Annotated in this window: 186 protein-coding genes, 9 tRNA genes and 3 pseudogenes (1 of these 198 running past the window's edge); 112 read left to right on the forward strand and 86 right to left on the reverse strand. The window is 64.9% G+C overall.

Translation table 11 applies throughout. The annotated features are described in order from the left end of the window. Positions 1-28: 28 nt before the first annotated feature. From ACCQ04_RS10300 to ACCQ04_RS10315, 4 genes are all read right to left on the reverse strand, one after another. Positions 29-505 (reverse strand): hypothetical protein, encoded by a 477-nt coding sequence (locus ACCQ04_RS10300; RefSeq protein WP_226427858.1) that lies wholly within the window; start codon positions 503-505, stop codon positions 29-31. Positions 506-587: 82 nt separating this feature from the next. After that, positions 588-2,081 carry an Ig-like domain-containing protein gene (locus tag ACCQ04_RS10305; RefSeq protein ID WP_226427859.1) on the reverse strand — a complete coding sequence of 498 codons (1,494 nt, stop codon included), beginning with the start codon at positions 2,079-2,081 and terminating at the stop codon, positions 588-590. Between the two features lie 741 nt (positions 2,082-2,822). Next, positions 2,823-38,759, reverse strand: coding sequence for an Ig-like domain-containing protein (locus ACCQ04_RS10310; RefSeq protein WP_226427860.1), 35,937 nt, complete (start codon positions 38,757-38,759; stop codon positions 2,823-2,825). Between the two features lie 103 nt (positions 38,760-38,862). Then, positions 38,863-39,549: an efflux RND transporter periplasmic adaptor subunit gene (locus ACCQ04_RS10315; protein ID WP_372358525.1), complete on the reverse strand. Its 687-nt coding sequence runs from the start codon at positions 39,547-39,549 to the stop codon at positions 38,863-38,865. A 981-nt stretch (positions 39,550-40,530) separates the two neighbouring features. Here ACCQ04_RS10315 and ACCQ04_RS10320 point away from each other — a divergent pair. Together ACCQ04_RS10320 and ACCQ04_RS10325 are read left to right on the forward strand one after the other, a co-directional pair. Next, positions 40,531-40,848 carry a hypothetical protein gene (locus tag ACCQ04_RS10320; RefSeq protein ID WP_226427862.1) on the forward strand — a complete coding sequence of 106 codons (318 nt, stop codon included), beginning with the start codon at positions 40,531-40,533 and terminating at the stop codon, positions 40,846-40,848. Between the two features lie 71 nt (positions 40,849-40,919). Then, positions 40,920-41,354, forward strand: a complete 435-nt coding sequence (locus tag ACCQ04_RS10325; RefSeq protein ID WP_226427863.1) for a hypothetical protein — start codon at positions 40,920-40,922, stop codon at positions 41,352-41,354. A gap of 34 nt (positions 41,355-41,388) precedes the next feature. On the opposite strand, the gene ACCQ04_RS10330 is transcribed toward ACCQ04_RS10325, so the two are convergent. The 3 genes from ACCQ04_RS10330 to ACCQ04_RS10340 all read right to left on the reverse strand — a co-directional run bounded on the left by ACCQ04_RS10330 (position 41,389) and on the right by ACCQ04_RS10340 (position 44,298). Beyond that, positions 41,389-41,742 (reverse strand): hypothetical protein, encoded by a 354-nt coding sequence (locus ACCQ04_RS10330; protein WP_372358526.1) that lies wholly within the window; start codon positions 41,740-41,742, stop codon positions 41,389-41,391. Positions 41,743-41,876: 134 nt separating this feature from the next. After that, the gene (locus tag ACCQ04_RS10335; RefSeq protein ID WP_226427730.1) at positions 41,877-43,685 is read right to left on the reverse strand and encodes a transmembrane repetitive protein; all 1,809 of its coding nucleotides are present in this window, start codon (positions 43,683-43,685) and stop codon (positions 41,877-41,879) included. 13 nt (positions 43,686-43,698) lie between these two features. After that, the gene (locus ACCQ04_RS10340; RefSeq protein WP_024938663.1) at positions 43,699-44,298 is read right to left on the reverse strand and encodes an NfuA family Fe-S biogenesis protein; all 600 of its coding nucleotides are present in this window, start codon (positions 44,296-44,298) and stop codon (positions 43,699-43,701) included. Positions 44,299-44,387: 89 nt separating this feature from the next. On the opposite strand from ACCQ04_RS10340, the gene ACCQ04_RS10345 reads away from it, so the two are divergent. From ACCQ04_RS10345 to zupT, 3 genes are all read left to right on the forward strand, one after another. Beyond that, positions 44,388-44,744 carry a 4a-hydroxytetrahydrobiopterin dehydratase gene (locus ACCQ04_RS10345; RefSeq protein ID WP_184609482.1) on the forward strand — a complete coding sequence of 119 codons (357 nt, stop codon included), beginning with the start codon at positions 44,388-44,390 and terminating at the stop codon, positions 44,742-44,744. Beyond that, on the forward strand, positions 44,741-45,163 hold the full coding sequence (locus tag ACCQ04_RS10350; RefSeq protein ID WP_184455991.1) for an energy transducer TonB: 423 nt from the start codon (positions 44,741-44,743) through the stop codon (positions 45,161-45,163). The genes ACCQ04_RS10345 and ACCQ04_RS10350 overlap by 4 nt, the downstream gene beginning before the upstream one ends. Before the next feature lie 273 nt (positions 45,164-45,436). Further along, positions 45,437-46,255, forward strand: a complete 819-nt coding sequence (gene zupT, locus ACCQ04_RS10355; RefSeq protein WP_016904561.1) for a zinc transporter ZupT — start codon at positions 45,437-45,439, stop codon at positions 46,253-46,255. Between the two features lie 120 nt (positions 46,256-46,375). Here zupT and ACCQ04_RS10360 read toward each other — a convergent pair whose 3' ends face one another. Beyond that, positions 46,376-47,362: an RluA family pseudouridine synthase gene (locus ACCQ04_RS10360; RefSeq protein ID WP_226427729.1), complete on the reverse strand. Its 987-nt coding sequence runs from the start codon at positions 47,360-47,362 to the stop codon at positions 46,376-46,378. A gap of 410 nt (positions 47,363-47,772) precedes the next feature. Between ACCQ04_RS10360 and ACCQ04_RS10365 the strand changes: the two genes are divergently transcribed. Beyond that, positions 47,773-51,510: an Rne/Rng family ribonuclease gene (locus ACCQ04_RS10365; protein ID WP_226427743.1), complete on the forward strand. Its 3,738-nt coding sequence runs from the start codon at positions 47,773-47,775 to the stop codon at positions 51,508-51,510. 587 nt (positions 51,511-52,097) lie between these two features. Here ACCQ04_RS10365 and ACCQ04_RS10370 read toward each other — a convergent pair. The 3 genes from ACCQ04_RS10370 to ACCQ04_RS10380 all read right to left on the reverse strand — a co-directional run bounded on the left by ACCQ04_RS10370 (position 52,098) and on the right by ACCQ04_RS10380 (position 54,117). Further along, positions 52,098-52,745, reverse strand: coding sequence for a response regulator (locus ACCQ04_RS10370; protein ID WP_024938667.1), 648 nt, complete (start codon positions 52,743-52,745; stop codon positions 52,098-52,100). Positions 52,746-52,954: 209 nt separating this feature from the next. Then, positions 52,955-53,716, reverse strand: coding sequence for a sulfurtransferase (locus tag ACCQ04_RS10375; protein ID WP_024938668.1), 762 nt, complete (start codon positions 53,714-53,716; stop codon positions 52,955-52,957). Between the two features lie 35 nt (positions 53,717-53,751). Beyond that, positions 53,752-54,117, reverse strand: a complete 366-nt coding sequence (locus ACCQ04_RS10380) for a DUF6164 family protein (RefSeq protein ID WP_046342793.1) — start codon at positions 54,115-54,117, stop codon at positions 53,752-53,754. 61 nt (positions 54,118-54,178) lie between these two features. Between ACCQ04_RS10380 and ACCQ04_RS10385 the strand changes: the two genes are divergently transcribed. Further along, complete coding sequence (locus ACCQ04_RS10385; RefSeq protein WP_065031450.1) at positions 54,179-54,610, forward strand: FKBP-type peptidyl-prolyl cis-trans isomerase; 432 nt, start codon at positions 54,179-54,181, stop codon at positions 54,608-54,610. An 11-nt stretch (positions 54,611-54,621) separates the two neighbouring features. Further along, positions 54,622-55,881 (forward strand): TIGR03862 family flavoprotein, encoded by a 1,260-nt coding sequence (locus tag ACCQ04_RS10390; protein WP_184613977.1) that lies wholly within the window; start codon positions 54,622-54,624, stop codon positions 55,879-55,881. On the opposite strand, the gene ACCQ04_RS10395 is transcribed toward ACCQ04_RS10390, so the two are convergent. Next, complete coding sequence (locus tag ACCQ04_RS10395) at positions 55,865-57,157, reverse strand: nucleotide sugar dehydrogenase (RefSeq protein ID WP_054592961.1); 1,293 nt, start codon at positions 57,155-57,157, stop codon at positions 55,865-55,867. The two genes, ACCQ04_RS10390 and ACCQ04_RS10395, sit on opposite strands and share 17 nt — an antisense overlap. Before the next feature lie 142 nt (positions 57,158-57,299). On the opposite strand from ACCQ04_RS10395, the gene ACCQ04_RS10400 reads away from it, so the two are divergent. Beyond that, positions 57,300-57,383, forward strand: a tRNA-Leu gene (locus ACCQ04_RS10400). 931 nt (positions 57,384-58,314) lie between these two features. Here the strand turns inward: ACCQ04_RS10400 and ACCQ04_RS10405 are convergent. Further along, the gene (locus ACCQ04_RS10405) at positions 58,315-58,815 is read right to left on the reverse strand and encodes a DUF305 domain-containing protein (RefSeq protein ID WP_003098996.1); all 501 of its coding nucleotides are present in this window, start codon (positions 58,813-58,815) and stop codon (positions 58,315-58,317) included. Positions 58,816-59,265: 450 nt separating this feature from the next. Here ACCQ04_RS10405 and ACCQ04_RS10410 point away from each other — a divergent pair, with 450 nt between their 5' ends. The 11 genes from ACCQ04_RS10410 to ACCQ04_RS10460 all read left to right on the forward strand — a co-directional run bounded on the left by ACCQ04_RS10410 (position 59,266) and on the right by ACCQ04_RS10460 (position 69,576). Beyond that, positions 59,266-60,012: a hypothetical protein gene (locus ACCQ04_RS10410; protein WP_003098991.1), complete on the forward strand. Its 747-nt coding sequence runs from the start codon at positions 59,266-59,268 to the stop codon at positions 60,010-60,012. Between the two features lie 118 nt (positions 60,013-60,130). After that, positions 60,131-60,343: an AlpA family transcriptional regulator gene (locus ACCQ04_RS10415; RefSeq protein ID WP_003090093.1), complete on the forward strand. Its 213-nt coding sequence runs from the start codon at positions 60,131-60,133 to the stop codon at positions 60,341-60,343. 42 nt (positions 60,344-60,385) lie between these two features. After that, the gene (locus tag ACCQ04_RS10420; protein WP_003098988.1) at positions 60,386-61,261 is read left to right on the forward strand and encodes a ParA family protein; all 876 of its coding nucleotides are present in this window, start codon (positions 60,386-60,388) and stop codon (positions 61,259-61,261) included. After that, positions 61,245-61,514, forward strand: a complete 270-nt coding sequence (locus ACCQ04_RS10425; protein WP_003050422.1) for a hypothetical protein — start codon at positions 61,245-61,247, stop codon at positions 61,512-61,514. The genes ACCQ04_RS10420 and ACCQ04_RS10425 overlap by 17 nt, the downstream gene beginning before the upstream one ends. Next, positions 61,507-63,186, forward strand: a complete 1,680-nt coding sequence (locus tag ACCQ04_RS10430; RefSeq protein ID WP_004350508.1) for a ParB family protein — start codon at positions 61,507-61,509, stop codon at positions 63,184-63,186. Before ACCQ04_RS10425 ends, ACCQ04_RS10430 begins: the two co-directional genes overlap by 8 nt. A gap of 14 nt (positions 63,187-63,200) precedes the next feature. Further along, complete coding sequence (locus ACCQ04_RS10435; protein ID WP_003090097.1) at positions 63,201-63,761, forward strand: DUF2857 domain-containing protein; 561 nt, start codon at positions 63,201-63,203, stop codon at positions 63,759-63,761. Between the two features lie 3 nt (positions 63,762-63,764). Beyond that, entirely contained in the window at positions 63,765-65,003 is a 1,239-nt protein-coding gene (locus ACCQ04_RS10440; RefSeq protein ID WP_003116837.1) for an STY4528 family pathogenicity island replication protein, read from the forward strand. Between the two features lie 429 nt (positions 65,004-65,432). Beyond that, positions 65,433-66,224, forward strand: coding sequence for a PFL_4669 family integrating conjugative element protein (locus ACCQ04_RS10445; protein ID WP_003116836.1), 792 nt, complete (start codon positions 65,433-65,435; stop codon positions 66,222-66,224). After that, positions 66,221-66,748 carry a DUF3158 family protein gene (locus ACCQ04_RS10450; protein WP_003098978.1) on the forward strand — a complete coding sequence of 176 codons (528 nt, stop codon included), beginning with the start codon at positions 66,221-66,223 and terminating at the stop codon, positions 66,746-66,748. The genes ACCQ04_RS10445 and ACCQ04_RS10450 overlap by 4 nt, the downstream gene beginning before the upstream one ends. A 73-nt stretch (positions 66,749-66,821) precedes the next feature. Then, positions 66,822-67,262 (forward strand): single-stranded DNA-binding protein, encoded by a 441-nt coding sequence (locus ACCQ04_RS10455; protein WP_003098976.1) that lies wholly within the window; start codon positions 66,822-66,824, stop codon positions 67,260-67,262. A 283-nt stretch (positions 67,263-67,545) separates the two neighbouring features. Then, positions 67,546-69,576, forward strand: a complete 2,031-nt coding sequence (locus ACCQ04_RS10460) for a DNA topoisomerase III (protein WP_003116834.1) — start codon at positions 67,546-67,548, stop codon at positions 69,574-69,576. 723 nt (positions 69,577-70,299) lie between these two features. Here ACCQ04_RS10460 and ACCQ04_RS10465 read toward each other — a convergent pair. Continuing rightward, entirely contained in the window at positions 70,300-70,935 is a 636-nt protein-coding gene (locus ACCQ04_RS10465) for a cation efflux transmembrane domain-containing protein (protein ID WP_003098972.1), read from the reverse strand. A 384-nt stretch (positions 70,936-71,319) separates the two neighbouring features. Between ACCQ04_RS10465 and ACCQ04_RS10470 the strand changes: the two genes are divergently transcribed. Together ACCQ04_RS10470 and ACCQ04_RS10475 are read left to right on the forward strand one after the other, a co-directional pair. After that, complete coding sequence (locus ACCQ04_RS10470; protein ID WP_003098970.1) at positions 71,320-71,556, forward strand: sterol desaturase family protein; 237 nt, start codon at positions 71,320-71,322, stop codon at positions 71,554-71,556. A gap of 24 nt (positions 71,557-71,580) precedes the next feature. Continuing rightward, positions 71,581-71,943 (forward strand): DUF3703 domain-containing protein, encoded by a 363-nt coding sequence (locus tag ACCQ04_RS10475; protein WP_196495817.1) that lies wholly within the window; start codon positions 71,581-71,583, stop codon positions 71,941-71,943. Positions 71,944-72,010: 67 nt separating this feature from the next. Here the strand turns inward: ACCQ04_RS10475 and cadR are convergent, their stop codons facing one another. Continuing rightward, complete coding sequence (gene cadR, locus ACCQ04_RS10480; protein ID WP_003098965.1) at positions 72,011-72,409, reverse strand: Cd(II)/Pb(II)-responsive transcriptional regulator; 399 nt, start codon at positions 72,407-72,409, stop codon at positions 72,011-72,013. A gap of 91 nt (positions 72,410-72,500) precedes the next feature. Between cadR and ACCQ04_RS10485 the strand changes: the two genes are divergently transcribed. The 9 genes from ACCQ04_RS10485 to ACCQ04_RS10525 all read left to right on the forward strand — a co-directional run bounded on the left by ACCQ04_RS10485 (position 72,501) and on the right by ACCQ04_RS10525 (position 80,708). Further along, on the forward strand, positions 72,501-75,413 hold the full coding sequence (locus ACCQ04_RS10485; protein WP_003098961.1) for a heavy metal translocating P-type ATPase: 2,913 nt from the start codon (positions 72,501-72,503) through the stop codon (positions 75,411-75,413). A gap of 3 nt (positions 75,414-75,416) precedes the next feature. Then, the gene (gene lspA / locus ACCQ04_RS10490) at positions 75,417-75,917 is read left to right on the forward strand and encodes a signal peptidase II (RefSeq protein ID WP_003098955.1); all 501 of its coding nucleotides are present in this window, start codon (positions 75,417-75,419) and stop codon (positions 75,915-75,917) included. Positions 75,918-76,253: 336 nt separating this feature from the next. After that, positions 76,254-76,565: a hypothetical protein gene (locus ACCQ04_RS10495; RefSeq protein WP_003108988.1), complete on the forward strand. Its 312-nt coding sequence runs from the start codon at positions 76,254-76,256 to the stop codon at positions 76,563-76,565. A gap of 337 nt (positions 76,566-76,902) precedes the next feature. After that, positions 76,903-77,115 carry a hypothetical protein gene (locus ACCQ04_RS10500; RefSeq protein ID WP_003116833.1) on the forward strand — a complete coding sequence of 71 codons (213 nt, stop codon included), beginning with the start codon at positions 76,903-76,905 and terminating at the stop codon, positions 77,113-77,115. A gap of 21 nt (positions 77,116-77,136) precedes the next feature. Further along, positions 77,137-77,529: a hypothetical protein gene (locus ACCQ04_RS10505; protein WP_003116832.1), complete on the forward strand. Its 393-nt coding sequence runs from the start codon at positions 77,137-77,139 to the stop codon at positions 77,527-77,529. A 182-nt stretch (positions 77,530-77,711) separates the two neighbouring features. Then, complete coding sequence (locus ACCQ04_RS10510; protein ID WP_003116830.1) at positions 77,712-78,398, forward strand: hypothetical protein; 687 nt, start codon at positions 77,712-77,714, stop codon at positions 78,396-78,398. 83 nt (positions 78,399-78,481) lie between these two features. After that, the gene (locus ACCQ04_RS10515) at positions 78,482-79,219 is read left to right on the forward strand and encodes a DUF5983 family protein (RefSeq protein WP_033962840.1); all 738 of its coding nucleotides are present in this window, start codon (positions 78,482-78,484) and stop codon (positions 79,217-79,219) included. Positions 79,220-79,316: 97 nt separating this feature from the next. Next, on the forward strand, positions 79,317-79,595 hold the full coding sequence (locus ACCQ04_RS10520) for a hypothetical protein (RefSeq protein ID WP_003116828.1): 279 nt from the start codon (positions 79,317-79,319) through the stop codon (positions 79,593-79,595). Between the two features lie 288 nt (positions 79,596-79,883). Further along, positions 79,884-80,708: a hypothetical protein gene (locus tag ACCQ04_RS10525; RefSeq protein WP_003098941.1), complete on the forward strand. Its 825-nt coding sequence runs from the start codon at positions 79,884-79,886 to the stop codon at positions 80,706-80,708. 261 nt (positions 80,709-80,969) lie between these two features. Here the strand turns inward: ACCQ04_RS10525 and merR are convergent, their stop codons facing one another. Next, complete coding sequence (merR, locus tag ACCQ04_RS10530) at positions 80,970-81,377, reverse strand: mercury resistance transcriptional regulator MerR (RefSeq protein ID WP_003098939.1); 408 nt, start codon at positions 81,375-81,377, stop codon at positions 80,970-80,972. Between the two features lie 71 nt (positions 81,378-81,448). Between merR and merT the strand changes: the two genes are divergently transcribed. The 25 genes and pseudogenes from merT (at position 81,449) to ACCQ04_RS10655 (ending at position 101,811) form a co-directional block, all read left to right on the forward strand. Next, positions 81,449-81,799 (forward strand): mercuric ion transporter MerT, encoded by a 351-nt coding sequence (merT, locus tag ACCQ04_RS10535; protein WP_003116827.1) that lies wholly within the window; start codon positions 81,449-81,451, stop codon positions 81,797-81,799. Positions 81,800-81,811: 12 nt separating this feature from the next. Further along, positions 81,812-82,099, forward strand: coding sequence for a mercury resistance system periplasmic binding protein MerP (gene merP / locus ACCQ04_RS10540; RefSeq protein ID WP_003116826.1), 288 nt, complete (start codon positions 81,812-81,814; stop codon positions 82,097-82,099). A gap of 10 nt (positions 82,100-82,109) precedes the next feature. Then, positions 82,110-83,798 (forward strand): mercury(II) reductase, encoded by a 1,689-nt coding sequence (gene merA, locus ACCQ04_RS10545; RefSeq protein WP_003098932.1) that lies wholly within the window; start codon positions 82,110-82,112, stop codon positions 83,796-83,798. Positions 83,799-83,816: 18 nt separating this feature from the next. Continuing rightward, a complete protein-coding gene (locus ACCQ04_RS10550; RefSeq protein WP_003098931.1) occupies positions 83,817-84,332 on the forward strand; it encodes a Tn3 family transposase in 516 nt (171 codons plus the stop codon). Continuing rightward, positions 84,296-84,814, forward strand: a pseudogene (locus ACCQ04_RS10555) (Tn3 family transposase); the annotation flags it as partial. The gene ACCQ04_RS10550 and the pseudogene ACCQ04_RS10555, both read left to right, overlap by 37 nt. A gap of 45 nt (positions 84,815-84,859) precedes the next feature. Further along, entirely contained in the window at positions 84,860-85,144 is a 285-nt protein-coding gene (locus tag ACCQ04_RS10560) for a DUF3085 domain-containing protein (RefSeq protein WP_031629745.1), read from the forward strand. 141 nt (positions 85,145-85,285) lie between these two features. After that, a pseudogene (locus ACCQ04_RS10565) lies at positions 85,286-85,736 on the forward strand (XF1762 family protein). A gap of 310 nt (positions 85,737-86,046) precedes the next feature. Next, positions 86,047-86,952, forward strand: a complete 906-nt coding sequence (locus ACCQ04_RS10570; protein ID WP_003116825.1) for a DUF3577 domain-containing protein — start codon at positions 86,047-86,049, stop codon at positions 86,950-86,952. Between the two features lie 145 nt (positions 86,953-87,097). Then, entirely contained in the window at positions 87,098-87,925 is an 828-nt protein-coding gene (locus ACCQ04_RS10575) for a DUF932 domain-containing protein (protein ID WP_003116824.1), read from the forward strand. A 94-nt stretch (positions 87,926-88,019) separates the two neighbouring features. Beyond that, the gene (locus ACCQ04_RS10580; protein ID WP_003116823.1) at positions 88,020-88,709 is read left to right on the forward strand and encodes a DUF3275 family protein; all 690 of its coding nucleotides are present in this window, start codon (positions 88,020-88,022) and stop codon (positions 88,707-88,709) included. Positions 88,710-88,803: 94 nt separating this feature from the next. Further along, positions 88,804-89,145, forward strand: a complete 342-nt coding sequence (locus tag ACCQ04_RS10585) for a hypothetical protein (RefSeq protein WP_003116822.1) — start codon at positions 88,804-88,806, stop codon at positions 89,143-89,145. 104 nt (positions 89,146-89,249) lie between these two features. Further along, positions 89,250-89,657 (forward strand): hypothetical protein, encoded by a 408-nt coding sequence (locus tag ACCQ04_RS10590; protein ID WP_003116821.1) that lies wholly within the window; start codon positions 89,250-89,252, stop codon positions 89,655-89,657. A 16-nt stretch (positions 89,658-89,673) separates the two neighbouring features. Next, complete coding sequence (locus ACCQ04_RS10595; RefSeq protein WP_003090124.1) at positions 89,674-89,934, forward strand: hypothetical protein; 261 nt, start codon at positions 89,674-89,676, stop codon at positions 89,932-89,934. A 76-nt stretch (positions 89,935-90,010) separates the two neighbouring features. After that, positions 90,011-90,658 carry a hypothetical protein gene (locus ACCQ04_RS10600; protein ID WP_054901198.1) on the forward strand — a complete coding sequence of 216 codons (648 nt, stop codon included), beginning with the start codon at positions 90,011-90,013 and terminating at the stop codon, positions 90,656-90,658. A gap of 64 nt (positions 90,659-90,722) precedes the next feature. Beyond that, positions 90,723-91,832 (forward strand): DUF6094 domain-containing protein, encoded by a 1,110-nt coding sequence (locus tag ACCQ04_RS10605; RefSeq protein ID WP_003821088.1) that lies wholly within the window; start codon positions 90,723-90,725, stop codon positions 91,830-91,832. A gap of 103 nt (positions 91,833-91,935) precedes the next feature. Next, complete coding sequence (locus tag ACCQ04_RS10610; protein ID WP_003821089.1) at positions 91,936-92,247, forward strand: hypothetical protein; 312 nt, start codon at positions 91,936-91,938, stop codon at positions 92,245-92,247. 102 nt (positions 92,248-92,349) lie between these two features. After that, positions 92,350-94,629, forward strand: a complete 2,280-nt coding sequence (locus tag ACCQ04_RS10615) for a helicase-related protein (protein ID WP_021205692.1) — start codon at positions 92,350-92,352, stop codon at positions 94,627-94,629. A 113-nt stretch (positions 94,630-94,742) separates the two neighbouring features. Continuing rightward, positions 94,743-95,612 carry a hypothetical protein gene (locus ACCQ04_RS10620; protein WP_003821092.1) on the forward strand — a complete coding sequence of 290 codons (870 nt, stop codon included), beginning with the start codon at positions 94,743-94,745 and terminating at the stop codon, positions 95,610-95,612. A 158-nt stretch (positions 95,613-95,770) separates the two neighbouring features. After that, positions 95,771-96,370 carry a PFGI-1 class ICE element type IV pilus protein PilL2 gene (gene pilL2 / locus ACCQ04_RS10625; protein WP_003821093.1) on the forward strand — a complete coding sequence of 200 codons (600 nt, stop codon included), beginning with the start codon at positions 95,771-95,773 and terminating at the stop codon, positions 96,368-96,370. Continuing rightward, positions 96,367-97,008, forward strand: coding sequence for a PilN family protein (locus tag ACCQ04_RS10630; RefSeq protein ID WP_003821094.1), 642 nt, complete (start codon positions 96,367-96,369; stop codon positions 97,006-97,008). Before pilL2 ends, ACCQ04_RS10630 begins: the two co-directional genes overlap by 4 nt. Before the next feature lie 14 nt (positions 97,009-97,022). Further along, positions 97,023-97,748, forward strand: a complete 726-nt coding sequence (locus ACCQ04_RS10635) for a TIGR03759 family integrating conjugative element protein (RefSeq protein ID WP_003821095.1) — start codon at positions 97,023-97,025, stop codon at positions 97,746-97,748. After that, a complete protein-coding gene (locus tag ACCQ04_RS10640) occupies positions 97,730-98,320 on the forward strand; it encodes a transglycosylase SLT domain-containing protein (RefSeq protein ID WP_003821096.1) in 591 nt (196 codons plus the stop codon). The genes ACCQ04_RS10635 and ACCQ04_RS10640 overlap by 19 nt, the downstream gene beginning before the upstream one ends. Beyond that, complete coding sequence (locus tag ACCQ04_RS10645) at positions 98,317-98,856, forward strand: integrating conjugative element protein (RefSeq protein WP_003821097.1); 540 nt, start codon at positions 98,317-98,319, stop codon at positions 98,854-98,856. The genes ACCQ04_RS10640 and ACCQ04_RS10645 overlap by 4 nt, the downstream gene beginning before the upstream one ends. A gap of 4 nt (positions 98,857-98,860) precedes the next feature. Beyond that, positions 98,861-101,053, forward strand: a complete 2,193-nt coding sequence (traD, locus tag ACCQ04_RS10650) for a type IV conjugative transfer system coupling protein TraD (protein WP_003821101.1) — start codon at positions 98,861-98,863, stop codon at positions 101,051-101,053. Next, a complete protein-coding gene (locus ACCQ04_RS10655; RefSeq protein WP_003821103.1) occupies positions 101,050-101,811 on the forward strand; it encodes a TIGR03747 family integrating conjugative element membrane protein in 762 nt (253 codons plus the stop codon). Before traD ends, ACCQ04_RS10655 begins: the two co-directional genes overlap by 4 nt. Positions 101,812-101,857: 46 nt before the next feature. Here the strand turns inward: ACCQ04_RS10655 and ACCQ04_RS10660 are convergent, their stop codons facing one another. Next, a complete protein-coding gene (locus tag ACCQ04_RS10660; protein WP_003821104.1) occupies positions 101,858-102,787 on the reverse strand; it encodes a hypothetical protein in 930 nt (309 codons plus the stop codon). Positions 102,788-102,995: 208 nt separating this feature from the next. On the opposite strand from ACCQ04_RS10660, the gene ACCQ04_RS10665 reads away from it, so the two are divergent. The 16 genes from ACCQ04_RS10665 (at position 102,996) to ACCQ04_RS10740 (ending at position 117,053) form a co-directional block, all read left to right on the forward strand. After that, positions 102,996-103,376 carry an integrative conjugative element protein, RAQPRD family gene (locus tag ACCQ04_RS10665; protein WP_003821105.1) on the forward strand — a complete coding sequence of 127 codons (381 nt, stop codon included), beginning with the start codon at positions 102,996-102,998 and terminating at the stop codon, positions 103,374-103,376. Continuing rightward, positions 103,373-103,606 (forward strand): TIGR03758 family integrating conjugative element protein, encoded by a 234-nt coding sequence (locus ACCQ04_RS10670; protein WP_003821106.1) that lies wholly within the window; start codon positions 103,373-103,375, stop codon positions 103,604-103,606. The genes ACCQ04_RS10665 and ACCQ04_RS10670 overlap by 4 nt, the downstream gene beginning before the upstream one ends. A gap of 61 nt (positions 103,607-103,667) precedes the next feature. Further along, complete coding sequence (locus ACCQ04_RS10675; protein ID WP_425279593.1) at positions 103,668-103,982, forward strand: TIGR03745 family integrating conjugative element membrane protein; 315 nt, start codon at positions 103,668-103,670, stop codon at positions 103,980-103,982. 12 nt (positions 103,983-103,994) lie between these two features. Beyond that, on the forward strand, positions 103,995-104,405 hold the full coding sequence (locus ACCQ04_RS10680) for a TIGR03750 family conjugal transfer protein (RefSeq protein ID WP_003821108.1): 411 nt from the start codon (positions 103,995-103,997) through the stop codon (positions 104,403-104,405). Further along, positions 104,402-105,094: a PFL_4703 family integrating conjugative element protein gene (locus ACCQ04_RS10685; RefSeq protein WP_003821110.1), complete on the forward strand. Its 693-nt coding sequence runs from the start codon at positions 104,402-104,404 to the stop codon at positions 105,092-105,094. The genes ACCQ04_RS10680 and ACCQ04_RS10685 overlap by 4 nt, the downstream gene beginning before the upstream one ends. Further along, entirely contained in the window at positions 105,091-106,008 is a 918-nt protein-coding gene (locus ACCQ04_RS10690; RefSeq protein WP_033962596.1) for a TIGR03749 family integrating conjugative element protein, read from the forward strand. The genes ACCQ04_RS10685 and ACCQ04_RS10690 overlap by 4 nt, the downstream gene beginning before the upstream one ends. Further along, on the forward strand, positions 105,998-107,416 hold the full coding sequence (locus ACCQ04_RS10695; protein WP_003821113.1) for a TIGR03752 family integrating conjugative element protein: 1,419 nt from the start codon (positions 105,998-106,000) through the stop codon (positions 107,414-107,416). The genes ACCQ04_RS10690 and ACCQ04_RS10695 overlap by 11 nt, the downstream gene beginning before the upstream one ends. Continuing rightward, on the forward strand, positions 107,397-107,837 hold the full coding sequence (locus ACCQ04_RS10700; RefSeq protein WP_003821115.1) for a TIGR03751 family conjugal transfer lipoprotein: 441 nt from the start codon (positions 107,397-107,399) through the stop codon (positions 107,835-107,837). Before ACCQ04_RS10695 ends, ACCQ04_RS10700 begins: the two co-directional genes overlap by 20 nt. After that, entirely contained in the window at positions 107,837-110,713 is a 2,877-nt protein-coding gene (locus ACCQ04_RS10705; RefSeq protein WP_003821116.1) for a conjugative transfer ATPase, read from the forward strand. Before ACCQ04_RS10700 ends, ACCQ04_RS10705 begins: the two co-directional genes overlap by 1 nt. Positions 110,714-110,726: 13 nt before the next feature. Beyond that, positions 110,727-111,512 (forward strand): DsbA family protein, encoded by a 786-nt coding sequence (locus ACCQ04_RS10710; RefSeq protein ID WP_012614069.1) that lies wholly within the window; start codon positions 110,727-110,729, stop codon positions 111,510-111,512. Positions 111,513-111,694: 182 nt separating this feature from the next. Then, positions 111,695-112,189, forward strand: a complete 495-nt coding sequence (locus ACCQ04_RS10715) for a JAB domain-containing protein (RefSeq protein ID WP_003821118.1) — start codon at positions 111,695-111,697, stop codon at positions 112,187-112,189. A 162-nt stretch (positions 112,190-112,351) separates the two neighbouring features. Next, entirely contained in the window at positions 112,352-112,798 is a 447-nt protein-coding gene (locus ACCQ04_RS10720) for a TIGR03757 family integrating conjugative element protein (RefSeq protein ID WP_003821119.1), read from the forward strand. A gap of 17 nt (positions 112,799-112,815) precedes the next feature. Further along, positions 112,816-113,742 (forward strand): TIGR03756 family integrating conjugative element protein, encoded by a 927-nt coding sequence (locus tag ACCQ04_RS10725; protein ID WP_205301664.1) that lies wholly within the window; start codon positions 112,816-112,818, stop codon positions 113,740-113,742. 9 nt (positions 113,743-113,751) lie between these two features. Beyond that, positions 113,752-115,149 (forward strand): integrating conjugative element protein, encoded by a 1,398-nt coding sequence (locus tag ACCQ04_RS10730; protein WP_003821123.1) that lies wholly within the window; start codon positions 113,752-113,754, stop codon positions 115,147-115,149. Beyond that, entirely contained in the window at positions 115,146-115,517 is a 372-nt protein-coding gene (locus ACCQ04_RS10735) for a hypothetical protein (RefSeq protein ID WP_003821125.1), read from the forward strand. The genes ACCQ04_RS10730 and ACCQ04_RS10735 overlap by 4 nt, the downstream gene beginning before the upstream one ends. Positions 115,518-115,532: 15 nt before the next feature. Next, a complete protein-coding gene (locus ACCQ04_RS10740; protein WP_003821126.1) occupies positions 115,533-117,053 on the forward strand; it encodes a conjugal transfer protein TraG N-terminal domain-containing protein in 1,521 nt (506 codons plus the stop codon). Positions 117,054-117,064: 11 nt separating this feature from the next. On the opposite strand, the gene ACCQ04_RS10745 is transcribed toward ACCQ04_RS10740, so the two are convergent. The 3 genes from ACCQ04_RS10745 to ACCQ04_RS10755 all read right to left on the reverse strand — a co-directional run bounded on the left by ACCQ04_RS10745 (position 117,065) and on the right by ACCQ04_RS10755 (position 118,786). Continuing rightward, complete coding sequence (locus tag ACCQ04_RS10745) at positions 117,065-117,430, reverse strand: DUF3742 family protein (protein ID WP_003821127.1); 366 nt, start codon at positions 117,428-117,430, stop codon at positions 117,065-117,067. 84 nt (positions 117,431-117,514) lie between these two features. Further along, the gene (locus tag ACCQ04_RS10750) at positions 117,515-118,147 is read right to left on the reverse strand and encodes an RES family NAD+ phosphorylase (protein WP_012614066.1); all 633 of its coding nucleotides are present in this window, start codon (positions 118,145-118,147) and stop codon (positions 117,515-117,517) included. A gap of 12 nt (positions 118,148-118,159) precedes the next feature. Next, the gene (locus ACCQ04_RS10755; RefSeq protein WP_003821129.1) at positions 118,160-118,786 is read right to left on the reverse strand and encodes an integrase; all 627 of its coding nucleotides are present in this window, start codon (positions 118,784-118,786) and stop codon (positions 118,160-118,162) included. Positions 118,787-119,102: 316 nt separating this feature from the next. On the opposite strand from ACCQ04_RS10755, the gene mobH reads away from it, so the two are divergent. After that, positions 119,103-120,974 carry a MobH family relaxase gene (gene mobH / locus ACCQ04_RS10760; protein ID WP_003821130.1) on the forward strand — a complete coding sequence of 624 codons (1,872 nt, stop codon included), beginning with the start codon at positions 119,103-119,105 and terminating at the stop codon, positions 120,972-120,974. Between the two features lie 50 nt (positions 120,975-121,024). Here the strand turns inward: mobH and kdsA are convergent, their stop codons facing one another. From kdsA to copM, 3 genes are all read right to left on the reverse strand, one after another. Next, on the reverse strand, positions 121,025-121,897 hold the full coding sequence (kdsA, locus tag ACCQ04_RS10765) for a 3-deoxy-8-phosphooctulonate synthase (protein WP_003821131.1): 873 nt from the start codon (positions 121,895-121,897) through the stop codon (positions 121,025-121,027). A 174-nt stretch (positions 121,898-122,071) separates the two neighbouring features. Then, positions 122,072-122,329 (reverse strand): glutaredoxin family protein, encoded by a 258-nt coding sequence (locus ACCQ04_RS10770; protein WP_003821132.1) that lies wholly within the window; start codon positions 122,327-122,329, stop codon positions 122,072-122,074. Between the two features lie 10 nt (positions 122,330-122,339). Beyond that, on the reverse strand, positions 122,340-123,041 hold the full coding sequence (gene copM, locus ACCQ04_RS10775; RefSeq protein ID WP_003821133.1) for a CopM family metallochaperone: 702 nt from the start codon (positions 123,039-123,041) through the stop codon (positions 122,340-122,342). Positions 123,042-123,221: 180 nt separating this feature from the next. On the opposite strand from copM, the gene ACCQ04_RS10780 reads away from it, so the two are divergent. Continuing rightward, positions 123,222-123,632, forward strand: coding sequence for a hypothetical protein (locus ACCQ04_RS10780; RefSeq protein ID WP_012614065.1), 411 nt, complete (start codon positions 123,222-123,224; stop codon positions 123,630-123,632). Positions 123,633-123,787: 155 nt separating this feature from the next. On the opposite strand, the gene ACCQ04_RS10785 is transcribed toward ACCQ04_RS10780, so the two are convergent. After that, the gene (locus ACCQ04_RS10785) at positions 123,788-124,483 is read right to left on the reverse strand and encodes a FadR/GntR family transcriptional regulator (RefSeq protein ID WP_003821135.1); all 696 of its coding nucleotides are present in this window, start codon (positions 124,481-124,483) and stop codon (positions 123,788-123,790) included. A gap of 199 nt (positions 124,484-124,682) precedes the next feature. Between ACCQ04_RS10785 and ACCQ04_RS10790 the strand changes: the two genes are divergently transcribed. Then, positions 124,683-125,225, forward strand: coding sequence for a nuclear transport factor 2 family protein (locus ACCQ04_RS10790; RefSeq protein WP_015912832.1), 543 nt, complete (start codon positions 124,683-124,685; stop codon positions 125,223-125,225). A 181-nt stretch (positions 125,226-125,406) separates the two neighbouring features. Beyond that, positions 125,407-125,910: a ClbS/DfsB family four-helix bundle protein gene (locus tag ACCQ04_RS10795; RefSeq protein ID WP_003821138.1), complete on the forward strand. Its 504-nt coding sequence runs from the start codon at positions 125,407-125,409 to the stop codon at positions 125,908-125,910. 46 nt (positions 125,911-125,956) lie between these two features. Here ACCQ04_RS10795 and ACCQ04_RS10800 read toward each other — a convergent pair whose 3' ends face one another. Then, positions 125,957-126,802: an MFS transporter gene (locus ACCQ04_RS10800; protein ID WP_024082530.1), complete on the reverse strand. Its 846-nt coding sequence runs from the start codon at positions 126,800-126,802 to the stop codon at positions 125,957-125,959. Between the two features lie 377 nt (positions 126,803-127,179). Continuing rightward, on the reverse strand, positions 127,180-128,634 hold the full coding sequence (gene merA / locus ACCQ04_RS10805) for a mercury(II) reductase (RefSeq protein ID WP_003821139.1): 1,455 nt from the start codon (positions 128,632-128,634) through the stop codon (positions 127,180-127,182). A 110-nt stretch (positions 128,635-128,744) separates the two neighbouring features. On the opposite strand from merA (ACCQ04_RS10805), the gene ACCQ04_RS10810 reads away from it, so the two are divergent. Beyond that, on the forward strand, positions 128,745-129,329 hold the full coding sequence (locus ACCQ04_RS10810) for a TetR/AcrR family transcriptional regulator (protein ID WP_015912831.1): 585 nt from the start codon (positions 128,745-128,747) through the stop codon (positions 129,327-129,329). Positions 129,330-129,492: 163 nt separating this feature from the next. On the opposite strand, the gene ACCQ04_RS10815 is transcribed toward ACCQ04_RS10810, so the two are convergent. The 11 genes from ACCQ04_RS10815 to ACCQ04_RS10865 all read right to left on the reverse strand — a co-directional run bounded on the left by ACCQ04_RS10815 (position 129,493) and on the right by ACCQ04_RS10865 (position 144,141). Further along, a complete protein-coding gene (locus tag ACCQ04_RS10815) occupies positions 129,493-130,674 on the reverse strand; it encodes an MFS transporter (protein ID WP_012614063.1) in 1,182 nt (393 codons plus the stop codon). Positions 130,675-130,753: 79 nt separating this feature from the next. After that, positions 130,754-131,140, reverse strand: coding sequence for a MerR family transcriptional regulator (locus ACCQ04_RS10820; RefSeq protein ID WP_015912830.1), 387 nt, complete (start codon positions 131,138-131,140; stop codon positions 130,754-130,756). Positions 131,141-131,189: 49 nt separating this feature from the next. Further along, positions 131,190-132,695 (reverse strand): efflux transporter outer membrane subunit, encoded by a 1,506-nt coding sequence (locus ACCQ04_RS10825; RefSeq protein ID WP_003821143.1) that lies wholly within the window; start codon positions 132,693-132,695, stop codon positions 131,190-131,192. 20 nt (positions 132,696-132,715) lie between these two features. Next, positions 132,716-135,892, reverse strand: a complete 3,177-nt coding sequence (locus tag ACCQ04_RS10830; protein ID WP_012614062.1) for an efflux RND transporter permease subunit — start codon at positions 135,890-135,892, stop codon at positions 132,716-132,718. After that, positions 135,889-137,001, reverse strand: coding sequence for an efflux RND transporter periplasmic adaptor subunit (locus ACCQ04_RS10835; protein ID WP_272881235.1), 1,113 nt, complete (start codon positions 136,999-137,001; stop codon positions 135,889-135,891). Before ACCQ04_RS10835 ends, ACCQ04_RS10830 begins: the two co-directional genes overlap by 4 nt. A gap of 305 nt (positions 137,002-137,306) precedes the next feature. Continuing rightward, a complete protein-coding gene (locus ACCQ04_RS10840) occupies positions 137,307-140,021 on the reverse strand; it encodes a heavy metal translocating P-type ATPase (protein ID WP_012614060.1) in 2,715 nt (904 codons plus the stop codon). 166 nt (positions 140,022-140,187) lie between these two features. After that, positions 140,188-140,757 (reverse strand): DUF4148 domain-containing protein, encoded by a 570-nt coding sequence (locus tag ACCQ04_RS10845; RefSeq protein WP_003821150.1) that lies wholly within the window; start codon positions 140,755-140,757, stop codon positions 140,188-140,190. 229 nt (positions 140,758-140,986) lie between these two features. Then, positions 140,987-141,364: an ArsR/SmtB family transcription factor gene (locus tag ACCQ04_RS10850; RefSeq protein ID WP_003821152.1), complete on the reverse strand. Its 378-nt coding sequence runs from the start codon at positions 141,362-141,364 to the stop codon at positions 140,987-140,989. A 43-nt stretch (positions 141,365-141,407) separates the two neighbouring features. After that, entirely contained in the window at positions 141,408-142,430 is a 1,023-nt protein-coding gene (locus ACCQ04_RS10855; protein WP_003821153.1) for a cation diffusion facilitator family transporter, read from the reverse strand. A 133-nt stretch (positions 142,431-142,563) separates the two neighbouring features. Continuing rightward, the gene (locus ACCQ04_RS10860) at positions 142,564-143,874 is read right to left on the reverse strand and encodes an MFS transporter (protein ID WP_003821155.1); all 1,311 of its coding nucleotides are present in this window, start codon (positions 143,872-143,874) and stop codon (positions 142,564-142,566) included. A gap of 9 nt (positions 143,875-143,883) precedes the next feature. After that, entirely contained in the window at positions 143,884-144,141 is a 258-nt protein-coding gene (locus ACCQ04_RS10865) for a metal-sensing transcriptional repressor (RefSeq protein ID WP_003821156.1), read from the reverse strand. A gap of 399 nt (positions 144,142-144,540) precedes the next feature. Between ACCQ04_RS10865 and ACCQ04_RS10870 the strand changes: the two genes are divergently transcribed. From ACCQ04_RS10870 to lpdA, 6 genes are all read left to right on the forward strand, one after another. Beyond that, positions 144,541-145,752: a TolC family protein gene (locus ACCQ04_RS10870; protein WP_223656232.1), complete on the forward strand. Its 1,212-nt coding sequence runs from the start codon at positions 144,541-144,543 to the stop codon at positions 145,750-145,752. Positions 145,753-145,786: 34 nt separating this feature from the next. Next, positions 145,787-146,338 carry a hypothetical protein gene (locus tag ACCQ04_RS10875; RefSeq protein ID WP_015912829.1) on the forward strand — a complete coding sequence of 184 codons (552 nt, stop codon included), beginning with the start codon at positions 145,787-145,789 and terminating at the stop codon, positions 146,336-146,338. After that, positions 146,335-147,450 carry an efflux RND transporter periplasmic adaptor subunit gene (locus ACCQ04_RS10880; protein WP_003821159.1) on the forward strand — a complete coding sequence of 372 codons (1,116 nt, stop codon included), beginning with the start codon at positions 146,335-146,337 and terminating at the stop codon, positions 147,448-147,450. Before ACCQ04_RS10875 ends, ACCQ04_RS10880 begins: the two co-directional genes overlap by 4 nt. A gap of 13 nt (positions 147,451-147,463) precedes the next feature. Then, positions 147,464-150,610, forward strand: coding sequence for an efflux RND transporter permease subunit (locus tag ACCQ04_RS10885; RefSeq protein WP_012614056.1), 3,147 nt, complete (start codon positions 147,464-147,466; stop codon positions 150,608-150,610). 53 nt (positions 150,611-150,663) lie between these two features. Beyond that, positions 150,664-151,062: a hypothetical protein gene (locus ACCQ04_RS10890; protein WP_015912828.1), complete on the forward strand. Its 399-nt coding sequence runs from the start codon at positions 150,664-150,666 to the stop codon at positions 151,060-151,062. A gap of 105 nt (positions 151,063-151,167) precedes the next feature. Continuing rightward, positions 151,168-152,595, forward strand: a complete 1,428-nt coding sequence (lpdA, locus tag ACCQ04_RS10895) for a dihydrolipoyl dehydrogenase (protein ID WP_015912827.1) — start codon at positions 151,168-151,170, stop codon at positions 152,593-152,595. Positions 152,596-152,704: 109 nt separating this feature from the next. Here the strand turns inward: lpdA and ACCQ04_RS10900 are convergent, their stop codons facing one another. Next, positions 152,705-152,917, reverse strand: coding sequence for an ArsR/SmtB family transcription factor (locus ACCQ04_RS10900; protein WP_425355277.1), 213 nt, complete (start codon positions 152,915-152,917; stop codon positions 152,705-152,707). 379 nt (positions 152,918-153,296) lie between these two features. On the opposite strand from ACCQ04_RS10900, the gene ACCQ04_RS10905 reads away from it, so the two are divergent. From ACCQ04_RS10905 to ACCQ04_RS10925, 5 genes are all read left to right on the forward strand, one after another. Next, complete coding sequence (locus ACCQ04_RS10905) at positions 153,297-155,792, forward strand: heavy metal translocating P-type ATPase (RefSeq protein ID WP_017511447.1); 2,496 nt, start codon at positions 153,297-153,299, stop codon at positions 155,790-155,792. Between the two features lie 15 nt (positions 155,793-155,807). After that, the gene (gene cueR, locus ACCQ04_RS10910) at positions 155,808-156,287 is read left to right on the forward strand and encodes a Cu(I)-responsive transcriptional regulator (protein WP_012614052.1); all 480 of its coding nucleotides are present in this window, start codon (positions 155,808-155,810) and stop codon (positions 156,285-156,287) included. Positions 156,288-156,302: 15 nt separating this feature from the next. Then, on the forward strand, positions 156,303-156,641 hold the full coding sequence (fdx, locus tag ACCQ04_RS10915; RefSeq protein WP_012614051.1) for an ISC system 2Fe-2S type ferredoxin: 339 nt from the start codon (positions 156,303-156,305) through the stop codon (positions 156,639-156,641). Positions 156,642-156,864: 223 nt separating this feature from the next. After that, entirely contained in the window at positions 156,865-157,137 is a 273-nt protein-coding gene (locus ACCQ04_RS10920; protein WP_012614050.1) for a glutaredoxin domain-containing protein, read from the forward strand. 95 nt (positions 157,138-157,232) lie between these two features. Further along, entirely contained in the window at positions 157,233-157,601 is a 369-nt protein-coding gene (locus ACCQ04_RS10925; protein WP_223656233.1) for a MauE/DoxX family redox-associated membrane protein, read from the forward strand. 74 nt (positions 157,602-157,675) lie between these two features. Here ACCQ04_RS10925 and ACCQ04_RS10930 read toward each other — a convergent pair whose 3' ends face one another. Continuing rightward, entirely contained in the window at positions 157,676-157,870 is a 195-nt protein-coding gene (locus ACCQ04_RS10930) for a heavy-metal-associated domain-containing protein (RefSeq protein ID WP_012614049.1), read from the reverse strand. A gap of 100 nt (positions 157,871-157,970) precedes the next feature. Then, complete coding sequence (locus tag ACCQ04_RS10935) at positions 157,971-158,189, reverse strand: Lrp/AsnC ligand binding domain-containing protein (protein ID WP_017511446.1); 219 nt, start codon at positions 158,187-158,189, stop codon at positions 157,971-157,973. On the opposite strand from ACCQ04_RS10935, the gene ACCQ04_RS10940 reads away from it, so the two are divergent. Together ACCQ04_RS10940 and ACCQ04_RS10945 are read left to right on the forward strand one after the other, a co-directional pair. Then, positions 158,188-158,784 carry a VOC family protein gene (locus tag ACCQ04_RS10940; protein ID WP_017511445.1) on the forward strand — a complete coding sequence of 199 codons (597 nt, stop codon included), beginning with the start codon at positions 158,188-158,190 and terminating at the stop codon, positions 158,782-158,784. The two genes, ACCQ04_RS10935 and ACCQ04_RS10940, sit on opposite strands and share 2 nt — an antisense overlap. A 320-nt stretch (positions 158,785-159,104) precedes the next feature. Then, positions 159,105-159,998 (forward strand): LysR family transcriptional regulator, encoded by an 894-nt coding sequence (locus ACCQ04_RS10945; protein ID WP_012614048.1) that lies wholly within the window; start codon positions 159,105-159,107, stop codon positions 159,996-159,998. Positions 159,999-160,024: 26 nt separating this feature from the next. On the opposite strand, the gene ACCQ04_RS10950 is transcribed toward ACCQ04_RS10945, so the two are convergent. Continuing rightward, a complete protein-coding gene (locus tag ACCQ04_RS10950; RefSeq protein WP_024082527.1) occupies positions 160,025-160,318 on the reverse strand; it encodes a helix-turn-helix domain-containing protein in 294 nt (97 codons plus the stop codon). Between the two features lie 104 nt (positions 160,319-160,422). On the opposite strand from ACCQ04_RS10950, the gene ACCQ04_RS10955 reads away from it, so the two are divergent. Further along, positions 160,423-161,064 (forward strand): substrate-binding domain-containing protein, encoded by a 642-nt coding sequence (locus ACCQ04_RS10955; protein WP_012614047.1) that lies wholly within the window; start codon positions 160,423-160,425, stop codon positions 161,062-161,064. Positions 161,065-161,130: 66 nt separating this feature from the next. On the opposite strand, the gene ACCQ04_RS10960 is transcribed toward ACCQ04_RS10955, so the two are convergent. From ACCQ04_RS10960 to ACCQ04_RS11025, 14 genes and pseudogenes are all read right to left on the reverse strand, one after another. Continuing rightward, entirely contained in the window at positions 161,131-163,074 is a 1,944-nt protein-coding gene (locus ACCQ04_RS10960; RefSeq protein ID WP_012614046.1) for a tyrosine-type recombinase/integrase, read from the reverse strand. Positions 163,075-163,300: 226 nt separating this feature from the next. Beyond that, positions 163,301-163,376: transfer RNA gene (locus tag ACCQ04_RS10965), tRNA-Gly, on the reverse strand. 81 nt (positions 163,377-163,457) lie between these two features. Next, positions 163,458-163,531: transfer RNA gene (locus ACCQ04_RS10970), tRNA-Cys, on the reverse strand. Positions 163,532-163,599: 68 nt separating this feature from the next. Further along, positions 163,600-163,675 (reverse strand) — tRNA-Gly (locus ACCQ04_RS10975). Between the two features lie 36 nt (positions 163,676-163,711). Further along, positions 163,712-164,344, reverse strand: coding sequence for a CDP-diacylglycerol--glycerol-3-phosphate 3-phosphatidyltransferase (gene pgsA / locus ACCQ04_RS10980; RefSeq protein WP_024938673.1), 633 nt, complete (start codon positions 164,342-164,344; stop codon positions 163,712-163,714). After that, positions 164,344-166,200: an excinuclease ABC subunit UvrC gene (gene uvrC, locus ACCQ04_RS10985; protein WP_054592960.1), complete on the reverse strand. Its 1,857-nt coding sequence runs from the start codon at positions 166,198-166,200 to the stop codon at positions 164,344-164,346. Before uvrC ends, pgsA begins: the two co-directional genes overlap by 1 nt. Further along, a complete protein-coding gene (locus tag ACCQ04_RS10990) occupies positions 166,197-167,615 on the reverse strand; it encodes a hypothetical protein (RefSeq protein ID WP_226427728.1) in 1,419 nt (472 codons plus the stop codon). The genes uvrC and ACCQ04_RS10990 overlap by 4 nt, the downstream gene beginning before the upstream one ends. Before the next feature lie 23 nt (positions 167,616-167,638). Then, positions 167,639-168,103, reverse strand: a complete 465-nt coding sequence (locus ACCQ04_RS10995) for a low molecular weight protein-tyrosine-phosphatase (protein ID WP_184456001.1) — start codon at positions 168,101-168,103, stop codon at positions 167,639-167,641. After that, positions 168,100-168,879 (reverse strand): 3-deoxy-manno-octulosonate cytidylyltransferase, encoded by a 780-nt coding sequence (kdsB, locus tag ACCQ04_RS11000; RefSeq protein WP_104568414.1) that lies wholly within the window; start codon positions 168,877-168,879, stop codon positions 168,100-168,102. The genes ACCQ04_RS10995 and kdsB overlap by 4 nt, the downstream gene beginning before the upstream one ends. Before the next feature lie 280 nt (positions 168,880-169,159). After that, complete coding sequence (gene lpxK, locus ACCQ04_RS11005; RefSeq protein ID WP_226427727.1) at positions 169,160-170,197, reverse strand: tetraacyldisaccharide 4'-kinase; 1,038 nt, start codon at positions 170,195-170,197, stop codon at positions 169,160-169,162. Then, entirely contained in the window at positions 170,194-171,963 is a 1,770-nt protein-coding gene (gene msbA, locus ACCQ04_RS11010; RefSeq protein WP_016902580.1) for a lipid A export permease/ATP-binding protein MsbA, read from the reverse strand. The genes lpxK and msbA overlap by 4 nt, the downstream gene beginning before the upstream one ends. Then, positions 171,960-172,424, reverse strand: a complete 465-nt coding sequence (locus ACCQ04_RS11015; RefSeq protein WP_047125309.1) for an ExbD/TolR family protein — start codon at positions 172,422-172,424, stop codon at positions 171,960-171,962. Before ACCQ04_RS11015 ends, msbA begins: the two co-directional genes overlap by 4 nt. A gap of 3 nt (positions 172,425-172,427) precedes the next feature. Further along, positions 172,428-173,090: a MotA/TolQ/ExbB proton channel family protein gene (locus ACCQ04_RS11020; protein ID WP_039514427.1), complete on the reverse strand. Its 663-nt coding sequence runs from the start codon at positions 173,088-173,090 to the stop codon at positions 172,428-172,430. Next, positions 172,984-175,530, reverse strand: a pseudogene (locus ACCQ04_RS11025) (DNA internalization-related competence protein ComEC/Rec2); the annotation flags it as partial. The pseudogene ACCQ04_RS11025 and the gene ACCQ04_RS11020, both read right to left, overlap by 107 nt. A gap of 255 nt (positions 175,531-175,785) precedes the next feature. Between ACCQ04_RS11025 and ACCQ04_RS11030 the strand changes: the two are divergent. Further along, entirely contained in the window at positions 175,786-176,850 is a 1,065-nt protein-coding gene (locus tag ACCQ04_RS11030; RefSeq protein ID WP_054592954.1) for an SDR family oxidoreductase, read from the forward strand. A 240-nt stretch (positions 176,851-177,090) separates the two neighbouring features. Here the strand turns inward: ACCQ04_RS11030 and lolD are convergent, their stop codons facing one another. The 10 genes from lolD to ACCQ04_RS11080 all read right to left on the reverse strand — a co-directional run bounded on the left by lolD (position 177,091) and on the right by ACCQ04_RS11080 (position 183,823). Then, positions 177,091-177,801 carry a lipoprotein-releasing ABC transporter ATP-binding protein LolD gene (gene lolD / locus ACCQ04_RS11035; RefSeq protein WP_476001609.1) on the reverse strand — a complete coding sequence of 237 codons (711 nt, stop codon included), beginning with the start codon at positions 177,799-177,801 and terminating at the stop codon, positions 177,091-177,093. A gap of 16 nt (positions 177,802-177,817) precedes the next feature. Continuing rightward, on the reverse strand, positions 177,818-179,059 hold the full coding sequence (locus tag ACCQ04_RS11040; RefSeq protein ID WP_054592953.1) for a lipoprotein-releasing ABC transporter permease subunit: 1,242 nt from the start codon (positions 179,057-179,059) through the stop codon (positions 177,818-177,820). A 23-nt stretch (positions 179,060-179,082) separates the two neighbouring features. Further along, entirely contained in the window at positions 179,083-179,535 is a 453-nt protein-coding gene (locus tag ACCQ04_RS11045; protein WP_065047439.1) for a hypothetical protein, read from the reverse strand. Further along, positions 179,486-179,734, reverse strand: coding sequence for an FAD assembly factor SdhE (locus ACCQ04_RS11050; RefSeq protein ID WP_016902588.1), 249 nt, complete (start codon positions 179,732-179,734; stop codon positions 179,486-179,488). Before ACCQ04_RS11050 ends, ACCQ04_RS11045 begins: the two co-directional genes overlap by 50 nt. 111 nt (positions 179,735-179,845) lie before the next feature. After that, positions 179,846-180,628 carry a succinate dehydrogenase iron-sulfur subunit gene (locus ACCQ04_RS11055; RefSeq protein ID WP_226427726.1) on the reverse strand — a complete coding sequence of 261 codons (783 nt, stop codon included), beginning with the start codon at positions 180,626-180,628 and terminating at the stop codon, positions 179,846-179,848. A gap of 16 nt (positions 180,629-180,644) precedes the next feature. Continuing rightward, entirely contained in the window at positions 180,645-180,854 is a 210-nt protein-coding gene (locus ACCQ04_RS11060; protein ID WP_080959882.1) for a hypothetical protein, read from the reverse strand. Between the two features lie 3 nt (positions 180,855-180,857). Continuing rightward, on the reverse strand, positions 180,858-182,648 hold the full coding sequence (sdhA, locus tag ACCQ04_RS11065) for a succinate dehydrogenase flavoprotein subunit (RefSeq protein ID WP_104645776.1): 1,791 nt from the start codon (positions 182,646-182,648) through the stop codon (positions 180,858-180,860). Between the two features lie 34 nt (positions 182,649-182,682). Beyond that, a complete protein-coding gene (sdhD, locus tag ACCQ04_RS11070) occupies positions 182,683-183,069 on the reverse strand; it encodes a succinate dehydrogenase, hydrophobic membrane anchor protein (protein WP_024938688.1) in 387 nt (128 codons plus the stop codon). Beyond that, the gene (sdhC, locus tag ACCQ04_RS11075; RefSeq protein WP_024938689.1) at positions 183,066-183,458 is read right to left on the reverse strand and encodes a succinate dehydrogenase, cytochrome b556 subunit; all 393 of its coding nucleotides are present in this window, start codon (positions 183,456-183,458) and stop codon (positions 183,066-183,068) included. Before sdhC ends, sdhD begins: the two co-directional genes overlap by 4 nt. 56 nt (positions 183,459-183,514) lie before the next feature. After that, positions 183,515-183,823, reverse strand: a complete 309-nt coding sequence (locus tag ACCQ04_RS11080) for a DUF1674 domain-containing protein (RefSeq protein WP_226427725.1) — start codon at positions 183,821-183,823, stop codon at positions 183,515-183,517. Between ACCQ04_RS11080 and ygfZ the strand changes: the two genes are divergently transcribed. Next, positions 183,725-184,615 carry a CAF17-like 4Fe-4S cluster assembly/insertion protein YgfZ gene (gene ygfZ / locus ACCQ04_RS11085; RefSeq protein WP_226427724.1) on the forward strand — a complete coding sequence of 297 codons (891 nt, stop codon included), beginning with the start codon at positions 183,725-183,727 and terminating at the stop codon, positions 184,613-184,615. The genes ACCQ04_RS11080 and ygfZ overlap by 99 nt on opposite strands. On the opposite strand, the gene ACCQ04_RS11090 is transcribed toward ygfZ, so the two are convergent. Further along, positions 184,612-185,700, reverse strand: a complete 1,089-nt coding sequence (locus ACCQ04_RS11090; RefSeq protein ID WP_024938691.1) for an ABC transporter ATP-binding protein — start codon at positions 185,698-185,700, stop codon at positions 184,612-184,614. The two genes, ygfZ and ACCQ04_RS11090, sit on opposite strands and share 4 nt — an antisense overlap. A gap of 421 nt (positions 185,701-186,121) precedes the next feature. Here ACCQ04_RS11090 and zwf point away from each other — a divergent pair, with 421 nt between their 5' ends. The 5 genes from zwf to ACCQ04_RS11115 all read left to right on the forward strand — a co-directional run bounded on the left by zwf (position 186,122) and on the right by ACCQ04_RS11115 (position 192,073). Next, complete coding sequence (gene zwf, locus ACCQ04_RS11095) at positions 186,122-187,552, forward strand: glucose-6-phosphate dehydrogenase (protein WP_016902596.1); 1,431 nt, start codon at positions 186,122-186,124, stop codon at positions 187,550-187,552. Next, entirely contained in the window at positions 187,549-188,556 is a 1,008-nt protein-coding gene (gene glk, locus ACCQ04_RS11100) for a glucokinase (RefSeq protein ID WP_016902597.1), read from the forward strand. Before zwf ends, glk begins: the two co-directional genes overlap by 4 nt. After that, positions 188,553-189,272 (forward strand): 6-phosphogluconolactonase, encoded by a 720-nt coding sequence (pgl, locus tag ACCQ04_RS11105; protein ID WP_054592947.1) that lies wholly within the window; start codon positions 188,553-188,555, stop codon positions 189,270-189,272. Before glk ends, pgl begins: the two co-directional genes overlap by 4 nt. Positions 189,273-189,444: 172 nt before the next feature. Beyond that, positions 189,445-191,361 carry a phosphogluconate dehydratase gene (edd, locus tag ACCQ04_RS11110; RefSeq protein WP_024938694.1) on the forward strand — a complete coding sequence of 639 codons (1,917 nt, stop codon included), beginning with the start codon at positions 189,445-189,447 and terminating at the stop codon, positions 191,359-191,361. Between the two features lie 52 nt (positions 191,362-191,413). Beyond that, positions 191,414-192,073, forward strand: coding sequence for a bifunctional 4-hydroxy-2-oxoglutarate aldolase/2-dehydro-3-deoxy-phosphogluconate aldolase (locus ACCQ04_RS11115; RefSeq protein WP_226427723.1), 660 nt, complete (start codon positions 191,414-191,416; stop codon positions 192,071-192,073). Positions 192,074-193,011: 938 nt separating this feature from the next. Here the strand turns inward: ACCQ04_RS11115 and ACCQ04_RS11120 are convergent. The 3 genes from ACCQ04_RS11120 to ACCQ04_RS11130 are packed head-to-tail and all read right to left on the reverse strand — an operon-like array spanning position 193,012 to position 200,734. Continuing rightward, positions 193,012-196,098 carry an efflux RND transporter permease subunit gene (locus tag ACCQ04_RS11120; RefSeq protein WP_226427722.1) on the reverse strand — a complete coding sequence of 1,029 codons (3,087 nt, stop codon included), beginning with the start codon at positions 196,096-196,098 and terminating at the stop codon, positions 193,012-193,014. Further along, positions 196,095-199,604, reverse strand: a complete 3,510-nt coding sequence (locus tag ACCQ04_RS11125) for an efflux RND transporter permease subunit (RefSeq protein ID WP_226427721.1) — start codon at positions 199,602-199,604, stop codon at positions 196,095-196,097. The genes ACCQ04_RS11120 and ACCQ04_RS11125 overlap by 4 nt, the downstream gene beginning before the upstream one ends. Then, a complete protein-coding gene (locus ACCQ04_RS11130; protein ID WP_039529911.1) occupies positions 199,601-200,734 on the reverse strand; it encodes an efflux RND transporter periplasmic adaptor subunit in 1,134 nt (377 codons plus the stop codon). The genes ACCQ04_RS11125 and ACCQ04_RS11130 overlap by 4 nt, the downstream gene beginning before the upstream one ends. 204 nt (positions 200,735-200,938) lie before the next feature. Between ACCQ04_RS11130 and ACCQ04_RS11135 the strand changes: the two genes are divergently transcribed. The 6 genes from ACCQ04_RS11135 to ACCQ04_RS11160 all read left to right on the forward strand — a co-directional run bounded on the left by ACCQ04_RS11135 (position 200,939) and on the right by ACCQ04_RS11160 (position 202,792). Beyond that, positions 200,939-201,331 (forward strand): c-type cytochrome, encoded by a 393-nt coding sequence (locus ACCQ04_RS11135; RefSeq protein WP_039521742.1) that lies wholly within the window; start codon positions 200,939-200,941, stop codon positions 201,329-201,331. 8 nt (positions 201,332-201,339) lie between these two features. Next, positions 201,340-201,801 (forward strand): c-type cytochrome, encoded by a 462-nt coding sequence (locus tag ACCQ04_RS11140; protein WP_160955148.1) that lies wholly within the window; start codon positions 201,340-201,342, stop codon positions 201,799-201,801. Between the two features lie 104 nt (positions 201,802-201,905). Then, positions 201,906-201,981, forward strand: a tRNA-Ala gene (locus ACCQ04_RS11145). Between the two features lie 45 nt (positions 201,982-202,026). Beyond that, a tRNA-Glu gene (locus ACCQ04_RS11150) sits at positions 202,027-202,102 on the forward strand. A gap of 490 nt (positions 202,103-202,592) precedes the next feature. Further along, positions 202,593-202,668, forward strand: a tRNA-Ala gene (locus ACCQ04_RS11155). 48 nt (positions 202,669-202,716) lie between these two features. After that, a tRNA-Glu gene (locus ACCQ04_RS11160) sits at positions 202,717-202,792 on the forward strand. A gap of 188 nt (positions 202,793-202,980) precedes the next feature. Here ACCQ04_RS11160 and ACCQ04_RS11165 read toward each other — a convergent pair. Continuing rightward, positions 202,981-203,157: a hypothetical protein gene (locus ACCQ04_RS11165; protein ID WP_039521745.1), complete on the reverse strand. Its 177-nt coding sequence runs from the start codon at positions 203,155-203,157 to the stop codon at positions 202,981-202,983. A gap of 349 nt (positions 203,158-203,506) precedes the next feature. Continuing rightward, positions 203,507-203,593, reverse strand: a tRNA-Leu gene (locus ACCQ04_RS11170). Between the two features lie 139 nt (positions 203,594-203,732). Here ACCQ04_RS11170 and ACCQ04_RS11175 point away from each other — a divergent pair. After that, the gene (locus tag ACCQ04_RS11175; protein WP_046342825.1) at positions 203,733-204,113 is read left to right on the forward strand and encodes a response regulator; all 381 of its coding nucleotides are present in this window, start codon (positions 203,733-203,735) and stop codon (positions 204,111-204,113) included. 260 nt (positions 204,114-204,373) lie between these two features. Continuing rightward, a complete protein-coding gene (locus ACCQ04_RS11180) occupies positions 204,374-208,084 on the forward strand; it encodes a PAS domain S-box protein (RefSeq protein ID WP_506191516.1) in 3,711 nt (1,236 codons plus the stop codon). A 387-nt stretch (positions 208,085-208,471) separates the two neighbouring features. On the opposite strand, the gene ACCQ04_RS11185 is transcribed toward ACCQ04_RS11180, so the two are convergent. Both ACCQ04_RS11185 and ACCQ04_RS11190 read right to left on the reverse strand, forming a co-directional pair. Further along, entirely contained in the window at positions 208,472-210,838 is a 2,367-nt protein-coding gene (locus ACCQ04_RS11185; protein WP_226427719.1) for a Tex family protein, read from the reverse strand. A 244-nt stretch (positions 210,839-211,082) separates the two neighbouring features. Further along, the gene (locus tag ACCQ04_RS11190) at positions 211,083-211,310 is read right to left on the reverse strand and encodes a hypothetical protein (protein WP_016904406.1); all 228 of its coding nucleotides are present in this window, start codon (positions 211,308-211,310) and stop codon (positions 211,083-211,085) included. A gap of 192 nt (positions 211,311-211,502) precedes the next feature. Here ACCQ04_RS11190 and ACCQ04_RS11195 point away from each other — a divergent pair, with 192 nt between their 5' ends. After that, on the forward strand, positions 211,503-212,714 hold the full coding sequence (locus ACCQ04_RS11195; RefSeq protein ID WP_226427718.1) for an NAD(P)/FAD-dependent oxidoreductase: 1,212 nt from the start codon (positions 211,503-211,505) through the stop codon (positions 212,712-212,714). On the opposite strand, the gene ACCQ04_RS11200 is transcribed toward ACCQ04_RS11195, so the two are convergent. The 5 genes from ACCQ04_RS11200 to ACCQ04_RS11220 form a co-directional block, all read right to left on the reverse strand. Then, a complete protein-coding gene (locus tag ACCQ04_RS11200) occupies positions 212,672-213,187 on the reverse strand; it encodes a hypothetical protein (RefSeq protein WP_104574702.1) in 516 nt (171 codons plus the stop codon). The genes ACCQ04_RS11195 and ACCQ04_RS11200 overlap by 43 nt on opposite strands. After that, positions 213,157-213,357, reverse strand: a complete 201-nt coding sequence (locus ACCQ04_RS11205; protein ID WP_016904409.1) for a PspC domain-containing protein — start codon at positions 213,355-213,357, stop codon at positions 213,157-213,159. The genes ACCQ04_RS11200 and ACCQ04_RS11205 overlap by 31 nt, the downstream gene beginning before the upstream one ends. Positions 213,358-213,461: 104 nt before the next feature. Next, positions 213,462-214,538: a class III poly(R)-hydroxyalkanoic acid synthase subunit PhaC gene (locus ACCQ04_RS11210; protein ID WP_024938704.1), complete on the reverse strand. Its 1,077-nt coding sequence runs from the start codon at positions 214,536-214,538 to the stop codon at positions 213,462-213,464. After that, positions 214,535-215,704 (reverse strand): class III poly(R)-hydroxyalkanoic acid synthase subunit PhaE, encoded by a 1,170-nt coding sequence (gene phaE / locus ACCQ04_RS11215; protein ID WP_226427742.1) that lies wholly within the window; start codon positions 215,702-215,704, stop codon positions 214,535-214,537. The genes ACCQ04_RS11210 and phaE overlap by 4 nt, the downstream gene beginning before the upstream one ends. A gap of 54 nt (positions 215,705-215,758) precedes the next feature. Next, positions 215,759-216,421, reverse strand: a complete 663-nt coding sequence (locus ACCQ04_RS11220) for a CDP-alcohol phosphatidyltransferase family protein (protein WP_180969739.1) — start codon at positions 216,419-216,421, stop codon at positions 215,759-215,761. 82 nt (positions 216,422-216,503) lie between these two features. Here ACCQ04_RS11220 and ACCQ04_RS11225 point away from each other — a divergent pair, with 82 nt between their 5' ends. Then, positions 216,504-217,265 carry a 3-hydroxybutyrate dehydrogenase gene (locus tag ACCQ04_RS11225; RefSeq protein WP_226427717.1) on the forward strand — a complete coding sequence of 254 codons (762 nt, stop codon included), beginning with the start codon at positions 216,504-216,506 and terminating at the stop codon, positions 217,263-217,265. 323 nt (positions 217,266-217,588) lie between these two features. On the opposite strand, the gene ACCQ04_RS11230 is transcribed toward ACCQ04_RS11225, so the two are convergent. The 3 genes from ACCQ04_RS11230 to ppsR all read right to left on the reverse strand — a co-directional run bounded on the left by ACCQ04_RS11230 (position 217,589) and on the right by ppsR (position 219,669). Continuing rightward, positions 217,589-218,077, reverse strand: a complete 489-nt coding sequence (locus tag ACCQ04_RS11230) for an NUDIX hydrolase (RefSeq protein WP_065031556.1) — start codon at positions 218,075-218,077, stop codon at positions 217,589-217,591. A 64-nt stretch (positions 218,078-218,141) separates the two neighbouring features. Continuing rightward, the gene (locus ACCQ04_RS11235) at positions 218,142-218,651 is read right to left on the reverse strand and encodes a DUF1249 domain-containing protein (protein WP_016904415.1); all 510 of its coding nucleotides are present in this window, start codon (positions 218,649-218,651) and stop codon (positions 218,142-218,144) included. A gap of 196 nt (positions 218,652-218,847) precedes the next feature. Next, positions 218,848-219,669 carry a posphoenolpyruvate synthetase regulatory kinase/phosphorylase PpsR gene (ppsR, locus tag ACCQ04_RS11240; protein WP_024939184.1) on the reverse strand — a complete coding sequence of 274 codons (822 nt, stop codon included), beginning with the start codon at positions 219,667-219,669 and terminating at the stop codon, positions 218,848-218,850. A gap of 142 nt (positions 219,670-219,811) precedes the next feature. On the opposite strand from ppsR, the gene ppsA reads away from it, so the two are divergent. Both ppsA and ACCQ04_RS11250 read left to right on the forward strand, forming a co-directional pair. Then, positions 219,812-222,190, forward strand: a complete 2,379-nt coding sequence (ppsA, locus tag ACCQ04_RS11245; protein WP_104593323.1) for a phosphoenolpyruvate synthase — start codon at positions 219,812-219,814, stop codon at positions 222,188-222,190. Continuing rightward, positions 222,190-223,155 (forward strand): mechanosensitive ion channel family protein, encoded by a 966-nt coding sequence (locus tag ACCQ04_RS11250; RefSeq protein ID WP_016905101.1) that lies wholly within the window; start codon positions 222,190-222,192, stop codon positions 223,153-223,155. The genes ppsA and ACCQ04_RS11250 overlap by 1 nt, the downstream gene beginning before the upstream one ends. 196 nt (positions 223,156-223,351) lie before the next feature. On the opposite strand, the gene orn is transcribed toward ACCQ04_RS11250, so the two are convergent. The 3 genes from orn to mntR all read right to left on the reverse strand — a co-directional run bounded on the left by orn (position 223,352) and on the right by mntR (position 224,986). Continuing rightward, on the reverse strand, positions 223,352-223,936 hold the full coding sequence (gene orn / locus ACCQ04_RS11255) for an oligoribonuclease (protein WP_054592974.1): 585 nt from the start codon (positions 223,934-223,936) through the stop codon (positions 223,352-223,354). A 70-nt stretch (positions 223,937-224,006) separates the two neighbouring features. Next, a complete protein-coding gene (gene tadA / locus ACCQ04_RS11260) occupies positions 224,007-224,516 on the reverse strand; it encodes a tRNA adenosine(34) deaminase TadA (protein WP_102256631.1) in 510 nt (169 codons plus the stop codon). A 2-nt stretch (positions 224,517-224,518) separates the two neighbouring features. Further along, on the reverse strand, positions 224,519-224,986 hold the full coding sequence (gene mntR, locus ACCQ04_RS11265; RefSeq protein WP_024939187.1) for a manganese-binding transcriptional regulator MntR: 468 nt from the start codon (positions 224,984-224,986) through the stop codon (positions 224,519-224,521). 144 nt (positions 224,987-225,130) lie between these two features. Between mntR and ACCQ04_RS11270 the strand changes: the two genes are divergently transcribed. Both ACCQ04_RS11270 and ACCQ04_RS11275 read left to right on the forward strand, forming a co-directional pair. Then, the gene (locus ACCQ04_RS11270) at positions 225,131-226,477 is read left to right on the forward strand and encodes an Nramp family divalent metal transporter (RefSeq protein ID WP_226427716.1); all 1,347 of its coding nucleotides are present in this window, start codon (positions 225,131-225,133) and stop codon (positions 226,475-226,477) included. A gap of 535 nt (positions 226,478-227,012) precedes the next feature. Beyond that, on the forward strand, positions 227,013-227,837 hold the full coding sequence (locus ACCQ04_RS11275; RefSeq protein WP_024939189.1) for an alpha/beta fold hydrolase: 825 nt from the start codon (positions 227,013-227,015) through the stop codon (positions 227,835-227,837). 663 nt (positions 227,838-228,500) lie between these two features. On the opposite strand, the gene ACCQ04_RS11280 is transcribed toward ACCQ04_RS11275, so the two are convergent. Next, on the reverse strand, positions 228,501-230,129 hold the full coding sequence (locus ACCQ04_RS11280) for an MFS transporter (RefSeq protein WP_226427715.1): 1,629 nt from the start codon (positions 230,127-230,129) through the stop codon (positions 228,501-228,503). A gap of 85 nt (positions 230,130-230,214) precedes the next feature. Next, positions 230,215-230,686, reverse strand: the 3' portion of a protein-coding gene (locus ACCQ04_RS11285; RefSeq protein WP_226427714.1) for an amidohydrolase. It continues 1,370 nt past the right edge of the window; the window shows 472 of its 1,842 coding nt (coding positions 1,371-1,842); its start codon lies beyond the right edge, outside the window — the gene reads right to left on this strand; it ends in the stop codon at positions 230,215-230,217.

A 230,686-nucleotide genomic window follows, 5' to 3' on the forward strand; every position in this document is an offset into this window, starting at 1 on the left:
CATAGCGTGAATCTTAGAAGCAGCAGCGTCAGGGTATGGGCATATCCATGGCGGGTAAGCTCACGCCTAATCGTTGCCGGACCTTTGCCAGAGCAGCCGTATCGGCCTTTACGAGAGCATGCTCTCCCCGAGCGACTGTCGGCCAGTTGGGACTATCGGCGTCGAATCCTCTGAAGCTTTGCCTGACCAGGGCGCATCCGCATCCGGGCGGCCGATCGCTCAAGATTGTCAGCGTGGTGCCAGGCGCGTCTGGTCCCTTCGGCGCACTCTTTAATTGGAAAGCGAGATCGATCGTCAAGGAACCGACGGAATTCGACTGCTCATGGCGGCTAGCCAACCGGAATCCGGATTGCTCATAGGATTCGATGTAGGCGCGTTCCAAAGCCTGCAGCGACATGCCGGTATGAGGCACATCGCTGGGTATTTGACTTTGCGCGGCGGATGGGTGGTTCATCAATAGCCCCAGGGTCAGGGTGGCAATAACGATCAATCGACGGGCTTGCATGTTGCGGTCTCCGGTTCTTGGGACATCTTGCCCCCTATAACGATTTCAATGGCCGCCGCCCGTCGGGGGCGGCGGCCATCGCTCAGTCGCGCCGTACCACCAGACCTGTCTGCGCAACCAGCAGATCGATCCCCGACACCGTGCCGCCCAGTAGCGCGGCCCATCCAGTGTTCCCCAGTCCCGTCGGGTACGTTCCGGCCGTGGCCGTCCAGTCGATCACGGGCTGGCTGGACGTCCCCAAATTGACGACGATGTAGCCACCGCCCTGGACGCTTGCGGCAGAGGCCGACGCACCGACAACAATGCTCATCGCATTGTCGCGGGGCGGGTTCTTCGACACCACCAGAGTGATGCTCGCGCTGGCGGTCAGCTTGCCGTCGCTGACCGAGTAGGTGAACGTGTCGGTACCGATGAAGCCGCTCTTCGGACGATACGTATAGCTGCCATCGCGGTTGCGCGTCAGTGAACCCTTCGACGGATTGGTGAGGCTCAGCGTCAGCGCATCACCGTCCGGGTCGTTGACCAGGCAGTCGAAGTCGATCCGCACGCTGCCATCCTTCTGCACCTGGAACGAGGCGCTCTGGGCGGTGGGTGCGCGGTTCACCTTCTGCACCGTGACGCTGACCATCGCCACGCCGGACTGGGCATCGCCGTCGGTCGCCCGGTAGCTGAAGCTGTCGGTGCCGTACCAGCCCTTGTCGGGCGTGTAGGTATAGCTGCCATCGGCATTCAACGACAGCTTGCCGTGGGACGGCGCGCAAACGATCAGGGTGGCGAGGCGATCGCCGTCGGCATCGCTGTCGTTGCCGAGCACATCGATGCGCACGGCGGCACCGGCCATGGTGGTGGCCTTGTCGTCCCTGGCCACTGGCGCACGGTTCGGCGCCAGTACCGTGATGCTGACGGTGACCGGCCTGGAGTCGAGTGCGCCATCGGTTGCCACGTACGTAAAGGTATCGGTCCCGACAAAGCCGGACTTGGCCGTGTAGCTGAAGCTGCCGTCGCGGTTGCGGGTAAGCGTGCCGTTCTTCGGCGAGGTGGCGAGCTTCGCGGTCAGGCCGTCGCCGTCGACATCGCTGTCGTTGGCGAGCACGTCCAGGCGCGTTGCCACGCCGGCACGTACGGTGAAGGCATCGGCGGCTGCGACCGGCGCCTGGTTCACAGGCGCCACACGGATCCAGACCATTGCCGGGTTCGAGCGGTACTGACCGTCGAACGCCTGGTAGGTAAAGCCGTCCAGGCCATACCAATTGGCATCCGGTGTATACGTATAGGTACCGTCCGGATTGAGCGACAGGCTACCGTGGCTCGGGCCGCAGACCAGCGCGGCCCGCAGGTCGTCACCGTTGATATCCCAGTCATTGGCGGTTGGGTCGATCCGTACCGAACCGTTCTCCTTGAGGTCCACCACATCATCGAACGCAAGCGGCGGCAGGTTCGGGCCCAGCACCGTTACCGTTACCGTCGCGGTGTTGGAATTGGCCTTCCCATCGTTGACCACATAGGTGAACGTGTCGGTGCCGGTAAAGAAACAGTCCGCGGAGTGGCCGGAGCGTTCCAGGGCTCGCGGCGACATGCCGGTATGAGGCGTGTCGCCGACTGTCTCGCTTTCTGACTAAATTTGTGCGGCGAGATGCGCCGTGGATGAGAAACGCCGGGGTCAGGTGGACGCCAGGATCATTCGGCGAGCGGCGATGCAGTCCTTTTGTGTGAGTCTGGGGGTGTGAGCTCGATAACGGGCAAGCTTACCCCCAACCGTTGCCTGACCTTTGCCAGCGCAGCGGTATCGGCTTTGATGAGAAGACGTTCTCCCCGTGCGGACGCTGCCAGATCGGAACTGCCGGTGTCAGCCCACCTGAAGTCTAGCCTGCTCACGGAGCATCCGCATCTGGCTGGCTGGGGGCTAGAGATGCGCAGTATGGTGCCAGGCGCGTCGGGTCCCTTCGGCGCACTCTTCAACTGAAACGTGAGTTCGATCAACCAGTTGCCTGGGGGCGGCGACACATGGCGGCTGGCCAACCGGAATCCGGACTGCTCATACGATTCGATGTAGGCGCGCTCCAGCGCCCGCATCGACATGCCAACATGAGACCAATATGGGTTGATGGGCCGACCTTCCGGGATACCGGCATCAGGCACTTCGGTGACGGAGGGGCGACTTTGCGCGGCGGATGGGTGGTTCATCAGTAGTCCCATGGTCAGGGTGGCGATCAGCATCAATCGACGGGCTTGCATGTTGCGGTCTCCGGTTGTTTGGACATCTTGCCCCCTATAACAATTTCAATGGCCGCCGCCCAGCGGGGGCGGCGGCCATCGCTCAGTCGCGCCGCACCACCAGACCTGTCTGTGCAACCAGCAGATCGATCCCCGACACCGTGCCGCCCAGTAGCGCGGCCCATCCAGTATTTCCCAGTCCCGTTGGGTACGTTCCGGCCGTGGCCGTCCAGTCGATCACCGGCTGGCTGGACGCTCCCAGGTTGACGACGATGTAGCCACCGCCCTGGACGCTTCCGACAGAGGCCGACGCACCGACAACAATGCTCATCGCATTGTCGCGGGGCGGGTTCTTCGACACCACCAGGGTGATGCTCGCACTGGCAGTCAGCTTGTCGTCGCTGACCGAGTAGGTGAACGTGTCGGTACCGACGAAGCCGCTCTTCGGACGATACGTGTAGCTGCCATCGCGGTTGCGCGTCAGTGAACCCTTCGACGGATTGGTGAGGCTCAGCGTCAGCGCGTCGCCGTCCGGGTCGTTGACCAAGCAGTCGAAATCGATCCGCACGCTGCCATCCTTCTGCACCTGGAACGAGGCGCTCTGGGCGGTGGGTGCGCGGTTCACCTTCTGCACCGTGATGCTGACCATGGCCACGCCGGACTGGGCATCGCTGTCGGTCGCCCGGTAGCTGAAGCTGTCGGTGCCGTACCAGCCCTTGTCGGGCGTGTAGGTGTAGCTGCCATCGGCGTTGAGTGACAACTTGCCGTGGGACGGTGCGCAGACGAGCAGGGCGGCGAGGCGGTCGCCGTCGGCATCGCTGTCGTTGCCGAGCACATCGATGCGCACGGCGGCACCGGCCATGGTGGTGGCCTTGTCGTCCCTGGCCACTGGCGCACGGTTCGGCGCCAGTACCGTGATGCTGACGGTGACCGGCCTGGAGTCGAGTGCGCCATCGGTTGCCACGTACGTAAAGGTATCGGTCCCGACAAAGCCGGACTTGGCCGTGTAGCTGAAGCTGCCGTCGCGGTTGCGGGTAAGCGTGCCGTTCTTCGGCGAGGTGGCGAGCTTCGCGGTCAGGCCGTCGCCGTCGACATCGCTGTCGTTGGCGAGCACGTCCAGGCGCGTTGCCACGCCGGCACGTACGGTGAAGGCATCGGCGGCTGCGACCGGCGCCTGGTTCACAGGCGCCACACGGATCCAGACCATTGCCGGGTTCGAGCGGTACTGACCGTCGAACGCCTGGTAGGTAAAGCCGTCCAGGCCATACCAATTGGCATCCGGTGTATACGTATAGGTACCGTCCGGATTGAGCGACAGGCTACCGTGGCTCGGGCCGCAGACCAGCGCGGCCCGCAGGTCGTCACCGTTGATATCCCAGTCGTTGGCGGTTGGGTCGATCCGTACCGAACCGTTCTCCTTGAGGTCCACCACATCGTCGAACGCAAGCGGCGGCAGGTTCGGGCCCAGCACCGTGACTGTGACCGTCGCGGTGTTGGAATTGGCCTTCCCATCGTTGACCACATAGGTGAACGTGTCGGTGCCGGTAAACAGGCAGTCAGCGGAGTAGTTGAATGTGCCATCCGCGTTCCGCGTCAGCGTTCCGTGCTTCGGCGCGGAGACGATCGTGGCCTTCAGCGCATCGCCGTCCGCATCGCGGTCGTTGGCAAGCACATCGATCCGCGCCGTCTGGTTGTTGTGCACGCGCACGCTGTCGTTGACCGCGACCGGGGCCTGGTTGGCCGCCGACACCGTCAGGCGCACCGTCGCTACGTTGGACAGCGATTTGCCGTCGCTGGCCTGGTAGGTGAGGGTATCGGTGCCCACGAAGTCGGCGTCGGCCGTATAGGTCAACGAGCCGTCGCTGCCCCAGACGAGTTTTCCATGCACCGGTCCGTTGACGATGATCGTGCGCAGGCGATCCCCGTCTGCATCGGTATCGTTTGAGGTCGGCACGAAGACCAGCGGCTGGCCCTGCACGGTGGTGTAGGCATCGTTCGCGGCAACCGGTGCATGGTTGGTCTGGCGTACCGTGACGGTGACCGATGCGACCGCCGAGTCGAGTGCACCGTCATTGGCGATATAGGCAAACGTATCGGTCCCGAAGAATCCGTCGTCGGGCGTATAGGTCAGGGCGCCATCCGTATTGACGACAAGCGCTCCATGGGCGGGCGGCACTGCGATGCGCGCGGTGAGCCCCGCATTGGGCGCCTTCGGCGTGTTCGCATTGAGCCCGGTGGTGTTGTCGATGTCGCTGTCGTTGGACAGGACCGCGATGACCACGGGCACACCCTGGTCGGTGGTGGCGACATCGTTCACTGCGGTGGCCACATGGTTCAGCGGCAGCACGGTGAAAGTGACGGTAGCCAACTGGGAGCGCCCGGTTCCGTCGTCCACGACGAAGGTCAGGCGATCATCGCCCGCGAAGTACGTCTTGGGACGATACGTGTACGAGCCGTCCGCCTCGCGCGTGAGCGTTCCATGCGACGGACCATCAATGACGATCACGCCCAGCGTGTCGCCGTCGACATCGGCCGCATGGGCGAGCGGGTCGAACGCAACGGCACCGTCGCCCTGAACCCGCAGTTCGACATCGTCGGCGGTGGGCAGGTGATTGACCGGTGCCATGACGATGGTGATCGTTGCGATTGCGGAGCTTGCCAGGCCGTCGCTGACCCGGTAGGTGAAGACGTCCTGGCCGCGGAACAGCGCATCCGGCACATAGTGGAAGCTGCCGTCCGGGTTCAGAACCAGGTTGCCGTGGGCGGGGCCACTCACCAGTTCGACCGTCAGGGCGTCGCCGTCGCGATCGGTGACCCAGGCCATGACGTTTCCGTCGAGAGCCTGCTCCTCAAGCGAAGGCAGTGTGGCGTCTTGGGCGACCGGTGCGTGGTTGACGTGCTGCACCTGCAACCTGACCGTGCCGAGCGACGAGTCCACCTGGCCGTCGTTGGCAACAAAGGTGAAGCTGTCCTCGCCGTGGAAGCCGGGGTTGGCCGAGTAGAGGAAGGTTCCGTCCGGCTGGCGAACCACGCTGCCATGCAGGGGCCCGTCGACGATGCGGTAATCGAGCGTATCGCCGTCCAGGTCGGTGGCATGGCGTGACAGGTCGATCGCGACGGAGCCATCTTCCTGCAGCGACACACTGGCATCGCCGGCGCTGGGCACATGATTGACCTTGCGCACGTCGATCGACACGGTCGCCACGTTCGACTGCACCTTGCCGTTGTCGAGCAGGTAGGTAAACGCGTCCTGGCCCCACCAGAGCGCGTCCGGCGTGTAGTCGAAGCTGCCGTCGTCGCGCACCGTCAAGGTCCCGTGCGTGGGCGGCGTGACCACCACGACACGGCTGCCTGCCGTGCTGGTGTCGTTACCGAGCACGTCGAGACGTATCACGGCGTCCTCGTTGGTGGTCAACGCATCGTCCACCGCATGCGGATCGGCCATGAGCGCGATGTCGCTGATGGCGACCTCGCTGCCGAGCACGCCGAAGCCCAGGATGTCGAACGAGAGTGCGACGGCCGTCCCGGCGGCCAGACCACTGATGTCGATCAGGTAGGTGCGGCTGCCGTCCGCATTGGTCTTGAAGGTGACGCCCTGGGCGAGGAATGCCTGGCCGTCGCCCTGCAGGTTGAGCAGTGCATCCGTCCGCGACAGTGCTATCGCGCCAGCCACCGATTGACCGGTTGCCGCGTCGAGCAGCAGCGCTTCGAAGGCATCTTGCGGGATGCCGCTGCCGGTCTGCAGCGATGCCGCATCGATCGTGAAGCGCAGGAAGCGGTCGGTCGCTCCCACGATGAACACCTTGCCGACCCGCGACTGGCTACCGGCGGCTTCGCGCACGACCAGGCGGCCACTTGCGATATCGACATCGCCACGTGCGGTCCACTCGGTCGTCAGCGCGACTGGGGTTGCCGGTGGCGCCTGCTGAGTGGTCAGCATCGTCGCCTGTGGCACGGCTGCGAACCGTTCGGGACTCGACGCCGATGGGGTGGAGGGTGGGCCGACCGGCGCAACGTACGTCGTTGAAATCCGGGGAAGGGCGTTAGTTGACGCACTGAGATAGTAATAGTTCTTATAGAACGCGATCGCTGCTGCAAGTGGCGTCAGCCCGGTCGAGGTGGTGGCACTCGGCTGGAGGCCCACGGCGGACTGAAGGACGCTCTGTTGCTCCGTGGTGAAGCCCAGCTTACCGTTGTAGGCCTTATCGGTCGCATTCATGACGTTGGGTTGGCTCATGGCATTTGCCCGTTTCAAGGCTCCTGATGAGTCAAGCAGGTAACCCTCACCGAGGCCAAAGGTGTGACCTAGCTCGTGCGCGACAGTCGATGCGATGAACGCGCCCAGCGTAGTATTACCGTCCCAGATGAAACCGCTACCGATGGCAACATGCACGGTTTGGTTGACAGTCTGGTTGACCGCGTCGGTGAGCGCCCACTCCTTTGCCATCTCGGGAATGGCAGGTGCACCCGGTGTTCCGGTTCGCAGAACGGAATCGAGCCACCCCTGCTTGGGACCGAAACCACGCTGGGTATCAAAACGCATACCGTTCGGCGGCAACACGTAGCCGGCATTGCCTTTCCCCACATCGGCCCACTCGATCATCGGACCTTCAGTCCACGTCGTAGTGCCCGGTGGTAGGTCGTTCTTAAACGTAATGCCTTTGCCCACTGACGCGTACATCCTACGCACGCTGTCCGCCATGTCGTTGAATGCCTTGTTGACGGCATTGTCAAAATCCTTCTGCAATCCGGTCAGCGCAGCACCCGGTGCCGGGACTGTGTATTGGTTGTTGAAGAATTTTGCAAAGTACTTAAGGAATTCGGCGCTGACCTCGAGAGATCCGGCCATAAAGCTAGTCCCCCAGCTGCTCTGGGCTTGCGCTGCCGCGCCGACGGCGTAGTACACGCCTGTTTGATTGTAACTAGGCGTGTTCCCGGAGAATATGCCCGATGTCGTGAAGATGCGAACCATCTCGGCCTTGAAGCCGGTGTAGTTTAGGTTTACCACAACTTGCTTGGTCTTCTTGCCTTGCACGTTCAATGACCCGATCGTCTTGCCGTCCGCGTTGATGATGTCCAGCGTGTCTAACGAGTACGAGGATGCGCCAGAGTTGAAGGTGCCGTTCAAATCCGGGTCGAAGGTCCATGACGCCGTGCCTGCCGTCACCGCGGTGCTGGAGCCGAAGCCAAATTCGGTACTCGCGCCGTGATCGGACAGGCTCAGCTGCATGGAGGACGGCAGGATGACTTGCACTTCCTTGGTACGGACCTGGCCGCCAACGCCATCGGCCAGGGTGTTCTGGAACTGGACGCCTGCGTAGTCGGGCGTTTGGTCTGTCAGCCCAACGCCGCTAACGAGAACATTGCGCGGCTGGAACGCCACGTTGTTCGGGTCGACCATTTTAAGTACCGCCACCGCATCGGTCAGGTTCACCCAGCGAACGATCTGGTACACCACGATCTTCTTCTGGCCGTTGACCACGGTGGTGACGGTGATCTGGCCGCCATACAGTTCGTCCGCCGTCTTGGTCGACAACGTGTTGCCTGGATACATCTCCAGAATCGTTTTTGCATCCACCGACAAGGTGGCGCTGCCGCCAGCGGCGATGACCAGGGTGTGCGAAGTCAGCGGCTCGCTGCCGCTACTGGCCTTGAGGAACTGGGTGATGGTCGAGTCGACATCGATCGTCACGTAGGTCTGGGCATGCGACGCGCCCGTAATCGTCAGCGACATTGCATTGACTGCTGTGCCATCGGCCTTCAGGCCGCTGCCGGTGATGAAACTGGTCTCCGTGTCCGTCTCCGCACCCGTACTGATCTCGGTTCCTGCAGGCGGGCTTGCCTTGACCGGGATGTTCTGCTCGCCGGGTTCGTCAATCGCAATGTGGTGCGACTGGCGCTCCTTGTCCGACATCGCCAGGGTGGCGTCGAGCAGTGCATCGATATTCCAGCTGTGCACCAGGTTGGGGTTCTGCCGTGAGGGATCCACGGTGCCGAAGCCGCCTTTCAACTGGCCGACCAGCACCGTGCCGTCTGCGGTCAGGCTGAGGTTGATGATGCCGTAGCCGTCCAGCGGCAGCGTGGCACCGAGGTACTGTGCCGTGCCCTGCTTGCCGAACGGATCGCGGATGATGCCCAGCTTTCCGCCGACCGACACCTTCTTGGCGCTGGCACTGCCACCGTAGGCGACCGGCGGCCCGTACGGCGGGTAGAGGAAGTCGGGCGCCTCAAACATCGCCCTGTAGTACGGATCGTTGAAGTTGTAGTTGTCGTCCGAAACGATGGCGTATTCCACACCGTCGCGTACCACCATGACGACGCTCTGCGCGCGCTGGATGTCCAGGCGGTCGGAGATGATTGCGTTGAGCGGTTGCGACAAATCGATTGCGGTCAGCGTGGCCGAGGTCACGTTTCCGCTGCTGTCGCGAGCAAGGACGAGAGTGGACAAGCCGCGGCTGTAGTCCGCGACATTGGTGACCAGGTAGTGGTCGGCGTCCGTGGTGGCCACGATGCGCTGGGGCGACTTGCCGCTGATGCCGTCACCGTCCAGTGCCGCGACGATGGCGGGGGCGATGCGCCCGGTCGCCATGACCAGCGTGGTCAGGTCGAAGATGAGGACATCGCCGCGCTTGGTTCTGTCGCCCAGCTGGGTGCTGTTCGCGTTCTTCGGTACTGCCACGATCAGGGTATGGCCATCGGGGCCCAGCTCCATGGCGGCGACGCCATAGACCGAGGCCTCGATACCGGTGCCCTGTACCGAGATGACCTGGCTGAAGGTCTTGCTCGTCGGATCGATATCCACCACGCGCAACTGGTAGTTGCCTGCACCCGTACCGTAGGTCGAGCCTTCGCCGACCAGCAGCTTGCCGCCTGCCGCGACCAGGCTGGTGATGTTTTTCCCACCCTTCACCTCGATCTTCTGGATGATACGGAAGGTGATGGTATCGATGACGTAGATCGCGCCATTGCCGCCGATGTAGGCACGGGTGAAGTCGTCAGAGAATGCGACCGGCTGGACCTTGGTTCCGCTCAGGTAATCTTTGAGCGTTGCGTCGCCAAGTCGCTCCAGGAGATTCACTTGCCCGACGACCTTGTTTTCACGAAGGAAGTCGACGCCGGTCCGGCTCAGCACCGCCACGATGTTCGGTTGCGGAGTGATCTTGTACACATTACCCGAGAATTCGCGGGTGGCCCCGCTGACGGCCACGCCCGACGGATTGAGCGTGTTTGCTGCATAGACGCGGAAAAGCTGCCAGCGGATCACGCCGACGGCCATGTCCGCCGGAACCTGGACGGTCACGCTGCCGGTTGTCGTACCGGGGAAGGTCTTGATGTCGATGCGCGAACCATCGGGAAGGATTGCCCGCAGCACGAGCGTACTTGTGTAGGGTGCTGGCTTAGCATCGGCGAAGGTCAGCGTGACCTTGTCGGAGCCAGGTACGGCGGCCAGCCCGGTGATGGTCGGCAACGGAATCGTATTCCCGGGAATTTTCACCGGCGGAAGAATCTTGATTGTCTCGATTTTACCGATCTGGCCGGGACCGACCTGCGGGACCTCCACGTCGGCCGACTGCGGAATGCCGAAGTGGTACGCGCCGACGAACAGGCTGGTTGCAGCCTGTGCGATCGCATCGATCAGATCCGACTGAAAGGACGCGCCCAGCAAGCCGCCGGCAATCGAGAGGCCGGTGCCGCCGAACGTGATCCAGGTGGCCGCTGCCACGCCTACTTCGTACTTGCCGGAGATGACCCCGGGCATCCCGCGCATGACGTAGTACTCGCCGGAGAAGCTCACGCCGTCGAACGGCGGGCTTGCAGTCCGCGCGATGCCGTCTGCGCCGACGAAACCGTTGTCGACGATCCACCAGGTGTCGGTGAAGGTGCCGTCCGCATTGGGCACCTGGCCCTTGCGCAGGAACAGGACCTCGTCGCCTGGATTGGCGGTCTGCTGGACGGGGATGGCCAACTGCAGCGGATACGCCGTACCGTCCTTGCCCAGGTCGAGCTTGAAGGCGGCCAACGGCTCCAGCACTCCCTGTGCCGGGACCTGCGCCGTACCGGGCCACGACGGATCGCCCAGCGTGATGCGCTGGATGGACACCGTGGTGTCCGCACTCAGCGCCTGGGGGGGAATCATGACGGTTTCGCCCGTGGGCGCCATCACGACGGCGCCCGTTTCGGCGGAAACCTCGATGGCTTGCGGCGTCGACTGCAGCTGGGCCAGCTCGACCGAGATAACGGTTTGGGCCATGCCGATCGTCTGCTGGAGCAACGTGCCATCGGAAAGGCGTGAGGTGTACACGTAGACGACGAAGATCGTCGCATGGCCGTTCGCATGCGCGGTGACCAGGCCGTTGGCATCGATGGTGGCGATCGCGTCGTTGCTGGACAGGTAGATGGCCTGCGCGTGGATGTCCACCGATGCCCCGGTGACCGGATCGCCGGCGTGCACCTTGAGCTGTCGGGTGCCTCCCTTGGCGAGCGTGAACGAACCGGGATAGACCTCGGGCATGACGGCCGGGGTGGCGGTTGTGGGGTCGATGATGTTGACGACCTTGACGTCGCGAACGATGGAGCCGTCGGATGCGGTGTGACTGGCTACGATCAGGACAGGGCCCTTGCCCAGCGTGACGAGCAGGTCCTGCGCATCGTCCAGGCGCGCGGGCAGGTTACCGGAGGCACCGGGTTGCAGTGTCGCCAGATACATCGCCAGGAAGCCCGGATCGGCGCTGACGTCGACACCTGTCTGGTCTTCGAAGTCGACCGTGGCACGCAGCGGCACGCTCTGGCCCGGTAGCGCGCTATCCGGTGCGACCAAATGGATACCGGTCATGCGTGCGGCGCTGACCGTGACAGGCAGACGGATCGACGACGATGTCGAATACCCGTCGTCGGCACTGAGCAGGATGGACGCCGGCCCCGTGTAGCCGGCGTCGGGCCGGAAGATCACGGTGCGTCCATCGGCACCCAACACGGCAGTGCCGTGCTCGGCGCCGAGGATGCGCCAGAAAGTGGCATCCCCCTCGATATCCGTCGCCACGCCGTCCAGGCCGATCGCGACACCGAGGCCGGCATGGGTGAGCGTCGCCGGGAGATCGGCATGGACCTGCGGCGCTGCATTGGCCTTCCAGCCATAGTTGGCGTAGAGAATCTGACGGTCGGACTGATCGATGACGCCGTCGCCGGTGAGGTCGGCCACGCGGGCCTGGCTGATCGCTGCAGCGGCATACGCGCTTGCATCGTTACCGTCGATCGACCCGTTGCCATCGAGGTCGCCGGGCATGGCGACTCGTACGCTGGCTTGTCCCGTACCGTGCAGACGGACGAGTTTGAGGCCGGCGGCGTCGATGCGAACGAGCAGGGTCAGCACGCCGTCGTGCAGGGTGCGGCCGACGATCGTCCCACCGACCACGTCCACACCGCTGTTGGCATCTGCGAGGGTGACGCGTACCGCCACGGTCAGGGCACCGGCTGCGCCGGCGACCTTGACGCTGGAAGCCAGCTCGCTGTCGCGCACGATGAAGCCGACCGCAGTCGTATCTGCGGAGAGGACGCCCGTCCATGCGTTGCCCGGGTTGTTCCACTGCGTGGACGCACCGAGATGTGCTGCGAGGACATCGGTATATGGCTTGCCGTCGTTGCCGTAGCCGTAGGCCTTCGCGGGTTGATCGGTATCGAGCGAGCGCGCGAGGACGACCCGCCCCGCAGTGTCGTAACCGTAGACCGTGGTGGTAACGGTCGCAGGATTCGCCTGCGGACCGACGATCCGGACGATCCGGCCGGAGGCGTCACGCATGAATTCCAGGCGTTGCGTGCCACCGACGACCGCGATGCCACTGTCCGAGACCAGCCATTGAACACCGTCGGTGAAGCTCACGGTCTGTACCTTGCCCGCGGCATCCAGCCCGTAGCGCGTGCCGTCCGGCGCGGTCAGCACATAACCCGAGGGACGCCATGGCAGACCGCTGACCTGGTTGTAGAGATGGGAACCCTGGCGCGAGAGCGGCTCGTCGATGGAGACGGCGAGTGTCCAGCCCTGGTCCGCCGCAAAGCCGGCGCGGTACACCATCGGTGCGTTCGCCGTGCCAGCCATGGGGTGCGCGGTGGTCTGCAGGGTGAACCTGAGATTGGCCACGGCAGCGTTGCCGCCGAGCGAGGCAGGCATGCGCAACCAGAACAAGGAGCCTTCGGTCCATGCATACATGGCGCCCGTCGACGTGATGTCGGGCTGATCCGAACGCAGGCCCGTCTCGATGCCTTGCAGGCCCTGGTTGCCAAAGTCGCCGCCGTTGGGGCCGGCAGTGGTCCGTACAACGCTGAAGGCGTGTCCACCCAGTTTGTATGTGGCGTCCTGCGTCCCGCTGTCGAAGGTCTTGGCAGTGGAATCGATGGTGACGCGCGATTCGATCTCGCTGGTCCGGCCGACCAGATCCCACGCGGTCAGGCGCAACCGGTAGATGCCGTTGTTCCAGGTGGCCGGATCGAGCGTGTAGATCGGCAGCGTGCCATCCACTGCTTGCGATCCAGTCGCCACTTCGGCGAGCGTCTGCCACGCGCCGCCGTCGATGCTGGCGGCCTGTAGGCGATAGCCGGCCAGCTGAAGATCGCCGATCGCGGCGAGCACTGGCAACGCAGCGCCAGCAACGACCGGACTTCCATTGGCGGACGCACCGGCGAGGCCGCCGGCCCACGCAAGCTCCGGTGCCGCCGTATCTTGCGGATCGCGGACCCGCAAAGCGGTTTGTCGTGTGGCGGTGAAGCCATCGGCATCGGTGGCCACGACGCGCACGTCGATGAGGCCGGGGCGCGATGCGGTCAAGCGGACCCTTCCGCTTCTATCCAGCGTAACGGTCTGCCAGGTATCCGGATCGGTTCCGATCCCGCGTACCTGCACCGTCATGCCGGTCACCGGTGCAAAGCTCGACGCGCGCACGGACACCTGCACGACCTGGCCGGGCAGCAGCGGCGTTCCCGGTACCGCGTCGACCAGAATCGACGGTGCATTCGAGGCGGCGTCGGCGGCAACGCGCAGCGTGAACGACTTCCATGCCGTCGAGAACCCATCGGAGACCTGCGCGGTGACGACGAAATCGCCGATCTGTCCGGGACCAGGCGTCCAGGACAACCGCTGGGTTACCGCATCGTAGCTGGCACCTTCGGGAAGGCCCTGGAACGAGACGACGAGGGCGGCCGTCTGCACGGCACCGTCAGCGTCGGAGACTGCGATGCCCCCCGGCGCCGGTCCACCCAGTGCAACGGGTACCTTCCACTCCTGACCGACGACCAGCGCATGGCTCGCGACCGAGAGCTCGGGCACGCGGTTGGTGTCGAAGACCCGCACGTTGACGGTGCGGGTGGTACTCAATCCGCCATCAGTAACGACGAAGCGGAACGTGAAGTCACGCGAACCTTGCACCGCGTTATCCACGGTGCCGGCAGCGGGCGTCCATTCGAACTGGCCCGTCGTCGGGTCGAACATGACGCCCGCAGGGGTCTGGTCGTCCTGGATGAAGGCGATGCGGGTCGGGTCGCCGTCGGCATCGGCCGTCCGCAGCGTGAAGGTCAACGTCGAACCTTCGTTCGCCAACTGCAACGGCATTGGAAGGATCACGGGCGCCTGATTGACGTTGGCGACGGTCACGACGAAGGTACGCGCGAACTGCGCGCTGCCGTCGCTGCCTGTCACGGTGAAGCGGTACTGGCCCGGAGCGCCGCCCGGAATGTTGCCGGACTGCGCAGCGAACTGGCCCGGAGTCCACTGAAGCGTCGCCCGCGTTCCATCCGTGGGGACGTTCAGGGTCATGCCATCGGGAAGACCGGCGACGGTCCAACGGATCGTGTCGGCATCGACGTCACGCGCGAACAGGTCGACGAGCAGCGGCGTTCCTTCATTCGCACCGAACTGGACGGGCGCGGACACATCGCCGATGGTCGGCACCGTTTGTCCGTTGATCTGCACGGCAAGCAGCTCGGGCGCGCTGTTGGCGGCGCGCACGACGATCCTCAGCGTACGCACGGTGACGTTGGGGAGCGGCGATGCGGGGTTCGTGTGGCCAGCATCCTGCGGAGGCAGCCCGCGGTCTGCCACGGTCAGGGTGATGTCGTGCGCGCCGATGTCGTCCGCAGTCGGCGTCCAGGTCAAGATCCAGTGACCGTAGGTGGGAGACGCGGTGACGACGGCGTCCACGGGGCGCCCGTCGACCGTAAGGGTCAGGGCATCCTGGTCCAGGTCGCTGGCGACGATGGGCAGGGAGATGGCCTGTCCGACGACGGCCACGACAGTGCCGGGCACGTCGATGACCGGTGCTTCGGTCTGGCTGCGCGCGGTGACGACGAAGCTGACCGCCTGTGTGAGCACGCGCGCGGGGTCGCCGTTGCCGTCGTCGCGAGCGACGATCGTGATCGTGTAGTCGCCACGGTCGTTGGCACCCGGCGCAAAGCGGATGACGCCGCGCACGTGCCCGACCGGCGCCGAAGCATCGGGCAGGAAGGTCGCGAACCGCGGTAATCCGGACAGGGTGTAGGTGATCGCATTGCTGTCGACATCCTGGATATCGACGGGTATCTCGAGTACTGCCCCCTTGTCGACGAACGCATTGGCGATCGCTTCGATTACCGGGGCGCGGTTCGTGTCCGCGACCACGATCGGGATGGTGACCCGGCTGGTCGCCGGGGTTCCCAGGCCATCGCCGTCGTCAGTGGCGATCACCGTGACGTAATAGGTACCCGCCTGGCTGTAGCCGGGCGTCCACGCCAGTTCCAGCGTCTGCGGATCGAAGGTCGCGCCGGCCGGAAGTCCCAGGACCTGATAGGTGACGCTCGGCGGCACGATGAAGCCGTCGTGATTGGTCACTGGTGCCGACGCGCCCAGGCGCACGGCCGGGGCGAACTGTGCGTTGTCCGGATCGAAGGCAAAGACACTGATCCGCAGCGGCTGCCCTTCGACGATGTTCCACTGCGACTCGATGTTGGCGTCGAAACGAGGCGCACCGTTGGCATTGAGGACATGCAGTACGACGTCGCGCTCGACGTAACGCGCCACTGTCGTGCCGTCGGTGGCGGCGAAGGTTGCGGTCAGGCGCACGCGCACGCTGTAGTCGCCGTGCTGGTCGAAGCCCGGCGTCCAGGCGAGCCAACCGGTTTCCGGGTTGATCGTCATGCCACCCGGCAAGGATGCGGCGCTGTAGGACAGGCGCACGACCGTACCGTCGTCGACCTGGGTACCGCCTGGCAGTGATCCGGCCAACTGCAGCGCGAAGGCGTCGCCTTCGCGAACGGTCTGCGCCGCGACGGGCAACAACACCGGGTCGGGCTGGGCCTGCGTGACCGTGATGGTGAAGGCCTGCCTGACGATGGACTTGCCATCGGATACCGTGACGGTGATATCGGCATACACGCCTGCCTGCCGGTAACCCGGGCGCCAGGAGAGAATGCCGGTCCGGGCGTCGAACTGCGCGCCTGGCGGTACGTTCCCGATGCTGTAAGTGAGCGTGTCGCCATCTGCGTCGGCGCCGACGATGGGCAGTGTCAGCAGCGCGCCTTCAGCCACTTTGACCTGTTGGACAACGGCCAGTACCGGCGCTTGATTGCCGTTGACGACGGGGAGGTGAAGCTCCTGCAGCGAGGCGCCACCGCGACCGTCCTGCACGCGGATGATGATGACGGTATCGGCATCAGCATTCGGGCCAGGTGTCCAGGCGAGGGTGGCCGCACCGCGATAGCGTCCGTCGGGATCGCGGGTGAAACCCGGGCCGGCGGCAATGGTGAAGCCCGGCGGTGCACTGACGAGTTCCCAGAAGAACGCGGCACCGTCGTCATCGGTGGCCTCGATCGAGGCGGTCCATGGCTGACCGATGACGGCAGGGGTGACGAAGCTGTCTGCTTCCAGTGCCGGTGTGTTGACGATGACGGGCGGCACGTTCGCCATCGGCACGGCGTAGACGCCATGACCGATCGCGAAGCGGGCCAGGCCAGCCAGGCCACCGAAGGCGCTGGCCGAAGATGGCGGCAGCACGCTGATCGTCTGGTTGGCCAGTGTCGCGCCAATGGCGAGCTTTCCACCGAGTGCCTGCAGTGCGGCAGTGAGGTCGAGCACCCACAGGTCGGACTGCGAACCCTGGCCGGCGCTGCTGCCGGGGATGGCACCGTTGAAGTAGACGCCCGGGTCGAGCAACAACATCAGCGGGCCGTGGATGTCGTCCAGGCCGACGTTGGTGAGGTTGACGTCATAGCTGATGGCGCCGGTGACGTGATCGGAACGCGTGTTACTGAATGCGATGGACACGCTGTTGCTCATATCGAGCAGTGCTGTGAACGCGGAGGTGAAGTTCTGCTCGATCGCGAGTCCGGTCGCCGAACGCAGCTGGCCGGATATCGTCATCATGTAGTAGCCGGCGGGCAGCGCGTCGTATCGCAGATATGCGGTATGGCTGGCGGCATCCCAGCGCACACTCGTGGGATGCAGTGCCGTCGCTCCCGGCTGACCGTCCTTCAGCTCGAAGTAGGTGGGATCAAGGACTGAACCATCCTTGTCCAGGGCGAGCGACATCGACTGGTCGAACACCACCGCAATCTCGCCCAGCGGCACCGGTACCAGCGCCCCATCCGGCACGCTGGTCGCCAGCACCTTGGGCGCGCGCGCCGGGGCGATCTCGTCGATGTGGTTGGTCTGTGCCACGAGCAGGCGGCCGTCGCTGGTGGCGACGATCGCTTGGGCCTGGGTGCCGCCGCCGGCAAGCTGGAGCACGCGGCGGGAATCGAGTTCGATCATCCAGGTGGTCGAGCCGCGCGTGGTGTCGGTGACACCGGCCACGGTGACGTGCTGTGCAAGCTGGCCGGAGGCGAACAACAGGCCGGCGAGCGGGGTGCCTGCGGCGCCGAAGGCGATGGACGAGACGGTGCCGGTCAGGCGGTACTCGAGTTCCGCGCGGCCGGCGGTCCTGCCCGACATCGGGAAGCTGACGATCTCGGTGCTGCCATTGGGATCGGCGGCAGTGATCTGGCTGCCGGTCCAGCGGACCGCCCACAGGCGCCCGTCCGGGCCGAAGGCGAGATCGCCGACGCGGGTGTTGCTGAAATGCTGCCAGGCCTTGGCGGCGTCGGTTTGGTTCGGATGGAAGACTTCGATGCCGCCGCCGGACGACACGTAGATGTCGCCGTTGGCCGCAATCGCTAGTGCATGGGTCAGCGGCTGGCCGCTCGGTCCCTGCAGGCGGCGCAGGATCACGCCGCTGGTCGCATCGACCTGCAGCAGTTCGTTACCGGTCATCACCCACAGCTGGCCGAACGCATCGACGGCCATGTCGAGCACGGGGCTATCGAGCACGAACAGCGGGGTCACCGAACGGCCGCCGTCCTTGCCCACCTTGAACACTTCGTTGCGCAGCGCACCTGCGCTGAACAACACGCTGTGGTCGGCGAGTTCGACCATCGCCATCGCGCCGATATTGGCATCGCTGGCTGCGAAACCGTCCGCGAAGCCGCGTGCAGCGAACGGCGACAGGATATTCGTGTAATCGCCCGGGCTCGTATTCGCGACAACACCCGGCAGCAGCTGGGAAGCCTGCTGGAAGAGGGTGTTTTCGGGATAGTTGCGATCGGGGGCCGCCGCCGGGGTACTGGGTGTCTGTTCCAGTCCGGGCGTGACGCCCAGGCCGTCCAGCACACCCTGTCTGCCGCCATCGTCGGGCAGCACGGCGTTGGTGGTGCTGGCCGCCTCGCGATTGCCCGCCAGGTCGGTGGCCACGGCAAGGAACTCGTAGGTGCGGTCGGCTTCGCCGGTGAACACGGCACTGGTGCGGTCGGCTGCAACCTGACGCTGCCAGATGCGGAAATCACCGCCGTCGGTCGCGACATACACGGTGACGAAGCGAATGCCGCTGGCATCGTCCTGCGCGTCCCACTTCACGGTGTAGGTCGGTGCGCCCGCGGCATTGTTACCGAGGCTGGTGACCGTGACCGAGGTCCTGGGTACGCCCGCGTCGAGCGTGACGTTGAGCGTGCCGCTGTCGATCGGCGGCGCCTGGTCAAACAGGATCCGCGCACTCGCGCCGATCTTCGTCCCCGTGGCCACGCTGCCGCCGACGGAGACCGTATAGCTCACGAAGCCGCCGACCGAGGCACCGTTGGTCGGCACGAGCAAGGCGCGGGTGAGGTCGGTCATGACCTCGCCGGTGGAGGGATCGATTGCCTGGATCAACCAGGTGGCAACGCGCGACTCGATATCGATGCCGGCGCTGACACGCAGCACATAACCCTTGGTGCCAGTGAAATCGAAGTCGGCCTGAAAATTGGCGCGATCGGCAGGCACATGGAGATTGATGTCGCCGAGCTTCAGGTCGCCCAGGCGCAGCGAACGCGGATCCAGGTTGGCGTCCAGCTGGCTGACGATCCGGATCTCGCCCACCCCTTGCGAGGTCGGGTTGGAAAACGCAAAGGAGTAGGGCAACGGTGTCGCCGACGGGACATAGATGCTGCCGTCAGTTGCGGTTGCGCGGCCTTGCGGACCCTGCACGGCAATCACGGCATCGTCCAGGCCACTACGCTGCGCCATCAGCTGCAGGTATTGGGTGAGGTTGAGCGGCTTTCCTGGTACCGGGTTGAACTTTTCGTCAAGCAGGCCCTGCGCGCGCAGGTATTCAAGCTCCGCCTGGCCTCCCACGAATACCCGGAAGTTCTCGAACTGCAGGGTGCGTCCGGTGTGACGATCGTAGTCGGCCGGGTTCGCGAGCGAGGGGACCGGCACCAGAACTTCATCACCGTCAGACGTGTAGCGCACCTCGTTGTGGTCGATCGGACCGGTGGCTGCGTTCCTGTCGCCGCTGTACTTGGCGGTGTCGCCGTACCACTGCTGCACCTTGGCGAAGAAGCCCAGCAGGTCGGCCTGGGTTCGATAGGTGTCACCTGCGCGTGAGAGCAGGATGCCGGCGGCGAGGGTGGCATTGAGACTGACCACTTGCGGGTTGGTCGTGATCGGTGGCGCCTGGTGATCGGGACGCAGCATGCCGCCGGTTTCGAGTGCGGCGAGCCAGCCGTTGACCCATGTTGCAGGATCGGCGGCGAGCACGGCCAGGTTCACCGGGGCGGTCTGGTCGGCGAGCACCGCAGTGCGCAGGCGTAGCGCATAAGCCGTCTGCTCGGCGACGAATTCGGCGCGGGTCAGGGCTGTCGCGGCAGCGACGATATTCATCTCGAACGATTGGGAGAGCGCTTCAATCTCGCTGAGGATGTCTTCTGGCGCAGTCGAGCGGAATCGCGCAGCCAACCCGGGCGAAATGCTGTCCAGACCATTGACGCCGGCGTCGAGGATGCCCTGCGACTTCCAATCGGGATGGATGGCATAAAGCGCTTCGCGAAGGCCGACAAAGTCGCGATTGACCCAGGCGGTCAGTCCGGGATAGGTCTGCAAACGGAAGGTCATGCCGACGAATCCGCTTGCAGCGATATCGAAGGCGTAACCCGGAGCCAGGGCGTAGCCGGATGTATTCAGCGTACCGTCCAGTGACGCCCACGGAATGTCCGTACGCGACGGGGTCGACGGCGTCTGGCCGTAGCTTTGCGTGTTTGCCGGCGCGTTGGCCGTATTGCCGTACGGCGAGCCGGCGATGTTGGAGCCGAACAGGGCGTAAGGCAGGTTGAGACTGTCGATGAGGTACCTGTTGTAACCCATCTCCACTGCGCCGACGTCGAAGCGCACATAGGGTGTATCGACGTTGGTCAGGCTCTGCAGCGAGACCGTATAGCTTGCGCTCTGGCCAGGATCCAGAGTGCGCGGGCCGCCGACGCCGATGGTGACATCGCTCTCGATGCTGCGCTCGACGAGGTAGCGGTTTGCCTCGGTGACGCGCTGCCCGTTCGGGTTGACGACAGTGACGTCGTACAGGCCGAGCGGGAACGCACGCGTGTCGAAGATCGCGCGGATGTGCGTGGCATCCAGCACCTGCCAGCGATCCGGCTCGGCTTCGAACACGCCAGGGCGGTTGAGCTTGACGATGGCGCCGGCCTGGAAGCTGGAACCGTAGATATCCAGCGTGACCCAACGATGCGTGTCATCGCCCACACCGCCGTGATCTGGCGTGACCCGTGTGATCGACAGCGGCAACAGATCGGCGCGCAGCGTCGCTGCGACATCGTGGCCGCCACGGCTGCGCACAAGGATGTAGTAATCGCCCGCCAGCGTGCTGGCGATGATCGCCTGCTGGTCTGCCGCGGACGCGTTCGCGTACGCGGCGTCGTAGGCGTACGTGGTCGGGATGTCGCCGTAGCGGATGTACAGCTCGTTGTCCCCGGAAAGTGCCGAGGAATCGAGCAATACGCGCAGGGTCTGGCCAGCGGCGACGCTCACCTTGTAGAGCTGGGAGACGCCATCGTCGAGCATGATCGCCTTCGGGCTGGCGACGGCGAGCACGGGAACCGAGGTCTGGATGGTCGCGGCAGAGGCCGTGAGGTTGTTCGCCTCACCCGGAGCCATTACAAGGCCGGTCGGCCCATAGCTGATCGCGCCTTCGTAGACCTCGTTGTACAAGTCCGGTCGGACGACGATCCGCCAGCTACCGTCCTTGAGCGGCGGCAGGTTGGCGGTGAGCGAGCCACTGTAACTGGCGTGTCCGGCGAGATCGCCGCGATGCACGACCTTGCCGAGCAGGATGTCGGTCAGGCCCCAGGCATTGTCGATCGAGAGATAGACCGCGTCCGTCCAGGTGCCGTAGGCGGTGTTGTCCGAATCGTTGGTGATGGTGTAGCTCACGGTGACCGGCTGGCCGACCTGCGCCTGCGGCGGCACCGTGACGGTGTCGACCTTGAGGTCGGCCGGCGGCGGGATCTCGATCAGGACCGGCTGTTCGGCGGCGGTGCCGTTGTTCTGGTCCTTGCCGAATTCGAGGACGGCGCCACTGGCCCCGGTACCAAAAGCGCGTGCCGGATCGGTAATGACGAACACGTACCAAGCGCCACTCAGATCGCTCGGCGCGGTCACGCTGAAGCGACCGTCGTAGCGACCACCGGCAGCAAGGCCGTTGCCGTGCGCTACATAACCCAGGTAGCGATCCTGGTTCACGTCGAGGAAGCGGTCACGCGACAGGTAAATCAGATCGTTCCAGTTTTGCTGGTCGGATGGTGTACCGCCGCCGGCATTGAAGACCGAGTAGTCGACCGTGAAGGGCTGGCCGGCCACCACGTGCGCGGGCACGGTCACAGCCGACACGGTGAGGTCGGGCGGCGTCGCCAAGGTGATGGGAAGCGCGATTGAGGCGACATTGTTGCCCTCGTCGCGGAATTCGAGAACAGCGCCCGGGCCGCTGCCATCGACGACATCCAGGCCGTCGCGGATCGAGCTGGGGGTGCTGTATTCGAAGTCCTTCACCGTGGAGGTGTCGGTCTTGACGATGAGTCGGAAATTGCCGCTGATCGATTGGGGCAGGTGGAACGTGACGCTTGCGGTGTACGACTCGCCAGGCAGCAGATAACGCGGCCTGCCGTTCGCATCGACGATCGAGATGCCCTGGATACGCCCCGGATTAGTGTAGAGATCGCCCTCCGGCAATGGCGTGTCGCTGGCGTCCAGTGTGTCGTCGTTGGATAGATAAACTCCATCGGACCAGGACGTGAAGCGCGTGGCACGATCGCCACGGTTGGTCACCGTCCAGGTGGCGGTGACCAGCTCCCCTGAGTGAGGAGCCGGATTGGAGATCGACACGGTGTCGATCTGCAGATCGGCCTCACGATAGGTGATGTCGATGCCCGCGCTGCCGAAGTTGTTGGCTCCATTGAGGCCCTCGAACACAGATTGACCATAATGGTCGAGGGCGTAATCGTTGCGCCCCCCGTCATTGAGTTCTTCAAACGGTCTGGACTTCGGTTCGGGCGAGGCCAGGTTGTCCCGGATCGCGCCCGTGTCGGTGATGATGTAGATGTAATAGCGACCATCAGTACCCGGCGGCAGTGCCACATTGGCAGTCACGGTGTAACTGGCGCCAGCGGCCAGACCCGCAGTGTTGTAGCGCGCGAATGCACCAATTGCGGTCGCACGGGTTGGAATGAACGTCGGATCGGTGCTGATGTACACCGAATCGATCCACGCGTTGGTCGACGGCCAGACGGCTTCTCCCTTGTTGGTCACCGTCCAGGTGATGGGAGTTGGTTCGCCGGAGTAGTTATGCGGCGGGACGATGACCGAAGTGACCTGCAGATCGGCCGGGTGGGAGATAACGTTGGACGCCAACGCCGTTGCGTTGTTGGCTTCGTTGGTTTCACGAATCTGACTGAGTGCATCGGAGACCACGACAACGTAACGACCGGTGATCGACGGCGCCAACTGCACAGTCTGGTTGACAGTATATTTTTCGCCGTTGTTGAGCGTACGGCTTTGGGTGTAATTGCCGATCAGCCATAGCTTCGTGGCCTTGGACAGGTCGGCGTTGTCTGCGACGTACACCGCGTCGGTCCAGGTGCCGGTAAACAGGTCACCCTGGTTCTGCACGGCGTAGCTGAAATTGAGGTTGCCGCCCGCGTCTACCGTCTGCGGAGCAACGACCTGGGTGACGACAAAGTCCGGCGGGGTGATACCCAGGACCGAGATCGCGCGGGCCTTGTAGTTGTTGTTGTCAAGCTGGCCTGGATCGTCGGCATTGAGGTTGGATGCCAGCGTGTCTTCCAGGATACCGTCATAGGCATCGCTCCAGACGGTGATGTAGTACTGCCCGCTGAAGGTATCGTTGGGGATGGTGACGCGAAGGCTGCCCTGGTAGTCCTCGCCCACTGCAAGGTTACCGGTGTGGGTGACACTGCCCAGCAGAACGTCGCCACGGTTGGCACCCGGCCGCCGCGGGTCTTTTGCCAGCCAAACCGTATCGGTCCAGCTATTGGTCGTCGCATCGGCGCCACGGGTGGTCGCGCTGCCCTTGTTGGTGACGCGGTAATCGACCTGGATGGTTGCACCGTGGACTACCTGGTCGGGAGCCACCACGTTATTGGTGACCAGGTCGGCGAACGGGACCGGGTCGACGTGAAAACGCACCGCCTTCTGGTTGTCATCGTCCTTCGGATATTCGTCGACGTTGTTGTCGGCATCGGTGACGACAATGAGATAGACGTCGCCACGGTAGGTGATCGGAATGTCGATCGAGCCGGTCACATTGGAGTAACGCTCGGTCGGCGCCAGCGCGCTGCCGTTGTCGAAGATGCCGACCAGTACGTCGTCGCCGGTCAGGGTACCGTCGAGCGAGAGGTAGATCTTGTCGCGCCAGCGCCCGCTTGCGGGCATGGCGCCGCTGTTGACGACGGTGTACTGGATGCCGACGCGCGTACCGGCGGTAACGTGGTCGGGGATCGAAACGGCATCAACCTGCAGGTTCGGGCGTGCCTGCAGCGCGATCTGGGATGCGGTGGAGGCAATCGTCAGATTGTTTCCACGCGCACCGCCATGTTCATAGACCTGCGCACCATCCTTGCCGAGATTGCTGTTGGTGATGACTTGCAGGCGATAGAGGCCTTCGATCTTCGCCGGCAAGCGGACCTGCTCGGTGCGCGTATAGGTCTTGCCTGCCTCGAGCGGACGATCGTAGGTGTAGGTACCCAGCACGACATCCGGGCCACCGTTGGTGGACACAAGCTTTACCGTATCAACCCACGGTCCGGCAGCGGTTGCCTGGCCCTGATTGATCACCGTCCAGGCGAGGTCGACCACGGCGCCTTCGACCGCGTTATCGGGCATGCTGAGCGCCTGCACGACAAGGTCGGGCGAGGGGGCAAGCTGCACGGGAAGTGCCGCGCTATGGCCGACATTATTGTCGCCGTAGACAAACTCGAATGGTCCTCCGGTGCGCACATTGACGTACCACGTGCCGGAGAGACCGTTGGGCACGGTGACCACAACGCTGCGCACGTAATGGTCGCCGACCTCGAGTTGACCGATGTGGCTCACGTTGGCGAGCACGATCGGCGTACCTGTGCCATCCGGTGAGGTGCTCAGCCATACCGAGTCGGACCATTCGGCCATGTCCGTAATGCCGATGCCTTGGTTGGCGACGGCCCAGCTGACGGTCAGCGGTTGCCCGCTGGTCGCGTTGCCCAGCGCTTGAACGCTGTTCACCACCAAGTCGGCGTAAGGCTTGGGCATTACGTCGATAACGTGATCGGCGGCGACGGCATCGTTGCCGATCACGCCGTCCTGGAAGACCTGCTTCGTCGCATCGGTCACCACGAACAGCTTGTACCGCCCGGTGAAGCCTGGGGGCAGCAGGGTGGTGAAATCGCCTCGGTAGCTGTCGCCCACCGCGAGCGCGCCGTCGTGGCGCACCTCGCCGACGATACGGTCGTCGCTGTTGCCGACGATGTCGTCGGTGGAGAGGATGACCCGGTCGACCCAACCCGAGGTAGTACCCGTGCCCGTGCCACGATTGGTCACCGTCCAGCTCACCGCGAGGGTGGCCGGGTCGGCGATCAGCGTGGTCGACGCCTGCACGGCGCCCACCACAAGATCGGCATGGGGCGCCAGCTGGACAGTAAAGGCCTCACGCCCCGTGTTGTCGGCACGCGCGCGGTCGTCTACGACGTTGCGCGCGTCGGTGACGACCACGACTTCGTAGTCGCCGCGGGCATCGAGCGGGATGGCGATATCCGTGGAAGCGACGTACGAGGCGCCTGCTGCCAGCTCCGTTCCGTGTGCGACTTCGGCGACCTGGGTGAGCTGGCCGTCGCGCGACAGGTAGACACGATCGACCCAGCCGCCGCTGGCAAGTCCGCCGCCATTGGCGACAGTCCATTCGACATGCAGCGAGGTACCGGACTGGACCAGCAATGGGCCGCTCACGGAGGCGACCGAGAGATCCGGACGGCTGACCGTGACACTTGCGGTTGCGACGGCCGTGTTATCGACCTCGTTGTCGCGCTCGTAGACGGTGTTGTCACTATCGGTGACGACCACCCAGCGGTAGCTGCCTTCGGCCAGCCACGCGGGGACCGACACGTCGATGGCGCGCGACGCGGTGGCGCCGGCGGTCAGGCCGTCGGTGTAGAAGCGGCTGGCCACCTGGGTCAGCGAGCCGTCTGCGGCACGCAGGTAGACCGTATCGCGCCAGGCGCCCGTCACGGCGCCGTTGCCCGTATTGGCGGCCGTGTAGGCCACACTGGCACTGTCGCCTGGACGGACGGCGCTCGGGCCGGTGACGGCAGAGGCGACCAGGTTCGCCACCGGGGCCAGGGTGATCTGCATCGCCGCCGAGGACGCGGTGTTGTTGCCGGTGCGCCCCAGCTCGGTGACGGTGTTGTTGAGGTTGGTCAGGACAAGGATGTAGTAGGTGCCAACGAGGTCGCGCGGCAGCGCGACGGTGGCCGTACCCGTGTAACTGCCGTTCACCCCGAGGACGCCCGTATGGACCACCGAACCGGCGAGCACGATGTCGTTGACGGACGGCGTCGGTGAGCGGGCCAGCACGATGCGGTCGTTCCACAGCGCCAGGTCGGTCGGCGAGTTGCCGGTGTTGGTGACGATCCAGGTGACCTTGACGTTCTCGCCGCTCAGCGCGCTCGCGGGCACGGTGACAGCGGAGACGCCGAGATCCGCGTAGGCCGCGATGACATCGATGCTGCGCAGTGCGGAGATCGTATCGGCGCGCGTATCCGGCAGCAGCACCTCGCCGAGCGCGTCGGAGCGCACGCGTAGCGTGTAGCGGCCATTGGCGACCACTGGCATGGTCACGCTGAGGTTTTGCGCATAGCTCTGGCCGTTGGCCAGCGCGCCAGTGTGGCGGACGCTGCCGATCACCATGTCGGCCATGCCGTCACGGCTGAGGATGATCTGATCCGTCCATGCACCGGCGGTCGGTACCTGACCGGTGTTGCTGACCGTCCACGAGACAGTGAGCGGCTGGCCTGTCGTCGCCTGGGACGGCGTGCTGACGCCGGATAGCTGCAGGTGGGCGTACTGGGTCACCGCCGAGACCAGCGACGACGACGCGGTGTTGTTGTCCTCGGCGTTGCCGGCGAGGTTGGCTTCGAACAGCACGCCATTGCCGGCCGTGTTCTGGTCGGAGGTAACGGTGATCGACAGGTTGCCGGCACCCTTCAGCCCGTCCGGCAGGCGGAAGGTGAAGCTGCGCAGACGATGTTCGCCGGCGCCGATGGGACCGTTGGCCACGCCGTTGACGATGGCAGCTGGATCGTAGGGCAGGGTGGTGTCGACCAGCACCAGTCCGTTATCGGCACGGGCAATCGTGATGCGGTCCATGAAGGCCGCGGCGGTCGGGCTCGCGCCCTCGTTCCAGTCTTCCCACGTGACGGTTACCACGCCGCCGGCACTGACCTGCGTGCTGACGACGGTAAGGTTATGCACGGTGAGGTCGGGACCGGCGACCGCGGACACCAACGTGGTGTTATTGGACTCGCCGGTACCGGCAGGATTGGCTTCGTCGATCTCGCCGAGCACATCGGCAATGACGCGGATCGTGAAGTTGCCGGCCGCATCCACGCCCGAGGGCCAGATAAACGTCGCATGGCGGCTGCGTGTCTCGCCGGCGCCGATCGGTCCCTGGGCGAGGAGATCGCGTAGCGTCACGGTGGCGACGGCACGACCGGTCGACGTGTTGCGGATCTCGACTGTTTCACTGAACGGTTGGGATACCTCGCGGTCACCGGTATTGGTCAGGATCCAGTCGACAGCGACCTGCTGGCCGGCCACGAAACCGGAAGCAGGCGACAGCACCAGCCCGCTGACGCTGATGTCCGCATGGGCGGCGAGTGCGACATCGACGTTCACGACGGCGCTGTTGTTGGTCTCCTTGTTTTCCTTGACCAGATTGTCGGAGTCGGCAATGACCGTGATCGACAGCGTCCCGGCCGCAGCCGCGCCGGCGGGCAGGTGCAGCATGAGCTGGCGGGTGATGGCGCCACCGCGCGCAATGCCGGTGCTGCCGTCGTAGGGCACGGTGATGTCGAGCAGGATTTCGCCGGTGGCGATGTTGCGCACCACGACACGATCGTTCCAGGCGCCGCTCGTATCGAGCGTGCCACGGTTTTCCAGGACCCAGGACAGCTGCACGGTCTGCCCGGTCTCCAGGCCCGTCGCGGGGCTCAGCTCCACGTGGTTGACGGTAAGATCCGGGGTCGGCTCGGACAGCAGCGTGCCCAGGTCCACGGTGGGCGTCTGCGGGACGTGGATCAAGCGAATCGTGGCATCCGCTGCGAGATGCGTGTCGCTTCCCGTGCGTTCGACGATGAGTGTGTAGTGCCCACCCAGCGTGAGGACCCCCAGGTCGATACCAGTGCCATCAAGCCGGTACTGCCAACGCCCCCCCTGATTATCGTAAGAGCTGCTGACGCTGCCGAGTGCATAGCGACCGGTCACCGGGCGACCTGTGGGATCGATCAGCTGCCAGTTCATGGAGTCTGCGTACTGGTCCATGAGCGCGCCCGGCAGGACGTCGAGGAAATACGCCTCACCCGCAACCAGGTCGAGGTCATACATCGCGATGCCGCGTGGCTGGTCGATGTGGATCTGGGCCGTGCTGTCGACCGGCAACTGTGTGGCCACGGTTGCGTCGAGCAGGCGGAACGAGTACTTGCCTGCTGACCCGTTGGCGCTCCCGAGCACGAGCATGTAATCGCCGGCAGGAATGGCGATGGCGTAATCGGTGTTGTAGTCGCCGTAATTGATGTAACCGCTGTTGATCTCTCCTTGCGGACCCATCAGCCGCCAGAGGACCGGGGTGTCGCCGGCGAGCCCGTCGATGACGATGGTGGTGTCGTGGTCGGCATGGATGTCGTAGCGCACCGTGGTGGCGCCCGTGGGCAACTGGCCCTGGGTGACGACGTTCGGGACCAGCGGTTGTGAGTTGCTGCTCACGGTGAACTGGTAATTGGCCTGGTTGCTCTGTCCCGCCGTGTCGAAGACGAGATAGTACTCGCCAGCGGCGAGCCCATAGAAGCCCCGCGAATCGGTGGCATCGCCACTTGCGATCACGTCGCCCGCCTTCGAGACCAGGCTGAAGCGCAAGGAGTAAGCGTTGTTCCTCCCATCGAACCAGAAGGAACCGGAGGCGTCGACATCAATCGTCCAGGCGAGCGCGCCGGTGGTTGGCGTGAACGTGCCCGACACGGCGACGCCGCTGGCGATTGCCGGCGCGCTGCTGATGTCGTCGAGACGGAAGGTCACACGGCGCGCGTCACCGTTCGGCGCACTCAGGCGCAGCGTGTAATGCCCGTCGGCCGGAAGGAGTATGGCCTGGACCGGGAGGTTGTCCGGGGCACGCGAATACACCAGCACGCCGCGTTCGTCGAACAGTTCGATGCGGGCGTGGAAATACTCCTGCGTGGAAAGCCACAGGACCTGGTTGGCGCTACCTTCGAAATCGTAGAGCGCGGCGCCGATCGCCGGAATCGAAGCGACGATCGACGTGCCCAGGGCGATCGGGCGACTGGCGGCGGTCAACGAGAAGTCGTTGTAGAACGTCTGCCAGCCGTAATTGTTGTTGTCGCGAACGAGGTAGTAGTGGCCGGTCGAGGGCAGGGCGCCGGATGTGCCACCGCTGCCGAGATCGGCAACCAGGGTGCCGTAAGCGTCATAGACGCGCCAAGACGCGCCGTCGCCGCGATCGGAGATCGTAACGACTTGTCCGGCCTGCGCATCGAAGCGGTAGGTCGTTGCCGTACCGCCGTAGACCTCTTGGCTGAACCTACCCGAATTCGGCATCATGGTGCTCAGCCCGAGACTGTGCACGGTAAGGCTCAGGGAGCCATAACCATCCAAACGAAGGTCGTAGAGGCCCTCTGTTACGCCGAGGACCACGCCACGTCCAACTGAGTACGGGTCGAACACGCCGCTTGCCACGACCTGCCCATTGCGTAGCAGGCTCCATGCGCGGGATGTATTGGCGTAGGTCACGTCGATCAGGATCTGCGTGGGCGCGCTGACGGTGAACGCAAGATCGGTAGGCTGGTAAGCGTTTACCGAAAGATCGGGCGCGTTGGCGGTGCGGCGAACGATGACGTCGATGGGATCCGAACCGGCGGTGAGGCCGGCGAAGACGAGGCGGTAGGTGCCAGAGAGATTCAGGGAAGTGTCGTCGCCGATGGCGCCGGACGCGATCGTATTGCCGTAGATGTCGTACAGCGCCCAGCTACCTGGCTGGCTTCGAGCGAAATGGACGTTGAATGGACTGTAGGTCGGCGAATGGAAGACATAAGCCTGCGGAGCGCCATTGCCCGGCAGTACCTGCAAGGGCATGTCGATCGTCAACGCGACAGGTGACGAGACATCGTAGAGTCTGAGGTCGGCAGCGTGGTCGCCGGAGTTGGTTAATGCGAGGGTGTAGTGGCCAGGCGGTAGGTCGACGGGCGCAAACGAGGCGCTCTCGTTCCACTGTCCGGAGGCGTTCTCGTACCACTCACCGGACAAAAAGACGCCGGTATCAGAAGTCAGCGTCCAGCGACCATAGCCGTTACCCACAGTGTAGGTGCCCAGGAGCAGCGTCGACGGGTGAGATAGATTGAACCCGTAGATCGCGGCAAAAGCACCGTTGCCGATGGCGGGGACGGACATGGCGTCGCCTAGTGCGACCAGCGGGATAGATGCGAGCGCGGCGCTGAGCTGGAGGGTGTAATCGCTCGGGCTGCTGCTGCCAGAGGCGTCCACCATCCGCAGGAAATACATGCCGTCGGCGGGGAGCGCCGGCAACAGGTTGTCAGCGGAGCCGTTGAAGGTGGCCAGTACCGCGCCATCGGGAGCCAGCAGCTCCCACTCCATGACGTAGGCGGGCATGCTGAGTTTGCGCACCTCGCCCGCACGGCCTTCAAAACGGGCGAAGCCCGCGACGCCTGGCGACAATGTCACCGTGACATCCTGTCCGCTGCTCAGAACGGTCGCGGCGTGCAGGTCGATGAAGGACACGTCGAACGCGGAAGCGTACCGATAGCCGCCGTAGGCCGAGAGAAAATCGATGCGGTAGTCGCCAGCGGGCAAGGTGAGCAGCACGCCCGTGGCGCCACCGCTGGGGAGCGGAAAATCGCGATCGATGCCGGCACCGGAGACGTGGATGCGCAGGTCGGCCGGGACAGAGTCAAGTGCGACATACCAGCTACCGTCGACGCCCACGTGGAACGAGCGCGAAGCGAAGTCGCCGAAACCGCGGTAGTCGATGGTGTCCGGTCCGTCCAGCTTCGCGGCGGGTATGTCAGTGAAGTAAAGGCCATCGCCGATGTACCCGCCGGCGTCGACCCTGAAGTACCAGTTCTCGTTGGCCGTCGCTGCGATCAGGGTCGGATCGCCGCTGTTGTCGTTGTCGCCATTGAAGTCGATCGGTGCTAGGCCTGGACGGAACAGGGTCACGTGGCCCCCGAATGTCGGCTTCATCAGCCACGACTGTCCCGCCGTGACCGACAGGGCGTAGAGGCCCTCGCCGCCGATGCTGTGCGCGTCGGCGGCGAGCCTCGTCGCGGAAGCCGAGGTCTGTACGCGCAGCGGGAAAGTGCGGGCGACGTCTTCGCTGTTGGCCATGACAAGGCGATAGTCGCCGGCGGGCAGGCGCAAGACTTGCGACCCGTACGACGAAAGCTGATCGCCGCCGAGCACGGGCTGGCCGGTGGCGGTCAGCAACTGCCAGCTCAGGTTGTACTGCTGTTCCGTCGAGGCCAGCCAGACGAAGTCGTCATGGTCAAGGTGGAACGTCAATCCGGCGCTGCCACGCGCAGCCAGGATGATGTCGGCGGCAGCGTCGGTGGAAATCGCAACGTCGGCCTGTGCCGCGGGCGCCGCGAAGCGCGTAGTAGCGCTGAAGGTGACCGGCGTGCCCTCGGTGTTGCCATCAATGCGCAGGTAATACGTCCCCACGCGCTGGAGGGTGACGTCGGCTGCATTGGTGCCGTAGCCCCAGAGCACGACTTTCCCGGTGGAATCAAGCACGTTCCAGCTGAGGTTCGACGCCTGGCTCGTCTGCACGAGCGTCAACGTGGTACCGGTGGTGGCGTCGATACGGATGTAGCGCACATCACCGTAGTTCGTGCTGTCGACGGTAGCCGTGCCGCCGCCGGCGAGCGCCGGCGCCGCCTCGAGGCTGTCGAGACGGAAGGGAAGTCCCGCATCGCTCTCGCTGGCGCGGGCAGCAGCGGCGAACGACTCCTGGCCGGACACGTTGCGGTCGCGGAAATGGATGACGTAGCTGCCCGCGCCGAGGGCGGTCAGCTCGTTGTTGGAGCTGTAGCGATCCTGCGCGAACCACGTCGTGCCGGCGACATCGGTGATGTCGTAGGTCCCGTAGGGCATGCCATCCGGGAAAGCGAGGTAAACGGTCCGTGCGCTGTCGAGCGTGAACGCATAGGCCTGCTCGTAGCCGTTGTTGCTATTGAGGTCGAGCGAAACTGTCGTGCCAAGCGCCAACGACTGGACGGGGACCACGTAGGGCGCGATGGTGAGCCGATAGCCGACGCTGCCACCGAGCCCCTGGCGTGTCACGATCAGCTGGTAATCGCCGCCGTCGGTACGCCGCGTGAAGTCGAACGGACCGTTGCCTTCGGCCGCGATATTGCCGTTATGGACCACGGTCCAGTAAATCTCGTTCGCGTCGTCTCCGTCGATGACGAGCGATGCCGATGCGATCGATGTGTTCGACGGCAGCGTATAGACGGCCGCCGAGACCGTGTCGTCGAACGTGTAGACCGCGCCGGCATCCGCCGTCTTCGCATCTGCGAGCGACAGCAGCTGGAAGGCGTAGTCGCTCGACGGTTCTTGGGTGCGGATGCGCAAGACATAGTCGCCGGCGCTGATCTGGCGCAGGGAACCATTGAGGTAGGTGCTGTTGCCGTAGGCGTCGACCAGTTCGATATCCGCGTTGCCTTGCGGCTCGACGCCGTAGTACCAGCCACTCTGTGCAAGGTGGATCAGATACTCAGACTGGGCGCTGACATCGGTAGTGCCCGCGATGTTTCTACCCGCGACGACAGTCGCCAGCGCAGCGTGACTGACGCCGAGTTCGATCTGGCTCGCATCGCCATCGATCAGCAGCGCATACGTGCGCACCGATAGAGCACCGAGGTCAAGATCTGCGTCACCGTAGCCTTCGAATACCACGTTCAGGCCGTCCAGCACCATCCAGTGCGCCTGTCCACCGTTAGCGGTGAGGTGGAACCGGGTGTTCTCCAGGCCGGTCACGGGCAGGGTAAATGCGGCGACACCACCGGTCGGCAGGGTGACGGTCGCGCTGGCGCCGAGTGCCACCGCTGCGTAGGGCTCGACAAGGGCGAGGGTATAGTCGGCTTCGTCCGAGGTGGCGCGCAGCTGCAATTCGTACGTGCCAGCGGCGAACGCGCTCGCGGTACGGGTCAGTGCATCAAGCGTCGTCCACGCGCCGGCCTTGCCGTCGGCCACCAAGCGTGCCTGTACGGCGCCGGAGCCGCCGATATGCAGGATGGTATCGTTGCCGAGGGTCAGGGTGCGGACGAAGAGATCGCCCGTCCGGTCCAGATGTCCCGACAGCGACGCAGTGGGAGCAATCGCGGTCGGTGCGATCGGATCGATCCGCAGTGCGACGGAGAGGTTGCTGGCCGTGGCCGCGGCGCGTTCGAGCACGAGCGTGTACAGGTCGCTATCGAGCGTCGCTGTGCGCAACGTACCGGCGCCAGTCCCCGAGACGACGAGATGGCCGCGACCGTCGTACAACTGCCAGCTCGAAACGCCGTCGCCGATGATTGCGAGATCGAGTGCGCGGGCAAATGGCAGGTCGAAGCGGACGACGCCCGTGGTGGCGTCTGCGGGGATTGTCGCCTGGCTACTGCCAAGCACGACGAGCGGCGCGACCGCGCTATCCAGCGTCGTCAGCGAGTAGTGGGCGTTGTCGGTGAGGGCGACGATCGTGAGCTGGTATTCACCGGCGGCGAGTACCGCAGTCGAGGCATCGGACGAGCTGTCGTTCCAGTCGGTGACGAGCGAGCCGTCGAGCGCGCTGAGGCGCCAATGGATGCCATTGGATCCGGCATCGCGGATCAGCTCGCTCAGCGGCAAGGTCTGCGCGTAACCGACAGATAGCCGGTAGGTGGCAACGTCCTGTGCATGGGCCAGGTTGCCGCCCAGCGTGTCGCCGAGTGGCACGACGGTCGACACCACGACCGAGGTCGCAGCGCGTTCGACGCTGCCCAGCGTGTAACGGATACCAGGCGCGCCCTTCAGCACGACGGTCCGGTCGGTGCCGGCGAGCACGCCGCGTGCGATGGCGGTCCCGGCAATCGGCCCGCGGCCCTGGAAGACGATTCTTCCCGCGCCGTCATAGACGGTCACGGCGACGCCCGCGTCGAGTAACAGATCGAGATCGGCGAGGGGCTGGGTCGCCATAATGCGCAATACCGCGAGTCCGTCGGCGGCGAGATCGCCGGTCTGGCTGCCGCCGCCGGGCTGGGCCGCGATCGAGGTGAGGTTTACCAGGTCGAGCGAGAACGTTCCCGGTGATGCCGTGGCGACTTCGAGTAAGTAATGGCCGCTGCCGAGCGAGACTGGCAGCGCGTCGGCGCCGCTACCCGTGGCTACGACGGTGCCATCTGTCAGCAGGATCTTCCACTGGGTGCCGGCATCGCCGCCGCGCACGACCAATCGCGTGGCCGTGGCCAGGTCCAGCGTGTATTCCGCAGGAAATGCTGCCGAAGTCGTGCTGCCCGTGACCGGTTGCCCAACAATTGCGGAGCCGCGCAGACGATGGTCGATATAGACCGTGGCCGGCGCGCCGGTCAGGGGAGTGTCGTTGCCGTTGCCGGTCACCAAGACGAACCAGGTGCCTTCGCCGGGCAGCGTGAACGACAGCGTGTCGCCAGCGCCGACGCTGCGCTGGATGCCAGTGTTGTTGCCGCGCATGTCGTAGACCGTCGCGGTCAGGCCGAAATCGGCATTCGCATCGAGCCTCAGCGCGTCACGGTTTCCCGCGTCCACTCGCAGGACTGTTGAACCAGCGCCGGTGGCAAGGTCCAGCGGATGCGCGACATCGGTCGTGGCGGGCGAGAGCGCACTGAACAGCCGCAAGTTGAAGCCGATAGGCATCGCCACACCGAGCGACGAACTGATCGCAAGCCGATACGTGCCGGCAGCGGGCAGGGTGAGGACACTGCGCGAGCCAAGGTCGAGCGACCAGCCGCCCGCGATGGCGCCGGTCGGGCCGGTCAGCGTCCACTGCACGCCGGGCGAAGCCAGCAGCGCGTCGATCAGAACGATGTCTGGGGCCCCGATCGAGAACTGGTATACGGTCGACTGGCCGGGTACATCGAGACGGTCATGGACCGGGGTGCCGGGAACGAGCTCGCGCGTCACTGTCGTCAGCGCAAGCATCGTGACTGTGGACGTGATGGGCTGGTCCACCGAGCCATTGCTGTTGACCAGCAGCGAGTAATTGCCCGCTGCCAGGGCCAACGACGTGGATGTGGAATTGCCCCAGCCCGAAGCGACGGTGTTGCCTTTTCGGTCGTACAACGTCCACGAGGCGCTTCCACTGGTGGTCAACGCGACGGCGTAGTTGCCGTCCGTGATGTCCACAGAGTACGCGCGGGTGGTCGGCTTGTCGGTCGTCGCCGGGATCGGCGTGCCGGTGCTCAGCGCCGTCCGGCCCGCTGCAGTCACGATTCGGAAGCTGAAATCGTCGGTATCCAGGCCCTGCCGCTGGACGGCGAGTTTGTAGTTGCCAGCGGCCAGGCGCTGGGTGATAGCGCCGTTCTGAAAATCGCGCGAAGAAAATACCGCGCCGCCCGGGCCTACAAGTGTCCAGAGCGTGCCGTACTTTGCAGCGCTGCCGACGAACGAAACCAACTGCTGGGAATCAATCGTGAAGCCGTAGAGGATCGAGCCGCCCATGGCCGGCACCGAGCCGGCGATGTCGCTGTTCAGCGCCGCGGTCGTGTTGGTTTGTTGGCGCACGCCGATCGTAAAGGGCATCGCGACCGTGGCTGGCGTGTTGGTCGAAGGCTGCAGGACCAGCGTGTACTGGCCGGTCTGCGTCAGGGCAATGTCGGGAAAAGTGCTAAACCCATAATACGAATTGGCAACGATGTTGCCGGTCGGCCCGTAGAGAACCCAGCTGCCGATGCTGTAGTCGGCTGACGGCACCATATACAGGTTCTGGCCCGCGATGCCCTGCACGTGGAACAGGCGAATCTGATCGCCCGGCGCACTGGACGCGACGAGGGCACCGGGCTGGACTTCAGGCGTGACCGACCCATCGAGCAGGCGGAAACGGTAGTCGCGCGGAAGGTCGCCGATGGTACGCAGGCTCAGTGTGTACTGTCCTGCGGCAAGCCAGATGCCAACTGTATCGGACGTGGTCGAAGTCTGGTTGTAGAACACCTGACCATAGCTGTCGACCAGGTTCCAACGCAGGTCCGTGCTCGTGCCACCGCTCAGCGTATCGAAGTGGACATAGCGCGGCTGGTCGATGGTGAAGGTGTAGCTGTCGACTTCGGCACGCCCGGTAAGCGTACCGGAGACCACGTCGTTCATTGGCAACGCCGTCGTGGAGCGATCGACCATGGCGATGGTGAGCTTTTCCGTCTGGCTTCCTGAAGGCTGATATCGCGCGAGCAGGTAGTAAGAGGCACCGGCCGTGAGGTTGTAGACAACGCCACCGGTCATATTGTCGTAGTTACCCGGGACAGCGCGGCCGAACCCGTCGTACATCGCGTAGTCGGCGTAGTTGTCGGAAAAGACGGTGACGCCTCCCGCGCTCGGCACGTCGATGCGCAGCGGTGTTGAAGCGTTGCCCGGATGAGTGACCTGGGTGGACTGATTGAATGCGAGGCGCTGGGAAGCGGAAGCGTCGACCACGCGCAGTGCGTAAGCGCCGTTGCGTGACAGACCACCGTCGTAGGTGGCCCCCTGCAGGGTGAGCGCATAGTCGCCGGCACGCAGGAAGAGCACCCGATCGCCATACGAAGAGATGGTCAGGGTATCCATGGCGGTACCGCCGGGACCGATGAGTGTCCAGGTTGCACTGCTGTAATCGGCCTGGTTATCGAGTACGTAGACGCCGTCGCTCGGCACGGAGAAGCGCAGCGTGCGTGTCTCGTCCCACCTGTCGAACGTGCCGGCGGCGACGGTGCCGAAGTCGATCGCGTCACCGTCGGCAAGTGCGGCCGGCGGCGTGTTTATGCCTTTCTTCAGGGTCAGTGTGAACTCGTTCGGGGCGCCGGCATACACGAGCAGCGTGTAGTCGCCGCCGCGGGCCAGGTCGAAGCTGTCGCTGCTGTAGCCGAGGTAGCGCGTGTCGACAACGATGTTGCCGTAGCTATCGACGATGCGCCAGTTGGCTTCATAGCTATTGATCGAGGAGGCGACGGTGAAATGGTCGCCGGCCTCTGCACTGAAGCGATACGCGCGGGTCTGGTTCGCGGTGTCATTGTGGATCGCCACCGGCGCATCGAGCGCGATCGGCGGCGCCGAGGGCAGGGCGAGGATAGCGAACGCGAAATCGCCAATGCCGTTGCCGATGGCATCGATGGTGAGAGTGTAGTCACCCGCATCGAGGAAGCGAAGGATGCTGTCGCTGCCGAGTTGCCTCTGGCCGAACGACGAAGCGCCGTTACCGTCTAGCGTCCAATAGATGCCGTTGCCGAGGCGGCCGTCGAATGCCAGTGCGGTCGCGCTGTCGAGATGGAAACGATAGACGGTCCGCTGCCCGGGCAGGGCGATCGTGCCGGCAACGGCCGTGGCGGCGCCGAATGAGCCGGCATCTAGCGTCTTGACCACGTCGGGCACGGCCTGGAAACGGAAGCCGAAGGTCGTGGGTGTCGAAGGATCGTTCGAACCACCGCTGACGACCACGATGTACTCGCCGCCCGCTTGGGCAGTAAACCGTGTTCCCGCCGAAGATAGCGCGGTGGAACCCAGTACCGAGCGACCCCGGGTGTCGAAGATGCGATACGTGGCACCGTCGGTGCTGGCAGTCAACGCGGACAGATCGTAGTTCTGGCCTCGCTGTACTGCGAGACGGACCACGCTCGACGACCCCGCCGCATCCAGCGTACCGCTCACCACTTTGCCATCGACGGCCACCGGCGATGCGTCCAAGTCGTGCATGGCAAAGTGGAGCGTGCCGATGTCGGAAAATCTGCGTTCCAGGGTCAACGTGTAGGAGCCGGTGTCCAGCGCGAATTTGCCATAATCCAGGCCGTAGTCACCGCCAAGACGGTTGCTGGTGAAGCCATTGGGGCCAGTCAGTGTCCAGTAGTAGTCGCCGTTGCCGAGATTTTCGAACAGCACGCTGCGCGGTGTATCGACATCGAAGTGGTAGCGCAGCGACTGGCTCGGCAACGGTGCGGTGACGGTCGTCGCCTGATCAAGTGTCAGTGCCGCATCGAGATCATCGACGCGCGAGAGTTTGAAACCGAAGTCGACCGGGCCAGTGTTGGACTGGGGGCCGTCCACCAGCAGCAGGTAAGCGCCGCTGAGACGGGTGGAAAACCCGGCCGTCGTCGTGTCCATGCCCGTGCCGTAGCGCTCCTGCTCCCCGTTGGGATCGATCAGTCGCCAGCTTGCCTGCGGGTTGGTGCCGGCCAGAGCGGTCGTCACCATGGAGAATTTCTGTCCGGCCGACGCGTCGAATCGGTACACCGCCGTATCTTTTCCGTGCTGCAGCGTGCCAGCGGTGTCCTGGCCCAGGGCGATCGGCGCCGCCGTTTGCGCGTCAACGATGCGCAGCGCGTAGGAGCCCACGGCATCCGCCGTTCCGCTGACGGTCAGCGTATAAGTACCGGCACCCAGGTCGAGTGCACCGGTATTGCTCTCGGTATACGCAAATGCCGAGCTGGCAATAGCGCCACTGGCGTTGCTGAGTGACCAGGTGATGTCGGCCCGGTCGGTCAAACTGTCGAGTATGACCTTGCGATCGTCTTCCAGGCTGAACTGGAAATGGTTTTCCTGTCCTGGCGTGGCGAGCGTGCCATCAATGGCGATGGCCGCAGGGTTGACGTCACCGGAAAGGAGCACACGAGGCTCAAGCGCTTCGAAACGAATGGCCGCTGGCGCCTGTTCCGGTGCGGCGACATCGTTGCTGACTTCCTTGCTGGACGGACGGTTCGACGTTTCCATACTTATTTCCCCTGTGTGCTGCGCCATCGGTGCCCGCCAAGGCACACGAAATGAATGTTCGGATATTGGTAACGCGCGCAGTTAGGCGCTTGCGCATGACGCCTCACGGCGTCTGGAATTGAGCTCTGCATTTCACGCCCGACGGAAGATCGAACGCACTGTTGGACAAATCTAGGAGCACGACGAAGGTGCCGCTTGCGGGATCGATCACACGATCGATGTTGGCAACCTTGGCGGGATAGGGACGGTTGGGCTGTACTTCGGATGTGACGAGCACCGCGGCACCGACTTTCGGTTCCCCGAAGGCACGCATCGGCATGACGACGCGCACCCGCAAGGGATTGAGCCTGGCGACTTTGAGGATGGCGTGCTTGGTAGCTCCGGGACTGGCGACCTCGCCTGGCCAGATCATTTGGTCGACCACAACGCCATCGAAAGGGCTGCGGACAGTGCGCAAAGCAAGTTGCGCGCTCTGCTGGCCGAACTCTAGACGCGCAACCTCACGATTCTCCTTGGCCGTCTGTAACTCAGCCTTTGCGCTGCGCAACTCTGCCTCGGCATCGTCGCGGTCCTGCGGTGACATCAGCTTTTCCGCCGCCATGTCACGCCTGCGGCTGTACTTGCGATCGGCAAACTCGATCTTTGCCTCGGCTAGTCGGCTGGGGCCAGTCTGTTGCGACTTGTACTTCGCGAGATCGGCTGCCGCCTGTTCGGCCCGCGACTCAAGAACGGCAAGCACCTGATTCCGCTTGACCCGGTCACCTCGTTGCACAAGTACCTTCTCGACCATGCCGCTGACGGGCGTGCCGAGTTCAATTGTCTGCGCTGGTTCAATCAGGCAGTCATACGATGTGGGGCGGAGTGGGGTGGTAGCCTGCCCCGTTAATGCACAGCAGAGCCCGAACCAGGCCCCAAAAGCCTGACAACCCACAGAATGCCGTCGGTTCCCCGAGCGCGCCATACGCGCACTTCCCTTGCGAGCCATTACTTCCATGCCTCTGGCCGTCGCGGAGCCGCACGTTGCGTCCCCCCTGTCACGACTGCCATGGCGAAATTTATCCGAGCTGAACCGGGCGTGCAAGCAAATATTTGGGGAGTACCAACAGCGACGCTGCGGGAAAGTCGATTTTTATAAATTCTTATATAAGACTCATTATAAATTCAGCGAGCCACATTGCCAGACGCAATCGCAGTCGCGATATTAATCTATTTGGATTCATTTTATAAAGAAGTTCAATAATTGAATGCTTCGTTTGAGTTACTTGAAATTCCTCATCGGATTTCAAGCTCAGGAAGTGCCAACAACTTCCTCGCAATAGGTGGCGTTATCTTGCTTGGTAATTGGGCGCGCTCGCCTCAGCGCGATCCCTTGTCAGAGACTGTGGCTGCCGAGCCTGAGGCACCAGATCGAATCCACCACGGCAGGACGCCATCCGGAGCGCTTCCAGGACGAGTGAAAAGGCAGGTTAGTTTTAACAGCGGCGGGGATACTGGAGGTGATAGCCCGGGAATGGGGACACCAGTTTTCCAGCATATGCATGAGGCGCCCTTGCTCTAGATGCGGCGCAAATTTTCTTCAGGTGAATAGACCACGCCTAATCCCTCCAGTGCCGCGAGCACAATATGCGTCGAGGTGTTAAAGCTGGCTTGACCTTCGACCCGTACCTTGACCCAGCGACCACGACACTCGCACTCCCATACGTACACGCCACCAGAGGTTAGGAACCAAACTTGATGCGCCGGTGAGGTCTAAAAGGAGGGTAGCAAGACCGTGTGGCCCTCGGTGGCTGGTGGTCTGTTTGTCGCGGTAGTGGTGTTTGGCTTGGCCGGCTGGTGGGTATTGCGGTTCTTCCGTGAGCCGCAGCACATGTTCAAAGAGGATCGTCTGAAGGTGCCCGAGGCTGCATCGGGCGGCGCTGTTGTGCCTTCGGCAGTGGGTCAGACGTTATCACCGCGGTGGTCGGCTTGGTCTTCTTCTTTTTCTGAGAATATCGCGATGAGTGCTGAAATTACGCCGGCTCGCATCCTCGTTGCCATCGTCGCCATATGGGCGTTCGTCGGCTTCGTGATCCATTTCCTATCCCCCTAGCTTGAAGCTCGGATCGGCCTTTGACTAGATTCGTCTGGTCGTTATGATTTGCCATTCAAATAGGGGGAATCATGGATGTTCGCAAGTTGGCTCTAGTCGCCACGCTTTGTTCTTGTGCGGTGGTGCATGCCCAAACCAAATCAGCGGCTGGCCCTGGTTTTCATAGGGTCAACCCGCAGCGCAACGTCGTCGCTATTCCTAAAGTGGACTGCCGCAAGCTGCTCGCCAATGATCCGCGCCCGTGGGTTCATTCCTACTGCGAAGCTGTCGATTTCAGCATACAAGATTCCATGTCTCATTCGATGGGGCGCCCCCGTCCATCTGAGACCATTCTTGACATTCCTGCCTTGGGCACGGCAGAGGCAAAGGCGGCCGGCGTGTCTTGCTCCGAGGGTCGCGTCATTCGTCGCGTAGGCAATGGATGGGAGCAAGCGCTGGACTATCGGCGTAACTATCTCCGGTGCCGCCCATCTGTTGAACTTCCCGCTGTCTACATCGGCCGATGAGGGGTGTAGGGGCATAGCCCCTACGGATAACGCCTTATCCTGCGATGCGTCCGAAGTGGCGTTCTCGCCATTCGCCAAGATCCACCACGACCACCTTGAGCATCGACTGCTGAACCGTCTTGCGTTTGGCATTCCGCCTGCGGACCGAATCCCGTATGTCGCTGACATTGGCATGCCAGAGCAATCCGCGCAGCCGACGTTCTGGGATCCGTTCGCCGCTCGGTGCAACCAGGTCGCGCCCAGCCACGCGCCAGCCAGCCCACGGACCGGTGAGTTCCAGATGGTTCGTAACGACGCGCCGATGTAGATCTGCCGCGCAGCTGTTTGGGCATTGCTCGCCAACAGGCCAGCACGGCGGGCGACGGTCAAGATTGTAGGTGTCAGTCATGCGGCGATCTCCGTTTCGCTAGGGGAACGGTTCGGCAGGCAAGTCTTGATCCACAGCCAGCGGAGTCGTGCGCGTATCGCCCGATACGCAATTTCGCATAATGTATATTATGTCAGATCCGACTTAGTGGCCGGCTATCTCACAGCCCCATTGTCTTCCTGCAGCTCCGGCTTGAACGGCACATCCGGCGGCGGTCTGGCCGTTGCGGGTTGATCGTTGAGATTCGGGTCGCTCAGGCCGCAGCCGCCGCCGAACTGCAGCAACGACACCACGCAACTGATCTTGGTGGTCGTTCCCGGGATCGGGATCTCGATCTTCTTCAGGCCGCGCCGCACCCATTCCTGCAGCAGCGACTGGTTCGGCATCCAGTACTTGTCCAGCGAGGTCGGTGTGTAGCCGTACGGCGGACGTTTGAGCCAGGTGCCGCCCTGGACGATCTGGTCGCGGGTCCAGGTATCGGTTTCGCTGCCCGGCGATCCTCGATCACCGGCGCCGTTGCCGGCATCGCCGGCTCCGGCGGCGACGTGAACGCTGCCGTCTGCGTTGAACATGCCGTTGCGTGCTCCATTGGCGCCTGTGGTTTCGCCGGCGCGACGACGGTCGGATTTGCTCCAGTCGTCCGCGTTGGCCGCGACATCCCAGCCGCCGCTGCGGTCTGCTGGCGCCGGGCCGGCATTGCTGGTCGCCGGCTTGGCTGCCGATGCGGCTGCTGCCGTGGTGCTGCTGGGTTGCGCCGATCGCGCCGAATTCGCCTGTGCCTGATTGGGCTGCGTGGAGGCCGCCGATGGCTGGGTTGCTGCCGCTACCGACGTCGACGGCGTCGGCGCTGGAGTCGCCGGCGTCGGTTGGGCTGGCGCGGCCGGTGCCGGTTGGGGCGCCGGGTCCGGCACGTTTGGCAATTCGGCCGTTCGAATGGCCACCTCAGGCATGCGCACCGTCGGTGTGATCTCGCGGCTGCGCACCGACGGCGCAACGACCTGGGGCCGGTCCGGCACGACGATTTCCCGCTCGCGCACCGTCGGTGCGTTGGCAGTGCGTATCGCGACGGTCGAAGCGGGACGCTGCAATTCGCGCAGCTGCGGCTGCTCGGTCACGGTCTGGACATCGCGCTGACGCACCTCGATCTGCGGTGCGGCCGACTCGACCGGACGCGGCGCCACCGTGATCGTCGGCGGCGGCGGCACGACAAAGTCGTTCGTGGCCACCGGTGTTTCGGTGACCTGTAGCGGCGATTCGATCGTCACCGGCGGCACCTGTACGGCCACGCGTGGCACCTCCGGCGCCACCGGTTCGCTGGCAGCGGCAGCCACCGGTTCCGGCGCGATGTCCTGGGCCTGGGCTGTGCTTGAAGGAGGGTCGACGGACTCGACAGGCGCAGGCACCGACGGCGCTGCGCTTGACCCGTTCGGCCTGCCAGTCGCAGCGGACTCACTGGATTGTGACGCCGAAGCCGCATCGCCCGAGGCGGCCTGCGCAGCGTCAGCGGGCTGCCCTTGCCCACCGCCCTGCTCTGCCGCACCGTCGCCGATGAAGGTCATGCGCACCCGTGATTCGTCGCCGGTCTTGGTGTCATCCGGCGCCCAGCGCACCGTGACGACCCAAACGAGCAGTGCGATGAAGCCAAGATGGATCAACAGGCTGCCGAGCAGCGCCAGCCAGTGCTGTGGTCGCTGGTCTTTCGGTCGCGGCTCCCAGTGCTGCCACCACAGGCTGCGAAATGCCTGGAACGGCGACAACAGCAACGCCATGCCAGCACCTGCATGCGGCGCTGGCCGTGCCAGCAGCACGCCCATCACCTGGTCATCGTCGAACGCAGCCGCCGGCCCGAGGCGACTGCTCATCCAGGTTGCCCAGCCGTAAGGCAGGCCGGTGCGCCGATCCAGGATGAGCTTGCCCGGCATGCGCGCGCGCAGTGCCTGCAGCAGATCGGCGGCCGTGGTCACCGGTGGCGGGGAATCAGGCCGCGCTGTCGCGCGGGATATACGGCGCGTCGCCGGTGGCGTGGTCGGTCGCGTCGCGCACCGCAATCACGCCGGGCACGCGCCCCATCAGGGTTTTCTCGATGCCCTGCTTCAAGGTCACATCGGCCATGCCGCAGCCGTGGCAACCGCCGCCGAAGCGCAGCAGCACGACACCCTCTGCCGAGACCTCCTGCACCGCCACGCGGCCGCCATGCGATGCCAGCTGTGGGTTGATCTCGTTCTCCACCACCCAGCGCACACGCTCCACCATCGATGCGGACTCGGCCGGCGCTTCGCCCTTGATCTTGGGCGCCTTGATGGTGAGCTGCTGGTTGCCGGTGGACTGGGTGACGTAGTCGATCTCGGCGCCATCCACCCAGGGCACGCTGGCGGCGACGATATATAAGGTGAAGCCGTCGCAGTCGATTGCCCATTCGTCGCCGCTCAGGTCAGCCGGTTCGGCGAACTCCAGCCGGGCGTCGGCGCGCGGGGTGCCCGCGTCCACCGCGCTCAGGCGCACGCCCATGCCAGGCACGCCCTCGCGTTCGATGAGCTTGCGGAAATAGGTTTGGGCTTTGTCGGATATCTGGATCATGCGGGTTATTCTACCGCTCAATGCGCCTGCGCTCATGGAACACCGTGATCCTGAGTGAACGCGCTGTCCGCCCCCCCTGCGAGACTGTCATGACCGATCTGATTCCCCTGGAACAGGCCCATTGCCTGCCGCGCAAGGGCAGCGACCACAAGCTTGGCGAAGCGCGTCTGGCTGAACTGCTGCCGCAGGTGCCGGGCTGGGAGCTGGCCGAACTGGGCACGGCGATCACCCGCACCTTCCGCTTTGCCGACTATTACCGCACGCTGGCCTTCGTCAACGCGCTGGCCTGGATCGCCCACCGCGAAGAGCACCACCCTGACCTGGGCGTGCATTACGACCGCGTGGTGGTGCGCTATTCCACCCACGACGTCGGCGGCTTGAGCGAAAACGACTTCATCTGTGCGGCCAAGGCCGCCCAGCTTTACGATCAAGGAGCCACCCCATGACCCTGTCTCGCGCCGCCCTCGCCGGCCTGTTCCTTGCCGTCGGCATCAGCGGGTGTGGCAAGTCGTCGCAGCAGCCCGCCGCACCGGCGGTGGCACCGACCGAACTGGCCGCCTTGAAGACCCCGCCGCCGGAATACTCCCCGCAGCTGGCCTGTGCCGGCATCGGCGGCACCGCCGTGCTCCGGGTCGTGGTCGGTGTCGAAGGCACCCCGACCGACGTCTCGGTATCGCAAAGCAGCGGTCAGCCGGTGCTGGACGAAGCCGCGCAAAGCCGCGTGCGCGAATGGAAATTCCGGGCCGCCACGCGCAATGGCCAGGCGGTGCCGCAGACGATCCAGGTACCGGTCGCGTTCAAGCCGCCGGTGCCGCGCCCCGACGAATGCTTCGCCATCGAAGAGCGTGCGCGTCGAGGCGGCTAAGCCGCCTTTGATGCCTTGCGCGTACGGCCGCGGCAACGCGCCGGCGCGCAGCACGCAAGGCTGAGCACGGCGAACGGCCTGCATCAGCTCCAGCTACCCACGGTGCACGCCTGATGCCAGCGTGCACGCGTCAGGGTTATCGCGCCAGACACCACGCGTTCGTCATCCAGGCATGGCCATCCTGCAGCCGCAGTGTGGTCATGCGCAAAGTGCGCAGCAGCAGTCGCCACGCTCCCCGCCGAGTACGTTCTATTCCACGAGGTCGTGCGTCACATGCTCGAAGTGTCATCCCACAATGTCTGGACCGCATTTGCGGTCACGCTGGCCGCTGGCCTGGCGACCGGACTCGGCAGCCTGATGGTCGTGTTCTCCAAGAAGCCCAACCCGCGCCTGCTGGCATTCGGGCTGGCATTCGCCGGCGGTGCGATGGTGTATGTGTCGCTGTCGGAGATTCTCAACAAGTCGATCGCCTCGTTCTCCAACGCCTACAACGACAAGCTCGGCTTCACCTTCGGCACGCTGGCGTTTCTGGCCGGCATGCTGCTGATCATGGTGATCGACCGCCTGGTGCCCAACCCGCACCAGAGCCTGTCCAGCGACGATCCGCTGTTCCGCGACGACAACCGTGCCTATATCCGCCGGGTCGGCTTGATGACCGCCATCGCCATCACCGCGCACAATTTCCCCGAAGGCCTGGCGACCTTCTTCGCCACACTGGAAAGCCCCGCGGTCGGCATGCCGCTCGCGTTCGCCATCGCCATCCACAACATTCCCGAGGGCATCGCCATTGCGGTGCCGGTGTACTTCGCCACCCGCAACAAGTTCTACGCCTTCGGCGCCAGCCTGCTCAGCGGACTGGCCGAGCCGATCGGTGCCGGCATCGGCTATCTGGCCTTGTCCAGCGTGCTGTCCGAAGCGGTGTTCGGCACGGTGTTCGGCCTGATTTCCGGGGTGATGGTGTTCCTGGCGCTGGACGAATTGTTGCCGGCGGCCAAGCGCTACGCGCAGGGCCACGAGACGGTCTACGGCCTGGTGGCCGGCATGGGCACACTGGCGATCAGCCTGGTGTTGTTCCGCTTCGCCACGCCTTAACGCCCGGCCGAACCGCAGCCGCAGTGCCGGCACGACCATCGGCTCGACCGCCAGGACACATCGGCGACGCGCTGGCGGCCACGACCGGGACGGATGCGTCGCCGCGGCGCAACTGCGGCCTCAGCGCCCCAGCCGGTCCAATGCCTCGGCAAGTTCCGGCGCCAGCGGCGCGCTCAACACATAGGGCGTCTTGCCGGCATCCAGCGCAAATTCCAGCGAAGCAGCGTGCAGGAACAGGCGCTTCAGGCCGAGCTGGTCGCGCAGGCGCTTGTTGACCTCCGCTTCGCCGTACTTGTCGTCGCCGGCCACCGGATGCCCCAGGTGCTGGGCGTGCACGCGGATCTGGTGGGTGCGGCCGGTTTCGATACGGACTTCGCAATAGGAGTGCCCGCCGCGTCGCTCCAGCAGCTTGAAGTGGCTCAGCGAGGGCTTGCCGATCGCATTGACCTGCACATGCCGCTCGCCGCCCTGGCGCAGCCCGATGTGCAGCGGCGCATCGACCGTCATCACCCCGTCCGGCATGCGGCCGACCAGCAAGGTCAGATAGCGCTTGGTGATGCCGCGCCCTTCGACACGGTCGTCCTCGCGCATCAAGGCCTGCAGCTCGGTCAGCGCCGAACGCTTCTTCGCCACGATCAGCAGGCCGGAGGTATCGCGGTCGAGCCGGTGCACCAGCTCCAGGGTCTGGTTCGGCCGCAGGGCGCGCAGGGTTTCGATGGCGCCGAAGCTGATCCCGCTGCCGCCATGGCTGGCGACCCCGGAGGGCTTGTTGAGCGCCAGCAGCCGCGCGTCCTCGAACACGATCGCCGCTTCCAGCCGCGCCAGGAACGATGCCGGTGGCGCCGCCTTGTCGCCCTCCTCGGCCACGCGCACCGGCGGGATCCGCACTTCCTCGCCACCCTCGAGCTTGCGCTCGGCCTTGGCCCGCCCGCCGTTCACCCGCACCTGTCCGCTGCGCACCAGCTTGTAGATCAGGCTGCGTGGCGCGCCCTTGAGCTGGCCGAGCAGGAAATTGTCCAGCCGCTGCCCAGTACGGTCTTCCGGAACTTTGAGAATGCGCACGCCCACACGGTCGGTGGGCGGCTTGGGGGTTTGGGGGTCGGTCATCCGGCTCTTTATTCTGTTACACTCGGCGAGCGAGATAAGGGTTTGATTTCGTTGGAAGTTGATTGGCCAGAAGCCTGCCTTCCGATGATTCCGGCACAGTGCGCGACCACCGCCCCCGGGGCGGCCATGTTAGCGGCTCACCGGCCTACCCGGCCATCGCCGGCGGTTTTTGACCGTCGCGCTGAACATGTCCCGTGCGCTGCCCCGGTTCGTCCGGACGCGGCTGCCGGCCCTGAAACACCTATAAAACTTAAGACAAGCGCTCCCGCGGCCTGCCGTGGTGTTGCAGCGCTGGAAACCCTGGTCAGGCCTGTCCGCGCGTTGCGCGAAGGGCCGACAAGCTGTTCCAGAGGCGAAACGTCACGGCGTTCCGCGCGGTAGAGCGCGAGAGGAACGCAACAATGAAGCGAATGCTGATCAACGCAACGCAGGCCGAAGAGCTGCGCGTGGCGATTGTGGACGGCCAGACCCTGTACGACATCGACATCGAACAGCCGTCCAAGGAACAAAAGAAGTCCAACATCTACAAGGGCCGTATCACCCGGCTCGAGCCCTCGCTGGAGGCGGCGTTCGTGGACTATGGCGCCGAGCGCCATGGCTTCCTGCCGCTGAAGGAAATCTCCCGCGACTATTTTCAGGCTGGTGTCGACCACAACAAGTCGACCATCCGCGAGTTGCTGCGTGAGGGCCAGGAAATCGTGGTGCAGGTCGACAAGGAAGAGCGTGGCAACAAGGGCGCCGCCCTGACCACGTTCATCTCGCTGGCCGGCCGCTACATGGTGCTGATGCCCAATTCGCCCAGCGCCGGTGGCGTCTCGCGCCGGATCGAGGGCGAAGACCGTGCCGCGCTGAAGGAAGCGCTGGACAAGCTCGACATCCCCGACGACATGGGCGTGATCATCCGCACCGCGGGTGTCGGCCGTGACGCCGAAGAACTGCAGTGGGATCTGGACTACCTGCTGCAGACCTGGAAGGCGATCGCCGAAGCGGCGCTCAGCAAGCCGGCCGCGTTCCTGATCTACCAGGAATCGCGCCTGATCATCCGCGCCCTGCGCGACTACCTGCGCGCCGACATCGGCGAAATCCTGGTCGATACGCCGGAGCTGTATGCCGATGCCCAGGAGTTCATGCAGCAGGTGATGCCGCAGAGCCTGCGCAAGCTCAAGCACTACACCGACGACATTCCGCTGTTCAACCGCTTCCAGATCGAATCGCAGATCGAAGGCGCCTACGAGCGCAACGTGCGCCTGCCGTCGGGTGGCTCGATCGTGGTCGATCAGACCGAGGCACTGACCGCCGTCGACGTGAACTCCTCGCGCGCCACCAAGGGCAGCGACATCGAAGAAACCGCCTTCCAGACCAATCTGGAAGCGGCCGAGGAAGTGGCCCGCCAGTTGCGCCTGCGCGACCTGGGCGGTCTGGTGGTGATCGACTTCATCGACATGTCCTCGACCAAGCACCAGCGCGAAGTGGAAAACAAGCTGCAGAACGCGCTCAAGTACGACCGCGCACGCGTGCAGCTGGGCCGCATCTCGCGCTTCGGCCTGATGGAAATGAGCCGCCAGCGTCTGCGTCCGAGCCTGGGCGAATCCAGCCAGATCGTGTGCCCGCGCTGCGACGGCCATGGCCGCATGCGCAGCGTCGAGTCGCTGTCGCTGTCGATCATCCGCGTGGCCGAAGAGCACGCCATGAAGGAAAACACCGGACAGGTGCTGGTCCAGGCCCCGGTGGAGATCGCCAACTACCTGCTCAACGAAAAGCGCAGCGCGCTGCGCGAGATCGAGCAGCGCCACGAGTCGCCAATCATCATCGTCGCCGACGAACAGCTGCACACCCCGCACTACGAAGTCACGCGGTTGCGTGAGAACGAGCTGGGCGAAGACAGCGGCAAGCCGAGTTACCAGCGCGGCACCCCGCGCAAGCTGCCGGTGCATGCGCTGACCAAGGCACAGTTGAATATCCCGGCTGCGCCGGCAGTGACCTCGATCAAGCCGAGCCAGCCGGCTCCGCTACGTGAAGAGGCCCCTGCCCCGGTTGCCGCTGCACCTGCACCGGCTCCGGTCGCGCCACTGCCGCTTCCCGCGCCGGTGACAGGCGTGGTCGGCTGGCTGAAGCGCATCTTCGGCGGCGTCGAGCCGGTCGCGCCTGCGCCCGAGTCGACCCAGCGTCCGCGTCAGAACGATGCCGGCCGCAGCAGCCGCAACGAGCGTGGCGATCGTGGCGGCCAGCGTCGCGACGGCCGCGATGCCCGCAACGGTGGCAACGGTGGCAATCAGCACCGCGGCAATGGCGGCAACGGCAATGGCGCCAACAAGGAGCGTCGTGACGAGCGCCGTCAGCCGGCCAATGGCCAGGCTGCGCAAAACGGCGGTCAGGCGCAGCAGGTGCAGGTGCCCAAACCGCCGCGCAACGAGGCACCGCAACAGCCCAAGCAGCAGGCCCAGCAGCAGAAGCAGAAGCCGCAGAACCAGGCACCGCGCCCGCCGCGTGCAGCTGCGCAGCAGCAGGACGGCGCGCCGTCAGAGCGGCAGCAGCGCCCTGCGCGTCAGGAAGAAGGCACTGCCTCGGCGCAGACGCTGACCTCCACCGCTGCAACCGCAACGACTGCCACCGTGGTCGCGGCAATTGCCGACACCGCAGCACCCACAACGCCGGCAGCGGCAGCTGCGGCCACCCCGGCGCACCCGGTCGAGGTCATCGTGACCGAGTCGCACGCCGATCGCGGTACCGATGCAAATGCGGAGGGTCAGCCGCCGGAGGCAGCAGGCGATGATGCGGCAAATGGCGAGGGCGGCAGCCGTCGTCGTCGCGGTCGTCGCGGTGGCCGTCGTCGTCGTCGTGGCGCTGGCGCAAACGGTGAAGGCGGTACCGGCGTCGATGGTCTGGAGACGGACGATCTGGACGGCGATGCCGAAGGCGATCTCGATGGCGACAACGAGAGCGACGAAGCCGGTGCGCAGGTCCACACCTCGGCTGCCCCGCGCGCCGGTCAACCGGAGTTCGACTTCGACGATGACGCGACCACGCCTGCGGTATCGGTACGCGCCAAGCCGGAATCCAGCGCTCCGGCCGCAGTGAAGCCGCGTCCGGTTCCGAAGGAACGTGCGGAAGCACCGCTGGCGGCTGACACGACGTCGACCACGGCGCCGGTTTCCAATGCCACGCCGTCGTTCGAGCAGCAGGCTGCAACGCCGTCAGTCACCGCAGCCGAGCAGGCAGGTGGCAATGCATCGGCGGCCTCCGCGGCACCGGGTGCAACCGCCTCGGCCAGCAACACGGCGTCGGCTGCATCGGCACCGGCTGCGCAGGCTTCTGCCGTTGCATCGACGACCCCGCAAGCGTCTCAGGCTCCGGTTGTTGCGCAGGAATCAGCGACCTCGCTGGCTCAGGCGCCGGTTGCCGCTCCGGCTCCGTCCGCTGCCTCGACGCAGGTTGACACCTCGGCTCCGGTCGCGACGCCAGCTGCGGCTCCTGCAGCTCAGCCGGTCGAGCGTGCGGCTCCTTCGGTCGTGCGTTCGCCCGAACCGGCTGTGCAGTCAACGTCGGTGCCGTCGGCATCGTCGGCATCTGCCGACGCTGCAGCGCCTGCGGTTGCTCGGCAGGAACAGGCAGCACCGGCTGCAGCTGCGGCAGCAACGCAAGCGGAGCCGGCGAAAACCGACGCAGCACCGGCAGCCGTCAGTGTGCCCAAGCCGGTCGCTGCTGCGCCTTCCAGCGCGCAGGCAGACGTCGTGACATCCAGGCCGCCGCATGCCGAGCCGTCAACGGCGGCAAGCCCGGCTGCCGATGTTGCTGCGACGTCCACCGCCACGGTGCCGCAGACCTCGCCGGCTGCCGATGCTGCGCCGGCACGCAAGCCGTACGCTCCGGTGCAGACCACGCTGCTTGACGCATTGGCTCCGGCCGACGCAACAGCAGCAGCGACCGCGACATCGACGCAGGCCGAAACGCCGGTGCCGTACAAGGCGCCTGAGCGGCCTGCAGCGGTCACGCCCGTGCTGTCTGCAGACGCCAACGAGCACACTGCCGACAAGCCGAAGCCGACGGTCGTCGTGTCAGAGGCAGCAAAGCCGGCAGATGCAGCGCGCAATGGCGATGACGCGCAGGAGCAGCAGGACGACACCAACAAGCCGCGTGGCGATCACTGATCGTTTCCCAGCCGGTTGAAACCGCCTGCGTGAATCCAGGCGGGCAGTGTCAAACAAGGCGGCCTTCGGGCCGCCTTGTTTTTGCGTGCGGCAGTGTCATGCCGATAGTGGGTGACCAGGCCTTGCAGGAATCGCAACGAAACAGTTGCTGCGCTCGCAGTCGCGCTTGACCCGGGCACTGTTTCCCGCCGCATCAACGAGCGCCGGGGCGATTGCCGCCAAAATCAGGACTCAGGCAGAAGCCAGCGCCATCGTGGCCCTGCGCCGTAAGTGCATCCACGCCAGCAGACCGAAATGTCCGCTGCTGCGTATCGGCAACCACTCGCCATCGGATGCAGCGGCATCCAGACCGATTCGATCGCTCTGCTCCAATGGCGCGGCGCACTGCGCTGTAGCGACACGTCGTCATCGGCAGCCGTCGCAAGCGAAGCGCCTCTCGGGCAGTGAATGCCGACGTGAGCACGCGCGTTCGCTTGCACGCCGGAGTGCCGCTCCTGCGCAAAACAGCGTATGCCTGTTTTCATCGACGCGTTGTGCAGCAGCATCTGACGGCTGTGTCTGCGAGCGCGAAAATCCGAAGGCGCGGTTTACAAGGTCCGCGCCGGATCAGTCAGGCCGTACTGATTGGCCAGACGCGCCAAGGCGATGTTGTCCTGGATGCCGACCTTCTCGAACAGGCGCGCCTTGTGCGTGTTGATGGTCTTGGCGCTGAGGTTCAAGCGCTTGGCGATGTCTTCCTGGCGCAGACCCTGGGTCAGCAACAGGGCGACCTCCAGTTCGCGCGGCGATAGCGCGTCGAAGGGCGAGCCGCCCCCTTCCAGGTTGGACAGGGCCAGATTCTGCGCAATGGTATTGCCGAGATAGCGCCGGCCCAGTGCGACTTCGCGCACTGCGCGCAGCAACTCCTGCGCATCGCCGCCCTTGCCGACATACCCCGATGCGCCGGCTTCGAGCAGACGCTTGGGCAATGGGCCATCTTCCAGCACCGAGACAATGATGACGCGGGTGCCGTAATCGCCCTTGACGATGCGCTCGGTGATTTCCAGGCCGCTGACACCGGGCAGGTGCAGATCGCACAGCACGATCTCGGGCTTGAGCTGACGAATTTGCGGCAAGGCCGCTTCCCCGCTCTCCGCCTCTCCCACCACATCGATGTCCACTTCCTTGGACAGGATCATCTTCATGCCGGTACGCACGAGTGCATGATCGTCGATCAGAAAAACTCTGATGGTCATCCTTGTTGTCCTCGCTGTGCGGCTGGCTGGTGCAGCCTATCTCCGTGAATAATTCAGGGCAAGCTCGATGCGACGTATTACGTTCGAGTCAGAACGCGAAGTACTCTGCCGCCGCGTGTCATGGTAGGCATTGCATGCACTATCGCGGCGTGATCGGATGATGCGAGCGCGCCCAATACGCGAACATCGGGCATTTCACTCGCGCTCGGTCAGATTTTTCCTGCTTCGGTGCTGCGCTCGGCATCCACCAATGGGCGCAATTGCGCATCGAGTGCAACGCGTTCGTCGAACACGAAGCAGCGGCCGTCATAGCCTTCGCCACCGACTTCTTCGAAATAGCCGAGGATGCCGCCTTCGAGCTGCAGTACGTTGTCCATGCCGTCGGCCTGCATCCACAACGCCGCCTTCTCGCAACGAATGCCGCCGGTGCAGAAGCTGACCACGGTGGCGTCGGCCAATGCAGCACGATGCGCTTCCAGCGCCGCCGGCAGGTCGGTGAACTTGTCGATCGGCAACGTCAGCGCGCCCTGGAACGTGCCGTACGCCACTTCCTGGGCATTGCGCGTATCCAGCAGCACCAGCGGGCGGCCGCGATCATCGCGCCCTGCCCGCATCCACTCGCGCAGCGTGGCGGGCGTCACCGCAGGCGCACGGCCCTGCAGCGGCGAGGCATCGTCGCGGCGAAAGCTGATGATCTCCGGCTTGACCTTCACCTTGAGCCGCGCGAACGGCTGCAACGCGCTCAGGCTGTACTTGATGCGCATCTGCGCAAAGCGCGCATCGGCCTGCAGCCACGCATAGAACGTGTCGATCTGCTCGGCTTCGCCGGCCAGAAACAGGTTGATCCCTTCTTCGGCCACCAGCACCGATCCCTTCAAGGCCTGCTGCCCGGCGTGTGCCAGGACGCTGTCGGCGAGCGACTGCGGGTCCTGAATGGTAACGAATTGGTAGGCAGCGGTATTGGTGATCATGCGGCCATTTTAAGCCGATGCGGCCGCAGGTGCGATCAGCCGCGCAACAGCAGGAACGGCAGCAGGACCAGCGAGGCGACAACCAGCATGCCGACCAACGTGGCGATCACGAACAACGGCCGCTTGCGCAGCAGCGCGCCGAAGGTTTCGGCCGTGCCGGCAGCGAGCGCATCCTGGCGCTGCGCACGCGCCACGGCGCCGCGCTGGGCCTGATACGCATCCATCAGCGCCTTGGCGCGCGGGTGATCGGCATCGTCACTGAGCCAGATGCCGCCGGCGGAGATGCCCCAATTGCTGGGCCGGGTTTCGTAGATCTGCACCAGATGCTCGCGCATCAGCGCCCGCACCTCGTCGGCTTCGTCATCGGGAACATTGCGCAGATTGAGCAGCAGCTTGGCCATGGGCGCGATGATACCGGGAGCCAGGTGCGATAATGACGCACTCCCTTTGCTGGACCATCCCATGCGCCTTCTGTTGACGCTTTGTGCTGCCCTGCTGCTCGCGGGCTGTGCGCCTGCCCTGCCGCCGTCCGGCGGCACCATCGCCACGTTTGAGCGGATCGACCGCAACGTCGGCACCGGTGCCGAAGCCACACCGGGCGCGCTGGTCACCGTGCACTACACCGGCTGGCTGTACGACGAAAAAGCCGCCGACAAGCATGGCAAGAAGTTCGACAGCTCGCTCGACCGCGCCGAGCCGTTCCAGTTCGTGCTGGGAGGCCATCAGGTGATTCGCGGCTGGGACGAGGGCGTGGCCGGCATGCGTGTGGGCGGCAAGCGCAGCTTGATGATTCCGCCCGCGTACGGCTATGGCGACAACGGCGCTGGCGGCGTGATCCCGCCCGGCGCATCGCTGGTGTTCGATGTGGAATTGCTCGGCGTGCAGCCGCGCTGAAGGGCTGAGCAATGACGGATGCGAGCAAGCGGCGGCTGGCCATCATCGGTGGTGGGCCGGCCGGCCTGATGGCGGCAGAGGTGGCATGTGCGGCAGGCCTTGCGGTCGACCTGTACGAAGCCAAGGGTTCGGTCGGGCGCAAGTTCCTGATCGCCGGCAAGGGCGGCTTGAACCTCACCCACTCCGATCCGATGCCGTTGTTTGCGCAGCGCTATCGCGAGCGCAGCGAGGCCGTCGCATCGTGGCTGCAGCAGTTCGATGCGGATGCGCTGCGCGCCTGGGCGCGCGACCTGGGCGTGGAGACCTATGTCGGCAGCTCGGGGCGCGTGTTCCCGATGGATCGCAAGGCCGCGCCGCTACTGCGTGGCTGGGTGCGCCGACTCAAGGAACAAGGCGTTGTGTTTCATGTGCAGCACCGTTGGCTTGGCTGGAGCGATGACGGTGGCTTGCGTTTCCACTCGCCCACCGGTGATGTCGAACGCACCGCAGATGCCGTGGTGCTGGCGCTTGGTGGCGGCAGCTGGCCGCAGCTCGGCTCCGATGGCCTCTGGCAAGGCGTGCTGCAGGAACGCGGCATTGCAGTGGCGCCGCTGGTGCCGGCCAACTGCGGCTTCGACATCGCCTGGAGCCCGCATTTTGTGCAGCGGCATGCCGGCGCGCCGCTCAAGCCCGTGGTCGCACACTGGCAGGATCGCGATGGCACGCCGCATCAGTTGCAGGGCGAGTGCGTTGCGACGTCCACCGGCATCGAGGGCAGCCTGATCTATGCGCTGGCTGCGGATCTGCGCGCGCAGATCGATACCGATGGCGTCGCCGAGCTTGGCCTGGACCTACTCCCGGGACGCTCGCTGGAACGCATCAGCGCCGAACTGGAAAAACCGCGCAAGGGACGCAGTTTCAGCGAGCATCTGCGCCGGCAGGTCGGCATCGACGGCGTCAAGGCCGCCTTGCTCTACGAACATCTGGGCAAACAGGCGGGCGACGATCCGGCGCTGGTGGCGCGTACGCTCAAACGCCTGCCGTTACGCCTGTTGCGAGCGCGTCCGCTTGCCGAGGCGATCAGCTCGGCCGGTGGCGTGCGGCTGGAGGCGCTGGATACGCAGCTGATGGCGCGCGCGCAGCCTGGCGTGTTCTGCGCCGGCGAGATGCTCGACTGGGAAGCACCGACCGGCGGCTATCTGCTGACTGCCTGCTTCGCCAGCGGATTACGTGCCGCGCATGGCGCGGTGCAATGGCTGCAGCAGACCGACCGCGCTACAGACGATCGCTGACCGCCTCGCGCGGCCACACTGATTTGACGTCGTAAATCACCGCACCCGGTTTGCCCAGTGCGGCAATACGCTGGGTGTCGTAGTCGCGGTATTGCGCATGCGCGACTGCCAGCACGACGGCGTCGTACGCACCCTCGTCCGCAAGCTCGCACAACTGCACGCCGGCGTGTTGCAGCGCTTCTGCGGGGTCGGCCCACGGGTCGCAGGTGTCGACCTGCACGCCAGCGGCTTGCAGCAGCTGCACCAGCTCCAGCGCGCGGCTGTTGCGCAGGTCCGGGCAGTTCTCCTTGAAGGTGGCGCCCAGCACCAGCACCCTCGCCTGCGCAAGCACCACGCCACGCGTGGCCAGCATGCCGCAGACGCGCTCGGCCACGTGCCGGCCGACGCGGTTGTTGACCTGGCGCGCGGTGTGGATCAGGTCCGGGTGATAGCCCACGCTTTCGGATTTGTGCATCAGGTAATACGGATCCACCCCGATGCAGTGACCACCGACCAGGCCGGGGCGGAACGGCAGGAAATTCCACTTGGTTCCGGCGGCTTCCAGCACGTCCAACGTATCGATGCCCAGCTTGTCGAAGATCAAGGCCAGCTCGTTGACCAGTGCGATATTGACGTCGCGCTGGATGTTTTCCACCACCTTGGCGGCCTCGGCCACGCGCATCGACGGCGCCCGCCAGGTGCCGGCAGTGATGATGCTGGCGTACAGCGCGTCGACCGCATCGGCGGCTTCTGCGGTGGAGCCGGAGGTGATCTTGCGGATATCGCGCAGACGCCGCTGGCGATCTCCCGGGTTGACGCGCTCGGGGCTGTAGCCACAGAAGAAGTCGTCATTGAAACGCAGCCCCGATGCGGCTTCGAGCAAGGGCACGCAGACTTCTTCGGTAGTGCCCGGGTAGACGGTGGATTCGTAGATCACCAGGTCGCCGGGTTTGAGCGCAGCGGCGATCAAGGTGGTGGCACTGCGCAGCGGTTCCAGGTCGGGCTGCTCGAAGCTGTCGATCGGTGTCGGCACGGTGACGATAAAGATGCTGCACGCAGCCAGGTCCGCAGCATTCGCGGTGTAGCGCAACCGGGTGGCGGCAGCCAGCTCGGTGTCGTCCAGCTCCAGTGTGGCATCGTGGCCGTCGCGCAGCTGCGCGACCCGCTGCGCATCGATGTCGAAGCCCAACGTATCGCGTTGCTCGCCGAACGCGACGGCCAACGGCAGGCCGACATAGCCCAATCCAATCACCGCGATGCGGGCCTGCTGCGGAGCGAGTAGCGTGGTGCTGGACATGCGGTTCCTTCGATCGTGCGCAGCCGGTTGCTGCGCGCCTGCGCGGTGGGAGCATAGCGCAGGCAACCATCGGACCATGAGTGCGGCGAACTGGCGACGCGGAGATTCACAATCGGCGCGCAATCAGGCACGCTATCGCAATGCCCGGGTGGCGAAACTGGTAGACGCAAGGGACTTAAAATCCCTCAGCTGCAAGGCTATGCGGGTTCGATTCCCGCCCCGGGCACGCTCTCGTGGCACTGCAAAGTGCGCAACGCCATCGACGCGTCGACAAACCTTGCCTGCAGCGCTGTCGCATTGAGCAGTCCAGCCTCTGCGTTGCGCTTACAAGTGCATGACGCGCCCTCAGCCCGCTCCCCTGTCTCGGACATCACCGCAACCGTCAGCGCCTCGCAGGCTGAGGTGGAACAGCGCGAGCAGATTGGTGATCACGGCTGCGGTAGACGTGATCAGCGATGCCAGACGAGATGGAGCGGCGCGCCATTGCATAGCATGCAGGCCGCAGTGCCCTTCCGTGCGCCTGGAGAGCACCAGCCGCAGCATCCACGCAGCGCCACGCACAACGATGCGATCTTGTTTACGACAGAAGTCCTGGCGCCGCGGAGCACCAAGCGCAATGCGCATCTGGCATCAAGCACGCCGCGCTACGTCAGCGAGAAGAAGGCCAAGAGTTGCCCTCCTCAAGTGCTAGCCCGACCGGCATCGGCCAATAAAAAAACCCCGTATATCGTTCGATATACGGGGTTTGAATTTGGAGCGGGAAACGAGTCATGCACTAGAGCGCTAAGTCTCTGTTTCCCAATCACTTTCTCCACTGTGGTGATCAGCGAAGAACTCAATTATAGCCTTGTTTTTCGCCCTCGGCAACAAAGTTCATCCAACCACTTCCACCAGCGTCCAAGGATGATCCATCCACCCGTCGTTACGCCTGATGCGTCCAGCTGCTGAGCGGGTTCGCTATCGAACTCCAACTTGCGACGATCATGACTTGCGCTCGCTCCGCAGGCAGCGCGGGGTGGTGTCGCGTGGACTACCTGGCACCTGGACGGCTGTAGGACACAACCGCCGGCATCGGAACACCGCAAGTACTCATCTTTACATCGCTGCGGCTAACTTCGCCGGAGCGCAACGCGGCGCCAGTGTAGTGGCAGCCAGCCTCAACGAAGGCGTGCAGCAATCCGGTTCATCTGCTCGATCTCCGCGCGCTGGCCATCGGAAATCGCTTGGCATAGGTTGACGAGTTCCGGATCTGAGAGCTGCGCCTCGCGGCACATGAGGATCGCTCCCGAATGGTGCGGGACCATAGACGCGATGAACTGTCGATCGCCGATTCCGGTTTGAGCACGGGTAGCGGCAAAAGAACCGAGTGTGAGAACGGCAAACAAGCCGTACAGCACGAGATTGAGCCGCCGGTTTGGAAACATGCCGGGCATTGTCGCTAGCATGAAGATGCCCATTGGCGCCCACATAGTGACCGCCATGTAGAGCATGTTGAGATTGTTTCTGAAGTCCCTGGCGCCGTCGATCATGCTGAACATTACGAAGTACATGACGACGAGGCCCAACACCATGTTCACCCAGAACTTGGCGTATGGTCGGCCGTGCTTACCCATCTGACCGGATGTGTGATGTTGATGTTCATGGGAATGTTCAGCCATCTCCGTCTCCTATGTGCTGGGGCAACCTGGCAGGGTCACTGGTACTGCGGCAGATACTTTGTCGATATATCAGCATGTGGAGCGATGCATCACTAACCGCTGATTTCCAGTCCCCAACTGGACGTAGGGGCGTCGAACGCTTCAACTCGCTGGTCTTGAACCGTCTGGATATCAGACCATACCAAATCGGTCTTGATGGGCTTTGCGCCACCTATGACGCTGGTACCGTGAGCGCCAATATCGAGCTTGCGTCCTCATCGCTCGATGGGCCGGCAACTGATCGATTCTTGCATATCAAGCAAGACAAGGCCACCTGCGGCGGACGCCAATGGCCTCCTCCGCCTTCGCTTAGGGCATCGCCTCAAGCGTCCGTCGCAGGCCATAACGACACAACAGCCCTTGGGCAAGAAAGGAGCCGGTGATGTAGCGCACCCGAAAGGAGACGAAGACATGCACAAGGACATTTCAACATCAAAGGTGTTCTATCGTCCCATCGAGGCGGCCATCCGATGGGCTGGGTTGCTGCGGTATCTCCCGATGATCCTGGCCACGATCGCGTCACCGCGTGTCCTGCCTCGGTCGCTGAACTGCCCTCGATGGAATGAGTGCCGGCTGCACTCGGAACGTATCTATGACGGCATCCTCAACGGAGAGCTGCCCTACGGCAAGAACGGGATCACGCTCAATGATCCGAACCTGCTCAATTCTCTGGATCTGACTGTTCGCCATGTCGATCTAAAACGCTGGATGCGCACCCACTATCCCGAGCACCGGCCAGGATTTCTGTTCAGCCGTGGCGAACGCATGGCGCATCCTTTCATCACCATGGAAACAGGACAGGCGATCCTCGTGGAGCGGCTGGCCCTTCAGGCCGCGCTTGAACAAGCCCGACGTGAGATGCGAGAACTGCAGGAGCAGCACGACACGCTACTCAAGCAATCCTCGGTGCTGTTGGCATCCAAGCAATGCGAGATCAGCGAACGGGCGGAAACGACCTATCTCAACATCATTGGAGGGATGTTGACGCTGATGCTGAGCCAGTCGCCTTCAGGCGTGCCCTATTCCAGCTTCAAAACGCAGGAGGCCCTTGTCTCTGCATTGGTCGCCCACTACGGCGGCACCATGGGCATCACTGAGCGCACCTTAAACGGAAAGTTCGCCAACGCTAAGAGGTACGTTCGTAGCGCAAGCGCATGAGGTTATCCAGCTTGTATGTGCAATCGCGGAGATTGCATTTGCAATGTCTTTCCGCAGCCAGGTCTATTGAATAGAGGTCACGCCAACAAACGCCACCGAGCGTTCAGGAGTGACCGCCATGTCGCAGACCCCTGTACTCCCGCCGAACGAGCGCCGCATCCTGCGGCTCGATGAAGTCGAAGCGAAGTCCGGCTTCAAACGCGCCCACATCTACAACCTGATGAAGAAGCGCCAGTTCCCTCAGGCGCTGCGCCTGGGCGTGCGCGCTGTCGGCTGGGATTCGATCGAAATCGACCAGTGGATCGCCGAGCGCCTCAACCACCGGACCTGACCCGCTCTCCCGCGGACTTCCCATTCCCAGCCGGAGAGCGCCATGCAGGTCGTGTCCATCATTTCAACGAAGGGCGGCGTCGGCAAGACCACGACGGCCGCCAACCTGGGCGGGCTCGCCGCGGACGCGGGCCTGCGCGTGCTGCTGCTCGATCTCGACGTGCAGCCCACCTTGTCCTCCTACTACGAACTGACCCAGCGCGCGCCGGGCGGCATCTATGAGCTGTTGGCCTTCAACGAGCGCGACCTTGGCCAGCTCGTGTCCCGCACGATCATCGCGGGCCTGGACCTGGTGCTGTCCGACGACCACCGGGGCGAGCTGAACACGTTGTTGCTGCATGCGCCGGATGGCCGCCTGCGGTTGCGGCATCTGCTGCCAGCACTTGCTCCCCTCTACGACCTGGTGCTGATCGACACCCAGGGCGCGCGTTCCGTGCTGCTGGAGATGGCGGTGCTCGCCTCCGATCTCGCGCTGTCGCCCGTCACGCCGGAGATCCTCGCGGCACGCGAGCTGCGGCGCGGCACCATGCAGTTGCTCGAAGACATTGCGCCGTACCGGCACCTGGGCATCGAACCGCCGCCGCTGCACTTGCTCATCAACCGCGTCCACCCGGTGTCCGCCAACGCACGGCTGATCCAGCAGGCCTTGCGCGACCTGTTCCAGGACAGCGCCGGCATCCGCGTGCTCGCCACCGACGTGCCGGCCATAGAAGCGTATCCACGTGCCGCAACGCGCGGCCTGCCGGTGCATCGGGTCGAGCACCGCCAGCCGCCCGGCAGAGTCGCCCCTGCCGCGCTCGACACGATGCGCGCGCTCGCCAGCGAGTTGTTCCCGCAATGGCAGGACCGACTGGCTCAAGTATCCGGCCGCCCGCAGCGACCTCTTGATCCTGGGAGGCCCCATGGCGAACGCACATGAGCTGGCCCGCGGCCACAAGCGGCTGCGCGCCCTGATCGAGTTCGCGGTCGGTGAGGGCTGGCACGTCAAGCGCACGCCGGGCGGGCACCTCAAGTTCACCAAGGCCGGCTGCGCGGCGATCTACACGAGTTCGACAGCGAGTGACCACCGGGCCGAATTGAACGCCCGTGCGCAGATCCGCCGCGCCGAGCGAGAGGCCCGCATGGCGCCGGCCGGCGGTCGTGGGGACTGCGAGGGGTGCGGCCATGGCTGACATGACCTCGCAGGACATGGCAGGCAAGCTGCTCGCGGCCGGCTTCGAGCGCAGCGGCCCAGCGGCTACGGCCTTGAGCGACCCGATCGCGGACACGCCCATGGTCGTGACGCTGGACCAGTTGCGGCCCTACGACCATGACCCGCGCATGAAGCGCAACCCGGCTTACGAGGAAATCAAGGCATCCATCCGCGAGCGCGGCCTGGACGCGGCGCCGGCCATCACGCGCAGGCCCGGCGAGGACCACTACATCATCCGCAACGGCGGCAACACGCGACTGGCGATCCTGCGCGAACTCTGGTCGGAGACCAAGGAAGAACGCTTCTTCCGCATATCGTGCCTGTTCCGACCATGGCCGGAGCGCGGTGAAATCGTCGCGCTGACCGGGCATCTTGCCGAGAACGAACTGCGCGGCGGCCTCACGTTCATCGAGCGCGCGCTCGGCGTCGAGAAAGCACGGGAGTTCTACGAGCAGGAGAGCGGCGCCGCCCTGAGCCAGTCGGAACTGGCCCGCCGCCTGGCGGCCGATGGCTTCCCCGTCCAGCGGTCGCACATCACCCGCATGGCCGACGCGGTGCGCTACCTGCTGCCCGCCATTCCCACTGTGCTCTATGGCGGCCTGGGGCGCCACCAGGTCGAGCGGCTGTCGGTCATGCGCACGGCCTGCAAACGCACCTGGGAGCACTACGCCAAGGACCGTTCGCTGCCGCTGGACTTCGACAGTTTCTTTCAGGAGGTGCTGGCGCAGTTCGACACGCAGGGCGACGAGTTCGCGCCGCAGCGCGTGCAAGACGAGCTGATCGGCCAGATGTCCGAGCTGCTGGGCATCGGCTACGACGTGCTGGCGCTGGACCTGACCGAATCGGAAAGCCGCCACCGGGCGCTGGTCAGTGACCCGACGCCACCTGCGGCGCAGCCGGCGTTGCCTTCGCCCACCGCCGGCACGCCGACTCCGCCGGGCGCAGCATCGTCCATCGCCACGCCTGCAGCGGCGGCCGGTCCTCCACCCGCCAGCCCTCCGGCGTCCGAGCCCACCTTGCGCCACGACGACACGGCGGTTGGCGAAGCGGCCACGGGAAGCCAGCCGGCCGCACCGGGCGATCTGCTTCGCGAGCACATCGTCTCGCCAGCACCGACGACAGAACGGCTCCAATCGATCCAGCGCATGGTCGCCGACCAGTTGGGCGATGCGCTGCCGCCCGACTTCTCGGCGAGCGTGCTGCAGTCCATCCCGGTGCAAGCCGGCGGACTCTATCCGATCTCCGACGTCTGGTACATCGACGCCGGCCTGGACACGCCCGATCGGCTGCGCATCCACATCGCGCAGTTCGCGCGCGAGATCGCCGGGGAGGCAGGCCTGGACGAGTGCATCGAGGATCGCGCCGATGGCATCGGGTTTGCGTGCCGCGCCCGCGGCCAAGCCCCGTCGCCGCTCGGCCGCGCGGTGCTGACGCTGCTCACTTCCCTGACGGGTCAGCCCGTCGCCGAAGCGGGCCTGGACGGCGCGCAGCTCGCCGCCGACCTGCCGACCCTGTTGCACGGCCAGAGCCAAGGCCATGGCAGCGGCGCAAGGCGCTTGAGCGACACGGCGTTGGTCAAGCTCTTTCGGCTGCTGCGCCTCGCCCGGCGTCTGCTGGACCTGGAAGCCGGCACCACGGCGCCCGGGACGTGAGCGAGGGAGGCCGCATGTCCACATCGCATCCGCTCAACCAGGCCGTGATTGCCCAGGCGCTGTATGACCTTCGCAACGGCCAACTGCGCCGCTGCAAGGCCATGGGCTTCGGCGAGGCCGAGCTGGATGCGCTCAAGCACCCCGCGCTGATCAGCGTGCTGGCCAACGCCAGCGTCTCGTGGTGCTCGGTCACGGTCAACCGCGAAGTGCTGCAGCGCCTGCTCAACCAGGCACAGGACGTGGAGAAGGAAATCGCCACGGTCGATCGCATGCTGCGGCTGGGGGCCAGCACGGAGATGGTCAGCCGCTTCTATGGCCTGACCCATCAGGAAGTCGCCCTGCGGCGGGAGATCCTCGGCCTGCCCAAGCGCAAGGGGCGCCACCCCGTCCTGGACGAGACCCAGGACACCGAACTGTGGCGGCAATGGAAAGCCGTGACCAGCAGCAGGAACGTCGATCTGGAGGACGAGACCTCGATTCTCGATGCGGCCATGGACCTGGCCGAGGGCATGTCGCTGCCGCTCTCGGTGGTCTGGGCCGCGATCAGGAACTGGGTCGATCAGGGATTGGGCTAGGCCATGGCCGTGGACGACACCGCCCCACGAGCCCAGCGCCCTGGCCCCATCGCACTCGCCGACCTGTTCGACGCTGCGCTGAAGGACCTCGCGCCCAAGTCCAGCTCTGGCGCTCCCGCGTCCCTGCCTGCTCCAACGCCCACGCCTCCTACGTCCGGCGACGCCTTCCTGTTCAGTGGCAATCGGCACGAGAGCGTGCCGCGGCGGCTGTTCCTCGACCGCCGCCTGACACCGCTGGAGCGCAACGCCTGGCAGGTGTTCCGATTGATGCTCAACGACGATGGCGTCACGGCATTTCCCACCTATGAGCAGTTGCGCCCCTGGCTGGCGTCGATGCCCTGCGCAGGCCAGGCCTCCCATGAGACCGTGGCGCGGGCGCTGACGCTGCTGCGCCTGACGCGCTGGCTGAGCCTCGTGCGACGACGGCGCGACCCCAAGACCGGTCGCATCCTCGGCAACCTCTACGTCCTGCACGACGAACCGCTGACGCCGTTCGAGGCGATGCAACTCGACGCCGACTACCTGGCCCTGGTCAGCCAGTCGCTGGGGCATTCGGCCAAGGCCGTCCAGGTGGTGGGACTCAACACCCTCCAGGAGATCGCGGACGACCCGATGCTGTCCGGACGCACCTTGCCGTCGCGGCTGCAAGTGCTCGCCGAGCGCCTGGCCGACCAGGGCATCACCGCCTCCGAAAGTTATCCACAGGAGGATGCGGTCCACGATTCCGAAGAAGGGCCCGCGAGCCTTCTTCGGAATGGCGATCGCCCATCTTCGGAATCCGAAGCAGGGCCGAAACCCGCGCCAGACGGCGCTCTTCGGAATTCGAAGCAGGACCGTACAGTACGTAGTAGTCGTATTGATGAAGTACGTACTACCGCGCAGGCGCGTGCGCTGGGCGACCTGCAATGGCCCAAGCGCTTCGCGGAACTGAAGGCGGAACAGCAGGCCGGAGCCAAGATGGCGTTGCAGCAGGTGGACGCTGCCCTGCGGCAGGCCGTGCTGGACGAATGGGCCGCACGGTGCGGCAAGCATGGCATCCGCAACCCCGCCGGTTATCTGTTCGGCATCATCCAGCGCGCCATGCGCGGCGAGTTCAATGCCTGGGCCAAGCAGACCGGCCCGGCACCGCCAACACCATCGGCGGCGCGAGCGCCACCAACCGAGCCGCCGCGCAACGTCGTGCCGCCCGAGGTGGCCCGGCAGCACATCGAGCGCCTGCGCGATCTGCTGCGCAAATCCTGAGCACAGGGCTTGTCAAAGCCGTGAAGTAGATCTCCATGGCGGTCGGCAGAAACGGTCCCCTGGGGACGGCTGTGCGGTGAAGCGCCGGGCGACGGCGCGACATGCTGCGCAAAACCTGAGTAGAGCGCATGCAAGACCATGAAGCAGACCTCCATGGCGCTCAACGGAACGGTCCCCTGGGGACGGCTGCGCGGCGAAGGATCGTGTCGAACGGCAGCGCGACGTGCGGTGCAGCACGCATACCGTCAACAACCGAGGACGGGAACGCCGATGTGAGTGCCCATCTGCGGAGCGGTCCCCAGGGGACCGTTGCGCGCTGCGCCGCCAGCGCGCACAGAACCGGGGGTCGGCTCATTTCGGTTTGTTGACTGACTGCCTTCCGCTGCATGCGGATGCTGGCGGCTCCCTGTCCACCAGCGAGCGATCACCATGGCAACCAGCAACGAACCATTGCAACTCAACCTCGGCTCCCTGCGCAGCGCGATGTCGCTGACGCTGCACACCCACCACGCCTCGCGCATCTGGCATGGCCGCGCCGCCGCCGAGGGGCGACCCGGCATCGTCGGCCTGAACGGCTACATCGCCGTGATGAACAAGATGAAGCGCGGCTCGGAGCAGGACGACCCGTACAGCGACTGGTGGATGTTGCGCATCGAGGAAAAGCTCGACCAGACCAGGACCACGTTGCAATCGCTGCGCGAGCAGGTTGACCAGGCACTGGCCGGCGTGCCTGCGGCGTTGAGCCTGGGTGAGAACCTCAACGTGCAGCCGGTGAAGCTCCCCTTGTTCGTGAACGCGCAGCTCGGCTTTGCCGCCGTCTATCTGCTGGCCGACTACGACGACATCGCCCGCAAGCTGATCCTCGCCCACCACACCGCGCTGATCGATCGCTCGACGTTGGAGCGCTGGCTCAACGAAGGTGCCCACGCGCTGCGCAGCCTGTTCAGCCTGGCCCAGCAATACCGCTACTCGGGCTGCACCCGCGACGACTTCGCGGCCAAGAACGCCGCAGCTCGGGCAGCATTGGAGAAGTTCGGCGAACTGCCGCAGGACGTGCTCGAAGGCATGCGCCGCTCGAAGTTTGCGCCGCCCGTCGTGCGCCGTGGTCTGCAACAGCGTGGTGATAGCGCTGCCGCAGCCGCATCTCCCACCGACGAAGGCGCTGCCGCCGATTCGGCCGAGGCCAAGTCCACAGCCGCCGGCGAGGACGAACCGGCATGAGCGACCCGAACCGCGAACCGCGCTACTTCCGTCGTCTGGAACAGCCAGCCTTCATGCGGCTGGAACACGCGGCCTCTCTAAAAGGCCTTTTAAAGCCTTTTAAAGGTAAAGGGGACTTCGAGGCCTGGGCCAGCCAGTGCTTCGCCATGCGCGACGAGTTGATTGCCCTGGCGCAGCGACAGGTGCTGCCACAGGCGTGCGGGCATCCCTTCCACCTGCTTCCCGTCGAGCTGGCCCAGCAGACCACTGGCGCAGGCACGACCTTTCTTCGCTGGCGCAAGCACGATCGATCGGCCATGGGCGTGGCGTTGTGGCAGGAGCTGATGGCGAGCCCCAGCACGCCGGTCAACCTGCTGCACGACCTGCACGAGATCGAACTGCAGCGCGTCATGCTGAACATGCAGATCAGCCTGCTGCACACCCTGGGCAGGCAAGCACAGGAATGCGCCAGCAAGGCCGCGCAGGCGGACAACACCTACCTGCGCCGGCTCGCGTCCGTTCCTGCCGCAGTGCGCGATCGGTGATTGCGCCTGCCATCCGAGCACGCGCCCGAGCCCAACGAGGCACGGGTATTTCAACCACCACGGAGATTCCAACATGAGCACACAATTCATCGGCGAGGGCAACATCGGATCGCCTCCCGAGTACCGCGAATTCCCCAATGGCAACGACGATCCTCGCCGGTTGCTCCGGCTGAACGTGTACTTCGACAACCCCGTCCCCACCAAGGGCGGCGAGTTCGAGGACCGCGGCGGCTTCTGGGCGCCGGTGGAACTCTGGCACCACGACGCCGACCGCTGGCAGCAGCTCTACCAGAAGGGCATGCGGGTGCTGGTCGTCGGCCGCATGGAGCGCGACCCCTGGACGGACAACGAAGATCAGCCGCGTGAGACTTGGCAGGTCAACGCGCGCAGTGTCGGCATCCTGCCGTACCGCATCGAGTCTGTGGCCCTCAGCCCGAAGCCACAGGAGGCAGAGCCGAAGCCCCAGGCCACCCAGGAATCGACGGCGCCGAAAGAGACCAAGCGCAGGAAGTGATCGGGCATGGAGGGCGGCTGCCGCAGTGCTTCGCCGCCCTCCATGCGCTGCGAATTATCCCCAGGGGATAGCTCCACCAACGTCCACCGAGTTCCACGCGCGCTCCCGGAAATCGCGGCTCTCGGCCCGCACACTTCCGGCCACGCACCTTCCCCGCACTCGCCATTTCATCGGCGTGAAAGCGGTCGCTGCCGCATGCGGCTTGTTTGCTGCTGCCAGGGGCTGCGCTCGGCATCCTCGATCCCAGCAACTCCATGAACAACAGGAATCGGGATGGACGGATATGCGGCTGTTCTTGTGCGAGAAGCCCTCCCAGGGCAAAGACATTGGCCGGATTCTCGGCGCCACGCAGCGCGGTGAAGGCTGCCTCAACGGTTCCGGCGTCACGGTCACCTGGTGCATCGGCCATCTCGTGGAGGCGGCGCCGCCCGAGGCCTACGACGAGCAGCTCAAACGATGGTCCGTTGAGCAGTTGCCCATCATTCCCCAGCACTGGCGGGTCGAGGTCAAACCGAAGACCGCCACGCAATTCAAGGTCGTCAAGGCGCTCTTGGCGAAGGCGACTCACCTGGTTATCGCCACCGATGCCGACCGCGAGGGCGAATTGATCGCCCGCGAGATCGTGGAGCTTTGCGGCTACCGCGGCCCCATCGAACGCCTGTGGCTGTCGGCGCTCAACGATGCGTCCATTCGGGCGGCACTGGGCAAGCTGCGGCCTTCGGCCGAGACGCTTTCGATGTACCACTCGGCGCTGGCGCGCTCCCGTGCGGATTGGCTCGTGGGCATGAACCTGAGCCGGCTGTTCACGGTGCTGGGGCGACAGGCGGGTTACGACGGCGTGCTGTCGGTCGGCCGCGTACAGACCCCGACGCTCAAGCTCGTTGTGGACCGCGACCGCGAGATCGCGCGCTTCGTGTCCGTACCATACTGGGCCATCGCCGTGTCCCTGTTCGCAGGCGGTTCGACTTTCGCCGCGCAATGGGTTCCACCCGATGCGTGCACCGACGACGCAGGCCGCTGCCTGCGGCAGCCGGTCGCACAGCAGACCATGCAGCAGATCCGCGCTGCGGGCAGTGCCCACGTCGTGTCGGTGGAGACTGAGCGTGTCCGCGAAGGCCCGCCGCTGCCGTTCGACCTGGGCACCTTGCAGGAAGTGTGTTCCAAGCAGCTTGGGCTGGACGTGCAGGAAACCTTGGAGATTGCCCAAGCCCTGTACGAGACGCACAAGGCCACGACGTACCCCCGCTCGGACTCCGGCTACCTGCCCGAGAGCATGTTTGCCGAAGTGCCCACCGTTCTCGACAGCCTGCTCAAGACCGATCCCTCGCTGCGCTCGATCATGGGCCAGCTCGACCGCTCGCAGCGCTCGCGCGCCTGGAACGATGGCAAGGTCACGGCGCACCACGGCATCATCCCGACGCTCGAACCGGCGAAGCTCTCCGCCATGAGCGAGAAGGAACTGGCCGTGTACAGGCTCATCCGGTCGCATTACCTGGCGCAGTTCCTCCCTCACCACGAGTTCGACCGCACTGTGGCCAAGTTTTCGTGCGGGGGGCAGAACCTGGCGGCCACGGGCAAGCAGGTTGTCATCCCGGGTTGGCGCCAGGTGCTCGCCGAGCCGCAGGCCGAAGACGGTGATGGCGAGGGCGATACTGCGGTCCGCGCCCAGGTGCTGCCCGCGCTGCCGAAACTGTATGAGGGCCTGGCATGCCAGGTGGCCGACGTCGATCTCAAGGCACTCAAGACGCTGCCGCCCAAACCGTACACGCAAGGCGAGTTGGTCAAGTCCATGAAAGGCGTCGCCAAGCTGGTGTCCGATCCCCGCCTGAAGCAGAAGCTCAAGGATACGGTTGGCATCGGCACCGAAGCGACGCGGGCCAACATCATCGGCGGCCTGATCGCTCGCGGCTACCTCGTGAAGAAGGGGCGCGCCATCCGCGCCTCGGATGCGGCTTTCACTTTGATCGATGCCGTGCCTGCGGCGATTGCCGACCCTGGCACCACCGCCGTCTGGGAACAGGCGCTCGACATGATCGAGGCCGGACAGCTCACCCTGGACGTGTTCATCGGCAAGCAGGCCGCGTGGATTTCGCAGTTGATTGCGCAGTACGGCAGCGCCTCCCTGTCCATCAAGGTTCCCCAAGGGCCGGCATGCCCGCAGTGCGGCGCACCCACGCGCCAGCGCAGCGGCAAGAGCGGCCCGTTCTGGTCGTGCAGCCGCTACCCGGACTGCAAAGGCACGCTGCCAGTCGAATCCGGCAGCTCCAAGCGCGGCGCCTCGCGCCCGCGCCGTAGCGGCCGCAAAGGCTCCTGACCGCCCCCGTTCCCCGTGAGCCGTGCCCGCCTTCGGCGGCGTGGCCCCTGTCCCGCACTCCGCCGCATGCCCTGCGGGACGCCCAGCGCGCAACGCCTTCTTGATCCGTGTGCGCGTCCCGCCCAGCCGTCCCCGGCCGCGGGACCTGAAGGTAGCTTCTCTGCGAGCCGCACCACGCGCGTTCTGTTGATCTGCGTTTCTTCCGCCCTCTGCGAAGGGTCTCCCGGTGGCTTGCCAGGCTGCACGAGCCACCGGGAGACCCTTCGTGGTCAGCGGTAATCGGTGCCGGTGCCCGCCGGTGCAAAAACGGGCTCCCTTTGTGCGCGGATGTGCGCCAGACGATGCCGGCCCCAGCCACGACATGGGCCGGGTGTGATTGCTTGATGAGCAGACGGTTCTAGCGACGACCGGGCCTGCCAATCAGCCCACGGGTGGTTCCTCTTTTCTCCCGAGCCGAAGGCCGTTGGGCCTTCGGCGCCATTCTCCTGCCCATCAACGTCCCGGCCCGGCCATTGGCCTGGGCCACACGAACAGGAGAGACGACATGCACCCTCAACCTTGCGCACCGCTGCTGTACGGCAGACGGAGGTCGAGAACGGCATGCCCGCCTATCGCGCGGCCATCGCCAATGGTACGCTCGGCTGCAGCCGAGGCCGTAGCCCAAAGGCTGGACTACCTCTTTTGCAGAGGTAAACCTCGGGATGAACTGGGCGAAAACATGCCTTATGTGCCCGCCTTACGGCGAGCTGTTTCCGATGCTTCGCGCAGGATTTCCCGCCCCCCATTCGCTGCGATTGCGGCCACGATGACGCCCAGCACCAGATCCGGGATGTTCGACCCGAACCCCATCACCAGCACCCCGGACAGCACAATCGCACCATTGACGATGGAGTCGTTGCTGGTAAAGATCGCTGACGCCTTGAAGTTCACATCTTCCCCGCGATGGCGGCGCAGTAGTCTGAGGCACACTAGGTTCAAAGCCGCGTTCAGCGCGGCCATGGCCATCATGGCTGGGCCGACAGGCTCTTCCCCTCCAGCGAAGCGGCGTAGGACTTCCAACAGCAGCAGCGCGGCCAGGCCGATTAGCAAGAAACCCGACAAGCGGGCCGCGCCCACCTTGACCGTTGCCGCACGACCGACGGCATACAGGCTAACCGCATAGACCGACGCATCGGCGAGGTTGTCCAACCCGGCGCCCATCAGCGCCGTAGAGCCAGCCCAGATGCCAAGGGCAATGCCGGCGGCGGACTGCGTCAGGTTGATCAGCAACACAGTCAGAAGAATCTTTCGGTCCTTCGCATCGCTCGCATCTAGGCGGCCCAACTCGTCGTTTTCGTGATTTCTGTGGTTTTCAGCCATGCATTGTTCCTTCCAAATCGATGGATGCTGAAGCCTGTAGCGGCTGGAGAGTCAAGGCGCAGATGCAACGAACTTGCCACAGGGTCTTCCCGGACGCCCTTGACTCTACCGTAGCTAGAAGGTTTTCCAATCCAGTCAGAGCTTTAGGACAGAACAGATGAGCACCAATGCGCCCCCTTCATTGCGACTGTCATCCGGTATGGCTGCTATCCACTGATCCGTGGCGCCACTGCGGTTGTGCTCTTCGGCGAGCTCGCGACCGGCCGGCCGTCTTTTCCGACGGAGCTACTCACAGTGATCGTCGCGCTCGCTTGTGCCGCCTTGCTAGAGGGCGGGCGGCCTTTCCACTCCCCGTTGAGCCAGTAGCGGCGTTCCAAGCTGTGGTTGGCCGTCGGCGCATGGCTCGGCTTCTTGGTCGTGCATCTGGCCTTCCAGCACTCCAATCTGGGATACCGGGTCGGGCCGTTGGGATTGTTGATCGGGGTGGCTGAAGCCCATCGCTGGCATCACAAGCGTGAGCACGAAGACGCCCAAGTCAACTACGGCGATTTCTGGATGCCCGGGGGCCACTTGTTCAGCGCTTTCCGGTCGCAAAAGCACACGCTGGGCGCCAAAGAGTGACACTCAAGAAAGATGGACTTTCCAATGGACTACGGCCCGCAGCTTGTCTATCCCTTCCGGAGCCGGCCAGCAGCGGCAAACGCTTGCGCTGCTGGCTATACGATCTTGCCCACGTCGCATTCTTGCGCGAGTCGGGCCTTGCGGCTTCTTGCGAAGCGATCGCGAGTTGCGTGGCGTGCCCATGAGTCGGGCCGCGTCGTGGCGCACTGCTACCTTGGCCTGCACCTGCACCTGCGCAGCCACGCCGCGATGCTCGGTCTGGCCTGGAGAACCCGTAAGGTGGCGGAGATTGCGGCGCGCAGGTCGTCCGGCTCGCGCTGGCTCCTGTGGGCCACGCCCTCGGTCGCACGCCGTCTCAAAACGTCAGAATCGCGCGCTTTCGCATGATGGAGCGCGGCACGTGGCTCTCAGAACTGGACCCGATCACTTCCAGCACCGATGACACGCTCGAGCTTCAGGCGGGCTCGGCCAAGCTGTTGAGAATGCCGCACTCGCGCGAGGTTCGGGCGCTATCGCAGGAGCGTCGCAGATCCATTAACTCGCGCTCCAAGGCGCGCAATTCCTTCATCTTGGTCCGCACTTGCGCGATATGAGCGTCGACCAGCGCGTTCACCTCGCCGCAGCCCAACTCTGGCCGATCCCGTAAGTTCAGCAGTTGACGGATCTCATCCAGCGTCATGTCCTTCGCCCGGCAGCGGCGGATGAACAGCAAGCGCTGCAAATGGACTTCGTCATAGAGCCTGAAGTTGCCCTCGCTACGTGCAGGCTCGGGCAGCAAGCCTTCTGACTCGTAAAAGCGCACGGTCTGCACCAAGCAATCTGCCTTCTTGCCCAGTTCACCGATCCGCATCATGGTTGCTTCCTATAAAAAACTTGACTCTATATCTACTAGAGGTTTTCTAATGATGGCATCCGGGGAAAACCTTGTCAATGAAGAGCGATCTATGAACAAAGAACCTTCCAGCCCATGCGCCTGCTCCGGCGGCAATGGCCAACAGACGGCGTGCGCCAGTGAGCAGGCCAGCACTGAAACCACCGTTTTCCACGTGAGCAACATGGATTGCCGCAATGAGGAAGCACTGGTGCGGCGAACGCTGGAGGGCATGCCCGGTGTCGAGCGGCTCCTGTTCGATCTTCCGCAGCGTTTGTTGACCATTTCGCACCGCGAAGTCTCGGCCGATGCCTTGGAGCAAGCGCTGAATTCGGTGGGCATGAAGGCTCAGGCTGTCCGAGACGCCGCCGTGTCGACCACCTACCGCATCGAGAACATGGACTGCCCGAGCGAGGAGAAACTCATCCGCTCGCACCTCGGGGCAGTCGAGGGAATTCAGGACCTCGACTTCGACCTCGCTGAGCGCACCCTGTCGGTGAAACACCTCGCTCAGGCACGCGCGCAGATGGAGCAGGTCCTGGCCTCGATCGGCATGCGCGCCAAGGAGCAGACCTTCGGCCACACGGGGCCGATCGAAGCCGCGGCTGTGATCCCATCCTCGGCCCTGCAGCAGCAACCAACCGCTGCCGTTTCCGCGCCGCCGATCGGCGAGCGGGTGACGTACCGGATCGAGAACATGGATTGCCCGACGGAAGAAGCGCTGATCCGCGACCGGCTGGGCAAGCTGCCGGGTGTGACCGCGCTCGACTTCAATCTGATGCAGCGTGTGCTGGGAGTCCAGCACACGCTGGCGACCTCAGCGCCGATCGAGAAGGCGCTTGCTTCCATTGGAATGCAGGCTGCGCGGCAGGACATGCAGACAGCCACCACGGTACTTCGCATCGCGAAGATGGACTGTCCGACCGAGGAAAGTCTGATCCGCGGCAAGCTGCAAGGCATGCCGGGCGTGCAGGGAATGGATTTCAACCTGATGCAGCGCACGCTCACGGTTCGGCACACACCCGACGCGATCAAGCCGGCAGTCGAAGCCATCGAATCGCTGGGCATGGAAGCCGAGGTCCAGAGGACTGATGAGCCGCGCGATGCCCCGGTGGCCGCGCACAAGACCAATTGGTGGCCGATGGCGGTTTCGGGCGTTGCGGCGGTGGCCGCCGAAGGCGTGTACTGGGTCAACGACGGCAATCATTGGGCCGTGATCGTGCTGGCACTGGTTTCGATCTTCACCGGCGGCCTCAGCACCTACAAGAAGGGCTGGATCGCGCTGAAGAACCTCAACCTGAACATGAACGCCCTGATGGCCATCGCGGTCACCGGCGGCATGGCGATCGGCCACTGGCCGGAGGCCGCCATGGTCATGTTCCTGTTCGCGTTGGCGGAAGTGATCGAGGCGAAGTCGCTGGACCGCGCCCGCAACGCCATTCGGGGGCTGATGGACTTGGCGCCCGAGACCGCGACCGTGCGGCAGGCCGATGGCTCATGGACAGAGCTGCCGGCCAAGGAGGTCGCAAAGGGCGCGGTGGTCCGCGTGCGTCCTGGCGAGCGCATCGCACTGGACGGCCTGATCACCTCGGGTCGATCGGCCATCAACCAGGCGCCCATCACCGGCGAGAGCCTGCCCGTCGAGAAGGCCGAAGGTGACCAGGTCTTCGCCGGAACCATCAATGAGACCGGCTCTTTCGAATACAAGGTGACCGCAGGCGCCAGCGACTCGACGCTCGCGCGCATCATCCATGCCGTGGAGTCCGCGCAGGGCAGCCGTGCGCCCACGCAGCGCTTCGTCGACCAGTTCGCCCGCGTCTACACGCCGGCGGTGTTCGCGGTGTCCGTGCTGGTTGCCGTCGTGCCGCCGCTCGCCTTCGGCGGCGCATGGTTTGACTGGGTCTACAAGGCCCTGGTACTGCTGGTGATCGCCTGCCCCTGCGCTCTGGTCATCTCCACGCCGGTCACCATCGTCAGCGGCTTGGCCGCTGCCGCCCGACGCGGCATCCTGATCAAGGGTGGCGTCTACCTGGAGGGCGGGCGCAAGCTCAAGGCGTTGGCCCTGGACAAGACCGGCACACTCACACATGGCAAGCCCGAGCAGACCGACTTCGTGCCGCTGATCGGCGAGGCGCAGGAAGTTGCCGCCTGGGCCGCAAGCCTCGCGGCACGCTCGGACCATCCTGTGTCTCAGGCCATCGCCCGCAAGGCGAACCGTGACGGCATCGCGCTGCACGAGGTCGACGACTTCGCGGCGCTGCCTGGCCGCGGCGTGCGCGGCCGCGTCGCCGGGCGCATGTTGCACATGGGCAACCACAGGCTCGCCCAGGAGCTGGGCCTGAGCGAAGCGACGCTCCAGGCTCGGCTGGAGACCCTGGAGCGCCAAGGCAAGACAGCGATCCTGCTGATGGACGATGCGACCGTGCTCGGCATTTTTGCAGTGGCCGACACCGTGAAGGAAACCAGCCGTGAGGCGGTGGCCGACCTGCAGGCGCTGGGTGTGCGCACGCTGATGCTGACGGGGGACAACCAGCACACGGCCGCGGCCATCGCTGCCCAGGTCGGAATCTCTGAAGCCCGTGGTGACCAACTGCCCGAAGACAAGCTCAAGACCATCGAAAGCCTGGTCGGCGGCGAGGGCCAGGTGGGCATGGTGGGCGACGGCATCAACGATTCGCCCGCGCTCGCCCGTGCCGACATCGGCTTCGCCATGGGCGCGGCCGGCACCGACACCGCGATCGAAACAGCCGACGTCGCCCTGATGGACGACGACCTGCGCAAGATCCCCGCCTTCATCCGGCTGTCGCGTAGCACTGCGGCGATCCTCACGCAGAACATCGTTCTGGCCCTTGGCATCAAGGCGGTGTTCCTTGCGTTGACGTTCACAGGGCATGCCACCATGTGGATGGCTGTGTTCGCTGACATGGGGGCAAGTCTTTTGGTTGTCGTCAATGGGCTGCGCCTCCTGAAGTTCAAGGCGGCATGAACAATGGATGAACCATCTCTTCGCAAGACGCAGTGGTACTCACTCGCGATCGTTATATTCGCCGGCGATCAGGCAGCTAAGAGCTACATTGACGCGACAACTCCCTTGGGTTGGTCGCACGAGGTGGCGTCATTCTTCAACCTAGTTCACGCTCTCAATCCCGGCGCGGCGTTCAGCTTCCTTGCTGGCGCGGGCGGCTGGCAGCGGTGGTTTTTTCTGGCGATCGCGTTCGCAATATCGGCATGGCTCGCATGGCTGCTCTCCCGGCCGCTGCGCAAAACGGAAGGCCTTTCGTACAGCCTCATTCTGGGCGGCGCATTGGGCAACGCGTTCGACCGCGCCACGCGCGGGCACGTTATCGACTACATCGACTTTCACCTGCACGGCTGGCACTGGCCCGCCTTCAACATCGCTGACATGGCCATCGTGGGCGGGGCGATCGCGCTGGTGGCCCAGTCGTTCATGAGCGTGGAGAACCCGGCCGCCACAAAGGAGTCCCAGTGACATTGGGACGATCCGGAAATTCGCAATGCACACGGTGCAGGACACCAATCTGAAGAGAACGGCCCCCAGCATGAGCGGCCGCGGCTTGGCCCTCATGCTAGCGCCCACCGCCGCTTTTGCTGCAACGCCCTGTTGCGATGGCGGCGATTGCTGCAACGACGTCGCAATGCCTTGCTGTGAATAAACAGCACGCAAGCCAGTTGACCTGGCAATTATGAAAGTCCATCACGGCGATGCTGGCCTTTTTCGTTCCAATGAGCCGTCACGGAGAGGTGATGATGAAGCTATGCCGGGATCCTGCAAGCTTTAGGACGGTCTTCTTTACCGCATAGCGATATGCTGATGTCACCCGTTCGCCTCGCCTGGCAAGTACAAGTAGTTCGTCGCGGTTTTCTGGCCGTGTCCGCCCGCTTCGCTGGCCCTTTTGCCCCAAACAAGCGCAATCATGCCTGCGTTACCACCAAAGTTCGCCCCCGCCAGTTGCTGTTCCTAAAGGGCATCAAGCTCAACGCCATCGCCGACCGGCCAGCGTATTTCGCATCGCTGCGTGCCCGTCGGGGCCAGCCCATCGTCATCCTCGCAGAGCTGGGACCGGACGAGGCATTCGCCCTGTGGAAGCAGCATGTACTGGGCGACAGGCCTCGCTGACCCAGTTTCGCCTCATCCTCCTGACAGCCCCGCACTTATTGCGGGGCTTTCTTTTTTCCGCGTTCGCCAATCGGGGCTGTTGCAAATGCCGATTTCCGGCTGACGCGGCTCGCCTCGCGCATGAAGCTGCCCGCATGTGTCGCTGATTCGTCAGCACCATGCCAGCAGCCAGAGTTTCCAGGCTGCCGCGGATTCTTTCCGCGCTACCCGCCAGTCCGCCATCGCATCGAGTCTGCGGACGCGCGTCACCCGTGACGCCGATGCTTTTTTCTCAACCGCGTGCGGGAGCTGCCATCCCGTGAGGGACGAGGCCCCGCTTTTTCCAAGGAGCCCGTCCATGTCCCAGCAAGCCTCTTTCGGCCAGTTGGCCTTGATCCATTGCGGCAAGTTCCTGCCGCTCGAAATCCTGCATAGCGCCGCCGGCCACTACATCGGCACGCGCGATACAGAAGGTCCCGTTTCGCGGGAATCCTGCCAGTACTTCCGCAGCTATGCCGCGGCTCAACGTGCCCTCGAAAGAGGCGGCTGGTCCCAGCTCGCCACACCCTGATCCAACTGGAGGAACCACGTCATGAACCAGCTTTTGCCCCAGGAAGTCGTCGATCAGATCATGCGGGAAGAGCAGCATTTCGCCGCCGCGCCCCAAGCCTTCTTCGAGGTCTGGAAGCGCGGCGTCGAGATCGCAGGCCCGCAATGGTTTGGCGACGGCACGCGCGAAGGCCTGAACCAGGCAAAGAGCAAGTGGGATCTGCGTCCCGACATGCTGCGTGCCAACGACGCACTCGGCGTCCTGAGCAGCGGGGAACGCATGTTCCTGTCCGCCATGTTCAGCTTCTACAACGCGCGCGAGGGCGGTGCCATGCTCAAGCGCTGCCACTTCCAAGGACTGTCGGACTTCGATGGTCTCGATCTGCAACGTCGCCAGGTGATCGCCGACCTGCTGCTGAACTACAGCGGTTGGTGAGCCGGTCCCTGGCACACCTTCATCACTGCGTTCACGGGACCCCATGAGGGACATGCGCCTCGTTCGAGGCCATGTCCCTCGCGTTTTCTCCCCGCCCAGCGCCATCCGGCATCAGGCGGTTTCCCCTGCGGATGCCATCGTCCGCAAGGGCTGGCTCCGTTCATTCATCGAAAGGAGCCTTCATGGCCAACAACTACTACGAAGCCACCGGCGTTCTCGTGCTCGACCGTGTGACGCCCGTCATCCAGGCGCTGTTCGGCGCCTTCGCGCTGGACGAGAGCCACCCCGGCAACGGGCAGGCCTACATCGCCCAGATCGCCGAGACCACCAATCCGCAATGGCCGGACGTGCTCGATGGCCTGGAAGACCTGGCCACGCAACTCGGTATTCCGATGCCGGACGACGAAGGGCTGTCGATCCCGCCGCTGCTCGAACTGCTCGCCGTGCACTTCCGTGCCGATGAGGACGAAGAGCTGGGGAACTTGATCGACCGTCATTCGTTCGAGGACACCGCCGATCTCGACGCATTGTTTCTGATCGCCACCCGGTTCGATGACGGGCACCACCTGACCGCCATCCAGTTCGAGGGCTGCTGGTACTGCAGCAAGCCGCGGCTGTTCGAGTTCGGCGGCAACGGCTGCTACCTGAGCCGCGAGGTCCGCTTCATCAGCTCCTCCTCCCAGGCCCTCCAGCTCGGCGACCAATTGCGCAAGACCATTGTGGCCGCCGACATCGAAGAGGCTTCGGCCCTGATCGCGCTGGAGACCATCAATCTGCTGGCGGGCGTCAGCGACGAGCCATTCCGCATGAATTTGCGCCGGCGCGTCGCCGAGCGATTGGCCCAAACGCCAACGATCAGCGTCACCTGACGCTGTTTCCTTTCTTTCCACCCACCGGGGTCAATTCCCGGTGGCGGGGATTTGCTCCATCATTATTCTGTTGGAGAAATCCCATGTCCCAGAATCCCAATCCCTTTCTACGCGGCTACTGGAATCTGAAAATCGTCCGCACGCTGTCCATCAGCTACGAGGACGGAAGCCCGCATGTTTGGCGAAACATCCACCCGAGCCAGCAGCACCTCTGCGACGCGGCGCTGGTTTCTTCTCCTTGCATCATCACCAGCGACTTCGCGGTGGTCAGGACTGGCACCGAACCTGTCGGCGCCGCACTGATCGCCGAATGCGACGCGGCTGAAGGGGGCAGCGGCGAAGGCATGGTGGGTGCCGTGGTGTACGCGATCCACGGCGACGACTTCGACGGCCGCCCCGTCCACATTGGCGACACCTATTCGGCCGAGGCCGCACGGGAAGTCGTGCAGCGGTTGAGCTTCGAGACCGGCTACTACAGCCGGTGCTGGGAAATCAGCAGCGCGCACATCAGCCGCGAAACCGGCCAGTACCTGGCCAACCTGGCTGACCTCGCGACGCCGGAGGCCTTTTTGTTCATCGCGTTCCGGATTCCCTACAGCCCGGCGATCGGCGTCAAGCTGATCTCCACGCCCTGGACGGACCAGCACCTGCAGGACGTCGAGGGGATCGCCGCCGAGCAGCTTCGGCAGGAGCACCGCAGCAAGGGCATGCCGGACGAGCTGGCACAGATCCTTGGACTGGCCGGCCAGGCCGACGTGCGCATCCTCATCCTCGATGCCGACGCACCCGTGTTGCCGGGCCTATCGCTGGCCGGCGAATAGCTGCCACACACATCCCCGGCCTTCCTTGTCCTCACCGCATGCCGGCCCGGTCTCCCGCCAGAGAGCCGGGCCGGCGCACTTTCACAGGAGCGATCCCATGTTCCCCGACCTCATCACACCCGCATCCGACTTCGAGCACCAACTCGGAGCCTGCGTCAACGCCATGAGCCAGGAAGATGCCATCGGCCAGATCCTGGTATTCGAGCGCATGAGCGGCACGCTGCACATGCGCCATATCGCCAGCGCCGACCTGGTGGACACCGACGTGGACGACTACGAAATGGTCGTCTTCGACGGTGGCAACACAAGCGGCGACACGTGGAAACACGTGTTCTTTCCGCGTCAGCGCGAGCACTACTTCGTGTACCAAGCCTGATTCCTCCAGCCCCTTTCGAGGGGCTTTTTCTTGCCCGCAGCACAGGAAAACGGTTGTGGTGCGGTGCCGTTTCCTGCGGGCAGGCAGACCGCCCCAGGGCCATGCTTGCCCCATGTTCGTCGGCGTTGCCGGCACATGCCCAGGCAGTCGAGACCTTCGAGGCTGCAAGCGCGGGAAACCGTGCTGGTCGTTTCTTCCTACGGACCTACCGCGTCCATCCACGCCACCCACAAGGGACCTCTCCCTTGCGGGCGGGGAATCCCTTGTTTTTCCTCAAGGAGTTTCCCCATGGATCGTTCCCTCATCAAATCCATGATGCCTTCGCTGGTCGCAGGCCATGTGCCCCGCAACGTGCGGTCGTTCAAGTACCGCGTGTTCGATGATCAGCCGCTGTCCTCAACGCTGGGCTTCGCCATCGACCCCCAACCCTTCGACGGCAAGGTGGTCGCCGCGACCGACGATGCCATCGTCGTCAAGCTCAAGCCTTCCGAGTTCGCGGTGCTCGATCCCAGCCTGGTGACCACGGTTCCTGCCGAAGGCGCCAAGGTGCATGTCCAACCCTATGCCCGTCGTCGCTTCGACGGACTGCGCGCGGACACGCCGGAGGTCATCACCGAGGAGACTTCGGACGGCACGCCGTACACCATCACGAGGCACATCCTCGGCTCGGCGCCGGCCAAGCTGCCCATTCCCACGCCGCAGTGCATGGAGTTGGGCCAGCTCATCGAGCAGTTGGAGGAGATGCCGGCCCCCGATCGCTTCCGGCGCATCACCCACATGCTGGTGGATGCCGGTGCCCGCGACTTCACCTGGGTCGATCCCACGCCCTCCAAGATCATCGAGACCCCGCCGGCGATCAGCTTCACGGTCTCGACCGCGAAGTTCGAGGGCCGGGTGACGATCCTCTACGACCGCGGCGGAGACACCTACGTGGTGGAACTGCACCGTCAGAACGGTGAATCGGTCGAACTGGTCGATCGGCACGACGAGGTGTATTTCGACATGCTCGGCGAAGTGCTGGAGAGGCTCATCGACGACGGGCGCTGGCGCCAGATCGACGTGAGCATCCTCGACGCGAAAGCGGCCCGCAAGCGCCAGGCCGTCCCGGCATGACGCCCCGCAGCGAAACCGGGCGGTCCTGCGGCTGACCCGAGGCATCCGCCACGGCGTTCCAGCCGTTCCGGCCGCGTGCACTACAGGCCCTTCATCCCATCGGATGGAGGCCTTTCTCATTCTTCCACACAGGAGATTTCATCCATGTCACTGCGATTCAAAGGCGCTGACCTGCGCCCCGTGCTGACCGAAGCCATCGCCAATCAGGGGTCGTCTCAGAAAACGGAAAAAAATCGTACGCTAAGAGCCGAAGTGGGCCCTTTAGCAGCAATGCAAAGCTGCGATCAACGGGCAGGAAACATTGCCATGGTGCGCGTTGCACTCTCTCACTAGCGTCGACAGGGCCTCTTCCATCCGCGTGAGGTCCGCCATGCGTGCGCGCACATCGGCCAGCCGGTGAGCAGCCAGTTCGGCCGCCTCGCTGCAATGGGTGCCGTCCTCCAGTTTCAGGAGCTGGCCGACTTCATCCAGGCTGAATCCCAGGCGCTGGGCTGACTTCACGAACTTCACCCGCGCCACGTCCGCCTGCCCGTAGCGGCGGATGCGACCGTAGGGCCGCTCCGGCTGGGGTAGCAAGCCCTTGAGCTGATAGAAGCGGATCGTCTCCACGTTGACCCGGGCTGCCTTGGCGAAGGCCCCGATGGTCAGATTCTCTTGAGCGTTCTCCATGGCGCTTGACTCCGTAGTTGACTACGGAAGTAACGTTACAGCATCAAGCGAAGTCCCGGAAGGAGAACCTTATGTCGGAACCCAAGAACGGCTGCGGCGCACTGGCGACCGGCGGCGTCGCGGCCGTCCTCGCCTCGGCCTGCTGCCTCGGCCCCCTTGTCCTGGTCGCGCTCGGCTTCTCTGGCGCGTGGATCGGCAACCTGACCGTGCTGGAGCCGTATCGGCCGATCTTCATCGGCGCAGCGCTCATCGCGCTGTTCTTCGCCTGGCGCAGCATCTTCCGACCAGCCCATGCCTGCAAGCCCGGCGACGTTTGCGCCGTGCCCCAAGTGCGGACTGCCTACAAGGTGATCTTCTGGATCGTGGCCGCCCTGGTTCTGGTTGCCCTCGCGTTTCCCTACGTCCTGCCGCTGTTCTACTGAAAGGAGATCACCATGAAGAAACTCACCACCCTCACCACCCTCATCGCCCTGGCCGCCGCTCTAAGCGCGCCCGCCTGGGCTGCCACCAAGACCGTCACCCTGTCGGTGCCCGGCATGACCTGCGCCGCGTGCCCGATCACGGTCAAGACGGCTCTGTCCAAGGTCGCCGGCGTCGAGAAGGCCGAAGTCAGCTTCGAGAAGCGGGAGGCCGTCGTCACCTTCGACGAGGCCAAGACCAATGCCGACGCCTTGACCAAGGCCACCGCAAACGCGGGTTACCCGTCCAGCGTCAAGCAGTGAGGGCGTAATCATGGCCGAGGCGATCACCCTCCACATCGAAGGCATGACCTGCACGTCGTGCGCCGAGCACGTCCAGCAGGCTTTGACGAACGTGCCCGGCGTGCGCGCGGCCTCGGTGTCCTATCCGCAGCGGCAGGCCGAAATCGAGGCGGATGCAGGCGTGAGCGTGGCCCCGCTGGTTGCCGCAGTGGCCACGCTCGGCTATCGCGCACGGCTTACCGACACGCCGAACAAGCCTGCCGGCCTGCTAGACAAGGCGCTGGGCTGGCTCGGTGGCGAAACGAAGCATGTTGGCGGTGAACAAGCGCTGCACGTGGCTGTGATAGGCAGCGGCGGCGCGGCGATGGCGGCTGCCTTGAAGGCCGTGGAGCAAGGCGCCCGCGTCACGCTGATCGAGCGCGGCACCATCGGCGGCACCTGCGTCAATGTCGGCTGCGTGCCGTCCAAGATCATGATCCGCGCCGCGCACATCGTCCACCTGCGCCGCGAAAGCCCGTTCGATGCTGGCCTGCCGGCCGCAGCGCCCGCTGTACTGCGCGAGCGGCTGCTGGCCCAGCAACAAGGCCGCGTCGAGGAGCTGCGCCATGCCAAGTACGAAGGCATCCTGGCAAGCACTCCGGCCATCACCGTGCTGCGCGGCGAGGCCCGGTTCAGGGACACGCGCACGCTGACCGTGGCGACCGCTGACGGCGGCACGCACGAGGTGAACTTCGACCGCTGCCTGATTGCCACCGGCGCGAGCCCGGCGCTTCCGCCAATCCCGGGCCTTGCGGACACACCCCACTGGACCTCCACCGAGGCGCTGGAAAGCAGCTCGCTCCCCGAGCGGCTGGCCGTGATTGGTTCCTCCGTGGTGGCGGTCGAGTTGGCGCAAGCCTTCGCCCGGCTGGGCAGCCAGGTCACGATCCTGGCGCGCAGCACGCTGTTCTTCCGAGAAGACCCGGCCATCGGGGAAGCCGTAACAGACGCCTTCCGCGCCGAGGGCATCGAGGTGCTGGACCACACCCAGGCGAGCCACGTTGCCTATGCGGGCGGGGAATTCGTGCTCACCACCGGGCAGGGGGAAGTGCGCGCCGACAAGCTGCTGGTCGCCACCGGTCGCGCGCCGAACACGCGCAGCCTGAACCTTGAAGCGGCAGGCGTCGAAGTCAATGCGCAGGGAGCCATCGTCATCGACCGCGCCATGCGCACGAGCGCACCGCACATCTTTGCTGCCGGCGACTGCACCGACCAGCCGCAGTTCGTCTATGTGGCGGCGGCGGCCGGCACGCGCGCCGCGATCAACATGACCGGCGGCGACGCGGCGCTGGACCTGACGGCGATGCCGGCGGTGGTGTTCACCGATCCGCAGGTGGCGACCGTGGGCTACAGCGAGGCGGAAGCGCACCACGACGGCATCGAGACCGACAGCCGGCTGCTGACGCTCGACAACGTGCCGAGGGCGCTCGCCAACTTCGACACGCGCGGCTTCATCAAGCTGGTGGCGGAAGCTGGCTCAGGGCGGCTGATCGGCGTACAGGCGGTCGCGCCGGAAGCGGGCGAACTGATCCAGACGGCCGCGCTGGCGATCCGCCACCGGATGACCGTGCAGGAGCTGGCCGACCAGTTGTTCCCCTACCTGACCATGGTCGAGGGACTGAAGCTCGCGGCGCAGACCTTCAACAAGGACGTGAAGCAACTGTCCTGTTGCGCCGGATGAGGAAAAGGGAGGTGTTCGATGAACGCCTACAGCCGCGCCAACCGCCGCATCTACGCGGCCTTGTCCGATCCCCTGTCGGCCACCCACCGGCACCGCCTCGACGATCTGCTCAAGCGCCACGACAACGGCAAGACGACCTGGCTGGCCTGGCTGCGCCAGTCGCCCGTCAAGCCGAACTCGCGCCACATACTCGAACACATCGAGCGCCTCAAAGCCTGGCAGGCGCTCGACCTGCCTTCCGGCATCGAGCGGTCGGTGCACCAGAACCGCCTGCTCAAGATCGCCCGCGAAGGCGGCCAGATGACGCCCGCCGATCTGGCCAAGTTCGAGGCACAGCGCCGCTACGCGACCCTGGTGCGCTCGCCATCGAGGGCATGGCCACCGTCACCGACGAAATCATCGACCTGCACGACCGCATCCTGGGCAAGCTGTTCAACGCTGCCAAGCACAAGCATCAGCAGCAGTTCCAGGCGTCCGGCAAGGCGATCAACGCCAAGGTGCGGCTGGCCACCTCGATCAAGCAGGGCACGGTGACGGCCTCGCTGATGCTCAGGAAACTCGGCAGCTACCCGCGCCAGAACGGCCTGGCCGTGGCGCTGCGCGAGCTGGGCCGCATCGAGCGAACGCTGTTCATCCTGGACTGGCTGCAAAGCGTCGAGCTGCGCCGCCGCGTGCATGCCGGACTGAACAAGGGCGAAGCCCGCAACGCGCTAGCCCGCGCCGTGTTCTTCAACCGGCTGGGCGAAATCCGCGACCGCAGTTTCGAGCAGCAGCGCTACCGGGCCAGCGGCCTCAACCTGGTGACGGCGGCCATAGTGTTGTGGAACACGGTCTATCTGGAACGGGCCTCAAACGCCTTACGCGGTCACGGCCAGACTGTCGATGACGCCCTGTTGCAGTACCTGTCGCCGCTGGGCTGGGAGCACATCAACCTGACCGGCGATTACCTCTGGCGCAGCAGCGCCAAGATCGGCGCGGGCAAGTTCAGGCCGCTACGACCGCTGCAACCGGCTTAGCGTACGATTTTTTCCGTTTTCTGAGACGTCCCCAATCAGTGCCGCATTGTCCTGGTCAAGGATCAGGGCGTGTACTTCCTCGCCGAGCGTGGGGAGCGTCGCCCGGATGGGCGCCAGGCACTGCTCGCCTACGCCGTCGGATGCAACCCGGACACCGACCCGTTCGATGACTGGTGGCACCTCGCCGGCCGCGAGCTGGGCGGCGATGACTTCGCGGAGTATTTCGACCCGAAGGACGGCCTGTTCACGCGCCTCCAGCACTCGGCGGACGATCTCGTGCTTTCCGCCACCGCCACGCACCTGTCCTTAGCAGTGGTGCCTCCCGCCTGACGCGGCAACCGCCTCGCAGCCCCCGCATCGGGGGCCTTCTTTTGTTCGCACCGCCGCCATCGCCGCGCGTGCGCGTTTGTCTCCAGCCGCCGAGGCACGCCCCGCCGGCCACAACGCCGGCATGCCACCGGAGACAACCGCATGAACACGCCATCGACCTCGCCGAGGCTGCACCTCCTACCGGTGTCGCTGCGCACGGCCAATGCATTCGTTCTGTCGCACCATCGCCACCACCGCCCGGTCCAGGGCGCGAAGTTCGCCCTGGCCGTCACGCTGAGCGACAGCGACCTGATCCACGGCGTGGCCATTGTCGGCCGCCCGGTCGCGCGGCACCTGGACGCTGGAAGTCACGCGGCTGTGCACCGACGGCACACCCAGCGCCTGCAGCAAGCTCTACGGCGCGGCCTGGCAGGCGGCAAGGGCGCTGGGCTACATACGCCTGCTCACCTACACCATGCCCGACGAAGGTGGCGCCAGCCTGCGCGCCGCCGGCTGGCGGCTGATCGGCGCGCGCGGTGGCGGCGCCTGGAGCCGTCCCGGCCGTCCGCGCGCCGATACCCCCGAGCACCTGCGCGGCGCCAAGTGCCTGTGACAGGCGCCGGGTGGCGCGGACAAAGGGAAGCGCCCGGGTGCCGATTGATTGCTGCCGCGCGCGCGAGGCCCCGCCATGCTGGCCCCATGCCTGCTGACGTCGTCAGCGACATGCCAGGCAACCATCGGTCTTCGAGGTTGCGGCGCAGTTCCCACTGCGTGACCGAGCCAGCTCGCACCGCATCCTTCCGCGAGCGGCCACCAGCCTCTGGTGGCGGATGCTTTCGCCTTATCAACCCACCGCGGGGTCACGCACCTTCCCCGCATGCGTGGGCCGGTGTGTCTCCGCTTCATCCCAATGGAGATTCACCATGAACACCACGTCCAACGAGAAATCGTATTTCGACCTCCACACCTCGGGCATCGGCTACATCCAGCGTGTCCGTGAAGTGCCCGTCCGGGGCGGCCGCCGTGCGCAGCCTTTCCTGGCATGCACCATCGCCGCGCTGGTCGGCCCCGCCCGGGACCCCAGCTACCGCTACTTCGACGTCAAGGTCTCGGGTGCCGAGGCCAAGAAGCTCGTTCAGCGCTACATCGGCGTTGACGATCCCAAGCAGCGCCCGCTGGTGCGCTTTCGCCTCGGTGACCTGTGGGGCGATGTGTACATCCGCGACAAGGGTGAGCAGAAGGGTCAGGCCGCCGCGTCCCTCAAGGCGCGACTGCTCAAGGCCGAACTGATCGACCGGGCCGAACTGGCTTCGATCGAGCAGCACGAGTTGATCACCCGCGGCATCGGCTATCTCAATCGTGTGAAGGACGTCACCCCAAAAGCTGGCGACTCGTTCCTCTCTTGCACCGTCGCGGCACTGGCCGGGCCTGTCGATGAACCGGAGTATCGGTACTTCGACACCATCGTCGCCACCCCGGAAGCCGAGCACCTGGTTCGCCGGTGCGTTCAGGCCGTCGAGGGTGACCGCAAGGTGCTGATCGCCTTCCGTCTGAACGACATGAAGATCGATCCGTACATCCGCACCAAGGGTGAGCACGCCGGGGAACCGGCCGCCAGCCTGGAATCGACGCTGGTCCACATCGGTCTCATCAAGATCGACGGCACCCAGGTCTATCCGACGAGCCAGGCGCAAGCCGAGGCGCCGCCGGCCGAAGACGCATCCGCGTCCGAAGCCGACGATGCCATCGACACGGCCACCGAGCCCGCCGAGCGCGAGCCCGAGGCGCAAGTCCAGGAGCAGGAGCCGGCATTGGCTGCTTCGTTCTGATCCGGCACGGCCTCTCACGGGGCCTTGTCGCTTTTCCTCCCCACGTACGCCGCGTCCCCAGGACGCGTGCTTGCGCATTTCATCCCCCGAGTTCCGCGTGGTCTCACGGCCACGCGGTTGTCGAATTTCTCAAAGGAGATCAGCCATGTCTCTGGTATCCCGCTTTGCTCCGCAATCCCCGATCCTGCGCTCTGATCGCCCACTCTCGGACGACCGCATTCGTGCCGTCGTTCCGTCGATCTTCGCCGACGCTCCACATGGGAGCCGGTCCGATCGGTATGCCTACATACCGACCTCGACCGTGCTGACCAAGCTGCGCCAGGAGGGCTTCGAGCCCTTCATGGTGTGTCAGACGCGCGTGCGCAACGAAGACCGGCGCGAGTACACGAAGCACCTCATCCGACTTCGCCATGCAAGCCAGATCAACGGCGACGAGGCGAACGAGATCATCCTGCTCAACAGCCATGACGGCACGAGCAGCTATCAGATGCTCGCCGGCATGTTCCGGTTCGTCTGCCACAACGGCCTGGTTTGCGGTGACACCACCGCAGACATCCGCGTTCCCCACAAGGGCGACGTGGCCAGCCAGGTGATCGAAGGTGCCTACGGAGTCCTCGAAGGTTTCGAGCGCGTGCATAACGCGCGCGATGCGATGCGCACCATCACCCTCGATGAGGGCGAAGCGGAGGTCTTTGCGAACTCTGCGCTCGCACTCAAGTACGACGATCCGGCCAAGTCCACGCCTGTCACCGAGAGCCAACTGCTGGCACCCCGGCGATGGGACGACCGCAAGAACGACCTGTGGGCCGTCTTCAACCGCGTCCAGGAGAACCTAGTCAAAGGGGGCCTGAACGGACGCACGGCCAACGGCCGCAATCAGCGCACCCGTCCGGTGCAAGGCATCGACCAGAACCTGCGCCTGAACCGGGCGTTGTGGCTGCTGGCCGAAGGCATGCGCCAGCTCAAGGCGTGATGCCACGCGGACCTCGCCCACCTCGGGCGAGGCCATTTCCTCTCATCCACCGGGTGCCGTCGGCGGCCCGTCATTCATCATCAGGAGAACCATCATGGCAACCCCATCGGCTTCCGAGAAATCGGTTGCGCCCATCGTCGTCCCCGGCCAGCTCACGCTGCGTACCATCCGCGGCAAGAACGGCCCGTTCACGGTTGGCCGCCTCGCGACGCACCTCGGTACTTTCGAGGTCAAAGACCCGGAGCTGGAGCAGTACCCCGAAGGCAAGTACGACGGGGAATTCATCATCAGGTACATCTTCCCGAAGTCCTATCCGGTCGGCGGCGGCATGCGGTTCGAGATCCGTGCCAGCCTCGACGGCATGACGCTCAACGGCATCGACAAACTCAGCCGCGACGAAGCCCGCAGCTTCGCCACCCAGGACGTCGATCCGCTCGATGAAGAGCAAGGGGCGCAGCCTGCGGCAACGCCGGCCAAGCCCACCAAAGCGTCCAGGCCCGCCAAGCCCGCACCCGTGCAGGCGTCCGCGGACCCGCTGGTCGATACCACGCCCTTCGGCGTGGATGCGCCACCGCCTGCTACGGCCGCTGCCCCCGGCAGCACCGAAGACGGTGACGCCGCGCTCTTCGGCCTGCTGTGGCCGCTGGGCGAGTCCGTGAAACTGGATTCGACCATCGACCGCCGCACCCTGCGCGCGCAGATCGCCCGCCTGGGCGAGCTGGGCTACGCGCTGGACTTCAAGACGCAGGAGTGGAGCCGCCAGGCCGAACCAAAACCTGCGTGATCGCAGACGCCGCATGCGCGGTGTTCTTCATCCACCCGCCGGGGTTCCTTTCCCATGCGGGGGAGGCCCTGGCCATTTTCTGGAGGTCTCCATCATGTCCACCATCGCTTGCGATACCCCGCGTTCAACGCTGGATGAACCCGCGTGGCGGGACCTTTGCAAAGCGGCCGCCGCACACGCCCAGCGCGGTTGCGGCTTGTCCTACGACCACTACGTGACGCTCTTCAGTTCGGCGATCGACGCACAGGCCAATCGTTTGCCGGATGAGCAACGTGCTCAGGCTCTCGAAATCGCGGCCCAGGAATGGGACTACGCAACACCTGCCGAACGGCAGGAAACCCAGGACTGGAATGCGGAGCATGGCTATTGCTCGCACGGGATCGAGTTCGGCTACTGCCCGGCCGGTTGTGATCGAGACGATGACGACTGGGATTGAGGGCGACGCATAGGTTCCTTCGCCGCAGATGCGGCATTCCATCACCCGCTGGGGGTTCTTCCCCACGGGGAGGCCTTCAGCTCAACTTTTCGAGGAGGCCTCTCATGGGCTGGTATTTCTCAAACCAATCGCGGTCCGAACTGATCGCGGAACTGATCGCACCGCAAGAGACCGAGCGCGCCAGCGTCAAGGTCATCGCTCACACCCTGCGCGGCAACGTGCTGTGGTCCGTCGCCGAAGTGACCGCCAAGGTCGAAGGCGTGCATCGTGATCTCGCACCGGGCCAGTCCCTGCGCTACATCCGCTGCGATCTGCTTGAACGAAGCGGCGGCCAGTGGGGCTACAAGTCCTTGGACGAGTCCATGCACCCGTACTACTACACGTGCCCGCTGTCCTATCTGGACCTCGCACCGGAGCAGTCCGCCGACTGGCGTGCAGGCGTTCGCGCCTACCACGCCCGGCGGCGCACACCCACGGCATCCGCGGCATCCGCCGCGGCGTCGATGGCCTGAGCCAGGAGGAACCGACATGGACCCGATCCTGGCAACGCTTCCGCCCTCGTTGCTGGCACTCGTTGAAGGGAGTTTGTCCAACGACGAAGTGTCCTCCGACGAGGAAATGCTGGCGTACTTCATCGACAACGGCCTCACCGAGGACCAGGCACGGCAGGCACTGACCTACCGCGACCAGTACCTCAACAACATCTACCTGGAAGGCTTCACGCCGATCACTTCGGCGGACGAGCCGCTTCACTTCAACCCGCACACCCGGCAGTTCGAGCCGGACTGAGCGGTTTTCTTCCACCCCCTGGGGCAGTACTTGCCCCAGCGGGCGGTGCTGTTCCCGTTCATCCGAGGACACCACCATGCCCGCAAACACTTCTTCCACGCTGTACCGCATCGACGAATGCTCCGACGTGATGGCCGATGCTTGCGTCGGCGATGACCAGGGCAATCTGATCTTCCTGTCGATCTGGGCGCGCGACACCGCCGTCCAGCAGTTCCTCGCTCGTCTGACCCTCGGGCGCGACGAACAGGGCCTGGACCAGTTCCACGTCATCACCGACCAGGGCGGCAGCGTCCCGGTGTTCGTCAGCAACGTCGATCGTCTGGAAAAGCGCATGACCCGCGCCTACCGGCGAACGCTGTTCGGTTCGCTGTCCAACGTGTGGCTGTTCGACCGCCGCTGCGTCAAGCCCGACAAGGCCAACGCCAGCGCACTGGCATTGCTGCCCAAGGGCAGCGCCCACCGGCTTGACCGCCTGTGGATGCTGGTGCGGGACACCTGCCCACTGCCGCTGCTCGACCACTGGCGCGAAACCGTGCTGGAGCTGCTACAGACCCGCGAGATGCTGGCCCGTCTTCCGTTCGCCCTCGGGTCGCTGGAAGGCCATCGGCTCGCCATCGACGTGCCGGCGCTGACCCTGGCGCTGGGCTCCCTGATCCGCAGTGACGTGCTCACCGCCTATCCGTATCCGGCCAAGATTTGGACGCCGGAAGCGGTAGCGGCTTGACCCGCCCGCGAGAGCACGCCAAGGCGTGCTTTCGCACTTCATCCCCGCCAACCAGGAGACTTCCATGGCCCTCATGTTCCCGCGGCTCGCCCGCAATTTCTCCAAGAACGGGTACTACCCGACCGACGAACCCACGCTCGAAAGAGCCCTCAACGCACTGATGCCCAGCGATGGCCCGATGTGCATCCTCGATCCCTGCGCCGGCGAAGGCGTGGCGATCGCCGAAGCCGCTCATGCTCTCGGGCGCGAGCAAGCCAAGGCGTTCGCCGTCGAGTTCGACGCGGAGCGGGCACGCCATGCCCGCGGCCTGGTCGATCATTGCCTGCACGCGGACCTGATGGACACGATGATCTCAAAGCAGTCGTTCGGGCTGCTCTGGCTCAACCCACCGTATGGCGATCTGTCCAAGGACGTCAACGGCAACATCGGCTATCAGGGCCAGGGCCGTGCCCGCTTCGAGAAGCTCTTCTATCAGCGCAGCCTCTCGCTATTGCAGTATGGCGGCGTGCTGGTCTTCATCGTCCCTGGCTACGTGCTCGACGCCGAGCTGGTCGGCTGGCTGACACGCCACTACACGGACCTACGCATCTACCGAGCGGTGGAAACGCAGTTCAAGCAGGTGGTGATCTTCGGCCGCAGGGTGCGCCAGCGCGAGCTGGCACCCGATGGTCTCAAGGCCGTGCGCAATCTGCTGCTGCAGATCGGGCTTGGTGAAGTCGAAGCCGAGGAACTGCCGAGCGAATGGCCGTTCCTGCCGTACATCGTCCCCGCCAGTCCGGCCGAGCCGGAGCATTTCTTCCGCGTGACGATGGAGCCAGAGCAGTTCGCCGATGAAGTCGGCCGGCTGCAAGGCCTCTGGCCGTCGCAGGACACGCACCTGGGGGCCGCGCAGCAGTCGCTGCGTCCACCGGCGCGTGCCTTGTCCCACTGGCATCTCGCCCTGGCTCTGGCCGCGGGCGCGATCTCGGGGGTTGTGCGCTCCAAGACCGGGCGCGTGCTCGTCGTCAAAGGTGACACCCACAAGGACAAGACGCTCCAGCGGGAATTCACCGAACGCGAAGACGGCTCCATCGCCGAGACCCGCATCCTCACCGACAAGTTCGTGCCCGTCATCCGCGCGTGGGACATGACGCCCGGCTCCGCCACGCGGGGCGAGGTGTTGACCATCCGCTGATCGCTTCTCTACCGCTGACGGTCACCGTCGGCTTCCTCCACCCACCGGGGTCCAGTCGCCCCGAGGGGGCGCCGTGGCCCCTTCATCTTCAAGGAGCCTTTCCATGGCAGCCCAAGCACTTCCCATCGGCCAAGCATCGAGCCGGCGCTTCTTCCCTGGCGAGACCGTCGTGACCTGTGGCGTTGACGCCCTGGTCCAGCAGGGCCGGCTCAACCCGGTGCCGTATCTGCACCGCCACCTCAATGGCGACTGGGGCGACCTCGACGACTACGACAAGCGGCAGAACGATGCCGCGCTGGAGTCCGGCGAGGACCGCCTTTTCTCTTCCTACCAGGTCGCACCCGGCCTGCAGCTTTGGATTATCACCGAATGGGATCGCAGCGTGACCACGCTGCTACTGCCCAGCGAGTACTGATCTCTCCCAGACGACGGCCGCCTGCCGTCTCTTCATCCCACCACGGGGCATGCCATCGCCCCGCGGGGGTGGTGCATGCCCCATTTTCTTTGGAGCATCACCATGTCCCTCGATCTCGAAACCACTGCCGCTGAAGCCGCGCCCGTACAGGGCGAACTGCTCGATGCGGAATCTTCCCCTCTGACCCTGAGCCTTCAGGATTTCGTCGGCGAGTTCGGCGACGAACTGCTCGACGCCCTCAACAGCGCGAACCCGCCGGTCTATAACGGCCAGCCGCAGGCGCACCGGCAACTCGTCGTCGCCAGCCTCAAGCGCAAGCTGTTTCCGGCCCAGGCCGAAGTCGTCCACGCCGCCGCCGAGCTGCTGATCGACCGTGGCGAACGCGCCGCGATCGTCAATGGCGAAATGGGCTGCGGCAAGACGACCGTCGGCATCGCCACGGCCGCCGTGCTCAACGCCGAAGGCTATCGCCGCACCCTGGTTCTTTCGCCGCCGCACCTTGTTTACAAGTGGCGGCGCGAGATCCAGGAGACGGTGGCAGGCGCCAAGGTGTGGGTGCTCAACGGGCCGGACACGCTCATCAAGCTCATCAAGCTGCGCGAGCAGTTGAATGTCCAGCCCACGGGCCAGGAGTTCTTCGTCTTGGGCCGGGTCAGGATGCGGATGGGGTTCCACTGGAAGCCCGTCTTCACCCAGCGGCGCACCCGTCACGGCAACGTGGCGGCGTGCCCGGACTGCGGCACGGTCATCACCGACCTCGACGGCGAGCCGGTCAATCCGGTCGCGCTCCAAGCCGAGGAATACCGCAGGAAGTGCAGCCATTGCGCCGCCCCCCTGTGGACGCTGATCCGCCCGCGCAGCCTGTCCGGCAGCGACCAGTCCTCGGCCGTGCTGAAAGCCCTCAAGCGCATCCCGACGATCGGGGAAGTCACCGCGCAGAAGCTGATGCAGAAGTTCGGCGAAGGCTTCCTCGCGTCGATGCTGGGCGACAACATCCATGAGTTCATCAACCTCATGGACGGCAACGGCGAACTGGTCTTCTCTGACCGCCAGGCGCATCGCATGGAAAGAGCGATGGCGAACATGGAGTTCGGCTTCGGCGAAGGCGGCTACCAGCCGTCCGAGTTCATCAAGCGCTACCTGCCTCAAGGCACGTTCGACCTGTGCATCGCGGACGAGGCCCACGAGTACAAGAACGGTGGCAGTGCCCAGGGCCAGGCCATGGGCGTGCTGGCGGCGAAGGCTCGCAAGACCTTGCTGCTGACAGGCACGCTGATGGGCGGCTACGGGGACGACCTGTTCTACCTGCTGTTCCGAGCCCTGCCTGGGCGGATGATCGAAGACGGCTACCGCCCGACCACGAGCGGCAGCATGACCTCGGCGGCCATGGCGTTCATGAGGGACCACGGGGTCCTCAAGGACATCTACTCCGAAAGCACCGGCACGGCGCACAAGACGGCCAGGGGCACCAAGGTATCGGTGCGCACGGTCAAGGCTCCCGGCTTCGGGCCGAAAGGGGTCTTGCGGTGCATCCTGCCGTTCACGATCTTCCTCAAGCTCAAGGACATCGGCGGCAACGTCCTGCCGCCGTATGACGAGGAGTTCCGTGAAGTCGCAATGGACACGGCGCAAGCCGCGGCCTACCGCGACCTGGCGGGTCGGCTGACCGCGGAGCTGAAACAGGCTCTGGCGCGACGCGATACGACGCTGCTGGGTGTGGTGCTCAACGTGCTGCTGGCCTGGCCGGACTGCTGCTTCCGGTCGGAAACCGTGGTGCATCCGCGCACGCGCAACACCTTGGCGTTCGTCCCGGCTCAGTTCAACGAGTTTGAGGTGACGCCGAAAGAGCGCGAGCTGATCGACATCTGCAAAGAAGAGAAGGCGCAGGGCCGCAAGGTCCTGGCCTACACGGTCTATACCGGCACGCGCGACACCACGTCGCGCTTGAAGGTGCTGCTGGAGCAGGAAGGTTTTCGGGTGGCGGTGCTGCGCGCAAGCGTGGACGCCAGCCGCCGCGAGGACTGGATCGCCGAGCAACTGGACCGTGGCATCGACGTGCTCATCACCAACCCCGAGCTGGTCAAGACGGGCTTGGACCTGTTGGACTTCCCGACGATCGTTTTCATGCAGTCGGGCTACAACGTGTACTCGCTCCAGCAGGCGGCACGCCGCTCCTGGCGCATCGGACAGAAACAGCCGGTGCGCGTGATCTACCTCGGCTACGCCGGTTCCTCGCAGATGACCTGCCTGGAGCTGATGGCCAAGAAGATCATGGTCTCGCAGTCCACCTCGGGCGACGTGCCCGAATCGGGCCTGGATGTGCTCAACCAGGACGGTGATTCCGTCGAGGTCGCGCTGGCCCGGCAACTGGTCGCCGCCTGATCCCCACGCCAACGCCGGCCTCGCGCCGCCGGCTTTCCATTGTTCCCACCTTGCAGCCACGCCCACGGTCTCCGTGGACGTGGCTGCGCATTTTTCATTCCAAGGAGATTTCCATGAACACCCATACCCAATCCACGCCCGAAAACGTGAAGGCCCGCCTGACGCTGGACGTGACCTGTTTGCTCAACGGCGAGGCCGCGTCGGAAATACTGGCACGGCTGCAACGCATGTGGGTCCGCGCCATCGGCGAGAGGTTGCTAATCGATGAGACCGCCGCGAAGGTGGATGTTTGGTCGATCGAGGTGACCGAGTTGCCCTCGGCGACTAACAGCGATGCGCTCGAAGCCGAGATCGCCGCCTTCATGCAGCAACGCATCGGGGACGGCAACCTCTGTGCAGAGGACATTCCCTTGCGCCTGGCGAGCTATGGCCTGATGGCCCCCGAGGATTTCATCGACGAAATGCGCGAGCGCATGGGCATGGAAGACGACGCCCCCACGGGCCGAGCCGTCATCCCCTCGACCGAACCTGCCGACGGCGGTGAGATCGAGATGCAAGTCGCGGTCGTCTGCATCGGTGCCTCCGGTAGCCCCAACGTGCCGGTCTTCAAGGTCAGGATCACCCAGGAGGAATACGACCTGGGTATCCACTACGACAAGGCCAGGGACCTGGCCGAAGAGGCCCGGTACGAAGGGCCGTTCATCTGCTTCGACGCCGCCGAATATGGCCCCATCCTGTCGGCCGCCCGCGAACTTGGCCTCGTTCCGCAGGTCGTCGTGGTCGATATGACCGACGGCCAGATCCACTCCATCCGCTGCGACAGCGGCGAGATCAAGGTCATCTGCTACGACACCAGCGACACTGACGAGTATTCGGCGGCGGTGGCGAACCGGCCGCTCGGCGAGAACGGGCAGTTCGTGCGCTGCTGGTCGCACACCCAACTGGCACGGGTCGATCCCGGCCTGAAGCTGGCTCGGGATTGATCGGGCGAAGCCCGATGCGTTTTCACAGGCCCCTTCGGGGGCCTTTTCCTTTGGAGGGAGGCTGCCGGGAAATCGGGCGCTGCCTGGTTCGCATTGTTTGCTGCCGCTCGTGGCCCGAGCGGCGATGGTGAGGGCTCGATGTTTCAGGACGACGCGCCATGTGCCCCTCTCCACCTTGGTTTCACCATCCCGAACGCCGTCTGCTGGCGGGTTTTCTCGGCCTGCTTTGGTCGGTGCTGGCTGGCGGCTGCGCGACGACGAGCGCGCCGGTCGCGCCCGACACCATCGAGGAAGTCTCGGCCGCACCCGTACCCGAGGCGCCCGAATACATCCCCGTTGTGCGCTACGGCCGCTACACCCTCGTGGAACTGGCACCGACAGCAGCGCAGCGCGACCTGCTGTTGCAGACCATCGACGTGTCGATGCCCGAGGATGCACGCGCTACGGTCGGCGACGGGCTACGGCATGTGCTCAAGCGCAGCGGTTACGGCTTGTGCCAGACGACGCACGCGGTGATCGAGCTGTACGCACTGCCGCTGCCGGCGGCCCACCTGCACCTCGGCCCCATGACCCTGCGGGATGCGCTGCTCACCCTGGCTGGTTCGGCCTGGGAACTGCACGCGGATGACCGCGCGCGGCAAATCTGCTTCGAGCGGCCCGGCGACAGCATGACCGCCGACAACGTACCCGCGCCGCCTGCCACCGAGGCGGTGCAGACGTTCCCGCTGGCGCCCGCGGCATCGGGAGGCCAGCCATGAACGCCCCGCAGCCCGCCCATCGTTCAACGGCCGCCGTGGTGGTGCAGAGCCTGATGTGGCTCTGGCTGATCGGCCTCAGTGTCCTCGTTGCCCTCGGCTACCAGACGATGAACGACCAGGCCGACCAGGAGCGCCTCGATTCCCGCCTGCAACGCCTCGAAGCGCAGGCAACAGGCCTGGCCGAGACCGTCGAGGCCATCCAGCAGCGTCCAGCCGTCGCCACGGCGGCAGACCTCAAAGACACCCGCCAAATCCTGGAAGCACGCGCGGCCCAGGTCGAGAAATCGCTGAGCGCCTATGCCTCCGCCGACGACCTTCAGGCACTGCGCGCCGAAGTCGAGCAAATCAAGGCGCGGCAGACCGCTGCGCGCGCCGCTGCACCCGCCCAGCCGCGCACCAGGAACAAGCCCACCGCCAAGCCCGAACCGACGCCGCTCCCGTTCCGCATCGTCGGTGCCGAACTGCGTGCCGGCGAGCGCAGCGTGTCCGTCGCGCCGAGCAATGGCGACTTCACGCCCGACCAGCTTCAGGTGCTGCTACCCGGCGATGCGGTCGGCCCGTGGCGCTTGCAGGCCGTCGAGGGCAGCACTGCGGTGTTCCAGGCCGGCGACCAGACCCGCCACGTGGCGATCCCCTGAACGGAGCACACCACATGAAGCCGTCGATCATCCTTTCCGCGCTTCTGCTGGCGTCCACCCAGTTGCCCGCGTGGGCGCAGCAATCCGCCACGGCTCCCGCCCGCAATGCGCAGAGTCAGGAACGCCCGCTGGTCGCCCGCATTCTGGACGACCGGGTGGCGAGCGACTGGGGCCTTCAACCTCAGGAGTGGGCGCGCTATCGCGAACTGATGGACGGTCCACTGGGCATCTATTCGCCCAACCTGGACCCGCTGTCGGCCCTGGGCATCGAGGCGCGTACCGAAGAGGAACGGCGACGCTACGCCGAGCTGCAGGTGCAGGTCGAAGCGCGCCGCGTGGAGAAACTGCTCGCTTATCAGCGGGCCTATGACGAGGCCTGGCAGCGCCTGAACCCCGGGATGCAGCGGGTGAACCTGCCGGACGACAAGCCGGTCGCCGGGGCCACGCGCGGCTCCGGCCGCACGGCAGTGTTCGTGAAAGATAACTGCGTGGCCTGCGGCCAGCTCGTGCAGCGCCTGCAATCCTCGGGCGCCGAATTCGACCTGTACATGGTCGGCAGCCGCCAGGACGACGCGCGCATCCGCGATTGGGCCAAGCGCGCGAACGTCGATCCGGCGCGCGTGCGCAGCGGCAGCATCACGCTCAACCACGACGGCGGCCGCTGGTTGACCTTGGGGGTACCCGGCGACCTGCCGGCGGTCGTGCGCGAGGTGAACGGCCAATGGCAGCGCCAGCCATAGCCGCCCCCCTGCGCACACTGGTGCTCGCCGCTGGCCTATGCGCCTGCGTCGCCCAAGCCCAGGAGGTTCCGCCACCGGCCTACCAGCTCGCCGCGCAGCGCGCAGGCATCCCCTCGACGGTGCTCTACGCCGTGGCCTTGCAGGAGAGTGGCATCCGCCGTAACGGACGCATCGTCCCGTGGCCGTGGTCCCTCAACGTCGCCGGCCAATCACGCCGCTATGCGACCCGCGCCGATGCCTGCGCGGGTTTGCAGCAGGCGATGCGCTCCACGCCGCACACGCGCATCGACGCGGGCCTGGGCCAGATCAACCTCGGCTACCACCAGCAGCGCTACGCCAGCGCCTGCGACCTGCTCGACCCGTACCGGAATCTCGCCATCGCTGCCGAGATCCTGCGCGAGCAACACGCCCCCGGCGAGGACTGGTTGCTGGCGATGGGCCGCTACCACCGCCCCGCGGGTGGCGAGCCCGCCGCCCGCTACCGGCGCAGCGTGTCGCGCCACCTCGCCCGGGTGCAGGGCGCACGCCCAACCGCCGCGGTTCTCGCCGCACGCAAGGAGACATCCCCATGACGACATCCCATCTGGCCTTGCGTGGCCTGCTCGTACTGCTGGCGGGTCTGCCGCTGGCCTCGCTTGCCGGCGAGCCGCTGATCGTGGTCGAAGACCGCGGCGGCGCGTCGGCGCTGCCGTACTACGAAGCCCTGAACCTCCAGCCGCGCACCAACGCACCGGCCCGGCCGCCGATCCCGACGCCCCAGGTTCCCGCCACGCCGGCGGACGAGGCCGCGATGCTGCCGGTGCGCAGCGCCAAGCTCACCCCCGGCACCGTCCCGCGGCGTGTCATCGAGGCTCCGGGTCTGCGGCCTTTCGTTGTCGTCGGCGACGACGAGGCATCTCGGGCCTGGCTGCGCAGCCAGGCAGCCGCGCTGCGCGAGCGCGGCGCGGTCGGTCTGGTGGTCAACGTCGAGACCGTGCAGGGCCTGGCGCGGCTGCGCACCCTGGTGCCCGGCGTACCCCTCGCGCCCATGTCCGGCGACGACCTGGCCGAGCGCCTGGGCCTGCGGCACTACCCGGTGCTGATCACAGCCACCGGCATCGAGCAATGAAGCCATGTCGGGGAAACAGCCGGTCGAGGTACTGCTTCGCCCAGCGGTGGAGCTATACACCGTTGCCGCATGCGCGGGCGCCGCGTTTCTGTCCCTGGTGGCCCCATGGTCGCTCGCGCTGAGCCCGTCCATGGGCGTCGGCAGCGCGCTGGCGTTCGGCGCCTACGGTGCCATCCGCTACCGCGATGCCCGCGTCATCCTGCGCTACCGGCGCAACATCCGCCGCCTGCCGCGCTACGTGATGACCAGCAAGGACGTGCCGGTCAGCCAGCAGCGGCTGTTCGTGGGGCGCGGGTTCCTGTGGGAGCAGAAGCACACCCATAGGCTCATGCAAACGTACCGGCCGGAGTTCCGCCGCTACGTCGAGCCCACACCAGCCTACCGGCTGGCGCGACGGCTGGAAGAACGGCTGGAGTACGCGCCGTTCCCGCTGTCCCGGCTGTCGAAACTCACCGGCTGGGACGTACCTTTCAACCCGGTGCGGCCGTTGCCGCCTGTGGGCGGCCTGCCGCGCCTGCACGGCATCGAACCCGAGGAGATGGACGTCAGCCTGCCGCTGGGCGAGCGCGTCGGCCACTCGCTGGTGCTGGGCACGACGCGCGTCGGCAAGACCCGGCTGGCCGAACTATTCGTGACCCAGGACATCCGGCGCGTGAACGCCGCGGGCGAGCACGAGGTGGTGATCGTCATTGACCCCAAGGGCGATGCCGATCTCCTGAAGCGGATGTACGTCGAGGCTAAGCGCGCCGGCCGCGAAGGCGAGTTCTACGTCTTCCACCTGGGATGGCCGGACATCTCCGCGCGCTACAACGCCGTGGGGCGATTCGGGCGTATATCGGAAGTCGCCACCCGCGTTGCGGGGCAGCTTTCCGGTGAAGGCAACTCGGCCGCCTTCCGAGAGTTTGCGTGGCGGTTCGTCAACATCATTGCCCGCGCCCTGGTGGAGCTGGGACAGCGGCCCGACTACATGCTGATCCAACGGCACGTCATCAACATCGACGCGCTGTTCATCGAGTACGCCCAGCATTACTTCGCCAAGACCGAGCCCAGGGCCTGGGAGGTGATCGTCCAGATCGAGGCCAAGCTCAACGAGAAGAACATCCCGCGCAACATGATCGGGCGCGAGAAGCGCGTGGTGGCGCTGGAGCAGTACCTCTCGCAGGCGCGCAACTACGACCCGGTGCTGGATGGCCTGCGCTCGGCGGTTCGCTACGACAAGACGTACTTCGACAAGATCGTCGCATCGCTGCTGCCGCTGCTGGAGAAGCTCACTAGCGGCAAGATCGCGCAGCTCCTGGCCCCGAACTACTCCGACCTGGCCGACCCGCGCCCGATCTTCGACTGGATGCAGATCATCCGTAAGAGGGCCATCGTCTATGTGGGCCTGGATGCGCTCTCCGACGCCGAGGTCGCCACCGCGGTCGGCAACTCGATGTTCAGCGATCTCGTGTCGGTCGCCGGGCATATCTACAAGCATGGGATCGACGATGGCCTGCCGGGCGCATCGGCCGGTGCGCGCGTGCCGATCAACGTCCATGCCGACGAGTTCAACGAATTGATGGGCGACGAGTTCATCCCGCTGATCAACAAGGGCGGCGGTGCCGGCCTGCAAGTCACTGCGTACACGCAGACCCTGTCGGACATCGAGGCCCGCATCGGCAACCGCGCGAAGGCAGGCCAGGTGATCGGGAATTTCAACAACCTGTTCATGCTGCGCGTGCGCGAGACCGCGACCGCCGAACTGCTGACCCGGCAATTGCCGAAGGTCGAGGTCTATACGACCACCATCGTCAGCGGCGCGACCGACAGCTCGGACATTCGCGGGGCGACGGATTTCACGTCGAACACTCAGGACCGCATCAGCATGTCCAGCGTGCCGATGATCGAGCCGTCGCACGTCGTCGGCCTGCCGAAAGGCCAGTGCTTCGCGTTGCTGCAGGGCGGCCAGCTTTGGAAAGTGCGCATGCCGCTGCCGGCGCCGGACCCGGACGAAGTGATGCCGGCAGACTTGCAGCAACTGGCCGGGTACATGCGCCAGAGCTACAGCGAAGCGACGCAGTGGTGGGAGTTCACCAGTTCCCCCGCCTTGCAGGACACGGGCCTGCCCGACGACCTGCTGGATGACGCCGCTGCGGCCGAACCTCCCGCGGTGGCCATTGCCACCGACGAGGACACCGGCAACAAGGCCTCGCCATGAAGGACGCCGCCTCGACTGCACAACGGGAGCAGAACCAGCGCCAGGGCCTGATCGTCGGCACCATCACCTTGCCGTTCCGGCTGCTCGGGGTGCTGATCGGCTCGCTGCTGTTCTCGATCGTCGTGGAGTGCGTCGGCATGCACCTGTTCTGGAAGGACCAGGGCTGGCGGCACTCGCAGCAGATGTTGCAGTACGAACTGGGGCACCTGTCCAGCCACTTCACGCGCAGCGTCGTCGTGCAGGAGCCGGGGCGCACCGCGCACGAACTGGTGGATACCGGCTACGAATGGGTATTCGTTCGCTCCGGGCTGCTGGAGCGCATGAGCCAGACCGCCGAGCGCGCCCGCGCGCCGAGCCACGGGAGGATCCAGGACGGGGGGCGCAACTTTCGCTACTACATCAGCCAGGTCTATGTCTGGACCGAGAACTACCTGATTGCCGCGGCCTTCACCACCCTCACGTTTCTGGTGCGCCTGCTGGTTCTGGTGCTCACGTTGCCGCTGATCTGCACCGCGGCGTTCGTCGGCCTGATCGACGGTCTTGTGCGGCGGGACGTGCGCCGGTTCGGCGCAGGCCGGGAATCCGGCTTCATCTACCACCGCGCGAAGGCGAGCCTGATGCCGCTGGCCGTGCTGCCGTGGGTCACGTACCTGGCCTTGCCGATCTCTGTGCATCCACTGCTGATCCTGCTGCCCAGCGCAGCCTTGCTGGGACTGGCCGTGAGCCTGACTGCGGGCAGCTTCAAAAAATACTTGTGATGACAGAGAAACCAGATCATTAGGCAACTCATTCAGTATTTCTTATTTATTGAATTTGCTGACCAAGGATTTTCTCGCGATACATATTGGCCAAATGGCGCGCCCTCATGCTCCACTGCTCTGTAATCTTTGGGAAATCTGTTGCGCCGCGCCCATCCATTCCTTGCAATGTAACGTAGCCCTGCCCATCCTGTCCGCGTACAAAAGCTATGTAGTTATATATTGAATCTCGAAATTCAGTGAGAGCATAAAAGAAGGCATCGCCAGCCGGAAGCGCACGAGATAAGTCAATGCGACCTTGGGCATATAAAAAATCATTGACACCCTTCATTCCCCATCCTACCCGATCCAACTCAATGTAAAGATTGTCCACGGCGTCATAATGCACAGATGGAATGTAACCACATGAAAAGTCCCATGTTTCGAGCCAGTCGAGAAAGTCAGACCTGAAATATGAAGGAACAATATTTTGAAGTGTGGCTATGGAATCCGCCATCTGCTGAGGCGTTAATGCGCTCCTGGCAACTTGAAATGCTGATGGGAAAATTCTCTTACAGACATCTTGTGGGATAAAACTAATATCAGAAATTTCACCCCAATAGACCACGTGAACCGGAAAAATCGATCCATCCAGCCTTTTGTGTTGAGTGCCATGGAACTGATGATGATTTATGCTGGTATGGCGATTTGCCGTTGTGAAAATCACATAACAACCAATCGGCTCAGGGAAGGAATCGGTCTTACTCAACTCAGCCGTAACGTCTGTAGAGTTTAGTTGATTAACAAATTTTGCCTGCCCAAACACTGAGTAGCCGCCAACGGCAGGAAAAATGTCAATGCCATGCTGCCTTTGCCCATTTCCGCCGTATCTTCTGAATTGCACGTCATACCTCATATTCCGCGCGACCCAGTCCCTCATGAGGTAGCAGCAAATTTCCTCAAAATCTTGATCAGTTCTAAAGGTCAGTCCTTGCATTTTTATCCTGGATCTTTGTAAGAGCGTTGATATTTTGCCACGCGGCCGGTGGAAATTCCCTTCTTGAATTCTGGCCTGACGACCACTCCCTGAGCGAACTGGACGCACGCTGCCAATCAAACCGATCAGCGCAGTTTCCTATTGTTTGCTGCCTGCAGTCACCCTGAACTCCACCATCGCACTATTCTGATCACACAGGAATGGCGCGATGTTGGCTCCGATCTGGCAGCGCGCCGCGCATCGCGGCGTGCCCATTTTTCTCGTGACGGCCCTGCTGCTGGGTCAGTCCCCGATGGCGTTGGCCGAGTCCCCCGCACAGCGCCAGGAGCTGGTCGCCGCGCTGCGCCAACTCGACGCGCTGGAGCGCACCGTCGCCGACAGCGCCGCGCGTGCCCCCATCCAGCCGGGCGAGCGCTACCACTTCGATTACCCGCGGTTGCTGGCTGACTTGGCGCGCGTGCGCGCCGGCATCCAGGCCCATCTCACACCGTCGCGTGCCCAGCCGCGCGACCCCTCCGAACTGGCCAGCGACTACCGCACCGAGCGGTCCGCTTCGCCATCGCCGACGACTACGGAAGCCAAGCCATGAACGGCGCCCAGGTCTCGGCATTTCAAGCCAACAGCGGCATCGCGCCTTCGGCGATGGCGACCGTCCTGGTCGGCGCCGTGTTCGCGGTGCTCCTCGTCTGGGGCGTCTGGGCCATCCGAACGGCCTACGTGGGGTGGTCCGAGAGCCGCCTCAACCAGCGCCAGTTCCTCGGCGTCTGCATCCGCTTCGTCGCGATGTACCTCGTCCTGAGCTTCTTCCTCCTCTCCTGACCTGAAAGGCACGACCATGCAAAACCGCATCCTCCATTCCCGCCTTGCCCAGCGCGCCGCTGTGGCACTGGGCTCCGCCGCGCTGCCCGCGCTGTCGTTCGCGCAAGGCTTGCCGCAGTTGGAAAACCCGACCCGCGGCACCGGCAACGGCATCATGGAAACGATCAGGAACTACGGCTACGACATCATCATGCTCGTAGCCCTCCTGGTCGTGGCGTCGATGTTCATCGGCGTCTGCTACCACGCCTACGGCACCTACGCGGAAATCCACACCGGCCGCAAGACCTGGGGCCAGTTTGGCCTCACCGTCGCGATCGGTGCCGTGCTGCTCGTGATCGGCATCTGGCTGCTCACCGAAGCCACCGGCATCCTGTAAGGCGAGGCCGGTATGTCCGAGCAGCAGCACGTCCGTGCGGACGGGACGGTCACGTTCCTTCCGCATCGGCTCAACCGCCACCCTGTTGTCGTGCGCGGCCTCACCGCCGACGAACTGTGGATCTGCTGCGGCCTGTCCGGCGCCGCCGGCCTGCTGGTCGGCGCGCCGCTGTCCTGGGTGTTCCGCACGATCGCCATCGCGCCGACGTTCGTCGTCCTGGGCGTGGCCCTGGGCGTCTTCATCGGCGGCGGCATCCTGCGCCGGCTCAAGCGCGGGCGCCCCGACACCTGGCTGTACCGGCAACTGCAATGGCGCATCGCCACGCGCCATCCACTGATGGCGGGATGGGTAGGCGGCCACGTGCTGATCTCGCGCTCCGGCTTCTGGTCCACCCGAAGGTCCGTTGCAAGGGGGGCACGATGAGCCGCTTCAAGAACGAGATCACCCACCTGCAGGCGCACATCAAGACGCTTCGCCTGGGTGCTGGTGCGCTGGTCATCGTCGCCCTGGTCATGGGCGGTGGCTGGTGGAGCGCGCCGCGCGACCTGACCATCCACGTCCCGCCCGACCTGCGCTCGGGCAGTACCCGCAAGTGGTGGGAAGTGCCGCCCGAATCGGTCTATGCGTTCACGTTCTACGTGTTCCAGACCCTCAACCGCTGGCCGACGAACGGCGAAGAGGACTATCCGCGCAACCTCCACACGCTCTCGCCGTACCTTACCCCGTCCTGCCAGGCCTTCCTGCGCGCGGACTACGACTACCGCCGTTCCACGGGCGAGCTGCGCCAGCGCGTGCGCGGGATTTATGAGATCCCCGGCCGCGGCTACGGCGACGACCCCACGGCGCGCGTGCGCGTGGTCTCCGACCGCGACTGGGTGGTGACGCTCGACATCACCGCCGACGAGTACTACGGCGCCGAGCAGGTCAAGCGCGCGCTCGTGCGCTACCCGGTGAAGGTCACGCGGGTGGACGTCGATCCCGCCCGCAACCCCTTCGGCCTGGCGCTGGACTGCTACGACGGCGCGCCCCAGCGCATCAGCGCACCGGAGCCGACTCGCCCGGCACCTGGCGGCCTGTCTCCGCAAGCGCCCCAAGGAGGAAACACCCCATGAAGCATCCTGTACTCGTGCTGCTGGGGCTGCTGGCCGTGGCCGCGGCACCCGTCGCCCAGGCGGTGGAGATTCTGCGGTGGGAACGCATGCCGCTGGCGGTGCCGCTGAAGGTCGGCCAGGAGCGCATCGTGTTCATCGACCGGAACGTCCGCGTGGGCGTGCCCGCAGGCGTGGGCGAACGCCTGCGCGTGCAGAGCGCAGGTGGCGCGGTGTACCTGCGCGCCAGCGAGCCGATCGAGCCCACGCGGCTGCAATTGCAGGACGCCGACACGGGCGCGCTGATCCTGCTCGACATTGCGGCCGAGCCGCCCAAAGACGGCGAAGCCGAGCTGGAGCCGGTGCGCATCGTCGAGGGCAGCAGCACCCCTGCGCGCTACGGCGATCAGCCAGGCGGTGCCGATGAGGCCCCGGCACGCGCCCAGGACCAAGCAGGTACGCGGGCGACCCGGCGCGAAACCCCGGTTCCGGTCGTCCTGACGCGCTTCGCCGCGCAGAACCTCTACGCGCCGCTGCGCACTGTGGAGTCGCTGCCTGGCGTCATGCGGGTGAACCTGCGCCGTGACCTCGACCTCGGCACGCTGATGCCGACGCTGCCGGTGCGCGCGGTCGCGCTCGCGTCGTGGCGTCTGGAAGACCAGTGGGTCACGGCCGTGCGCCTGACCAACAGCAGCAGCGGCTGGGTCACGCTCGACCCGCGCGTGCTGCAAGGCGATTTCCTCACCGCCACCTTCCAGCACGAAGCGCTCGGACCGCGCGGGACGCCCGAGGACACGACCGTCCTGTACCTGGTGACGCGCGGGCACGGCCTCGCGCAATCGCTGCTGCCGGCGATCCACCGCTTCGACCCGGCCGTGCATCTGCCGCAGCGGGAAGCTGAAGCCGACGATGGCAAGGAGGCCCGCCATGCGCAGTAACGGCTTGCTCAAGTGGCTGATGATCCCGGTCGCCTTGCTGGTGCTGTTCGTTGCCATCCGGCTGTTCTCCGGTGGAAGCACGTCGGCACCGCCCGCCGCGGATGCTGGCTCCAAGCTCACGCCCGAGGAAATGAAGGCGTTGGGCATCGAAGGCGATACCCCGCGCGATACCGTGGCAACGCTCGTCGCCCAGGTGAAACAGTTGCGCACCGAGCTTCAGACCGCGCTGACCGACAACAAGTCGCAGCGCGAGGAAAACCAGCGGCTGCGCCAGCGGGAGAACTCCATTGATCAGCGCATCAATTCGGCCCTCGAATCCGAGCGCTCCAACCTGCGCCGCGACCAGGAACAGGCGGCCAGCGCGCGCCAGCAGACCGAGGGGCTGCTCGCCGACCTGCAGCGGCGCCTGGACAGCATTGGCGGGCGCGGCGGCGGTCACGCTGATCTGCCGGTGGGCCTGGGGCTGCGCGGCGGCGACGAGGCCGGCATGGAAGGCGGCATGCGCTGGGTCGAACCGGACGACGCGAAGAAGGCCGAGGGCCGCAATGGCAGTCGTGGCGCAGGCAGCGGCATGAGCTTCCCGACGAGCTTCGGCCCGGCACAAAGCACACTGGAAACCACCGCGGAAACCGTGGCGAACGCCGGCGCAGGTGCGGCAGGCGTCAAGAGCGCCAAGCCGGTCTATACCGTGCCGACCAACTCGACACTGATGGGCTCCGTGGCGATGACGGCGCTGATTGGGCGCGTGCCGATCGACGGGACGGTGAACGATCCGTACCCCTTCAAGGTGCTGGTCGGGCCGGACAATCTGACTGCCAACGGCATCGACATTCCCGACGTGGCCGGCGCGGTGTTCTCCGGAACCGCATCGGGCGACTGGACGCTCTCGTGCGTGCGCGGCCAGGTTCGCAGCATCACCTTCGTCTTCAACGACGGCACGATCCGCACGATTCCCGAAGACCGCGAAGGCAACCAGCAGAACAACCAGCAGCGCGACGGCCTGGGCTGGATCAGCGACCCGCACGGCATCCCGTGCGTCAGCGGCGAACGGCGCAGCAACGCCCAGCAGTACCTCGGGTCGCAAGCTCTGATCACCGCGGCCGGAGCCGGCGTGGCCTCGCTCATCGAGAGCGACAGCGGCCGCATGTCCTACGTCGGCTCGGACGGCGCCATCGGCACCGTGGGCATCAGCGGCAAGGAAGCAGTCGGCCAGATCCTCGCGGGCGGCGTCCGGGACATGTCGACCTGGGTCAACAAGCTCTACGGACAGGCTTTCGCCGCCGTCTATGTGCAGCCAGGCGCCAAGGTCGCCGTCCACCTCGAAAAGCCGCTGGCCATCGATCACGACCCCGAAGGCCGGCGCGTCGATCACCGTGCAGGAGAAAGCCATGCGCTCGAACTCGATTAAGGGCCTCGCGCTGGCCGCGGCCGTCGCCGTGCTCAGCGGTTGCGCCACCAGCAAGGAAGAACTGCTGACCCATAGCGACCGCACCATGATGGACATCTGGCAGCAGGAAACGGGTGGCGGCGGCAGTGGCACCGGCCAGGTCGCGCGCCGGCAGTTGCTCGACGCGCGCCAGAGCCTGCGCCGGCCGCTGACCGACGCCGATGTGCAGGCTGCGCCCGTCGAGCAGATGCGCTACACGCGCACGGCGCGCAACGAGGTTTATCGCCAGTTCCAGCGCCTGCCCAACCCCGATCTCGTCATGTATGTGTACCCGCACCTGGCGGGCACGGACCCCGTGCCGGTTCCGGGCTACACGACGGTCTTCCCCCTGTACCAGCGCGTGCAGTACGCCATGCCCGGTGAACGGCTGGAGGACTATTGATGCGCTGGGAACTTCCCTGGCCGAAGCTGGCCGCATCCGGCACCGGCGACGAAGAGAAGCCGGACGGCTGGCAGCGCCACGTCGAGGCCTTGCGCCAGGCCGGCGTCCCTGAACCCGGCGCAGCGGTCCAGGGCCGCAGGCCGGCGACGGTAGCCGACGAGCAGGCGCTGTACGACGTCGCGCCGTCGTTCGCGGAACTGCTGCCTTGGGTGGAGTTCTTGCCGCAGTCGAAGTCCATGCTGCTGGAGGATGGGCAGTCGGTCGCTGCCTTCTACGAGCTGGTGCCGCTGGGCACCGAGGGGCGGGAGCCCGGCTGGCTCGCGCATGCCCGCGATGCCTTGGAGAACGCGCTCCAGGACTCGTTCGATGAGCTGGACGAAAACCCCTGGGTACTCCAGCTCTATGCCCAGGACGAGCCCAGCTTCGACCAGTACATGCAGACCCTGCGCGACTACGTGCAGCCGCGTGCCCGCGGCACCGCTTTCACCGAGTTCTACTTGCGCTTCTTCGGCCACCACCTGCGCGCGGTCGCCAAGCCGGGCGGCCTGTTCGAGGACACGGTGGTCACGCGGCTGCGCTGGCGCGGCCAGACGCGGCGGGTGCGCATGGTGATCTATCGCCGTGCAACTGGGCAGGCAAGCCGCCGCGGCCAGACGCCCGAGCAGATGCTGAACATCGTCTGCGACCGCCTGTGCGGCGGCCTGGCGAACGCCGGCATCCAGGCACGGCGCATGGTCGCAGCCGACGTCCACGACTGGCTGCTGCGGTGGTTCAATCCGCGCCCGGCGATGCTTGGACCGAGTGCAGAGGACCGGGAGCGCTTCTACGCGCTGGCGCGCTACCCCGACAGCACCGAAGAAAGCGAGGCCGGCGAAATCGAGCTGGCGAGCGGGCGGGATTTCAGCCAGCGGCTGTTCTTCGGCCAGCCACGCTCCGACGTGGAGCACGGCACCTGGTATTTCGACGGCATGCCGCACCGCGTGCTGATCACCGACCGGCTGCGCATGCCGCCCGGCACCGGACACCTGACCGGCGAGACCCGCAAAGGGGATGCCATCAACACGCTGTTCGACCAGATGCCGGAAGACACCTTGCTGTGTCTCACGATGGTCGCCACGCCGCAGGATGTCCTGGAAGCGGATCTCAACCACCTGGCGAAGAAGGCCGTGGGCGAGACGCTGGCGTCGGAGCAGACGTTGAAGGACGTGCAGGAAGCCCGCTCCCTCATCGGCAGCGCACACAAGCTCTACCGGGGGACGCTGGCATTCTACCTGCGCGGACGCGACGAAGCGGAACTGGACCGGCGCGGCCTGGACCTGGCGAACGTGATGCTCAATGCTGGCTTGCAGCCGGTGCGCGAGGACGACGAGGTGGCGCCGCTCAACAGCTACTTGCGGTGGCTGCCATGCTGCTACAACCCCGGCCAGGATCGGCGCAAGTGGTACACCCAACTGATGTTCGCTCAGCACGCGGCGAACCTGTCGCCGGTGTGGGGCCGCGCTCAAGGTACGGGGCACCCGGGCATCACGATGTTCAACCGCGGTGGCGGGCCGATCACCTTCGACCCGCTCAGCCGCCTGGATCGGCAGATGAACGCCCATCTGTTCCTGTTCGGCCCCACCGGCTCCGGCAAGAGCGCCACGCTCAACAACCTCTTGAATCAGGTCACGGCCATCTACCGACCGCGGCTGTTCATCGTGGAGGCTGGCAACAGCTTCGGCCTGTTCAGCGACTTCGCACGCATGCTCGGGCTGACGGTAAACCGGGTCAAGCTGGCCCCAGGTTCGGGCATCAGCCTCGCGCCATTCGCAGACGCGCGTCGGCTGATCGAGACGCCCAGCGACGTGCAGACGCTCGACGCCGACGCGCTGGATGAAGACCCGCCACCAGATGCCTCGGCCATGGAGGCGGACGAGCAGCGCGACGTGCTCGGCGAACTGGAGATCACGGCGCGGCTGATGATCACGGGCGGAGAGGACAAGGAGGAAGCCCGGATGACGCGGGCTGACCGCTCGCTGATCCGTCAGTGCATCCTCGACGCCGCCGAGCACTGCGTGGCCGACAAACGCACGGTGCTTACGCGCGACGTGCGCAACGCGTTGCGCGCCCGCGGCCAGGACCCGACGCTGCCCGAAATGCGCCGCGTGCGGCTGCTGGAGATGGCGGATGCGATGGACATGTTCTGTCAAGGCACGGACGGCGAAATGTTCGACCGCGACGGCACGCCGTGGCCCGAAGCCGACATCACCTTGGTTGACCTCGCGACATACGCCCGCGAGGGCTACAACGCGCAGCTCTCCATCGCTTACATCAGCCTGATCAGCACGGTGAACAACATCGCCGAGCGCGACCAATACCTGGGACGCCCGATCATCAACGTCACCGACGAAGGCCACATCATCACGAAGAACCCGCTGCTCGCGCCCTACGTCGTGAAAATTACAAAGATGTGGAGGAAATTGGGGGCCTGGTTCTGGCTCGCGACGCAGAACATCGACGACCTGCCGCGCGCCGCGGAGCCCATGCTCAACATGATCGAGTGGTGGATCTGTCTCAGCATGCCGCCCGATGAAGTTGAGAAGATCGCGCGGTTCCGCGAACTCTCGCCCGCGCAGAAGGCGCTGATGCTTTCGGCGCGCAAGGAAGCGGGGAAATTCACCGAAGGCGTCATCCTCTCCAAGAGCATGGAAGTGCTGTTCCGCGCCGTGCCGCCGTCCCTGTACCTCGCCCTCGCGCAGACAGAACCCGAGGAGAAGGCCGAACGCTACCAGCTCATGCAGCAGTACGGCTGCACCGAACTGGAAGCGGCTTTCAAGGTGGCCGAGAAGATCGACCAGGCCCGCGGCATCGAGTCGCCGGCCCTGGAACTGTCGTAAACCGGAGAACGCCATGGAACAGAAACGTCCTTCCATTCCGATGCAGGTCCAGGCGTTCCGCCGTCGCCGCTGGCGGCCTCGCTGGCCCTGGGTATTGGCTGCTGCGCTGGTCGCGCTGCTGCTGATCTGGCTGGTGTCCCGGACGCCCGGCGAATCCTCAGCGCCGTCGCGCGCGCCGGTCAGCACGGCGCAGGTCGCTGGGCCACCCTGGCAGATGGGCAACCCGGAAGGCCGTTTCACGCTGACGCTCTATGCCGACCTGGAATGCCCGTTCTGCCGGGAGTATTTCCCGCAGCTCAAGCGCTGGGTCGGCAACAACACCGACGTGGCGCTGCAATGGCATCACCAGCCGCTGGCCGCGCACGAGCCTGCCGCGTCGGCCGAGGCACGTCTGGCCGAGTGCGCCGCCGAAGCGGGCGGGCATGCGGCGTTCTGGCAGGCGGTCGAATGGGTCTATGCCCACACGCGCAGCGACGGCCAGGGCTTGCCCGATGGCTTGCGTTACCCCGAAACAACGTCAGCCATCGAACAGTGCATGGCTAGCGAGCGCCCCAACGTGGCCATCCGCGCGCAGGCCGCGGAAGCCACCAAGAGCGGCGTGACCGCCACGCCGTCGCTGCGACTGCTCGATCGCCAGACGGGCCAGGCCATCCTGTTGCAGGGGCCGATCGAGGGCGATGCCTTGCTCTCGGCCATGGACCTGCTGGCGGCCGGGGAAATGGCCAGCGACGCGCCGGGTTCGCCCGCCACCCCCACATCCGAAATGCCTGCCGACGTTGTCGGCGACATGCCCAGGTAGCCCTCGGTCTTGAAGGCTACGGCGCGGCTCGCCGCGCTGACCGCTACCCGTTCGCTTTCGCATCCTGGCCGCGAACAATCACCGCCGCGCGGTGATGGATGCACCTTGTTCCGCTGTTTCCATCCCCAGGAGGGCTTGCCCTCCCAGGGTGGCGCCCTCCGCTCACTTTCTGGAGGTCCGCCATGTCTCTCGTCGCCAACGACTCCTGCGTGGAGCCACGTTTTGCCCCCATGTCCCAATCCGATGACTGGATCATCCGGCAAGCCATCGCGCTGCTGGAGCAGCGGGTCTTCAAGAAGGGGCCATCCCTGGAGAGGCCTGCCGCCGTCAAGGACTACCTGCGCCTGAAACTGGCCGCCGAGCCCAATGAAGTCTTCGCCATCGTGTTCCTCAACAGCATGCACGAGGTGCTGGCCTACGAGCCGATGTTCAGAGGCACGATCCATTCGACCTCGGTGCATGCGCGTCCGATCGTGCAGCGTGCCTTGGAACTGAATGCGGCAGCGGTCATTTTTTCTCACCAACACCCTTCGGGCTGCACGGAGCCGTCGAGCGCGGACCGTGCGTTGACCCAAACGCTGAGGGCCGCGTTGTCGCTGATCGACGTGAGGGTGCTGGATCACCTCATCGTCGGCCAGGGCACGCCGTACTCGTTCGCGGAATCCGGCCTGCTGTAGCGACGGCATCGGCTCCCTGATCCACGCGGAGGCTTCGGCCTCCGCTTTTTCATGGGCGCGAGACAAGCAGGTATGCGGGCAGTGCGCGATGCGCATTGTTTGTTGGGGCCGCGTCGGCTTCGCGTTTGACTACTGCTCTGATCAACTTCAAGGGCACGCGACATGACAGCATCCCTTTCCAGGTTCGCGCCGGGCTGGCGAACCCTCGGCCGGGCCGTGGCGCTGCCGGCAGCCCTGGCCGTTTTCAGCCCGGCCACCTTCGCCGCCGACGTGGTGGTCGTCACCGACAGCCGCCACCCGGTCAAGACCATGGGCGGCGAGCGGCTGATCGAGCTGGACGAAGCCCACAGGATTGAAGCGGAGCTTTCCGCGGGACTGCCCACCGACCCCGAACAGGCGACGGCCATCGTCAAGCGCCGGCTGAATGGCGGCGGTGCCGATCTGCAGCGACGCATCGCTTCCGCATACCAAGGCGTTACCGACGCATGGAGCCTCGGCATCACCAGCCTCCCGGCCGTGGTGGTGGACAGGCGCTATGTGGTCTATGGCGAGCCGGATGTGGCTCGCGCTGTCGCGCGCATCGAGCAGCACCGGAGGACCCAGCCGTGACCCGACCATTCGACCTGATGCGCCGCCTGCGCGCTGGCGTGGCTTCGTTGCTGCTGCTCAGCGCCACGGGCAGCTACGCCCTCAATACAGCGACCATCATCGGCTCGGTGGCATCGCCCGATTGCCTCGAATACCGCGTCGTCGGCATCTGCTACTGGCTCTACTGCACATGGACGGGCTGCACCGTGCGCACGTCGATCAAGGTGCGCCACTACATCCCCGATGCAGTGGTGTCGTCGTACTCGAATACCGGAGAAAACCCCTGGGTCGAAGTCCAGGCAATGAGCACGCCCAACCCGTCCGCCCAAGCTGGCGGCGACGGAACGACGAACGAGGATCACGAAAACAGCCTCGCCAAATTCAAGAACGCGGATGTCATCGGTCACCCCGGCGCAGAGGTGTTCAACCAGTTCGTCTCTTCGTCAGGCTACTTCTGTGAGGGCGCGGGCACGGCGTTTATGCCGTACTTGCTCAGCACCCTGGATACGCTGGCCTGGCGCTACAACGTGCCCGAGATGGCCTACCCGGAAGCGCTGATTCCGGGCCGGCGCGAAGTCGGTGCCCGTACCACGATGAATCTCTGGGGCAACGTGTATCCCCGTGGCGGCTTCCTGCACCAGACCGACGACTTCAAGGCCGGCGCAGTGGTGGCCCAGCGTGCGGGCGATGTGGTCACGCGCCGCGGGCAGATCCACGTCTATCAGCCGTTGCTTGCCAACTCCCGTGACGGCTACTGGCCGGCCGGCGCGCTGATGGAGGGCGATGCCTCGACCGGCAAGTGGCAAGAACTCACGCCCGTCCTGTCCTCGTCCTGCACGGTCTTCCCGCGCAGCGGCTTCCTTACCCAGGCCCAGCAAGGCGACTACGCATGGGCGCTGTGGCGGCCGTATGCCTGCTGCGAGCGCCGGGGCCAGGTGTTCCTGGGCAGCGTCGATTTCCTCTGAGGGGGTGCCATGAAGTTCCGTCCTGCATTCAATCCGTTCTCCCGCCGGGTACGTCGCACGGAGATCGTCCTGGCACTGGCCGGCGCGCTCGCGCTGGGCAGCGGCGTGGCCTGGGGTCAACTGGGATACCAGACCAGCGGCAGCGTCATCGGCGATGACGTCATGTACTCGATCGGTGGCGGCAACGCCGTGTCGATGGGACGTGCAGCCGGCATGCGCTCCATCGGTGTCGGCGTGGGTTGGAACAGCAACTTGATCTGCGGCGACATGAGCATCCAGACCACGTTGAAGAACCAACTTAACGGCATTACCAACGGCTTCCAGCAAATCATGTCGTCGGTGATCCAGAGTGCCACCAGTGCGGTGGCATCGTTGCCCGCACTGATCATCCAGCGGGCCGATCCCGGTCTGTACAACCTGCTCACCAATGGCGTGCTGCAGGCGCGGCTGGATTTCGACCGCAGCAAGCTGACGTGCCGTGCCATGGCCGAGAAGATGGCCGAAACGGCGGGCGGCCAACTCGGCTGGAGCCAGATGGCCGAAGGGCTGGCGCTGCGCGATGCCGTGTCGAGCACGGATGCGGTCTCGGCCATCGAGCAGGCCGAGACGCGCCGCGGCAATGACGGCGTGCCGTGGGTCGGGGGCAGCAACGCGGGCGGCTCCGGCCAGCCCGCGATCAAGGTCGTCGGCGATGTCACCCGCGCTGGCTACAACCTGGTCAACGGCCGCGGCGTGACCGACACCTCGTCCATTGCGCCGGCCAGTTGCAGCAGTCTCTCGTGCCAGACCTGGACCTCGCCGCAGGCTGCCGTCGAGTGGGCCACGCGCGTGCTCGGCGAGAAGGAGCAGCGCACGTGCGATGCCTGCACCAAGACCGAGACGACGCCGGGCGTCGGGCTCACGCCGCTGATCCAGGAGGAGTACGACGCCAAGCTGCAGGCGCTCCAGGACCTGGTAACCAAGGCCAAGAACACGACGCCGGAGAACCTGCGCGAAGCTGGCAGTGCGTCGCTGCCGATCACGCGCGGCGTGATCGAGGCGCTGCGCGACGAGCCCGACCAGCACCTGCTGTCGCAGCGCCTCGCGTCCGAGGTCGCGCTGGCATCCGTGCTGGAGAAAGCGCTGCTGCTGCAGCGCACGCTGCTCACGGGCAAGAAGGAGCCCAACGTCGCGGCGAACGAACTTGCCGTGGAGGCGGTGAACCACGAGAGCGACACGCTCGACCGTGAGATTCGCAACCTCAAGACCGAACTGGAGCTGCGGCGCGAACTGGCGAACAACTCGCCCATGGCGATCATCCAGCGCCACGGCGCGCGCGCGGCCGGTTCGCGCGGCATCTACGAGGGCGATCCTGTGCCGGACCGTCTCGACCAGCTCCAGAAGGGCAATCCGGGGAGTCGGCCATGAGCCCGGCGCGCATGGCCTGGCGGCCGCTGCGCTGGTTGTTCAGCCGGCGCGCGGCGAAGACGCTGCTGTGGCTGGTGCTTATCGTTGCCGCCGCAGTGGGGGCGAACGTCGCGGGCATCAACCTGGTCGGCAGCGTTGCAGGCTGGGAACGGTGGCTGGCGGCCTCCGCAGGGTATTTCTTCATCTGGCGGCTGTGCGTGTACGCGGCAACGGCCTATGGATGGTTCTGGATGCGCCGCCGGGTGCTGGCCCGCGAAGACCAAAGCGGGACAGATGGGCAGGCGCGGCGCCGGCTGATCCGTACCGAGGTCGCCGGCGTCGTCGCCATCGTCGCGCTGGAAGCCAGCCTGTTGATGCAGGCCGCTTGAGGGGAGATCGGGGCCATGACGCTCTTCACGACCGACTATCTGGAGTACTACCTCACCCTCGTGTCCTGGATCGTCAACAACGGTATCTGGGCCGTGCTGGTGTCCAGCGGGGTGTTCGCGCTGCCTTTCGTCGCCATCGTCGTGCAGGAGTGGCTGAAGGCCCGCGCGGAAGGCGCTGACGAGGGCAACAAAGGCGTTCTGAGTGCCGCCCGTATCGAGAACCGGGTGTTCGTCGCGATCGTGGTGGTGATGTTCGCGGGCATTCCGTTCATCGACGTGGACCTCAGCACCATCCAGTACGACAGCTCGCGCTCGGCGCAGTGCCAGGTCAGCGTGCCGCAGCCCACGGAAACCGGCTGGTCGCAGTCCTTCAGCACCATCAACAACCAGTCGGCGAAGGTGCCGGTCTGGTGGGCTTTCATGCACGCGCTCTCGCGCGCCGTCACGAGCGCCTCGGTAGCGGCGATCCCGTGCGGTACGGACCTGCGGCAGATGAGGATGGAGATCGACGCGACCCGCATTGACGACCCGGTACTGGCTCAGGAGGTCGCGGACTTCTCGCGGGATTGCTATGGGCCTGCGCGGGCCAAATTGTTCATGCAGCGCCCGGATCTCGATGAGCAGCAGATGCACGACGTAACCTGGATCGGCTCGCGCTTTTTCACGGACACGGGTGGCTACTACGACAGCTACCGCTCCAGCACGGCGCGCGAGGCATGGCCCTATGACGACACCCGCGATGCAGGCCTCGCGCAGGTTGCCAATGGTGGCGGCTACCCGACCTGCAGGCAGTGGTGGTCAGACGGCAGCAACGGCCTGCGCGCGCGGCTGCTGGGGCAAGTGGACCCGACCCTGCTGAATCGCCTGGCGGGCTGGGCCGGGTTCCTCAGCCGGGCCGAGGTGGACGATTCGGTGATCCGCGCCATCGCGTCACCGCGGCAGCAGAAACTGAACCAGGGCAGCGTCTATACGGACTACGGCGGCCAGATCGACAAGACCCTGCCGAACATCGTGACGCGCGCCACGGGCGACGTGGGGATGGCAGTCGGCGCGATTGCCGCGTTTCCTGCCATGGATGTCGTGCGCCAATCCCTGCCCATGATCCTCGCCTTACTGAAGATGGCGCTGGTCATCTGCATCCCGCTCGTGCTGGTTGTGGGCACCTACGACCTGAAGACGGTCGTCACCGTCAGCGTCGTGCAGTTCGCGCTGTTCTTCACGGACTTCTGGTTCCAGCTCGCACGCTGGATCGATTCAACGATTCTGGACGCGCTTTATGGCTGGGGCTTTGGCTGGAACCGGCCGCACACCAACTTTGACCCGCTGGTAGGGTTGAACAACGCCTTCGGCGACATGCTCCTGATGTTCGTCATGGGCACGATGTTCCTGGTTCTGCCGGGATTCTGGCTGGCGAGCCTTACCTGGGTTGGGATTCGGGCCGGGCACGTCATCCAGGGACTTTCCGATGGCAGCAAGAGCGCCGGCCAAGCTGGCGGCAAGGGTGCCGGGGCGCTCACCGGAGGAAAACTGAAATAGCGCGAGGCCGGTCAGTCGTCGGTGTACAACTCGTGCGACGTGTCGTTGTACAGGTTGGGATCGTAGCCCGGCGTCTTGCGCAGCTCGGTGAGGTCGGTGAAAGGCCACTCGTCCTCATCCGAAGTATTTGCAGCAGCAGCCCATCCCGCCGCCGCAACGCCCAGCATCACGAGTGCAAACCAAAACGCAACGTAGAGCAGCACCCCCAGTACAGCCAGCTTGGCTACCCACACGAGCGCGGTAGCGCCAGCTCGCGGCATGCCCTTGGACACCAACCAGTTCGACGCCCGCCGTTCGCGTCGCGCATAGGCACGCCATCCGCGGCCAAAGGCGCGGCCGAGGCGTTCTGCGGTGCTGGTGCGGGTCGTCGTGTTCATGGTCGTCTCCTGCTGTTGAGGAATGCCTATTCCAGTTTGCTCCACTTCATTCGGTTTGCGGCTTCAATGTGTTTTCTTGCTGCTTCAGGACGCTTCGTCATCCGGCCCCACCGGGCCGGGGTCGGGTTCAACGCCGATGCGGTAGGTAACAACGAAACGCGGCCAGTCCACATGGTCCACCAGGTCGATGTCCTCGATGACGCCAACCTTCGCTCCCGCACGCTCGAACAGGGCGATGCTCTTGGCGGGATAGTTGTTGCGCGACGGATAGAGCACCCCGTCGAACAGCGCCTGGCCATCATCTCCGAGCATCGCATGCACCTGGGCGGACACCCGCTGCGTGTGCGTGTAGTCGCGGCTGGCCAACTGCTCCAGGTTCAGGCCGAAGTAGCCCGCCATGACGCCCTGCGCCGTGAGATCGGCCAGAAACACGTCGTCCATCACGCCTACTGCGCGCACCATCCGGGCTTGGACTTCTTTCAGCGCGATCGAGCGTTGCGTGTCCGCAAGCCACTGGTGCTTGTGAAACACCGACTCCATCAGCGCCGTGGGCAGGTCGCGCCCCAGGTAGAGCACGCCGTAGGCCCCCGCTGGGTCATCGTAGCGATTCGTGCTGCTGCGGCCATAGTACAGCGGGCTGCCCCGATAGACGACGCGGCTCACATGCTGGAGCAGTTCACCGGCATCGATCAGGAACGAAGGCAGCTCGTGGCTCATGGCGGTCTCGCTTCAATGCACCTGGACGCCCAGCACGTTGAACACGGCCTCGGCCACGTCATCGATCGTGCCATGCGTCACCGCATCCACGGGCGAGCGACCACCCAGGCCTTCGAGGGGTTCGGACAGCGCGCGGTAGATCGTCCAGTGGTCGATGCCCTCGACCTCCTGGAGCACGGTTTGGGTCAACTGCTGCTTCACCGGGTCGAGCTGCCAGTCGGGCAGCTTCTGGCCGCGCGGCCCCACGTTCAGCGCCAGCAGCCGACGGGCGAGGATGTCCTTGTAGATTTGCTGGCGCGACTTGTCCGCCAGCTTGGCGAACTCGGCAGGCGGCAGGTTGTCCGGCTGGTTGAAGGCTTCCAGCAGCAAGGCGCGGCCTCGCTGGACATCGGTTTCAGCCGGTGTCCAGCGCGTGTCGGAGCGCAACGCGGCCGCCTTGCGCTGCAAGGCCTGCGCCACCGTTTCACCTTCCAGGTTGGCGGGCAGCGTCACCGCCTCCACGCGCTCGTGGATGAACGCCTGCAACTCAGCCGCGAACGCCGGTGCATCCCGGATTTCGACGGTATCGGCGAAGCGTCGCACATCCTCCACCGTGACTCGCGGCAGCCGGTCGGCAATGAATTCGATCGCAGTGGGCATGGTCAGCTCCCAGGTAGGTTTGAGACAGGATTCACTCTAGTCTCCTTTGTCGCATTTGTCAACTTAGTCGCCCGGGTGGGAGCCTACCTGGCGGTGTAGCGCCCCGGCAGCATAGGCCGGGGCCCAGCGCCAGGTCGCCGTCTAATCCATTCGTGCGGGTTCCGCATTGACGCTGGAGCCGCAGCCCAGGCCCCGCTATACCGAAACGGTTAAAGGCCAAAGGGTCGAAACGGCAAGGGAATGGGGTGCAAGGGGAAAGGCCCTACCTTGAAAAGGCCAAAAGGCCTCCCGCCCGGCCCGCCATCAGGACACCGACATGCTCTCCCTGTTCCAGCGAAAACGGCCCCCGGTCGCTGCCGCGCCGTCGCCAGCACCCGCCACCGACCTCCCGAAAGGGTTGATGCGGCCGGAGTCGGCCGCATCGTTGCTCGCCACCCCGCGCCGGCAGAAGCTGCTGGAACACATCTGGCAGCGCACCTCGCTTTCGCGCAAGCAGTTCGCCTCCCTGTACCGCGCGCCGCTGGAGCGCTACGCCGAGCTGGTCCAGGCCTTCCCGGCTTCCGAAGCGCATCACCATGCCTACCCGGGCGGCATGCTCGACCATGGCCTCGAAATCGTCGCCTACAGCCTAAAGCTGCGGCAGTCCCATCTGCTGCCCATCGGGGCCAGCCCCGAAGACCAGGCGGCGCAGGCCGAAGCCTGGACTGCGGCCGTCGCCTATGCCGCACTGCTCCATGACATCGGCAAGGTGGCCGTCGATCTGCACGTCGAGCTGGCCGACGGCAGCACCTGGCACCCATGGCACGGCCCGCTGCGCCAACCGTACCGCTTCCGCTACCGCGACGACCGCGAGTACCGGCTTCATAGCGCCGCGACAGGCTTGCTGTACCAGCAATTGCTCAATCGCGATCTGCTGGACTGGCTCAGTGGCTATCCATCCTTGTGGGCGCCGCTGCTCTACGTCTTGGCTGGGCAGTACGAGCACGCCGGGGTTCTGGGCGAGCTTGTCGTGCAGGCCGACCGCGCCTCCGTCGCCCAGGAGCTGGGCGGCGATCCCGCGCGCGCCATGGCCGCGCCCAAGCACTCGCTCCAACGCAAGCTGGTCAACGGGCTGCGCTACCTGCTCAAGGAAGAGCTGAAACTGAACCAGCCGGAGGCCTCCGATGGCTGGCTCACCGAGGACGCGCTGTGGCTGGTGAGCAAGACAGTCTCGGACAAGCTGCGCGCGCACCTGCTGTCCCAGGGGGTCGATGGCATCCCCGCGAACAACACGGCCGTGTTCAACGTGCTACAGGATCATGCCATGTTGCAGCCCACCGCCTCCGGCAAGGCCATCTGGCGCGCAACTATTACCAGTGAGAGTGGCTGGTCCCATGCCTTCACGCTCCTGCGCCTGGCCCCGGCGCTGATCTGGGAGCCCTCGGAGCGACCCAGCCCATTTGCGGGAACCGTGACCGTGGACAACGCCGGCGAGGCCGAGGACGGGCCGCGCCCGTCCGCACCCGACGCTGCATTGCTACCTGGAGCAGCGGTGGCAACGGAGAAGGAGCCCGCAGCAAGCAGCCGTCCAGATCAGTCGGGCGGAAGTCACGCCATACCTCCCAGCACGCAGCGCAATCCGGCCGACCCACTGGAAAGCATGCTGGCGATGTTCGAGACAACGCCTGAGCCGGAGCAGTCCGTCGAAGCCCCGCCAGAGGGTGCCGACGATGCAGCGGTGCCGCTCGACCCTCCCGCATCGGCCCCAGGTCCTTCGGCGCCGACCGCCGCGCCTGCGCCGCACGATTTCGCCTCATTTACCGGGCGGCCATCGGGCGAGCATTTCATGGCCTGGCTGAAACAGGCCGTCCAGACCCGCAAGCTCATCATCAATGACGCCAAGGCCCTGGTACATACCGTGTCCGACACGGTTTACCTGATCAGCCCTGGTGTTTTCCAGCGCTACGCACAAGAGCATCCAACCATTGGGCCGCTTGCGAAGGACGCGGCCCTGCAGGACTGGCAGTGGGTGCAGAAGCGCTTTGAAAAACTCGGACTCCACAGGAAACAGCCATCGGGTCTGAACATCAGGACGTGCGAGGTCATGGGACCGCGCAAAACGCGCCAGGTGCATGGCTATTTGCTCGAAGACCCATCGCACATATTCGATGCCGTTCCACCGAACAATCCTTATCTGTCGCTCAAATAGCCGACTAAGAGGGGAAGTGCCACACGTTCTGTTTGAACGGGTGGCAAGCTTCAGTCGATCCGAAGAGGCTCGAACGACTTGACGAGTTGGTCCACCGCCTTGACCTGCCGCAGCAGCGGTTCGAGCGTGTCCAGTGGCAGAGCGCTGGGTCCGTCACAACGTGCATGCGCCGGGTCGGCGTGTGCTTCGAGGAACAAACCGCCAATGCCGACCGCCATGCCGGCCCGCGCGAGTTCGGGCAACTGTTGGCGACGCCCACCCGAAGCCAACGCATCCGCTTCTCGCCGCTGCAGGCTATGGGTTACGTCGAACACCAGTGGCAGGCCACTGCTGGCAACGCTCATTTCGCGGAAGCCCAACATGTCCACGACGAGATTGTCGTAGCCGAACTGCGTGCCACGCTCGCACAGCAGGACGCGCGGGTTGCCAGCCTCGTGCAGTTTGTGGACGACATGCCTGATCTGGCCCGGGCTGAGGAACTGCGGCTTCTTGACATTCACTACCCGACCGGTGCGGGCAATGGCGGCCACCAGATCGGTCTGCCGGGCCAGGAAGGCCGGAACTTGCAGTACGTCGGCAACGGCAGCGACCTGCATGGCCTGCTCAACCTCATGCACGTCGGTCAAGACTGGGCATCCGAACCGCGACTTGACCGCATCGAGGACCCGCAGCCCTTCCTCCAGGCCGACACCTCGGAAAGAATGGATCGACGAGCGATTGGCCTTGTCGAACGACGCCTTGAAAACGAAGGGTATCCCCAGCTTGCGCGTCACCTCCGCGAAGTGCTCAGCCGCAGCCAGGGTCGTATCGAGATCCTCGATGACGTTGATGCCGCCGAACAGCACGAACGGCAGGTCGTTGGCGACTGTGATGCCCTCGGAAATGGCGACGTGCAGGGAGGTGGCTGATGATGTCGATCGCATAAAAATTCCTCTCGTGATGTCAACGACCGCAGGCGAAAGCGCCGAGCGTCGTCGGCGAAGAATGCCTCACGGTCTTGAGCTTTGCGTGCAGACGCGTCCACAACAGCGCTTACAGGGTCCGACCGGGGTCCGCACCGGCGACTCCGCCCGTGACCACGGTCTTCCTTCAGCGGCTCACTGAAGACCGAGCGCCTTCATCAGCCTCGGCTTCTGGCTCGCGAAGGTGCCATAGAAGACCTCGTCGCCGACGATCGTGATCGGGGCCACGCGCACGCCGGTTCGTGACTTGGCCTCCGCGGAAATCTTCGGGTCGGTCAGGTCGCGCTCTTCAAACGCGATGCCCTGCTGGGACAACCACTCCTTTAGTGCCCGGCAGTCCGGGCAAGTTGGAGTGCTATAGATGAGGATGCGCGGGGTGTTGGCTTGGTTCATGGTCGTGCCTTCACTTGCCCCGAGCGACAAGCCAACTCTTCATCATGGCGATCTCGCCTTCCTGCGCGGAGATGACCTCCTGAGCCAACTTGCGGACCTCCGGGTTCTTGCCGTACTGCAGCGCCACCTTGGCCATGTCGATCGCACCCTGGTGGTGCGGGATCATGCCGCGCATGAAGTCCACATCGGCGTCGCCGCTGAAGTCGATCATCATGTCCGCATGCATGCGGTCGTTGCCGGCACGGTAGGCGGCCGTCGAGGCATCGCCCGAGCTGCCGGCCGCCGCCTGCTGGCCGTTGTCGCCCAGCCACTTGTTCATCATGGCGATCTCGCCTTCCTGCACGGTGATGACCTCCTGGGCCAGCTTGTGAACCTCCGGGTCCTTGCCGTACTGCAGCGCCACCTTGGCCATGTCGATCGCGCCCTGGTGGTGCGGGATCATGCCACGCATGAAATCGACGTCGGCGTTGCCAGTGAACTGCGCTCCCATCCCGGCGTGCATCTGGTCGTTCACGGCGCGATACGCGGTCGTGGAAGGACTGTCATTGGCCGAGGCGCTGGAGGGCATCGCGTGCCCTTGGTGACCTCCGCCCGCACTGGCCTGCATCGCTTCACCCGACGGGACGACCACCTTCTTCTGGACGGCCATCAGGCCGGCGGCGACCACGACGGCGCCCGCAATGAACAAGAGGCTGAACTTGTTGACCTTCATGAAAAAACTCCTTGAATGAGGTTGATGGGTTCACTGTAGGGCCTCCCATTGTTGGAAGGTCAAGCCCTTATTTCGCCCGTCACTTGGCGCTGCACGGCGGTGTGCCCATGCCCATTTCAGTTGCAAGTAATTCTCAACAAAGGTAGGATGTTAGGACGTTAATAGCGAGAGTCCAGGATCATGTCCCAGCAACCGAAAGTTCACGACACCAGCGATTTCCCCATCGTCCGCTTCGACGGCGCAAGCATCTACAACGGATACAGCAGCGCCTGGTGCGCGGAAATGGATGAACTCGTCGCCTGCGGAAAGCCCTTCGTGCTTATCTACGTCGCGGGAGGGCCAGAAGAGACTCTCGACGATCGCGCTCAGCGCGGCGTCTGGCTGAAGACTCACAAGGAGACGCTTGGCGGCACATTGCTCGCGCTCATCCACGTCGAACCGGATTCGGATAAGCGAGCCCAGTTGGAGGCCATGCTGCCAAAGCTCGTCCAGGCTTTCGGTACACCGCAGTCCACCCGGGCCACCCACGCCGATGCCGAGGCGCTGGCCCGGTATGTCCTGGCGGGTGGTCGCGTCGAAGATTCGATATGAACAGCACCGTCCGGTCGCTGTAGCGCACCAAGGGCCTATCCATGAGGACCGGCTACCGCGTGCTCTCCGGGAAACAACCCGCGTTCCGATCAACGGGGCCGGCGACCGGCTGCTCGATGGAAAGCGGCATTGCCAGCGCGGGAGTCGCGCTCGGATCAACCCGATTTCTCAAGTGCCGCAATCAGCGGAGCGACCACGTTCCGCACAGCCGCCGCAGCTGCTTCTCCATCCTGGCGCTCGATAGCATCCACGATCGCCTCATGGGTCGCGAGACCCGGCTCGGGCAGTTCCTTGTCCTTCAGCGCAGTCAGCGTGTTCATGCGGACCGAGTTCGCGAAGTAGCGGTACAGCTCAGCCAGCGCGCCGTTGCCGCACATCCCGGCGATCGCGCAGTGGAAAGCCGTATCGGCCTCGGCAAAGGCCGCGCTCGATGCGTGTTGCTCCTGCTCGCCGCGGGCCTTCAACAGTCGGCGCAGCAGCCCAACGTCCGCCTTGGACCGATGCACCGCGGCCAACCTGGCCGCCTCGGTTTCCAGCATGCAGCGCAACGCGAAGTGCTCTCGCAAGCCGGAACGCCCGACACGGCGCATGACCTCGGCCGGATCGATATTGGTTCGCACGTAGGTGCCATCACCCTGGCGGACTTCCAGGACCTGGCCGTGCGAGAGCACGCGAATGGCTTCCCGCACCGTGTTGCGGCCAACCTCCAGCATCTCGGCCAGTTCCTGCTCCCTGGGGATGCGCTCGCCGACCTTCCAGGCGCCTCCCTCGATCTGGCCGCGGATCAGCTCAATCGTCGAATCGACGAGCGAACGCCGCGGCGCCTGTGGGAGTGTGAAGCGGTTATTCATCGCGGTTCTCAAATGACGTAGAGACGGGAGCCCATCGGACCTCGATTGTAGCAACTCAGGCCTTATACATAGGATGATTCTATGTATTTGACAAAAGAGCAATTGCCGACGGCCTGTGCTTCGTTGCGCGCGACATGCGATTTTCCACCACGCCCGTGCGAGCGGGATTTTTTTCAACACCTTTTGGAGTATTTCGACCATGAACAACATGCAGCACGCCCTGTCATTCAGGCCCCTTCGTTCTTCAGACGGCTTGCGCTGCCGTCCGGTGCAGGCTTTGGGAGCGATATTCCTCGGGCTGGCTTCACTCGCCTATAGCGTCACGTCGCAGGCGGCAGATGAGCCAGAGAACGTGAAGGTGGTCCGGCAATACCTTGACGCCTGGAATGGCGGGCGAACCGACGCGATGGAAAAAGTGCTCGATTCCAACGTCGTCTATTTCAATACCAGCAATGAAGCGTCCCGCACTGGGCCTCAAGCCATTACCGAAGTCTCGCAGTTTCTGATGAAAATCCTGCCCGACCGAAAAATGAAAATCCGTTCGCAGCCGGTTGCCTCCGGCGATGGTGTGGCGATCGAGTGGGAATTCACCGCCACCAAGAACAGCAATGGCGGGACGTCGCCCTCCAGTTCGACCATCAGTTATTTCGGCGCGAGCTTCTTCCGTGTTTCGAACGGAAAGATTGTCTATGCCAGCGACTACTACAACCACAACACCATGCAGAAGCAGCTTCAGCAGTAACGTAAATCCGCAAACAGGAAATCACCGACATGTCCCGCTTCATCATGCACAAGCCCTCGGCGCCGCCAGCGCAGCGGTGAGGCAAGCGCTTTTCCTCAATCCAAGGTAATTGCGCTGGTGACTTGATGAATATCTGACACGCCGGTTATCGAGCCTTGTCTCGATGAAATAGAAATCCCGAATGAAACTACCAACCACGAAGCAGGAACTCCTTGACAAGGTTCGCGCCAGCCACCGAAAGCTCGGGGTAGAAGCTGCCACCATTCCCGCCAGCCACTACCGGCACACGGCCATGATCTGGCAGGAGCCGCGCCTGCATACCAACGCTGCGATGGTCCTGGTGGACGTCATCGTCTGGAACACGATGATCCTGCAGTTCGCGCATGATCGGACGCCTGGACCTTCGGCGTCCTTTTACTCGCCGAGTGCGATGGCGCAGCGGGCCGAGCGTCTTTCTGCCGGCTTCCAGCGCCGTTTCGCGGGCAGAGACCTTCGCGAGCTGGAAGCCATGCTCACGGAGGGACAGGACCGGGTGCTCGACTGCGTGGCGCACCATTCGAACGCCTCGCTTTTCGATCCCGCGTTGAGCCCGATGAAGACCCTCGGGCGCAAGATCCAGTTCTTCACCTCCACCGCCTACGACGACGCGCTGTCGAGGCTGCGCCAGTGGAAGCAGGTGCTGTAGCGGCCGAGGCGACCCACTGCGCGGAGCGCCTCTTGCACCGCTCCGATCAGACCGGAGCTGGCAGCGCCGGCTTTCGCGCGGCCTGCCACAGCAGCGGCACCAGGATCAGCGCCAGGGCCGGGAAGATCATCCAGTTGACCGCCTGCCAGCCCGAGCTGTGCAGGATCGATCCCGCGAGGAACGACACGGCCGCCGTGGCGGCGAAGACGAAGAAATCGTTCATGCCCTGCGCCTTGCTGCGCTCGGCCGGGGTGTGGCAATCGGTGACCATCGCCGTCGCGCCGATGAAGCTGAAGTTCCAGCCGATGCCCAGCAGCGCCAGCGAGCCCCAGAAGTGGGACAGGCCGAGCCCGCCCAGGGCCACCACCCCGGAGGCGGCGAGCAGCACCATGCCGACGGCGGTCACGCGCTCCTTGCCGTAGCGCACCATCAGTCGTCCTGTGAAAAAGCTCGGCCCGAACATCGCCAGCAGGTGCCACTGTATTCCTAGGGCGGCGTTGTCCACCGAATGCCCGTGGTTGACCATCGCCACCGGCGCGGCCGTCATCACGAACGCCATCACCCCATAGGACACCACGCCCGCAGCCACGGCCAGCAGATAGCGCGGCATCGCCAAGAGCTGCAGCACCGTCCGACCGCTATCGGCGACTGCTTCGGCCTGGGTCTGGCTCGGCGTGCGCAGCATCAGCAGGATCGGCAAGGCGATCAGCGGCAGCAGCGCCTGGCTGAGGAAGCTGCCAACGTAGGGCGTGCCCGCTACCGCATCGCGCGTGAAGATCACCAACTGCGGCCCGATGATGGCGCCCGCGAGACCGCCCACCATGACCCAGGAAATGGCCTTGGCCTTAAGCGCGTCCTCGGCGGTGACGGCGGCTGCGAAGCAGTAGCCCACAGCAGGAAATCGAACTATGAAACGAATAACCCCTTTCCTTCTGGTCGCAGTACTCGGGGGCACTGAAGCAGGCCAGCGTGTCTACTCATCGCGCATGAATTGCCTGACAACCTTTCAAATTTAGAGAAGATAAATTGAAGTTCTGACGGGAATTTCTCAGTAAAAGAATCCTATCTTTCTCGTCAACAGACTGAACGGCACCCCCTGAGTTTTTATGCATATATTCAAGATCGGCAAATTCTTTAATGATTCACCACAAAAAAGGCGGGAAGCCCATTGAGCGATCCCGCCATAGCAAAAAACTCAAACATGCTCACATCAGGAAACTTTACCCTGAAACGATCCCTTGAAATTTAAGCGCATAGTAATAATAAGATTTAGCCATTAGCCGAATCTTCCAAAGTTGGCGCACTGCTTGCTACGTTTTTAAGCGACTCCGCCATAGTGAAGTACGGAGACCACTGTTTTGCAAGTTGGTCAACCGTAAGTCCTGCGGAGATAATATAGGTTGCAGCTGCAATAACCTCTCCAGCAGATTCGCCTACCATATGAATACCCAGAATCCTTCCTGTCTCACGCTCGGATATCATCTTGATTATCCCTTTGTCGTGACGACTTACAATAGCACGTAGAACAAAGGAAACCGGAATTTCACGAACATCATAGGCAATTTGGGCCGCCTCAGCCTGCATAGGAGTCATGCCGACAGCAGCCATCTCGGGCGACGTGAAAATGACGCGGGGCAAGGCGGTGTAGTCTAGGGACCGAGGCTCGTTGCCCAGAGCATTGCTCGCGGCCACGGTCCCCTGCGCACTAGCGACATACACTAATTGAGCCATACCAGTGACATCGCCCGCTGCCCAGATGCGAGGATTTGAGGTTCGCAGATGTTCGTCCACAATTATTTCGCCTCGATCGCCCCTGGACACATTGACAGCATCCAAGTTGAGTCCTTCAGTTGCCGGACGGCGCCCCGTCGCTATGAGAATCTTATGGGCGAAAATTTGCTGAGTACGTCCTTCGGCGACGACAGTTGCAAGCACCCCGCTCTCGTGTGGTACGACGTTTGTCAGATTGGCGCCAGTATGGAACATGATGCCCTCCGCTGACAGCGCCTGCTCCAGTGCCGCAGAAATCGCGGGATCCTCGAACGGTGCAATTCGAGGAGCTATCTCGACCACTTCAACCTTGCTGCCCAGTCGAGCGAACAATTGACCTTGCTCCAGACCGATCGCATTGCCGCCGACGACCAGCATGGACTCAGGCACCTGCTCAAGGGACATGGCCGAGCCGGAAGTGAGAAAGTCCACCTCACTGAGGCCAGGAATGGAAGGAATGAATGGCGCTGCCCCACTGGCGATCAGTACCTGCTTGGCGTACACCAGGTTTGTGTTTCCGTCTGAGTCCGCGACGACGAGCGCTACGATATCTGGCTCATCTGACGCTACAAAGGTCGCCTTGCCGCGAAATACCGCAATACCTGCATCCTTGGGTGCTTGTACATGGAAAGACTGCCGGAAGTGCCCGATCATTTGATCTTTATCTCTGACAAGCAAAGACAAGTCGACAGGCCCGGCCGAGGTCGCTATACCTGGGAACTTCCCATGCGCAGCAGACATGCGAGCAGAAGCCGCCGCAAGCAACGTCTTTGAAGGAACGCATCCTACATTGAGACAGGTCCCTCCTGCCAACCCCTGTTCGATCATGGCGACTGTTTTGTCGAGCCTACGTGCTTCGTTCGCTGCGGCTCTAGCCGCCGAACCGGAACCTATCGTGACTAGATCATAGATGACGGAGGGCTGTTGTGCGGAAGCCGCTGTTGTCGTGTTCATAAAAGAAGCCTCAAGGAAATTGCAAAGAAAGAGACAGATCGGTCTCCTTGAGGGATTGTAGACAACCCTGTCTCCTTGTGTCAACATGTCGCGTATGAATCCTCACAACGATGAATAACATCATGGACAAAAAAGAACAGTTAGTCGCAACTGCCTTTAACCTTTTTTATAAGTACGGCATTCATGCTGTTGGCATCAATCGGGTACTTGAAGAGTCCGGCATTGCCAAGAAAACGCTATATAACCATTTCTCCAGCAAGGAAGATCTAATTGCTGCGACCGTCGAATATTGTGATCAGCAGTATTTCTCTTGGCTCGATTTGCGTTTGCACGAAGCGACGCCAGGTAGGGACGCCTTGTATGCCATGCTTGATGCTTTTGACGATCTGTTTCAGGGTCTCGATCAATCCAAGCCACTTTTCTTGGGTTGTTATTTCATTAATGTCAGCGCCGAATTCAGCAATCCGGATCATGATATACATAAGCTTTGCGCCCGAAACAAAGAGGCTATGCTGCGATGGATCACACACCACACTTCACTTGTCATAACGTCCAGAGAATCGATAGTTCAAATCTCTGAAACAATTGCTATGTTGCTTGAAGGGGCGATTATTCAGGCTCACGTTCTTGGAGATCTGCACGCTGCTCGCAAAGCCAAAGCCGTGGTTAAACTGCTTCTTGATAAATCTAACTAACTAACTAACTAACTAAATTCATCTGTCCATACAACTCTTTGACCATCAATAAAGGTGGAACGGCAAAGTAGCTTTCCGAAGTTTCAGCAGTGGAGACAAGTCGTGTAGTGCCGGAACGGGCCACTTATCGGCTTCCAGTCCTCGATCAATGCCCCAAGTCAAGTCAGTTGCAACCGTACCGCCCCTGCCACAGCAGCGGCACCAAGATCAGCGCCAAGGCCGGGAAGATCATCCAGTTGACCGCTTGCCAGCCCGAGCTGTGCAGGATCGACCCCGCGAGGAACGACACGGCCGCCGTGGCGGCGAAGACGAAGAAGTCGTTCATGCCCTGCGCCTTGCCCCGCTCGGCCGGGGTGTGGCAGTCGGTGACCATCGCCGTGGCGCCGATGAAACTCAAATTCCAGCCGATGCCCAACAGCGCCAGCGAGCCCCAGAAGTGGGACAGGCCGAGCCCGCCCAGGGCCACCACCCCGGAGGCGGCGAGCAGCACCATGCCGACGGCGGTCACGCGCTCCTTGCCGTAGCGCACCATCAGTCGCCCGGTGAAGAAGCTCGGCCCGAACATCGCCAGCAGGTGCCACTGTATTCCTAGGGCGGCGTTGTCCACCGAATGCCCGTGGTTGACCATCGCCACCGGCGCGGCCGTCATCACGAACGCCATCACCCCATAGGACACCACGCCCGCAGCCACGGCCAGCAGATAGCGCGGCATCGCCAAGAGCTGCAGCACCGTCCGACCGCTATCGGCGACTGCTTCGGCCTGGGTCTGGCTCGGCGTGCGCAGCATCAGCAGGATCGGCAAGGCGATCAGCGGCAGCAGCGCCTGGCTGAGGAAGCTGCCAACGTAGGGCGTGCCCGCTACCGCATCGCGCGTGAAGATCACCAACTGCGGCCCGATGATGGCGCCCGCGAGACCGCCCACCATGACCCAGGAAATGGCCTTGGCCTTAAGCGCGTCCTCGGCGGTGTCGGCGGCTGCGAAGCGGTAGCTCTGCACATACGCGCCGTAGAAGCCCGCCAGGAAGGTGCCGGCGCAGAAGATCCAGAACGAGGCCAGCATGATGCCCAACGCGGCGATCAGGCCCGAGGCCACGCCGAAGCCGACCCCCACCACGTATCCGTTGCGGCGGCCATGGTGCCGCATGATGAAGGCGGCAGGCAAGGTGCCGATGGCAAGACCCAGGCCGAACAGACTCACGGGCAAGGTGATCCAGGCCGAATTCTTGGCAAGCTGCTGGCCGACCAGCCCACCCAGCGACATCACGATGGGCGCGCTGGCGCCGCCGAGCGCCTGCGCGGCGGTGAGAACGCCGATGTTTCGGCGCGTGATGCTCTGGTCGGTCATGGGCGTCTTTCTTATTCGTTTGTCTGGCCGGAAATATTACACGCATGAATATATATTCAGTTATATGGACATGCGATGCTCACGAACCATCGCGAGCCGGTCCATCCTCGGAAGCCCCGGCGGAAGCAGCACCGTGCAGGGCCAATGCGAGCAGGTGCTCTTTCACCTGGATCAGTTGCTCCATGCGTTCCTCAACACAGGCGAGATGGCCTTGGACAGCCTGCCTTAGCAGCTCAGGTTCCAGGAACCCCTCATGTGCCCAACCCAGTAGGCGGCGCACGTCATCCAGGCCGATTCCCGAGGCACGGTAGTTGCGAATCAGGTGAAGCCGTTCGACATGGGCCGGGCCATAGCGCCGATAGTTGTTGCGTGACCGCTCCGGGGCTTGCAACAGGCCCTCCCGCTCGTAGAACCGAATGTTCTCCGGGGGGGTGCCCGTCAAGCGCGCAAGTTCACCGATCCTCATCCGGTTCTCCGTGCGCAACGATGGGGAACGCCGCCGTTGCGCATAGCCCTTATCCCGGCGACCGGGCGGATGGTTGCCCGGTGGCGCCCGATTGCACCGTGTGCTCAGTCCAGCCGCCACCCAGCGCCTTGTAGAGGTGGATGAGGTTGTTCAGCCGCGTCAGGCGCGTGCGCACCAGGGTCTGCTGCGCACCGTACTGTGTGCGTTGCGCATCGAGCAAGGTGAGGTTGTCGTCCACGCCTTCCTGGAAGCGTTGCTCGGCTAGTTGGTAGGCTTTCTGGCTAGCCGCTACCAGGAGCTGCTCCGAGCGGATCTGCTCATCAAGCGTGCGCTTGCCCGCCAAGCCGTCAGCCACCTCAGCAAAGGCCGCCTGGATAGACTTCTCGTAGTTGGCGATTTCGATCCTCTTTTGTACCTGTGCCACGTCCAGATTGGCTCGCAACGCGCCGCCGCGGAAGATGGGCAGCGTGATCTGCGGCAGGAAGCTCCAGGCCCGCGAGCCCGAATCGAACAGGCCGTCCAGCGAAGCGCTGGCCGTGCCCGCCGAGCCCGTGAGGCTAATCGTCGGGAAGAACGCGGCCCGCGCCGCGCCGATGTTGGCGTTGGCGCCGATCAGCATCTGCTCGGCGGCGCGGATGTCCGGCCGACGCGCGAGCAGTTCGGACGGCAGGCCGCTCGGCAGGTCGGTCGGCACGATGTCGTCCGGCAGCGCCACGGCCTCGTCAAGCTGCCGGGACAGCTCCGGCGTCAGCGGCTGGCCCAGCAGCAGCACCAGCGCGTTGCGGTCCTTGGCCGCCTGCCGCGTGTAGGCGGCGCGGTTGGCCTCGGCGGTGCGCAGCGCGATCTCCGCGCGGCGCAGGTCGAGCTGCGTGGAATTTCCCGCTTCCACCAGTTGGGTGGTCAGGTCATAGGAGCGCTTCTGTGTGGCGAGGGTGTCGCTCGTCAGGCGCAGCAGTTCCTGGTCGGCGCGCAGCGTGAGGTAGGCGCTGGCCACCTCGGACACCAGGCTCATCTGCGTGGCGATGCGGGTCTCGTCGAGGGCCAGGTAGGACGCCAGCGCCCGGTCGTTGAGGCTGCGGATGCGGCCCCACAGGTCCAGCTCCCAGGCGGCCGTCACCCCGGCCACGTCGTAGCGCCGGAGCACGTCGCTTTGCCCCGTGGTACTGAGGTCGGCCGGTACGCGCTCTGACGCGCCGCGGGCGGAAACGCCCAGGTTCGGCAGCATCTCGGCACGCTGGATACGGTACAGCGCCTGAGCCGCCTCCACGTTGAGCGCGGCTTTGTGCATGTCGCGGTTGTTCTCCAGCGAAATGCCGATCAACTGCTGCAGCAGCGGGTCGCGGAAGAAGTCCCGCCAACCGATCTCGGCCGTGATCGCGTCGTCGGGCGTCGCGGCCGCCAGTTCCACATAGGCCGCGCCCGAGGGATAGGCCGTGTCGATCGGCGCTGCGGGCCGGTCATACTTCGGTGCCATGGAGCAGCCAGCCAGCGCCGCCGCGAGGGCGAGCGGCGCCAGCGTCCTGGCGGGTCGTGTGAATGCGAAAGATGTTTTCATGTCGTATGTCCTCCTGGCCGTCATGCGTGCTGGTCGGTCATGCCGCCACGGGCATGGCGCGCTTCGCGGCGCAGCGCCAGCTTGCGCACCACAACGTAGAACACCGGCGTCAGCACCAGGCCGAATACCGTCACGCCCAGCATGCCGGCGAACACCGCGATGCCCATGGCGTGGCGCATCTCGGCGCCCGCACCGCTGGCCAGCACCAGCGGCACCACGCCAGCGATGAAGGCGAACGACGTCATCAAGATCGGGCGCAGCCGCAAGCGCGCGGCTTCGAGCACGGCTGCCAGCGGATCGGCCCCTTCGCTTTCCTTCGCGCGGGCGAACTCCACGATCAGGATCGCGTTCTTGGCAGCCAGGCCGACCAGCACCACGAAACCGATCTGCGTGAAGATGTTGTTGTCGCCCCCAGAGAGCCAGACGCCGGCGATCGCCGAGAGCAGCGCCATGGGTGCAATCAGCAGCACAGCGAACGGCAGCGACCAACTGTTGTACTGGGCCGCCAGGAACAGGAAGGCGAGCAGCACCGCCAGCGCGAAGATGTAGATCGCCGTGTTGCCAACCCGTTTTTCCTGGAAAGTCAGGTCCGTCCATTCGTAGGTCATACCGTCCGGCAGCGATTCGCTCACGATCTTCTCAATCGCGGCGGTGGCCTGGCCGGACGAGTAGCCCGGCGCTGGCCCGCCGCTGATGTCGGCCGAGGGAAAGCCGTTGTAATGCATCACCCGGTCGGGGCCGGAACTGCGCTCGATGGTCGCGATCGCGCTCAGCGGGATCATGTCGCCCGCTGCATTGCGCACCTTGAGCATGCCTATGTCCTCAGCCTGCATGCGGAACTGCGCATCGGCCTGGGCCATGACCCGGTAGGTGCGACCGAAGCGGTTGAAGTCGTTGACGTAGAGCGAGCCAAGGTTGACCTGCAGGGTGTCGAACACCTCGGTCAGCGATACGCCCTGCGACTTGGCCTTCACCCGGTCGATGTCCACCTGCAACTGCGGCGCATTGGTCTGGAAGCTGGCGAGCATGTTCGCCAGCTCGGGCGCCTGCATGGCCTTGCCCATGATCTGGCCCTGTGCCTGCGCAAGCGCCTCGGGACCCAGGCCCGCCCGGTCCTCGATCTGCAGCTTGAAGCCGCCCATCGAACCCAGGCCCGGCACCGGCGGCGGCGGGAAGATGCCAACGAAGCCGTCCGGGATCTGGCTGAACTTGCCCATGAGCTTGCCCTGGATGGCGAAGGCCGACAGCGACGGGTCCTTGCGCTCATCGAAGGGCTTGAGCATGGCGAACATCAGCGCGGTGTTCGGCTGGTTCACCGGTCCATTGACCGACAGGCCCGGGAAGGCCACCACGCTCTCGACGCCCGGCTCAGCCAGTGCGATCTTGGTCATCTCCTTGACGACCGCCTCGGTGCGATCCAGCGAGGCGCCGGTCGGAAGCTGGGCGATGCCCACGAGATAGTACTTGTCCTGGGCCGGCACGAAGCCCGCAGGCACCTTGTGGAAGCCCAGCCAGGTCAGGCCCAGGAAGCCGACGTAGAGCAGCAGCACGATGGCGCTGCCGCGCACCGCGCGGCGCACGCCCCCGACGTAGGAATTCGAGGCGCGATCGAAGAAGCGGTTGAAGCGGCGGAAGAAGCCGCCGAACACGCCGTCGATGATGCGCGTGAGACGATCGGGCTTGGCCGCGCCGTGGTGCGGCTTGAGCAGGATGGCGGCCAGCGCTGGCGACAGCGTAAGCGAGTTGATCGCCGACAGGATGGTCGAGAACGCGATGGTCAGCGCGAACTGGCGATAGAACTCGCCCTGCAGCCCCGACAGGAACGCCGAGGGGATGAAGACCGCTGCCAGCACCGAGGTGATGGCCAGGATCGGGCCAGTCACTTCATCCATCGCCTTGCGCGCCGCATCCTTGGGCGATTCGCCCAGCGCCATGTGGCGCTCCACGTTCTCCACCACCACGATGGCGTCATCCACCACGATGCCGATGGAGAGCACGAGGCCAAACAGCGACAGCGTGTTCAGCGAGAAGCCGAACATGTGCATCACCGCGAACGTGCCGACCAGCGAGACCGGCACGGCGATCAGTGGAATGATCGACGCGCGCCAAGATTGCAGGAACAGCACCACCACGATCACCACCAGGAGGATGGCCTCCAGCAGCGTGACGGCGACGGACTGGAGCGAGGCGCGCACGAAGACTGTGGGGTCGTAGGCGATCTTGTACTCGATGCCTTCGGGGAACTTGGCCTGCAGCCGCTCCATCGTCGCGCGCACCGCGCTGGACGTGTCCAGGGCATTGGAGCCGGGCGTCATCAGGATTTGCAGGCCGACCGCGTTCTCGCCGTCGAGCTGGCCGCGCATGGTGTAGTTGTCCGAGCCCAGTTCCAGGCGTGCGACGTCGCGCAGGCGGGTCACCTGGCCGTTGGCGCCGGCCTTGATCACGATGTCGCCGAACTGCTCTTCGGTGGTCAGGCGCCCCAGCGCATTGACGCTGACCTGGAAGGCGGCCGACGCATTCGGCTGCTGGCCGATCGAGCCGGCTGCGACCTGCACGTTCTGCTCGCGGATGGCGGCGACCACATCGCTGGCGGTCATGCCCCGCGATGCGACCTTCTCGGGGTCGAGCCAGACGCGCATTGCGTACTCGCCTTCACCGCCGATGATCACGTTGGCGATGCCCGGCAGGCGCGCCAGTTCGTCGCGCACGTTGAGCATCGCGTAGTTGGACACGTACAGCGGGTCGTAGCGGTCCCCCGGCGAGAGCATATGCACCACCATGAGAATATCGGGCGCGGTCTTGTCGGTGACCACGCCGATGCGCTGGACCTCGGGCGGCAACCGGGGCAGCGCGCGTGAGACGCGGTTCTGCACCTGGATCTGCGCGACGTCGGGGTCGATGTGCTGCTCGAACGAGATGGTCAGCACCATCCGCCCGTCCGTGGACATCTGGGACTGCATGTACATCATGCCTTCCACGCCGTTGACCGCCTGCTCCAGCGGCGATGCCACGGTGTCGGCGATCACCTGCGGGTTGGCGCCGGGATAGCTGGCGGTGACCTGCACCGTCGGCGGCGTGACCTGGGGGTACTCGCTCAGGGGGAGCTGGAAATAGCTGATCGCGCCCGCGATCAGCATCAGCACCGACAGGACGATGGCGAAGATCGGCCGGTTGATGAAGAAGCGGGGGAAATTCATTTGCGGGCCTCCGCCGAGCCGGCCGCGCCGTCAGCCTTGGCGGGGTCCGCGCCACCGGCCTTGGCAGGCGCCGCAGCGGGAGCCGGAGCGTTTGCCGCAGCCTTGGTCGCGCCGGTCGCGCCGGCGGCCGGTGCCGCGGGCGCCTGCATGGGCACCATGCGCGGCGTGACCGCCATGCCGGGGCGCACGAGGCCCTTGATGATGATCTTCTCACCGGCCTGCAGGCCGCCGTTGATGACGCGCAGCCCGTCCACCACCGGCCCCAGTTCGATGGGCCGGTACTGGGCCTGGTTGTTCTCGCCCACGACCAGCACGTAGTTGCGCCCTTGGTCGGTGCCCACGGCCTGATCGTCGATCAGGACGGCCTCGCGCGCCGCGCCGGTGGACAGCTTGGCCCGGGCGAACATGCCGGGTGCCATGCGCCCATCCGGGTTGGGCACAACGGCGCGCGCGCGGATCGTGCCGGTGCTTCGGTCAATGGTGTTGCCCACGAAGTCGAGCGCGCCCCTGTGCGGGAAACCCTTGTCCGTGGTCAGCCCGACCTGCACGGGCAGCGAAGCCTTGCTACCGGCGCCCGCAGCGGGCCGCGAGCGGCTGACGACGTTGAGATAGGTGGCCTCATCAATGTCGAAGTACACGTGCAACGGGTCGATGGATACGATCGTGGTCAGCAGCGTGGCCGCGCCGGCGCCGCCACCGCTGACCAAGTTGCCCTCGGTCACGAGCACGCGGTCGACGCGCCCGGCGATGGGCGCAGTGACGCGGGCGTAGGACAGGTCCAGCTGAGCCGCAGCAACGGCGGCCTTAGCCGCCTGCACCTGAGCCTGGCGCGCGTTGCGTGCGGAGGCGGCATCGTCATAGGTCTTGCGCGCGACGGCGCCGGTCGCCACCAGGCGCTCGGCGCGGTCAAAGTCGGCCTGGGCCTGGCTGGCCAGCACCTCGGCCTGACGCAGTTGCGCCACGGCCGTGTCGAGCGCAACCTGGAACGGCCTCGGGTCGATCTGGAACAGCAGTTGGCCCTTGCGCACGAGGCTACCTTCGGGAACGCTCACCGCATCGACGGCGCCGCCGACCCGCGAGCGCAGCTCGACGGTCTTGGGCGCGGCCAGGAAGCCGGTGTACTCGGCCGATGGCGCGACCGTGCGGTAATGACCTCGGCCACGGGCACCTGCGGCGCCATCGGCGCGCCCGCCGGGGGCGCCGCGGCCTTGCCCTCGTCCTTGGCGTCGCGGGCAGCGATCGCTATCCCCCCGACGGCTGCGATGACGCCTGCCACCACAATGATTCTGATTTTTTTACGCATGGAAGTGACCCTTTCTTGGATGCAGGACTCCGGCCCTTCCGAAGCGCTCTGCAGACATTTGTGTGGAGGCTAGGCGTTACAACGACGGCAAGGTCAAGCCCTCTTGTTGCCTCAGCGGGCAGACGGCACGGACAAGGTGGTGGGACGCCCGGCGTCGTCGCCGTGGTTGGCCTCCGGCGCGCCCTTGAAGCGCAGCAGGCGCAGTGCGTTCAGCGTGACCAGGGCCGTGGCGCCGGTGTCGGCCAGCACGGCAACCCACAAGCCGGTGATACCCAACACGGTGGTGACCAGGAACAAGCCCTTGAGGCCAATGGCGAATACGACGTTTTGGTGAATGTTGGCCATCGTCGCCCGCGACAGGGCCACCAGGTGGGCCACGTCCGTGACGCGGCTCTTGAGCAGCGCGGCATCGGCGGTTTCCAGCGCCACGTCCGTGCCGCCGCCCATGGCGATACCCACGTCGGCGGTCGCCAGGGCCGGCGCGTCGTTGATGCCGTCGCCGACCATCGCCACCTTGGCATCACGCTTCATCTCGTTGACCAAGCGCAGCTTGTCCTGCGGCAGCAGCTCGGCCTCCCACTCGATGCCCAGCTTGCCGGCGATCGCCTGCGCGGTGCGGCGGTTGTCGCCGGTCAGCATGACCGAGCGCACGCCCATGGCGTTGAGCTGGGCCACGCCTTCGCGCGCGTCGCGGCGGGGCTCGTCGCGCAGGGCCAGCAGGCCCAGAACGTTCTTGCTGGCTTCGTCGAACAGGACCACCACGGTCTTGCCGCCATCCTCCAGCTTGTCGATTTCCCTGCGGTGCGCGGCTGTCAGCGTGGCCGTCTGTTCCGCATGGGCGGGCGATCCGACAGCGAGCGCACTGCCGTTCACGGTGGCGCGCACCGCCTTGCCGGCAATGGCCGATGCGCCCGTGGCCTGGGGAATCGCCACGTCCAGGCTCTTGGCATGGGCGACAATGGCCTTCGCCAAGGGATGGTTTGAGCCGGACTCGACAGCGGCGGCAAGCGCAAGGACCTGTTGATGCTTGAACAGCCCGAAGGGCAGGACCTCGGTGATGCGCGGCTTGCCCTCGGTCAGCGTGCCAGTCTTGTCGAAGGCAATGGCGCGCACGCGGCCGATGGTTTCCAACGCGTTGCCACCCTTGATCAGCAGGCCCCGTCGCGTGGCCACCGCAAGGCCCGAGGCGATGGCCGCCGGTGTGGAGAGCACCAGCGCACATGGGCAGGCAATCAACAGCAGTGCGAGGCCGCGGTACAGCCAGGTACCCCAGTCGCCACCCATGGCAAGTGGCGGAACCACCACGATCAACGCCGCGATGGCCATGACGGCAGGGGTGTAGTAGCGGCTGAACTTTTCGATGAAGCGAGCCGTGGGCGCCTTGGAGGACTGCGCCTGCTCCACCAGTTGGATGATGCGAGAAATGGTGTTGTCCGATGCCGTCTTCTCGACTTGTACTTCGAGCACGCCATCGACGTTGATGGAGCCGGCGAACACGTCGGCACCGATAGCCTTTTGACGCGGTACGGACTCGCCGGTGATAGGCGACTCGTCCAGGCTGCTTTCACCGCGGAGGATCTTGCCGTCCGCAGGCACCCGGTCACCAGGGCGCACCAGCACGCGGTCGCTCACGCGCAGGGAAGCGGCGGGCACTTCGCGCTGCCCGCCCGCGGCATCGAGCAGTACCGCCGTCTTAGGCACCAGGGAGGCCAGCGCCTTGATGCCGGCGCGCGCGCGGCCGGCGGCCACGCTTTCCAGCAGCTCGCCGATCGCGAACAGGAACACCACGGCAGCAGCTTCCTCGGCCTCGCCTATCACGAGCGCGCCCAGCGAGGCGACGACCATCAGCGTTTCGATAGAGAACGGCGAGCCTGACACAGCCAGCGCGAAGGCTTTGCGAGCGAACGGCAGCACGCCCGCGATCACCGCAGCGGCGAAGATCCATTCAGCGTAGCCAGGAACGAACTGCGCGATCGCGTAGGCCGAGCCCATCAGGCCGCCCAGGCCCAGCACGTGCTTGCCTTTCTTCGTCTGCCACCAGCGCTGATGGCGCGCCGTCGATGCTGCTGCTGGGGCCGCGGGTGCTGAGCCATCATGGCGGCGCACGTCGGAGACGCCGAAGCCCAGGCTCTTGATGGTCTTCTCGATGTGGCCGAGCTGCGTGGGGCCGCCAGACGCGAGCGTCAATTCCAGCGTTTCTGCGGTGAAGTTTATGCGGGCATCGGACACGCCATCCATGCGAGCGAGCGCCGTTTCGATCTTGCCGACGCAACTGGCGCAGTCCATGCCCTCGACGCGCATGGACACGTTGGGGGGCGTGCTGGGTGCTCCACGGGAGGCAGAGGCCGGCGCATGGTCATGCCCGCTGCAGGCCCCGTGATCGTGACCGTGGTCATGGGCATGGGCATGGCCGTGAGCATGGCCATGCCCATGGTCATCACCGCACGCTTTGCCGTGCGAATGATCGTGCCCGTGGTCGTGGGCATGCCCATGGTCATGGTGGCCGCCGCAGCCGGCGTGGTCATGCGCGTGGGCCGCATGGCACGGTGCAGGTGCTGCGGACATTTCGGACGCGGGCAGTGCCTGCACGTCGAAGCCCAGGGACCGGATTTTCTTGGCAATGTCGCGTGCAGTATTTCGGCTACTTGTGCTGCGCGTCAACGTCAGCGTCTCATTTGTAAAATTAACCTGTACATTTGATACGCCATCAATTCGACCAAGCGCTGTTTCAATCTTGCCGACGCAACTGGCGCAATCCATACCTTCGACCCGAAAGCCCAGTTGTTCGTCCTGCGCTCCTGTGCCGTCCAATGTTTCCAAAGACATATCAATCTCCTGGTTCTCTGAGTAATCGCCGTGGCAGGACGCACAAATCAGCGATCGGAATGTTATGCAAACAAATGAACACTTGTTTGTATGTTTATTCAAAAAAAAGAAAGAATCTCTTTCTGGCTGAACCATCCGACCGCTGCTTTATGCAGCTGCCATTAAGTCATTTTTTGTTGCGCAGCATCTGGTAGGTTTCAAATGCGGTGCGGTAGGCATCACTATAGGTATCAGGCGTCTGCTCACCAGCCCAGAATCCAGCCATTCCCGCAACCTGCCAATCTGCCAAATCACTCTTTACTTGAGCACGAGTCAATGCCACCGGAGCCTTGTAAGCCGCACCCAGCTTGAGCTGGAGATAGCTCTCGTAGGCTTGTTGGTAGGCTTGGGTGTGCGAAGCGGTGGTGATTCCGCGCGAGGTGAACGCGTGCATGCCGGAGATTTTCCACAGTTCCAAATCAGCCATCACTTCAGCACGAGTCTTTCCTGCTGAGGGCGCCTGATACATATCACCTTGGGTCAATTGCAAGTAGCGCTGAAAGGCAGCCTGGTATTGAGGGCTGAACGTATCCGGGCCGCTTTCGCCGCGAGACAACGCTTCCAACCCAGATTGCCTCCAAGCAGCCAGATCCTCCTGGACCTGTTGCCGTGTCATATCTGCGGCGAACGGTTGAGCGTTTACTCCAGCAGCAAAAAGTGCGGAAAGCAGAACAGCAAAGCGAATTTTCTTGGACATGGTCAATACTCCTTGACGTTAAAAATAATGGCGTGGTCCTTACGCCTTTCGGATACCCCGTAGACAAATAATAACACACATGAAGATATGTTCAAGTGTTTATTTTTAGAGTGCTTTTTGCTTGGGGTCTTCTAGGCATTCAGCAAGGCGCGCCGGTGTCTCTCTAGATTAATAGCCAAAAAAAGCCTACCCCTTGAAGGCGTAGGCCGGCGCGCACTCACATGTTCAGTCAATCGTCGTGTCTGTCCTCCGAAATGTGAACCGCCATGTCCTGGAGTACCTGGCTGACGTGCTGGTCGGCAATGCCGTAGAAGATGTGCTTGGCTTGGCGCTCGCCGCGCACGAGGCGCGCGCCGCGCAACAGGCGCAGGTGATGGCTGACCAAGGACTGCGACAGGTCTAGCGAGCCAGCAATGTCGCCCACTGCGACCGATCCGCGCATGCACTGCAACAGGATTTTCAATCGCGATTGGTCGCCCAGCAGGCGGAAGGTCTCTGCCAGAACAGCGACGTCACTTTGCGATAGTGCGAGGACATCAGTGGTCGTGCCGTGGTTAGAGGTCGAACATTGCACAATAGCGGCGCTGGTGGTTTTGCGGGATGTCATGGATTCAAACCCTCAAGTGAACTGCGAACCGTCTAGCACGGCCTCAATGCTTGTGACCGGGAGCGGAGTGGTCATGGTCATGATTGTGCTCACTGTGGTCGTGGCCGCTGTGGTCCTGACGGCCTGTCGTGGGTTGCAGGCTGCAGATGTTCTCGTCAGCCTCCGAGTTCCAGTCGATTCCGACTGTGGCGTGTTCGATGCTGAACTGCTCTCGCAGCACCGCCTCGACGCGCTTGACCACAGCTCGCGCCTCCTCGTCCACGTTGGGTCGAACGTGTAGCGTGGCCATCGTGCGACCGGAAGTGAGTTGCCACACGTGAACATGGCTGACAGCCGCCAGGCCGGGCACAGTGCTCATCAGGCCTTGTTCCACCTTTTCCGGCGAAGCGTCCTCTGGCGCACCCTCCAACAGGATATGGATCGACTTGGCCAGGAGCTTCCAGGCGCTGCGCAGAATCAACGCCGCTACTAGAACCGACAGGATGGGGTCGATCGGAGTCCAGCCGGTGAAGTAGATGACGATCGCTGCAACGATGGCGCCGACAGAGCCGAGCAGGTCACCCATCACGTGGAGGATGGCACCTTTCACATTGACGTGATCGGTTTCGCCGCGGGTCATGATCCACAGCACGAGGACGTTGATCAGTAAGCCGAGCACGGCGACGATCATCATCGGGCCGGCGAGGATGACGGGCGGCGCCTGCAGCCGCTCCCACGCCTCGTAGGCGATCCATGCGACGATCGCGAACAGGGTCACGGCGTTCAGGAAGCCGGCGATGACCTCGAAGCGCAGGTAACCGAATGTGCGTTTGCTGTCGGCTGCGCGGCGACCGAATCGGAAGGCAGCGTAAGCCAGGGCAAGTGCCACGGCGTCGGTCAGCATGTGGCCAGCATCGGCAAGTAGGGCTAGCGAGCCCGACAGCACGCCGCCGACAGCTTCCACGAGCATGAAGCCGAAGATCAGGAAGAAGGAAACCAGAACCTTGCGCTCGTTGGCGCTCGTCACTGTGGGGGTGTGGTCGTGATCATGGTCGTGACCATGGTCATGTGCATTGGATTGGGACATGGGCGCCTCTGCTGGTTGAGTGTTTGACTATGGCGAAATATAACACATGAATATGTGTTCATGTGATATATTTTCGCTCACCCTTCTCAGCCTCCGAAGCCATGCGTTGTGATGCCGCAACGAGAAAATGTGCCTATCCTTTCGGCCAGATACGGTGCAGGTCATCCAGAATCAGCTGGTGATGGTGCCTGCCTTGGTCTGCGTGTGTGCGTAAATGAGGGTGATCCGGCGGCAAGCTGGGGTGGTCATGCGCCACGTCAGAAGGGTCGCTGGCCGGCCACAGCCAGAGCGTCAGCGCCACGCCGGCCAAGCCGACCAGGGACATGACAATGAAGGTCGATGGCAAGCCCATGACCGCGCCGAAGCGGCCGGCAAGTGGGTAGCAGATGAGCCAACAGGCGTGCGACAGCGCGAAGTGTGCCGCGAAGATCGCAGGACGGTCCTCGGCATGGGCCGAGCGGCGCAGAAGACGGCCGGATGGCGTTTGCGCCACGCTGTAGCCAAAGCCGATGATCAACCACAGCGGCAGCAACAATGCATAGCTCGGCAGCAGTGCGCCGATCCCCGTGCCCACGACCAGTACGGTAGCGCCGGTGAGCATCGCGGTTCGGTCGGCCACCTTTTCCAGTAAGGATGGCAGAACGAAGGCTGCCACCATCGAACCGCCTCCGAATGCCGCCAGTGCCGACGCCACTTCGACCTCGCCTAGGCCAAAGCGCGCCTTCACGAGAACCACCGTGTTCACGATCACCATGGCGCCCGCCGCCGAGACGGCCAAGCTGATCGCCAGCAGGCCCCGCAGGCGTGGCGTAGCGAGATAGATGCGTGTGCCGCGGGTCGTGCGATCCCAAATGCCGCGGCGCGGTCCGGGAATAGTTGTGGGCAACCGCACGCTGACCACGAGCGCGGCTGAAACGAGGAAACCGAGCACTGTTCCCGCGAACAGGTTGTGAAAGCTGATGACGGTCAGCAGCGCAGCAGCCAGCATCGGGGAAATCAGGCTTTCCAGGTCATAGGCCAGCCGGGACAGCGACAGCGCCTTCGTGTAGTCCTCTTCATCGGGAAGGATGTCCGGGATAGTGGCTTGGAAAGTCGGCGTGAAGCCGGCGGATGCCGCTTGCAGGACAAAGATCAGCAGATAGATCTGCCAGACCTCGGTGACAAAGGGCAAACAGATCGCGACAACCGCTCGTACCAGGTCCAGCGCTACGAGCAATGACCGTCGCGGGAACTGGTCGGCGAAGGCCTGTGCGACTGGAGCGACTCCCACATAGGCCAGCATCTTGATAGCCAGCGCCGACCCGAGCACCGCACCTGCATCGGCCCCGGCCAGCTCGTAGGCAAGTAGGCCGAGCGCTACCGTCATCAGGCCTGTGCCGACGAGTGCGATCACCTGCGCGGTGAACAGGTGGCGGTAGGTGCGGTTCTTTAGGACGGAGAGCATCGAGAGACCTCAGAGCAGTCTGGTTAGCGCCTTCATTTCGGCTAGAACGGAGTCCTCATCATGAGATAGGCAGTGGTCGATGTGGTCATGGATCAGGACGCGCTTGGCCGCTGTGACGGCGCTCTCCACCGCAGCGAGCTGGCGAGCGATGTCCAGGCAGGTTTCTTCTCCTTCGATCATCCCGATGACGTGTCGCAGATGACCCTCGGCGCGCTTGAGCCGTTTCACGAGATCTGGGTGGCTGGTGTGCTTGTGCATCTCTTTCATGCAGCAATCATATCCCCCCCCGGGGGATATGCTCAAGGAGTCTGCATAGCTGTTTGCGCAGTGGATTAGCCCCACCTCGCCTCTCGATGTCTTGCGCCCGACGCCCTCTCTAAGGCGATTGGTGCTCAAAGGATGTAAGGTTTTCTTTCCCATTCATATGAATAGATATACAATTGTTCATATCCAAGCCAGTGAACAGTGGCTTTTCAACGACAAGCACTTGCTCGGAAAGAGAACACCCAGCCGGGGGTAAGTACTGATGCAACACCGATGGAGAATTGAATGCTTCGCAAAGACATACGCAAGGGATGGATATGGGCGGTATCCACGCTTTGGGCCGGCACCGTGCTAGCCCAGCCAGTAGCCGCCCCTCACGTCCCATCCAGACCAGACAGCCACATGGTCGCCCAATTGTGGGAGTCAGCTTGGCAGCGGCAGCCAGAAGCCGCTGGAGAAGGCGCCTGGCAGCAGGCCGCCCAAGCACGCCAAGAGACGGCCGGCAGTTGGGTGGCAGGTCCGATGGCGCTGGAAGCCTCCACCAAAACTGATCGGTTCAACAACCGCAACGGACAGCGCGAATATGAAGTCGGGGTGGCTATTCCCCTTTGGATGCCTGGTGAGCGCGCCTCGTCGGCACGCTGGGCGGACGCGGAAAGCCTCGCGCTATCCAGCCGGATGCTGGCCGCCAAGCTACGCACGGCCGGACAGGTTCGCCAGGCATGGTGGGCATGGCAGCGTGCCCAGGCCGAATTGGTGGCGGCGCAGGATCGCACCCGCAGCGCGGACGAGTTGGCGCAAGATGTGGCTCGCCGGGTTCGCGCGGGCGACCTGGCGCAAGCCGACAGAAACCAGGCCGATGGCGCCTTGGCGTCGGCTCGTAGTGCCCTGGCCATTGCTCAGGCCGAAGAAATCACGCAGCGCGAGGCGTTGTTGGCACTGACCGGCATCGAGAGTATCCCGTCGCAGGCCGATTCCGCGCAGCCGGAGCAGTCAGGTGTCCGAGTTCAACCGGCATCGGCACAGCCGTCCGGCGCGTTGTTGGGTAACCACCCTGCGCTGCTGGAACTGCAGCACAAGGCGCTGGCGGCCCGCCGCTCTGCGGAACTGGTGTCCCATCAGAAGTACGCCAACCCCGAACTGACCCTGGCGACCACGCGGGATCGGGGCGGCTACGGCGAACGCTACAACCAGACGATCACGGTGGGTGTGCGCATTCCCTTCGGTACGGGTAGCCGTCATACCGAGCAATTGTCCAGCGCCAATGCGCAGGCACTGGAGGCTGAGTCGGCACTCGCGGCCCAGCGCACCCGGCTACTCTCGGAAATTCGAACTGCCCAATCGCGCGAACTGGCAACCAGCACCCAGATGCAGGCCGCTTCGGAGCGCCAGCGACTAGCCCAACAAACGCGCACCTTCTACCAAAAGTCGTTCGCGATGGGCGAGACGGACATGCCGACACGCCTTCGCATCGAGCAGGAGGCCACCGAGGCCGAGCGCGCGGCGCTGCTCGCCAAGGTGGAGCATGCCGCGGCCATCTCGTCCCTGTTGCAGGCACAAGGCACGCTGCCGCAGCCGACCGAGACTTTCACTGACATCTCCGGCACGCGCTGATCGGCGCGCGCTCAACCATCCTGGAACCTTAGAAATGTCGCAATCCTCTTTCTGGCGTGCAGCTGCCTTGTCCAGCCTCCTGCTTGGCAGTAGCGCAACGTGGGCCGGCGACGGCCATGACCATGGCGAAGCCGCTCCTGCCCCCGCAGCGGCCGCGCTTCCGCGCTTTGCCGCAGTTTCCGATGACTTCGAACTGGTGGGTGTGCTGAACGGCCAGCGTCTCACACTCTACCTCGACCATGCTGCCGACAACCGGCCGGTGACCGATGGCGAGCTGACCCTCGAGCTGGGTGGTCAACAGGTAAAGGTCAGCTCACACGGGGTTGGAGAGTTCGAGGCCGATCTGACTGAGCCGCTATCCGATGGCGAGACCTCAATCATGGCCACTATTACTGCGCAGGGCCAATCGGACCTGTTGACGGGCGTTCTCGATGTTCATAGCGAAGACGCCGAACACGAGCATGCCGTCGCATCCGGCCGTGTGGTCGTACTAGGTGGCGGTGCCGCAGTCCTCGGCGTCGGTGTCCTAGCGTGGGCGCTGCGCAGACGTACACGCACCAACGGTGCACTGCGAGGTGCAGCATGAAGCGCAACTTCCGTTTCCTAATGACGACGGCCATGGCGGCTGCATTGGCTCTGGCTGCTCCCGCGTTCGCTCACGACGGCCATGACCACGGCGACGAAGCGCCGGCTGCGTCTTCCAATGGCCCCCAGCGCCAGCCTGATGGCAGCGTGTTTCTTCCGAAACCGTCGCAACGTCAGATCGGTGTACGCACCCAGCTGATCAAGCAGGAGCCCTTGGCCCGCAGCCATGAACTGGCTGGCAAAGTAATCATGGACCCGACGACAGGCGGCAAGGTCCAGGCAATGGTAATGGGCCGGCTGGTGCCCGGGCCGGATGGTCTGCCGCAGATCGGCCAATCCGTGCGCAAGGGCCAGGTGCTGGCTTACATCGAACCGGCCAGCGGTGTGCTGGAGCGCTCAGGCCAGATGGCCCAGGTTGCCGAGCTGCGTGCGGGCCAAGCGCTCGCGCAGAAGCGCTTGGCCCGGCTGCGCGAGCTGTCGGAGACCGTGCCCCGCAAGGAGATCGAAGCAGCCGAAAGCGAAGTGAACAGCCTGACCGAACGCGCCCGCGCCTTGAGCGGGGGCCTCGCCGGCAGGGACGTACTGAAGGCCCCAGTCAGCGGCGTCATCGCATCCAGCCCCGCAGTTGCCGGGCAGGTCGTGGATGCGCGCGAACTGGTGTTTGAGGTGGTCGATCCGACCCAACTGCGCATCGAGGCGCTTGCCTACGATCCGGCAATGGCACAGAACCTGGCCGGTGCTGCACTCGCAGTAGGCGGTCAGAAGGTGCCGCTGAGCTTCGTCGGTGCCGCCAGCAGCCTGCGCGAGCAGGCCCTGCCCATGCTGTTCAAGGGCACCAGCGAAAGCCTCTCGCGCTTGGCGGTCGGTATGCCGGTGGTGGTCTTCGTGCAAGAGGCGACGACGGTACCTGGCTACCGCGTGCCTTCCGGTGCGCTGATGAAGAACCCTGCCAACCAGAACATCGTCTGGGTCAAAGACCAGGCCGAGCGCTTCGAGCCGCGTGTCGTGAACATCACTCCTTTGGATGGTGCATCCATCGCTGTCACTTCGGGCCTGGCGGACGGCGACCGCGTGGTTGTCGAGGGCGCGTCCCTGATCAATCAAGTTCGTTGAGGGGCACCATTCCATGTTCAAGTGGCTTCTCGAAAATAGCTTACGAAACCGGCTCCTGGTCATCATCGGGGCGCTGGTGCTGATGGCGTATGGCGCGTTCACCCTGACGCGCACGCCGGTAGATGTCTTTCCCGATCTCAACAAGCCGACCGTCACTCTCATGACGGAGGCTGGCGGCATGGCTGCCGAAGAAGTCGAGCAACTCATCACGTTCCCGCTCGAAACGGCCATGAACGGCCTGCCCAGCGTCGAAAGCGTGCGCTCGGTCTCCAGCGCCGGGCTTTCCTTCATCTACGTGACATTTGACTGGAAGACCGACATCTTCCGGGCGCGCCAGATGGTCTCCGAACGCCTGACGTCCATGGAGGAAGGGCTAGCCCCGGGCGTGACGCCCACTATGGGGCCAATCAGCTCAGTGATGGGCGAGATCATGCAGATTGCAATCCCCATCGGTGCCAAGCCCTCAGGGCAGAAGAACGCAGCCCCGCCGCTGTCGGCCATGGACACTCGCGAGTACGCGGACTGGGTGCTACGCCCCCGGCTGATGGCCATACCTGGTGTTGCCCAAGTCATCCCGATCGGAGGCGAGGTCCGTCAGTTCCAGGTCCAGCCCAACACCACGCGAATGTCAGAGCTGGGCGTGACTGCGTCCGATCTGGATGCGGCTCTCAAGGGCTTCTCCGCGAACACTTCCGGCGGCTTCCTGGAGATCAATGGCCGCGAGTACCTGATCCGCAACCTGGGCCGCACGTCCCGACTCGACGACCTGCGTAACCTGCCTCTCGCGGTGCGTGCGGGCCAACCCATCCTGCTCCACCAGGTCGCCGATGTTCAGTTTGCGCCAGCCATCAAGCGCGGCGATGCGGGCTTCGAGGGCCTGCCAGCCGTGATCCTGGGCATCCAAAAGCAGCCCACGGCCGATACGATTGCACTGACCCGCTCGATCGAGTCAGCGTTGGCGGACATGAAGGGCTCACTGCCGGCTGGCATGGCCGAGCCACAGGTGACCTTCCGACAAGCCAACTTCATCGAGGCGTCCATCAGCACGCTGCAAGGCAAGCTCATCGGCGCATCGGTCTTCGTGGCGGTGATCCTGTTCTTCTTCCTGGGCACTTTGCGCCCCCTGGTGATCGCGTTGACCGCGATTCCTGCCTCGATCTTCGTGACCGGGCTGGTGTTCCACTATTTCGGCCTATCAATCAACACCATGACGCTCGGTGGGCTGGCGATCGCCATCGGCGGTCTCGTGGACGATGCTGTGGTCGATGTGGAGAACATCATGCGGCGGCTCAAGGAGGACCGCACCCGCCACCCTGAGAACCGGCTGACGCCCCTGGTCATCGTTGCCAGGGCCTCGATGGAGGTTCGCTCGGCGATTCTCTACGCCACGATGATCATTGTGCTGGTGTTCCTGCCCCTGTTCGCGCTGCCGGGGATGGAGGGGCGCTTGTTCGTGCCGCTGGGCATCGCCTTCATCGTCTCCACGCTGGCCTCGCTGCTGGTCTCTGTGACGGTCACTCCGGTGCTTTCGTACTACCTGCTGCCCAAGATGAGGACGCTGGACCATGGCGACACTCGGCTTCTAGCCTGGTTGAAGACGCGCTATCAGGGCGGCCTGCAGCGGGTCTTGCAGCGGCCGCGTGCCGCCCTTGGCATGGCCGCTGTGGCTGTCACACTGGCTGTCGCCGCGGTGCCATTCTTCCCGACCACGTTCCTGCCCCCGTTCAATGAAGGAACGTTGCTGGTGGGCCTGCGCCTGAATCCCGGTGTGACGCTGGCCGAATCTTCGGCGCTTGCCCAGCAAGCCGAGCTGCTGGTCGCGCAGGTGCCAGAGGTGCAGCACGTGGGCCGGCGCAGCGGACGGGCCGAGCTGGACGAGCATGCCGAAGGCGTGCATGTCAGCGAGCTGGACGTGGGCCTGCTGCCCGCCTCGGAGCTAAAGCGCTCCATGGAGGAGATCACCGCCGACATCCGTTCGCGTCTGGCTCACTTGCCCGGCTCCATCGGCATTGGCCAGCCGATCTCGCACCGCATCGACCACATGTTGTCGGGGGTGCGCTCGCAGATCGCCATCAAGGTGTTCGGCGAGGACCTGGACGTCCTGCGCGGGCAGGCGGATCTGCTGCGCGCCAAGCTGGCCGGAATTCCGGGGCTTGCTGACCTGGAGATCGAAAAGCAGGTCCTAGCGCCGCAGATCAAAATCCGCGTGGATTATGCGGCGGCGGGACGCTACGGCGTGGCCGCACCGCAAATTCTGTCCACGCTGCAAAGCCTGGTCGAAGGCGAAAAGATCACCGAGGTCATCGAGGGCAACCGCCGCTTCGCGCTGGTGGTTCGCCTGCCCGAGCAGGCGCGGTCGATTGAGGGCTTGAGCCGCATCCTCATCGACACGCCCATGGGTCGGGTCCCGTTGTCGCGCCTTGCCACCATCGAAGACAGCGACGGCCCCAACCAGGTCAGCCGCGACGATGGCCGTCGACGCATAGTTTTGTCGGCCAACGCTCAGGGACGGCCGCTGTCCGAAGTAGTGGCCGACATACGCAGCGTCGTCCAAGAAGTGCGCTTGCCCGAAGGCTACTTCATCACGCTGGGCGGCCAGTTCCAGGCACAAGAGGAAGCCTCGCGACTGGTGGGCCTGCTGTCCATCGTCTCCCTGACGCTCATGTTCGTGGTGTTGTACACGCGCTACAAGTCGGTCGTCCTATCAGCGCTCATCATGGTGAACATTCCATTGGCCCTGGTCGGCGCCGTGTTGGGGCTGTGGCTGTCTGGCCAGCCGTTGTCCGTGGCCGCCCTGGTCGGCTTCATCACGCTCGCGGGTATTTCTGTGCGCAACGGCATCCTGAAGGTGAGCCACTACCTCAACCTCATGCGCATGGAGGGCGAGGACTTCGACCAGAAGATGATCGTGCGTGGCTCGCTCGAACGGCTTTCCCCGGTTCTGATGACCGCGCTGGTCACGGCCTTCGCGCTGGCCCCGCTGCTGTTCGAGGCGTCCCGACCCGGTACTGAGATCCTGCACCCCGTCGCGGTGGTGATCTTCTCGGGGCTGGTCAGCTCCACGCTGCTAGACACCTTCCTTACACCCGCCATGTTCTGGCTGTTCGGCCGCAAGCCTGCCGAACGCCTGCTGGACGACCGCGACGCGGAGGCATTCTGATGCAACGCCTTCTGTCACCCGATTTCAACCACCGTAACCCTATAGGAGCTTTCATGTCTGTTCGATTTCGTTCCCTCACGGCCGGCACCGCCCTCGCCCTGGCATCCGTCACCGCCTTCGCCGCAGGCGACCATGACCACGCGCATGACCACAAGCCGCTGCATGGTGGCGTCGTGACCGAAGTCCGGGACGTGGACTACGAGTTGGTCGTTCAGCCCGCAGCAGCGCAACTCTACCTGCGCGACCACGGCAAGCAGGTCAATGTAAGCAACACCAAAGCCAAGCTCACACTGTTGACCGGCTCACAAAAGCAGGAGGTGCAACTCACGCCTGCCGCGGACGGAAGCCGCCTCGAAGGCAGCGGGACCTTCGCCGCAGCCAAGGGCACGAAGGCCGTCGTCCAAGTCGAACGTGGGGGCAATACCGCGAGCGCCCGGTTCGTTCTGCCGTAGTGTTCAACGTGATCGTCAGGGAACGAGCTGTAATCTGGCGACCACCTGACAAAAGGCGCGACATAGGCGCTCACTATTTCCTCAAAAACTTTGGAGATGTAAATCATGGAAATGCATTTCGACGTCATTGTTATCGGTGCCGGCCCAGGCGGATACATCGCGGCCATTCGCGCTGCCCAATTAGGCATGAAGGTCGCTTGTGTAGATGCCTGGAAGAACAAGGACGGAAAGCCAGCACCTGGCGGCACCTGCAACAACATCGGTTGTATCCCTTCGAAAGCGCTACTGCAGTCGTCAGAGAACTTTGAACAAGCCAAGCACCACTTTGGCACGCACGGCATCTCCACGGGTGATCTGCGCATGGATGTGACCACGATGTTGGAACGTAAGAATCAGGTCGTGAAGTCCAGCAACGAAGGCATCCTTTATCTGTTCCGCAAAAACAAGGTCCAGTTTTTCAACGGCCTGGCGTCTTTCACCAGGACTGTCGATGGTGGCTTCGAGGTGAGCGTCGCCGCCGATGAGGCTGTTACCTTGGTGGGCAAGCAGATCATCGTTGCCACAGGCTCCAACGTGCGGCCACTCCCCAACCTACCGTTCGATGAGCGGGTCGTGCTCTCCAACGACGGCGCGCTGGACATCGCGGCCGTGCCCGATCGGTTGGCCGTCATCGGTGCCGGCGTGATCGGCCTGGAGCTGGGCTCCGTTTGGCGCCGCCTGGGGGCGGATGTCACGATCCTCGAAGGCTTGCCCAGCTTCCTGCCAATCGTCGACCAAGCCATCGCCAAGGAGGCGAAGAAGGCGTTCGACAAGCAAGGCCTGAAGATCGAACTAGGTGCGAAGGTTCGCGAAGTCAATGCAACCGAGGCTGGCGTGACTATTCACTACACCGACAGCCAGGGCCAGACGCAGTCCTTGCAGGCAGACAAAGTGATCGTGGCTATCGGCCGTGTGCCCAACACCGAAGGCCTGAATCCGGCCGCCGTGGGACTCCAACTGGATGAGCGCGGCGCCGTGCTGGTGGACGATGAATGCCGCACCAGTGTGCCCGGCATCTGGGCCATCGGTGACGTGGTGCGTGGCCCGATGTTGGCGCACAAGGCGGAAGAGGAAGGTGTCGCAGTGGCCGAGCGCATTGCCGGCCAGCACGGTCACGTCGATTTCAATACGATCCCCAACGTCATCTACACCAGCCCAGAGATTGCCTGGGTAGGCCGCACCGAGCAGCAGCTCAAAGAGCAGGGCACCGCCTATCGAATCGGTTCCTTCCCGTTCATGGCCAATGGCCGCGCGCGTGCGCTGGGCGACACGCCGGGCCTCGTCAAGGTGATCGCCGATCCTGCCACTGATGAGATACTCGGCGTGCATGTGGTCGGCCCGCAGGCCAGTGAACTGGTGGCCGAGGCCGTGATCGCCATGGCGTTCAAGGCCAGCAGCGAAGACATCGCCCGCATCTGCTTTGCCCATCCGACCCTCTCCGAGACGTTCAAAGAGGCCTCGCTGGCCGTGGACAAGCGCGCGCTCAACTTCTGATTGATCGGAAGCGGCATCCAAACCACCTCACCGAACGCAGCTGCGGGCGGTGGGGCGCATATCGCCATGGAACGTAGGCCACGCCGCAACGGCATGCTATGCCCAACAGTTACTCGTCGTTGTGGTCTTCCGCGATGTGGGTGGCCATATCCAGCAGCACCTGGTTCACGTGCTTGTCCGCCACCTCATAGAAGATCTGTTTGGCTTGGCGCACGCCCTTGACCAGGCGAGCACCGCGCAGCAGCCGCAGGTGGTGGCTCACCAGCGACTGCGAGAGTTCGAGGGTTTCAGCGATGTCCCCGACCGAGGAAGAGCCTTTCATGCAGCACAGCATGATTCTCAGCCGGGACGGGTCACCCAGGAGGCGGAATGTCTCAGCCAAGATGGTCACGTCATTCTGTGACAGCGATTCCAAATCGGCGCTGGGACCCTTCGGTGGGGTACTGAATGGCTTACTTGTATTCATTTTTAAAATATTTCCTAACCTCGAATGGCTGTTTTCGCCCTTCAGAATTAACAAGGCAGCGGCCGCTTAGGCGCGCGCAGCAAAGAACCAGTGCGAGCCTGGCAGGCAAGGCCTCCGTTCCCCGTGCACCGGGTCATTTCTGAAACCTGACAGCATCCGAAAAAGCGCTTGACCTTCCCACGATGGTAAACCCTAAGCTCCCTCCATGTCGAATTTCAACTATGGGAAGCACACCATGAGCATGGCAACAACGAGTAGTGCTGGCGCCCAAGCAGCGGCAATCAGCCTGCCCATCGAGGGCATGACCTGCGCAAGCTGTGTCGGCCGAGTCGAGGCCGCCCTTGCCAAGGTCGAGGGCGTGGCAAGCGTGTCTGTCAATCTCGCCACCGAGCGAGCGGACATTCGCCTGAACCGTCCTGTCGATCGCATGGCGCTGATCCAGGCGATCGAGAAGGTAGGGTACGACGTGCCTCAGGGCACCATCGAGCTGGCGATCGGAGGCATGACCTGCGCTTCGTGCGTGGGCCGCGTCGAGAAGGCGCTCAAGGCGGTGCCGGGCGTCACTGAGGCTGTGGTCAATCTGGCGACCGAGCGCGCTACCGTGCGTGGCGTAGCATCCGTGCAGGATCTGATTGCTGCTGTCGATAAGGTCGGCTACGAGGCCAGCCCGGTCGATACAGGCATGCAGGCCGACGAGGAAGCTGCCGAGAAAAAGGACGCCGAGCGCGCCGAACTCAAGCGCGACCTGACCCTGGCCGCCGTGCTGGCGCTGCCTGTGTTCGTGCTCGAAATGGGCTCGCACATGATTCCCGGCATGCACGAGTGGGTGGCTTCCACCATTGGCATCCAGCAGAGCTGGTATCTGCAGTTCGTGCTGACCCTGCTGGTGCTCGCCATTCCGGGCTGGCGCTTCTATGAGAAGGGCTTCCCGGCGCTGTTCCGCCTGGGTCCCGACATGAACTCGCTGGTCGCGGTCGGCACGGCCGCGGCCTTCGGTTATTCGATGGTCGCCACGTTCGCGCCCAGTCTGCTGCCGGCCGGCACGGTGAACGTGTACTACGAGGCGGCAGCCGTCATCGTGGCGCTGATCCTGCTGGGCCGCTTTCTTGAGGCACGGGCCAAGGGCCGCACCTCCGAGGCCATCAAGCGCCTGATCGGCCTGCAGGCCAAGGAGGCGCACGTGCTGCGCGACGGCCGCATCGTGGACATCCCGATCAACGACGTGGCGCAGGGCGACATCGTGGAAGTGCGCCCCGGCGAGCGCGTGCCGGTCGATGGTGAAGTGACCGAGGGCCGCAGCTTCGTGGACGAGTCGATGATCACCGGCGAGCCGATTCCCGTCGAAAAGGCGGAAGGCAGCACCGTGGTCGGCGGCACCGTCAACCAGAAGGGTGCGCTGACGCTGCGTGCCACCGCCGTGGGCGGTCAGACCATGCTGGCGCAGATCATCCGCATGGTCGAGCAGGCGCAAGGTTCCAAGCTGCCGATCCAGGCCGTGGTGGACAAGGTGACGCTGTGGTTCGTGCCCGCCGTCATGCTGGCCGCGGTGCTGACCTTCCTGGTCTGGCTGGTGTTCGGCCCGTCGCCCGCGCTGTCCTTCGCGCTGGTCAATGCCGTGGCGGTGCTGATCATTGCCTGCCCTTGCGCCATGGGTTTGGCGACGCCGACCTCCATCATGGTCGGCACGGGCCGGGGCGCCGAGATGGGCGTGCTGTTCCGCAAGGGTGAAGCCCTGCAACTGCTCAAGGACGCCAAGGTGGTGGCCGTGGACAAGACCGGCACGCTGACCGAGGGCCGCCCGGTCCTGACCGACCTGGAGATTGCCGACGGCTTTGACCGCAACCAGGTGCTGGCGAAGGTCGCCGCTGTCGAATCGCGCTCGGAGCATCCGATCGCACGCGCCATCGTCGAGTCGGCCGTGGAAGGTGGCATCGCGCTGCCGACGATGACAGACTTCGATTCGGTCACGGGCATGGGCGTGCGCGCCACCGTGGACGGCGCGCGTGTCGAGGTCGGTGCCGATCGCTTCATGCGTGAGCTGGGGTTGGACGTGGGCAGCTTCGCTCGCACGGCCGAGCGCCTGGGCAACGAGGGCAAGTCACCGCTGTACGCCGCGATCGACGGCCGGCTGGCCGCCATCATCGCGGTGGCCGATCCGATCAAGTCCAGCACGCCCGCGGCCATTGCCGCGTTGCACCAGCTCGGCCTGAAGGTGGCGATGATCACCGGCGACAACGCGCGTACCGCGCAGGCCATCGCCAAGCAACTGGGCATCGACGAGGTGGTGGCCGAAGTGCTGCCCGAGGGCAAGGTCGAAGCCGTGCGCCGGCTGAAAGCCAGCCACGGCCAGATCGCCTACGTGGGCGACGGCATCAACGACGCCCCGGCGCTGGCCGAGGCCGACGTGGGCCTGGCCATCGGCACCGGCACCGACGTGGCGGTGGAGTCGGCCGACGTAGTGCTGATGTCGGGCAACCTGCAGGGCGTGCCCAACGCCATCGCGCTGTCCAAGGCGACCATCGGCAACATCCGCCAGAACCTGTTCTGGGCGTTTGGCTACAACACGGCCCTGATCCCGGTGGCCGCTGGCGTCCTGTACCCCGCATACGGTGTGCTGTTGTCGCCGATCTTCGCGGCTGGCGCGATGGCGCTGTCCAGCGTGTTCGTGCTCGGCAACGCGCTGCGCCTGCGCCGCTTCCAGCCGCCGCTGGCGGCGGATACCGCTCATTGAGAAAGGAGGAACACCATGAACATCGGTGAAGCATCCAAGGCCTCGAAGGTCTCGGCCAAAATGATCCGCTACTACGAGCAAATCGGTCTGATCCCTCCGGCTGACCGCACCGATTCGGGCTACCGCGCCTATACCCAGGACGACGTTCACCGGTTGCATTTCATCCGGCGTTCGCGCGACCTCGGCTTCTCGGTGGCCGAGATCACGGACTTGCTGGGACTGTGGAATGACAAGTCGCGCCAGAGTGCTGATGTAAAGCGTCTGGCCCAGCAACACATCGACGAGTTGGACCGGCGCATCGAGAGCATGCTGGAGATGGCCGCGACGCTCAAGGCGCTGATCCGGTGTTGCGCCGGCGACGAACGGCCCGACTGCCCGATCCTGCACACGCTGGAGCAGCCCGATATCAGTGACAACAAGCCCGAAGCGCGCACTGGCGCAGTGCCGCGCCGCGCGCGAGCCAACGCAGCAGGAAAAAAGCCGTGTGCGCACTGAGCAGCCAGGAGAGATATGCCCAAAATCACCGTCTTGCCCCATCCTGAACTGGCGCCTGAGGGAGCCGAACTGAACGTGCCAGCAGGCACTTCGATCTGCGAGGCCCTGCTGGACAACGGCATCGAGATCGAGCATGCCTGCGACATGAGCTGTGCCTGCACGACCTGTCACTGCATCGTGCGCAAGGGGTTCGATTCTCTAAACGAAGTCGAGGAATGCGAGGACGATCTGCTCGACCGGGCCTGGGGACTGGAGGCGCAGTCGCGGCTGAGCTGCCAGGCCATCGTTGCGACCGAAGACCTGACCGTCGAGATCCCCAAGTACACGATCAACCATGCCAAGGAGAACCACTAGGAGCCTGCGTGCTGCCTCAGGCGCACCGGCCTGCGGCAGGGTTGCTCTGGCAGATGGAGGACTGACGGCATTGCCGCCAGATAACCAACCCGTGGGCCAGACCAACCCGCGAGCCAGGTGTCTACACTCCCTTTGCACGGTCGTCGGTTAGGCTGGAAAGGTCATCAACGTCCTTAAATCCGTGACGGCCGGCCCATGGAAAGTCCCACAGGAGAAGTCCTGCATGTCTGCGCCCAAGCTAGCCACGCTCTACCGAATGGTCATGCCCGGCCATACCTGCCCCTACGGGCTGAAGTCGCTCGATCTGCTCAACCGCAAGGGCTACGAGGTCGAGGACAAACACTTGGCAAGCCGCGAGCAGACGGATGCGTTCAAGAAGGAGCATGGCATCGAGACCACGCCCCAGGTCTTCATAAACGGGCGGCGCGTGGGCGGCTACGACGACCTACGCAAATTCTTCGGCATGTCCGTGAAGGACAAGAACGCCGTGACCTAGACCCCTGTGATCGCGCTGTTCGCCACGGCGGCCGCAATGGCGCTGGCGGCGAGCTGGGCGGCCTTCGGCCAAGTCTAGAGCATTCAGGCGGCAGAGTGGTTCGTGGCCTTTGCCATGTGCCTCCTGGCGCTGCAGAAGCTCAAGGACGTGGACGGCTTCGCGACGACCTGCTGGCCAAGCGCTGGGTTCGGTATGCCTATTTCTACCCGTTCGCGGAGGCCATCGCAGGCGTCCAGATGGTCGCGGGCGTGGGGATGTGGGTGTCGATTCCGTTGGCGCTGTTCATCGGGACCGTCGGGGCCGTGTCGGTTTTCAAGGCGGTCTATGTCGATCGCCGGGAACTCAAGTGCGCCTGCGTGGGCGGGGACAGCAACGTGCCGCTGGGCTTCGTGTCCCTGACCGAGAACCTGATGATGGTGGCGATGGCCCTGTGGCCAAGGTCGGCCTACCTTGGGATGCACTGAGCGCCGCGCCAGGTACGGCGCAGCGCACGTGCTCGCATCGGCCGTCCTGTGTGCATGCCGGCCACGATGCGGTGTTACTGCGCGCGCGGCGGGAAGCCAGCTTCGCTCAGGGCCGCGGCGATCTGCTCTTGCGAGGCCGAGGTCTGGACCTCGACACGGCGGGTCGGCGGGTCCGTGACGATCTTGGCGTTGGGGTCGATCATTTGGATCGTTTTCGTCACAGTGCGGGCGCAGCCGCCGCAGGTCATGTCTTCGAGATGGAATTGCATGGAAAACTCCTTTCGGGTTGGGGTGTTTGAAGTGTGCTCCTTGCCACCGTTGGAAGGTCAATCGCTATTTGCATCCCCGCCACACCAACCGGCCGAATGCTCATAGGGGCAAGGCCGTGGTGCTCTTTACGCGATCCAGCACGAAGCTGGTCTTGCAGTCCTGCACGCTGGGGTGCTTGAGCAGCGTGTCGAGCACGAAGCGGGAGTAGTGAGCCATGTCCATGACGACCACCCGCAGCAGATAGTCCATGTCGCCGGTCAGCGCATGGCACTCCACAACCTCTGGCCAGTTCTGGACAGACGCGCGGAACACGTCCATGGGATTGCGCTTGTGCGAGTCGGAGTACTGGGCCGACTTCTACACGAAGTTCTTCAACTTCCAAGAGATCCGCTACTTCGACATCAACGGCGAGTACACCGGCCTAGCCTCCAAGGCGATGAGCGCGCCGGACGGCCTGATCCGCATCCCGCTGAACGAGGAAGCACGCCAGGGCGGCGGCCAGATTGAGGAATTCTTGATGCAGTTCAGCGGCGAGGGCATCCAGCACATCGCCCTGCTGTGCGACAACCTACTCGATGCGCTCGACCGCGTGCAGATGGCCGGTATCCCGCTGCTGACCGCCCCCAACGACATCTATTACGCAAACTTGGAAAAGCGCCTGCCCGGCCATGGCCAGCCCGTACCCGAGTTGCAGGCGCGCGGCATTCTGCTCGACGGCACGACCGAAGGCGGCCAGCCCCGCCTGCTGCTGCAGATATTCTCCGAGCCGCTGCTTGGCCCGGTGTTCTTCGAGTTCATCGAGCGCAAGGGCAACTACCGCGAGGGCTTCGGCGAAGGAAACTTCGGTGCCTTGTTCGAGTCGATGGAACGCGACCAGATCAACCGTGGCTCGTTGGAAATCAACCCGGCCTGATTTGGGCCTTTCCATGAAGGCAGAGCGCCTTCAGTCCTACATCTCGCGAGCCCCTCTGTGGGCTCGCGCTACTTTGGCGTCAGTACTGCCTTAGCCGCTCAAGCATTGAGCGGGTTGGCTTCGGCGTCACGTTCCGAAACAGTTGCTACCGCCCTTGACTTGAGTTAATACATGAACATATGTATTCTTATTCAGATACACCGATGGCCTTTTTCCTCGCCCTGAAGAGGGACCCAGCACTACGTCGCCCCCTCTAAGCGCACTTCGGCAGCAATGCGCCGTGGCCAACCCAATGACCAGGATTGCTGAAGGACGTGCCCATGGAACTTCGTCATTTGCGCTGCTTCGTGGCTCTCGCCGAAGAGCTGCATTTCACCCGTGCTGCGGAGCGCTTGCACATCGAGCAGCCGCCGCTGTCCCGCACGATCAAGGAATTGGAAGACGAACTGGGGGTGCTGCTCTTTGACCGCGATCGGCGGGGAACGCGGTTGACGCCAGCGGGCACCACCTTCCTTCAGGACATTCGCAGGCTGTTCACCAACCTGGAGCAGGCACGAGAAAACGTCAGGGCGATCGCCGCAGGCCTAAGAGGCAGCGTGCGCATCGCCATCTCCGATGGCGCCATCGACCCGCGGCTGTCTGCACTTCTTGCCCTGTGCCGCCAGGAGGAGCCGGAGATCGAAATACGGCTCTCCGAGGTCACCCTGGCGGAACAGTTGCGGGGACTGCGATCCGGCGACTTCGCGATCGGTTTCGCACACACCGCGGACGTCGGCGACGGACTGGTGACGGAGCCCATCTGGCAGGACCCGCTGGTGGTGACCGTGCCGATCCGGCACCCGTTGCTGGCCCACAAGGAAGTGTCGCTACGTGAACTCGTGAGTTACCCGCTGGTGATGTGCGATCCGCAGCTTTGCGAGGGCTACTGCCGCGAATTGACCCGGCTGCTACATCCCCTGGAGCGCGAGTCCACCATCGTTGAGCATGTCTCGTCGCTGGACATGATGCTCACATTGGTCGGAGCTGGTTACGGCATCGGCTTCGCAACGGCGACCCGAATCGCGGCGTGTCAACGTCCCGACGTGGTGATCCGGCCGTTGGCGCTCGATTCGGCCGTCATCATCACCTACCTGCTTCGGCCCGAAGGCGGTAGCGGACTATCCGCACCCGTAGAGCGCTTCATCGAGCGTTTGCGTTCGCCAAAGAGCGATTAGCTACGACGCCTGCGCCACATCCGGCGTCACGCATCGCCCTGAAGGTAGAGGTTGCGCTCCGTGGCCGTCATCAGTTCGGCCGAGCTGATCTTGAGAGCCAGGGAAATTTTTAGAATGAGAGCGAGTGTCGGCATGTGCTCGCCGCGCTCAATCTTGCCCATGTGCGAGCGCGCGATCCCCGCCAAGCCCGCGAACTCATCCTGAGCAATCCCCTGAGCCAGGCGAGCGGCTCGCACCGCTTGCCCGAACGCCAACGCCGGTGCGGACTCATAGGTGGTTACTCCGGCGGGCCGTCCAGGCCGAATAGTGCGCTTCTGCATTCGCAGAAGCGTCATGGAATCACTGATCTTTAACCACGTTAAAGATATCTCTTGAGTATGATGTCGGCTGCTCTTTTCGATCCCGTTGCCTCTTGGGGGCATCCATGCACAACGCCATCAGACCGTCCCCGAATTTCACACTCGCCATAGCGCCAGGTGTGCCGTCTTCACGGCTGTCGGCGCTGCTTGCACTGCAGCGAGCGCACGAGCCGGGTGTCGCGATCGCCGTGCGTGAAGTTTCGGATCAAGAGCTGGTAACGGGCCTGCATGAGGGCCGCTACGACGCGGGGCTATCTCTTAGCAGTGCGGGGGATCACCTGACGAGTAGCCGGAGGCTGTGGTGCGAAAGCATGGCCGTCGCGATACCACCGCGGTTCCGTTTGGTTGATCAGGCGAAGCTCACCATCTCCGATCTTCAGGACTATCCAATCTATCGCTGGCAGGCGGAGGCTTGTCCCTTGCTGGACGAGAGGTTGGCCTCCCTGATGCCAGTGGACCAAGAGAACATCCTGCCTGCAACTTCATTCGAGATGATGGCGCTGTGGGTTTCAGCCGGCTACGGCATCGGCGTATGCGCGCAATCGCGCATCGAGCGTGCCCATCAATGGGGGGTAAGCATGCGACCGCTCGCCGATGGCCCCTATGAGATCGTGACGTACCTCCAACGGCCCCACGCGCAAGCAGATTCTGCTGCCAAGCGTTTCGAGCGCAGGGCGCTGCAGATCGCCGAGGCAGGCGCCCTGTAGCAGGCACTCCTATAGGCCGGAGCCGTCTCATCCCGGCCATAGGTTGCAGCATGGGACTAGACCGGACTAGACCCCTTCAAGCACCGCTGCGCTGTCCACCAGTCGGCGGACGCTCTGCCGCACGTCCTCGGGGATGGGCCGCGGGGCAACGGCCTCGGGCACATCCGCATGGTGCTGGTAGTCGCCCATGAGAACCCGGATGATTGCGGGCACGTTCGTTGGCGTGACCGCATCAATGGCCGCACGATCACCCAGGTCGGGGTGAGGCTGGGTCAGCATGCGGTACAGGTCCCACGAATCGGCGTGCGGGCATTGGTTCATGAGCACTTGGGCCAGCTTGTGCTTGAGCGGCACCAGTTGCCAGTCGGGAACCCGCTGCCCCCGGTTGCCCAGGCTGATCGACAGCAGCTTGCCCGCCTTCAGCTCGCGGTTGATCTGGTCCTTGGACTTCCCGGCCAGCTTGCCGAACAGCGGGACCGGCAGATTGTTCGGCGACTCGTAGATGGCCAGCATTTCCTCGCGCTCGCGCTGGATCGCGGAGACTTCCGGCTCCGGGGCATGCACCGGAGGCGGCGGCACCTGCGACAGCCGCTGGAACATGATTCCGCCGCTGTTGGGGGTCACGACGATAGGCGTGGCCACCACGGGCGGCACGCCGGGGACAACAGGCTCAGCAGTCGTGGAGACCGCGCCCACCACTTCCTCCACTTCCGCCATTGCCGGCACCCCGTCGATACGGATGGTCAGATGCGCGCTCGCGGCTTCGACTTCACCCTGTTCGAGCAGGTCAAGACGGTCTGCCCAGTCCTGCATCATGCGACGCCGAGGCTCCACGTACTTGGCGTGGTTGTAGGCCGAACTCACCTTGTTGGGGTCGGAGTGCGAAAGCTGAGCGTCCACCCAAATCTTCGGGTATCCGATCTCGTTGAGCGCGGTCGAGATGGTGCCGCGGATGCCGTGGCCGGTCAGGCGCCCCTCGTAGCCCATGAGCTGCACGGCCTTGTTGAGGGTGTTCTCGCTGATGCGCTTCTTGAGTTCGCTGCGATGCGACAGCAGGTACTTCTGCGCTGGACGCATCACGCCCAGGAGATAGCGCACGATCTCGATGGCCTGCAGGGACAGGGGCACGATGTAGGGCGGCACGTCCTGCGGCCGCTTGCCGGCCTTGCGCATTTCGTCCTGGAGTTGCTTGACGACCTGCGGCGGGATGATCCACAAGCCGCGGTCGAGGTCGAATTGCTCAGGCTCGGCCAGGCGCAACTCGCCCGTGCGCACCCCCGTCAGGAACAGCAGCCGGACGCCAAGCTGGGTCTGCCAGCCCCGGGGGTTGTAGCGCCGGAGCTTCTGAAGGAACTCGGGCAGCTCGGGCAGGTGCAGATAGGGGTTGTGGGCCACCGGGGGCTTGGGCTCGGCCACCACGTCCAGGTCCGCGGCCGGATTGACTTCCAGCCCTTCGGCGATGACCAGGGCATAGCGGAACATCTGGTTGAACCAGGTGCGGACCTTCTCGGCGGTGGTGAACGCCTTGCGTTTCTCGATCGCCGCCACGACGCCCACGAGCTGGGGCCGTCGAATGTCGTAGATCGACATCTTCCCCAGGGTAGGCAGCACGTCCTTGTTGAAGATGCGCAGGATCTGCGAAAGCGTGCTCTGACGGCCTTCCTTGAGTTCCTTGCGGCGATGCTCGACCCAAGCATCGAAGACGTTCTTGAAGGTGTATTCGCCCGCCAGCTTGGCCGCGTGCCGGCGCTGGTCGCGTTCGATTTGGGGATCAATGCCCTTGGCGAGCAGAACCTGAGCCTTGTCCCGCTCGGCGCGGGCCTCGCGCAGACTGAGGGCGGGATAGCCACCCAGGGACATGCGCTTTTGCTTGCCCAGCCAGTAGTATCGGAAGATCCACGACTTGCCGCCTGCGGCAGAGACCATCAGGCCCAGGCAGTCGTTATCGGAGAGGGTGTAGCGCTTGCCGGTGGTTCTTGCCTGCCGGACTGTCAGATCAGAGAGTGCCATTTCGAGGCTCCTAAGTTATGACTTAGGCCTAATGCTCGTCATGGTTCCCGCTCAGCCCCAGCAACTATCCGGTAGCCGTCCCAACCGTATTCTTGTGCCTCAATTGGTCACTCAAAAACGGTAGCTGTGGGTGGATTTCCGTGGCGCTCGCTGGAATGAAAAAAGGGGCCAAAGCCCCTCTTTTCAACGACTTACAGACGTCAGTAGAAGTCTGTAGATCACTATCTGGAGCGGGAAACGAGACTCGAACTCGCGACCTCAACCTTGGCAAGGTTGCGCTCTACCAACTGAGCTATTCCCGCGTGGAGCAAAATTGTACAGCTTGTTACTTCGTTGCGCCAGTCCTGTCGTCGTTGCCGACGCATGAAACAACGCATGCAATGTGGAGGCCTGGGCCGGAATTGAACCGGCGTACGCGGATTTGCAGTCCGCTGCATAACCACTCTACCACCAGGCCGAAACATCAAACCCAAGGCATCCTGCCTTGAAACAACGAGACCTCCGGCAAGGGGCCTTGTCTACATCTGGAGCGGGAAACGAGACTCGAACTCGCGACCTCAACCTTGGCAAGGTTGCGCTCTACCAACTGAGCTATTCCCGCTTGGGAGGCGAAATTCTACAGCGAACAGCATCGCTGTCAACTATTGCTTTCGACTTTTTTCGGTTTGCTGGTGATCGCGGCTTTTTCGTCGGCGCGCAGGCTCGGCCAGGCGGCCTGCAGGTACTGGAATCCGGACCACAGCGTCAGCAATGCGGCGATCGCCAGCGTCCAGTATCCGGCGCGGAAAATCAGGTTGCCGAACCAGATTCCGTGCGTGGGCATCTGCCCCGGCGTCACCGAGTACAGCAAACACAGCAGCGCGACCATCTGTGCGGTGGTCTTGACCTTGCCGATCACCGCCACCCGTACCTTGGCGCGCTGGCCGATTTCGGCCATCCATTCCCGCAATGCGGAGACTGCGATTTCGCGGCCGACGATGACCGCCGCCCAGAACGCCATCCATGGTGTGGGGTGGCCCTGTACGATCAGGAACAATGCCACTGCGACCATCAACTTGTCGGCCACCGGGTCCAGGAACGCGCCAAAGGCCGAATACTGGTGATAACGTCGCGCCACCCAGCCATCCAGCCAGTCGGTGATGGCGGCCAGCGCGAATACGCCGGCGGAGGCGAAATTGGTCCAGGTGTACGGCAGGTAGAACACCACGACCAACACCGGGATCATCACGATCCTCAGCAGTGTCAGCCACGTGGGGATGGTCAACTTCATTACGGACTCGACTCGCCTGCCGCATCGGGAAGCGCCAGCCCGTGCAGGTTAGCGTAGATTCGCGCGGCAAGTGCGGCATTGACGCCCTCCACCCGCGCAATCTCGGCCTCGCCGGCGGCCTTGAGCCCGACCAGGCCACCGAAATGCTTGAGCAGGCTCGCGCGTCGGCGCGGACCGATGCCGGGGATATCCTCGAGCTTGCTGGTCATGCGCGCCTTCTGGCGGCGGCCGCGGTGACCGGTGATCGCAAAGCGGTGCGCCTCGTCGCGCACCTGCTGGATGAACTGCAGTGCCGGCGATGCCGCACCCGGCCGCAGCTCGCGGCCGTCGGCCATGATCAGCGCCTCGTGCCCTGCCCTGCGCTCCTCGCCCTTGGCCACGCCGACCAGCAGCACATTCTCGATGCCCAGATCGGCCAGCGCACCCTTCGCCTGTGCGAGCTGACCGGCGCCACCGTCGATCAGCAGCACATCCGGCAGCACGCCGTTTTCTTCCACCGCGCGTCGAAAACGCCGTTCGATGGCCTGACGCATCGCCGCATAGTCGTCGCCCGGCGTGATTCCGGAAATGTTGAAGCGCCGGTATTGGCCGCGCACCGGGCCGCTGGCATCGAACACCACGCACGAGGCCACCGTCGCCTCGCCCATGGTGTGACTGATGTCGAAGCACTCCACCCGCCTGACCTGCTCGGCCAGCCCCAGCATCTCGCGCAATGCCTCGCTGCGTGCATGCTGCGCGCTCTGGCTGGTGAGTTCGGTGACCAGGGTCAGCTGTGCGTTGCGTGTCGCCAGCAGCAGATAGCCGGCACGCTCGCCGCGCACGTTCCACTTCAACGTCACCTTGTATTCGGCGGCGGCGCTGAGTGCGGCTTCGATCAGCTCGGCATCGGGAATTTCCCGATCGAGCAGGATCTCGCGTGGCGGCGAATGTTCGGCGTAGTACTGCGACACGAACGCAGCCAGGATTTCGTCCGCACTGTCTTCGCCGTTGGTCTTGGGAAAGAACGAGCGCGTGCCCAGGTTGCGGCCGTCGCGAAAACTCAGCAGCAGCACACAAGCTTGGCTGGCTTGCGTGGCGCAGGCCAGCACGTCCAGATCCGCCGCGCGGCCGTCCACGTACTGGCGGTTCTGCATGCTGCGCAGCGAGGAGAGCAGATCGCGCAGGCGTGCGGCGCGCTCGAACTCCAGCGCCTCGCTGGCCTGCTGCATCGACTGCATGATCTCTTCGCCGAGCTGATCGCTCTTGCCCTCCAGAAACATGGTGGCGCGGCGTACCGATTCGGCGTAATCGGGCGCGGCGACCAGCTCCACGCAGGGCGCGCTGCAGCGACCGATCTGGTATTGCAGGCACGGCCGCGAGCGGTTGCGGAACACGCTGTCTTCGCAACTGCGCAGCTTGAACAGCTTGTGCATCAGGCTCAGCGTTTCGCGCACGCCGGTAACGCCGGTGTACGGGCCGAAGTAACGCCCCTGCACGGCACGCGGGCCACGATGCAGGGCGATGCGCGGCCACTGCTCGCGGGTCAGCAGCACGTAGGGATAACTCTTGTCGTCGCGCAGCGACACGTTGTAGCGCGGCGACAGCGACTTGATCAGCTGGTTTTCCAGCAGCAGCGCTTCGGCTTCGCTGCGGGTCACGGTGACGTCCATCCGCGCGACCTGCGACAGCATCGAGGTCAGCCGCGCATTCTTCGGCGTGCCGTTGAAATAGCTGCCCACGCGCTTGCGCAATGCACCGGCCTTGCCGACATACAGCAAGGTGTCGTCGCCTGCGTACATGCGGTAGACGCCGGGCGCGGTGCTCAGTTGCGCAGCAAACGCCTTTCCATCGAAATCGGATTGGGGCCTTGCGTTCATTCTTCTATCGAAACATCGCGCAGTTCGCCGCTCGCCAGGTCGTAGCGCAACACGGCATGGGCATCGGTCTCGGCAATCCACACCGCGCCGGCGGCGGCCGCCAGCCCGGCCGGGCCATGCAGGCGGCGTGGCAGCGCGACCGTGGTCAGTTCGCCGCCACCCAGACGCAGGCAGCGCAGGCGGCCGTTGCCGGTGTCGGCGATCCACAGCATCGGCGAATCGGCCGCCAGCGCGATGGCTTGCGGAAACTGCAGCCGCGCAGTGCCGCGCGGGCCGTCCTCGTCGCCGAACTGCCAGGTGCCCTGCCCGCCGACCAGGGTCTGCACCAGATCGCCGCGCAATTGCATGGTGCGGATCGACGAGCCCAGGCCATCGCAGATGTAGGCCACCTGCTGCACCGCGGCCAGGCCGGCCGGCTGTGCGAATGCGGCCAGGTGCCCGCTGCCATCGCGAATCTCGAGCGCACCGGTACCGGCACGTGCGCTCAATGCGGCGCGGCCCAGGTCATAGCTCCAGATGCGGTTGTCGCCCGCCATGGCGACCAACACCTGATTGTCGGCAACGGCCAGGCCTTGCGGGTAGTTCAGCGCCGAGGCGCCGGCGAATGCCAGCGGCCCCTCGACCGGCTCGCCGGAGCGCCCGGTGCCGCACAAGGTGTCGACCTGCCCGCTGCGCAGGTTGATGCGACGCAGGGCGTGATTGCCGGTGTCGGCGACATACAGCTGGTCGCGCTCCAGCGCCAGGCCTTGCGGACGCCGGAACGCCGCCTCACCGACGCCTCCATCGATGAAGTCCGCGTTGCCGTGGCCGAACTGGCGCAGCACGCGGCCACCATGCGTGCATTCGAGCACGCGGTGATGGCCGGTGTCGGCGATGTACAGGCGGTCCTCGGTGGCGGCCAGCCCGGTTGGAAACCGCAGCTCCAGGCGCGGCTCGGGATCGCGCTCGGCCACCCCATGCAGGTCGGCGTCCGATGGCGGCTGCTGGCCTTCGCACAGGGCGACCAGCGCCTTGTCGAGATCGCCGGTCACGCCGACCAGGCGCTGACGCTCGCGGCCGTAGGCATCGAGCAGCACCAGCGTCGGCCACGAGTCGATGCCGAAACGGCGCCAGGTCTCCCAGTCCCTGTCGAGCAAGATGGGCGCACTGACACCATGGCCGCGCAGCTGCTTGAGCGCGCGTTGCGGCTCGCGCTCGCTGTCGAAGCGCGGCACCTGCACCACGATCACCTGCAGCCGGCCGGGGCTGCGCGCCTGGAACTGCGCCAGCTCGGCCAGGCGCTCGGCGCACCACACCGAGCTGGCATTGACGAATGCCAGCACCAGCGCCCGCCCGCGATGCTCCTGCAGGGTGGATGGCCTGGCATTGAGCCAGGTAGGAAATTCCGGCAATTCCTGGGTAAGCTGGGCAGTCATACCGTAATTATGCCCAAGCCCGATTAGCTGCGGGTGAGTCTGGCCACGGTCTGGCGCGCAGCGGTATCGACCAGTTGCCAGGCACGCTCGAAATCGTCCATGTCACCGGTGTAGGGGTCGGGGATATCGTCACGCTCTTCCACACCGGCCCAGGGCAGCCAGAGCGCGACCTTGTCGCGCAGCGGCGCCGGGGCGAGGCGTTGCAGATCGCGCAGATTGCTGCCATCGGCGCACAGCAACCAGTCGAAGTGTTCGAAGTCGGCGCCGCGCACCTGGCGCGCGCGCAACCCGGAGATGTCCACGCCATGGCCGCGTGCGCAGCGAATCGCGCGTGGGTCCGGCCGATCGCCGGCATGCCAGTCGCCGGTGCCGGCCGAATCGACCTCGATCCGCCGCGACAGCCGCGCCTCGTCCAGCCGTGCACGCAGGGCACCCTCGCCCATCGGCGAGCGGCAGATATTGCCCAGACACACGATCAGCACCCTCATGCCGCTGCCACGCGGGTTTGCGCGCGCGCCAGATCGTCAGGGGTATCGATGCCGGCCGGAAACTGCTCCGGCGTCAACGCCACCGCGATACGGTAGCCGGCCTCCATCACGCGCAATTGTTCCAGCGACTCGATGCGCTCCAGCATGCCGGGCGGCATTGCCGCGAAGCGCTGCAGAAATCCTGCGCGGTAGGCGTAGATCCCGATATGGCGCAGCCATTGCCCGTCACCGGGCAAGCTGTCGCGCTGACTGGCGAAGCTGTCGCGATGCCAGGGAATCGGCGCGCGACTGAAGTACAAGGCGTCGCCACCTGCGTTACGCACCAGCTTGACCACGTTCGGATCGAACAGTTCGTGCGCGCCGTCGACCTGCGCGGCCAGCGTGGCCATTTCGGCGCCGGAGTGCAGCAGCAGCTCGGCCACCGCACGGATGCCGGCGGCCGGCGCGAACGGCTCGTCGCCCTGCAGGTTCACCACGCAGGTATCGGCTTCCCATCCGGCGATCCGCGCGCATTCGGCAAGCCGGTCGGTACCCGATGCGTGCGCGTCGCCGGTCATCGCCACATGCACGCCGGACAGGCCTTCGACCACCTCGGCAATGCGTGCATCGTCGGTGGCCACCCAGACCTCGCGCGCGCCGGCCAGCAGCGCCCGCTCGGCCACATGCTGGATCATCGGGTGATCGCCGATCAACTGCAGCGGCTTGCCCGGCAAGCGTGTGGAAGCGTAGCGTGCGGGAATGGCGACGACGAAATCTGCAGGCGTTGAGTTAGTCATGCGTGCGCGCTCTGGAAAACAGGAAGAGTGGAAGAAACGAGATAACCGAATCGCATGATGTCGTGGTGTGAGCGAAGTCACGGTGGTCAGTTGGGCGGCGATGCCCGACATCGGCACTACGCGCCGCTGCCCGTACTGCCCGCACAGGCACACCGACCATCTTGATTGGTCATTGCCCGCCCACCGTCGCGGGACCTTGATGTTCTTGCGGCGTGTCCCACGACGGTGGGTCGGCAAGGACCCTGCAACCAAGCCGCAGATCGCCCTGCCGGCGCAGCGTTCACACGCCCTGCCGGCTGGCCAACTTGTCCAGGCGATCCAGCAGGCTCACCCAGAACGCCGCCGGCAGCTCCGCCTTGAGCGGCACGCTGTACAGCCATTCGTCGGCAAATGGCCTGCACTTCACTGCATCCTTTTCGGTCATCAGCACCGGCAGGCGGCTGCCGAAGCTGAAGTCGGCGGCGCGATAGACATGGTGATCGGGAAAGGCATGCGGCACCACGCCAATGCCGCGCGCGCGCAGCATTGCGAAGAAACGTTCCGGATGCGCAATCCCGGCCACCGCATGCACGCGCTGGCCGGCCAGCCGGCTCAATGGCTGAGCGCGCTTGCCATCCATCGGTTGCACACTGTCGATGCTCAGGCGCATCTGCCATTCGCCGAATCCGGCGTCATCGGGCGCGGGTGCCGTCGTTGCTGCGCTGGCCTGGCCCAGATTGACCACACGGAAATCGCAGTCGCGTGCGCGTGCAGCCGGCTCGCGCAGCGGCCCGGCCGGCAGCAGGCGCCCGTTGCCGTAGCGACGCTGGCCATCGACCACTTCGATCTCGACATCGCGGGCCAGCCGGTAGTGCTGCAACCCGTCATCGCAGACGACGATGTCGCAGCCCGCTTCGACCAGGGCGCGCGCCGCAGCCAGGCGATCGCTGTCCACGCGTACGCGGGCGCCGGTCTTCCAGGCAATCAGGACCGGCTCGTCGCCGCCGAGCGCGACTGACGTGTCCGCCTCGACCCAGCGTGCCGTGCCTGATTCGTCACGGCCATACCCGCGACTGGCCACGCCAGGCGTCCAGCCGGCCTCCTGCAACTTGGCGACCAGGGCAATCGTCAACGGCGTCTTGCCGGTGCCGCCGGCAGTGACGTTGCCCACCACGATCACCGGCACCGGCACGCCGTGGCGCTTGCGCCAGCCGCGGCGATACAGGGCGCGTCGCAGCGCGATGGCAGCACCGTAGACCGGCGCCAGCAGGCGCGCCGACAGCGGGATCGGCGCATTGTCGTACCAGTAACCCGGCGTGCGGGTGCCGCGCTTGCTCATGCCTGACGTTCGCGAAACTGCATGCCGTGCAGGTGCGAGTACAAGCCGCCCTGCTCCAGCAATTGGTGGTGGGTGCCGCGCTCGACGATACGGCCCTGGTCCATCACCAGCACCTGGTCGGCATGCTCGATGGTGGACAGGCGGTGCGCGATCACCAACGTGGTGCGGTCCGGCATCAGCTTGTGCAAGGCGTCCTGCACCAGGCGTTCGGATTCGTTGTCCAGCGCCGCGGTGGCTTCGTCCAGGATCAGGATCGGCGCGTCCTTGAGCATTGCGCGCGCGATCGCCAGACGCTGGCGCTGGCCGCCGGACAGGCGCCCGCCCTTGGTGCCCACATGCGACTGCAGGCCTTCGGGCAATTGCGCGACGAACTCCATCGCGTTGGCGCCCAGGATGGCGCGTTCCAGCTGGCCGGCATCGGCACTGCGCATTTCGCCATAGGCGACGTTGTCGGCGATGCTGCCGTCGAACAGCATGACCTGCTGGCCAACCAGCGCGATCTGCCGCCGCAGATCGGCCAGCGCGTACGCCTGCACCGGGTGCCCGTCGAGCAGGATCTGCCCGGACTCTGCTTCGTAGAAGCGCGGGATCAACTTGATCAGGCTGGACTTGCCGCTGCCGGAACGCCCGACGATCGCCGTCACCGTGCCCGGTTGCGCCACGAAACTGACCTCGGCCAGGGCCGGGTTCACCTGGCCCGGATAGCGTGCAGTGACATTGCGGAATTCGATCAGGCCCTTGGCGCGCGTCAGCGGCACCGCGCCCTGGTCCGGCTCGTCGGGACTGTCGAGCACCGAGAACAGGCGCTCGGCCGAGGCCAGGCCCCGCTGCACCATGTTCTGCACATTGGTGAGCTGCTTGAGGCCCGGAATGATCGTCAGCATCGAGGTCATCAGCACCACGAAGTCGCCGGCGGTCAGCCGCCCGGCCAGTGCCTGGGCACCGGCCACGAACAGCAGCGCCGACAGACCGATCGCACCGATCATCTGCACCGTGGCGGTGGAAATGCCACGCGTGGATTCGACCTTCATCGCCAGACGCAGATTGCGGTCGGCCAGCGCGCCATAGCGCTCCATTTCGGTCTGCTGGGCACCGTAGATCTTGACCTCCTGATGGCTGGACAAGGTCTGGTCGGCCGCCTGCAGCAGATGCGCGCCGCTTTCCTGGATGCTGTGACTGATGCGCCGATAGCGCCGCGCCACCTTGTCCATCACCCAGGCCAGCACCGGCGCCAGCACCAGGATGGTCAGCGTGACCTGCCAGCTATGCCACAGCATCAGCGCCAGCGCGCCGATCACCTGCAGCGACTGCTGGATCATCACCTTGACCGCATCCACCGCCGCCTGCGCCACCTGGTCCGAGTCCGAGCCCAGGCGGATCAGCATCGACGGCACCGGTTCGGAATCGAAGCGCGATCCCGGCAGGCGCAGATATTTGGACATCACCTTGACGCGCAGGTCGCGCGCGATGCTGCGTGCGGATTTGCCCATCGCCATATCGGTGATGTAGCCGGCAACCCCGCGCACCACGAACAACAGGATGATCTGCACCGGCAGCCAGCGACTGACTTCGGCATTCTTGTAGATGAAGGTCTCGTCGGTGATCGGCTTCATCAACGCCAGGAAGCCGGTCGTGCCGGCCGCCTCGATCAGCGCGGCAATCAGCGCGGCGACCAGCAACAGGCGATACGGCTTGGCGAAGGCCAGCAGGCGACGGTACGTGCGCCAGGACGAAACCGGCGCCGGGCGGTCGTTGGAGGTGGTCACTGGCGGGTTCCGTTAGTGCGTGTCTGGCCGGTCGTGGGTGTCGCCCCGGCTTGAGGCGCTGTGGCGATCGCGATGCGGCGGAAGCCGAGTTGCCCCAACGCATCCTGCGCGGTCACCACCGCTTGATACGGCGTGCGTGCATCGGCACGCAGCAACACCGTCTGCTCGCGGTCGTCGCCGGCGAGCTGGGCGATGGTCTGCTTGAGCGAGTCCACGTCCGAACGCAGCACTTCCTGATCGTTGATGAAATAACGCCCATCGGCATTGACCAGCACGCTCAGCGAACGTGGCGGTGTGCTGCTGTGCTGGTCGCTGGCGGTCGGCAGCTGCAATTGCAGCGTGGAGCGTGCGTCGAAAGTCGTGGTCACCACGAAAAAGATGATGAGGACAAGGATGACGTCAATCAATGGCACCAGATCGATATGCGGCTCGTCCTGGCTTCGGTCACTGCCGATGCGCATTCGTCAGCCCTTTGCCATGACGGGTTTGCCAGCTGCCGCGACCGGCGCCGTGGCGGCTGGCACCACGCGGCCGTCCATCGTGTCCAGCAACAAGGTGGCTTCCTGCTCCATCTCGATGATGTAACCGGCGATGCGGCCCTTGAAGAAGCGATGCGCCATCAATGCCGGTACCGCGATGATCATGCCGGTGGCCGTGCACACCAGCGCCTTGCCGATGCCGCCGGCCAGCTGGTTCACATCGCCCACGCCGTGATCGAGGATGCCCAGGAACATCTGGATCATGCCGACCACCGTGCCCAGCAGTCCCAGCAGCGGTCCGGCCGAGGCGATCGTGCCCAAGGCATTCAGATAGCGCTCCATGCGGTGCACCACATGCCGGCCGGTGTCCTCGATACGCTCGCGAATCAATTCACGCGGACGACCGCGCACGTCCAGCGCTGCGGCCAGCAAGGCGCCCAGCGGCGAATTACGCCGCAGCGACTCGATGTGGCTGGGATCCAGTTTGCCGCGCGCGGCCCAGTTGCGGACCTCCTCGCCCAGACCTGGCGGGGTCACCTCGTTGCGGCGCAGGCTCCACAGACGCTCCAGCACGATCGCCAGCGCGATCACGCCCAGCAACAGCAACGGCACCATCGGCCAACCGCCTGCCTTGACCAGCTCCAACACGATTCGATTCCTCCGGCAACGCGGCCGCCTATTCGCTGGTCGATAGAATAGCAGCCGACCGCCGCCGTTCCGCAGCATCCCAGAGCCGTGGCTGCCAGCGCCGGCGCTCGCGTACCTGCAGGCCGTCGGCGCCCAGCCAGACCCGGATTGCCCCGGCCTGGGCCGTGTCGAGCAACTCGGCGCCACTGCCCTGCCAGCGCTGCACCACCTCGGCACGCGGGTGACCGAAGCGATTGCCGTGCCCGGAGGACACCAGCGCCAGCCGCGCGCCGGTGGCGGCGATGAAATCGGCATGCGAGCCGTCGGCGCTGCCGTGGTGCGGGACCACCACCAGATCGGCACGTAACTCCGCGGCATGTTCACGCAGCAGGCGGCGCTCGACGAGCTCGCCGATATCGCCCGGCAACAAGGCGCTGCCATACCGCGTCTCGATGCGCAGCACGCAACTGGACTGATTGCGCAGATACGGAAAGCCGGCGCTGGGGTGCAGGAAGCCAAAGCGCACCCCATCCCATGCCCATTGCTGGCCGGCACGGCAGCGGGTGGTGACGTCCGGTGGCGCCTGTGGCGGTGCCGCCGTCATCGCCACGGGCAATCCAGCACGCACCGCTGCATAGCCGCCGGCATGGTCGGCGTCGGCGTGACTGAGCACGATGGCATCCAGGCGCCGCACCCCGAGCGCGCGCAAGGCCGGCAGCACTACCCGCTCGCCCGCATCGAAGCCGTCGCGAACCGCCGGACCAGTGTCGAACAGCAATGCATGCCGTTGCGTGCGTACCAGCACGGCCAGACCCTGCCCCACGTCCAGCACCTGCACGTCGGCTTCGCCGGCCGCGGGCAGCTCGCGGTCCGGCCACAGCAGCGGCAACCACAACAACAGCGCCATGGATTTGCCGGGCGCGCCGCGCGGCAGCAGCAACCAGAACGCGCCGAGCAAGGCCGCGACCAATGCGAGCGCATCGGACTCGGGTACCCACCACAACGCCACCGAGGTCTGTCCAAGCCAGACCAGGCCTGGCCAGGTGAGCTCGAAGCACCAGCCGGCCAATCGCCATGCCCACACGCCCGCTCCCGGATGTACTGCTTCCAGCCCGGTGCCCAGCAAGGCGAGCGGCACCACTACAAAAGTCCACCAGGGAATGGCGACCAGATTGGCCAATGGCCCCACCAACGATGCCTGGCCGAACAGGCTAACGGTCAACGGCAGCAGGCCGACAGTGGCGACGGTCTGGGCGGACAGGAAGCCGCGCACGATCGCGCGATCGTCCGCTGGCAGGCACCACACCAGCCAGGCCACCCCGGCAAAGCTGAGCCAGAAGCCCGCCACCAGCACGCTCAGCGGGTCCCACAGCAGTACTGCCAACAAGGCCAGCGCGAGGATCTGCACGGTGCTGGCACGCCGCCGCAGCACTCGCGCCAAGGCGACCACGGCGATCATCAGCACGGTGCGCACCGTCGGCAGCGCCAGGCCCGCCAGCGCCGCATAGCCTGCGGCACCGAACAAGGCGGCGACCGCAGCTGCATGGGACCGCGGAATCCGCGTTCCAAGCACCGGCCAGGCTCGCCAGAGTCCGGCGACCAGCAGGGCGACGAATGCAGCCACCAGCCCCACATGAAATCCCGAGATCGCAATCAGATGGCTGAGCCCGGTCGCACGCAGCGTGGCCCAGGCTGCGTCGTCCAGCCCGCGCGTGTCGCCCAGGGCGAGCGCGCGCAGGTAAGGCGCCGATGATCCGGGCACGCGGTCGGCAATGCGCTGCGACATCGCTTCGCGCCAGGCATCCACGCCGCGCGGTGCAGCGGTCTGCCGCGCCGCAATCGGCACCCGCACATAGCCGCTGGCAGCCATGCGCTGCGCCAGTGCCTGCCGCTCGGCATCGAAGCCACCAGGGTTGCGCAAGCCGCGCGGCGCACGCAGCTTGAGCCGCAGCTGCCAGGCGGCGCCCGCGCGCAGCGCGGCACGCGGCCCGATGCGCTCGGCACCGAAGTCGTCATACCAGGCCAACTGCAGCAGCTTGCCGCGCAGTGCGGCAGGCTGTGTGGGATCGTCATCCACGCGCAGCTGAAAGCGCGTGCGTCGTGGCTCGGCGACCGGCAGTTCGACAATCTGCCCGCGCACCGTCAGTTCCCGCGCTTCATCCTGCGGGTGCAGTTGTGCCTGCAGGACGCCGGCGACCTGCCAGCCCATCAGGCCGAAACCGAACAGCGCGCTGGCCAGTGTCCCTACCAACACGATCCGCCGCGGACGCAGCCATGTGCCGAGGCCGATGCCCAGCACCGCTGCAGCAAGGCATGCCGCATAGACCGCACGCGACAGCAGCGCAGGCGACCACGCGCACACCACGATGCCCAGCAACAAGGCCGCTGCCACAGTCATCGTCGGTATCCGCCGCGGTGTAGGCGGTGCCTGTGCTGACGCATCCATGCTGTCGGTCGCCATCCCGGCCGTGGTCCATCCACCGACTCAAGTTAGACCAGCGCCTGCGTCGGGCACAGCCGCGAGCGGCGCATTGCGGGGTAGGAATCAGGCTAACCCTGCCGTGGTACATCGGCCGGTGGAAGGTGATGCCACGCAGGTGCAATGCGCCAGGCAGGACAGCGTGTGCAGGCCGCACAGCAACCGTATCAGCCTGCATTCGCCTCGATTTCATGACTGCCGCGTTATGTTCGCCACTGTTTCTGAGGAGCTTCCCCCATGCGTAAAGGCACTGCACTGATTGTCGGCGTGACCGGCATTTCCGGTTACAACCTCGCCAATGTCCTGGTGGCCGATGGCTGGACCGTCTATGGCCTGGCACGGCGCCCGCTGCCTCAGGACGGCGTGATCCCGCTTGCGGCCGATCTGCTGGATGCCGACAGCACCAGCACCGCGCTGCGTGGCCTGCCGATCACCCACGTGTTCTTCTGCACCTGGACACGGCGCGACACCGAGCGCGAGAACGTCGAAGCCAACGGCGCGATGATGCGGCATCTTTGCGAAGCGTTGAGCGATGCGCCGCTGCAGCACATGGCGCTGGTCACCGGTACCAAGCATTACCTCGGCGCGTTCGAGAACTACGGCAGCGGCAAGGCGGAAACGCCGTTCCGCGAAAGCGAGCCGCGCCAGCCCGGCGAGAACTTCTACTACACGCTGGAAGACCTGTTGTTCGCACACGCCGAGCAGCATGGCTTTGGCTGGAGCGTGCATCGCTCGCACACCATGATCGGCATGGCCAATGGCAGCAATGCGATGAACATGGGCGTGACGCTGGCGGTGTATGCATCGCTGTGCAAGCACACCGGCCAGCCGTTCGTGTTTCCCGGCTCGCAGGCGCAGTGGAACAGCCTCACCGACCTGACCGATGCCGGCCTGCTCGGCAAGCAGCTGGCCTGGGCAGGCCTGAGCCCGGCCGCACGCAATCAGGCCTTCAACACCGTCAACGGCGACGTGTTCCGCTGGCGCTGGATGTGGAGCCAGATTGCCGACTTCTTCGGGCTCGACGCTGCGCCCTGCCCCGAGACCCCGCAGCCGCTGGAGGCACGCCTGAGCGAGACCGCGCCGGCAATATGGAGCGAGATCGCCAGCCAGCATGGCCTGGTGGAGGCCGACGTCAATCGATTGGCATCCTGGTGGCACACCGATGCCGACCTGGGCCGCGAGATCGAGTGCGTCAACGACATGACCAAGAGCCGCGAACTGGGCTTTATGGATTTCTATGACAGCCGTGCATCGTTCCTGGAACTGTTCACGCGCCTGCGCGCGCTGCGCATCATTCCCTGATGCGCTAGGTCGTCGCCACACACGTGGCGGCGACCGTTCTTCCTGTCAACGCGACTTCCGTCACCGCGAGCATCGACGCGATGCTCCGCGCGGGCATTGCGTGCTGAACGCGCATGTGTGGCGAACGCCGGTCGATGCATCACGCGAATGCCCCCGTCACCACCCCCAGGATCTTCAATCTGAGACCGCGGGTTCAACACCGCCCAGCCGCCAGGAATTCCGACGGCCAGGCAGTGCTTGTCACACCGCAGAAGGTGCCAGTTCGCGCAGCTTGCCCTGATGCAGCTCGAGCACGCGGTCCAGGCGCCGCGCCAGGCTGCGATCGTGCGTTACCAGGACCAGACTGGTGCGCTGTGCACGGTTGAGTTCCAGCATCAGCTCGAACACGGTCTCGGCGGTCTTGTCGTCCAGGTTGCCGGTGGGCTCATCGCCCAGCACGCAGCCTGGCTTGTTCACCAGCGCACGCGCCACCGCCGCACGCTGACGCTCGCCGCCGGACAACTCGCTCGGCTTGTGCTCGATGCGATGTCCGAGCCCGACCGATTCCAGCAACTGCAAGGCCTGCGCCCGCGCCACCGACACCTCTTTCCCGGACAGCAGCACCGGCATCATCACGTTTTCCAGGGCGGTGAATTCCGGCAGCAGATGATGGAACTGGTAGACGAAACCCAGGGCCTGATTACGCAGCTTGCCGCGCTCGCCATCGGACAACGCCGACATGCGCCGGCCGGCCACGTACACCTCGCCGGAGGTCGGGATGTCCAAGCCACCGAGCAGATGCAGCAGCGTGCTCTTGCCCGCCCCTGAGGCGCCGACAATGGCCACGGTTTCGCCGGTCGCCACGGTCAGATCCAGACCGTCAAACACCGGCGTGCGCATCTTGCCTTCGGCGTAGGTCTTGGCCAGACCCTCGGCGCGGATCACCGCCTCTGCTTGGTTTGGCGTTTGCACGGCCGATTCCCTGATCTCATTCATAACGCAGCGCCTCCGCCGGCTGCGTGCGTGAGGCGCGCCATGCCGGATACAAGGTCGCCAGGAAACTCATCACCAGCGCGACGACGGTGATCACCACCACGTCCTGGGTCTGCATGTCGGTCGGCAAGCCGGTGATGTAATACACGTCCTCGGGCAGCAGCTTGACGCTGAAGATCGTCTCGATCACGCCCAGGATGCGTTCCAGGTTGAGCGTCAGCACGATGCCGCCGATCACGCCCATGATCGTGCCCATGAAGCCGATCAACGAGCCTTGCACCATGAACACCTGCATCACCCCCGCAGGCGACAGGCCCAGGGTACGCAGGATGGCGATGTCGGCCTGCTTGTCGGTGACCAGCATGACCTGCGAGGACACCAGGTTGAACGCCCCCATCGCCACGATCAGCGACAGCAGGATGCCCATCACGGTCTTTTCCATCTTCAACGAGTGGTAGAGATTGGCGTTCTCCTGGGTCCAGTCGCTGACCCGGTACGGGCCATGCAACTTCACCGCCAGATCGCGCGCCACCGGCCAGGCCTGATCCATGTCGTGCAGGCGCAGCCGCACGCCGGTGACGCCGTCCATGCGCAACACGCGCGCCAGGTCCTGCATGTTGACCACGGCCAGGCCGCGGTCGATCTCGTTGTAGCCCGCCTCGAAGATTCCGCTGACGGTGAAGCGCTTGAGCCGCGGCATCGCGCCCAGCGGCGTGGCCTGGGTATCGCTGAGCAGCACCACGATGCTGTCGCCCATGTCCACGCCCAGCCACAGCGCCAGCTCCTTGCCGATGACGATGTTGTAGGAGCCCGGGGTCAGGCTGTCGACCGACCCCTGCTGCATCTTCTTGGCCAGTACCGATACCTTGCCTTCTTCGGCAGGAACGATGCCGCGCACGATCGCCGGCTGCTTGCGCGGGCCCTGCAGCAGCGATTCGGTTTCGATGTACGGCGCGGCACCGGCAATGCGCGGATCGGCCATGGCGACCTCGACCGCATGCTGCCAGTCGTGCATCGGCGCACCGTCCGCACTGACCGTGGCATGCGCGGCCATCTGCAGCAGACGGTCGCGGATTTCCTTCTGGAAACCGCTCATCACCGCCAGCGTGGTGATCAGCACGGTCACGCCCAGGGCGATGCCCAGGATCGATGCCATCGAGATAAACGAGATGAAGCCATTGCGCCGCTTGGCACGCAGGTAGCGCAAGCCGATGGCAACCGGGATAGGTTTGAACATGCGGTTCAACCAGGAAAGGGACGCTATGGTGCCACTTGCGGCCGCCGGGACGAAATGGCGTGTGCCTGAGCGGCCAGACGCAGTTCACGTCGCTGCGCTGCGGGCAAGGTATCCGGCCAGAAAAGCAGGCGTTGGCGACGTGCATCCAGGCCGGTCCACGCCACCACCGCGATCGGCCCGCGCCACGCCACCTGCAGGCCCTGCACCTGCACACCGTCAACGCTGGCAGGCGTTTCGCTCCAGGGCACGATCACTTCCCGTGCTGACGAGCGCAACAGCAGGCGCAGCGATCGTCCACCGGTCAACACCGTATAGACGGACAACAGCATCGCCAGCCATGGCGGTGCCCCGCTCCGCCAGAGCGCCCCCAACGCGAGCGCGCTCAGCACGCCCAGCGCGCAAGCAAGCCCGCGCGAGGGCCGCCATTCAAGCCGGCATGGCGCGAATATCGGCGATGAGTGCGGCGTTGACGGCATCCGGGCAGGCCTCGTATCCCATGAACCAGCGCCACAACTTATCGTCTTCGCAATCCAGCAGCTGTAGGAAAACCGCGCGCTCGGACTCGGAAGCCTGCGCCCAGCGTTGATCCAGATAGCGCCCGAACAATTGATCGAGCTCGCGCATGCCGCGCCGGCAACGCCAGCGCAGTTTCTTCAACAGGGTTTCTTCATCCATCTCACTCTCCAGCTCGCCTTGCCGGCGCCGAAAACGACAGCGGCACCAGACCAAGGGCCGGTGCCGCTGTGAACCATCTCCCCGCCAACGCGGGCCCGCATTGCGCTGCGATCAGGCGCGACGCGCCATCATCAGCTTCTTGATCTCGGCAATCGCCAGCGCCGGGTTCAGGCCCTTGGGGCAGGTCCGCGCGCAGTTCATGATGGTGTGGCAGCGATACAGCTTGAACGGGTCTTCCAGGTCGTCCAGGCGCGCACCGGTGTCCTCGTCGCGCGAATCGATGATCCAGCGATACGCCTGCAGCAGGATCGCCGGGCCCAGATAGCGCTCGCCATTCCACCAGTAGCTCGGGCAACTGGTCGAGCAGCAGGCGCACAGGATGCACTCGTACAGGCCATCAAGCTTGCGGCGGTCTTCCGGCGACTGCAGGCGCTCGCGGTCCGGCGGCGGCGGGGTCTGGGTACGGATCCACGGCTTGATCGACGCGTACTGCGCGTAGAAATGCGTCAGATCCGGCACCAGGTCCTTGATCACGCTCATGTGCGGCAGCGGGTAGATCGGCACCTCGGCCTTGCCGCAAGCGGCAATCGCCTTGGTGCAGGCCAGCGTGTTGGTGCCGTCGATGTTCATCGCGCACGAGCCGCAGATGCCCTCGCGGCAGGAGCGACGGAACGCCAGCGTCGGGTCGATCTCGTTCTTGATCTTGATCAGCGCGTCCAACACCATCGGGCCGCACTTGTCGAGATCGATCTCATAGCTGTCGGTACGCGGGTTGGCGTCGCCATCCGGATCCCAGCGGTAGACCTTGAAGGTGCGCATGTTCTTGGCGCCCTGTGCAGGGTAATGCTTGCCCTTGCCGATCTTTGAATTCTTGGGGAGGGTGAACTCTGCCATAGCTGCTCTCGTTGGCTCAGGCGATGCGCGGTGCGAACGACAACCGCACCGTGCGCATGAAGGTAAAGATGACGGATGCCACCGCCGCGGCGGTGGCGCAACCGCCGGCGGCATGCCGGCGTTGCCCCTGCGTCATGGGGCGATCCGGCTGTCGCGGTGCACGGCTGCGGTACCCGGACAGGCCGGCCAGCAGATGCAGGGCGAAAGCAGATCGATCCATGCGCATCGATCAGTAAACGCGCGGCTTCGGCGGGACCACGTCCACGTCCTTGCTCAGCGTGTACATGTGCACCGGACGATATTCGAACTCGCACTTGCCCTTGTCGTCGACGGTGACCAGCGTGTGCTTCTGCCAGTTGACGTCGTCGCGGTCCGGGAAGTCTTCGTGCGAATGCGCGCCGCGGCTTTCCTTGCGCTGTTCGGCCGAATTGATCGTCGCCACCGCGTTGAGCAGCAGGTTGTTCAACTCGTAGGTCTCGATCAGATCCGAGTTCCAGACCAGCGAGCGGTCGGATACCTTGACGTCTTCGAAGGTGGCGAAGATCTCGGCCATCTTGTCCACGCCTTCCTTCAACGTCTTGCTGGTGCGGAACACTGCGGCATCGGACTGCATGGTGCGCTGCATGTTGTCGCGGATCACCGAGGTTGGCGTGGAGCCGTTGGCATAGCGCAACTTGTCCAGCAGGCCCAGCGCCTTGTCGCAGGCATCGGACGGCAAGGTCTTGTGCGGCTGATTGGGCTTGACCGTCTCGGCGCAGCGGTTTGCCACCGCACGGCCGAACACCACCAGATCCAGCAGCGAGTTGGATCCCAGGCGGTTGGCACCGTGCACCGACACGCAGGCCGCTTCGCCGATCGCGTACAGGCCAGGCACCACCGCATCCGGGTCGTCGCCCTGCTTGCGCACGACTTCGCCGTAGAAATTGGTCGGAATGCCGCCCATGTTGTAGTGCACGGTCGGCAGCACCGGGATCGGCTGCTTGGTCACGTCCACACCGGCAAAGATGTGCGCGCTCTCGGCGATGCCGGGCAGCTTTTCGTTAATGACTTCCGGGCCGAGGTGGGTCAGGTCGAGCAGGATGTGATCCTTGTGCTCGCCGACGCCGCGGCCTTCGCGGATCTCCACGGTCATCGAACGCGACACCACATCGCGCGAGGCCAGATCCTTGTAATGCGGTGCGTAGCGCTCCATGAAGCGCTCGCCATTGCTGTTGCGCAGGATGCCGCCTTCGCCACGCACGCCCTCGGTGATCAGGCAGCCCGCACCGTAAATACCGGTGGGATGGAACTGCACGAACTCCATGTCCTGCACTGGCAGGCCGGCACGCATCACCAGGCCGCCGCCGTCACCGGTACAGGTGTGGGCAGAGGTCGCGCTGAAGTAGGCACGGCCATAGCCGCCGGTGGCCAGCACCACGCCGTGGGCCCGGAACAGATGCAAGCTGCCATCGGCCATGTCCAGCGCCAGCACGCCGCGGCAGACGCCCTCCTCGTCGAAGATCAGGTCGAGCGCGAAGTACTCGATCATGAAGCGCGCGTTATGTGCCAGCGATTGCTGATACAGCGTGTGCAACATCGCGTGACCGGTACGGTCGGCCGCCGCGCAGGTGCGCTGCGCCGACGGGCCTTCGCCGTACTTGGTGGTCATGCCGCCGAACGGGCGCTGGTAGATCTTGCCCTCTTCGGTACGCGAGAACGGCACGCCGTAGTGCTCGAGCTCGATGATCGCCGGGATCGCCTCACGGCACATGTACTCGATCGCGTCCTGGTCGCCCAGCCAGTCCGAGCCCTTGATGGTGTCGTAGAAGTGGTAGCGCCAGTCGTCTTCGCCCATGTTGCCGAGCGCGGCCGAGATGCCACCCTGCGCCGCCACGGTATGCGAGCGGGTCGGGAAGACCTTGGTCAGGCAGACCGTCTGCAGGCCCTTCTGGGCCAGGCCGAACGTGGCGCGCAGGCCGGCGCCGCCGGCGCCCACCACGACCATGTCGTACTTGTGTTCAGTGATCTTGTAAGCGGACATCTAATCTGGATTCCTGTTCTGTGTGCCCGATGACTCAGGCACCGCCCAGCGCGATGCGCGCCACTGCGAAAATGCTGACGATCGCGCCAAGCACGGCGACGAACTTCACCGTCGTCTGCAACGCCAGCGCCAGCAACGAATTGTGGATGTAGTCCTCGAGCACGACCTGCAGGCCAAGCTGCGCATGCCAGAACATCGCCACCAGGAAACCGACCAGCAGCACGGCGTTCCACGGTTTGGACACGGCAACGACTGCAGTCATGTAGTCGGAACCGAGCAGGCTCAGCACGAACGCCACGAACCAGATCGCCAGCACGACCAGGGCTGTGGCGGTCAGCCGCTGCATCACGAAATGTTCGGTGCCGGTCTTGGCCGCGCCCAGACCGCGCACATTCTTCAAGGGGGTGCGATAGCGGCTCATGCGGAAACTCCGGTCAGGACATAGGCCCAGATCGCAGCGGTCAGCACCAGGCTGGCGATCACCGATGTCCAGCTGCTGCGGATGAAGGCGGGAATGCTGAAGCCGTGGCCGAAATCCTGGACGATGTGGCGGATGCCGTTGGCCAGGTGATAGGTAAATGCCCAGGACCAGGCAAATAGGAACAACTGGCCGTACCAGGCGCCCAGCTGCTGGGTGAGGCAATTCCAGTGGTCCTCGCCGAGCATTAGCAACAGCAGCGAGACGGCGATGACCAGCGCGCCTCCGGAAAGGATGACGCCGGTGGCTCGATGCAGGATCGAGGTCGCCATCTGGATCTGCCAGCGATATACCTGCAGATGTGGAGAAGTGGGACGTTCGCGGATCGCCATTCGCTGGGCTCGTTTTCTCGGCTGGGCGGCACTAGGCCGCTGTGGCTAGAAGCTGCTCAAAAATCGATGCAGCGTCCATTTTTTTCCCAGTCGCCGTAGCGCGTTGGCTCGGGGCCGTCGCGTCCACCAATTTCCTTCGGCAGTGGCTTCTTCTCGGGAATCGTCTCCTGAGGGGAAGGCTGCGTCTCGGAATCCTGCGCTGGGGTGGGGGTTGGATGGCCTATCATAGTGGTCTCACAACGTTGCGATTTTAGTCCTCCCCTTACATGGCTGACAACCTGAATCTTATTCCACAGGGTTTTGGCTCCCTGCACGACATGCAATACGTCCGCTTGATCGGGACGGATGCAGTGGCGTTCGCGCATGCGCAATTTGCCAACGACGTACAGGCGCTGGCGATCGGGCAGTGGCAGTGGAATGCGTGGTTGACGGCAAAGGGGCGCGTGATCGCCATCTTCGCACTCCTGCGTGAGGACGACACCCACCTGCTGATGCTGTTGCCCGATGGCAATGCGGCCGAGATCGCAACGCAACTCGGCCGTTTTGTGTTCCGACGCAAGCTCAAGATCGGCGTGGCGGCGCTTTCGGCGTTTGGCGGCCTTGCCGCGCCTGCCCGCGCCCAGGGCGCGCAGGCCGATATCGGAACGCAGCGTATCGAATTGGACCTGGGCAGCCCTGCCCTCCCGCGCACGCTGATGTTGCTGACGAACGATGAGGCATTGGCCGCGCCTATCGAAGTACCGCGCATGGACGCCGAGTGGCGACGTACGGACCTGCAACTGGGGCTGGCGCGCCTGCCCGATGCGCAACGCGAGCAGTGGACGCCGCAGCAGCTGGCGCTGGATCGCCTGCAGGCCTTCAGCGTCAAGAAGGGCTGCTATCCGGGCCAGGAAATCGTGGCGCGGACGCACTTTCTGGGCAAGGCCAAGCGTGCGCTGCAGCTGCTGCAGGTCGATGCCGTTTGCAGCGATGCGCTGGCCGAGGCGGGCCAGGCCGTGCTGCTGGGCGATGCCACCGTTGGCACGCTGGTCAGCGTGGCGGGCGATCTTGCACTGGCGGTGCTGCCGCTGGAGCTGACCCTGGAGGCCGACGCCGTGCTGCAGGCGGGCGCGCATGCCGCCCGCCCGCTTGCATTCGTGCAGGGGCTGGCGCGTTAGGCCAGCGCCAGCCGTTCGCCGCTGGCCGGGTCGAAGAAGTGCAGCGCCTCGCTGCGCAGTGCCAGGCGCAGCTGCTCCCCCACCGCCGGCAGGGCCTGCGGTGCGACCCGGATCACCAGCGGCTGGCCGCCACGGTCGAGGTTGAGGAAGATCTCGTTGCCGACCGGCTCGATCACGTCGATACGCGCGTCAAAGCCCAGCGCGGCATCGTTTGACGGCTGCAGGTGCTCCGGACGCACGCCGACGATCACCTCGCGACCGAACCAGCTGCGCTCGACCCGCGCCGCACCCAGCGGCACACGCCAGCCATCGGCCATGACCAGATGCAGGCCGTCCTGCTCATCCAGGCGCCCCTGCAGCACGTTCATCGCCGGGCTGCCGAGGAATCCGGCCACGAACAGATTGGCCGGGCGGTCGTACAGCGCCATCGGGCTGTCGATCTGCTGGATCACCCCATCCTTGAGCACCACGATGCGCTGGCCCAGCGTCATCGCCTCGACCTGATCGTGGGTGACGTAGATCATCGTGGTGCCGAGCTTGCGATGCAGCTGCGCGATCTCGGTACGCACGCTGTGGCGCAGCTTGGCATCCAGATTGGACAGCGGCTCGTCGAGCAGGAACACCGACGACTCGCGCACCATCGCCCGCCCCAGCGCCACGCGCTGACGCTGGCCGCCGGACATCGCCTTGGGCAGCTTGTCGAGCATCGGGGTCAGCCCCAGCAACTCGGCGGCGTTGTTGACCCGCTCGGCGATGACCTGCTTGGGGTGGCCGCGCAGCTTGAGCCCGAAGGCCAGGTTCTCGGCCACGGTCATGTGCGGATAGAGCGCGTAGCTCTGGAACACCATGGCGATGTCGCGGTCTTTGGGAGCCACGTCGTTGACCACGCGCTCGCCGATCTTCAGCGTGCCGGCACTGATGTCCTCGAGCCCGGCAATCATGCGCAACAGGGTCGACTTGCCGCAGCCGGACGGACCGACCAGCACCATCAATTCGCCATCGGCGACCTCGAAGCTCGCACCCTGCACCGCGACCTGGCCGTTCTCGTAGACCTTGCGGACACCTTCCAACTGCACTTTCGCCATCTTCGGCCTCAACGTAAGTTGTGCGCCCTGCCCTCGGCCCTCCCGACGGCGGTGACGCCGCATGCGCCTGCAAGGAAATTTCCTGCAAACGAATGCATTGGTTTATTCTGACATGTAATCGTTTTCACATGGCAACATCGATCTCGGGAGGGACCATGCCGCCACCGACCCAAGCCGCTGTCTCAAGCGGTGCAGCCTACCGTGCGAGGCCCGCCATTCGGCCACGCATGTGCAGGTCAACCGCCGCGGCGCTAACCGCTGACGGCCACTTGCTGCAACAATCAGGGATTGGGCGTGCGCGTCCATCCCCCGCTGCGCGCACGCCAGTGTCGCTCAGGAACAGACATACCGACCGCCGGCTGTCCGGCGCCTTTCCGACCAGCTGCTGATCACGATGTCTCCAGAATCTGAAATTCGGTCCATGCACAACACCCTGATCCTGTTCGGCGCCACCGGCGATCTCGCCCAGCGCTATCTCTTCCCGTCCCTGCTGCGATTGTTCGTCGATGGCCTGCTGCCGGAGGATTTCCGTATCCGTGCGCTGGCGTTGTCGCCGCACGACACCGAGGCGTTCCGCGAGGTGCTGCGCCCGCGCCTGGCCGCCGCGCTGCCGATCGCCACGCCCGAGCAGATCGAAACGCTGCTGCAGCGGGTCGACTATCGCTCGGTGGATCTGCGCGATGCCGAGTCGGTGGCCAATGCCGTACGCGAGCTGGCCAGCCGCCAGTGCGTGAGCTACCTGGCGATTCCGCCGGGCCTGTACATCAGCACCTGCCAGGGCCTGGCCCTGGGCGGTGCGCTGGCTGCGCCGCACCGGCTGATGCTGGAAAAGCCGATCGGCCACGACTCGGACAGCGCCCGCGAGATCCTGCAGTCGATCGGCGCGCTGATCGACGAAGACCGCGTGTTCCGCCTGGACCACTACCTGGGCAAGGCGGCGGTGCAGAACCTGATCGCCCTGCGCTTCGGCAATACGTTGCTGGAAGCGGTGTGGAACCGCACCTATATCGAGTCGGTGCAGATCCTGGTGGCCGAGAGCGAAGGCGTGGATGGGCGCGATGCCTACTACGCGCGCTCCGGCGCGCTGCGCGACATGGTGCAGAGTCACATCCTGCAGTTGTTGTGCCTGGTGGCGATGGAGCCGCCGGCCTCGCTGGAAGCCGATCGCATCCGCGACGAGAAGGTCAAGGTGCTGCGCGCGCTGCGCCCGATGACCGCCGAGCATGCCGCCCACGACAGCGTGCGTGGCCGCTACACCGCCGGCAGCATCAACGGCCAGCCGGCGCAGGCCTATCACCCGCCGGAAGGCAGCGACGTGGAAACCTTCGTCGCGGTGACCGCGCATATCGACAACTGGCGCTGGGCCGGGGTGCCGTTCCACCTGTGCACCGGCAAGCGTCTGGCCGAGCGTTCCACCCGTATCGTGGTCACGCTCAAGCCGGTGACGCATTGGCTGTTCGAGCGCCCGGACCGGCAGAACGCGGTGCCCAACCGCCTGACCTTCCAGCTGCAGCCGCAGGAAAACATCGAGCTCGGCCTGATGAGCAGCCTGGCCGGCCCGGAATGGGGTGCGATCGAACTGCAGCCGCTGGAACTGGAACTGTCGGTGCCGACCGGCCTGCACCGCCGCATCGCCTACGAGCGCCTGTTCGTGGATGCCTTCAACGGCAACCCGGCGCTGTTCGTGCGCGACGACGAGGTCAAGGCCGCCTGGTCGTGGATCGACAGCGTCAGCGATGCGTGGAAAGACGCGCAGTTGCCGCTGCAGCCCTACCCGGCCGGCAGCTGGGGCCCCGATGCCGCGGCGCCCTTCCTGCCCCCGGCCACCGACGCACAGGGACACACCGCATGACCGCTCCTTCCAAGCCGGTGCTGGTTGCCGATATCGGCGGAACCAATGCGCGCTTCGCGCTGGCCGACGTCGACGCCTCGGTGCCGCTGCTGGATGACACCTCGCGCGAATTTGCGGTGGTCGATTTCGGTTCGCTCGGCGAAGCCGCGCGCTATTACCTCGACCAGATCGGCGTGCAGGCCACCCAGGGCGTGTTCGCCGTGGCCGGCCGCGTGGACGGCGACGAGGCGCGCATCACCAACCATCCGTGGGTGATCTCGCGCTCGCGCACCGCGGCGATGCTGGGCTTCAGCACCCTGCACCTGATCAACGACTTCGCCGCGCAGGCCATGGCGATCAGCCTGCTGCGCCCGCAGGACGTGGTGCAGGTCGGCGGCGCCAGCTGGCGGCCGGCGCCGATCGATCAGCCGCGCAACTACGGCGTGATCGGCCCGGGCACCGGGCTGGGCGTGGGTGGGCTGATCATCCGCAACGGGCGTTGCTTCCCGCTGGAAACCGAAGGTGGCCACGTCAGCTTTCCGCCCGGCACGCCAGAGGAGATCCGCATCCTGGAGATCCTTTCCGAGCAGTTCGGCCGGGTCTCCAACGAGCGCCTGATCTGCGGCCCGGGCCTGGTCAACATCCATCGCGCGCTCAGCGAGATCGCCGGGGTCGACCCGGGCCCGCTGCAGCCCAAGGACATCACCGCGCGTGCGGCGGCGGGCGACCCGCGCTCGTCGCGCACCATCGATCTGTTCTGCGCCATCTTCGGTGCGATCGCCGGCGATATGGTGTTGATGCAGGGCGCCTGGGACGGCGTGTTCCTCACCGGCGGGCTGGTGCCCAAGGTGCTGGATTCGCTGCAGCATTCCGGCTTCCGCCAGCGCTTCGAACACAAGGGACGCTTCTCAGCGATCATGTCGCGGGTGCCGTCGCTGGCGGTCATGCATCCGCATGCCGGCCTGCTCGGCGCCGCCGCCTATGCGGTGGATGCGCAGCGTCAGCATCCAGGGGAGCAGCGATGAACCTGCAGGACAATCCGCGCATCACACTGGTGCGCTACGAAGACCCGGCCGAATGGACCGAGGCGGTGGCCAGCGAGATGGCCGACCTGCTGGAACAGGAGATTTCGCGCCGCGGCCAGGCGCGCATGCTGCTGTCCGGCGGCACCACCCCGGCACCGGTGTACGAATCGCTCGCCCACCGCCCGCTGGACTGGTCGCGGGTGGAAGTAGGCCTGGTCGATGAGCGCTGGCTCTCGCCGCAGGATCAGGACAGCAACGCCTGGCTTGTCAATCACAGCTTTCTGACTCACGCATCGGCGGCGACCTTCATCCCGCTGGTGCGCCCGGGCAAGCAGTTGCCCGAGTGCGTGCACACCGCGAACCTGCAGGCCAGGCACGCCGAGCCTGCGTGCCTGGCGGTGCTGGGCATGGGTGGCGACGGACACACCGCCTCGCTGTTTCCGGGCTCGACCGACCTGAGCAAGGCACTGTCCAGCCCGCAACCGTATGCGTCGCTGGATGCCACCGGCTGCCCCGGCGCGAATCAGTGGCCGCTGCGGATCACGCTGACACCGGCCGGACTGGCCGCCATCCCGACCCGCCTGCTGTTGCTGCGCGGCAAGCAGAAGCTGGACGTGCTGCAGGCTGCACTGGCCGGTGACGATGTCAGCGAGTATCCGATCCGCGTGGCGCTGCAGCCGCCGGGCCCGAAATTGCGGGTTCATTGGTGTGCGTGAGTGCGAGTCCCTCGCAAGAGCCCGCACATCCATGTGCGGGGATTCAAACGTGCGAGTCCTTCGCAACAGCCGATTTTGTGCGAGTCCTTCGCAAAAGCCCGCACATCCATGTGCGGGTATCTACGAAAAGAACAGCGTGATTACCTTCCCCGTTTCTCATAGCCGGTAGCCAATGAGCCTGCATCCGAACATCCAAGCTGTCACCGACCGTATCCGCAAGCGCAGCGCGCCGTCGCGCGCGGCGTATCTGGCCGGTCTCGATGCCGCCCTGCGCGAGGGTCCGTTCCGTAGCCGTTTGAGCTGCGGCAACCTGGCGCATGGTTTCGCCGCGTCCGAGCCGACCGACAAGTCGCGCCTGCGCGGTGCGGCCACGCCCAACCTGGGCATCATCACCGCCTACAACGACATGCTGTCGGCACATCAGCCGTTCGAGCATTACCCGCAGCTGATCCGCGACACCGCGCGTACGCTCGGTGCCACCGCACAGGTCGCCGGCGGCGTGCCGGCGATGTGCGACGGCGTGACCCAGGGCCGCGCCGGCATGGAGCTGTCGCTGTTCTCGCGCGACAACATTGCCCAGGCCGCGGCGATCGGCCTCAGCCACGACATGTTCGACAGCGTGGTGTACCTGGGCGTGTGCGACAAGATCGTGCCGGGCCTGCTGATCGGCGCGCTGGCGTTCGGGCATCTGCCGGCGCTGTTCATGCCGGCCGGGCCAATGACGCCCGGCATTCCGAACAAGCAGAAGGCCGAAGTGCGCGAGCGCTACGCCGCCGGCGAAGCCACCCGCGCCGAACTGCTGGAAGCCGAGTCGTCCTCGTATCACTCGCCCGGCACCTGCACCTTCTACGGCACCGCCAACTCCAACCAGGTGTTGCTCGAGGCGATGGGCGTGCAGCTGCCCGGTGCCTCGTTCGTCAACCCGGAGCTGCAGTTGCGCGATGCGCTGACCCGTGAGGGCACCGCGCGTGCGCTGGCAATTTCTGCGCTGGGCCAGGACTTCCGTCCGTTCGGTCGCCTGATCGACGAGCGTGCCATCGTCAATGCCGTGGTCGCGCTGATGGCCACCGGTGGTTCGACCAATCACACCATCCACTGGATTGCGGTGGCGCGTGCGGCCGGCATCGTGCTGACCTGGGACGACATGGATCTGATCTCGCAGACCGTGCCGCTGCTGACCCGCATCTACCCCAACGGCGAAGCCGACGTGAACCGCTTCCAGGCCGCGGGCGGCACTGCCTTCGTGTTCCGCGAGCTGATGGACGCCGGGCTGATGCACGACGACCTGCCCACCGTGGTCGAAGGCGGCATGCGCGCCTACGCCAACGAGCCGCGCCTGCAGGACGGCAAGGTCGTCTACGTGCCCGGCACTGCGACCACCGCCGACGACAGCGTGGCGCGGCCGGTCAGCGCCGCATTCGAATCGCAGGGCGGCCTGCGCCTGCTGCGCGGCAACCTGGGCCGCTCGCTGATCAAGTTGTCGGCAGTCAAGCCGCAGCACCGCACGATCGAAGCGCCGGCAGTGGTGATCGACACGCCGCAGGTGCTCAACAAGCTGCATGCGGCCGGCGTGCTGCCGCACGATTTCGTGGTGGTGCTGCGTTACCAGGGCCCGCGTGCCAACGGCATGCCGGAACTGCATTCGATGGCGCCGTTGCTGGGCCTGTTGCAGAACCAGGGCCGGCGCGTGGCCTTGGTCACCGACGGCCGTCTTTCCGGTGCCTCGGGCAAGTTCCCGGCGGCGATCCACATGACGCCAGAGGCCGCACGCGGCGGTCCGATCGGGCGTGTGCGCGAAGGCGACATCGTGCGCCTGGACGGTGAAGCCGGCACGCTGGAGGTGCTGGTCTCGGCCGAAGAGTGGGCATCGCGCGAGGTCGCACCCAACACCTCGGTGGCGGGCAACGACCTGGGGCGCAACCTGTTCGCCATCAACCGCCAGGTGGTTGGCCCGGCCGACCAGGGCGCCATCTCGATTTCCTGCGGCCCGACCCGTCCAGACGGCGCGCTGTGGAGCTACGACGCCGAGTACGAACTCGGTGCCGATGCAGCGGCGGCCGCCGCACCGCACGAGTCCAAGGACGCCTGATTCCCCTTCCCTCTGCGCGACCGCCCCGCGGTCGCCGTCTAACGGAGTTGCAATGACGATTGCCCAGACCCAGAACACCGCCGAACAGCTGCTGCACGACGCCGGCATCCTGCCGGTGGTCACCGTGGACACGCTGGACCAGGCGCGCCGCGTGGCCGATGCGCTGCTCGAAGGCGGCCTGCCCGCGATCGAACTGACCCTGCGCACCCCGATTGCGATCGAAGCGCTGGCCATGCTCAAGCGCGAGCTGCCCAACATCGTGATCGGTGCCGGCACCGTGCTGAGCGAGCTGCAACTGCGTCAGTCGGTGGATGCCGGTGCCGACTTCCTGGTCACCCCGGGCACGCCGGCGCCGCTGGCGCGCCTGCTCGCCGATGCGCCGATCCCCGCCGTGCCCGGCGCGGCCACGCCGACCGAGCTGCTGACCCTGATGGGCCTGGGCTTCCGCGTGTGCAAGCTGTTCCCGGCCACCGCCGTGGGCGGCTTGCAGATGCTCAAGGGCCTGGCCGGCCCGCTGTCCGAACTCAAGCTCTGCCCCACCGGCGGCATCAGCGAGGCCAACGCGGCCGAGTTCCTGTCGCAGCCGAATGTGCTGTGCATCGGCGGCTCGTGGATGGTGCCAAAGGACTGGCTGGCACAGGGCCAGTGGGACAAGGTCAAGGAGAGCTCGGCCAAGGCGGCGGCGATCGTGCGGCAGGTGCGTGCGGCCTGATTCTCTGGCCGCTGTATCCAGCGGCTTGGAACCCAGGTTGCCGGGAAAGCTGGATGGCTGAGGACAGCTGATCAGTTGGCGCTTTGGTTTTGAATGAGGAAAGCCCGGTTTGCTGGCGCTTTCACTTTGGTTGAGGAAAGGCTGCTGCCAGGCGCCTTGTTTCATGCGTGCGAGCGGCCCGCGGGCGCCGGGCAGGACACGCCGTGAACCCATCCATGGGGGGCTCTTACACGCGCCATGTCGTGTAAGGTCCTGCCCCGGCGCCCGCGGACCACTCTTCGAATGTTCCTGTGTTGGCGGAACGGAGAGCAGCCACTGCCGCAGGGCATGCTCGACCTAGGTTTTGATCGTTGCCTCGGCTATTGGGGCAGAGGCCTCTTCGCATACCTCTTGAAGGCAGCGGATTGAGAGCACTGGAAACCGCGCACTTCTGAGTACTTGGCATCTGGGCGGTGTGTCAGAGAGCTACGAAGTCGAAGGTCCAGAACACGTGCGGCGACCTTGGCGGATGATTGGCACCAAAATGGACCACTGAATCGGCTGTCGTTTTTCGTCGCTCAACGTCACGGAAACGACTCGCCGAGGCGGCAGCGTGGCCGGGGATTGGCGGAGAGCGGCACAGGGATGTGCCGCGGCGGCGAGTCAGACAGGATGTCTGACCGAGCCGAGGAGCCAGTCCGCGGACGCGCTGTCGCCCTCACCAAAGCCAGCGAAACACAGCCGCGTGCTTGGCAGTGCCCCGGAAGAGAAACCGTACCCTCACCCCAACCCCGCTCCCGACGCACGCTTGCGGCGCGGTAGATCCAAGGCACGCGCGTCCATGGCGCGTAAGCCGTGCCTCCTCGCCCCACCGGGAGAGGGGCTTTGCGCCTTGTCACTCACGGCCTCAGTGCGCTGGTGAATGCCTTAGGCCGTGGAAACTTCAGCAGTGTTGGCGCTCACGATTCCAGCGCAACGCTTGCCAGCGGCGTCTTCGGCACGCCACGCGCACGTCGTACCAGCGCGGCTGCGCCGTTGCTCATGTCATCGAGAATTGCGTAGATCGTCGGCAGGAACAGCAGGCTCACCACCGTCGAGAACGCCAGCCCGCCGGCGATCGCGCGGGCCATCGGGAAGTACGGCGGGCCGTCGCTGAACATCGTGGTGCTGGTCAGCGAGATCGGCACCATCGCCAGGATGGCGGTGCCCATCGTCATCATGATCGGCCGCAAGCGCTCGCGTGAGCCTTCGATCAAGGCCTGCGTGCGGCCCATGCCGCGGCGGCGCAGGTTGTTGATGTGCTCGATCATCACGATGCCGTTGTTCACCACCACGCCCATCAACACCAGGATGCCGATGAAGGACATGATCCCGAACGAGGTGCCGGTGATCCAGAACAGCCAGAACACCCCGAAGATCGAAAACACCACGCCGCTCATGATCGCCGCAGGAAACAGCAGCGATTCGAATACCGCCGCCATCACCACATAGATCATCACCAGCGCGATCACCAGGTTGAACACCATCTGGCCCATCGCTTCGCCGTCGTCCTGGTAATCGCCGCCGTCGAAGGTATAGCTGTAGCCGGCGGGGAAACTCATCGCCTTGAGCGGCTTTTCCATTGCCGCGCGTGCTTCCGGCACGGTGACCTTGCTGGCCAGATTGGCCTTGATGGTCAGCGTGGTCTGGCGATTGGTGCGGCCGATCTGGGTGGCGGCCGGGCGAATCTGCACATCGACCAGACTGAGCAACGGCACGCTGCGGCCATCCTTGGTGCGTACCGTGAAGCTGGCCAGGTCTTCCGGCTTGCTCTGTTCGGCGCCGGCAAAGCGCACCCACACCGGTACCTCGTTGTCGCCTCGGCGGAACTCGCGCAACGGCGTGCCACGCAACGCCAGACCGACGAAACTTGCCACCTGCTCGGCACTGAACCCGAAGGCCGCCGCACGCTCGCGATCGACCCGGACCGCCAACTCGCTGGTGCGATCGCCGGTGTCCACATGCACGTCGCGCAATTCCTTGCGCTGCGCCAGCAGCGGCATCACATCGTCGGCCAGGGCCTGCAAGGCCTGGGTCGAATCGCCGACCAACTGCACCTGCACGCCTTGATTGCCGCTGCCGCCATCGCCCTGATTGCCGATGCTGTAGTCCGCACGTGCCGAGCGCGGCAAGGCCTTGCGGATCTGTTCCAGCAACGCCGGCAGCTCCTTGACCTTGCCCGCGTCGAAGGTCACGGTGGTGCTGCCGCCTTCCGCTTCGCTGAACCACGAATAGATCTGGGTGATGTGGTACTTGTCGCGATTGGCTTGCAGGTAACGCTCGACCCGCCCCACTTCCTCACCCATCTGCTCATGCGTGTACGAGCCTTTCCACTGATACTGGATGAAAGCCTCGTTGCCGCCATCGCCGCCGAACATGTCGACCTTGGTCAACTTCATCGGTACCAGGCTGATCGCACTGACCAACACGATGCCGGCCACGCTCCAGCCGCGATGGGCCAGCGTCCACGCCAGCACCTTGGCATAACGGCGCTGCAGCCGCGCGATCACGCCGCGCTCGGAGCTCACCATCGGTGGTGTCTTCATGCGCGCCGACAACATCGGAATCAGGCTGATCGCCACCAGCCACGAGGCCAGCAGCGACACCGAAATGGTGATCGCGATCTGCGCCATGAAGATGCTGATGTTGTTGGTCTCGCCAAACAGGTTCGGCACGAACACGATGCAATGGCACAAGGTGCCGGCGCTGAGCGCGATTGCCACGCTGCGCGTGCCGAGCAGGGCCGCCAGCTGCGGTTGACCGGGCATGCGCTCGCGTTCCTGGTAGATGCTTTCCACCACCACCACCGCGTTGTCCACCAGCATGCCGACCGCCAGCAGCAGGCCCATCATGGTCAGGATGTTGAGCGTGACACCGACGAAGTACATGAAGCCCAGCGTGATCGCAAAGCAGATCGGAATCGCCAACGTCACCATCAGCGTCGATGGCCAGTGGCGCAGGAAGAAGAACAGCACCGTGATCGACAACAACAGGCCCACCGCGCCGGCTTCTGCCAGTTCCGCCAGCGACGAGGTCACCGCCTTGCCCTGGTTGTCGATCACCTTGATCTGCACATCGCGCATCGCAGGTTCGGCGCGGATGTCCTCGACTTCCTTCAACGCCGCCTTGGACACATCCACCAGGTTGGCGCTGCGCTCCTTGTAGATGTCCAGCCCGATCGCCGGGCGCCCGTCCAGGCGACGGCCGTAATTCATCCGCGTCGGCTTCAACCGCACCTGCGCGATATCGGCCAGCCGCAGCCCCTTTGCATTGAGCACCAGGTCGCGCAGTTCCTGCAGGTCGCGCAATTCGCCGATTGGCTGTACCCGAATGCGCTGGCCGTTGTCGTCGATCTGGCCTGCCGACACCGAAAAATTGAGCTTGCCCAGGCGCTCGCTCAAATCATTGAGGCTGAGGTCGTGTGCGGTGAGCCGGTCCGGCGCGATGGCGATCTCCACTTCGTTCGGCGGTGCGCCGGAGATCTCCACCTTGGCCACGCCGGGAATCCGTTCGATGCGCCGCTTGAACTCGCGGTCGAGCATGTCGTACGCGCCGGTCAGATCGGTCTGGCTGGCCAGGCGCACTTTCAGCACCGGCTCGTCGCTGCTGGACCATTTGTAGATGTGGAAGCGCTGCAGATCTTCCGGAAAATCGTCGCGGATGGCATCCAGCCGCTCGCGCGCATCCGATGCGGCGATGGCGATGTCGCGGTCCCAGTCGGAGAACTCGATGAAGATATTGGCGCCGTCTGCGGTGGCGGTCGAGCGCATGCGCTTGATGCCAGTCATCGTCGCCAGCGCCTCTTCGGCCGGCCGCACCAGGTTGCGTTCCACCTCGTCCGGGGTGGAACCGGTGTACGGCAGTTGCACGAACAGGAACGGTGCGGAAATGTCCGGCAGCGCCTCCAGCGGCAGCCGGAACGCGGCAATCAACCCCACCACCACCAGCGAGACGAAGCACATGATGGTGGTGACCGGCCGACGGATGCTGAAGGCGGCAACGCTCATAGCGCCTCCAGCCCGTCGGAGTTACCGGTCGCCTGCGCACGTTGGCCGGCCGTGCGCCGGCCACGCTCCAGGTAGTACGCATCGGCGCGACGGTCCAGCAGGTCGTACACCACCGGGATCACCAGCAGGGTCAGCAGCGTGGACACCAGCAACCCACCGATCACGGTGATCGCCATCGGCGCGCGCACCTCGGCGCCCTCGCCCATCGCCACCGCCAACGGCAGGAAGCCGAACAAGGTGCACAGCGTGGTCATCACGATCGGCCGCAAGCGCGAGCGAGCGCCCTCGATCAAGGCCTCGCGCTTGGGCACGCCCTCCTCGCGCAGCTGGTTGACCTTGTCGATCAGGATGATCGCGTTCTTGGTCACCAGCCCCACCAGCAGGATCAAGCCGATGAACACCACCACCGACACCGGCTTGCCGGTCATCAGCAAGGCCAGCACCGCGCCGACCATCGCCAGCGGAATGGTGAACAGGATGACGAACGGATGCAGCAGCGATTCGAACTGCGAGGCCATCACCAGATAGACCAGAAAGATCGCCAGACCAAAGGCGAACAACAGCGACTTCACCGATTGCGCCAGTTCCTCGCCCTGCCCTCCGATATGCATGCCCACGCCAGCGGCCAGCGGATCGTTGCGCACCATCGACTCGACCTCGCGCACCGCGCCGCCCAGATCCATGTCATGCAGGCTGGCCGAGACGATCGCCACGCGGGTCTGATCGGCGCGGTGGATCTCGCTCGGCCCGGTCGTCGCCACCACCTCGGCCACCGCGGCCAGACGCACCGGTCGGCTGCTGCCCGGGTTGACGATCAACTGCCGGATCGCATCCACACTGGCGCGGTCGCTGTGTTGCGCACGCACCAGCACATCGATCTTGCGATCGCGAAAGCTGTAGCGCGTGGCCACATCGCCGCGCACCTTCTTGACGATGACATCGGCGATCTGGCGGGTGGTCAGCCCCAACGCAGCGGCGCGTTCCTGATCGAAACGGATCTGGATTTCCGGGAAGCCCTCTTCCACCGTCGACTTGACGTCGGCGTAATGGCCATTGGCCCGCAGCATCGCTGCCAGCTTCTGCCCGGCACGTTCCAGCTCGCCCAGGTCCTGCCCGCGCAGCTCCACTTCCAGCGGCGTGGAGAAGCTGAACAATGCTGGCCGTGCAAAATCCACCTGCGCTCCGGGATGCCCGACCATGCTGCTGCGTAGCCGCCTGGTGGCCGCCGCTTCCACTTCCGGGTTGCCGCCGCCGGCCATCACCACGGTGAGCTTGCCGATGTTCTCGCCGCTCTCGGTGGGGTTGGCGTCCAGCCGCGTACCGCTGCCGCTCACCCCATACAACGAGGCGATGCCCGGGTCCTTGTCGTGCGCCAGCTGCAACTCGCGCACCAGTGCGTCGGTCTGCGCCAGCGGCGTGCCGGAAGGCAGCTTCACCGTCATTTCGAAGCGGTCCTGCGCCAGCTGCGGAATCAAATCCGCACCCAGCATCGGCACCAGCAACACGGTGCCGATGAACGCAGCGGCCGCCAGTCCCAGCACCAGGCCGGGCCGCCGCAACGCCGCCGGCAGCATCGCCAGATAACCACGCTCGGCGCGGCCATACGGCGCCATCGCCAGGTCGCTGGCCTTGCGCATCACCGGCGACACCATTCGTGCGATGCCGCGCCACAGCCTGACCACCGCCCACGCCACCGCGAAGAACGCATAGCGCACGCTCGCGCCGGCCCCGCGCCGACCGGCAGCCACCGGCTTGAGCCAGCGCTGCTGCGGCTGCCACTGCGGGTGGCTGGGCTCGTCCGGGAACGCCATCGGCGGCGCGCCCTTGAGCGAACTCAGCATCGGAATCAGCGTCATCGACACCACCAGCGAGATCGCGATCGCGATCGCCACGGTCAGCGCCTGGTCGCGGAACAGCTGCCCGGCGATGCCCTCGACGAACACCAGCGGCAGAAACACCGCGATCGTGGTCAATGTGGACGCCATCACCGCCATGCTGACTTCGCGGGTGCCGGCGATTGCCGCATCCAGCACGCTCAGGCCACGTTCGCGCGCCTTGGCGATGCTTTCCAGCACCACGATCGAATCGTCCACCACCAGCCCGGTGGCCAGTGCCAGCCCGCCCAGCGACATCACGTTGAGGCTCAGGCCCAACTGGCCCATGAAGAAGAACGTGGTGATGATCGACACCGGCAACGACAGGCTGATCACGAAGGTGCTCCAGCCATCGCGCAGGAACAGGAAGATGATCAGGATCGCCAGCACGCCGCCGATCACCGCATCCTTCTTGACGTCGCTGATCGCGTGCTCGATGAAGTGCGACTGGTCCTCGATGGTGGTGATCTCCACATCGCCGGGCACGGTCGCCTTCAACTGCTCCAGCCGCTTGCGCAGCGCCGCGGCGGTGGACACGGTATTGGCGTCGCCTTCCTTGTAGATCGCCAGCTCCACCGCTTCCTTGCCGCCCAGGCGGATGATCGCCTCGCGCTCCTTGTAGCCCTGGCGGACCTCGGCCACATCCTTCAATCGCACCGGTATGCCGCCGGCGATGCTGCTGCTGGACGCCGACGAGGTGCTCTGCACTTCGGCCGCTGCGGCCAGCGCCGCCTGCGACCCGGTGGATGCGGCGATCGCATACATCTGCTGCATCGCCGCTTCCGCGGCGCTGCCGCTGCTGCTTTGCGTGGTCACCAGCATGTTGCGGATCTCGTCCAAATCCACGAACTGGTTGACCGTGCGCACCAGATACCGCTGCGAGCCTTCCTCCAGCCGGCCGCCGGAGATATTGACGTTCTCCTCCTTGAGCCGGGTGATCACGTTGTCGATCGGCAGGTTGAGCTGCGCCAGTTTCTGCTGATCGATATCGACCTGGATCTCGTCTTCCAGCCCGCCGCCGACCTTGACCGCGGCCACGCCGGCCACCGGTTCAAGTTTCTTTTTCAGATCTTCATCGGCGTAGCGACGCAGCCCGGTGAGCTGGCGGATCGCATCGTTGTCGGAGGCCGGCGCCTGTTTGGGCGACAGCGCCAGCCGCATGATCGGCTCGGTGGATGGATTGAAGCGCAGCAGCACCGGCGGCTTGGTTTCCAGCGGCAGCGACAGGGCTTCCATCTTGTCGCGCACCTCCAGGCTGGCCTGGTCCATGTTGGTGCCCCAGGCGAACTCCAGCACCACATCGCTCTGCCCGGTGCGCGAGATCGACTTGAGCTTGCGCAGGTTCTTGACCACGCCGACGGCTTCTTCCACCGGCTCGGTCACCAGCGTTTCGATTTCCGCCGGCGCCGCGCCGGTGTATTCGGTGCGCACGGTCAGCGTGGGGTAGCTCAGGTCCGGCAACAGGTTGACCTTGAGACTGCGCAACGCGATCAGCCCGAACAGCAGCATGGTCACGGTGATCATCGCGATGGTCACCCGCCGCCGCGTGGCGAAGGCCACCAGACCGCCGCCGCCGGGCAAGGAGGCATGCGGGTCGTGCACGGGTGCGTGCGGGTTGCCGTGATCGCTCATGAGCGTTTCCCGTCGCTGCCGGCTGCCGGTGCCGCAGCGGCAACCGGCTTGCGGTCGGGCTGGCCGATGACCTGCACCGCAGTGCCATCACGCAGTGCCACCTTGCCGGCGGTCACCACCTGGTCGCCTTCCTTCAGCCCTTGCCGCACTTCCAGCCACGGACCTTCGGCATAACCGAGTTTCACCGGCACCCGGCTGGCCTTGCCGTTACGCACCACGAACACGGCCGGCTCGCCATCGTCCAGCAGCGCCAGGCGCGGGATCACCAACGCGTCCTTGCGCTGGTCGTAGTCGATGCGGATGCGCCCGAACATGCCCGGCTGCAGCGCTTCGGCGCCCTGGCCGAACGCACAGATCACCCGGAAAGTGCCGCTGCCCGAATCCACCACCGGCGCAATGCGGTCGACCTTGCCGATGAACTGCTGACCGGGCAAGGCATCGGCCAGCAAGGTCACCGGCTGGCCGGACTTGAGCGTGGCCAGCTCGCGCTCGGGCACGTTGAGCGTGGCCTCCAGCTGCGAATCGTCGACGATGCGGAAGATCGGCGTATTGATCTGCACGAAGTTGCCGGTCTTGATCGAGCGCGAGGCGATCACCCCGGAAATCGGCGCCTGCACCGTGGTGTAGGACAGCTCCAGCGATGCCAGGCGATGCTGCGCGCGGCTGTTTTCGACATCGAACTTGAGTTGGTCGACATCGGCGGCACTGACCAGCTGTTGCCCCACCAACTGGGTGGCACGGCGGTAACTGTTCTCCAGTTTGCGCAGCTGCGCTTCGCTTTGCGCCACCGCCAGATGCGCACGGTCCGGATCCAGGCGAACCAGGGCCTGACCCGCGGACACCTTCTGGCCCTCTTCCACCATCACCGCCAATGCAACGCCGGAGGTCTTGGCCACCACCTGCGCTTCGGCACGCGGCTCCAGGGCGGCGGTGCCGGTATAGCTGGCCGCCACCGCACGGCGTGCGGCCTTGGCAATTTCCACCGGTACCGCATCGACGGTTTTCTTCTCCTCGGCGGCCTTGGCCTCGCCATCTCCCGCCTTGCAGCCGCCCAGCAACAGGCTCGTGGTGATCAACAATGCAGCGGCGCAGGTTCCGCTGCGGCCGGGCAGGAAGGAGAGTGGCGACATCGTCGTGTCCTAGTGGATGCGTGAACAGGTGTTGTAGGCAAGTAGACCACCAGAACGATCATGTCGCCAATGCGCCAAAGGTCATGGTCTGTTCAAGTTCGCGTATTCACCCCGTTTGCGCGGCGCCAAATCGCAGGCATACTCGGACCGGTTCCGCCACGCCCCCACGTGCGGACGTTCAATCAGTCTTCCGGATACGAAACCATGCGCCCGCAGCCGCTCGCCGCTTGTCTCGCTCTGGTCGTCTTCCTGCCGTTTGGGGGCGTATCAGCGACACCGTCAGTCACGCCAGCCGCACCCGCCACGCCTGCGCCCGCCGCGGCAGTGGCCACACCCGCAGCGCCCACCGGCAACCCGTCCAACGGCCGCTTGCTGGCCTACACCTGCCAGGGCTGCCATGGCGTCACCGGCTACAAGAACGCCTATCCCAGTTATCGCGTGCCCAAGATCGGCGGCCAGTCCAGCCAGTATCTGACCCAGGCGCTGACCGAGTACCGCCAGGGCAAACGCAAGCATCCCACCATGCAAGCGCAGGCGCAGAGCTTTTCCGAGCAGGACATCGCCGATATCTCCGCCTACCTGTCCACCCTCAAATAAGCGCCCACATGCCGAACGCCCTGCACGCTCCGCGTCTAGCCATCGCCCTGGTCGCTGCCCTGATGTTGGCGGCCTGCTCCCAATCCCAGGTTGAGTCCACCGATCATTCCGCCGGCGATGCCGGCCACGCCAGTGGCGAACATGGCTCCGGCTCGTCTGCCGGCCTGCCGACCGGGCGCGCCGACGCCGGCGACAAGCTGGCGCACGCGAAAGGCAAGGCCACCGGCCAGAGCTGCGTCGATTGCCACGGCGCCGACGGCAATGCCCCCATCGACCCCAGCTATCCCAAGCTCGGCGGCCAATACGGCGATTATCTTGCGCACGCCTTGCAGGCCTACCGCAGCGGCGATCGCCAGCACCCGTTGATGACGGCGCAGGCCACTGCCCTGAGCGATCAGGACATCGCCGACCTGGCCGCCTACTTCGGTGCTCGACAGACGCAGCTGCGCGACCTGCACGGCGTCAACTGAGTTGCCGATGCGCAGCGTGCCCCGCGCACGCTGCGTCTCATGCGAAATGAAAAAGCACTTGCGCGAACATTAACAGGCCGCTATCATTTCGTTCTCAGTTTCGTGGGGCCATAGCTCAGCTGGGAGAGCGCCTGCATGGCATGCAGGAGGTCGGCGGTTCGATCCCGCCTGGCTCCACCACTCCTGGCTTAGGCCGTCAGGGTGACAACTCAGGTTTTGATACGCGTCCCCATCGTCTAGAGGCCTAGGACACCACCCTTTCACGGTGGACACCGGGGTTCGAATCCCCGTGGGGACGCCAATCATCTGAAAGCCCCGGCACTGCCGGGGCTTTTTTTTGCGTGTTTTTCAGCATCGATTGGACGCGCGGTTATCTGCACGCGACGCTCGTGGTGGCATTTCGATCTTCTGAGGCGATGACGCAACGGCTTCGCATCATTGCAATGCGGCCCGACCCCAACCTGCAGTTGCCGGCACAGCCGCACACGTGTCGATGGCGGCGAACGCACACGCTTGCAATGTCGTTCGATCGTTGTGCGCAGACCGCTGCATTGTCCCGACTGACGAAAGAAGCCACTGCCACGACGCCGTCATGCTCTGCGCGATCAGACAATCGTCCGTACAGACGACATCGCATCCCGTCGACCTGCGACGCGCACACTCATCAACTGCTCGCGAACGCATGCGCTACGCTGCTCCCGCTACTGGCGAATCGGTCGCGCAAACTTTTTTGCACACACCACTTCCCAAGCGCCATCGATGTCGCTATGATTGCCGGCTCGCAGCATCGTGGGGCCATAGCTCAGCTGGGAGAGCGCCTGCATGGCATGCAGGAGGTCGGCGGTTCGATCCCGCCTGGCTCCACCAAATTCCCGACATAGGCCGTCTGGAATCTACAACCAGGTTTTGATACGCGTCCCCATCGTCTAGAGGCCTAGGACACCACCCTTTCACGGTGGACACCGGGGTTCGAATCCCCGTGGGGACGCCAATCATCCGAAAGCCTCGGCACTGCCGGGGCTTTTTTTGCCTGAGATTCAGCGGCACCCTGTTCCACCGCATGCAGACGTGGCGACACGATACGCGCGCATCCTGTCAGTCCATCCACACACACGCGCGCATCGATTGTGGAACGCGCACAGCTTGGTTGCGCGTCGAACGAATCCGCACAACGACGGATCAGGTCTGGCCGACATCCAGTGCCTTGCGGCCTTCGTGGGTGAGATCGATATCGCCGTCTTCGGCCTGTGTTGCATAGCCGGCACGCACTGCCCAATTGGCCTCTTCGTCGGCAACCGGCGTGGTGTCATGGATGTCGCGCAAGATGCGCAGTTGCTGCGAAGAATCGAAATCCATGGGAAGCCACCTGCTTGAAAAGAGCTTTCCAAGGTACGCATCGCGCGTGATGGTTGCGTGCCTGCAGGCGCCTGGCGGCAATCCACGCTCATCTCGCCGGAATTTTCAGCGACCACGCATCATCGATGCGCGGCAATGGAACACGCCGCCATACAACGAAGAACGTGACGTCGCTGCACCAGCTGCTGCACCACGTCGACCACAAATCGCTCTGTTTCTGACCGCAATGCTGCTGAGCGCGACGGGTCAACAGCCGGCAGACATTTACCGGTTCCGGCGATTCTTGAGCGCATAAAAGAAAAGCCCCTCTGACCGTCGCCAGAAGGGCTTTGCTTGTACCGCTACATCCTGGTGCCGAAGGTGGGACTCGAACCCACACGCTTTTAAGGGCGGCGGATTTTGAATCCGCTGCGTCTACCGATTCCGCCACTTCGGCGTGGCCGCGCAGTATAGCGACTTGCGCATGAAACGAACAGTGTCAGAACGCGCCTGACGAATTCAGCTGCAAGCAATGGCGTCAGCGCTGCGGTGGAGCAGTGTCGATATACTGGCCGACTTAGGTGAAGGAGTAAGCAATGTCGGTGTTGCGTGGAGTTCGGGTGCTGGTGGTCGAGAACGACCAGATGAATGCCATGCTGCTCGATCTGCAGCTCGTCCAGGCTGGCGCGGTGGTGCTGGGTCCGGTCGGGGAAGTTGCGCAAGCGCTGACCCTGATTCAGGCCGATGCGCCGGAGATCGCAGTGCTCGACTATCGCCTCGGCAATGGCGAGACCAGCGAGCCGGTCGCCCGGTTGCTGTCGGAGCTCGGGATTCCGTTCGTGCTGGCGACCGGTGTTGCCAGTGGCACCATCCCCAGCGGCTTCGAGCGCGGCGTGATCCTGACCAAGCCCTATTTGTCAGACGAACTGATCAGCGCTTTGGCCAGGGCACGGCAGCTGAGCGGCGCCGCCAGCTGAAAGCTCCAACCAGCCCCTGCGTCGCCAGCATGCGGGCCCGGCCGATGCCCTCATGCATCGCCAGCCACACCTGCAGACCGCCCGCCTGCTGCGCTTAACGTAGGCTCATCGCGCGGTCGCGCCGGCTGCCTCACCCCCTCGATCACGGCTCGCTTGCCACTAGAATCGTGCATCCAGGCATGATGGGCAGGTCACCAATGGATATCGCCGTGTCGCCGTTTGCCGGTCTGTTGCCGGAGACGTGCGAGACAGCCGGGCTGTTGCTGGCATCGTCCGCATGCGCCGCCGACCCGCTGCTACGCGACAGCCCAGCGCTGCGCACGACGCTTTCGCTGTGCCTGCATGCACAGGCGCCAATGTTGCTGGTCTGGGGCGAGCAGTCGCGCTGCATCTACAACGATGCCTGCGCCGCGCTGTTGGGTGAACGCCACCCGGCAGCATTCGGCCAACCCTTGGCGGAACTTGCAGACTGCGCTGAAGCCAACCACAGCGATGCCGATGCGCGTGCAGCATTGACGCTGTCGACGTGGTCCTGCAGCCCGGTGCTGCAGGCCGGCAAACCTCTGGGCATGCTGTATGTCGCCGGCACGCCCGCCCCTGCTGCAGGGCCGCCCCGTCGCGAGTCCGCGCCCGCAGCGGTGTCGCCTTCGCTCGACCAGTCGCCGGCCTTCATGGCGGTGCTGCGGGGACCCGGCTACATCATCGAAAGCGCGAACCAACGCTTCCACGAGCTGGTCGGCCAGCGACCGTTGCTCGGCCGGCCGTTGCTCGAGGCGATGCCGGAAGTCGCAGACCAGGGCTATCTCGAGCTGCTCGATGAGGTGCGGCGCAGCGGCCGCCCCTTCATCGGCGAGTCGATGTCCGCCTATCTGCAGCGCACGCCCGGCAATGCGCTCGATCAGACCTTCGTGGATTTCCTGTATCAGCCGATGCGCGAGCGCGACGGCCGCATTGACGCGATCCTGGTGCACGGATTCGATGTCACCCAGCAACGCAGCATGGCAAGTCGCGACAGTTTCCTGCTGATGCTCGAAGACGCGCTGCAAAACGTTTCCGATCCGCGTCAGATCATCGATACCAGCGTGCGCTTGCTGGGCGAGCATCTGCAGGTCAATCGCTGCGCGTTCGGCCTGGCGGCGGCCGACGGCAGAACCATGCACGTGATCAGCGACCATGTGCAGGACATGCCTAGCCTGCAGGGCGATTTTCCGCTGGAAGTGGCGCAGGGCCTGCGCGACGCCCTGCTGGAGAATCGCCCCTGGTTCACCACCGATGCGATGGCGCCCGGCGCACCGGACTACGTGGCGCAGCAGTATCGACGCTCCGGCCTGCGCGCGTCGCTGGCGATTCCGCTGCACAAACACGGCCGCCTGGTCGCGGCCATCGGCGTGCATCAGCGCGCACCGCGGCGCTGGCTGTCCGCCGAGATCGAGCTGGTCCGCCTGGTTGCGGCGCGCTGCTGGGAATCCATGCAACGCGCCAAGGCGCAGCAGCAAGTGGCCGCCAACGAGGCGCGGCTACGCCGACTGGCCGATACGCTGCCACAGATCATCTTCATTGCCGACCCGGAGGGTGAGCCGCATTACTTCAACCGGCGCTGGTACGAATACACCGGACTGGATCCTGCCGACTACCAGACCGCCGCGTGGCACCAGGCACACACCGCCGATGGCCTGCAGCTGTCTGCGCAGGCCTGGGCGTTGGCCATCGAGGGCGAACGCGCCTACGAAATGGAGTGCGAGCTGCAACGCCACGATGGCCAGCGGCGCTGGCATCTGGCGCGTGCCCTGCCCGTGCGCGGCGACGACGGCAGCATCAGCGAGTGGATCGGCACCTACACCGATATCCATGACCGCCGTGCGTTCGAGCAACAGCTGCGCGAAAGCGAAGTGCGCTTCCGCGCCTTGTGCGAGACGGTGCCGGCAATGATCTGGATGGCCGATGCGCAGGGCGACTGCGTGTACTGGAATCCGCGCTGGTACCACTTCACCGGGCAGGCCGAAGACCAGGCAATGGACCAGGGCTGGTGGGATGTGATGCATCCGGACGACGCCGAACGCGTGCGCCACGCATTCGGCCAGGCCTTGGAGCAGCGAGGCGAGTTCCTGGCCGAGTACCGCGTACGTCGTCACGACGGGCAATACCGTTGGTGCATCGATACCGCGTCGCCGCATTTCGCCAGCGACGGACGCTTCCTCGGCCATATCGGCTCGCTGACCGATATCTCCGAACGCAAGCTGATCGAGGATGAAACCGCCTCCGATCGCGCCATCCTGAGCCTGATCACCACCGGCGCGCCGCTGCCGGTAGTGCTGGACGCCATCGCAGCGAGCGTGGAAGCGCGTGGCGAGATTGCGCTGTATTGCGCGGTGATGGTGCTGGATGACGTACGCAAGATGCTGAGCTTCGGCTCGGCGCCGCATTTTCCGGTCGAGTACCGCGGGCATTTCGAAGCCTCGCCGATCGGGCCGAACGGGCCGCCGTGCGCGCGCTCGGCCTATCTCGGTCAGCAGGTGATCTGCGAGGACATCCAGGCCGACCCCAGCTTCAGCGACCACCACGCGATTTCGGCGGCGCTGGGCATCGTCGCCTGCTGCGTGACGCCCATCCTGGACAGCAACGGCCAGGTGCTGGGCACGCTCAACATCTACTACGACCGCGTCCACCTGCCCTCGCTGCGCGAACAGGCGATGGCGCGCTCTGCATCGCATCTGGCCGGCATCGTCATCGAGCGTACGCGCGTGGATGCCAAGCTCAAGCAATCGCTGCAGGCCGAGACTGTCGCACGCAGCCAGGCCGAGCATGCCAACCGGGTCAAGGACGAGTTCCTGGCCACGCTCAGCCACGAATTGCGCACGCCGCTCAATGCCATCCTGGGCTGGTCGCGGTTGATGCAGTCGGAGGTGTTCGAGCCGGCCAATCTGGGCAAGGGGCTGGTTATCATCGAACGCAGTGCGCGTGCGCAGACGCAGATCATCGACGACCTGCTCGACATGAGTGCGATCCTGTCCGGCAAAATTCGTCTGCAGGCAGAGCACTTCGATATCGCAGGACTGATGCGCAGTACGGTGGAGTTGATGCAGCCGTCTGCACTGGCGCGCGACATCGCGCTGGAACTGGATGCACCCGGCGAGGGCGAGCTGTGGTTCTTCGGCGATGCCGGGCGGCTGCAGCAGGTGCTGTCCAACCTGCTCAGCAATGCGCTCAAATTCACCTCACCCGGCGGAACGGTGCGGGTGGCGCTGGACATCGAGGACGAACGGCTGCGACTGTGCGTGCAGGACACCGGCATCGGGATTGCAGCCGAGTTCCTGCCGCATGTATTCGACCGCTTTCGGCAGGCCGATGCCGGCACCACGCGGCGCGTGGGCGGGCTGGGGCTGGGCTTGTCGATCTCGCGCCAGTTGGTCGATCTGCACGGCGGCAGCCTGGGTGCCTCCAGTGCGGGCGAAGGCAAGGGGTCGACCTTCACCATCGTGCTGCCGTTCCAGCACGGGGTCAGCGATCTGCGTCCCGCGTCGGCCGGGTCGCTGCAGGTCGGTCCGCTGCCGAGTGATTGTCTCGGGCGCCTGGATGGCGTGCGCCTGCTGCTGGTCGACGACGACCAGGATTCGCGCGAGGCGGTGGCGCAGTTTCTGATGCTTGCCGGCGCGCAGGTGCAGGCGGCCGGCTCGGTGGAAGCGGCCGAACAATGCCTGGCAGAGACGCCCTTCGATGTGCTGGTCAGCGATATCGCCATGCCGGTGCGCGACGGCTACGACTTGATCCGCACCGTGCGCTCCGGCCGCGCCGACCTGCCGCGGCACATCCCTGCGATCGCCCTCACCGCCTATGTGCGCGAAGAAGACCGCGACCGCGCTGTGGTCGCCGGATTCGATGCGCACATGGGCAAGCCGGTGGAACCACCCGGCCTGGTCGACCTGATCGAACGCCTGATCTTGCCGACGCGCGCGCTACGCAGCGAGGCGTGAGATCGCCTGGAAACGCAATAAAACAGCGTGGTCAACCACGTGCTGCTTGCAGCACACACACCGACCATCCCAACAGGTCCTTGCCCGCCCACCGTCGCGGGACCTTACGCGGTATGGATGCCGCGTAAGAGCCTACATGGACGTACTTGCGGCGTGTCCTGCGATGGTGGGCGGACAAGGGCCCTGCAGCAAGGCCTCAGACCAGCCGCCTTACGACTGATCGTATCTGCATAGGCGCACCGCGGTGGTCGGAGTGCATGGACCCGCAGCCAAGTTGCAGATCATCCTGCCCAAGCGCGATCCAATCGCAGCAGCAGACCCGCCGCCTTGCGAGCGGGTCTATCTACACTGCCCAGCCACGCCAGGGCAGCCGCCGGGCACGCTGACTCAGCCGCGCTTGGCGCGTGCGAATGCCGCGGCCAGCGCGTTGTCGGCCGGCGGCGCAGTGGTGCGCGGCTTGCTGTTGCCCTGCGCCGGGCCACGCCCACCGCCACCCTCGCGGCGGCCCTGCCCCGTGCCGCCGTTGCCGCGCTGATCGCGCGACTGGGCTGCGGCATCGGCCGGCGGTGGCGTATCGGACAGACGGCAGGTCAGTGCGATGCGTTTGCGCGCCACGTCCACTTCCAGCACCTTGACCTTGACGATGTCGCCGGCCTTGACCACATCGCGCGGATCCTTGACGAAGGTGTCCGACAACGCGGAGATGTGCACCAGGCCATCCTGATGCACGCCGATGTCGACGAACGCGCCGAATGCGGCCACGTTGCTGACCACGCCTTCGAGCACCATGCCGGGCTTAAGGTGCTTAATGTCCTCGATGCCTTCGGCGAACTGTGCCGCCTTGAATTCGGGGCGCGGATCGCGGCCGGGTTTTTCCAGCTCCTTGAGGATGTCGCGCACGGTCGGTACACCGAACTGCTCGTCGGTGAACAGCTCCGGCTTGAGTCCACGCAGGAAGCTGCCATCGCCCAGCAGGGCCTTGATCGGCTTGCCGGTGCTGCCGACGATGCGCTCGACCACCGGATAGGCTTCCGGATGCACCGCCGACACGTCCAGCGGCTCGTCGCCATCGGCGATGCGCAGGAAACCGGCGCATTGTTCGAAGGTCTTGTCGCCCAGACGCGGCACCTTGAGCAGGTCCTTGCGGCGCTTGAACGGACCGTTGTCGTCGCGATGGCGCACGATGTTTTCCGCCACCGTGCTCGACAGCCCGGATACGCGCGACAGCAGCGCCGCCGACGCGGTATTGACGTATACGCCGACCGCATTGACGCAGTCTTCCACGCGCGCCTCCAGTGCCTTGGCCAGACGATATTGATCCACGTCGTGCTGGTACTGGCCCACGCCGATCGCCTTGGGCTCGATCTTGACCAGCTCGGCCAGCGGATCCTGCAGGCGCCGCGCAATCGACACCGCACCGCGCAGCGACACGTCCAGGTTGGGAAACTCCTTGGCAGCAAACTCGGACGCCGAATACACCGACGCACCGGCTTCGCTGACCACGATCTTCTGCAGCTTGCTCGCCCCGCACAGCGCGATCGCCTCACCGGCGAGCTTGTCGGTCTCGCGGCTGGCGGTGCCATTGCCGATCGCAATCAGCTCCACGTTGTGCTGCATGCACAGCTTCTTGATCGTCTGCAGCGACTGCTCCCATTGCCGCTTGGGCTCGTGCGGGTAGATCGTCTCGGTGGCCACCAGCTTGCCGGTGGCATCGACCACGGCGATCTTGCAACCGGTACGGATACCCGGGTCCAGCCCCAGCACCACGCGCGGACCGGCCGGCGCGGCCAGCATCAGGTCCTTGAGGTTGTCGCCGAACACGGCGATCGCCTCGGCCTCGGCCTTCTCCCGCGCCTGGTTGAACAGGTCCAGCAGCAGATGCATGTGCAGCTTCGCGCGCCAGGTCAGCCGGCAGGCATCCAGCAACCAGCGATCGGCCGGACGGTTCTGGTTGGAGATGCCGGCATTGCGCGCCACACGGCCCTCGGCGTACTGATGGCCGGCCTCGGCATCGTTGCCCGGCTCCAGATCCAGGTACAGGAACTCCTCGCGGCGCGCACGAAACAGCGCCAGCAAGCGGTGCGAGGGAATCTTGGACAGCGATTCGGCATGATCGAAGTAATCGCGGTATTTGGCACCGGCCTCTTCCTTGCCCTCGGCAACGCGCGCGCGGATCACGCCGTTGTCGTTCAACCAGCTGCGCAGCTCACCCACCAGGGCGGCATCTTCGCCCCAGCGCTCCATCAGGATGGCGCGTGCGCCTTCCAGCGCTGCCTTGATATCGGCCACGCCCTTTTCTGCGTCAATGTACGCCGCAGCAGCGACTTCCGGCGCCTGGTTCGGGTCGGCCAGCAGGCCATCGGCCAGCGGCTCCAGACCGGCTTCGCGCGCAATCTGCGCACGCGTGCGGCGCTTGGGCTTGTAAGGCAGGTACAGGTCTTCCAGCCGCGACTTGCTGTCGGCCGCCACGATCTCGGCGCGCAATTCTTCGCTGAGTTTGCCCTGCTCGCCGATGCTGGACAGGATCGCCGCGCGGCGCTCTTCCAGCTCGCGCAGATAGGTCAGGCGCGTTTCCAGATTGCGCAGCTGGGTATCGTCCAGCCCACCGGTGACTTCCTTGCGGTAGCGCGCGATGAACGGAACGCTGGCGCCTTCGTCGAGAAGGGCAATGGCGGCGCGCGCCTGGGCGGGTTGGGCACCGATCTCGTCGGCGATGGTGCGAGCGATCTGCTGGGCAAGCTGGCTGTCGTGCATGGCGGCGCGGCCGGAGCCGCTTCACTGAAAAAAGCATTTTCGCAGTGCTGGCCCGCCGCGGGAACCCGTTGACAGGATCGCCATAACCCTATGCCGGCGCGCCCATCGATGGCTGACAAGCGCTAGCGGGCGATCGTCAGGTGGTTACCGATGGTGCGGAAGCGCTGAAGTACCGTTGCGATACCTGCAGCAGTGGACACTTTGCGCCCACTGACAGTGAGCGCACTCGTCCGGTCGGCTGCGCTTAGCTGGCGCGACCTGCGTAATGCGTGGCCGCGCGCTCAACCAGGATACTTTCGTGCAGCGATTCCAGTGCCATCACGCGGATCTTGCCGACATCCTTCAACGGCACCATGCGCTCGACATAGATCTCCGGGCCGGCGTCGGTCATCGCGCGCGACTTGCTGAACCCGTAAGGCACAACTCCCTTGTCGCCATCTTTGCTGCCACCGACGTACAGAACGATCGACATGCCCACACCCTCATTAACAACTGTGACTACGTTAGTGGCGCGAGCATAACGACCGTGCCGTGAGGAGCTTTCCACGCACGTTAACGCCGGCTGTTTGCGGTTTGGTGACGGCGGGATCCCCTCGCCTGTCTGCACAACCGCTTCACCCGACCTGCCGGTCCAATTGCGCTCCTCCCGCACGTACGACACCGCATGGACCTCAAAAGTGGCTACCCGTTCTGGCCGATCCGCAACGGGTTGATGCGCGCCTATCCGCGTCTGGAGCGGGACACCGATTGCGAGGTGGCCATCATCGGCGGCGGGGTCACCGCCGCGCTGATCGCGCACGAACTGCTCAAGCACGGGCACGAGGTGGTGGTGGTCGAGCAGCGCGAGATCGGCTGGGGCAGTACCTCGGCCAGTACCGCCTTGCTGCAGTACGAAATCGACACACCGATGATCGAGTTGGCCAGGCATTACGGCATGCCGGCAGCAGCGCTGGCATACGCTGCATGCGCGCAAGCCGTGCTCGACCTGCAAGGCCTTTGCAATACGCTGGGCGGTTGCGACTTCAGCCGTCAGGACAGCCTGTACTACGCCAGCCGGTCGCGGGATCTCGACGACCTACGCAGCGAACTGCAGGTGCGAAAAATCCACACTCTTCCGGTCGAATGGATCGAGCGCGCGCCGTTGTGGCACAACTACGGCGTACGCTCCGAGGGCGCGATCCTCAGCCGCCTGGCCGCCAGCGTCGATCCGTATCGGCTGTGCTACCGCCTGTTTGCAGAAGGCGAGCATTACGGCGCGCGCATCTACGACCGCACCGCGATCGCCACCCTCACACCCCACGACCGGCATGTCGCGTTGCGCACCCGCGACGAGGTCACGCTGCGCGCCCGGCACGTCATCATGGCCGCAGGCTACGCAAACCAGCAGTGGCTGTCGCAGCGCGTGGCACGTAACCGCAGCAGCTACGCATTCGTGACCGATCCGCTGCACGACGGCGAGATGGGCGCGCTCAAGCACACCATGATGTGGGAAACCGCGCGTCCCTATCTCTACCTGCGCAGCACGCCGGATGGACGCGTGGTGGCCGGCGGCGAAGACGACAACATCGATCTGCCCGCACGTCGCGACGCACGTGTCATGCGCAAGCTGAAGACGCTGCTGAAGAAGATCCACCGGACGATGCCGGACATCAGCCTGCGCCCGGTGTTCGCCTGGGGCGGCACCTTCGCCGAAACCGCCGATGGACTGCCATTCTTCGGCCCGCATCCGCAACATGGGCCGCGGGTGTCGTTCGCGATGGCGTACGGCGGCAACGGCATCACCTACAGCGCGATCGGCGCAGGCTTATTGCGCGCGCAACTGGAAGGCAGGCCTCACCCGTTATCGGACCTGTTCGGTTTCTCGCGGTTGCGCTGAGACCCCCACGGCCACCAGCCGTGGCCGTGCAGCGCATATGCGTCGGCGGCCCGTTCCAGCGGATTGCGTACGTGGATGCCGCCGCACAGCAGATACACCGGCAAAAACAACGGTCCGAGCAGCATGTACTGGTAGACATGCGCACGTTCGTGGTCGCCCAGGCGCACCGGCGGGTGCTGACAATGCCCTGCCGCATGCGCATACGTGCTGCACTGCAGATCCAGTGAGGCGCCCTTGAGCAGGATCACATTGCCTAGCGTCATTGCCCCGCCCGGTCCCCATGGCCAGGCATGGAACACCACGGCCAGTTCCTGCCCGGACCAGCGCGGACGCGCGCCGAAACAGCTGCCGGCGGCACCGATGGCAAGGCCGAGCAAGGTATTGGGCAGCGTCCACAACGCGCCCAGCACCTGCACGGACGACCACCGGCGCCGGGCGGGCGTCAGTCGGCCTGGTTGGGGATCAGCAGCCACAGGATCAGATAGACCAGGATGCCGGGGAACGCGGCCGAGGCGATCGACACGATCACGAACAGCACCCGCAACAGCGTGGAGCTCCAGCCGAAGCGGCGGGCGATGCCGCCGACCACGCCGGCGATCATGCGGTCGTTGAGGGAACGGGACAATGCGGTGGTCGTGGCCATGGAAGGCTCCTTCGAACGTGTTGCCCAGTCTAAAAAGCGCAGCGGCTGCGCCTTGTGACGGCTGCGGCTGCTCGCTGTAGGCACAGCGCACCCCCCAAGCCGCATCACGCGTTGCCGCCACGCTCCTGCAACCAGCGGTGGATCGCCACCGGCACCTCGCGCTGCGCACGTCCGGAGACGTAGATGCCGATATGCCCGCCGCGGAAACTCAGCTCGGTGTAATCGTCGCTGCCGACCAGGCCGCGCAATGCACGCGAGGCGTCGGGCGGCACCAGGTGATCGTGTTCGGCGTAGATGTTGAGCACCGGCATGTCCACCGCCTGCAGGTCGACCGCCTCCCCGCCGATGCGCACCTGCCCGGTCACCAGCCCATTGCGCTGATAGAACTGGGTGACGAACTCGCGGAACGCCTCGCCGGCCAGATCGGGCGAATCGAAGATCCACTTTTCCATGCGCAGGAAATCTTCCAGCGCCTGCTTGTCGTCGAGGATGTCGAGCAAGCCGACGTACTTCTGCAGATTCAGCCGGAACGGCTTGAGCATCAGGTAACTGGCGTTCATCAGATCCGCCGGCACGTTGCCCATGGTGTCCACGAACAGATCCACATCGACCATGCGCGCCCAGTTGGAGAGCATGTTGTCGGGGGTGTGGAAATCCACCGGCGTGACCATGGTGATCAGGTTGCGCACCTTCGGCCGCTGCAGCGCCGCATAGCACAGCGCAAACGTGCCACCCTGGCAGATGCCGAGCACATCGACTGCCTCCAGCCCCGACTGTGCGCGCAGGTGATCCACCGCGCCATCGATATAGCGCAGCAGATAATCCTCCAGGGTGAGGTAACGCTCGGAGCGGTCCGGGTAGCCCCAATCCAGCACGTAGACGTCCTGGCCGTGGCCCAGCAGACCCTTGACCAGCGAGCGGTCGGCCTGCAGATCGACCATGTAGGGGCGGTTGACCAGCGCATAGACTATCAGCAGCGGCGTCCTGGCCACCGGCGCCTGCTCGCCGACAAAGCGGTACAGCACCACCTTGCCGTCGCGCCAGATTTCCTCGCGCTCGGTCACGCCGTAATCCACGTCTTCCACGCCGGGCAGCAGTTTGAGCCCCTCGCGCAGCTTGCGCTGCATCGACAGGGTTTCCTGCATCAGGTCTTCGGCGCTGAATCCCAACGGGCCTTTCATGTCTGCGCTCCACGTGGCTTGCGTGCGGTCGACTTACCGGAAGCTGTGCCGGCCGATGGCCTGGCGGCGCTTTTGGCCGCCTTCGTGTTCTTGGCTGGGGCGGTTTTCGCTGGCGGTTTCTTGGCCGGGCTGGTCGCCGCAGCCGGCTTGGGCGCAGTGTCCGCCCTGGCTGCCGGCGTGCGCCTGGCCGTGGCCGGCGCAACCGGGTCAGCCACCGCTGCAGCCGGCTTGCCGGCCGGGCTGGCCGCAGTGCGCAGCATGCGCCGCACCGCACGTTCCAGCTCGGCGATGCGGCGATGCGCGGCGTCCATCTCCGAACGCGTCGGCATCCCGAAACGCTCGCTCAACTGCTCCACCTCTTCCTGCAGTGCGGCGCGCAGGCGCATATGCGCATTGGCAAAGCCGCCGTAGACCTCGCGAAACTGGTCGGACAGGGCGACGTCGGCATACGACTCTTCGGCGGCCTCGATCCACAGATCGAACAAGGCACGCGCACTGGTCAGCTGACTGCCGCTGCTTTCGTGCTCGCCCAGCTTGGAGGCGAACCGGCCGAACGCCTGCTCGATGGCCGACTTGAGTTGTTCGCCATAGGCCTGCGATTGCGCCTGGTACTCCTGCTGCGCACGGGCCAGCGTCTGCAGGCGGGCCTGGTGATTGCGGCTCACGCCGAATGCCGGCATGTCCAGCCAGGGCGCGTTTTCTTCCCGCCACTTCGCCAGCGCCTGCGCAGCGTCCTGCAGCCACGGGTCGAAGCCGCCTGGGCTGCCGCCACGCAGCGAGCCCAGCGTCCACTGCATCAGCTGCTCGCCCTGCCCCTGCACGGCACGTCGCCAGGCTTCGGAGACCTCATTGGCCGAGGTGTCGCGCCCGGCAAACTGCGCGGCCACCTGCTGCATGGTGCCGAACCAGTCGCCGGCCTGATGACGGAAGCGGTCGATGGCCTCCTGCGCCTGCGGTGCGGCCTGGGTGGGCAGCAGTTGCGACCACCAGTCCATCGCCTTGCGCCAATCCTGCGGTGCGTCGCTGCCCGGCCCCGCCCCGGGAACGGCACCGGGCTGTGCAGCGGCGCCGGACTGGCCGTGGCGCATGGCATCTCCCCAGGCGCTCCAGTACTGGCGCGCCTTGTCTTCGAAGTTGCCGTTGTCCGAACCGCTGGTTGCCATGATCCCTTCCCGTGACTGTCCACCAGCCATCCTACCGCGTGTGCCCGGCCGTACCGGTCAGGGTTTGGGGATGCGCAGCGTCTTGCTGATCATCAGCGAGCCGGACACTGCAAACAGCAGCACCAACGGGTGCAACTGCCACGGCCCGAGCTGCCACTGGCCCCACCACAAGGTCTGGCCGATATGGCCGCTGCTGGCGGCCACCGCCAGCAGGATCACCAGCAGCAGGCTGGTGGGGATCGGGGTGCCTTCGAAGTACGGCACCTTGTCGGCCTCGCCGGCGATCTCTTCGGCAGTCACGTTGTAGCGCGCCAGCCGGCTCACGCCGCAGCAGACGAAATAGCTCAGCACCAACCAATCCCAGCCGCCGCGCATGCCGCAGGCATAGCCCAGCGCTGCCGGCGCCACCCCGAACGAGATCACGTCGGCCAGTGAGTCCAGCTCGCGGCCCAGGGTCGAGGACGCCTTGCGCCAGCGCGCCACATGCCCGTCCAGCGCATCGAACACGAACGCCAGCGGGATCAGCGCCATGCCCAGCAGCAGGTCGCCGCGATGGCCTTCCTGCAGAAAGCGCATCGACGCGAACACCGCGCCGGTGCCGCAGAAGGCGTTGGCCAGGGTGAACCAGTCCGCGAGTTGGAAATCGCGCAGCATCGAGAAATGGCGTTTCATGCGCAGCCTGAGGTGATCGAGGCGCAAAGGGTAACGCGCGCACGCCATGCAGGCGACCGTTTCACGCTATCGGCTAGGCTGGCGATCAGCGTGGCCGCTCCGGCCGAACACGATCGACACCGAGGACAGCATGAAGCGCAGCATCCTGATCACCGGCGCAGGCAGCGGCATCGGCGCCGGCATCGCCACCGAGCTGGCCGCCGGCGGCCACCATCTGATCGTCAGCGATATGGACCTGGCGGCAGCCGAACGCACCGCGCAGCGCCTGCGCGACACCGGCGGCTCGGCCGAAGCACTGGCGCTGGACGTAACCGATGACCACGGCATCGCGCAGGCCTTGGCGCGCGTGACGCGCGCGCCGCAGGTGCTGGTCAACAATGCCGGCCTGCAGCAGGTTGCCGCGCTGGAAGACTTTCCGATGCAGCGCTGGGCCTTGCTGGTGGATGTGATGCTGACCGGCGCCGCACGGCTCAGCCGCGCGCTCCTGCCCGGCATGCGCGCGGCCGGCTACGGGCGCATCGTCAACATCGGCAGCATCCACTCGCTGGTCGCCAGCCCGTACAAGAGCGCGTATGTCGCCGCCAAGCACGGCCTGGTCGGCCTGGCCAAGGTCATCGCCCTGGAAACCGCCGACTGCGACATCACCGTCAACACGCTGTGCCCGAGCTATGTGCGCACCCCGCTGGTGGAGCGCCAGATCGCCGACCAGGCGCGCACGCGCGGCATCGCCGAAGACGCAGTGATTCGCGATGTGATGCTCAAGCCGATGCCCAAGGGCGCCTTCATCGACTACGACGAACTCGCCGGCACGGTCGCGTTCCTGATGTCGCATGCCGCGCGCAACATCACCGGGCAGACGATCGCCATCGATGGCGGCTGGACCGCGCAGTAAGCACAGCTGGCGAAATTTTCACCAGCTTGCGTGGCCGCCTTGCGCCGCAAGGCGTGCGCGCAGTTGTCCACAGACTTGCGCAGACTTCATCCACAACCGGTGTGGAGAAGTGCGTGGAGGCGAATGCAGGCGGCAGGTCGCCACAGCATGCAGCGCCGGCTTGCGGTTGCGCTCGCCAGGTCGATCGCGTGGCATTAGCGCCGATGAAACGACATCCATGGCGAATGGAGACGACACGCAAGTCCGGCACTGCGGTGACCGCGCCAGCCAGCGGTAACAGCCGCGCTCGCCTGGGTGGCTGCGCCCCCCCCCCTCAATCTCGCTCAGATGCGCGAATACGTCCACGACTGCATGCGCCCGTCGCGATACGGCATCACGCCGTGAAACGGACGCGGGTCGCCATCGAAGACCAGTGGCAGGAAATTGCGGTCGCCTTCCCACATCGGCACCTGGTCCATGCGGTCGATCGCCACCCATTCCAGCGTGCCTTCCGGGTTGGAAGCCTGCGGCTCGCCTTCGAAGCTGCGGATCAGGAACACGAAGCCCAGCCAGTCCTCGCCCTGCTTGCCAAAGCCCGGCCAGCTGATGGTGCCGCGCAGCTGCATGTCGCCGCACTCCACGCCGGCCTCTTCGCGGATCTCGCGGCGCATGCCGGCCAGTACGTCCTCGTCCGGCTCCACCTTGCCACCGAGCCCGTTGTATTTGCCCAGGTGCTGATCGCCGGGGCGGGCATTGCGATGGATCATCAACACCTGTGTGCCGTCGGGCGACAACAGGTAGCCGAGCGTGGCGACGATGGGGGTATAGGGCATGGCGGGCGAGCTGGAATCGAGCGCATCAGTATGACCGATGCTGTGCAAGCGGCGTGGCGCAGCCTCAGCCGACCGCAGCCTGCGAGCCCGGGCGCGGTGGCGCAACGTAGTCGGTATCCAGACGCAAGGTAGCCACGCCATGGCCGCGCTCGGCCAGATAGTCCAGCCACTTGCCCAGGAACGTGTTCATGCGCATGCGGTGGCTGATCAGCTCGGCCGGCGGCGGGAACATGCCCATCACGTCCTGCCAGCGACGGCCGACGTAGCAATGGGTGGTCTCGGCCTGGCGCGCATCGCGGTACAGGCGCACGTAGGCCGACGGGTCAGGCTCGCCGGTGACGGGATCGCACAGGTCGTAGGTCAGCCGCAGCTCGACCGTGTAGCGGTGGCACTCGATCACGTCCAGACGCAGGTCCAGCCCATCGCCGATCGACGAGACATAGGAGCCGGGAGCGAGGTCGGCCGGTGCGAACAGCCGGGTCAGATGCTGGAAGTTTTCTGCGTACAAGCCCATCAGCCAGCCGAACCGGCTCAACTTGGGGATGCGTTCGAGTTTACTCAGTGCTTGCGCCATGAACCGATCCTACACGCTGCGCTGCCGCACGGGCAGCATTGACGACCGGCCACCGGCGGCCTACCTTGGCGGAGCCCTGCCCCGCCCGCTTGATTTGCTTGACGCTCGCCTACCGACCGTGACACGTCACGGCAGCTCCGGATCGTGAATACGCTACGCGCGGCCCAATCCCCAATCCCGCCAACCAATTCCCGCCTCAAAACATCTCGCGCTGCAGCCCCAGCGTGGACAACACCTTGCTGGAAATTTCCTCGATCGAGGTATTGGTGGTGCTCAAGGTCGGAATGCGCTCCATCTGGAACATGCGCTCGGCGGTGGCCACCTCGCGCCGGCAGGTCTCTGCCGCGCTGTAGCGTGAATTGGCGCGCCGCTCCTGGCGGATCTGCTGCAACCGCTCCGGGTCGATGGTCAGGCCGAACAACTTGCTGCGGTAATTGCGCAGGCGCGGAGGCAGGCGCTCGTTTTCCAGATCTTCCTCGGTCAACGGGTAGTTGGCGGCACGGATGCCGTAATGCAATGCCAGGTAGATGCAGGTCGGCGTCTTGCCGGCGCGCGACACCGCCACCAGGATCACGTCGGCCTCGTCGTAATTGAGTGCGATACCGTCATCGTGGCTCAGCGCGAAGTTCATCGCGTTGATGCGGCGGTGATAGGTCTCGAAGTCCACCATGCCGTGCGCACGGCCCACGCGCGAATGCCGCGGCGCATTGAGTTCGCGTTCCAGCGGCTCGATGAAGGGCGCGAACACGTCCAGCATCAAGGCGCCGCTTTCGGCCAGGATCATGCTCAGCTGGGGATCGACGCAGGAATTGACCACCACCGGGCGCACCTGGTACCGCTCACCTGCCGCGCGCACCCGCAGCGCCGCATCGCGCGCTTTTTCTGCATCATCAATGAACGACATGCGGTCGGTGACGAAGTTGAATCCACTGAACTGCGTGAGCAGGCTATGCCCAATCGTTTCAGCGGTGATACCGGTTCCATCGGAGACGTAGAACACCGGTCGAATTGTTGACATCAAGACCACCTCTTTGAACTGGTGTCCAAAACTTACGGGTTCATGCTTGTGCAGATTCCGCTGTGCACTGCATCATAGCGGCTTCTTCCTACGGACGCGGCCATCCAGCCCGCTCGGGCGATGGCCATACGGAGCATCGCGCTTGAACGAGAATATCCTGTGGTTGCATGAGCTACGCCTGGCCGATCTGGCCCGCGTAGGTGGTAAGAATTCCTCGCTCGGCGAGATGATCGGCAACCTGGCCGGGCTTGGCGTTTCGGTTCCCGGTGGATATGCGACCACTGCCGAGGCTTTCAAGGACTTCATCGCGCATAACGATCTGTCCAAGCGCATCTTCGACAAGCTGGCGACGCTGGATGTCGAGGACGTTGGCGCCCTCACCGTTGCCGGCAAGGAAATCCGCGGCTGGGTGATCGATGCTCCGCTGCAGCCGGAACTGGACCGCGATATCCGCACCGCGTACGCACAGCTGTGTGCTGAAAATGGCGGTGGCGAAGTGGCCGTGGCGGTGCGTTCGTCGGCCACTGCCGAAGATCTGCCCGATGCCTCGTTCGCCGGCCAGCAGGAGACCTTCCTCAACGTGACTGGTGCCGACGATGTCGTGCACAAGGTCAAGGAAGTGTTCGCCAGCCTCTACAACGACCGCGCAATCGCCTACCGCGTGCATCATGGCTTCAAGCACGAAGACGTGTTCCTGTCGGCCGGCGTGCAGTTGATGGTGCGCTCGGGCGTCGGTGCGGCTGGCGTGCTGTTCACGCTGGACACCGAATCGGGCTTCCGCGACGTGGTGTTCGTCACCTCCAGTTTCGGTCTGGGCGAGATGGTGGTGCAAGGTGCGGTTAACCCGGACGAGTTCTACGTCTACAAGCCCACGCTGACCGCAGGCAAGCCGGCGATCCTGCGCCGCTCGCTCGGCAGCAAGGCGATCCGCATGGTCTACTCGGATGTGCCCGGCGAGCGCGTGCGTACCGAAGACACGCCGGTGGAACTGCGCAGCACCTTCTCGATCAGCGACGAAGACGTGCAGGAGCTTTCCAAGCAGGCGCTGGTGATCGAAAAGCATTACGGCCGCCCGATGGACATCGAGTGGGCCAAGGACGGTGTCAGCGGCAAGCTGTTCATCGTGCAGGCGCGTCCGGAAACCGTGAAGTCGCGCAGCCATGCCACCCAGATCGAGCGTTTCTCGCTGGAAGCCAAGGACGCCAAGATCCTGGTCGAAGGCCGTGCGGTAGGCGCCAAGATCGGCAGCGGCGTGGCACGCGTGGTGCGCTCGCTGGACGACATGAATCGCGTGCAGGCCGGCGACGTCTTGATCGCCGACATGACCGATCCCGATTGGGAGCCGGTGATGAAGCGAGCCTCGGCCATCGTCACCAACCGCGGCGGCCGCACCTGCCACGCGGCGATCATCGCGCGCGAACTCGGCGTGCCGGCCGTGGTCGGCTCGGGCAACGCCACCGATGTGATCAGCGACGGTCAGGAAGTGACGGTGAGCTGCGCCGAAGGCGATACCGGCTTCATCTACGACGGCCTGCTGCCGTTCGAGCGCACCACCACCGACCTGGGCAACATGCCGCCTGCCCCGCTCAAGATCATGATGAACGTGGCCAACCCGGAGCGCGCGTTCGACTTCGGCCAGTTGCCCAACGCCGGCATCGGCCTGGCGCGTCTGGAAATGATCATTGCCGCGCACATCGGCATCCATCCCAACGCGCTGCTGGAATACGACAAGCAGGACGCTGACGTCCGCAAGAAGATCGACGCCAAGACCGCCGGCTACGGCGACCCGGTGAGCTTCTACGTCAATCGCCTGGCCGAGGGCATCGCAACGCTGACCGCCTCGGTGGCACCGAACACGGTGATCGTGCGCCTGTCGGACTTCAAGTCCAACGAGTACGCCAACCTGATCGGCGGCTCGCGTTACGAACCGCATGAAGAGAACCCGATGATCGGCTTCCGTGGCGCCAGCCGCTACGTCGATCCGTCCTTCACCAAGGCCTTCTCGCTGGAGTGCAAGGCGGTGCTGAAGGTGCGTAACGAGATGGGCCTGGACAACCTCTGGGTGATGATCCCGTTCGTGCGCACGCTGGAAGAAGGCCGCAAGGTGATCGAGGTGCTGGAGCAGAACGGGCTCAAGCAGGGCGAGAACGGCCTGAAGATCATCATGATGTGCGAGCTGCCGTCCAACGCGCTGCTGGCCGATGAATTCCTGGAGATCTTCGATGGTTTCTCGATCGGCTCCAACGACCTGACCCAGCTGACCCTGGGCCTGGACCGCGACTCGTCGATCGTGGCGCATCTGTTCGACGAGCGGAACCCGGCGGTCAAGAAGCTGCTGTCGATGGCGATCAAGTCGGCGCGCGCCAAGGGCAAGTACGTGGGCATCTGCGGCCAGGGGCCGTCCGATCACCCGGAACTGGCCGAGTGGCTGATGCAGGAAGGGATCGAGTCGGTATCGCTGAATCCTGACACCGTGGTCGACACCTGGCTGCGTCTGGCCAAGTTGAAGAGCGAGAGCTGATGGGTATGTTGGGTGCGGTGTTGGCGGCGGCTGCGGGAGCAGTCGCCGCAAGGCCGGTGGCGGCCAAGACGGCGGAGCCGGCGTTCAACTGGGCCAATATCCCGTGGGCGCAATATGCGCTCAACTGGGGGCTGGCCCTGCTGATCGTGGTGGTCGGCATGTGGCTGGCCAAGCAGCTCAGCCAATGGCTGCACCGTGCGCTGACCCGCGCGCGCATCGAGATCACGCTGACCAACTTCCTGCGCAACGTGTTGTATGCGTTGCTGCTGGTGCTGGTGTTCGTGAGCGCGCTGAGCAAGATCGGCGTGCCGCCGACCTCGCTGATCGCGGTGCTGGGTGCGGCCGGCCTGGCGGTCGGCCTGGCGTTGAAGGACTCGCTGTCCAATATCGCTGCAGGCGTGATGCTGATCGTGTTGCGGCCGATGCGCGATGGCGACCATGTGGTGATCGCCGGCCAGGAAGGCATCGTCGACGAAATCCGGATCTTCCAGACCCGGATCCGCTCGTTCGACGAGCGCATGATCACCCTGCCCAACAGCACCATCACCACCTCGCCGATCGTCAACTACAGCACCCTGCCCAACCGGCGCCTGGAAGTGACCGTGGGCGTGGGCTACGGCGACGATCTGAAGAAAGCCCAGCAGCTGTTGCTGCAGATCGCCAAGGACAATCCGAACCTCCTGGAGTCGCCGGCACCGTTCGTGCAGGTCACCAATCTGGGCGAAAGCACGGTGGATCTGATGTTGTTCGCGTATGCGACCAACGGCAATTTCGGCGCGGCCAAGAGCACCACGCTGGAACAGATCCGCAACCAGTTGCTGGAAAACGGGCTCAACATCCCGTATCCGCAGCGCGACCTGCACGTGTATCACCACGATGCCGACGGCAAGCCGATCTCCGACCTGCTGCTGAAAGGCATCGCCGACGACGGCGACCTGAGCAAGGGTCCGCCGCTGGCGCGCTGATGCATTGAATCGCTTGATGGAAAAGCAAAAGGCCGCATCGAACGATGCGGCCTTTTTATTGGATGCGTTGCAACTATGTGGCTTTTTGCCTGCCTGACCGGCAGCAAACGTTACCGGACGTACGCCTGCGCGTGATCCGCAACTGGGCGCCGTCAATCAACACGCCAACAGCGCGCAACGCCGCCGTGGCCAGCGCTCAGGCCGGCAAGTCGGCCTGGGAATCGCCGCCCAGCGCGCCCATGAACTGGCGGTAGTGGCGTAGCTCGTCGATCGAATCACGCACATCGCTCAACGCGGTGTGGGCCGAACTCTTGGCAAAGCCATTGGCCACCGTCGGCGCCCAACGCCGTGCCAGCTCTTTGATGGTGGACACGTCCAGGTTGCGGTAGTGGAAGTAGCGCTCCAGGCGCGACATCTGGCGATGCAGGAAGCGGCGGTCCTGGCAGATCGAATTGCCGCACATCGGCGAGGCGCCGGCGCGGATCCACTCGCTCAGGAAGGCCACCGTCTGCGCCTCGGCCTGGGCGTGGGTGACCTGGCTGTCGAGCACGCGCTGCCACAGCCCCGAACGGCGGTGCTGATTGCGGTTCCACTCGTCCATGGCTTCCAGCGTCGCCAGCGGGTGGGCGATGGCCAGCTCCGGCCCTTCGGCAAGCACGTTCAACTGCGCATCGGTCACGATGGTGGCGATCTCGATGATGGAATCGCGATCGGTATCCAGGCCGGTCATTTCCAGATCGATCCAGATCAGTCGGTCGTTGCCTGCAAGGGTGTCTGCCATATCGCCGTCCTGTGGAGGGCCGTCGCCGGCCGGATGCTGAAGGGCGCGCATCATACCGCGGCCGCGCCGCTTAGGGCGCGAGGGGCGGCTTGCCGCGCTTGGCCCTGAAGTAATTGGTCAGGCGCAGGCCGGCCTCGGCGGCCAGCACGCCACCGCTGACCTGTACGCGGTGGTTATGGCGCGGGTCGGCGGGCAGATCGAACACGCTGCCGCAGGCGCCGGTCTTGGGGTCGCTGGCGGCGAATACCACCCGCGCGATGCGCGCGTGGATCATCGCCATCGCGCACATCGCGCACGGCTCCAACGTGACATACAGCGTGCAGCCGATCAGCCGGTGGTTGGCCAGGCGGCGGCCGCCTTCGCGCAGGGCCATGATCTCGGCATGCGCGCTGGGATCGTGGCTGGCGATATTGAAGTTCCAGCCCTCGCCCAGCACGGTGCCCCCGGCATCGATCAGCAGCGCACCGACCGGGATCTCGTCAAAGTCGCGTTCGGCACGCTCGGCAAGTTGCAGGGCGCGTTGCATCCACTGCTGGTCGATCAGCGTCTGCGCCGCGTCTACCGACGTTTCCACCGGCATGCTCACGCGGCGCTGCCGCCCTGGCGATCCAGGAAGGCGGCGAACGCGGCCACGGTGGCTTCGCTGACATGGTGCTCGATGCCTTCGGCGTCACGGCGCGCGGTGGCCTCGTCGATGCCCAGGGCGAGCAGGAAACGTTCGACGATCTGATGGCGCTGCCGGCTGGACGCGGCCAGCGCCTCGCCGGCCGGGGTCAGGAACACACCGCGATACGGGCGCTGCACCACCCAGCCGTCGCGCACCAGCCGCTTGAGCATCTTGGCCACGGTCGGCTGCGCCACGCCCAGGCGCGCGGCGATATCGACCTGACGCGCTTCGCCACCGTCGACCAGCAGATCGGAGATCAGCTCCACATAGTCCTCGACCAGCTCGGCGCGGCGCGCTTCGCGCACCTGACGGAAGCTTTCCATATGCACCTGCGCGTCGATCAGCGCCGGCGCGGCTGCTTCCAGCTTTTCGCTCTTTCCCACCCTCATCCCCGTCATCACGTCCGGCGCCAGTGCCGGGACGCGTAGTTTGAAGCACGCAGCCGATCATTACGATTTAAATTGCCAATGCTCAATAGCATAGCCCTTGCTATATCATCGGTGTGACTCCCAGCCTGCCTGCTCCGCATGTCCGTCGATCTCCGTCCTCAACCCGCCTCGCCCCTCCCCCTGCCTGCCGCGGCCAATGGCGGGTTGGGCGATCACCACGCCAGTGTCGCCGTACCCAAGGGCGGCCACTGGTGGTTCCGGCTGCTGGCATTCCTGGGCCCGGGCTACATGGTGTCGGTCGGGTACATGGACCCGGGCAACTGGGCCACCGACCTGGCCGGCGGCTCGCAGTTCGGCTATCTGCTGCTGTCGGTGATCCTGCTGTCCAACCTGATGGCGATCGTGCTGCAGAGCCTGTCGGCACGGTTGGGCATCGCAACCGGGCTGGACCTGGCGCAGGCATGCCGGGCGCATTATCCGCGCGGAGTGAACCTGGCGCTGTGGGGCATCTGCGAACTGGCGATCATCGCCTGCGATCTGGCCGAGGTGATCGGCACCGCCATCGCGTTGAAGCTGTTGTTCGGCATTCCGCTGACCGTGGGCGCCATCATCACTGCGGTGGACGTGGTGCTGGTGCTGTTGCTGATGAACCGCGGTTTCCGTGCGCTGGAAGCGTTCGTGATCGCGCTGCTGTTGATCATCTTCGTCTGCTTCGGCGTCCAGATCGCGCTGGCGGCACCACCGATCGCCGCCGTGCTGGGCGGATTCATTCCGCGTGCGCAGGTGGTCGCCGACCCGCGCGCGCTGTATCTGGCGATCGGCATCATCGGTGCGACGGTGATGCCGCATAACCTGTACCTGCATTCGTCGATCGTGCAGACACGTGCGTATCCGCGCACCGATGCGGGCCGCAAGTCGGCGCTGCGCTGGGCGGTGACCGACAGCACCGTGGCGTTGATGTTCGCGCTGTTCATCAACGCCTCGATCCTGATCCTGGCGGCGGCGGTGTTTCATGCGCAGGGCCGCACCGATGTGCAGGAAATCGAACAGGCCCATGCCCTGCTCGCGCCGATGCTGGGCGTGGGCCTGGCCTCGACGCTGTTCGCAGTGGCGTTGCTGGCCTCCGGCGTCAATTCCACCGTCACCGCCACGCTGGCCGGGCAGATCGTGATGGAAGGCTTCCTGCAACTGCGCTTGCCGCCGTGGCTGCGCCGCCTGCTGACACGTGGCATCGCCATCGTGCCGGTGGTGATCGTGACCTGGTTGTATGGCGAGGCCGGTACCGCGCGGCTCCTGGTGCTCAGCCAGGTGGTGCTGTCGATGCAGCTGCCGTTTGCGGTGATCCCGCTGGTGCGCTTCGTATCGGACCGTGAGTTGATGGGCGCGCTGGTGGCACCGCCGTGGCTGGTGCGCATCGCCTGGGTCATTGCGGCGGTGATCGTCGGCTTGAACCTGAAGCTGCTGTGGGACACTGCGCTGCACTGAGTGGCGAGCACGACCGGCGTGGTCGATGCGATGCGGCAGCTGCGTGCGCTGCAGAGCCAGGCAGGATGCACGGAGGAGCGTTGATCGGCGCTGCATTGCGTTCGTGCGAGGTGGATGCCCGAATGATCCATCACGGCGCATCGACTGCAGCGAACGAGCTGATCCGCAACGCTGGGGATAACCGCTGTAGAGCGCACGCAGATGCAATCTGCGCTGCGACGCAGGCGGTCTACTGCTCGCATGCACCGGCACGCCCGTGGCCTGCGTCGCACCGCGTGGCGCGGGCCCATGCAAGCACGATGCGTATCGCATCGTGCCATCGCCGGGCTGCATGCCCCTCGCCCCAGGAGTGTTTATGGATCCGTTCGAGGCGCATCCGGCCGACGCCGGACGCCGCAGCTTTCTCATCACCGGCACGGTCGCCGTAGCAGCGTTGTCGCTGCCCGCGTTCGCCACTGCCGCACCTCCCGCACGCGCCCGCGCCCGCGCCCGCGCCACCACCCCACCCCACTCGTCCACTCACGGAGTCAACCCGATGTCCAATTTCGTCAAACGCCCCGACGGCGCCAATATCTTCTACAAGGATTGGGGCAAGGGCCAGCCGGTCGTCTTCGCACATGGTTGGCCGCTCAGCGGCGATGCCTGGGACCCGCAAATGCTGTTCATGGGCCAGCACGGCTACCGCGTGATCGCACACGATCGCCGCAGCCATGGCCGCTCGTCGCAGACCTGGGACGGTAACGACATGGACACCTATGCGGACGATCTGGCTGCAGTGATCGACGCGCTGGACCTGAAGGATGCGATCCTGGTCGGCCATTCCACCGGCGGTGGCGAAGTGGCGCATTACGTTGGCCGCCATGGCAGCAAGCGTGTGGCCAAGGTGGTACTGGTCGGCGCAGTGCCGCCGCAGATGGTCAAGAGCCCGACCAATCCGGGCGGCCTGCCGATGAGCGTGTTCGACGGCATCCGCGATGGCGTTGCCAAGGACCGTTCGCAGTTCTATCAGGACCTGACCACGCCGTTCTTCGGTGCCAACCGTGACGGCAACAAGGTCACCCAGGGCATGCGCGATGCGTTCTGGCTGCAGGGCATGCTGGGCGGCCACAAGGGTCAGTACGACTGCATCAAGGAATTCTCCGAGGTCGATTACACCGCCGACCTGAAGAAGATCGACGTGCCGGCGCTGGTGGTGCATGGCGACGACGACCAGATCGTGCCGATCGATGCATCGGGCAAGTTGTCGGCCAAGATCATCAGCAACGCCGAACTGAAGATCTACCCCGGCGCGCCGCACGGGTTGACCATTACCCATGCCGATCAGTTCAACAAGGATCTGCTGGCCTTCGCCAAGCGCTGATTCTTGCTTCACTGCGTAAGACAGAGGCCGGCTCGTGAGAGCCGGCCTTTTGTTTTGGTGCGCGTTGCTTTGCTGCGCGCAGGTCCGTTGTGATCAGGCTGGCTGCCTCAGCGTCGATAGGCCTGTTGCCAGTGGCGCCCCAATGCGCCCCCTGCAGGCGAGCTTGCGGACCCACGACGTGCGCGCAAAGATGCCGAAACCGCAAGCGGGATGGCGACGGTGCACCTTCGCAGCGTGGTCGCAACACCGCGCAACGGACCAGCTTCAGGCATGGACCGGCCAGCCACAGGTGAGCACAGCAACCAGTGCCCCCAAGAAACCGCCACGCAGCACGACCACCGGCAACGCGATGCTCAGCCATGGCGGTGCCAGCAATGGCAGGTCAGGCAGTCGCAGCCAATGTCGATCGGCAGCGCGAGCGATACGCCGACCGCTGAAGGACACGTGCGCTGCCCTGGCTGGCCGTAAGCCGATCGGGCGCAGCCAGCAGGCGGGTTGCGCCCGCTCCGCTTGGCCAAAAGGCGCTCCGGCCCTGGGTCTGCGCAGGCCGGTTACCAGCGCCGGCAACCGGCCTCACGCACGGCAGGCGCGGCCAACCTGGCAGCAGAAAGCGACATCGATTTCAGCGCCGGGCCGATCGGGAGCGTCGTGCTGATGAAGTTCTCAGATATCGGCATGGGCGTGCGGCGGCACCGCCACACCGCCGCCACCGACGAAGTGGCGGACCACCGGCGCGCGCTCGCCTTGATGCAGGGCGCGGATCTGCTCCTGCAGCTGGCGGTCGTCGCCGGTGACGCGCTCGTGCTGACGCAGATGTTCCAGCCACGAAGCGACGATGAAGTATTCCAGTTGCACGCCGGGTGTTGCCGCGTCTTCGGCGATACCCCAGACCACCGCACCATCACGACGCCGCGCGTTGCCCAGTTGCGTCATCAGCTGCAGGAAAGTTACGCGCGCATCGGCAGCGATGCGGTATTCGACCGTCACCAGCACCGGGCCGCGATCGTGTTCGACCGCATCCGATTGCGCCGGCACAGGCCAATGTCCGCCAGGGGCGAGGTCCAGCTGTTCGGTGCCGGCAATGCGCGCGCGCTTGACCAGCAGCGCCGCGATCACCGCGCCAACGGCGGCAATCTGCAGGGCTGTCGCGATCGAGGTGCGTTGCGCCAACGCGCCCCAGACCAGCGAGCCGGCCGCCATACCCGCAGAAAACACCACGATGTACAGCGACAATGCGCGTGCGCGCACCCAGGCAGGCACCGCCGTTTGCGCGGCGATCTGCAAGGACGACAGCACGGTGATCCAGGCCAGGCCGTTGACCACCATCACCACGCACAGCACTCCGATCTGACGCGACAATGCCAGCCCCAGCAATGAGGCTGCGCACACGATGGTGGCCACGAACACCAGTAGGTCGCGGTCGTAGCGCGCACGCAGGCGTGGCAACAGCAGCGCGCCACTGATCGCACCGATGCCGATGCAGCCCAGCAAAACGCCATAACTGCCGGCACCCAACTGCATGTCGCGACGGACCACCAACGGCAGCAATGCGGTCAACGCGCTGGCGAACAGGAAGAACCCGGCGGCCTTGATCAGCACCGCCTGCAAGCGCCCGGCGCGTGCGGCGTAGCGCAGACCGGCACGCAGGCCCGCGCCGAAGCTCTCCGGCGGCAATGCAGAGATATGCACATCGCGACGCCAACGCCACAACACCAGCAGCATCAGCCCGAAGGTCACGCCATTGAGCAAAAATGCCCACGGCGGCCCGAATTGCGCCACGATCAAACCGCCAACCGCTGGGCCGATCGAGCGGGCGATGTTCATGCCGATCGAATTGAGCGCTACCGCCGAGGCCAGCATCGGCCGCGGCACCAGCTCCGACACGATTGCCGCCTGCGCAGGCATCGCCATTGCCGCGCCCATGCCCATTGCAAAGGTCAATGCCACCAGTACCCACGGGGTTAGCAACTGCAGATGCGATAGCAAGGCCAAGGCTGCGGCCACCAGCAACATCCAGCCCTGGGTAAGCATCAGGTAGCGGCGGCGGTCGACGATGTCGGCCAGCGTGCCGGCCACCAGTGCGAACAACACCACCGGCAAGGTGGTGGCCGACTGCACCGCCGCCACCATCAACGGCGAGCCCGTCCGTTCGACCATCACCCAGGACGCGGCGACATCGTTGATCCAGGTGCCGATGTTGCTGCCTAAGATGGCCAGCCATAAGGCACGAAAGATCGGCTCGCGCAGCGGCGACCAGGCACCGCTATCGGCGGGTGCGGCAGAAGAAGTCATCGCGGCAAGGCTCCAGTGGACGGGGTGAAACAAACAAGGTGACGGGCCTGGATGCGCCGGCAGGCGCATCGCTGTGGTGCCGATCTCAGAACGCGAAACACGCGCAACCCAATGCGCCCCAGAAGCCGCGCAGATCATCGCTGGGCGCAGCATGCTGCGCTGCATGTCCATGCGGCCCGTGCGCGCGACAGCCATGGCCATGCGTGTGCGTGGTGCTGGCAAGCCCGCTGACCGCACCACCCACGTGATAGCCGCCGAACCGGTTGACCGGCGACCAGTCCGGCATCGCCGGCGGCAAGGTGGGCGCCAGTGCGGCGAAGTCGCCGTCGCCATGGACGACGCGCCCACCCAGCACGGTCAGCACGCTGGTGATGTCGGCAATGGCGGCATCGTCGACGCGGAAGTAATCGTCGGACAACACGATGAAATCGGCCAGTTGCCCCGCCGCCAGCGTGCCCTTGTGGCCCTCATCGCCGGAGAACCACGCGCTGCCCTGCGTCCACAGCCGCAACGCCTGCTCACGGTCGAGCAGGTTCTCTTCGCCGTACAACGCCAGA

Origin of the sequence: Xanthomonas sp. NCPPB 2866, from assembly GCF_041475745.2 — a bacterium.
GTDB lineage: Bacteria > Pseudomonadota > Gammaproteobacteria > Xanthomonadales > Xanthomonadaceae > Xanthomonas > Xanthomonas arboricola.

Coding starts and splice junctions, on each gene's coding strand:
- ACCQ04_RS10710 (WP_012614069.1), top strand. CDS start 110,727: ATGGAACAGAAACGTCCTTCCATTCCGATGCAGGTCCAGGCGTTCCGC.
- ACCQ04_RS11015 (WP_047125309.1), bottom strand. CDS start 172,424: ATGCGCATCGGCAGTGACCGAAGCCAGGACGAGCCGCATATCGATCTG.
- ACCQ04_RS10850 (WP_003821152.1), bottom strand. CDS start 141,364: ATGACATCCCGCAAAACCACCAGCGCCGCTATTGTGCAATGTTCGACC.
- lpdA (WP_015912827.1), top strand. CDS start 151,168: ATGGAAATGCATTTCGACGTCATTGTTATCGGTGCCGGCCCAGGCGGA.
- ACCQ04_RS10590 (WP_003116821.1), top strand. CDS start 89,250: ATGGGCTGGTATTTCTCAAACCAATCGCGGTCCGAACTGATCGCGGAA.
- ACCQ04_RS11280 (WP_226427715.1), bottom strand. CDS start 230,129: ATGACTTCTTCTGCCGCACCCGCCGATAGCGGTGCCTGGTCGCCGCTG.
- zupT (WP_016904561.1), top strand. CDS start 45,437: ATGCTCGAAGTGTCATCCCACAATGTCTGGACCGCATTTGCGGTCACG.
- ACCQ04_RS10370 (WP_024938667.1), bottom strand. CDS start 52,745: ATGACCATCAGAGTTTTTCTGATCGACGATCATGCACTCGTGCGTACC.
- ACCQ04_RS11175 (WP_046342825.1), top strand. CDS start 203,733: ATGTCGGTGTTGCGTGGAGTTCGGGTGCTGGTGGTCGAGAACGACCAG.
- ACCQ04_RS10445 (WP_003116836.1), top strand. CDS start 65,433: ATGGCAACCAGCAACGAACCATTGCAACTCAACCTCGGCTCCCTGCGC.
- ACCQ04_RS10900 (WP_425355277.1), bottom strand. CDS start 152,917: ATGAAAGGCTCTTCCTCGGTCGGGGACATCGCTGAAACCCTCGAACTC.
- ACCQ04_RS10640 (WP_003821096.1), top strand. CDS start 97,730: ATGGCAGCGCCAGCCATAGCCGCCCCCCTGCGCACACTGGTGCTCGCC.
- ACCQ04_RS10585 (WP_003116822.1), top strand. CDS start 88,804: ATGTCCACCATCGCTTGCGATACCCCGCGTTCAACGCTGGATGAACCC.
- ACCQ04_RS10720 (WP_003821119.1), top strand. CDS start 112,352: ATGACAGCATCCCTTTCCAGGTTCGCGCCGGGCTGGCGAACCCTCGGC.
- ACCQ04_RS10840 (WP_012614060.1), bottom strand. CDS start 140,021: ATGTCTTTGGAAACATTGGACGGCACAGGAGCGCAGGACGAACAACTG.
- ACCQ04_RS10405 (WP_003098996.1), bottom strand. CDS start 58,815: ATGGCTGAACATTCCCATGAACATCAACATCACACATCCGGTCAGATG.
- ACCQ04_RS10860 (WP_003821155.1), bottom strand. CDS start 143,874: ATGCTCTCCGTCCTAAAGAACCGCACCTACCGCCACCTGTTCACCGCG.
- ACCQ04_RS10630 (WP_003821094.1), top strand. CDS start 96,367: ATGAACGCCCCGCAGCCCGCCCATCGTTCAACGGCCGCCGTGGTGGTG.
- ACCQ04_RS10695 (WP_003821113.1), top strand. CDS start 105,998: ATGCGCAGTAACGGCTTGCTCAAGTGGCTGATGATCCCGGTCGCCTTG.
- orn (WP_054592974.1), bottom strand. CDS start 223,936: ATGGCAGACACCCTTGCAGGCAACGACCGACTGATCTGGATCGATCTG.
- ACCQ04_RS10665 (WP_003821105.1), top strand. CDS start 102,996: ATGTTGGCTCCGATCTGGCAGCGCGCCGCGCATCGCGGCGTGCCCATT.
- pgsA (WP_024938673.1), bottom strand. CDS start 164,344: ATGAAGTTGACCATCCCCACGTGGCTGACACTGCTGAGGATCGTGATG.
- ACCQ04_RS11050 (WP_016902588.1), bottom strand. CDS start 179,734: ATGGATGAAGAAACCCTGTTGAAGAAACTGCGCTGGCGTTGCCGGCGC.
- ACCQ04_RS10930 (WP_012614049.1), bottom strand. CDS start 157,870: ATGCAATTCCATCTCGAAGACATGACCTGCGGCGGCTGCGCCCGCACT.
- cadR (WP_003098965.1), bottom strand. CDS start 72,409: ATGATGCGGATCGGTGAACTGGGCAAGAAGGCAGATTGCTTGGTGCAG.
- ACCQ04_RS11060 (WP_080959882.1), bottom strand. CDS start 180,854: ATGCGCATGGATCGATCTGCTTTCGCCCTGCATCTGCTGGCCGGCCTG.
- ACCQ04_RS10875 (WP_015912829.1), top strand. CDS start 145,787: ATGTCGCAATCCTCTTTCTGGCGTGCAGCTGCCTTGTCCAGCCTCCTG.
- lspA (WP_003098955.1), top strand. CDS start 75,417: ATGGATGAACCATCTCTTCGCAAGACGCAGTGGTACTCACTCGCGATC.
- ACCQ04_RS10700 (WP_003821115.1), top strand. CDS start 107,397: ATGCGCTCGAACTCGATTAAGGGCCTCGCGCTGGCCGCGGCCGTCGCC.
- ACCQ04_RS10550 (WP_003098931.1), top strand. CDS start 83,817: ATGAACGCCTACAGCCGCGCCAACCGCCGCATCTACGCGGCCTTGTCC.
- ACCQ04_RS10940 (WP_017511445.1), top strand. CDS start 158,188: ATGGGATTGCGCTTGTGCGAGTCGGAGTACTGGGCCGACTTCTACACG.
- copM (WP_003821133.1), bottom strand. CDS start 123,041: ATGAAGGTCAACAAGTTCAGCCTCTTGTTCATTGCGGGCGCCGTCGTG.
- ACCQ04_RS10780 (WP_012614065.1), top strand. CDS start 123,222: ATGTCCCAGCAACCGAAAGTTCACGACACCAGCGATTTCCCCATCGTC.
- ACCQ04_RS10315 (WP_372358525.1), bottom strand. CDS start 39,549: ATGGTCGAGAAGGTACTTGTGCAACGAGGTGACCGGGTCAAGCGGAAT.
- ACCQ04_RS10845 (WP_003821150.1), bottom strand. CDS start 140,757: ATGTCCAAGAAAATTCGCTTTGCTGTTCTGCTTTCCGCACTTTTTGCT.
- ACCQ04_RS10995 (WP_184456001.1), bottom strand. CDS start 168,103: ATGAGGGTGCTGATCGTGTGTCTGGGCAATATCTGCCGCTCGCCGATG.
- tadA (WP_102256631.1), bottom strand. CDS start 224,516: ATGCCGGTGGAAACGTCGGTAGACGCGGCGCAGACGCTGATCGACCAG.
- ACCQ04_RS11125 (WP_226427721.1), bottom strand. CDS start 199,604: ATGAGCGATCACGGCAACCCGCACGCACCCGTGCACGACCCGCATGCC.
- ACCQ04_RS10920 (WP_012614050.1), top strand. CDS start 156,865: ATGTCTGCGCCCAAGCTAGCCACGCTCTACCGAATGGTCATGCCCGGC.
- ppsR (WP_024939184.1), bottom strand. CDS start 219,669: ATGTCAACAATTCGACCGGTGTTCTACGTCTCCGATGGAACCGGTATC.
- ACCQ04_RS10690 (WP_033962596.1), top strand. CDS start 105,091: ATGAAGCATCCTGTACTCGTGCTGCTGGGGCTGCTGGCCGTGGCCGCG.
- ACCQ04_RS10730 (WP_003821123.1), top strand. CDS start 113,752: ATGAAGTTCCGTCCTGCATTCAATCCGTTCTCCCGCCGGGTACGTCGC.
- ACCQ04_RS10855 (WP_003821153.1), bottom strand. CDS start 142,430: ATGTCCCAATCCAATGCACATGACCATGGTCACGACCATGATCACGAC.
- glk (WP_016902597.1), top strand. CDS start 187,549: ATGACCGCTCCTTCCAAGCCGGTGCTGGTTGCCGATATCGGCGGAACC.
- traD (WP_003821101.1), top strand. CDS start 98,861: ATGTCGGGGAAACAGCCGGTCGAGGTACTGCTTCGCCCAGCGGTGGAG.
- ACCQ04_RS11115 (WP_226427723.1), top strand. CDS start 191,414: ATGACGATTGCCCAGACCCAGAACACCGCCGAACAGCTGCTGCACGAC.
- ACCQ04_RS10340 (WP_024938663.1), bottom strand. CDS start 44,298: ATGATCCAGATATCCGACAAAGCCCAAACCTATTTCCGCAAGCTCATC.
- sdhD (WP_024938688.1), bottom strand. CDS start 183,069: ATGAGCCGCTATCGCACCCCCTTGAAGAATGTGCGCGGTCTGGGCGCG.
- ACCQ04_RS10740 (WP_003821126.1), top strand. CDS start 115,533: ATGACGCTCTTCACGACCGACTATCTGGAGTACTACCTCACCCTCGTG.
- ACCQ04_RS10725 (WP_205301664.1), top strand. CDS start 112,816: ATGCGCCGCCTGCGCGCTGGCGTGGCTTCGTTGCTGCTGCTCAGCGCC.
- ACCQ04_RS10935 (WP_017511446.1), bottom strand. CDS start 158,189: ATGGACGTGTTCCGCGCGTCTGTCCAGAACTGGCCAGAGGTTGTGGAG.
- merA (WP_003098932.1), top strand. CDS start 82,110: ATGGCCGAGGCGATCACCCTCCACATCGAAGGCATGACCTGCACGTCG.
- ACCQ04_RS10645 (WP_003821097.1), top strand. CDS start 98,317: ATGACGACATCCCATCTGGCCTTGCGTGGCCTGCTCGTACTGCTGGCG.
- ACCQ04_RS10865 (WP_003821156.1), bottom strand. CDS start 144,141: ATGAAAGAGATGCACAAGCACACCAGCCACCCAGATCTCGTGAAACGG.
- ACCQ04_RS10945 (WP_012614048.1), top strand. CDS start 159,105: ATGGAACTTCGTCATTTGCGCTGCTTCGTGGCTCTCGCCGAAGAGCTG.
- edd (WP_024938694.1), top strand. CDS start 189,445: ATGAGCCTGCATCCGAACATCCAAGCTGTCACCGACCGTATCCGCAAG.
- ACCQ04_RS11135 (WP_039521742.1), top strand. CDS start 200,939: ATGCGCCCGCAGCCGCTCGCCGCTTGTCTCGCTCTGGTCGTCTTCCTG.
- ACCQ04_RS10670 (WP_003821106.1), top strand. CDS start 103,373: ATGAACGGCGCCCAGGTCTCGGCATTTCAAGCCAACAGCGGCATCGCG.
- ACCQ04_RS10330 (WP_372358526.1), bottom strand. CDS start 41,742: ATGACTGACACCTACAATCTTGACCGTCGCCCGCCGTGCTGGCCTGTT.
- kdsA (WP_003821131.1), bottom strand. CDS start 121,897: ATGCGATCGACATCATCAGCCACCTCCCTGCACGTCGCCATTTCCGAG.
- ACCQ04_RS10570 (WP_003116825.1), top strand. CDS start 86,047: ATGAACACCACGTCCAACGAGAAATCGTATTTCGACCTCCACACCTCG.
- ACCQ04_RS11045 (WP_065047439.1), bottom strand. CDS start 179,535: ATGCCGTCAACGCCGCACTCATCGCCGATATTCGCGCCATGCCGGCTT.
- ACCQ04_RS11210 (WP_024938704.1), bottom strand. CDS start 214,538: ATGAAAGGCCCGTTGGGATTCAGCGCCGAAGACCTGATGCAGGAAACC.
- ACCQ04_RS10595 (WP_003090124.1), top strand. CDS start 89,674: ATGGACCCGATCCTGGCAACGCTTCCGCCCTCGTTGCTGGCACTCGTT.
- ACCQ04_RS10580 (WP_003116823.1), top strand. CDS start 88,020: ATGGCAACCCCATCGGCTTCCGAGAAATCGGTTGCGCCCATCGTCGTC.
- ACCQ04_RS10655 (WP_003821103.1), top strand. CDS start 101,050: ATGAAGGACGCCGCCTCGACTGCACAACGGGAGCAGAACCAGCGCCAG.
- ACCQ04_RS10610 (WP_003821089.1), top strand. CDS start 91,936: ATGGCAGCCCAAGCACTTCCCATCGGCCAAGCATCGAGCCGGCGCTTC.
- ACCQ04_RS10430 (WP_004350508.1), top strand. CDS start 61,507: ATGGCTGACATGACCTCGCAGGACATGGCAGGCAAGCTGCTCGCGGCC.
- ACCQ04_RS10705 (WP_003821116.1), top strand. CDS start 107,837: ATGCGCTGGGAACTTCCCTGGCCGAAGCTGGCCGCATCCGGCACCGGC.
- ACCQ04_RS10415 (WP_003090093.1), top strand. CDS start 60,131: ATGTCGCAGACCCCTGTACTCCCGCCGAACGAGCGCCGCATCCTGCGG.
- ACCQ04_RS10830 (WP_012614062.1), bottom strand. CDS start 135,892: ATGAATTTCCCCCGCTTCTTCATCAACCGGCCGATCTTCGCCATCGTC.
- ACCQ04_RS11205 (WP_016904409.1), bottom strand. CDS start 213,357: ATGGCCACGACCACCGCATTGTCCCGTTCCCTCAACGACCGCATGATC.
- ACCQ04_RS10385 (WP_065031450.1), top strand. CDS start 54,179: ATGCGCCTTCTGTTGACGCTTTGTGCTGCCCTGCTGCTCGCGGGCTGT.
- ACCQ04_RS10685 (WP_003821110.1), top strand. CDS start 104,402: ATGAGCCGCTTCAAGAACGAGATCACCCACCTGCAGGCGCACATCAAG.
- ACCQ04_RS11030 (WP_054592954.1), top strand. CDS start 175,786: ATGCGTAAAGGCACTGCACTGATTGTCGGCGTGACCGGCATTTCCGGT.
- ACCQ04_RS11130 (WP_039529911.1), bottom strand. CDS start 200,734: ATGTCGCCACTCTCCTTCCTGCCCGGCCGCAGCGGAACCTGCGCCGCT.
- ACCQ04_RS10960 (WP_012614046.1), bottom strand. CDS start 163,074: ATGGCACTCTCTGATCTGACAGTCCGGCAGGCAAGAACCACCGGCAAG.
- ACCQ04_RS10350 (WP_184455991.1), top strand. CDS start 44,741: ATGACCCTGTCTCGCGCCGCCCTCGCCGGCCTGTTCCTTGCCGTCGGC.
- merT (WP_003116827.1), top strand. CDS start 81,449: ATGTCGGAACCCAAGAACGGCTGCGGCGCACTGGCGACCGGCGGCGTC.
- ACCQ04_RS10615 (WP_021205692.1), top strand. CDS start 92,350: ATGTCCCTCGATCTCGAAACCACTGCCGCTGAAGCCGCGCCCGTACAG.
- ACCQ04_RS11220 (WP_180969739.1), bottom strand. CDS start 216,421: ATGGCGTGCGCGCGTTACCCTTTGCGCCTCGATCACCTCAGGCTGCGC.
- ACCQ04_RS10785 (WP_003821135.1), bottom strand. CDS start 124,483: ATGAATAACCGCTTCACACTCCCACAGGCGCCGCGGCGTTCGCTCGTC.
- ACCQ04_RS11040 (WP_054592953.1), bottom strand. CDS start 179,059: ATGTTCAAACCTATCCCGGTTGCCATCGGCTTGCGCTACCTGCGTGCC.
- ACCQ04_RS10515 (WP_033962840.1), top strand. CDS start 78,482: ATGTCCCAGAATCCCAATCCCTTTCTACGCGGCTACTGGAATCTGAAA.
- ACCQ04_RS10485 (WP_003098961.1), top strand. CDS start 72,501: ATGAACAAAGAACCTTCCAGCCCATGCGCCTGCTCCGGCGGCAATGGC.
- ACCQ04_RS11090 (WP_024938691.1), bottom strand. CDS start 185,700: ATGGCGAAAGTGCAGTTGGAAGGTGTCCGCAAGGTCTACGAGAACGGC.
- mobH (WP_003821130.1), top strand. CDS start 119,103: ATGCTCTCCCTGTTCCAGCGAAAACGGCCCCCGGTCGCTGCCGCGCCG.
- ACCQ04_RS11140 (WP_160955148.1), top strand. CDS start 201,340: ATGCCGAACGCCCTGCACGCTCCGCGTCTAGCCATCGCCCTGGTCGCT.
- ACCQ04_RS10450 (WP_003098978.1), top strand. CDS start 66,221: ATGAGCGACCCGAACCGCGAACCGCGCTACTTCCGTCGTCTGGAACAG.
- ACCQ04_RS10575 (WP_003116824.1), top strand. CDS start 87,098: ATGTCTCTGGTATCCCGCTTTGCTCCGCAATCCCCGATCCTGCGCTCT.
- ACCQ04_RS11230 (WP_065031556.1), bottom strand. CDS start 218,077: ATGCCCTATACCCCCATCGTCGCCACGCTCGGCTACCTGTTGTCGCCC.
- ACCQ04_RS10505 (WP_003116832.1), top strand. CDS start 77,137: ATGAACCAGCTTTTGCCCCAGGAAGTCGTCGATCAGATCATGCGGGAA.
- ACCQ04_RS10880 (WP_003821159.1), top strand. CDS start 146,335: ATGAAGCGCAACTTCCGTTTCCTAATGACGACGGCCATGGCGGCTGCA.
- cueR (WP_012614052.1), top strand. CDS start 155,808: ATGAACATCGGTGAAGCATCCAAGGCCTCGAAGGTCTCGGCCAAAATG.
- ACCQ04_RS10660 (WP_003821104.1), bottom strand. CDS start 102,787: ATGCAAGGACTGACCTTTAGAACTGATCAAGATTTTGAGGAAATTTGC.
- merA (WP_003821139.1), bottom strand. CDS start 128,634: ATGAACACGACAACAGCGGCTTCCGCACAACAGCCCTCCGTCATCTAT.
- ACCQ04_RS10820 (WP_015912830.1), bottom strand. CDS start 131,140: ATGAGGATCGGTGAACTTGCGCGCTTGACGGGCACCCCCCCGGAGAAC.
- ACCQ04_RS10955 (WP_012614047.1), top strand. CDS start 160,423: ATGCACAACGCCATCAGACCGTCCCCGAATTTCACACTCGCCATAGCG.
- ACCQ04_RS10635 (WP_003821095.1), top strand. CDS start 97,023: ATGAAGCCGTCGATCATCCTTTCCGCGCTTCTGCTGGCGTCCACCCAG.
- ACCQ04_RS10990 (WP_226427728.1), bottom strand. CDS start 167,615: ATGACTGCCCAGCTTACCCAGGAATTGCCGGAATTTCCTACCTGGCTC.
- ygfZ (WP_226427724.1), top strand. CDS start 183,725: ATGGCTGACAACCTGAATCTTATTCCACAGGGTTTTGGCTCCCTGCAC.
- ACCQ04_RS11055 (WP_226427726.1), bottom strand. CDS start 180,628: ATGGCAGAGTTCACCCTCCCCAAGAATTCAAAGATCGGCAAGGGCAAG.
- ACCQ04_RS10360 (WP_226427729.1), bottom strand. CDS start 47,362: ATGACCGACCCCCAAACCCCCAAGCCGCCCACCGACCGTGTGGGCGTG.
- ACCQ04_RS10745 (WP_003821127.1), bottom strand. CDS start 117,430: ATGAACACGACGACCCGCACCAGCACCGCAGAACGCCTCGGCCGCGCC.
- ACCQ04_RS10950 (WP_024082527.1), bottom strand. CDS start 160,318: ATGCAGAAGCGCACTATTCGGCCTGGACGGCCCGCCGGAGTAACCACC.
- pgl (WP_054592947.1), top strand. CDS start 188,553: ATGAACCTGCAGGACAATCCGCGCATCACACTGGTGCGCTACGAAGAC.
- ACCQ04_RS10790 (WP_015912832.1), top strand. CDS start 124,683: ATGAACAACATGCAGCACGCCCTGTCATTCAGGCCCCTTCGTTCTTCA.
- merR (WP_003098939.1), bottom strand. CDS start 81,377: ATGGAGAACGCTCAAGAGAATCTGACCATCGGGGCCTTCGCCAAGGCA.
- ACCQ04_RS10750 (WP_012614066.1), bottom strand. CDS start 118,147: ATGAGCCACGAGCTGCCTTCGTTCCTGATCGATGCCGGTGAACTGCTC.
- ACCQ04_RS10495 (WP_003108988.1), top strand. CDS start 76,254: ATGCTGATGTCACCCGTTCGCCTCGCCTGGCAAGTACAAGTAGTTCGT.
- ACCQ04_RS10325 (WP_226427863.1), top strand. CDS start 40,920: ATGGATGTTCGCAAGTTGGCTCTAGTCGCCACGCTTTGTTCTTGTGCG.
- merP (WP_003116826.1), top strand. CDS start 81,812: ATGAAGAAACTCACCACCCTCACCACCCTCATCGCCCTGGCCGCCGCT.
- ACCQ04_RS10715 (WP_003821118.1), top strand. CDS start 111,695: ATGTCTCTCGTCGCCAACGACTCCTGCGTGGAGCCACGTTTTGCCCCC.
- ACCQ04_RS10870 (WP_223656232.1), top strand. CDS start 144,541: ATGGTCGCCCAATTGTGGGAGTCAGCTTGGCAGCGGCAGCCAGAAGCC.
- ACCQ04_RS10755 (WP_003821129.1), bottom strand. CDS start 118,786: ATGCCCACTGCGATCGAATTCATTGCCGACCGGCTGCCGCGAGTCACG.
- sdhC (WP_024938689.1), bottom strand. CDS start 183,458: ATGGCGATCCGCGAACGTCCCACTTCTCCACATCTGCAGGTATATCGC.
- ACCQ04_RS10425 (WP_003050422.1), top strand. CDS start 61,245: ATGGCGAACGCACATGAGCTGGCCCGCGGCCACAAGCGGCTGCGCGCC.
- ACCQ04_RS10345 (WP_184609482.1), top strand. CDS start 44,388: ATGACCGATCTGATTCCCCTGGAACAGGCCCATTGCCTGCCGCGCAAG.
- ACCQ04_RS10510 (WP_003116830.1), top strand. CDS start 77,712: ATGGCCAACAACTACTACGAAGCCACCGGCGTTCTCGTGCTCGACCGT.
- ACCQ04_RS10380 (WP_046342793.1), bottom strand. CDS start 54,117: ATGGCCAAGCTGCTGCTCAATCTGCGCAATGTTCCCGATGACGAAGCC.
- uvrC (WP_054592960.1), bottom strand. CDS start 166,200: ATGAACGCAAGGCCCCAATCCGATTTCGATGGAAAGGCGTTTGCTGCG.
- ACCQ04_RS11235 (WP_016904415.1), bottom strand. CDS start 218,651: ATGGCGCAAGCACTGAGTAAACTCGAACGCATCCCCAAGTTGAGCCGG.
- ACCQ04_RS10440 (WP_003116837.1), top strand. CDS start 63,765: ATGGCCGTGGACGACACCGCCCCACGAGCCCAGCGCCCTGGCCCCATC.
- ACCQ04_RS11275 (WP_024939189.1), top strand. CDS start 227,013: ATGTCCAATTTCGTCAAACGCCCCGACGGCGCCAATATCTTCTACAAG.
- ACCQ04_RS10435 (WP_003090097.1), top strand. CDS start 63,201: ATGTCCACATCGCATCCGCTCAACCAGGCCGTGATTGCCCAGGCGCTG.
- ACCQ04_RS11080 (WP_226427725.1), bottom strand. CDS start 183,823: ATGCGCGAACGCCACTGCATCCGTCCCGATCAAGCGGACGTATTGCAT.
- zwf (WP_016902596.1), top strand. CDS start 186,122: ATGCACAACACCCTGATCCTGTTCGGCGCCACCGGCGATCTCGCCCAG.
- ACCQ04_RS10455 (WP_003098976.1), top strand. CDS start 66,822: ATGAGCACACAATTCATCGGCGAGGGCAACATCGGATCGCCTCCCGAG.
- kdsB (WP_104568414.1), bottom strand. CDS start 168,879: ATGACTAACTCAACGCCTGCAGATTTCGTCGTCGCCATTCCCGCACGC.
- ACCQ04_RS10475 (WP_196495817.1), top strand. CDS start 71,581: ATGGACTACGGCCCGCAGCTTGTCTATCCCTTCCGGAGCCGGCCAGCA.
- ACCQ04_RS10795 (WP_003821138.1), top strand. CDS start 125,407: ATGAAACTACCAACCACGAAGCAGGAACTCCTTGACAAGGTTCGCGCC.
- ACCQ04_RS11185 (WP_226427719.1), bottom strand. CDS start 210,838: ATGCACGACAGCCAGCTTGCCCAGCAGATCGCTCGCACCATCGCCGAC.
- ACCQ04_RS10520 (WP_003116828.1), top strand. CDS start 79,317: ATGTTCCCCGACCTCATCACACCCGCATCCGACTTCGAGCACCAACTC.
- ACCQ04_RS10420 (WP_003098988.1), top strand. CDS start 60,386: ATGCAGGTCGTGTCCATCATTTCAACGAAGGGCGGCGTCGGCAAGACC.
- ACCQ04_RS10460 (WP_003116834.1), top strand. CDS start 67,546: ATGCGGCTGTTCTTGTGCGAGAAGCCCTCCCAGGGCAAAGACATTGGC.
- ACCQ04_RS10305 (WP_226427859.1), bottom strand. CDS start 2,081: ATGTCGCCGCGAGCCCTGGAACGCTCCGGCCACTCCGCGGACTGTTTC.
- ACCQ04_RS10890 (WP_015912828.1), top strand. CDS start 150,664: ATGTCTGTTCGATTTCGTTCCCTCACGGCCGGCACCGCCCTCGCCCTG.
- ACCQ04_RS10390 (WP_184613977.1), top strand. CDS start 54,622: ATGACGGATGCGAGCAAGCGGCGGCTGGCCATCATCGGTGGTGGGCCG.
- fdx (WP_012614051.1), top strand. CDS start 156,303: ATGCCCAAAATCACCGTCTTGCCCCATCCTGAACTGGCGCCTGAGGGA.
- ACCQ04_RS10300 (WP_226427858.1), bottom strand. CDS start 505: ATGCAAGCCCGTCGATTGATCGTTATTGCCACCCTGACCCTGGGGCTA.
- ACCQ04_RS10620 (WP_003821092.1), top strand. CDS start 94,743: ATGAACACCCATACCCAATCCACGCCCGAAAACGTGAAGGCCCGCCTG.
- ACCQ04_RS11250 (WP_016905101.1), top strand. CDS start 222,190: ATGGGTATGTTGGGTGCGGTGTTGGCGGCGGCTGCGGGAGCAGTCGCC.
- pilL2 (WP_003821093.1), top strand. CDS start 95,771: ATGTGCCCCTCTCCACCTTGGTTTCACCATCCCGAACGCCGTCTGCTG.
- ACCQ04_RS10815 (WP_012614063.1), bottom strand. CDS start 130,674: ATGACCGACCAGAGCATCACGCGCCGAAACATCGGCGTTCTCACCGCC.
- ACCQ04_RS10465 (WP_003098972.1), bottom strand. CDS start 70,935: ATGGCTGAAAACCACAGAAATCACGAAAACGACGAGTTGGGCCGCCTA.
- ACCQ04_RS11165 (WP_039521745.1), bottom strand. CDS start 203,157: ATGGATTTCGATTCTTCGCAGCAACTGCGCATCTTGCGCGACATCCAT.
- ACCQ04_RS10395 (WP_054592961.1), bottom strand. CDS start 57,157: ATGTCCAGCACCACGCTACTCGCTCCGCAGCAGGCCCGCATCGCGGTG.
- ACCQ04_RS10375 (WP_024938668.1), bottom strand. CDS start 53,716: ATGATCACCAATACCGCTGCCTACCAATTCGTTACCATTCAGGACCCG.
- ACCQ04_RS10525 (WP_003098941.1), top strand. CDS start 79,884: ATGGATCGTTCCCTCATCAAATCCATGATGCCTTCGCTGGTCGCAGGC.
- ACCQ04_RS10770 (WP_003821132.1), bottom strand. CDS start 122,329: ATGAACCAAGCCAACACCCCGCGCATCCTCATCTATAGCACTCCAACT.
- ACCQ04_RS11120 (WP_226427722.1), bottom strand. CDS start 196,098: ATGAGCGTTGCCGCCTTCAGCATCCGTCGGCCGGTCACCACCATCATG.
- ACCQ04_RS11270 (WP_226427716.1), top strand. CDS start 225,131: ATGTCCGTCGATCTCCGTCCTCAACCCGCCTCGCCCCTCCCCCTGCCT.
- sdhA (WP_104645776.1), bottom strand. CDS start 182,648: ATGTCCGCTTACAAGATCACTGAACACAAGTACGACATGGTCGTGGTG.
- ACCQ04_RS10500 (WP_003116833.1), top strand. CDS start 76,903: ATGTCCCAGCAAGCCTCTTTCGGCCAGTTGGCCTTGATCCATTGCGGC.
- ACCQ04_RS10885 (WP_012614056.1), top strand. CDS start 147,464: ATGTTCAAGTGGCTTCTCGAAAATAGCTTACGAAACCGGCTCCTGGTC.
- ACCQ04_RS10410 (WP_003098991.1), top strand. CDS start 59,266: ATGCACAAGGACATTTCAACATCAAAGGTGTTCTATCGTCCCATCGAG.
- ACCQ04_RS10810 (WP_015912831.1), top strand. CDS start 128,745: ATGAATAACATCATGGACAAAAAAGAACAGTTAGTCGCAACTGCCTTT.
- ACCQ04_RS11225 (WP_226427717.1), top strand. CDS start 216,504: ATGAAGCGCAGCATCCTGATCACCGGCGCAGGCAGCGGCATCGGCGCC.
- ACCQ04_RS10735 (WP_003821125.1), top strand. CDS start 115,146: ATGAGCCCGGCGCGCATGGCCTGGCGGCCGCTGCGCTGGTTGTTCAGC.
- lpxK (WP_226427727.1), bottom strand. CDS start 170,197: ATGAGCAAGCGCGGCACCCGCACGCCGGGTTACTGGTACGACAATGCG.
- ACCQ04_RS11190 (WP_016904406.1), bottom strand. CDS start 211,310: ATGTCGATCGTTCTGTACGTCGGTGGCAGCAAAGATGGCGACAAGGGA.
- ACCQ04_RS11195 (WP_226427718.1), top strand. CDS start 211,503: ATGGACCTCAAAAGTGGCTACCCGTTCTGGCCGATCCGCAACGGGTTG.
- ACCQ04_RS10605 (WP_003821088.1), top strand. CDS start 90,723: ATGGCCCTCATGTTCCCGCGGCTCGCCCGCAATTTCTCCAAGAACGGG.
- ACCQ04_RS10310 (WP_226427860.1), bottom strand. CDS start 38,759: ATGGAAACGTCGAACCGTCCGTCCAGCAAGGAAGTCAGCAACGATGTC.
- ACCQ04_RS10365 (WP_226427743.1), top strand. CDS start 47,773: ATGCTGATCAACGCAACGCAGGCCGAAGAGCTGCGCGTGGCGATTGTG.
- ACCQ04_RS10905 (WP_017511447.1), top strand. CDS start 153,297: ATGAGCATGGCAACAACGAGTAGTGCTGGCGCCCAAGCAGCGGCAATC.
- ACCQ04_RS10680 (WP_003821108.1), top strand. CDS start 103,995: ATGTCCGAGCAGCAGCACGTCCGTGCGGACGGGACGGTCACGTTCCTT.
- ACCQ04_RS10600 (WP_054901198.1), top strand. CDS start 90,011: ATGCCCGCAAACACTTCTTCCACGCTGTACCGCATCGACGAATGCTCC.
- ACCQ04_RS10825 (WP_003821143.1), bottom strand. CDS start 132,695: ATGAAAACATCTTTCGCATTCACACGACCCGCCAGGACGCTGGCGCCG.